Below are 225,255 nucleotides of genomic sequence, written 5' to 3' on the forward strand. Positions count from 1 at the left end.
GTCTGGTGTCCGCGGCGCACGACCTCAGCGAGGGCGGCCTGATGCAGGCGGTGGTGGAGTCCGCGCTGGCCGGCGAAACCGGCTGCCGCATCCTGCTTCCCGAGAATGTGGACCCGTTCGTGATGTTGTTCTCTGAATCGGCCGGCCGGGTGCTGGTCGCGGTGCCGCGCACGGAGGAAAGCCGATTCCGGGCGATGTGCGAGGCGCGCGGGCTGCCCGCGACCCGGATCGGCGTGGTGGAGAGCGGACCGCACGGCGACGACGCCGCGATCGAGGTTCAGGGACACTTCACGGTGCCCCTGACCGAGCTCAGGGCTACCTGGGAGGGTGTACTCCCGAGACTGTTCGGGTGACCGTGGCGTAATGATCGCCCCCGTCGAACGCCGAGCGCGCGTGCTGTTGGCGTGGGTATGGGGGTTGCTCCGGCTCGACTTCACCGGCATCGCGTTCGGCACGCTGTTCTTCTGTTTGTCGTTGACACCGTCGTTGCTGCCGCGCAGCTGGCAGTTCGCCGGCCTGATCGGCGGGATGAACGCGGCCATCGGGTACGGGCTCGGGGTTCTGATCGGTAAGGCGCTGCGCCGCTTCGTGTTACGCGAACGCAGCTGGTGGCCACCGTCGGCCCAGGCGCTGGGACTGCTGAAGGTCGCGACGGTGACGACCGCGATGGTGGCGGCGGTGATCATGGTGGTGCCGGCAACCCGGTGGCAGCGTCAGGTCGCGGAACTGATGGGAGCCGAAGGGCCCCGCACGGACGGTTATATCCGCACTCTGCTGGTCGCCGCCGTGGTCGTCGTCGCCCTGGTGGCGCTGGCGCGGGTGCTGCTGGACCTCACCAAACTCGTTGCCCGGATGCTGATCCGGCGGTGGCGGCTCAACGGTGAGGTGGCCCAGTTCATCGGGACCGCGGTGGTGGTGATCCTGGTCATCACGCTCATCAACGGTGTGTTGCTGCGCGGATTCCTCGCCGGTGCCAGCCGGGTTTTCCAACCCCAGAACACCACCACCAGGGCGGGCGTCGTGCAGCCGCTGGAGCCGCAACGGTCCGGCAGCCCAGCGTCCTTCGCGTCCTGGGAGTCCCTGGGTTATCAGGGGCGCAACTTCGTGGCGGCCGGCGCCGACGCGGCTGAACTCAGCCGCATCAACGGCCGCCCGGCCAAGGAACCGATCCGGGTGTATGTGGGCCTGCAGACCGCCGACACCGACGAGGCCCGGCTGGCCGTGCTGCTGAGCGAGTTGCACCGCACGAACGCTTTTGACCGCGAAGCCCTGGTGATCGTCCCGACCACCGGCACCGGCTGGGTCAACCCCGTGGCCGCGCGCGCGGTCGAATTGATGTACAACGGCGACACCGCGATCGTGGCTCTGCAGTATTCGTACCTGCCCAGCTGGATCTCGTTTCTCGGCGACCAGCACAAGTCGATGCGTTCAGGCCAGATGCTGATCGAGGCGGTGCATGAACGCTGGGCGAAAATGCCTGAGCCGCAGCGCCCCAAGCTGATGCTCTACGGCGAGAGTCTGGGTTCGATGGCCGGGCAGAGCGCCTTCGGGTATCTGCCGGATATCGCGTTGATGGGCTTCGATTCGGTGCTGTGGGTGGGGCCCCCGCAGGCCAGTCCGCTGTGGCGCGCCCTCATCGACCGTCGCGATCCCCACACCACCGAGGTGTCGCCGCGCTACGACAACGGCCGCACGGTGCGGTTCTCCCAAGGCATGGACCCCGCCGAGGTCGTCCGCGACACCGCCGAACCCTGGGACGGCACCAGAGTGTTGTTCCTCCAGCACGCCTCGGATCCGATTGTCTGGTGGTCGCCGGATCTGCTGTTCTCCCGGCCGGACTGGCTGATCGAACCGCCCGGCCAGGACCGCACCGCCGCGATGCGGTGGTATCCGTTCGTCACGTTCTCACAGGTGGGCGCGGATATGTTGAACGCCGCGGACATGCCGGCCGGCCACGGTCACAACTACGACAACGTGATCCTCGACGGGTGGGTCGCGGTGGCGCCCCCGCCGCAGTGGACCCCGGCGGACACCGAACGCATCCGCGCCGCCCTGGACGAGACCGTCGGACCGGAGGGATCGAAGTACTCCTGGTCGGGTTAGCCGCCGGTGACGTCGCGGCTGTCAGCCTGCAACAGGTGCGGGGTGATGCGGATGATCGACCTCGATGACCGTTGAGGTCAACGCCCTACGGGTTGATGGTGTACTCCCCGACCTGGCGACCCCATACGTGGTCGACGAGCATCGGGCTGCCGAGTTCGAGATGGTTGTACGGGGCGACGGTGAAGCCGGTGTCCAGCACCAGGGTGGGCGCCGGCCACAGCTCGCGGGTGATGGACTGCCAGCAGCCCGGCCGGCCGCCGGGGCCGCCCTTGGCGTTGATCCGCGGCAGGTTGTCGGGATAGAGATATGGGGGTTCGGCGCCGGTCACCCCGCCGCCGCTGAAACTGTTCAGCGAGTAGCCATTTGAGCCCAACGCACCCGCCACCCGCGGCGCGACCTGCGCGTAGTTGCGCAGCGTGCAGTACAGCGCGGGGCTGTGCTCGTCGAGAACGCCCGCGGTGGGCACCAGGTCCCGGGCGCCGGCGACCAGGTACGGGCCGGCGCGTTCGAACACCTCGGTGCCGGTGTTTCCGAAACCCGCCGCGGCCAGCAGCGCCGACTCCAGCGAATTGCGTTGCCGGGTCAGGGTGGCGGCCGTGGTCGTCGCGGCCGCCAGACTGTCCCAGAGATCGGGGCCGGCCGCGGTGTAGATCTCGGCGAGCTGGGTCAGCCGGATCGTGTCGTAGTGCAGCCGCGGGAGCCGGGCGTTGACCTCGTCGAGGATGTCGTTGCCGCTGACCAACGAGGCGCCGAAGGGCTCGCCCAACCCGGTCAGCCCCTCGGCGACCGCCGACAGCGTCGTGTTCAGGCGGACCGGGTCCACCTGCTCCGAGATCGACATGATGGTCTCGAACAAGGTGTTGAACTCGGTGCTGACGCCGTTGACGCGGATCGGTTCCGAGGGTGAAAGCCGTTGCTCCGCGGGGTCATCCGGGGAGGTGAGCGAGACATACTTGTTGCCGAACACGGTGGTGGCGGTGATGTCGGCGTCGATGTTGGCCGGCAGCATGGCGGCATAATGCGGTTCGACGTCCACCGCCAACCGGGCCGCGGTGGTCCCGTCGGCGACCATCGGATCCACGGCGACGACGCGACCGATTCGCACCCCGTTGAAGGTCACCTTGGCGCCGGGCTCCATCACCAGGCCGGAGCGGTCCGCCTGCAGTGTCAGGCGCGTGGTCGCCGTGAAGGCCCCGCGGAACTGGCCGTAGCCCAACGCGGCCACGCCCAGGGTCAACACCGCCAACGCGGCGCCGAGCACCCGCTGTCTCCACGTGCGCAGTGATCCAGCCCCGACCATGGTCTGAGAACCTAGGGTATGGCCGCCCGTCGCAGTGCAGATCCGATAAAGACCCGGGCCGCGGTGGCCGCCGTGGGGGAGTGGCTTCGCGACGAGACGGCGGTACCGGCACCGCAACGCGCCGAACTCGCCGAGGCCGTCCGCCGCACCGCGCGCACGCTGGCCGCGGTGGCCCCGGGTGCCTCGGTCGAGGTGCGTGTCCCGCCGTTCGTCGCCGTCCAGTGCATCGCGGGGCCCCGGCACACCCGCGGCACGCCGCCCAATGTCGTCGAGACCGATCCGCGCACCTGGCTGCAGCTGGCGACGGGATTGCTGTCCGTGCAGACCGCGGCCGCCGACGGCCGCCTGCTGCTGTCGGGTCCGCGTGCCGCCGAGATCTCGCAGTGGCTACCGCTGGTCAGCGGAAGTACGGATACTCCTGCACCCAGTGAAAGCCCCGACTGAGCAGCGGGAAGCTGCCCGGGTCGGTGCGTTGCAGACGCACCCGGACCGGCGCGTCGGTCCAGGTGCCGCTCAACTGCAGGGTGTCCGCGCCGTCCCGGACGAAGCTGAACGTGCCCGCCTCGGCACCGTCGAGGCGGAGTTCCCGAGCGGCGGCATCGATGTCGGCCTGCGCAGGCTGCAGCGTGCCGTCCATCTTCTGCACCGCCGCGGCGACGCCGGTGTCGAACACCAACCGCTGCCAGCGACGGTCGTCGGTGGTCAGTGGTGGCGCCACGACTCCGTCGCGAACGAACTCGGTGACCGTCCAGATGCCGTACAGCTCCGGTTTCGGGCTGCCCCCGCCGTAGTCGCGCCAGGCGTCCCAGCTGATCAGCGTCGCCCCGAGCAGCACCCAGACCCCCAACACGACCTGCACCGCGGTGGCCCGGCGGTTGGCGCGTGCCGAGGCGAACAACGGCGGCTGACCGACGGGCTCGCTCGGCCGGCCGAACACCAGCAGATCGGCCAGCCGCCGCAGTTGTGGTGCCAGCAGTACCAGGCTCAACAGCAGCAGGTGGAATGACAAGATCTTCACCGGCACGTCGAATGTCATGTTCATGAGGAACACCTGGCCCATGCCGGCCAGGCTGATCAGCGCGCCCAGCGTGGCGGTGGCAGGCAGGAACAGCAACACGCCGCCGAGGACCTCGACGCTGCCGAGCAACATCTCGTACGGCTGGGAGCTGCCCACCTGCAGCCACAGCACCGACGCCGGGCTGAACTCGCCGTAGGGCTGCAACAGCGCGCTGGGCGGGGGTGCGGGCATCTGGGTGGGAATCACCTTGGCCATGCCGTAGAACAGCATCTGACCACCCAGGCACAGGCGCACGAACACCAGAAACCAGGCGTGTAACCGGGTGTACTCCGGGCGCCGGCGATCCAGGATCGACCACAGTGCCGTCACGATGGTCGCCAGGACCAGCAGGGTGGATACCAACACCCAGATCACGGCCTGATCGCCGCTGCCCGAATCGAGTCGCAGCTGCGCGTCCACGCCGAAGACGATCCGGCCCACCCAACTCAGCAGCGGCTCCAGCGCGATCAGCTGCCACAGCACCGCATGATCGGGCAACCGGGGCGCGAACACCCCGGTGAACACGAACGTGATCTGCGCGAACAACAGGCAGAACAGCCCGAAATAGACGAGGCAGAACCGGAAACCGACCCGCGTGGCCAGGCGCCACCGGGTGGGCGTCGCCGGCCCGGTTTCGGAGTTTGCTGACTGGTGGACCGGGTCGGACCGTGTCGTGGGCACTTGCACCTCCGTGTTGTCGGCAGCGGTCTCGATGGTAGTGGGTGGCCGCAATCGAATTTCGCTTACCGGCCCGGAAAAAGCCTGTCAGGCAAGGTGTTTCGAAGGTATGCCACGGCACCGGCGCGGCGCTTCGACGCGTGCTTTCGCGCCGCGCAGTCGCACTGTGGGGGCGCGCGCCCGGCAGCGAGGTCTGTGAGATTGCCCACCGCGGCGGGTCGTGGCCAGCAACGAAGGCGTTGCCGATGGCTTTACGGACCGGTGCGGGGCCGTAGACTGAACAATGTCACCCACCCCCGTCAGGGAGCAGCCCCGCAACGTGACCGACAAACCGATCGATCTCGAGAATGAGCCCCGCGAAGAGTGCGGCGTGTTCGGTGTGTGGGCCCCCGGCGAGGAAGTCGCCAAGCTCACCTACTACGGCCTGTACGCCCTGCAGCACCGCGGCCAGGAGGCCGCGGGCATCGCCGTGGCCGACGGCACCCAGGTCCTGGTGTTCAAGGACCTCGGCCTGGTGAGTCAGGTGTTCGACGAGCAGACCCTGGCCGCGATGGAGGGCCACGTCGCCGTCGGGCACTGCCGGTACTCCACCACGGGCTCCACCACCTGGGAGAACGCGCAACCGGTGTTTCGTAACACCACCGCGGGCACCGGGGTGGCGCTGGGACACAACGGCAACTTGGTCAACACCACCGAGTTGGCCGCGCGCGCCCGCGAGGCCGGCCTGGTCGACATGCGCGGCGCCCCCGCCGCGACCACCGACTCGGACATCCTGGGAGCGCTGTTGGCCCACGGCGCCGCCGATTCCAGCCTCGAGCAGGCCGCACTGGAACTACTGCCCACCGTGCGCGGGGCGTTCTGCCTGACCTTCATGGACGAGAACACGCTGTATGCCGCGCGGGATCCGCACGGCGTGCGGCCGTTGGCGCTGGGCCGGCTGGACCGCGGCTGGGTGGTGGCCTCCGAGACCGCGGCGCTGGACATCGTGGGTGCCTCCTTCGTCCGCGACATCGAGCCCGGCGAACTGCTGGCGATCGACGCCGACGGCGTGCGGTCGACACGCTTTGCCAATCCCACGCCCAAGGGCTGCGTCTTCGAATACGTCTACCTGGCCCGGCCCGACAGCATGCTGGCGGGACGCTCGGTGCACGGCGCCCGGGTCGACATCGGTCGTCGGCTCGCCCGCGAACTGCCGATCGAGGCCGACCTGGTGATCGGGGTGCCCGAGTCCGGCACCCCGGCCGCGGTCGGCTACGCGCAGGAATCCGGTATCCCGTTCGGCCAGGGCCTGATGAAGAACGCCTACGTGGGGCGCACCTTCATCCAACCGTCGCAGACCATCCGGCAGCTCGGCATCCGGCTGAAGCTCAACCCGCTGCGGGAAATGATCCGCGGCAAGCGGCTGATCGTCGTGGACGACTCGATTGTCCGCGGTAATACCCAGCGGGCGCTGATCCGGATGCTGCGCGAAGCCGGCGCGGTGGAGGTGCACGTGCGCATCGCGTCACCGCCGGTGAAGTGGCCGTGTTTCTACGGCATCGACTTCGCCTCCCCGGCCGAACTGATCGCCAACGCCGCCAACACCGAGGACTCGCAGGGCGGACTGCTCGACGCGGTCCGGCACGCGGTCGGCGCCGACACCCTCGGATACATCTCGCTGGAGGGCATGATCAGCGCCACCGAGCAGCCGGCCTCGCGGCTGTGCTGCGCGTGCTTCGACGGCGTTTACCCGATCGAACTGCCCAGCGAGACCGCGCTCGGCAAGAACGTGATCGAGCAGATGCTGACCAACGCCGCCCGGACCGGCAGCACGCCCGTAGCCCCCGCCCAGACCGACAATGACAACGCTTCGGCGCTGCGCCGCCCCTGACGACTGCTATCCGACTGCCGGCCCGCCGACCCGACCGGTAGATTGAGCGTCGATGACCCAGCGCGCTCAAGACCCCGCAGTTTCCGACGTCATCTCGTATGCGTCGGCCGGAGTCGACATCGAGGCCGGCGATCGTGCCGTGGAATTGTTCAAGCCGCTTGCGGCCCGGGCCACCCGGCCGGAGGTACGCGGAGGGATCGGCGGCTTCGCCGGTTTGTTCGCCCTGCGAGGCGACTACCGCGAGCCACTGCTGGCCTCCTCGACCGACGGCGTCGGCACCAAGCTGGCCATCGCGCAGGCGATGGACAAGCACGACACCGTGGGCCTGGACCTGGTGGCCATGGTCGTCGACGACCTGGTGGTCTGCGGCGCCGAGCCGCTGTTCCTGCAGGACTACATCGCGGTGGGCCGCACCGTGCCCGAGCGCGTGCAGGCGATTGTCGCCGGCATCGCGGAGGGCTGCGTGCAGGCCGGTTGTGCGCTGCTGGGCGGCGAGACCGCCGAGCACCCCGGTCTGATGGAACCCGACCACTACGACATCTCCGCCACCGGCGTGGGTGTGGTGGAGGCCGACGATGTGCTGGGCCCCGACCGCGTGCGGCCCGGCGACGTCATCATCGCGATGGGCTCCTCGGGCCTGCACTCCAACGGCTACTCCCTGGCCCGCAAGGTGCTACTGGAGATCGACCGGATGAACCTCGCCGGTCACGTCGAAGAATTCGGCCGCACGCTGGGCGAAGAGCTACTGGAGCCCACCCGCATCTATGCCAAGGACTGCCTGGCGCTGGCCGCGGAGACGCAGGTGCGCACCTTCTGCCACGTCACCGGCGGTGGTCTGGCCGGCAACCTCGAGCGCGTCATGCCGGCCGGGTTGGTCGCCGAACTCGACCGGGGCACGTGGACGCCGGCACCGGTCTTCGGGATGATCGCCCAGCGCGGCCGCATCGAGGCGGCCGAGATGGAGAAGACATTCAACATGGGCGTCGGCATGGTCGCGGTGGTCGCTCCGGAGGACACCGACCGGGCGCTGGCCATACTGACGGCCCGCCACCTGAACTGCTGGGTCCTCGGTGCCGTCGAGAAGGGCAAGAAAAACACCCACCGTGCGAAGCTGGTGGGTCGGCACCCGAGGTTCTAAGCGGTTTGGTTTGGGGGGCTCAGCGCCGCCAGCTGTCCTCATCGCTCCAGCGGTCGTCAACTAGCTCGTCGTCACGATCACTGTCTGACGACCCAGCCAGCTCACGCTGAAGCCGCTCGAAATCTGTTTGTGGTGAGCTGTATTTGAGCTCTCGAGCAACCTTGGTCTGCTTTGCCTTAGCCCGGCCGCGGCCCATGGGGGGACCCCCTTGCGCAATAACGGAGCGGCCCAATTGCAGGCGGCTCCGATCTGAGTGTTGTGTATTGTCCTGCGTCCACTTTACCGTGCCCGGAACCTGAGTGCTGGTAGGCCCGGTAGCGGCGGCTGTCACAGCTCAATCGGCGCGCCCGCGGAGTCGTGCGATCGCGACCTTTCCCGCCCCCGCGGTATCGGCCGGCGGCAGGGTTTCGGCGTCGATGCGGGCGTCGACCGCCACCTCGCCACCCGTGCTGAGCGGGGTGTCGGCGGGCAGGCCCCGCTTGAGCAGCGCCAGCGCGATCGCACCCTCGTCGACATGGTCCACCACGGTGCCCAGCCGGCCGACCGTGCGGCCACCGGAGACCACCGGATCCCCGGTGGACGGCCGATCCGCCGAACCGTCGAGGTGCAGCAGCACCAGCATGCGTGGCGGCCGGCCCAGGTTGTGGACCCGCGAGACCGTCTCCTGGCCGCGGTAGCAGCCCTTGTCGAGGTGCACGGCGCCGGCGCCGGCGGTGCCGATCCAGGCGACCTCGTGCGGGATGGTGCGCTCGTCGGTGTCCACGCCGAGCCGGGCCCGCACCGCAGCGACCCGGTGCGCCTCGTAGGCCCACACCCCGGCCCGGCGGGCACCGGCCCGCTCAAGGCGCTGTAGCCACGTCTGCTTGTCGGCTTGCGGGACCACCAGGTCCAGCTCGATGGGCCCACCGTCGGTGCTCGGCATCCGGCGCAGGAATCCGCCGTCGGGCAGCGCCACCGCGGTCATCGTCGCCGGCAACTCGCTGACGGACAGGGCCTCGCGCAGCGCCGGGTCGTCGAGGCCCGGCCCGATCAGTGACAGCACCGCCAGGTCGGCGGCCGCGGGCGCGGCGTCGGCCCAGAACACCATCTTGGTGAGGTAGGCCAGCAGCGGCTCGGCGCGCCAGGCCTCGGTGTCGAGGTAGGTCACACCGTCGAGTTCGGTTTGAATCCAGAAGTCCTCGACCCGGCCCTGACCGTCGAGGCTCGAGTTCGCGGTGCTGGCACCGTCGGGCAACTCGGCGACGTGCTGCGTGCACAGGGTGTGCAACCAACTCTGGCGTTCGGCGCCGGTGATGGTCAGGACACCGCGGTGCGATCGGTCGACGACGACGGCCGCGGTGCTCGCGGCGCGTTGCTCGCCGAGCGGGTCGCCGTAATGCCAGATGGCGCCGGCGTCGGGGTCGGTTTCGGGGGCGGGAACGGGAGCGGCTGTCACACATCAACTCTACGGACCGGGCAGGACTAGGCTGTTTCGCCATGGCGGTGGTAGTCACCCTGGACGGTGAGACGCGGGACCCGGCGGCGCCGCTGTTGCACGCCGACGACCTGGCGGCCGTGCGCGGCGACGGGGTGTTCGAGACCCTGCTCGTGCGGGACGGACGGGCGTGTCTGGTCGAGGCGCACCTGGCGCGGCTGGCGCATTCGGCCACCATGCTGGACCTGCCCGCACCGGATCTGGAGGCATGGCGGACCGGCATCGAGAAGGCCGCCGCCGAGTGGAACGCGCAGTCCGGAGCCGAGGGCGCCCTGCGGCTGGTGTACAGCCGGGGCCGGGAGGGCGGCTCACCGCCGACGGCCTACGTCACCGTCGGCCCGCTGGCCGACCGGGTGCCCGCCGCGCGCCGTGACGGCATCAGCGTGGTCACCCTCGAGCGGGGGCTGCCGGCCAGCGGAACCGATGCGATGCCGTGGCTGTTGGCCGGGGCCAAGACCCTGTCGTACGCGCTGAACATGGCCGCGCTGCGGCATGCCGCTCGGCTCGGGGCCGACGACGTGATCTTCGTCAGCACCGACGGGTACATCCTGGAAGGGCCGCGGTCCACGGTCGTGATCGCCACCGAGATCGACGGCACCCCTGCCCTGTTGACCCCACCGCCGTGGTACCCGATCCTGCGCGGCACCACCCAGCAGGCACTGTTCGAGGCCGCTCGGTCCGCCGGCCTCGACTGCGACTACCGCGCGTTGCGGCCAGCGGATTTAGTTGCCGCACAAGGAATCTGGCTGATATCGGCGATCACGCTGGGCGCGCGCGTGCACACCCTGGACGGCCGACGGATGCCGGCGACGGGGCCCCTGGCCGCCGAATTCACCCGGTTGGTCGACGTCGCGCTCGCCGGTGATCGCTGAGCGCAAAAATCCCTTGTCACCCCCGTCCACCTCAAGTACGGTCGGCCGTACACAAGGAAGGAGGTGGTCCGAGAAATTGAGTAGCTTATGGACATGTGAGGTGGCTGTCCGCTAGCAGCACGCGGCGAGGAATCACCTGCGAGCGCTGGCGAATTCCAAGCAGCCACCCGGCCCCCGAGCCCCCGGTTAGTCCAACCGCGGAACAACGGCTCGGGGGCCGCTTCACGTCTCGATCCGATCAAGCACCCGATACACGCATGACACCGCATGCCCGATGCGCGATGATGCGGCCTATGGGTTATCGGTGGTCCACCGCGCTCGGTGCAACTGTCGCGTTGGCCCTCGGTGTCCTCGGCTGCGCCATCCCGCAGGTGCAACCGCAGGCCGGGCCCGCGTGCAGCAGCACCGCCCTGCCGACGCTGGACCCGCAGACCTTCACCTTCGGCACCGACCGGCCCGCCTACCCGCCCTGGTACATCGGCGACGACCCGACCAACGGTGCAGGATTCGAAGCCGCGGTGGCCTACGCCGTCGCCGAGCGCCTCGGCTATGCGCGCGAGCACGTGCGGTGGGTCCGGATTCCGTTCAACACCGCGATGGCGCCGGGACCCAAACCCTTCGACGCCGACCTCTCCCAGTTCTCCATCACCGATCAGCGCCGCGAGATCGTCGACTTCTCGGCGCCCTACTACGACGTCGCACAGGCCGTGGTCGCCCTGCGCGATTCGCCGGCGGCGGCCGCGACCAGCCAGCGCGACCTCAGGCCGCTGCGGATCGGCGCGCAGGTGGGCACCACGAGTTCCGAGGCGGCGCGGTCGCTCGACGCCACCGAACCGGTGCTGGTCTACGACACCAACCTCGAGGCCAAAAGGGCCCTGGTCGACGGTCGCATCCACGCGATGGTGCTGGACCTGCCGTCGGCGAGCACGGTGGTGTCCGAGTTGAGCGACGGCGTCATCGTGGGGCAGCTGCCCGCGGTGGCGCAGCCCGCCGAGCAGTTGGGCATCGTGCTGGACAAGGACAGCCCGTTGACGCGCTGCGTGTCCGAGGCGGTCGAGGGGCTGCGCGCGGACGGCGTGCTGGACGACCTCGAACGGCGCTGGCTGTCCGCCGGTGAGCGGGCCCGGGTGCTGGGCTGACGGCCTCAGGGCCCCGCGGGGCCGGGGGCCAGGGTGCTGCAGGCCTGCATGGCCCGGTCCCAGACCGCCGGATCGACGTCGGCGGGCGGACCGACCGGCGAGGCCGCGGACTCGCTGACACCGTGTTCGGTCAGGCAGCTCGCAAACGAACCGTGTTCGGCGGTCGTCGGTGCGGGCGTGCTGGCGTCTTGCGGCGGCGTGGATTCGGATCCTCCGCAGCCGGCCAGCGCGAGCGCGGCCATGGCCGCGACGGCACCGAGCACTCGGACATGACGTGGTGGCACGGGGTTCTCCATGGGGTTGGCGGAACTATCCGACGAAGCGAATCAACCGGGCTGACAGGTGCGGGACAAGTCCGCCGTCGGCGTCGACCCGCTCCTCAACGTAGGCGAGATCGCCGCCCTCGACGATGCCGTAGAGCCGTTTGGCGCCGCCGACAAGCACACCGGATTGGCTGCGCGCCAACGCATCGGTGGCCAACTCCCAGGAGGACTGCGTCAGGGGGCGTCCGTAGAACAGTTCGATGTAGCCGGCCGAGTGCGCCAGCAGCAATTCGATGGCCTGGTTTTCTTCGGTGTCGTTCGGATCGTTGACGAAGCGCCAGAAGCCGGACTCCCGCAGGGATTTCGACGCGTAGCTGCCGTCCTCGTCGAGGCGCCAGGAGCGGGCTTCCCAATTGAGGTAGTCGCCACCGTCGTGCGAGACGACGATTTGTTGCCCGAAGCGGTAGTCGCCGTCGGCGTCGCGGCCCTCGCCCTCGCCGCGCCACACACCCACCAGCGGCAGCAGGGCGAGCAGGGCGTCGTTGAGATCGGCTCCCTCGCGCAGATTGGCGGTGTCCGAGGGGAGCGGAAGATCGTCGAAGGTCGGAATGTTGCGCGCCGCGGTGATCTGAGCACGTTCGACCGCGGCGGCTACCGCGCGGTCACCAGAGCCTGGATCCACTCCGGACCCCTCGTCGCTGCCGGTCATCGGCAATCAGGACTCGTCGGAGATCAGCCGGTACAGGGTGTAGAGCGCAAACCATGTGATGACCACGACGGCCGCGACAAGCATCAATTCGAAGAACAGCACCACGGGCAACAGTCTAGTTCGTCGCGGAGGCGGTTTTGCCCGGGGTGCCCCGCGCGAGCGTGCGGGAAATCTCACTTTTTGCGGCGTGTCGCCTCGGCGACCCGCACGCTCGCGCAGATTGGGGCAAAAGGGCGGAGCCTAGGCGACCTTGACGGCGACCTCGTGGACGCCGGCACCGGTCGGGGCCACGACGGCGTCGCCGTTGCCGACCTTCGACAGTGCCCGCAGGCGCCACGAACCGGGCGCGGCGAAGAACCGGAAGTCACCCGTCGCCGACGCCACCACCTCGGCGGTGAATTCGTCGGAGGAATCCAGCAGACGCACGAAGGCGCCACCGACCGGCTGCCCGGAGCCGTCGACCACGCGGCCGGTGATCACGGTTTCCTTCTCGACGTCGACGCCCGCGGGTAGGGCCTGTCCCTGGGTAGGGGCTGCGCACATGATTAACTTCCCAACTCAATCGGGGCTCCCACGAGGGAGCCGTATTCGCACCAACTGCCGTCATAGTTCTTGACGTTCTGATGGCCGAGCAGTTCCTGCAGCACGAACCACGTGTGTGAGGACCGCTCGCCGATCCGGCAGTAGGCGATGATCTCCTTCTCGCCGTCGAGGCCGGCGTCGGCGTACAGCTTGGCCAGCTCCTCGTCGGACTTGAAGGTGCCGTCTTCGTTGGCGGCCTTGCTCCATGGAACGTTGATGGCGCCGGGAACATGCCCGGGGCGCTGGCTCTGTTCCTGCGGCAGGTGTGCCGGCGCGAGAATCTTGCCGGAGAATTCGTCGGGGGAACGCACGTCGACCAGGTTCTTGGTGTTGATCGCGGCGATCACCTCGTCACGGAACGCGCGGATCGAAAGGTCCGGGTCCTTGGCGGTGTAGCTGGTCTGCGGACGCTCGACCTTGTCGGTCACGAGCGGCCGCCCGTCGAGCTCCCACTTCTTGCGGCCGCCGTCGAGCAGCTTGACGTTCTCGTGGCCGTACAGCTTGAAGTACCAGTACGCGTAGGCGGCGAACCAGTTGTTGTTCCCGCCGTAGAGGATCACGGTGTCGTCGTTGCCGATCCCGCGCTCGGACAGCAGCTTCGAGAAGCCCGCGGCGTCGACGAAGTCGCGACGGACCGGATCCTGCAGATCGGCCTTCCAGTCCAGCCGGACCGCGCCGGCGATGTGTCCGGTGTCGTACGCGCTGGTGTCCTCGTCGACCTCAACGAAAACCGTGTTCGGTGCGTTGAGATTTTGTTCAGCCCAGTCGGTGGTGACCAGGACGTCGGAACGGGCCATAAAGCAGGGTCCTTTCGGGATTACGGGTGTGGCAGGTCAGGGCGTCGGATGGGCGGACAGGGCGGGGGTGCGCCGCAGGCGCACGATCAGGGGGTAGAGCCGGCAACCCAGGCAGATGCCGAAGGCCGCGTTGAGGAAGGCCGCGAACAGGGCGAAGCCGGTGGCGACGAGGCCGATCAGCGGCGCGCCCAGCGCGAAACCGGCGGTCCCGACGATCGCGAAGACCAGGCCGACAAGCTGAGCGAACTTCAGCGGCGGTACCGGTTCACGTTCGACTGTCGGTCCGCGCCGTGGCGCGATCACGGCGGCGTAGAGCCGGCCGTAGGGGTGCTGCCGCGGCCCGAACCAGGCGCCGACCGCGAACACCGCCGCCTGTAAACCGAGCAGGACCGCCGCCAGCGCGCTGCTGACCGCGGCCGCGAACAGCGTCGCGACCAGGACCACGGTGGTCACCCACGCCGTGAACCGTGGGCCACGCACGTCGACCTGGCCGACGGCGGCGGTCGGGGGCTCATTCGGGATTGACATGGACATGCTCCTGTTGATGTACGGGTGGGCTGGGCCAACTAGCCGCCGGCTGCTCGCCGCGGCGACGCGTACTACGCGTGGCTACTCAGCAGCTACAACAACAGCAACAACCCGCAAGGCGGCACAGATCGACTGCGCGGCGCTTGGTGAGCATCGGCTCAAGACGGGCTGGCACGCCCGACAGCTTACCTAATGAGTCCGCGCTCAGGCCAATAGCGGTTCCAGCGCCGACCGCAGGTCACCGGCGGTGGGGACGCCAGTGGTCCGGTAGCGCGGACGGCCATCGGCGTCGAAGATGATCGTGGTCGGCAGCGAGAGCACCGAGAGGCGGCGTGCCGCTTCGAGATTGGTGTCCATGTCGATCTCCACGTGCGCCACCGCGGGCAGGTCGTCGCACACCGTGTCGATGACGCGCCGCACGGCCTGGCAGGGGCCGCACCAGGTGGCGGTGAAGTGCAAAACGGTGGGCCCGGTGTCGGACAGGCCCAGGCCGCTGGTGTCGACGTCGGCGGCGTCGGCGGCCCCGCGCAGCAGGCCCGATCGCAACGTGAGCAGCCTGCCCACCAGGTAGCCGAGGCCCAGCACGGCGATGACGATGACGATGATCAGACCGACCGAGGTGCTCATGCCTGGGTGAACTCCGAGAGCGTGATGGTTAGTCCCTCGGTGATGCCCTCGATGATGACCTCGGAGCCGCGGGCGCCCTGGCTGGTAGGCGCGACACCGAAGGGCAACCGCTGATCGGGCAGCGTGGCCCGGAAGGCGTCCAGAATCGCGGTCAGTTTGTCCTCGGGGACGTCCTGATCGGCGGTGCCCGGCCCCGTCAGGACCCCGGTCGGGGTGAACACCAGCGTGGTGCGTTCGGGGCCGACGACGGACAGGTCGACCGCGACGCTGACCTGCTGGTCGAACCCGGCGGCGGTGGGGGTGGCGGTGAAGACCAGGCCCTCGCTGCCGGAAATGCCCGATTCGGTGGTGCCGCCGGTCGCGTCGTTGCTCTCCACGGTGGGTGCCTCGACCATCAGATCCTTGAGTCCCATGAATCGACCCAGATGCGCCGAATCGATGATGATCCGGCTCTCCAGCTTGCCGATGGGCAGCACGGCATCCGGCCTGATCAACCAGGACGCCTCGGCAATTCCGATGGAGTGCATGGTGGCTTCCAACGAGGCCCGCTCGACATGCGGATGGTCGACGTCGGTGGCCTTGATCTCGATCTCGTCGTAGTGATGACCCATGGCCTGCGGAATGAACGGGAAGCCGAGGATGGCCACCGACGGGTCCCAGTTCAGGCCGGCCGCGCTTCGCACCGCGCGGGACAGCCGGTATTCGGCGGCGATGGCCGCGCCGAAGTCGACGCCGAGGCCCACGAGCAACACGGTCAGCACGGTCGCACCGATTCCGGTCAGCAGTTTCCGCACGCGGTCATTGTCGCCTACCGCCGGATCGGAGCACACAAGATGACCGCACAACCCGGAGGATCAGCAGGTGGCAGGCTATCGTTAGTCAAATCTCGGTCGGTAACGACGATGTGTCGGCCATGAATCTGGGGAGTAATCCCCCGGTTGCTGGAGGGCCTTTTGGATCTGTTGCTTCTCACCGCCGACCCACATCCGGAAGCGGTTCTGCCGTCCCTGGCGTTGTTGGCCCACCAGGTGCGCGCGGCGCCGACGGAGGTGTCCTCCCTGCTCGAGGCCGGTACGGCCGACGTCGCGATTGTCGATGCGCGCACCGATCTGGCGGCCGCCCGCGGGCTGTGTCGCCTGTTGGGGACGACGGGCACTGCGGTGCCGGTGATCGCCGTCGTCAACGAGGGCGGTCTGGTGGCCGTCAGCCTCGAGTGGGGGATCGACGAAATTCTGTTGCCGGGCACCGGTCCCGCCGAGATCGACGCGCGGCTGCGGTTGCTGGTCGGCCGGCGTGGTGGCGCGGCGACCCAGGAGAGCGCGGGCAAGGTCAGCCTCGGTGAGTTGGTCATCGACGAGGGGACCTACACCGCCCGGCTGCGCGGACGCCCGCTCGATCTGACCTATAAGGAATTCGAGCTGCTCAAGTACCTCGCGCAGCACGCGGGCCGGGTGTTCACCCGAGCCCAACTGCTGCAGGAGGTCTGGGGGTATGACTTCTTCGGCGGTACCCGCACGGTCGACGTGCATGTGCGGCGCCTGCGCGCCAAGCTCGGCGTCGAACACGAGGCGCTGATTGGTACCGTCCGCAACGTCGGATACAAGGCGGTTCGCCCCGCGCGGGGCCGCACCGCGCCGCCCGACGCCGAAGAGGTCGGCACCGAGGACGACCCCGACGACGGCCCGGAAAGGGATCACGTGCAGACATCGCCGGTTGCGCCCGAATCGCTGGCCGATGCGCAGTGACGCAGATCCAGTGGCGTTCGGCTCTCACCGCCGCCGAGCAGGAACAGATCCGGGACCTCATCGAGGCCGGCGGCAGCGCCGACGGCGTCGCCCCCGTGGGTGATCAGGTGCTGCGGGAGCTGGGCGCGGACCGCACCCGACATCTGCTGGCGCTGGAAGCCGATCGGGTGGTCGGGTATCTCAACCTGGCCCCGGCCACCGACGACGGCGGGGCGATGGCCGAAGCCGTCGTGCATCCGCAGGCTCGGCGGCGCGGCATCGGCTCGACGTTGGTCCGTCGGGGCCTGGCCGAGGCCGGCGCCGGCGTCCGGATCTGGGCGCACGGCAACCTGGAACCGGCCCGCGCCACCGCGCGCGCGCTCGGCCTGTCGCCGGTCCGGGAGCTGCTGCAGATGCGCCGCCCGCTACGCGACCTGCCGCCCGTTCGGCCGGCCGCCGGGGTGCGGATGGCCACCTACTCCGGCCCCGAGGACGATGCCGAGCTGCTGCGGGTCAACAACGCGGCGTTCGACTGGCATCCCGAACAAGGCGGGTGGACCGCGGCCGATATCGCCGAACGCCGCGGCGAGGCGTGGTTCGATCCGGCCGGGTTGTTTCTGGCCTTCGACGAACAGAGCGGCGTGCTGCTCGGATTTCACTGGACCAAGGTGCACGGGCCCGATCTCGGCGAGGTCTACGTGGTGGGGGTCGACCCGGCCGCGCAGGGCCGTGGGCTGGGCGGGTTGTTGACGCTGACCGGTCTGCACCATCTCGCGGAACGGTTGGGCGCCGAGTCAACGGTGTTGCTCTACGTGGAGGCGGACAACACCGCCGCGGTCAAGACCTATCAGCGCCTGGACTTCGAGGTGTTCAGCGTGGACACCGCGTACGGCTGAGCCGGTTCAGCCGAAGCGACCGGAGATGTAATCCTCGGTGCGACGGTCCGACGGGTTGGAGAAGATCTTCTCGGTCTCGTCGTTCTCGACGAGCAGACCGTGCCGGACACCGTCCTCGTCCACCTCGGCGGTGAAGAACGCGGTCTTGTCGGAGACCCGCGCGGCCTGCTGCATGTTGTGCGTCACGATCAGGATGGTGAACTGCGACGCGAGCTCGCGCATCAGTTCTTCGATCTTGGACGTCGCGATCGGGTCGAGCGCCGAGCACGGCTCGTCCATCAGGATGACCTCGGGGCGGGTCGCGATCGTGCGGGCGATGCACAGCCGCTGCTGCTGGCCGCCCGACATCGCCAGTGCGCTGTCCTTGAGCTTGTCCTTGACCTCGTCCCACAGGGCGGCGCTGGTGAGCGCCTCCTCGACGATGTCGTCCATGTTGCCCTTCATCCCGTTGACCCGGGGGCCGTAGGCGATGTTGTCGTAGATCGACTTCGGGAACGGGTTGGGCTTCTGGAACACCATGCCGATGCGGCGCCGCACCTCGATCGGGTCGACGTTCTTCCCGTACAGGTCGATGCCGTGGTAGCGGACGTCGCCATCGACCCGGGCCGAGGGCACCAGGTCGTTCATCCGGTTGAAGCACCGCAGCACGGTGCTCTTACCGCAGCCGGACGGCCCGATCAGCGCGGTGATGTCGTTCTCGACGATCTCCAGGTTCACGTTACGGACCGCGTTGTGCGAGCCGTACCAGACATCCATGTCCTTCACCGTGAACACCAGGCTGCCGCCGGCGCCGCGGTTCGCGCGGCCGGTCGGCTTGTCCACGTGGATGGACTTCCCTTCGCGGGCACCGGTGTGCGTTCCGTCGGTCATATGGTCGCTTCCGGTCGCGGGCGCGAATGGTCCCTGGGTCATGTCTTAGAACTTCCGCTCGTAGTGATTGCGTAGCCAGATCGCAAAAGAGTTCATTGCCAGCAACACTGCCAGCATCACGATTACTCCCGCTGCGGCAAGAATATGGAACTCTTCCTGCGGGCGTTGGATGTAGTTGTAAATCAGCACCGGCATCGCGGTGTACCCGCCCTCAAAGAACTGCGGGTTGAATGTAATAAAGGTAGTCGCTCCGACCAACAGCAGCGGCGCCGCCTCGCCGATGGCGCGTGCCACCGCGAGGATGACGCCGGTGAGGATGCCGGGGATGGCGATCGGCAGCACCTGTTTGCTGATGGTCTGCCATTCGGTGGCGCCCAGACCGAGCGAGGCGTCCCGGATCGAGGACGGCACCGCGCGGATGGCTTCGCGTGCGGTGATGATGACGGTCGGAAGCACCAGCATGGCCAGCGTGATCGAGCCGGCCACCGCGACGAAGCCCAGGTTCAGCGGGCCGCGGACGATGAACGCCATGCCGAGGATGCCGAACACGATCGACGGCACCCCGGCCAGGTTCTGGATGTTGAGCTCGATGAGCTTGTTGTACCACTTCGTCTTGTCCGCGTATTCCTCGAGGTACACCGCCGAGGCGACACCGATCGGCACGATCAGGACGATCACGCCGGCAATGAGGTAGACGGTGCCCAGGATCGCCGGCCGGAACCCGGCGGTGTCGCGGTTGATGGTCGACGGGGCGTTGGTGAACAGGTTCAGGTCGAGCCGCGGCCAGCCCTTGACCAACGCCCACAGGATCATGCCGACGAGCACCGTGACGGCGATCGCGATCGCGAGCAGCATGACGGCCAGGAACAGCTGATTGGTGATCTTGCCGACCGGGGACTTGCTCTTGAGCGAGCTTTCCACGACGGCGCGGGCGCCGGCGCTGGCGAGCCGGCCCCGTTCGGTCCGGAGAGGTTCGGTAGCCACTAGTCGTAAACCTCCCGGAAGCGCTTGACCATGCGGATCGCGAACATGTTCATGCACAGCGTCATGACGAACAGCAGGGCGCCCACCGCGAAGATCGACTCGTAGACGATGGTGCCGGTGGCGATGTCGCCGGTTGCGGTGGAGCCGATGAAGGCCGTCATCGTCTGCACTGATCCGGTGAAGGTGAAGCCGAAGCGGGGGGTCTGGCCGGCGACGATCAGCACGACCATGGTCTCGCCGATGGCGCGCGAGGTGGCGAGCACGATCGCGGCGATGATGCCGGAGATCGCGCCGGGGAACACCACTCGCAGCGACACCTGCATCTTGTTGGCGCCCAGCCCGTAGGCGCCCTCGCGCAGTCCCTGCGGGACCGAGCGCATCGCGTCATCCGACACCGAGGTGATCAGCGGAATGATCATGATTCCCACCATGATTCCGGCGACGCCCACCGAGAACGCCTGCCAGGACAGGAACGGGAAGAGGTCTTCGAGGAATGGCCGCATGAACAGCAGACCGAACATGCCGATGGCGACCGTCGGGATGCCCTCGAGGACCTCGAGGATGGGTTTGACGACCTTGCGGACCCGCGGTGGGGCGTACTCGGCGAGGTAGATCGCGGCCAGCAGGCCCAGCGGGATGCCGACGAGCAGCGCCCAGAAGACGACGGTCAGGGTTCCGATGACGATGGGCAGGACGCCGAACGACGGGTCCGCGAACGCGGGCCGCCACGATGTCCCGGTGAAGAAGTCGACAATCGAAACATGGCGGAAGAAGCCGATTGTCGGGAAGAGCAGTGCGAGCACGATCGCGGTGGTGATGGCCACCGACAACACTGCCGAAAGTGCGAAGACCACCTTGATGATCTTCTCGGCGTATCTGGGGCTGGACGCCGCCAGCGACACCGGGGGTGATGACCCCGGTGCGCTGACGGCCTCGTCCACTACTGGCATGTTTGGTTGATCTCGCTACTTGTTTGCGGCGAGTTCGTCGATCTTGGTGTGCGCTTCCGTCTTCTGCTCATCGGTCAACGGAATGTAGGTGGCTGCCTCGGCGGCCGTGTCGGAGTTGTCGATGTAGAACTTCATGAACTCCAGCACCTCGGGACGTCGCAGCGCCTTGTCGCTGGCGTAGACGAACAACTCGCGGCCCAGCGGGGCGTAGGTGCCGCTCTGGACGTTGTCGAGGTTGCCCGCCACACAGCCGGTGCCGCTGTCGATCTCGAGCGGCTTCACCCGGTCGCCGACCTCCTGGGTGAAGGAGTAGGGGATGAAGCCCATGGCGTTCGGATCGCCGGAGATGCCGGTGACCGCGGCGTTGTCGTCCTCGCCGATGTCGGTGTAGTTCTCGCGGATGACGCCCTCTTCGCCGTTGACGGCTTCGGTGAAGAAGTCGAAGGTGCCGGAGTCGGTGCCGGGGCCGAACAGGTTGATCGGCTTGGACTTCCAATCCTCGGGCAGTTCCAGGCCGGTGATGTCGCCCCAGGTGTTGACCGTCGAGCCCGCATTCCAGATCTGGGTGGCCTGCTCGAGCGTGACGCACTGCAGCGGGTTCTCCGGGTTGACGATCAGCGAGATCGCGTCGTTGGCCACGGTGATGCTGTCGTAGGCGATGCCGGCGGCGTCGCAGGCCGCGATCTCCGACTCCTTGATGGCGCGGGAGGCGTCGTTCATGTCGGTCTCGCCGTTGCAGAACTTCTGGAAGCCCCCGCCGGTGCCGGAGGTGCCCACGGTCACCCGCACACCGGAGTTCTCCTGCTGGAACAGCTCGGCGATGGTCTCCGAGAGCGGCGCCACCGTGCTCGAGCCGTCGATCAGGATCGTGCCGGACAGCGCGCCGCTCTCAGAGCCGCCCGCTGCGTTGTCACCGCTACCACCGCAACCCACCAGGAACAGGGATGCCGACGCGGTCAACGCCGCCGCTGTACGCCAGTTGCGCATTTCTCTCCGATCACTTCCGTGCGAGCGCGTGTCCGGGCCCGTAGTTGGCTGTCTTTTGAGTACTGCCAAAACGTAGGAAAGGGACGCGTCGACACGGGGGTTATTGGATGAACGGCAGATGAACAGCTACGGCATTTCCGCCGGGATTCGCGGCCCAGCCGCTGCATACGCGGTATCGCGGCGAAAGCTGTGATCCAGGCGACACCCCGGGGTCCGGTTGCGACGTGGCGCCAGGCCCGGCGCTTCGGCGGGAAAGCTAGCCGTGGGTGTCGCCCTCGTCGGGATCCAGCACTCCCAACACCTGGAAATTGACCCGGCGGCCGATCTCGACCGCGTGGTCGGCAAAACGCTCGTAGAACCGGCCCAGCATCGTCACATCGATGGCCGCGGGCACGCCGTGCGGCCATTCCCGGTCCATCAACACCTTGAACAGGTGGGCGTGCAGGTCGTCCATCACGTCGTCTTGATCGTCGATCGCGGCGGCGGTCTTGGTGTCCCGCATCAACAGGGCCTGCTGCGTGGCCTTGCCCAATTGGACTGCCACACGCCCCATTTGGGCGAAGTAGCCGCTGACGTCCGCGGGTACGGCGTGGTTCGGGTGGCGGCGCTGGGTCACCCCCGCCACGTGCTTGGCCAGCACGCCCATGCGCTCGACGTCGAAGAGGTTCTGGATCGAGGTCACGACGGTCCGCAGATCCCCGGCGACCGGCGCCTGCCGCACCAGCAACACGAAGGCAGCATCCTCGGCCGCCAGGCAGGCGGCGACCAGCTGATCATGCTCGCGGATCACGCGTTCGGCCAGCACCAGATCGGCGCGCAGCAATGCCTTGGTCGCGGTCTCCATCGATACCGTGACGAGGCCGCACAGCTCGGCGATCTTGGCTGTGAGCGCGACGAGTTGTTCGCGGTAGGTGGTCCGCACCATCACACCCTAGATCCGACCGACACTGGCGGGAAATTCGCGAGCGACGCTACGCGCGCCAGGTGGCCGGCGGCAGCTCTTCGTAGTCTGGGAGCTCGCCGGTCGCCATGAAGATGACCCGGCGGCCGATCTCGACGGCGTGGTCGGCGAAGCGCTCGTAGAACCGGCTCAGGAGCGCAACGTCGACCGCGGAGGCGACGCCGTGCTTCCATTCCCGGTCCATCAGGACGTTGAACAAGTGCCGGTGCAGGTCGTCCATCGCGTCGTCTTCGGCGCGCAGCCGGGCGGCCTTTTCGACGTCGCCGGTCAGCAGCACTTCCTGGGCGGTCTTGCCCAATTCGACTGCAACTCGGCCCATTTCGGAGAAGTAGCCGTTGACTTCCTCCGGCAGCGCGTGGACCGGGTGGCGCCGGCGGGCGATCTTGGCCACGTGGACGGCCAGCGCCCCCATCCGGTCGATGTCGGCCACCATCTGGATAGCGGAGACCACCGAGCGCAGATCGCGGGCCACCGGCGCCTGCAGCGCCAGCAGCACGAACGCGGCCTCCTCGGCGCGGGCACTGTGCTCGCCGAGCACATCCTGATCGCTGATCACCTGCTCGGCGAGCACCAAATCGGCCTGCAACAGGGCCTGGGTCGCGCGTTCCATCGCGGCGCCGGCCAGCTCACACATCTCACCGAGCTGGTTGGCGAGGTCGTCAAGTTGGTCGTGGTACGCGGTACGCATGTACCAAGCCTAGAGGTTTGGCACCCCAAAGGGCACAAGGGCGACGATGAACGGCTGATGAAATGGGCGCTCGCGCCCCCTCGCTCATTCGCAGCTGACGTCGGCGCCGTTGGTGATGGTCAGGTCTTCGGGGAGGTAGGTCGGGGTGCTGCGGTCCTGGTGGGCCACGGTGACGGTCATCGACGAGCCGCTGGGCGGCGGGGGCAGCACCGACGAATAATCGGGGCCGAGGGCCACTTGGACGTCCTGTCCGAGGCCGGTGATTCGTTCGATCCGGGGGTTGCCGAACGCGGCCGCAACGGTCGCCGCGGCGTGTTCGTTGCCGGGCGAATACATCACCGTGGTGGCGGGCAACGCCTCCGGATAGTCGTCGGGGGTGTCCACGTTGAAGCCGTGCAACTGCAGCTCGGTGCTGGCCGCCGAGCCAAGTCCGGCGATGCTGGTCGCATTCGCCACGTGCACGTTGATCTCGTCGGGGTCGGTCGTCACCGCATGCACGACTTCGGTTGTCGTGGCGGACTCCGCGCTCTCCCCGTTGGCGTCCGGGGTGGCCTCGTCGGTGGGGGCCGTGCCGGTCGCCGAGGACTGCGGCAGCTCGGCCTGCGCGGAGCTGTTGGTCATCGGGGCGATGGTCTCGTTCTGGTCGTTCTCGCCGGGCAGCGGGTCGTCGTCGATGATCGCGTCGAACAGCGCCCGAATATCGGCGGTCCGCGGCTGTTCGTTGCCCCACTCGTCGGCGTAACCGGTGGTGGGCACCGTGACGAAGGTGATGCGGCCGGCCGAGACGCCCTGCAGCGACTGCCCGAGGTCGACGAGGTCCTTGGTGTTCACGTTGTCGACCGAGCTGTCGTTGATGAACATGTTCACCACGTTGTTGAGCTTGCTCAGCGAGAAGAAGGTCTCCTTGGAGATCAGTGAGCGCAGCAGGGACGACAGGAACAGCTGCTGGCGTTTGATGCGGCCGTAGTCGCCGTTGACCTCGGTGGTGACCTGGCGCGCCCGGACATAATTCAGTGCGGTGGTGCCGTCGATGATCTGACGTCCCGCGGTCGGCAGGACCGTGCCGATCTCGTAGTCCTCCAGCGGGGTGGTGCTGCAGACCTCGACGCCGCCCAGGGCGTCGACCATGGTGGCGAACCCGGCGAAGTCGACGGCCATGAACCGGTTGATGGACAGGCCCGACATCTTCTGGATGGCCTTGACCAGGCATTTGGGTCCGCCGAAGGCGTAGGCCGAGTTGATTTTGGTCTCGGTGTAGACCTCTTCGGGACCGTAGGTGCCCGACATCTCGTCGTACACCGGGCCGTATTCACCGGTGGAGGCGTCCCAGGCGTCGCATTTGAGCGGCGTGATCGCCAGGTCGCGGGGGAACGACACCGCCACCACCCGCTCGCGGTTGGCGGGAATGTTGACCAGGATGATGCTGTCCGAGCGGGCGCCGTCGGCGTCGGCGGTGTCGCCGGCGCCCATGGCGCTGTTCTCGCCGTGTCGGCTGTCGACGCCGACGATCAGGAAGTTCTCGTCGCCGAACTGGGCGTTGGGATCGAGGATGTCGCGTGAGTTCGGGTCCAACGCCGCGATGTTGTTCATCCGGTTGTTCTTGCTGGTGGTCCACTGCCAGGCGCCGCCGGTCAGGACCAACGCCAGGACAGCGAACAACGCCGCCACAGAACGTCCGGCATAGCGGATCGTCTTGCGGCGGCGATGGTGGTTGACGTCTTGGGGTTTGGGGGGTGCGGCGGTTCGGTGACCGACGTGGGCGGGGCGTACTCGTCCGGGTGGGCGTTCCGAGACCGCCTGCAACACGGTGGTGGCGGTCTCGTCGTCGCGATCCACCGCCGTGCCGGCGCGGCGGTCGGTCCGGCTCAGATCGGGAATCTCGGAGGCATAGGCCGACTGCACCGGAACGGTCGGCGGGTCGTGCACCAGGTCATCGTCAGCGGGCCCGTCGACATGCTCGTCGGCCTCGGGCCCCTCGACGTCTTGCGCGCTTGCTCGCAGCGCTGGAGGCACGTCGCCGGTCACCCGGGCGATCAGGTCCGCGACGGTGATGCCGTCGGGGGGGTTGCCGTCTCGGGCGCCGCGCGACCTCGATTCCGAGGCTGCGGTGCGCTCCCACGGCGCGGCGTCTGGCTTTGGCCGCGGAGTTCGGGTAAGCCACTGGTTATCGCCGTCAGGTTCGGGCGCACGGCGACCAGGAGTGGCGTTATCGCCGTCACTCATGTTCGTATCCGGCCTCCGACTCTGGTGAGGTCTCATTCAGTGCACGCGGGTGCGGCTGCGGTTTGTCGACGCTGACAAACACGGGGTGTACCTATGTCTCTAGCAGTCCAAGGGGGCGCCGCGCTACTCGCGGCGAACTCCGAACCAGGTTCACACATCGTACTTAGACAAGCTGTGCGGGCTGGTGTCGAGATCGTCTCGATTCAGCCACCGGAGTGCATAGCGTCGGCTCCGGCCGGCACCGTGCAGTCGTCCGGATCGTCCAACCAGCCGTGCGGCAGTGCGACCGAGGCCGCCGATCCCTGGCGACCGCGGGGGCCGTTGGCGGCCGGCGGGAACGCCGCGTCGGCGTCGAGCTGGTCCAGCAGCGCATCGAGTTCGGGCAACGTCTTGACCAATGCCAGCGCTCGCCGCAGATCCGATCCCACGGGGAAGCCGTGCAAATACCACGCGACGTGCTTGCGGATGTCCCGCATGCCCTTGTCCTCGCCGAAATGGGCCGCCAGCAGATCGCCGTGGCGCCGGACGATGTCGGCGACCTGGCCCAGGGTGGGGGGCGTCGGTGCGGGGGTGCCGGTGAACGCCGCGGACAACTCGGCGAACAGCCAGGGGCGACCCAGGCAGCCGCGGCCGATGACCACGCCGTCGCATCCGGTGGTCGCCATCATGGTCAGCGCGTCGCTGGCGTCGAAGATGTCGCCGTTGCCGAGCACCGGGATGCTGCGCACGTGCTGTTTGAGCTGGGCGATCTGTTCCCAGTCGGCGGCACCGGAGTAGCGCTGTGCGGCGGTGCGGGCGTGCAGCGCCACCGCGGCCGCGCCCTCCTGCTCGGCGATCCGGCCGGCATCCAGATGGGTGTGGTGCTGCTCGTCGATGCCCACCCGGAACTTGACCGTCACGGGGATATCGGTGCCCTCGGTGGCGCGCACTGCGGCCGCCACGATCTGGCCGAACAGCCGCCGCTTGTAGGGCAGCGCGGCGCCTCCGCCCCGCTTGGTCACCTTGGGAACCGGGCAGCCGAAATTCATGTCGATGTGGTCGGCCAGATTCTCGTCAGCAATCATCTTGGCCGCCGCGTAGGTGGTGTCCGGATCCACGGTGTAGAGCTGTAACGACCGCGGCGTCTCCTCGGGCGCGAACGTCGTCATGTGCATCGTCACGGGGTGGCGCTCCACGAGCGCGCGGGCGGTGACCATCTCGCAGACGTACAGCCCGCTGACGGTCCCTACCCGCTCGAGTTCGAGCTCGCGGCACAGTGTGCGGAATGCGACATTTGTCACACCGGCCATGGGGGCCAGGACGACGGGGCTGGGCAGCGCGAACGGACCGATCCGCAGTGCCGCGGATCGGTCCGGTGCAGTGCCCGCTGCGAGGCGGTCTGTCAGGAGGCCGCTGATGATGTCGTCGCCAACAGGTTCTTCGCGGCCTTCTTCTCGGCCACCTTGCGCTCGCGCTCGAGGCGACGCTCCTTGGCGATCTCGAACTTCTGGCAGGTGTCCTCGAGTTCCTCGATGACCTTGCCGAGCTGATCGCGCAGGCGCGCGCCCTCGCCGGTGAAGTCCTCGCGTTCGAAGATGCGCCACTTCTTGAGCACCGGCATCACGACGTCATCGAGGTGAATGCGCGGATCGTAGACGCCGCCGACGGCGATGATGACGGCCTTACGGCGGAAGTCCGGCACGGTGTACCCGGGCATCTTGAAGTTCGACAGCACCCGGTACAGGGAGGTCATCGCCTGGTTCGGGGCGATGTCCAGGCCGGCGCCGCTGACGTCGCGGTAGAAGATCATGTGCAGGTTCTCGTCGGCCGAGACCCGCTGCAGCAGCTGGTCGGCAACCGGGTCGGCACACGCCTTGCCGGTGTTGCGGTGCGAGACACGAGTGGCGAGTTCCTGGAAGGACACGTACATCACCGAGTCGAACAGGCTCTCGGCGAACAGGTCGCCCTGCTGGTTCTGGCCCGGCGAGAAACCGCGAGTGACCTGCTCCATCCGGGTGATCTCGAGTTCCACGGGGTCGACGGCGCGGGTGGCCAGCAGGTAGTCGCGCAGGGCGATGCCGTGCCGGTTCTCCTCGGCGGTCCAGCGGTTGACCCAGAAGCCCCAGGGACCGTCCATGGAGAAGTTCATCGCGATCTCGCGGTGATAGGACGGCAGGTTGTCCTCGGTGAGCAGGTTCTGCACCATCGCGGTGCGCGCCACCTCGGAAAGCTTGGATTCCTCGGGGTTCCATTCCTGACCGCCGAGAGCGTAGAAATTCTTGCCGTCGGACCAGGGCACGTAGTCGTGCGGATTCCAGTCCTTCTTCATCTTCATGTGACGATTGATTTGCTGCTCGACTACCGGCTCGAGCTCATGCAGAAGTTGCAGGTCGGTCAGGTCTTGCGACATGACACCTCCCAGTTATCTGTACCTCGTGGTTGCAGTCAATATATCTGTGTACCCCAGTATCATCAAGTTTGAACGCGGCTTCAGCCGTGATTTGCCGCACGCCCGCTGCTGCGGTCCAGCAACATCGCGACGCAGTAGTCGATGAACTGTTCGCGGGTGGTCGGCAGTCGGTCGTCGAGGTAGGCCGTGAACAGCGCCGTCAGGCCCCCGATCAGGCTGGTTGCCGTCATGGCCTGCAGCGCCGGATCGGTGATGGTGGTCAGTTTCTGCTGCAGCAGGTCGATGAAGTCGGGCATCCATTCGGAGCCGGACTTCGCCAACGCGGGCTCGGCTTCCGGGGCCAGCAGCAGGGCGCGGCCTCGGACCGGATCGTCGACCATGAGGGCGACAAAGCGTTCGACCGCATCGCGGGGCGTGGTGGCCGACATCAGCGCGGTCATCGCCTGCTTGCACACTTCGGCGTAGACGGCCCGGACGTATTCGTCGCGGTCCGTGAAGCTTTCGTAGAAATAGCGCTCGGTCAGCCCGGCCCCCCGGCAGGCCGCGCGCACCGTGACCGTCGGGCGTTCTTCGCCCCCCAGCAGTGAGATGCCGGCGGCGATGAGTTCGTCGCGCCGCTTGGCCTGGCGATCCTCAAGGGGAACCCCGGTCCAGCGGCGTTGGCGTTGACCGGACGTCACATCACTCCTACACTCGGGACAAGCTGACAACGCTCGTAGTCAAACACTTTCCAGCTGACGGGTCTCGCAGTGACCCAAGATACGACCGACGTCCACCCGGTGGCCAGCGAAACCGCCGTTTGTTGCCGTGCTGCCCCGATCGGCTGTGGGCCGCTCAACTGAGGTTGTCGGCGCCCTTCTTCGTTTGGTTTACCGTCGGATTGTGCGAGCCGTCGGTGCGAAAGCGGCCGGGCTACAGCGGGTTTCGTCGTGACGAATGGCCGCATCGTCGGCTCGGGAACGTGATCTCGGAATGCATTACTCCCCAGGGGGTAAGCGTCGCACCGGCGCGTTGTCCCGGCAGCGTGGCGGATGCGTGGTCTGATGGAGAACGACGTCGGATCGACGGGGTGATGAGATGACGATGGCATGGCTTATCGGACCTCCGCTGGCTATTGCATACGCGTTTCTGGTGCTCAAGGGTGTCGAGGTGGTCGCGCGAGGTTGGGAACGCCGGCGGCGGTCCCACGACCGTCGGTGACCGCAGGTCCGAACCACTGACCCGGGCGCCTCCACCGGGAACGGCGCTGCGCCGATTACGGTAGGGCCATGTTCATCGCCCCCGAGTTGCTCGGCGGTCGCTACGAGTTGCGGGGGATCCTCGGGCGCGGCGGCATGGCCGAGGTGCGCGAGGGCTGGGACACCCAGACCGGGCAATCCGTCGCCATCAAACTGCTCTACCCAGGGTTCGACACGCACCCGGATTACCTGCGCCGATTCTGGGCGGAGGCGCATTCGGCCGCCGCGTTGCGCCACCCCAACATCGTCGCGGTCTACGGCAGCGGGGAGCACCATGGCACCCCGTTCATCGTCATGGAACGCCTTCCCGGCAACAGCCTGGCGGACCTGATTGCCCAGGGCCCGCTGCCGCCGGATTATGTCCGCAAGATGCTCGACGACGTGCTCGCGGCGTTGTCGACCGCGCACGCCGCCGGCGTCATGCACCGCGACATCAAGCCCGCCAACATCCTGTTCACCCCCGACGGCACCGCGCAGGTCGCCGATTTCGGGCTCGCGAAGGGCCCGGACACGCACCGGACCGACACCGGACAGATCATGGGCACGATGGCCTATATGAGTCCCGAGCGGCTCGCCGGCAATCCGGCCACCGTCGCCGACGACCTGTACGCCGTTGGGGTCATCGGGTGGGAGGCCCTCACGGGTCGACGGGCGTTCCCCGAGGAGAACCTCGTGGCTCTGGCGCACGCCATCACCGAGAGTCCGCCGCCGCCGGTGTCGGTGCTGCGCCCCGATGTCGCGCCGCAACTGGCGGCCGTCATCGACCGAGCGATGGCGCGCGAGGGCGCGCAGCGCTTTCCCAGCGCCGAGGTGATGCGTGCCGAACTGGCCAACGTGTACGGCGATCCCGCCACCGGACCGATCCCGATCCTGCCGCTGCCGGGACAACCGACGCCGCCGGGGTGGAATCCGCCGACCGCGCCCGTCGGCTATCCCGTCGACCGCAGCAGGGGCAGGCTGATCCTGTTGCTGGCGGTGCTGCTGATCGCGATCGTGGTCGGTGTGGTCGCGTTTGTGCTGGGGGCCTCCACGCAGCGCACCGCCGGCGCGGCCGACATCGCGACTGGTCACACCTCAGCCGCGTTCCACCGATAGATCGGCTGGTGTTCGGGGGAGCGGAGATAGGAAAGCGCATCTGAACGGCAAAGATTGACGATCGCTACGAAGCGGTCAGATCAGCACACGATAGGCACTGCCAGTGCAAGTGACCCGCCCGGCCCGGCTCGGCAGTGTTCGACGGGAAATCCGCGTCATGCGCGGGCTCGGGCCACTGATGGCCCTGGCGAGGAGGTTGGGCTAAAACGGTTGTTGGCCAATGAGGTTGACATCGCCTCACCGCGGTGCCCGCCGACTCGATCCGTGCTCTCTGAGCAGCTGGTGGTCCTCCGCAAATTGTGGAGGGTGTCCTGTGCTGCTCTTGATTCCGCCCGAATCTTCGTTTTATCCGCGTCCGCTCGTGCTTCTGCGCCGCCGCGGTGAAGTTCTGTTCGAGCAGGCCGGGGACTTCGGCGGAATCAATGCGAGCGATCCACCTGTGGACCAGGGCAGACTGAAAACCGGCCATGGGCAGGTCTTCGTATGAGGCACAGGGTGTTTGGCCCTCTGGCTCGCGACCAAGCGTGCAGTGCTCACTTCGCCGTCCCCTTGACCCATAAAAGCCACCGATGGTTTTAGAGGGTTACGTCCATCTGCACAGGCAACCTCCCATCGCGACCGCTTGCGGTTGACCGGTCAGTGCCGCCCAACTCGCCGAGACACTTGTGCGCACCCGCGCACGCCCCGGCCCGGTACCCAAGTGCGCTCGTGTCTCCCGAGATCACGGGGGACGCGCGCGACCGGTTTGCCCGTCGAAACTGGAGGCTGGGTCGGCAATCCACGTTCACGTGCAGTTGGGCGCCATCCTCGTCAATACTGTCCCACCCATGTCAGCGGCGTCAGGTAAGCACTCGGGAAGCTGTGCAGCAATGACCTTAGATGGATCCAATTTAGGGATAATGCATGTAATATGGTGATCTACTGGTGCTTAAGGGCGGAAATGGATCCTATTGACTTAGGGTGGGGCCGACGCGAGGCCAGCGCTATGCCGTGTCGCTCTCCGGGTCAGCTGCTTGAAATGGGGGCTCATGCCAACCGAACGACGGCTGGAAACAGACTTGCCTGGGATCGAGCTGTCTGCCAACGACGACGACTGGGCGGTTGCTGATCTGATGCGCTTCCACACAGCGCGCGTCGCATGAACCGAGGCTCGGCTGGTGGGATGGCCGGGACTAGTTCGCGACGGATCAATTTCGAAGACCGTTGTGAGCTGGCGGATGCCCTACCGGCGTTTTCAAGGTCAAATGCTGCCTTCTCCTGCCATCAAGCCCCTCGAGCCAAGGAAGGGTGCCGTGTCATCCGATCACTGCGCACTGCAGAGACTCATTCCACGAGTCGATGACCCATTCCATTGGGAGATAATCGCGTTCATGGTTAGCTGGGCTCCTTACGGTGGGCCAAGCGACGAAGACGCGCTACCAACGTTCGGTATGAACTGCCAAGACCTCGTGGCGCGTTTCAATAAGGTGGTTCGCGCACTGATGGGTCAACGAGCGCATCTTAGTGAGCAGCAACTCGACCTACTCCTGCGCGCAGAACGGCTACTGCCCCCCGATCGGGAACAGCATCGCGACCTGCGGCACCGTACCCGCCCGACTTTACTGAACGGCTCAGACAGTTGCTCCGTCACCTCGCAGCCGGCGTCGGGATCTGCGACGGACATTGGTTTGTCACCGGCGCAGGGACATTGGGCGCTGAACCGAGGGCTTTGGCACTGGCGCGAAGGCTGTCAAGACATACAGAGCTAAAGCCGCGCGTGTGATGAGACAGGTGTAGCTCGCACTCGGTGAAGCCCCTTGGCGCGCAAGGCAGGGCTGAAGTTGCGCAATTCAATTCAATCGACCAGTTGACTCGTGACGTTCTGTAGGTGCGTTCGGCGCCGGTGCGACCTCATGTGAGGCAAACAGTGCCCGATGCTTGTTACTACGCTGGACCAGTAATTGGAAGCGGGGCGGCGGCCGTCGCGCCAAACCTCTTATAAGCGCACCATCGTCGTAGCTTTCGGCCCCAGTTATGGCTGGACCGTTTGGAGTCGATTCGATACTGGATGCAGCTGCGTGCACTTCCAGTATCGGCCCTTCCAGAGGGGGTTCACTGTGGCATCATGGGCGGCCGCTGTCTCGATTCGCGCGCGTCTAGTCCGACGATCTTCATCCGCTCCGCACCCCGGTGCCAATAGCAATAGTTTCCAACGTGATTGGCGCGCAGGGGCCCAGCGAGGGCAGGGCCGAGACCACGCCACGTATGCTCCGGTCGCCGATGCGCCAAACTGGAGCCGGCGGAGGATCTCCAGTTCGACACCGATGGCGGGAGACAGTTCAGGGGCCTCTCGCAGAAACCGCTCCTGTGGAGGACTCGGCGGCATGGCCAGGCGTAGCGCCGCCCCCACCTTCGGCACTAGTCAGCATGAACAGTTCACCGGGTTCGCTCAGGGTCACTGTGGTGCGGCACTGGAATCGATTCCAATATCGGCCACGCGAATGCGCTCAATCTCAGCGTTGAGATCGAATCCTCGGTGGGCAGTCAGATAGATCACTGACGATACCGCCAGGCCCACCAGCATGGAGACGTCAACACCGCCCAGAATTCGAGCAAAGACGCCATGGAAGTCGCCCACGACCGCAAAGGGCAGCATCGAGGCGAAACCGATGAAGTAGGCCGTGAGGCCACGCCAGGACCAACGGCCGTACATGCCGCTGGGATTGAATATCTCTCGAATCGAGTAGTGTCCGCGACGCACCACGTAAAAATCGATGAGATTGATTGCAGTCCACGGTGTGAGCAGGTATCCAAGAACGAACAGGAAGTTTCCCAGCCAGGTTATAAACGACCCACTCGCGCCGTACGCGATGACGGTCGTGATTATGCCCAGGCATGCGAGGGCAAATAGGCGCTTAGATGGGGACGGCCTGATCTGTTTGATCGAGTCCGTGCATGACAATAGTGTGAGGCTGCCGCCATAGAAGCATAGAGCGACTGCAGCGAAGGCGGGTATAATCGCCGCAATCAGCAGTATATTACCGAAACCCGGAATAATGGCATCACCACTGGATATGACCGCGCCAACAGTATCAGCCAAAGGAAACATCGATGCCGCGGCGGCGCCGATCAGCATCATCCACGCTCCACTGATCGCGGCACCAGCATAGGTCCACCAAAATGTCTCGCGCACACCGACATTCGGTTCCAGGTACCTTGAATAGTCCGATACAAAGATGGAATAGGACAGCTGATATGCCGCTGCGGTGAAGAACTGCACCATGAATGGCACCAGCGAAAAGGAACGAATGTCGAATGCACCCGCGCTAAACGGCTGGACCATGATGATTCCGATTGTGAATATGGCGAGCACAATTACCATCAGCAAGGAGAGGCACCTGGCGGCTCTATGGATGAGATCGTGGCCCACTACCGCTAAGAGCATCGCGACCAACGCGATCCCGAAGTAGCCGATAGTAGTCGGCAAACCGACGATTTCTTCGAGGGTATCGCCAACTAGGATCTGGATCGACGCGGCGTACCCACCGTAGATAATAAGCGCGACTATCCACACCAAAAAGGCGCCAGCGAAGCCGAATTGCGGCCGGGACTGCACCATCTGCGGCAGCCCGAGTTGTGGTCCTTGAGTGGAGTGAAACGCCATGAAAAACGTGCCGAAGGCGCAACCCGTGACGATCGCTATTGCCGTCCAAAGAAGGTTTGCGCCTAGTGCTATTCCGATAAACCCTAACGCGACTGTAAGTATGTGTACGTTTCCAGTAAACCAAATTGTGGAAAGGTGCCACACTTTGCCGTGCCGTTCTGCCAATGGAATGTAGTCGATAGAACGCGTCTCAACGATCCCGATAGTTTCACTGGGCCGGGCGGCGAGACCTGTCTCAGGTAGATTGGTGTCTTCGATCATCGTCACTCTCTCTATGAGTTGCCGGATGTTGTACTTCGTTGCACCTTCTGGGGCGGAGGTAGCGGGCGCCCAACCGCGCGGGCGCGGCAAAGCAAGCGCAAAGTGGCCCAGTTTGCGATGGGTTCCGAACGTGACTGGCCAGGTCTGCAGCCCTGGCGGCGGGTGCAGGCCAGAACAGGTGCTCGACTGCCGGCGGCTGCGATGGGGCTACGAATGAGGGGTTGGGGGACGAATCGCGTTGGGTAGCATCTAAAGTCGGTCGACGAAGTCGACGCGATTAATCGATTGCGAGTGGACCTTCAGTGCCTGGGTCCGCTTGCTAGGCACGGCCTGGCTGCAGCCAGGTGCCCACAGCAGGCCTGATTTCCGTCGGCCGGAACGCTTGACTCCGCAATGTGGCGTCCGCGGGAGTTTCTCTGCGGTATCGCGTAGTCGTGTGGTCGAACAGCCGGCCGGTGACGGCTTGAGGCAACCCGGAAGGGTGTTCGATGCCAGAAGCTATTCGGTCAGTACCTGTTGTCGTAGCTGGGCTTGCGGAGCGGATTTCCAGGATCCATTGGTATGGATGGTCATGGCTCAGTGATCTCCCTACGAAAGTTGTTTAGGCCCAACTGTTTATTCCGCGCCGTCGGCTTCTGCTGCCCGTCGACGATCGCTGCATTTTGTGGAACCCGTGGATGCAGAGTCGATCGCCGGAGCACCCACAGCCGCATGGTCGTTCGACTCGCAGATACGTGAGCTACGCCACGTAGAAGACCGTAGACCGAGCGCATCACCGTCGTCAACCACCATGCGGACATCGTGTCCGCATGAAGGGACTGTGGGCGAGTTTTGAACGCCGGTCGGACTAGCTCTGGCCTGTTGTAATGTCCGCAGTATGGGTAGGGAGCACGCCACGGGGCCGGCGTCTGTGAACGTGGTGTTGAAGGCTGGCGCAATCCTTGACGTACTCGAACAGCGTCCGGACTTGTCTGCAGTGGAGATCGCTGAGCTCACTAATGAACCCCGCAGTACTGTCTACCGTCTCCTCGGCACCCTTCAGCAGCTCGGCTGGGTGGAGGCTGCGCCGAGCCAAGGCCGGTATCGTCTGGGAATCCGCCTCTTCCGGCTGGGCTCGGCTGTGGCTCGGACGTTCGACGTACGCGGGGCGTCTGATGACCCGATGAGGCAGCTTCACGCGGAGACGGGGGAGACCGTTTTTCTCTTGATTCCGCAGGGCAATAACGCGCTTTGCATCTCAGAAATCGGAGGCCGATGGGTAAAATCAATGGCCATCACAGTCGGCACGACACTGCCTCTTCACATCGGGGCAGGCCCACGCGCCCTACTTGCGTTTCAGCCGAAACCATTTCAGCTGAGCTACGTCGCCGAGTCACTGGTCCAGTTCACCGAGGACAGCCTGTCGACTGCGGCAGATCTCGAACAAAACCTTGAGCAGATTCGCCGGGAAGGGGTCGCAATCAGCGACGGTGACGTCGTGCCGGGGATGGCAGCGATCGGCGCGCCGTTCTTCGATCATGTACCGAGCCTGTGCGGCGCGATCTCCCTGAGTGGCCCGCGACCAGTCATCCTCCAGGGGGAGACAGTGAATATGCGGGACCGCATTATCGACGCAGCTAAGAGCATCTCCAAGCGGCTCGGCTTCGAGTCTGAGAGGCCATGGCCACCTTGTATGGGCTGCTGATGCGGGATGGCAGCGTTCCCAGGGGAATCGCCTGATTCTTGATGACCGCTGTCGCCCTGTTCCAGGGCCTCGCTGCGGGCGTCGACGAATCGTACGGTTCCGACTCCCCGTGGCTGGCCCCAGGTGCTGGTGGGTAACCGTGAGCGTTGAGTCGAGTTCAGAACCAGCCTCCCGGCGTGATGGTGCGCCCCGGTGCGGCAATTGCCGAGCGGCAGCTGATGCGGATCGGCGATGGGACGAATCCGGAAGGTGCTGCGCCGGACCCGAATCCGACGGACTTGTTCGCGCCGGCGCGCGTAACTCGTTTTGGTCGCGGTGGCGTCGATCTGGATGGTGTTCCACGCGCGTGCCACGCGCGGTCCTAGCGAGTTGCGCTGCCGGCACGGTTGCTGGATGCATGCGGAACGGTGCCGCGCCGTATGGGGCGTACGCCGTGGTGCTCGTCGTTTCAGCACGGGCGTAACGACGACACAACGGGAATGACCGTCAATCCCGTTCGACACCTAGCGTGAACGGCCTTCGATCAGATGGACGCGTTGCGTGGGGCGCGTCGTGATTTAGGGCTGGCCGTATCGCTCGAAGTCGATGCCGGCAAAGGCGGTAGAGCTGCCTCGATGAAGCGATTGGATCCAAATACGGCCTAAATCCTAGAATTACCCGGCATACTCCGGTTGACGAGGCCGATATGGATCCAGTACGTTGCTGTTGGTTCCATCACAGTTGTCCACTCACCGCGGCGAGGCCACGCCGGCTAGATCCGCAACCTGGCGAGCAACGTCGGGGGGCGGCAAACCGAACAACCCCGTGTCCCCGGCCGATTGGCCGGCCTTGCAGAAGGGTCACCTGTAGTGCCAATCGCTGTCATTAGCAAGGGCTTTCGGTCAGTTGCCGTAGATTCGATCTACAACGGCGCTGAGGCGTGAGTGTCTCGCGGAACGTCTCGACAGGGCTTCAGCCATCCATGGCCGGGGCACTCCTCGGCGGCAACGCGAGGCGAGCGCAGCGTCACCACCGCCACGGCCGGTCACCCTCGTGGATTCTCGCAACTATGAGTACTGGCAAGCGCGAGACGAAATGCAGTCATTCGATCTCGACAGTCCCCGACATTCCGCATGCAGAAGCGGATAGCGCCGTTCTGGCACCGCCGATCAGATCGGCTGCAGGTTCGCATCTGCGGGGATCGCAACGGAATCCAAATTAGGTACGCAAATCCAACCTGCCGACGTTGTGGGAACCGCTGCAGGTCAATTTGCAGTTATTTACCTGAGCCTTGGGATTAAGAGGAGGAGCGCCGTCGATCACAGCCCCATCGGCAGAACCCAACCGTCAATCGGCGGAACCCCGAAGATTTAAATAAGGATTTTCACGAGAAAGAGTGCGCACATGAAAAAGGTTCTAATCCTGAGTTCAAGCCCACGCCGTACCGGCAACTCGGCCACGCTCGCCGAGGCCGCGGCTAAAGGCGTCACTGATGCGGGGCACGAGGCAGACTTCGTCTACCTGGACGACTTCATGACGGGGATGCTGAGAGATTGTCGAATCTGCCGTCACGACTCCGGCGACTGCGGGATCCAGGACGATTACAGGAGGTTGCTTTTCGATCACGTCCTGCCAGCCGATGGCTGGATCCTGGCCACGCCTTTGTACTGGTACGGGCCTTCTGGTGCGTTGAAGACGTTCTACGATCGGATGTTCTGCTATGTCGCGCGTAGCCATCCAGAGCACGCCGAAGTGGTCGCTCGCCTCCTCGGTAAAAGAACGGGCCTTCTTATTGCCTGCGAGGAGAGCTACCCGAACGCGACGGCGCCGCTAATTTCGCAGATCCAGGAGATTTGCATACATCTGCGACAAGAGCTTGCGGGCACTGTCATCGGAGTTGGCAATAGTCGAGGTGAAGTGAGGCTGGACCCGACTGACCCGGTCGGCCGAGCCGAACGTTTGGGCCGAGAGCTCTTTACGGCACGAGTTACTGACTTCCGTTTGGATACCGAGCGATCAGGCAAGGTTTGGTCATAGCTACCAGCTGGATGTCGAGCGCGCCGCTCGTCTCCGTATTTAAATTCAAGAGCAAATAGATAGGAATGGACGAAATGGAAGAAATTCAGATTGCCCCCGCTGATGCGGTCGCCTTTGCTGTATCCCGCGGCCAGTTACTGCGCGTCATAGATGTAGAGGGCCAGCAAGTGGCCGACTTCATCGCGGTGCGGAAAGGCGATGCGTCGGAGTTCAGTTCGCCAGGCGAGACTATTCTCTTCAACTATCCAAGGATTCGCTTGAACCCGGGCGATAAGTTTTATTCGTCGAAGCAGCAGCCAATGTTCGAGATCGTTTCGGACGACGCCAAGGGCGTGCATGACTTTCTGTTCGCTGCGTGCAATCGAGTTTGGTTTGAGAGCATGGATTTGCCCGGGCATCGTAACTGCAATGACAACCTGCGGGCTGCGCTCGCCAAGATGGACCTGAATTACGAAACCCTGCCCGCCCCGATCAACCTTTTCCAAGACACATACCCACAACCCGACGGTCTGGTCATGTCGAAACCGGCGCCGACTGGGGCCGGCGAAGGCGTTACGCTGCGTGCACTCGTCGACTGCATCGTCGCGGTCAGTTCGTGTTCATACGATGCAGAAGCAGCCGAAACATGCTGCAACGGACCGGGTCCGTCGCCTGTCCGAGTCGAGCTCACCTAGCTGATGTGCTCGGAGCCAGGCCTGCCAAGTCGTGGCGACGCGTGGAGCCCGGCTTGGCAGGCCGGTTCGGAGCCGCTGCGAGTTGTCGCCACCGCACCGCGCCCTCCGAGTGCACTTTGGGCAACAACACTTTGACGTGTTTCGAGAACTGAAAGCGCACTGCACGAGTACCGCCACTGATGTCTTCGCGCCGCGCGGGATACCGGCGAGACCCCAGGGGGAGCCATGAGTCCACGAGAGATTGGATTTGGTTGTTACGAGCGACGGACGCGGTGTCAGCTGCCTCGCAGGCTGGAAAATGCCCAGTAGCGAGTCATCGGATCGCCGACTCGATGCGTGAGGACATCCTTGCCGGGCGGCTGAGCCCTGGAGAACGGATCCGCCAGGAAGACGTCGCAAGCAAGATGGGTGCAAGCCGACTTCCCGTGCGAGAGGCGCTCCGCATGCTTGAGTCGGAGGGCCTCGTCGAACTCAGGGCAAACAGCGGTGCCTGGGTGTCCAGGCTGGACCTGCAGGACTGTGACTTAATCTACCGCGTCCGCGAACGCATCGAACCACTCGCACTTGAGGCAAGCCTTCCACGACTCACCTCCCGCGAGCATCGAAAATTGACCGAAACTCAATGCGAAATCGAGGTCACCGAGGATGTCGATCGTTTCCTTGTACTCGATCGGGACCTGCATTTGCTCGCCTATAGCGGCTGCCAAATCCTCGAACTCAACACCATGGTCGCGCGGTACTGGAACACCACCCAACATTACCGTCGCGCATACGCCCACCTCGTCGGTTCGGGACGCAAGTGGGTCGCGAACGCTGAACACCGACTCCTCATCGATGCTGTCATCCGTCGAGACGTGGTCGAGGCCGAGCGATACCTAGTGGGGCACATTCGGCGGACGCGGGTCGAACTGTCGAAGCATCCTGAGCTTTTCGATATCGTTCGACGCGGTGCGCGGTGAGTCCTGTGAGCGTGCATGGTGACGGTGCCGCCGCCGGACCGCGTCGCGTACCAACTCGGTGACTATCGCGAGGTGCTTGGGGCGTTGATGGGAGCATCCAAGGTCGACTCGGAAGTTGTGACTATCGCATTCTCCGTACAAGGCGTCGCCGGTTGTGCAAACATCCCTCACTACAGCGGACAGGATCGCCCGTCTGGCTAGAGCAGTTCATTGGCGCGGTGTGGGGGAACACGGATGCGACAAGCGTTTCGGGGTCTATTTGTCCTGACTTTTGCCTTGCTGGGTGTGGTCGCGGTGGCCGTGGCCGGCACCATCACCTCGTTTGTGGCACTGGCCGCGACCGCGTTGATCGTGCCGGGGACCGGCACCCCCAACGCGAATGTGCTGCCCGGCTACATGCAGAACGCGGTCAGTCGCTATCTCACCCAGACCCGGTGTTTTGTGAACGGTGTGGCCAACGGCTGTGACGTTGCGGTCCCGGACCCCAGCGCCAACCTGATCGGGATCAACTACCCAGCATCGTTCTGGCCCATGCCTTTTCCCGGTTGGTGTGAGCCAGGCACCTGCAAGAAGTGGAACGTTTCGGTGGGCCAGGGTGTCAGTGCGCTGAATGCCGAGGTGATCGAGCAGTGGACCGCCAACCCGAACGAAGACATCGTCATCTTCGGCTACTCGCAGGGCGGTGCGGTGGTCTCCAACGAGCTACGCAATCTCGATCAGCTGCCACCGGAAATCAAGGATCAACTCCAGGTCGTCATGATCGGCAACATCGCCAATCCCGATGGGGGACTGTGGCAGCGGCTGCGTCCGATTTCGATACTCGGTGAACTGCTGCTCGATGCGACGTTCGGGCCGCCGATGATCACCGACAGCGGAATCCCGATCACCAACATCGGTTTCGAGTACGACCCGGTGGTCTACGCACCGCGCTACTGGGGCAACCCGCTGGCAATGCTCAATGCGATCGCGGCCTTCGACAACGTGCACGGCTACTACCTGGCCGGTCCCAACCGTCCCGGAACCGGAACCATGCCCTACGGCTATACCGACGCGGAACTGGCGGCGGCAATCGCCGACCCGAACAACATCCGCTACGGCGGTCACGACCCGGACAGCCCGAACAAATACATCATGATCCCGGCCAGGTCGCTGCCGCTGGCCAACCTGATCCTGAGCCTGGCCGAGTCGACCGGAACCACTCCCGTGGTGAAGCCGCTCGTCGACCTGCTGTCGCCGGCGGCCAAGGTGTTGATCGATCTGGGTTACGACTGGAGCGGCGATCCGGATGTGCCCAAGTCGCTGTCGCTGCTGCCGTTCAACCCGTTCAACAACTGGGTCGAGGTGGGCGTCGATCTCGTCGAAGCGCTCGCCGAGGGCGTACACAACGTGGTCGGCGGGCCCGGTGCGGTGGCGACGACGGGGCCGCCCGCCGCGCCTGTGGAGGGCTTGTCGGTGTTGGCGGACCCGGCCCCCGCACCGAAGCCGCTGGCCGAACGGGTCAGGGCCCTCGCCGCCGCGGAGCAGAAGAGCCCGGAGGTCGTGGCGGTCGGCGCGGCGGCGGATGGCGCTCTGGAGACGCCCGCCGCAGAACCGGCCGAGGGCATCGACACCGAACCCGCCAAGAAGCCGGCCGAACTCAGCGCCAAGAAGCTCAGGAAGGACCTCAGGGGCGCGGTCAAGACGTTCTTCGGCAAGGGTGCGAAGAAGAACGGCCTCGCGAAGGGCCTCAAGAACGGCCGGGGCGACAAGGACGTCGAGCAGAAGCAGGACGAGGGCGCGACGGCCGCCGAGAACGACACTGAGAAGGCGCCGGCGGACGGTGACGACGGCAACGCCGGCAACGACGCCAAGCAGGCCGCCTGACAGACGCGGGCGGTTACCAGTAGGGCTCGACCTGCGACCTGCCGATCGACAGTCCGCTCCGACGCGACGATGTTGGGTTGATTCGCGACTGCCCGTCGTGTTCCGCTGTAGACCCTGCTACAGGGTCTGTAGCGCAGGCTACAGCGGTTGTAGGCTGGTCCGGACGTGAACGCACTTGGCCGGTCACAATCGCGGTCGACCGATGGGAGCAACGCCATGAGCGATGCAGACACCTGGCTTGCCGAGCGCGAGGTAGAGCTCAGCGCGACCGCATCCAAGCGCTTCGCCAAGGTCTGGCGCGAACTCGCCGAGCGCGACGGGCGCGCCCGCGAGGCTGGGCTAACGGCCGCGGCAAAGTACCTCGCCGGCGCGACCAAGCCGGCCGACATCGGCAAGACGCTCGCCAAGGCGCGCCAACGGGCCGAGGCGCAGCTGGCGGCGGCGCGCGTAGTCGCGGTGCTGGCGGTCGAGGACGGGGCTGGGGAAGCCCCGACGGCCCGCGAGATCGGCGTGGATCGCATGGCGCTACGCAACTGGCTCGGCAAGCGGTAGCAGAATGCCCCCACCCGCCGTCGGGGCGGAATTTTGCTATGCGGCACGCCGGCCCTTCGCCGGCAGTGCGAACCGTCGGCTGGGGTCTGTCCGATTGTCGTGCTGCGCAACCATTCCCGCGCATCCGTATCTACCCGTGGAGCAGGCGATGTGTGTAGAGGGCGCTACAGTCAAGCCCGGGAGGGAGGCGCGGGGATAGGATGGCAGTCGCAAACCCAATCGAAAAGCTTCAGAAGGTCGACCGTGACAGCCTGGTGGCGACAGTGTGTGTCGGCCACCACCCCAGCCTCGACTCCCAGGAGCGCGTCGTGCTGACCGCGAAGTGCGGCGTTGCCGACGACGATGCACGCTGGCTATAGAGGGCCGGAATGAACCACGAGAAAGAAAGAGAGGCAACGGTTTTGAGTAACGCCAGCATCATCGACCGCGTGCGCGCCATCAACTGGAACGACGTTCAGGACGAGATGGACCTGACCATCTGGAACCGCGTCACCGCCAACTTCTGGCTGCCCGAAAAGGTACCGCTGTCCAACGACGTGCAGTCCTGGGGAACGCTGTCGCCGGCCGAGCAGCAAGCGGTCATCCGCGTGTTCACCGGGCTGACGCTGCTCGACACCATCCAGGGATCGGTCGGCGACGTCGAAATGCTCGAGGACGCCGTCACGCCGCACGAGGAGGCGGTGCTGGGCAACTTCATCTTCATGGAGCACGTCCACGCCAAGAGTTACAGCTCGATCTTCTCGACGCTGTGCTCGACGCCCGAGATCGACGAGGCCTTCCGGTGGTCCGAGGAAAATCCGCACCTCCAGCGCAAGGCTGAGATCCTCGTCAACTTCTACCGCGCCGACGACTCGCTCAAAAAGAAGATCGTCTCGGTGATGCTCGAAAGTTTTCTGTTCTACTCGGGCTTCTACCTCCCGCTGTATTGGTCCTCGCGCGCGAAGCTGACCAACACGGCCGACATCATCCGGCTGATCATCCGCGACGAGGCGGTGCACGGGTTCTATATCGGCTACAAGTTCCAAAAGGCGCTCGAGCGCGAGCCGCAGGCCCGCCGCGATGAACTCAAAGACTATGCCTACGAGCTGCTGATGGAGCTTTACGACAACGAGGTGGACTACGCCCAGGACATCTACGACGGCATGGGCGTCACCGAGGACGTGAAGGCCTATATGCGCTACAACGGCAACAAGGCGCTGGCGAACCTCGGCTACGACCCGCTGTTCCCGGCGGACAGCACCGAGTTCAACCCGGTGATCCTGACCGCCATGGCGCCCGACGCGAACGAGACGCACGACTTTTTCTCAGGGTCGGGCAGCTCGTATGTCATGGGCCAGGCCGTCAGCACCGAGGACGGTGATTGGGACTTCTAGCCGGCCGGCGCGGTGCTCTGGTGCCCCCAGTAGGACTCGAACCTACGACCTGCGGATTAAAAGTCCGTAGCTCTACCAACTGAGCTATAGGGGCGTTGCGAGCAATCAGGATAACCGAGCCCGTACCGTCGCTTCCGGACGAGGTTCCCGAGACCCCGCGCGAGGCCCCTTCCGGCCCAATTTTGGGATTGCGGGGAACGTGCCCTAAGCTATCGAAGCTCCCAGCGGAAGCGTTGTGAGTACCCCGGAGAGATTCGGACCAGGCCCCCTTCGTCTAGCGGCCTAGGACGCCGCCCTTTCAAGGCGGTAGCGCGGGTTCGAATCCCGTAGGGGGTACGCATATCGTGGAAGCATGGGATGCAGCAGTAAGCAAGGCCCTGTGGCGCAGTTGGTTAGCGCGCCGCCCTGTCACGGCGGAGGTCGCGGGTTCGAGTCCCGTCAGGGTCGCCAATAAGGCATTGAGGTTATCCGGTGCCTTCCGGCCAGGTAGCTCAGTTGGTACGAGCGTCCGCCTGAAAAGCGGAAGGTCGCCGGTTCGATCCCGGCCCTGGCCACAATGAACCCGCTGGTAACAGCGGGTTTTCTGGTTCGCGGCCGCGCTGCCGATGACCCATCGTGACCCGTTCCGGAATTACTCGCCCGCCGATGACCCGGCCGTGGTCACTCGGCCTTCTTCTCCGACCCCGTCGTGATTGTGTTCAGCACCGCAGCGGCGTCGGCGAGGGCGTCGTTCGTCGAGTGCGCGTAGGTCCGCAAGGTGAACCCGGCGTCCCGGTGCCCGAGCCACGCTGCGATAACCACCACCGGCACGCCACGCATGTGCATCAGCGTCGCGCAGCTGTGCCTCGCGTCGTGGAGACGAACGTGGGGCAGGCCCGTCGACTTCGATCTCGGCCCGTAGCTCGGCGGCGGACGGCAGGGTTTGCTCGGTCATCTCAGGCGCCTTTCGGCAGCAGGAAACGCTCGCGGTGTACCACGGAGGCGCCGAACAGTTGCAGGCCGGTGCGGGCCCGGCGCAGGTATAGGGTGCGCGGGGTGTTCCCAGGTGAACCCGATGCCACCGTGCAGCTGGATGGCCTGCATCGCGGTGTGGACGTAGGCCTCGGCGCAGGCGAATCCCGCGAGTGCGACTGCATCGCCGCGGTTTTCAGCGTCCTCGTATCGGGCGGTCGCGTTCTGAGCCGCCGAAGTCGCCGATTCGACCTGTAGCGACAGATCGGCCGCCATGTGTTTGAGCGCCTGGAAACTGACGATCGGCCGGCCGAACTGGATGCGGGTCTTGAGATGGTCGACGGTGAGGTCGAAGATCCGGCGGGCTCCGCCGGCCTGCTCGCCGACCAGCGCGATAACCGCCAGATCCAGCGCCTGCTGGACCGCCTCCCAGCCTGCGGTGCCGATGCGCTGGGACGGGCTGGCGGTGAAGGTGTAGGTGGACAGCGTGGCCGGATCGAAAACCGCTGCGGCGGTGCGCTGGAAGCCGGGGGCATCGGGGGCGACGTGGAAGACGGCGGGTCCGTCGTGGGTCTGCGCGACGACGAGGATGACATCGGCGATCTGTCCGCTGGTGACGTAATGCGCAGTCCCGGTCAGCGTTCCGTCCGCGCCAGCCCGGATGTCGACACCGTCCGGCGCCCAGTTGCCGCGGGGCCCCGTGACGGCCACAGTGCCGATCGCGGTTCCGTCGGCCAGCTTGGGGAGCAGCCGCTGCTTGTCCGCTGTGGTGCCGGCGGCCCGGACGAGCGCCACGGTGAGCACCGCGCTGGACAGGAACGGGGCGGGCGGCAGGGCGGCCCCGGTCTCCTCGGCGACGGCCTCGAGTTCCGCCGCGCCCAGGCCGACACGGCCGTACTCGGGCTCCACCAGTAGCCCGGTGACGCCCTGCGCAGCCAGCTTGGCCCACAGCTCGTGGTCGTAGCGGTCCGCAGAGGCCGGCACCCGGCGCACGTCGGCCTCGGCACGTTTCCGATCGCGACATGAGTGGACTCAGTACGAGGCGCGTCCGCCGGAGACGTCGTACACCGCGCCGGTGGAGAAGCTCACCGCAGCCGAGGACAGCCAAGCCACCAGCTCGGCGACCTCGTCGGTGCGGCCCATCCGCGCCATCGGGGTCAGTGCCTGCGAGCGCGCCAGGATCGCCGGGTCGGTGTTGTAGTTCATCGGGCTGGAAACCGCCGCCGGGGCCACCGCATTGACCAGCACTCCGGTGGTGGCCAACTCCTTGCCCAGTGATTTCGTCAGCGCGATGACGGCGGCCTTGGACGCGGAATAGGCACTCTGCATGGGGTTTCCGTCCTTGGCGGCGATGCTCGCCAGGTTGACGATGCGGCCCCAGCCTCGTTCGACCATGCCCGGGGCGAAGGCCCGGCACATCAGGAAGGTGCCCTCGGTGTTCACGGCGAAGGTGCGCCGCCAGTCGGCCATGGTCACCGCCACCAACGGCGCCGACGGACCCACCACACCTGCGCTGTTGATCAGGATGTCGACCACGCCGACCCGCTCGCGCAGCGCGTCGACGGAGTCGGGATCACTGATATCGACGTGTTCATCGGCCTGTCCGGCCAGGTCCGCGGTCACCACCTCGACGCCGGCGGCACGCAGCCGGACGGCACATGCCGCGCCAATACCGCTGGCACCGCCGGTCACCAATGCCCGCTGTCGGGGGTCGGTTTCGGTCATCATGTCTCCTCGGCACCGGCATTATGTTCAACTGGCGCAAAGTTTTTCAAATCTCTGTATGCTCTGAGCAGTATAGGAGTGCAGCGAGAGCGGGGAGCCGATCGTGGAGATTCGGTGGATGCAGGCATTCGTCGCGGTCGCCGAGGAACTGCACTTCGGCCGGGCGGCGACGCGCTTGCAGATGGCGCAGTCTCCGCTGTCGCAGACCATCCGCAAGCTCGAGCGCGACCTCGGTGTCTCGCTGTTCGAGCGCAGCACCCGGTCGGTGGCGCTGACCGCGGCCGGGCACGCCTTCCTGCCGCACGCCCGCACTGTGCTCGAGGAGGTCGAAACCGCGCGCCGTGCCACCCGGGCGTCCGCGGGCGGTATCTACGGCCATGTGGCACTTGGCTTTACCGGTGTGCTCAACCATCTTTCGGTGCCCCCGCTAACCCAGGCGGTGCGGAACACCTACCCAGATGTCGAACTCGATCTGGTCGGCCGGGTGATGACCCGCGATGCCCTGACGAAAGTGGACACCGGCGCCCTGGACATCGCCTTCGTCGGGCTGCCGGTCGACTCGGCGGTGGTGCGCACCCGGCTCATCGCCAGGGAGCCCTTCGGTGCGGTGCTGCCCGTGGGACACCGGCTCGCCGGTCGGGACGCCATCGATCTGGCGGCGCTGGCCGATGACGATTTCATCGCCACCCCGTTCCTGGCGGGTTCGTCGCTGCAGGAGATCGCGATGCAAGCGTGCGTGGATGCCGGGTTCCGGCCGCGGGTGGTGCAGGAGATCACCGACCCCTACATGATCCTGATGCTGGTGGCCGCAGGAGTGGGGGTGGCGCTGATGACCGAGGGGGTTGCCAACGTGACGCCGCCCGGTGCGGTGTTCGTGCCGCTGACCGGGGAGCCGGTGCTGATGCTGCACGGTATTGCATGGTCACCGCGGCGTGGTTCGGTCGCGCGGGATGCTGTCCTTGCGTTGTCGGAGGACATCTTGCCAACGCCGCCCTGATCTGCGATTAAGACGTTCAAGCACATAAATAAAGATCAATTTAGTGTTGGACACGCAATAGTGTGTCGGGTCACACTTTCTGTGCTGCGGGTAGAGACACCCCCGCACTCGGAAAGGACCACCCATGACCTCCGTTGCACCGGCCGCCACCGCGCGGCCGCCGGCCACCGCGCGGCCGCCGGCCACCGTGAATGCCAAGCGCGCCGCGGTTTCGGGCTTCGTCGGCAGCACGCTCGACGCAGAGCTCGTCCGCCAGGCCCGCGAGGAGCGGCTGGCGCCGGGCGCCGGAGGGCTCGATCTGGCCGGCATGCTCGCCGCATTGCCCACGGGTACGCCGATCAGCATCGAGTTACCCAATGAGCCGCAGCGTCAGGCCGTGGGCACCGCCGCCTGGCTGAACCACCTCACCGCCGCGGCCAGAGCCGTCGAAGCCCGGGTACCGCAAGTCGTCGAATGAGTTCGTCGGCCGGCCTACGTGTGCTGGTGACCGGCGGCAGCACGGGAATCGATGCTGGGCATCGGACTGCTCGCCGATCGGGCCGGTCTGAACGCGGCGCTGTACGGGTTCTCCGCCGCGGCCGGCGTAATGGCGGCAACGATGTTGGCTGTTCTGGTGATCAGGCAGCGGATCGTCTCGAAGCGCCGTTGAGACTCTGGTGCCTCAGATCTGGCCCTCTTCGGTGAGAACCCCTGCTGCGATCCGGAAGGCGTTGTTGGCGTCGGGGACCCCGCAGTAGATGGCGCTCTGCAGGATCACCTCTTTGATCTCGTCGGAGGTCAGCCCATTGCGCAGCGCCGCCCGCACATGCATGGCGAACTCCTCATGGTGGCCGCGGGCGATCAGCGCCGTCAGTGTGATCACCGAGCGGCTACGCCGGTCCAGGCCCGGCCGGGTCCAGATGTCACCCCACGCGTAGCGAGTGATCAGGTCCTGGAAATCGGCGGTGAACGCGGTGGTACCGGCGATGGCGCGGTCCACATGCGCATCGCCGAGCACTTCCCGGCGAACTGCCATACCGTCGTCATAGCCGCTCACTGTGCCTCCTTGAGATGATGGCGCGCCCGTTGCAGGGCCGCGTCCACCAGTAGATCGGTGGTCCCCAGATACCGGGCGGCCGGGGGGCGGTCGGCCAGCGCGGCCATGGTCTGCTGTTCGGCATAGATACCCTGGGCCTCTTGTTGATTCGTGGCTGCCCGCGCGGTGTCGACACGAAGCCCGAGCAACAGATCGGTGGCCTGGGATGCCGCCACGAGGCTGCGCCGGACCAGGGTGCGCAGGGTCGACCACTCGACGTGCCAACCACCGTCAGCGCGCTCGTCGACACTGGCTGCCGACGCCGCGTGCAGGGTGGCGCCCAGCTGCGATGTGGTCAGTGCGGCGCGGCGCAGCAGCACGGTCAGCACCGGATTGTTCTTGTGCGGCATGGTCGATGATCCGCCACCGGATCCTTCGGCGAGCTCGCCGGTGCGTACGCCGGCGGCGACGTCGTTGGCGATATGCCCCCACGCGTCACAGCAGCCCACCAGAGCATCACCGGTGCGGGTGATCAGCGCGCGGTTGGTGTGCCACGGAAACGCCTGCGCCAAGCCCAGAACGTCGGCCCAGTTCCGGGCCAGGGCCAGGGCGGCCGCCGGAGATCCGGCCAGTTCGGTGGTGGCGGCGAACGTCCCGGCCGCTCCGCCGGACGAAACAGTCAGGGCCGGCAGGGCTTTGAGCGCATCGACCGCATCGAGGACGCCGGCCAGCCAGTTCGCGAACTTGCGGGCTGCCGTGCCGGGTAGTGCCGGCTGGGCCAGCGTGTGGGTCAACATCGGGGTGTCGCGGTGCTGTTCGGTGAGGCCGATGAGGGCGTTCACCTGCTCGTCCAGCGCCTCGGTCAGGGCGGTCAAACCGTCACGCAGGCATAGCATCAGCGCGGTGTCCAGCACGTCCTGACTGGTCAGCCCGCGGTGCAACCACGTGGCGGTGTCCGCTGTGGCACATTCGCGCAGCAGGCCGACCAGCGCGGTGACCGGGTTGCCGTCTCGTTCGGCGGCGGTGGCGATGTCCTCCAGATCGGCCTCCGACACCAGCGCGGTCAGATCCGCGGCGGCCGCGGCCGGGGCGATTCCAGCTTCGACAAGCACTGTCAGCCAGGCATTCTCGACCGCGGCCAGCGCGGCCAGCAGTGCGGTGTCCGACATCACCGCGCCGGCGCGGTGATCGCCGGGCCAGAAGAGGTCGTTCACTGGCCCGGGTACCGCAGGAATACGGTCTCGTCGTCACCCTGCAGTCGGATGTCGAAACGCAGACCCTGCTCGTCGCGTGTGGCGATCAGGGTGTCGCGCCGGTCGGCGGGCAGGCCGGACAGCAGAGGGTCGTCCGTGCAGGCGGGGCCCGGTACATAGGCGCGGGTGAACAGCCGGTTGAGTAGTCCTCGTCCGAACACGGTGATCGCGATGAACGGCGCGCGACCAGGGGCGGCGGCCGCGGGCTCGACGGTGGTGAAACTGAAATGCCCCTCGTCGTCGGTGGATACCCGGCCCCAGCCGGTGAACGTCCACCCATCGCGTTGCAGTGATCCCGCGGTGTGGGGCACCCGGCCATCTGCATCGGCCTGCCAGATCTCCAGCAGCACATCGGGTACCGGTCGGCCGGCGCCGTCGGTGACGTTGCCGTGGAAGCGGATCGCGCCGGGGGTGCCTGCGGCTACCAACTCGCCGCTGCGGTCGAACGGCAGCGCGTAGCCGTAGAACGGACCGATCGTCTGTCCTGGAGTTGCGACCAGCATCGTCATCAGTGCTCCTCATCTTCGGTAGGAGTGGCATTCTCGAAATGCGTGCGCTGCGAGCCGGTCAGCACGATGTCCCAGCGGTAGCCGGTGGCCCATTCGTGGCTGGAGACATCGTGGTCGTAGGCGGCGACCAGCCGGTCACGCGCCTTCTGGTCGATGATGGCCTGGTAGATCGGGTCCAGGGCGAACAGCGGATCGCCGGGAAAGTACATCTGGGTGATCATGCGCTGGGTGAAATCGGTGCCGAACAGCGAGAAATGGATGTGCGCGGGCCGCCACGCGTTGCGGTGGTTCTTCCAAGGGTAGGGTCCCGGCTTGATGGTGGTGAAGCGGTAGTTCCCGTCAGCATCGGTCAGGCAGCGGCCGACGCCGGTGAAGTTGGGATCCAGTGGCGCGTGGTGCTGATCGCGCTTGTGCACATAGCGGCCTGCCGAATTGGCCTGCCAGATCTCGACGAGCTGGTGGCGCACGGGCCGGCCATCACCGTCGAGGACACGGCCGGTGATGACCATGCGTTCGCCGATCGGATCGCCGTTGTGCTGGATCGTCAGATCGGATTCCAGGCGGTGCACATCGCGTTCACCGAACACCGGCGCCCACAACTCCAGGGCCTCTGGATCGGCGTGATGCAGATCCTTGGTGGGATGGCGCAGCAGGCTGCTGCGGTAGGGGGCGTAGTCCAGCCGGGGCTGAGATTCCTCGATACCTGTTTGCAGGTAACCGGTTTCGATGGCGGCCATTTCGGCGTTGATCTCAGCCTGGCTCGCCGAAGAGCTATCGGGATTGGTATCCGTGATGGTGGGGTGCGGGGCTGTCATGCGGTCTGACGCTAGTCGGCCAACGGGTCACCACGGAAGAGTAGACTTCCGCTGAGCGGAAGGATTATGCGGTTGGCGGGGAACACGTCGATACCGGGCACCACGGTGGCCTCGAGGTTGCTGGCGATGGTCGGTGCCTTCGATGAGCGGCACCGCGCGCTGACGCTCACCGAACTCGCTCAGCGGGCCGGCCTGACGTTGCCGACGGCATCGCGGCTGGCCGGTGAGCTGGTGGCCGGCGCGGCGCTGGAACGCCGTGCGGACGGCCGGTTCGTGATCGGCAGGCTGCTGTGGGAGGCGGGTCTGCAGGCGCCGGTGGAAGGCCGGTTGAAACAGGTTGCCGAGCCGTTCCTGTCCGACGTCTACGCCGCCACCCTGGCCACCGTGCACCTTGCGGTGCGGGACGGGTCCCAGGTGCTCTACCTGGCCAGGATGTCCGGCCGGGCGTCGGTGCCGATCGTCAGCACGGTGGGCAGGCTGCCGATGCACAGCACCGGTGTGGGCAAGGTGCTACTTGCCCACGCCCCGTTGGACGTGCGCCAGGAGGTGTTTGCCGCACTGGTGCGGGTTACTGCCAAGACGATCACGTCGTCGGTGGTGCTCGAGGCTCAACTCGATCGGATTCGTCGCGACGGGGTGGCGGGCACGGTGGAGGAGATGTCGATCGGGGCGTGTTCGATGGCGGTGCCGGTGGTCCGTGCCTCGGACAACGCCGTGGCGGCCGCGATCGGGGTGGTGGTGCCCACCCTGAACCGCGACCGCCGGCGGATGTTGGGAGCCCTGCAGGTCGCCGCGCGGGGAATCGGGCGCCTGCTTTGACCGTCAGTGCCTGACGAGCTCGCCTTCGGGTACTAACCGATGGCCCAGTATTTCGGTTGGCACGTCCCGGGTTTCACCGGCGGTCAGGGCCGAACCCGCGGCGATCAGGCACACCACCATGGCCGTCAGAAGCTGCTCACCTGCCCGCGCCTCGACGTCGATGACGGTGAAGTTCAGCCCTCCGCTGTGGCTCGCGCCCACCGCTCGGTCCCGGTATGGGCTGAGCGCCGCGGACCGGGCCATCAACCGGTCCAGCACCTCTTGCGCCTGGGCCTGATGCGTGTGGTGGACGAAAACGGTGAGCTGCGGGCTGTGGATGTGCGACTCGCGAACCCGGATCGCGACGGCCACTGGTGCGTGGGGTATCAGCGTGCCGGCGGGGAAACCTGCGCGTAAGCACACGCGGGGTGCCGTTAGGTGATGTCGCCGACGGTGGTCTGCATCCAGGCTGGCGGATCGGCGTACATGCCGGGGCCGATCTCGACCGCACCATCGTGCTCGTCGATCAACTCGGCCAGGGCGAGCGCAGTGGTCAGCCGCGCTACCGGTGCGAGCACGTGTTCTTCCGTCGCCGCCTCTCCCAGGTGCTTTACGCCGATCAGCAGTTCGCCGAGGGCGATCAGTGCACGGCGCGTGGGCTCACCTTGAGCATCGATCAACGCGGCCGGGTCGGTGATCGGGCGGCGGGTGGATGGTTTCATCAGACATGCCGTCGGGTCCGTCAACCTGACGCCAGGGCGAACGGGATCCACTCTCGGCGACGACAGTGGCGTCTGTCACAGTAAGCGAATGCAATTCTGGTCCGGCACGGCCTTTCTCCCCACCCGCGATCTGACCACCATCGCTGCGTTGCTCGACGAGCACGGGTTCACCGGCGTCTTCACCTCGGATCACCTGATCTATCCGCGCGAGTTGCGCACGCCGTACCCGTTGACCGGGGACAAGCCACCGTGGCCACCCGAGACGGAGTGGCCGGACTCGTGGGTGACCATCGGCGCGCTGGCCGCGGTGACAACGCGGCTGCGGTTCTCCAACGCCGTGTACATCGCCGGGGCTCGCCCGCTGCTCGAGGTGGCCAAGCAGGTCGCCACCGCCGCAACGCTCTCCGACGGCCGGGTGTCGCTGGCAATCGGAACCGGTTGGATGCGTGAGGAATTTGAGCTACTGGGGCAGGACTTCGACAATCGCGGTCCGCGTACCACTGAGATGATTCACGCCCTGCGCGCCTTGTGGCAGGGCGGCTGGGTGTCCTGGCAGGGCGAGCACTACGCGGTTCCCGAGATCATGATCGAGCCGCACCCGCCGGCGCCGGTGCCCATCCTGTGCGGAGGCGAATCCGATGTCGCCCTCAAGCGCGCGGCCCGGGACTGCGACGGTTGGGTGGGCACCTACTACACCTGGGATGCCGCCGTCGCGATCATTGGGCGGCTCAAGGAGCTTCGGCAACGCTACGGGCGTGCGGACGAGCCGTTCGAGGTGATCGTCTCGCTCAGCGATCCGCCGTCGGCCGACCTGTATCGACGCGCCGAGGACATCGGTATCACCGGCGTGATGTGCGCGCCGTGGCGCGGCGATCGTTATCGCGAAGGAATTGAGAGATTTGCTGAGGAAATCATCACCCGGTGCGGCTAAAGGTTTGACGGAGCCGTAATCGGGCAACAATGCTGCCGATCAACTAACCGACTGGAGGCGTGATGAACCGCTTGATGACCATGACGATTGCCGGCCTTGCGGCCGCTACGTTGGCGACGGGATGTTCCTCTGCCGTGATGAACCAGGGCGGCGACACGAAGTGCAGCGACTTCACCGCGGCCGACGAGAAGACGCAGAACGAGAACATCACCAAGATGCTCACCGACGAAGGCAAGAACGAGCCGTCGAACATCGAACTGACGGGCACCCGGGTCGCGGTCCAGACCTTCTGCCAGACCGCAGGCACCCCGGACACCCCGATCAAGGACGCGCCGCACCTCTAAGCGTCATCGGTGTCAGTGGCCGGACCACTGGGCGTGGCGCCCCCCTCGTCCGCCCAGTCGGTCCGGTCCTCGTTGCCCTTGGCCGGGTCGCTGTCGACGTCATCGGGGTTTTCGTCGGGGCCGGACATGGTCGGTTTCATGTCGCGGCGAGTACCCGCAGTCGGCAGGTTTCACTCCCGCCGGTCGGTGCGCCGGGTCCTCGGAGACGAGTAGCGCGCTACGCGTGAGTGCGGCCGTCGTCGCCGCCACGCTGGGTTCATACCCGGCGAGGAGGCGACGATGGCCAAGATCGGCAACGACCGAATGATCGTGCGGGGCGAACGCCGTGCCGACGGCAGTTGGCTGTTCACCATTTGCTACACGGCCCACTTCGCCGAGGACGACCTCGGCAGACGGTTCGACGACTCGGTGCAGATCGCGGGGATCCGCCGGACCGGCCAACTTCCGCCGGTCTGCGGATCGCCGGTGTCGTTCCGGGCCACCGCGAGTCAAGTGTTCCGGAAGAAGCGGATCGTGGTCCGCCCCGATGCCTATGACCCGAACACCGGCCCACCCGCGGTACGGGCGCTGATCCGGTTGCATCGCGACGGCGATGCGCACGCCGTCGAGGACGAGCAACACACCCCGGCGGTGCCGTCGGCCCGCTAGGGTCTCGACCATGGCAGTCACCGATTCGCGGGAAGTCGTCATCGAAGCGACGCCGACGGAGATCCTCGACGTCCTCGCCGACGTGGAATCGACTCCATCCTGGTCGCCGCAATATCAGAAGGCCGAGATCCTCGAGACCTACGACGACGGCCGGCCGCGTCGAGCCAAGATGACCATCAAGGCGGCCGGTCTCACCGACGACCAGGTCATCGAATACACCTGGACCGACACCAGCGTCAGCTGGACCCTGGTCTCCGCCGGCCAGTTGAAGGCGCAGGACGCCTCCTACACGCTGACGCCCGACGGCGATAAGACCAAGGTCCGTTTCGACATGTCGGTCGATCCCTCGGTGCCGATCCCCGGTTTCTTGCTCAAACGAACCCTCAAGGGCGGCATGGAGACTGCCACCGATGGGCTGCGCAAGCAGGTGCTGAAAGTCAAGAAGGGCGGCTGAGCCGCCCCTCGGCAGTCGCCCCTCGGCGGTGCCGAGAATTTGCTGCGAAACCCGGGGGCAGTTACTACGGTCGACGGTATGGCTGTACGAGCGTCACGGGAAGTGGTGTTCGACGCCTCGCCCGAGGCGATTCTGGACACCCTCGCCGATGTCGAGGCACTGCCGTCGTGGTCCACGCTGCACCGCCGGGCCGAGGTGCTCGACCGCTATCCCGACGGCAGGCCCCATCACGTCAAGGCGACGGTCCGGTTGCTCGGGGTCACCGACAAAGAAGTGCTCGAATACCGCTGGGGCGACAACTGGGTGGTCTGGGACGCCGAACACACCTTCCAGCAACGGGGCCAGCACGCCGAATACAACCTGACCCGGGAGGGAGATCTGACCCGGGTGCGGTTCGACATCATCGTCGACCCGTCGGCGCCGATTCCGAACTTCCTGGTCAAGCGCGCCAAACGCATCGTGTTGGAGGCCGCGATCGATCGACTGCGCAGCCGGGTGACGCGCTTCCACGGATGAGCCCGCGGCGCAAGGATTTCGATCGTCTCGACATTTTCGGGACTACGGACGGGGTGCGCCGACGTTGGTAGTCAGCATGCCCGCTGGAGTTGTGCTCGTCCCGAGTCCCCATGCCGCCAACCTCGTCGATGATGTCGTGGCACAGGCGCGACGCGCCCACGAGATCGGTGTGCGCCAGATCTGGCTGGCACAGCAGCTCGACCTCGACGCCATCGCCCTGGCCGCGATCGTCGGCGCCGCGGTGCCGGGCCTGGCCGTCGGCACCTCGGTGGTCCCGATCAACCCGCGGCACCCGCTCGTCATCGCCGCCCTGGCGCAAACCGCGCAAGCGGCCAGCCACGGCGCGTTCAGCCTCGGCCTGGGACTGGGGGCGCACGACATCGAGCGCCAAGCCTTCGGCATCGCGGCCACCCACACCATCGCGCGATTGCGCGAGCAGCTGACGGTATTGCGCGCGGTGTTCGACGACGGCGCGGTGGATCATCACGGCGAACACTTCACCGCGGCCCCGCCATGGCCGGTCCGGGTCGCCGGCGGCACCCCGATCCCGGTCTATGTGGCCGCGATGGGCCCAAAGGCGTTGCGGGTCACCGGCGAATTGGCCGACGGCACCATGCCGTATTTGGCGGGCCCGCGCACCATCGCGGAGTTCATCGTGCCCACGATCACCCAGGCCGCCACCGATGCGGGGCGGCCGCCGCCGCGGGTGTTGGCGGGAGTGCCGGTGGCCGTCACCGACGACATCGACAGCGGTCGCGACGCGGCGGCCGCCGGCCTGGCGCTCTACGACACCATCCCGTCGTATCAGCGGGTGGTTGAACGCGAGGGATTGACGTCGGCGGCCGAGCTGGCGGTCATCGGCTCGGCCGAGACCGTCCGGCGGGGGCTGGCCGCCTATCGGGACGCCGGCGCCACCGACATCGTCGTCTCGCCGTTACTGCGGGACGATCGGGCGGCCTCTGAGGCGCTGTGGCGGGTGGTCGCCGCGCTGTAACGTCCCCAGTCGCCGGATGCCCTCTTCGAGGGTGTCCTCGCGTTTGCAGAATGCGAAGCGCACCAAGTGGTTCCATGCTGCGAAGTGCGGTCCGCCCGGATCGCAGAACGCCGAGAGCGGAATTGCGGCCACCCCGACCTGGTGCGGCAACTGCTGGCAGAACTCGGTGCTGTCGCGGTAGCCGAGCGGGCGGGGGTCCGCGCACAAGAAATAGGTGCCCGAGCTCGGATGCACCTCGAATCCGAGGTCGGTCAGGGCCGCGGTGAGGGTGTCGCGTCGGGACTGCATCGAAGCCCGCAGCGCGTCGACCCACCGGTCTTCGGTGTTCAACGCAAGTGCCACCGCGGGCTGGAACGGGGCACCGCCGACGTAGCTCAGGTATTGCTTGGCCGCACGCATGCCCGCAATCAAATCTGCTGGACCGCAAGCCCATCCGATCTTCCAGCCGGTGCAGTTGAACATCTTCGCGGCGCTGGAAATGGTGATCGTGCGTTCCGCCATGCCGGGCAAGGCGGCCAGCGGGCGGTGCTGGGCGCCGTCGAAAGTCAGGTGCTCATAGACCTCGTCGGTGATCACCAGCAGGTCGTTGTCGACGGCGACGGCCGCGATCGCCGTCAGCTCATCGGCGCTGAGCACCGTGCCGGTCGGGTTGTGCGGCGAGTTGACGATCAGCGCCCGGGTGCGCGGCCCGATGGTGCGGCGCAGCGCATCGACATCGAGGGCGAACCCGCGGCCGTCGGGAATCAGCGGTGCGGTGACCCGATGGCAACCGGCCATCGCCACCACCGGGGCATACGAGTCGTAGAACGGTTCGATCAGCGCGACCTCGGAGCCGGGTTCGACCAGGCCGATGACGGCGGCCGCGATGGCCTCGGTGGCCCCGACGGTGACCAGCACCTCGGACGCCGGGTCGTAGTCGACGCCGAAGCGCCTCTTGCGCTGTCCGGCGATGGCCTCGCGCAACTCGAGTGTGCCCAGGCCCGGTGGGTACTGGTTGACGCCGTCGCGGATCGCCCGCTGGGCGGCCTCGAGCATGGCGGCCGGCCCGTCCTCGTCGGGAAAGCCCTGTCCCAGATTGACCGCGCCCACGCTGGCCGCCAACGCCGACATCTCGGCGAAAATCGTCACGGCGTAGGGCGCCAACCGGGAGACCGTCATGGGGACCGAGCCTAGCGGCGGAACTGTCGGCGTGATTGCTGCACCAGAGCGACGTCGAAAGCGGTTAATGTCCAACGGGTAGCTGATTGTCGACAGGGGGCATCTGTGGCTGACTCGGTGGCTGATCACGCGCAGGCGAGCATCGAGGAACTCGAAGCCCGGTATCTGGCGGCCCGCGATCCCGGCGAGGCGGTGCAGGCCGCCGAAGTCCTACGGGCCGCGCGCAGCAGCGCACTCGGTGCCCAGCACCCCGACACGGTGATGACGGCGCTGGCGGCGGCGACCTGGCGATTTCATGCTGGCGACGTCGCGGGCGCGGTGCCCGAACTGCGTCGCCTGATCCCGCTCGCCATCGAGGTGCTCGGTGAAGATGACCTCGGCACGCTGGCCGCCCGGCACATCGTGGCGTCCTATCCGGACGGGACCGCGCAGTCGTCGGCGCAGCGGCTGGTCGGCTGGCTCGAGCTCTACGCCGCCGAGCAGCGCGTGCTGGGCCCCGACCATCCGACCACCCTGGCGGCCCGCAACCAGGTGGCCGTGCTGCGGCGCGAACTCGGTGACCGCATCGGCGCGCGCGATGAGTCCGCGGCGGTTGTGGAGGCGCAGCGCCGCGTGTTGGGCGATACTCACCCCGACACCCTGACCGGCCGATTCACCGCGGCGATGTGCCTGGGCGAGGCCAGCGACGGCGCTACGGCCCTGGCCGAAGTCGAGGCTCTCATACCGTTGTTGGGCGCGGCCTTTGGCTACGACCACCAGAACACCTTGGCGGCGCGGCAGACCAGTGCGCTGTGGACCCTGGAGAGTGCGGGCGATCCGCTGGACCGGGTCTCGGACTGGGAGGTGCTCGTCGAAGACCTCACTCGTGCGTTGGGGGATCAGCACCCGCTGACCGTGGCCGCTACCCAGACCCGCGCCGAGCAGCGGTCGCTGTGGCAACAGCAGGAGCCCGAGGAGGGGGCGGGCCTGCTGGCGGCGGTCGTCGAGGCCAAGCGGGTGGTGGGGCGCGCCCTGCGAGACGACGGCCCCGAATCGGGGACCTATCTGCGGTGCCGTTTCGACCTGGCGCAGCGGTTCCTGCGCGGGCAAGACCTCGACGCGGCCCGCCGCCACGCCGAATCGCTGGTCGCCGACAGCAGCGCCATCCTGGGTGATGACCACGAACTGACCCTGGCCGCGCGCCGACTGCTCGCTGACATCGCCGCCTGGCCGCGCTGAGTCTGTCCCGGAGTCAGGCCTTCCACACCGTCTTGAGATTGCAGAACTCGCGCATCCCGGCCGCAGCCAGTTCGCGGCCGTAGCCGGAATCCTTGATGCCCCCGAATGGCAGCTCCGGGTAGGAGACGGTCATTCCGTTGAGGAAGACCGCGCCCGCATCCAGATTTCGGATGAACCACTCGCGCTCGGCATCGTCGTTGCTCCACACCGAGGAGCTCAGCCCAAACGTCGTCTGGTTGGCGATGCGTACCGCCTCGTCTCTGCCGCCGACCCGGTACAGCGACGCGACGGGACCAAAGGTTTCCTCCAGCACAATGCGCATATCGTCGGTCAGTTCGGCCAGCACGGTAGGCGAGTAGTACCACCCCGGGCGGTCCGGCGCCGACCCCCCGGTGAGCAGCTGAGCGCCTTTGGACACGGCGTCGTCCACCAGGCCGATGATGTCGGCGCGCCCGGATTCGGTGGCCAGTGGCCCGACATCGGTGGACTCGTCCATCGGATCGCCGACCACCAGCTGGTTCATCTTGTCGACGAACAGCCCGACGAACTCGTCATAGACATCGGTATGAACGATGAACCGCTTTCCGGCTATGCAGGATTGGCCGTTGTTGGAGACACGGGCCGCCACAGCCACTGCCGATGCCGCCGCCAGGTCGGCGCTGGGCATCACGATGAAGGGATCCGAGCCGCCGAGTTCCAAAACGGCCTTCTTGATATGTCGGCCGGCGGTCGTGGCCACCGCACTCCCCGCCGGTACGGACCCGGTCAGGGTGACGGCCTTGACGCGGCGGTCCTCGATCACCGCCGCGACGTCCTTCGGGTCGACCAGCAACGAGCGAAGCGCGCCGACCGGAAATCCGCCCTTCGTGAAGAGCTCATCGAGATAAAGCGCTGCGCGCGGAACGTTCGGCGCGTGCTTCAGCAGGACGGTGTTGCCGGCCATCAACGCGGGGGCGGCGAACCGGATTACTTGCCACAGCGGGTAATTCCACGGCATCACGGCCAGCACGACACCAAGGGGCTGCCAAACCGTACCCGCCGCAGCAGCCGACACCGTCGACGGGTCGGCCAGTTCCTCAGGGGCGAGGAAAGATTCGGCGTTGTCGGCGTAGAAGCGGATGCTCTTGATGCACTTGAGCACCTCGGCGCGGGATTGCCGGATCGGCTTACCCATCTCGACGGTGATCATCTCTGCTGCCCGTTCGACGTCGGCTTCGAGGACGTCGGCTGTGGCGTGCATCCACCGGGTGCGCTCAGTGAAGGTCCTGTCGCGCAGGGCGTGGGCCGCATCGCAGGCGTGCGCGATCCGGCGTTGCACCTCGGCACTGTCATGCGGTTCGAACGTCTCGAGGATCTCGCCCGTCGCCGGATTGGTGGTTGCGATTGTCATCGAGAGTTCCTGTTCCCTAGTGGTTGTTGAACGAAAGCGTGGGACGCATCCCATGAACCGCAAGGCGCCATGCATGGATCCAAACTAGCGCAACTGTAGTCGATATCCGAGGTTTTCCCGCGTAGGCCTAGCCAAATTGGATCCATTGTGCGTAGTCTCCGATATGTGCCACGCGCCGACGAGGGAGTCGGCCGGCCAGGAGATGAGGTTTATGTCAACCCAATGCCGCCTGGAAACGGGATCCGAATGGATCGAACTGTCCACCACCGACGATGACTGGGAGGCCGCGGATCCCGCACTTCTGGGCACCATGCTCGCCGAGCTGCACCTCATTCGGGCGTTCGAGGAAACGGTCCTCGAGCTCGCCGCCGAGGGGCTGGTCCACGGGCCGGCCCACTCCAGCATCGGACAGGAGGGCGGCGCCGTTGGCTCCATCGTCGGCCTGCGCCCCACCGACGCGGTCAACGGTTCGCACCGGGGGCATCACCAGTTCTTGGCAAAGGTGTTCACGTATGTGTCGGGCGGGGTGATCGACCCGGCCGCCCCCGTGACGCCGAAGATCGCTGACGTGCTGCAGCGCACGCTCGCCGAGATCCTCGGGTTGGCGCAAGGCTACTGCCGGGGCCGGGGTGGCTCGATGCATCTGCAGTGGCACGAGGCGGGCGCGTTGGGCACCAACGCCATCGTGGGGGGTGGCGTGCCGATGGCCACCGGTAATGCATGGGCTCAGAAGCACGGTGCCACCGATGATCTCACGATCAGTTACTTCGGTGACGGCGCCAGTCAGATCGGATCGGTGCTGGAGTCGATGAACCTGGCGGCCGCCTGGAAACTGCCGGTGTGCTTCTTCATCGAGAACAACCTCTACGCGGTGTCGACCCACGTCGACGAGGTCACCGCGGACCCCCGCCTGTCGGTGCGTGGACAGGGCTTCGGCATCCCGGGTTGGCGGGTCGATGGAATGGACCCACTGGCGGTGTACCTGGCCACCGAACAAGCCGCCGAAAGAATGCGCAGTGGCAACGGTCCGGCCATCGTCGAGGCCGAGGTGTACCGGTTCTTTCACCAGAACGGGCCGTACCCGGGCAGTGCCTTCGGATACCGCGACAAGGCAGAGGAAGCGCACTGGCGTAGCCGCGACCCGCTCGATAGCACTGCAGCGCAGATGATCAGACTCGGTTTGATAGACGAAACCGGTGTGGACGAGTTGCGTCGTCAGGCACAGGAGGCGATGGTCACCGCAGCAGCCGAACTCTTGGAAGCCGATCCGGGAGTCCCGGGCAAGCGCCGCATCCGACCCGAACTCTGGCCCGACCCGAGCTTCGTCAACGTCGGTGTCCGTGGCGATTCCAGCGAATTGCAGTCGCTGACGGTGCTCGAACCCACCGAGCACGAAGGTGCCTGGCGCAAGGCGAAGTTCGTTGACGCGGTCGCCGGTGTCATGGATCGCCGAATGGCGACCGACGAGCGGATTGTGATCTTCGGTGAGGACGTCCATCGCCTGAACGGCGGGACCAACGGTGCCACCAAGGGACTGGCGAAGTACGGCGGAGACCGCCTGGTCGGAACGCCGATCAGTGAGAACGCATTCGCCGGCCTCGGCGGCGGACTGGCGTTGGACGGTAGGTTCCGGCCGGTCGTGGAGTTCATGTATCCCGACTTCATGTGGGTAGCGGCCGACCAGGTGTTCAACCAGATCGCCAAGGCGCGCCACATGTTCGGTGGCGATAACCCGGTGCCCATCGTCCTGCGCACCAAAGTGGCGATGGGGACGGGGTACGGCTCCCAGCACCTGATGGATCCCGCGGGGATCTTCGCCACCAGTCCTGGCTGGCGGATCGTGGCTCCGTCGACCGCTGCGGACTATGTCGGGCTGATGAACGCAGCCCTCGCGCTCGATGATCCGGTGTTGGTGATCGAGCACGTCGATCTGTACGGCATCATCGGCCAGGTACCCGAGGGCGATCTCGACTACATCATCCCGCCGGGTCGGGCAGTTGTCCGGCGGTCGGGCACCGAGGTCACCGTCATCAGCTACCTCTCGATGGTCGAGCGGTGTGTCGAGGCGGTCGAACAGACAGGCCTCGACGCAGAGGTGATCGATCTACGCTGGCTCGACCGCGCTTCCATCGACTGGGACACCATCCAAACGAGCGTTCGTAAGACGAATGCGGTGCTGATCGTCGAACAAGGTGCGCAGGGCAGTTCGTACGGCGGCTGGTTGGCCGATGAGATCCAACGCAGGATGTTCGACTGGCTCGATCAACCCATCGAGCGCGTCTCGGGAGAAGAGGCCTCGCCCAGCATTTCTCGGATCCTCGAGCGCGCCGCCATCGCCGGCACCGAAGAAATCGTCGACGCCCTCGAAAAGATCAGACGCGGGATGGGGAGGTCCTGATGGCCACCGTCGTGCGAATGCCAGAGGTGCTGGCCGACGCCAGTGAGGCGACAATCCAGACCTGGCTGGTGTCCGTCGGCGAGACGATCGCCATCGGTGATCCGATCGCCGAGATCGAAACGGACAAGGCGGTTGTCGAGTACGCCGCCGAAGTGGAGGGGATCCTGGCCCAGCTGTTGGCCGAACCCGGGACATCCATCGCCGTCGGCGAACCCATAGCGGTGGTGACGGCCCCGGGTGAGGACGCCGCAGCTCTCGATCCCACCCTCGTAGCCGATGCGAAGCCGCGGGAGCAGACACCGGCAACACCGGTCGGCGCCGCGACTACTCGCGCGGAGGCGCCGGATGTAGCGCCCATCGATGCCGCTGACCGACGGTTGTTCGCCACCCCGCTGGTTCGAAAGATCGCCCGGGAAAAAGGTATTGATCTGGCCACCGTCACCGGGACGGGGCCGGGAGGCCGCATCGTGCGCCGTGACGTCGACCGGGTGCCCGCCCAGACCCCGGTGGAAGCTCCCACCACACGACGGACTGAGGAGGTACCGGCTTCAGAGTTGCCGGGCATCGTTGACATCCCCCTGACAGGGATGCGTAAGACAATCGCTCGTCGGCTCACCGAGAGCAAAACTACGGTGCCTCATTTCTATGTGACCGCTGACTGCAGGGTGGATGCGCTGGCGGAACTGCGAGCAACCATCAACGGATCCACCACCGTGAAAGTCTCGGTGAACGACTTCGTACTCAAAGCGGTCGCCGGCGCCCTGCTGGAGGTTCCGGAAGCAAACGCGATCTGGAACGGCGACTCGATCCGGCAGTTCCAGGGCGTTGACATCGCGGTGGCCGTCGCGGTCGACGGAGGCCTCATGACACCGGTGCTGCGCGGAGTGGAGCGATTGCCGATTTCCGTGATATCCACGCAGGTAGCCGATTTCGCGGCACGTGCCCGTGCGGGACGAATTCAGCAGCATGAGCTCACCGGCGGCAGCTTCGCTGTTTCCAACCTCGGGATGTACGGAGTCACCGAGTTCTCCGCGATTCTCAACCCCCCGCATTCCGGGATCCTCGCGGTCGGCGCAGCCGCTCAGCGACCCGTGGTCATCGACGGCCAACTAGCCGTCGGCTCGGTCATGACCGTGACATTGTCGGCCGACCATCGGGTCATCGACGGTGCTGTGGCAGCACAGTGGATGGCGGCATTCGTCCGGCGGATCGAGAACCCCATGACGATTCTGATATGAGTGCCCGCCGAATGTTCGCACTGCTGTTGGCGAACCGTGCACCCCGGCGAAGCCCTGGCCGCTCCGGACGCGACGGGAACTGCGTTTCGCTTCCGCCGGGTGGGCAACGCCACCGCGCCGAGCCGGCTTCGGCTGCCTGCCCAACCGAATACGAAGACACGAAGACCATCTCGATATCTTTTCTGAACATGACCTGGGAGCGTTGATGACTCGAAACACCTTTGCGCGCTTGGTAGGAGCCGCGGTTCTTCTCACGTCGGCAATCGGATGTTCTTCGGGATTGCACGACGTCGCCGTGGACGGTGTGGACACGGCGATCACCGACATCTCGACCTACGAGCAAGCCGCCAAGGCGGCGATGCAGCCGATAGTGGAGTGGCCCGGCCCCGCCGATGGTCCACCGGCACAGTCCGGTGTGAAGGTCATGTGGATCGCGTGCGGGTTCGCGGCCGAGGGGTGTAAGGCACCCGCGCAGGCGGCGGAGGCCGCCGCTGACGCTCTGGGCTGGGAGTTGCGGGTCGTCGACGGCCAACTCGACCCGCGAATCTACAACCGGGCGGTCAGTGAGGCCATCGATCAAGGTTACGACGCGGTGATCCTGAACGCCTTGTCGGTGGACGCGGTGGCCGGCGCGGTGCAACGTGCCAGGGCCGCCGGAATCGTGGTCGGGAGCTGGGACGGCGGCAACGAACCGAGCCCGCACGGTGTCACGTTCGAGGTGGACCAACCCATTGCCCAGCAAGGGGCCAACATGGCCAGCTACATGATCTGGAAATCGGGTGGGAACACCAACGCCTACCTGACCGAGGCTCCCGAGTTCAACGTGGTCCGGGGTTGGATCCAGGGTGCCCGCGAAACGCTCGAGACCTGTCGGACCTGCGACATCGTTCGCGAGGACAAGTTCACAGCAGCGGAGGCATCCACACGTGTCCCGACGCTGATGGTCTCCGCGTTGCGGGAAAACCCGCGGATCAACACGGTGATCGGCGCCTACGACGCGTCCATGCTCAGTGCCCTGCCGTCCATCCGGGGCGCGAAATTCCAGAACGTCCGGGTGGGTGCATTCAACGGCATCGCCCCCTGGCTCCAACTGATCCGTGATGGCCAAGCCAACGCGACGTCGGCGGTGCCGATCAAGTGGGGCGCCTGGGCAGCGTTCGACAACGTCAACCGCCTGATGGCCGGCCAGGACGTCGTCGCCCAAAACGTGCCGACTCGCCTGATCACCTCCGAGAACATCGATGAAATCTCGGGGCAGGGGCAATGGGAAGGTGACATCGACTACATGGCGGAGTACCGACGAATCTGGACCGCCTCATGACCGGCACCCGAACGCTTCCGGGCTCCGCCCTCTCGGCGGAGGCGGTGAGCAAGTCCTTCGGCGACAACGTCGCACTCGAGAACGTATCCATCGACATTCCGGCGGGAGCGGTGCATGCATTGGTCGGGATGAACGGCTCGGGAAAGTCGACGTTCGTGAAGATCCTGGCGGGGTTCTATCAACGCGACAGCGGAGCCATCACGGTCGGCGGCGTCACGGAGAACTTCCACGACAAGATCGCATTCGTCCATCAGGATCTCGCGCTCGTGGAACCCCTGACGGTGCTGGAGAATCTCAGCCTCGGACACCGCATTCCCACCCGCCGGGGCTGCATCGACCGGAATGCGGAACGCGACTCAGTGATGGCGGCGCTCAAGCCGTTTCAGCTTGAACGGACGATCGATGTCACGGTTGATCAGCTGACAAAGGCGGAGAAGACGATCATCGCGATCGCGCGTGCACTACGCGCCAGTTCTGATTGTTCGCTGCTGGTGTTGGATGAGCCGACATCGACCCTGCCGGCGCGAGAGACGCAACGACTGCTCGACGTCGCCGCCCAATGTGCCGAGTCAGGGTTGGGGGTGTTATTCATCTCGCACCGCCTCGGCGAAATCATGAGCGTCAGCGACTCGGTGACCGTGCTGCGTAACGGGCGGGTGGTGTGCAGTTCGCCGACTTCCGAACTCTCGGTCGATCGGATGGTCAAGGAGATGGGCGGCACGAGCGCCCAACCGGTGACTGTCACCCGGTCCAGCGTTGCTGAAGCGCAGCGTCCAGGACGCCCCATCATGAGTGCCCGGAATCTGTGCGGTAGGACACTTCGCGGGATCGATCTGGCCATCCACCGCGGCGAGATGGTAGGTGTAGCGGGGGTTTTAGGCAGCGGCATCGAAGAACTGGGACTTCTGCTCTCCGGCAGAGCAGAGCCCTCGGGGGGAGTCGTCGCCCTGGATGACGCCGCGGTAGGCGGGCGCTCGCATCCGGTCGGTTTCGTGCCGGCGAACCGCGCAAGCCAAGCCGTCCTGACCGGACTCACCGCCCGGGAAAACGCCACCATATCCGATGTCCGACCCTACGTGTCCCGAGGTCGAATCAGCGTCCGTAGCGAACGGGCGCGGATGCACGAGTTGTTCGCGGCGATGGGAGTTCACCCACTCGACACTGAGGCGGACATGCTCACGCTGTCCGGCGGCAACCAGCAGAAGGTACTGATAAGTCGTTGGCTGGCAGTCGATCCCGGTGTGCTGGTCGCAGACGAGCCGACCCAGGGTGTGGATGTCTACGCCAAAGGCGAGATCCTGGCGACGTTACGTCAGCATGTCGCAGAGGGGCTCGCGGTGGTGCTGGTAAGTGGGGAACCGGAAGAGATAGCCGCTGCCTGCGACCGGATGGTGGTCATCAACAACGGTCGACTCCAAGCCGAATTTCCGGCGCCCGTCGATGTTTCGTCGGTCCTGGCCGAAATGCACAAGGGAGATGCTCATGCTCACAGCTGACGTTACGACGCGGCAGGACCCCCCGGTCTCCAGGCAGTGGGGGAGCCTGGCGGCAAGGTTCGCTGTCGTGGGACTGATCGCGTTGCTTGTCCTCGTGTTCAGTCTGCTGCGACCCGACACATTTGCCACCGTCGCCAACGCTCAGACGATCTTGGTGGAAAGCGCCGTGCTGACCGTCCTGAGCCTCGCAGTGATGGTCCCGTTGATTGTCAACGAGTTCGATTTGTCACTCGCGGCGGTGCTCGGCCTGGCCGCGATGTTGGCCGCTGGACTGCCTGCCCGACAGGGCTTCAGCGTCGCGTTGACATTGGTCGCGATCCTCGTCATGGCGCTCGCTGTGGGAGCGGTCCACGCTGGGCTCATCGTAGGACTCAAGTTGCCGTCGTTCGTAGTGACGCTCGGCACGAATTCCGTTCTGGCGGGGTTGATTCTCCTGTACTCCGGCGGCGCGGTCGTCTATGAGGCCATACCTGACGGAATCCGGATCATCGGCACCGCGTCGATCGCTGGAATCGGTCTGCCCATACTGCTGATGGCGGCCATCACCGCGGTTTTGTGGTTTGTGTTGACGCAGCGCCCCATCGGCCGATTCTTCTACGCTGTCGGCGCCAACGAGCCCGCCGCCAGGTTGGCCGGTGTGCCGACGGCACGAATTCGGGTGTTGGCGTTGATCAGTGCCCCGGTCCTGGCCGCCGTTGCCGGACTGGTGCTGACGGCTCGGGTGGGGTCGGCGAACCCAACGTCATACAGCGCGTTCTTTCTGCCGGCGTTCGCCGCGGCATTCCTGAGCCTGGCAGCGTTCCAGATTGGCAAATTCAATCCGCTGGGAGTTGTTGCGGCGGTGTACCTGTTGGCGGTCGGCGTCGGAGGGTTGTCGCAACTGGGTGTGCCGTCCTGGGTGGACCCGGTATTCAACGGTGCCGCCCTGGTGGTCGCTATCGCGTTGTCGCGGCTGACCTCCGAACGCCGGGCGGCGAATGCGGTTTAGCTCCCGCGCATCCGAATGTCCTGGAACATGAGCTCACACCGAAAGAGACAGGAAGTGCAATGCAACCGCAACTCCCATCGTCGCAAGTCGACCAGTTGGGTTTCCTCGTACCGGATCTGGCCGCCGGCGTACAGCAATGGACGGCTGCACTGAACGTGACCGACTGGCGTGTCTACACGTACTCGTCGGACATCACGGGCACGACGTTCTCCTATCGGGGACAGCCCGGCGAGTTCGCCATGCGGCTTGCGTTGGCGAACACGGTCCCGCAGATCGAGCTGATCCAGCCGATGGTCGGCCCCAGCATCTACCACGACTGGATCGACCAGCACGGCTACGGGTTTCACCACGTCGGATTCTTCGTCCCGTCGATCGCGGACACCATCGATGAGTACCGCAGATCTCGGCTCGAACCGGCACAGACGGGCGCCGGTTATGGAGTCGACGGGGACGGCGGGTTCGCATACTACGAAATGGAGGACAACCTGGGAACCGTAGTCGAATTCATCGAAGTGCCGACGAATCGCCGCCCAAGCGAATTGCTTTGATCCGATCGGGCGACCTTGCCCGACCGGACGCCAGCGGGACACCCCGATACCCGACCCAAAACAAGGAGTAATCATGGACAACACTCTCGAGAACCTCAGCCGTCGCGTTGCACGCCTAGAGGCCGCCGACGAGATTCGCCGGCTGAAATTGCGTTACGCCGCAGCGTGCGATGACAACTATCCGCCGGACATCATCGCGCCGATGTTCACCGAGGACGCAATCTGGGATGGCGGCGAGCGCTGGGGACGTCACAACGGACGTGAGGCGATCCGCACCTTCTTCGCCGGCACCAGTGACACGATCACGTTTGCGCTGCACTTGATGATCGGCGGGGACATCGAAGTCGACGATACTGCGACGTCGGCCAAGGGCTTCTGGCAGCTTTTCGAACCGGTCGCCATCGCCGATGGTGACCAGAGCTTCTCGGCGGTGATGGCCGGCCTCTACCACGATGAGTACGTGCTCACCGACGACGGATGGAAATTTTCCGTGGTGCGGCTGGATTGGGCGATGCAGGCACGGATGGACCGAGGCTGGCACGACGGTCGCTTCCACCTTTGATCGCCCCAGGCCAAGGAGAACATGATGATCAATCCGCGAATCGATGAGGTCGAACAAATTGCCTCCGCCCTGGGTATCGCCGAGGGTGCACACTACGAGGATGTCCTGGCGGTCGTCCGCGCCCGCCTCGACGACACCGAACCGGTCGCTGCTGCCCTCACACAAACCCCTCGCGAAGCGGCGTGGAGACGGTCTCGGACCGAGGACGATCCGCTGAACGCCGTTGTGCGATGGTGCGATATCGAGCCGACGGGAGAAGGCGCACTGTCGGGGCGGACGATTTCGGTGAAGGATTCGGTGTTCGTGGCGGGCGTGCCCGCCACCTGCGGCTACTCGGGCCTCGAAGACTTTGTTCCGGCAACCCACGCGACGATCGTCGACCGGATTCTGCGTGCCGGTGGCCGGATCGTGGCGACGACGAACATGGACTGCTTCGGATTCGCGGCCTCGGGCGAGACGAGCTCGTATGGTCCGACACAGAATCCCAACTCGGTCAGCCATCTTGCCGGCGGCTCGTCCAGTGGAGCCGCGGCCGCGTTGTCCTACCCGGGTGTTGATATCAGCGTGGGTTGCGATCAAGGTGGATCGATCCGCATCCCAGCCGCTTGGTGTGGTGCCCTGGGGCTCAAGCCGACGCATGGTTGGGTGCCCTACACCGGCATCGCGGGAATCGACCAGATCATCGACCACGCAGGTCCGATGGCGCGATCCGTGGCCGACATCGCCGTCATGATGGACGTGCTCGTCGGCCGCGACGGCATCGATCCCCGGCAACCGGTGCACGTCCCGGACGCAACGTTTGCGGGGCGGGTGCAGAGTCCGCCCAGGAATCTTGACGGGATCCGGATCGGGGTTCTCGACGAAGGCGTCGATCTGGCTCGCGAGCATGGGGCGGCCGGTGTGATCGACGTCGTCGAGGCGACCTGTCGCGAGCTGGAGTCCATGGGGGCACAGATCCAGCGGGTCTCGGTGCCGGAGCATCTCACGATCGGTGTCGCGTCGTTCATCTGCAATCTCGAAGGGATGGCATCGCTGTTGCGTTCCGGGGGCCACGGCTACGGGCACCTGGGCCGCTACGACGTCGAGTTCGCGACACAGTTACATGCCGCACTACGGGACCGTGCCGAGGAGTTGTCGCCGCAGGTTAAAGTCGCGTGGCTGGCGGGTACCGCGATGTCGAATACCTATGGCGGCGCGCTGTATGCGGCAGCGCGGAACAGCCTCACCGACCACATAGCTGCCTATGCGAACGTCTTCGCGGGCGTCGACATGCTTCTTATGCCGACGACGCCGTTCGCCCCATTGCGTACGCTCGAGACTCCAAGCGCAGCTCAGTCGCTCGACAGGGGCTGGAGCATGCTGGGCAACACCGCGCCGTTCAATGCGACCGGCATGCCCGCGCTGAGCATGCCCGTGGGTCGATCCGACGGGCTGCCGGTGGGAGTGATGCTGGTCGGGCCGAAGGGGGCCGATGCCGGGCTACTCGAGGTCGCCCAGCTCTACGAGACAACGGTGGGCTGGGACCTGGGTCCCGAGCTCGCCGTTGCTGCACCTGAATGGGAGCGCTAGTTCATGCAATTCGGTTTGAATCTGCCCACCCACGGGGTGATGAGCCGGGATGAAAGTGGCAACTGCTTTCTGACGAACATCGACCCGCGGCAGATGCGCCCAGTCGAGCGGAGCGTCCGGGCCGAGGAACTGGGCTTCCACTCCGTGTGGCTCAGCGACCACATCGTGACCGAGGCATACTCGGAAGGGGTGCATCCAGCGAACTCAACGGGCAAGAGAGCATATCCGGATCGGCCGGTGATGATGGATGTGGCAACAACATTCGGCGCGATAGCCAGCCGGACTTCGACGTTGCGCTTCTGCCCGACGGTCTATATCGCCCCGTATCGGCATCCGCTCATCACCGCGCACGAGTGGGCCACCCTCGATGTGCTGTCGGAAGGCAGAGCGATGATGGCGGTCGGAGTCGGTTGGGAAATCGGCGAATTCGAAGCTCTTGGTGTCGACTTCCAACATCGTGGCTCAGTCCTGCAGGAGTGCCTGCAGATCTATCGGCAGGCTTGGGAGAACGCGGATATCGAGTTTGACGGTAGGCATTTTCAGATCCACGGGGTGTCCATGGATCTGAAACCTGTCCAACCAAGGATGCCGATCTGGTACGGCGGGATGTCCGAGATAGCAGCCAAGCGTGCGGCCCGGCTCTGTGAAGGCTTCTATCCCATGTTCCTGGACAGCCACACCCGGCCGCAGGATCTGGACTTCCTGCGGGTGGCCATCCGGCGAGAGGCTGCGTCGATCGGGCGAGATTTGAGTGACTTCACCATGGGCGCGTACTGCCAGGTCCGGGTCTGCTCGACAGCGCAGGACAACTCGTCGTTCAAGTTCGGCCGTCCCATCCTCACCGGAAATGCCGAGCAGGTTGTCGAGGACCTCCATGAGCTGGCCGCTTTCGGATACGGGCACATCACTGTGCAATTCGACTGCCCGAGCGGGACAGCCCGCGAGCATGAAGACCAGACTGAGTTGTTCGCCGCAGAGGTACTGCCGCATGCGGCGTCGATTGCGGCGGCGCCGTTGACCAATTGAGTCAGGGTCATCCCGAGCGGAGGGCCGATACCGTCACTTATTTGGGGGCGTCTCGAACAGCTCAGGGTGCTTTGAGAGTTCAACTCGGGTCCGCCGGATGTGGCCCACCAGGCACCGGTCGGCCTCCACGCTGTCGTAACGGGTGATGGCGTCGATGAGCAGGCGGTGCTCAGCGATGATGACCCATTTGCGATCCGCTCCGGCCAACCGCGCGAAGGCGCGACGGTAATGCTGCGTGGTATTCCAGTAGCGGTCGACCATGGAGTTGAGCTGGGGAATTTCGCACCCGCTGTAGGTCAGTAGGTGCAATTCCCGATCCAGTACGAGAAACCGGTCGACATCGTCGTTGCTCTCGATCTCGGCCTGGATCTCGTTGAGCCGGCGGTGATGTTCCGCGTTGAGTCGGGGAATACTCTCTTCGAGAGCGAGCGGTTCGATGCGCTCCCGGACCCGGTAGACGAAGTCGCATTCCTGCATGTCCAACTTCGAAACCCACGCGCCGCTGTTGGCCTTCAGTTCGACGAGTCCTTCGGATTCCAGTATGCGCAGGGCCTCGCGGACAGGCAGTCGACTGGCACCCACCTTCTTGGCGATGCTTTCCTGGCGGATCCGCTGTCCGGGTGAAAGCTGGCCGGTCAGAATGTCGTCGCGTAGGACATCGGCAATGCGCTGGCTCACGACCGATGCAGGCCCCTGCGGCGTGGACGTCAGTTCTTTGTCGGTAGCAGCCATCGAGATCCTCGGCAGGTCATAGCTTCTCGGCGAACGACAGGACAGCGCCGTTGAACTCGACCGGATTCTCGATCATCGGATAGTGTCCTGTCCCTTCCAGAATGGCGATACTGCTATCGGTGATTCGGGCCGCAGTTTCGTCAACCATCTGTTGGTTCACCAGCCAGTCAGCGTCACCACGGATGAGTAGGACCGGACTGGTGATCTTACCCATCTCCGCGCGCCGATCGAATCCGGCATAACCGGTCAGGTCCGCGGCGATGTATTCGGGGGCGACACGTCTGAGCTGCCACACGACTTCCCGCGCCCGGTCCGGCGGCGTGCGCTTGCCGGTCATGGATCGTGACCACGCTTCCAGGATCTGAGGGCCGTTGAGCATCAGCATCTCCAGAAGGAAGGGGCTGACGGTCGGAGTGTAATCGGCCCCCTCGCAGGACACGACGCCACGGTAGTAGTCCGGGCGTCGGGCTGCCAGTTCCAGCACCATGTTCCCTCCCATCGAGCACCCGACAAGCACCGGGCGATCGAGGCCGAGGGCATCCATGAATGTCTCGTTGAAGTCCGCGTGCTCGGTGATGCTGTGAAACGGGCCGCCGCTCGGCTCCGCGGTTTTCCCATGGCCCGGTGCGTCCAGGGAAATGACTCGAAAACGGTCGGACAATCCCCGCACGACATGCCGGTACATCAGAGTGTCTTGACCAGCGGCGTGAATGCACACGATCGGGATGCCGTTGCCGGCCTCCTCGTAGTACGTCTCGATGCCGTTGACATCGATATAGCGACCGGTCACCACTCGGTCGTATGTCGGCGGCGCCGGGGAATAGTTGGGCGGGGCATCTTCAGCCGGGCGCGCTGTTCGCGCGAGCGCATGTAGGAACAGCCACATTGCCTTGACGTTCCGGCTGGCGGCGACAGCATCGCCGGCGACGCTCAGCTCGCCCAATCCCGGCGACGTCGCTTCGAAGTAGTCGACCCGGCCGTCCAGGATCCGCCGCCACTCCCTCTCGGGTGCGGTCAAGAGGATGTCCGCCCCTGCGGGGAGCGGTCCCGGCGCCGCGCCGACCGCCCTGCCGTCACGGGTGTCTACGGCGAAACTGTAGTCGGCGCAGCGCAACTCGATACGCACCGAGAAGTGCTTTGCTGCCCCTGACCACTCGGTGTCCTTGTTGAGTTCATCGAGGAACGCTGTCCAGAAGTCTGGGCGGGTGAATTCGCTGAGCATAGCGGGTGTCCTTCCGAGTGCAGGGGCTGATCGGTGGGCTCGGCACAACCCGCCTGGCCGACGTTTGCGGACAAAGCAGCGTGCGATGTCCGCCGGTGATGCAGTCGATCATGGTTGTGGCATGGTGCACATTCTACGGCATCGGATCCAATTGAAAGGTTCAACGCGCAAAGTCTCGCGAATGACTCGGGTCAACTCGCGGATTGGATCCCAAGCGGCGTATTGGCGATATGTGGCGAGTCGCGCCCGCCGCTATGCGGGCCGACGGCGCGGTCCGTGATTGTCGGTCTATTCCGCCCGCGCTTCGAGGCCTGGTGGGACCACTCGAAGTTTCGCCGCGATGCGCGTCAGCGCCGCCAGGTCGGTGGCGGTGAGCGGGTCCAGGACGAGCTCGCGCACGGCCCGTGCATGGATCGGGGCCGCCTCGACGACCAGGCGGTAGCCGGTGTCGGTGAGGGACGCGATGGTGTACCGACCGTCCTCGGGATCCGGCGACCGAGTAGCCCAACCCCGGCCCTCGAACCTCTTGACGACGTTGGACAGTCGGGACAACGATCCGCTGGCCAAAAACGCCAGATCACTCATCCGGATTCGGTGGTCGGGTGCCTCGGATATGTGGCTGAGCACCAGATATTCGAAGAGGGTCAAGTCCACTTGGCGCAGTGGCGATTCGAGCTTGCCCGGCAGCAGCAGCATGAGGGCGACCAAACCGGTCCACGCCTCCTTCTCCTGCGGCGTCAGCCAACGAGTCTCCGCCATGCCCGATGACTTTACGCGTGAAGTATTCGCGTGTACGGTTACTTCATGCATGAAGTAAAAATGGATCGCGACGTCGAGTTCTTTGTCACCCCCGGCGCCGGAGAGAAGCTGTTTGGCCTGCTGCATTACAGCCAGGCGGTGCGGATCGGGAACCGAGTGGAGATTTCCGGGCAGGGTGGCTGGGATGCCGACCTGAACGTCGCGGAGTCGTTGGAGGAGGAGATCGTGACGGCGTTCGACAACGTCGAACGCACCCTGGCCACCGCCGGCGCAACCTGGCGCGACGTGGTGCACGTGAACTCCTACCATGTGCTGCCCGCCCCGGAGCTGACATACAACGCGCACAACGACGTGATGACCGCCCAGTTCCGCGCGCGGCTGGGCGACCGGGCGCCGATCTGGACCCAGACCGGCGTCACCGCGCTCGGACTACCCGAGATGCGGGTCGAGATCCGCGTGACCGCGATCGTCGATAGCTGATGCGCCCGGCGGAGCCCCGCATATAAAACACGTGCTGAGGACGCCCAACCAACAGGTTGGTCAGGGTTGTTGATAAGGTGTGTGACCAGTGGACTATCGTCCGGAGGGACGGCCCCTGTCATCCACCCGAAAGGGAACAACACATGTCCGAAGAAGCCTTTATCTATGAGGCCATTCGCACGCCGCGTGGCAAGCGAAATGGTGCCCTCAACGAAATCAAGCCCGTCAACCTCGTGGTCGGCCTGATCGACGAAATGCGGTCGCGTTTCCCCGACCTGGACGAGACGCTGATCAGTGACCTGATCCTCGGTGTCGTCGGACCCGTCGGCGATCAGGGCGGCGATATCGCCCGCACCGCCGGGCTGGTCGCCGGTCTGCCGGACACCACCGGTGGTGTGCAGCTCAACCGGTTCTGCGCCTCAGGCCTGGAGGCGGTCAACATGGCGGCGCAGAAGGTGCGCTCCGGCTGGGACGACCTGGTCTACGCCGGCGGTGTGGAGTCGATGAGCCGGGTGCCGATGGGTTCCGACGGCGGCGCGTGGGCCGGTGACCCGGACACCAACTACCGCGTCGGTTTCGTGCCGCAGGGCATCGGTGCGGATCTGATTGCGACGATCGAGGGTTTCTCCCGTGAGGATGTCGACGCCTATGCGGCGCGCTCGCAGGACCGGGCCGCCGCCGCATGGTCGGGTGGCTATTTCGCCAAGTCGGTGGTGCCGGTGCGCGATCAGAACGGTCTGATTGTGCTGGACAGCGATGAGCACATGCGTCCCGGTTCGACCGTGGAGAGCCTGGGCAAGCTCAGGACCGCGTTCGACGGTGTCGGGGCGATGGGTGGCTTCAACGATGTGGCGCTGCAGAAGTACCACTGGGTGGAGAAGATCAACCACGTCCACACCGGCGGTAACTCCTCGGGCATCGTCGACGGCGCCGCCCTGGTGCTCGTCGGCTCCGAGGCTGCGGGCAAGTCGCAGGGTCTGACCCCGCGGGCGCGCATCGTGGCCACCGCCACCAGCGGTGCCGATCCGGTCATCATGCTGACCGGTCCCACCCCGGCAACCCGCAAGGTGCTCGACCGGGCCGGGCTGACCGTCGATGACATCGACCTGTTCGAGCTGAACGAGGCGTTCGCGTCGGTGGTGCTGAAGTTCCAGAAGGATCTGAACATCCCCGACGAGAAGCTCAACGTCAACGGTGGCGCCATCGCGATGGGCCACCCGCTGGGCGCCACCGGCGCCATGATCACCGGAACCATGGTCGACGAGCTCGAGCGTCGCGGCGCGAAGCGTGCGCTGATCACGCTGTGCGTCGGCGGCGGCATGGGCGTGGCCACCATCATCGAGAGGGTCTAACCACAATGGCTGAGAACACAATTGCCTGGGACAAGGATGCCGACGGCATCGTCACCTTGACGTTGGACGACCCGACCGGTTCGGCCAACGTGATGAACGAGCATTACAAGGAGTCGATGCACAAGACAGTTGAACGTCTTGTCGCCGAGCAGGATTCGATCACCGGTGTGGTGATCGCCAGCGCGAAGAAGACCTTCTTCGCCGGCGGTGACCTCAAGGGCATGATGAACGTCGGGCCCGAGGACGCTGCGGCGTCCTTCGCCGAGGTCGAGTTCATCAAGGCCGACCTGCGCAAGCTCGAGACCCTGGGCAAGCCCGTGGTCGCGGCCATCAACGGCGCCGCGCTCGGCGGTGGCCTGGAGATCGCCCTGGCGTGTCATCACCGAATCGCCGCCGACGTGCGCGGTTCGGTGATCGGCCTGCCCGAGGTCACCCTGGGTCTGCTGCCCGGCGGTGGCGGCGTCGCCCGCACCGTGCGGATGTTCGGTGTCCAGAAGGCGTTCATGGAGGTCCTGAGCCAGGGCACCCGGTTCAGCCCGACCAAGGCCAAGGAGACCGGCCTGGTCGACGAACTCGTCGGCTCCGTCGAGGAATTGGTCCCCGCCGCCAAGGCGTGGATCAAGGCCAATCCCGAGTCGCACACCCAGCCCTGGGATGCCAAGGGCTACAAGATGCCTGGCGGCACCCCGAGCAGTCCCGGCCTGGCCGCGATCCTGCCGTCGTTCCCGGCGCTGCTCAAGAAGCAGCTCAAGGGTGCGCCGATGCCGGCGCCGCGGGCGATCCTCAACGCCGCGGTCGAGGGTGCGCAGGTCGACTTCGACACCGCCAGCCGCATCGAGAGCCGCTACTTCACCCAGTTGGTGACCGGCCAGACCGCCAAGAACATGATTCAGGCGTTCTTCCTGGACCTGCAGGCCATCAACGGCGGCGCCTCGCGTCCCGACGGCATCGCCAAGCAGGAGATCCGCAAGATCGGCGTGCTCGGCGCGGGCATGATGGGCGCCGGTATCGCCTACGTGTCGGCCAAGGCCGGCTACGACGTCGTGCTCAAGGACGTCACGCTCGAGGCCGCCCAGAAGGGCAAGGCCTACTCGGAGAACCTGGAAGCCAAGGCGCTCAAGCGTGGCAAGACCACCGAAGAGCGCTCCGCGGCGTTGCTTTCGAAGATCACCCCCACCGCCGATGCCGCGGATTTCAAGGGTGTGGACTTCGTGATCGAGGCCGTGTTCGAGAACCAGGAACTCAAGCACAAGGTGTTCCAGGAGATCGAGGACATCGTCGAGCCGAACGCGCTGTTGGGTTCCAACACCTCCACGCTGCCGATCACCGGTCTGGCCACCGGCGTCAAGCGCCAGGAGGACTTCATCGGGATCCACTTCTTCTCACCCGTGGACAAGATGCCGCTGGTGGAGATCATCAAGGGCGAGAAGACCTCGGACGAGGCGCTGGCCCGGGTGTTCGACTACACCCTGGCGATCAAGAAGACCCCGATCGTCGTCAACGACAGCCGCGGCTTCTTCACCAGCCGCGTCATCGGCACCTTCGTCAACGAGGCGCTGGCGATGCTCGGCGAGGGTGTCGAGCCGGCCAGCATCGAGCAGGCCGGTGGACAGGCCGGTTACCCCGCGGCGCCGCTGCAGCTCTCCGATGAGCTCAACCTGGAGCTGATGCAGAAGATCGCCACCGAGACCCGCAAGGCGACCGAGGCCGCCGGCGGCACCCACGAGGCGCACCCGGCCGAAGACGTCGTCAACAAGATGATCGAGATCGGTCGTCCGTCGCGGCTCAAGGGTGCCGGCTTCTACGAGTACGCCGACGGCAAGCGGGTCGGCCTGTGGCCCGGGCTGCGGGAGACGTTCAACTCGGGCAGCAGCGATATCCCCTTGCAGGACATGATCGACCGGATGCTGTTCGCCGAGGCCCTGGAAACCCAGAAGTGCCTCGACGAGGGCGTGTTGACCTCCACCGCGGACGCCAACATCGGCTCGATCATGGGCATCGGATTCCCGCCCTACACCGGTGGCTCGGCGCAGTTCATCGTCGGCTACCAGGGTGAGCTCGGGGTCGGCAAGGAGGCCTTCGTCGCCCGCGCCAAGCAGTTGGCCGAGCGCTACGGCGAGCGGTTCAACCCGCCGGCGTCGCTGACCAAGTAACACCACCTCGCAAGATGCCCTCGACCTCAGGTCGGGGGCATCTTCGCTTGGGTCGGTTAGAAACCGCCGAGGTCGGCCGAAAGCCAGTGCTGCGGACGCATATAGATCACCACGGACTCGCCGTGCTCGCGGCGCGCCATCTCGAGGTAGGGCTCCACGGCCGCCGGCGGGAGATAACGCTTGGTGACCTCGACCAGGAGGTCGTCGGTGCCGGGCTCGATCCGGCTGACGGCACCGTTGACACTGACGTAGCGCACCGTCGGTTCGACCCGGTCCACCATCAGCGTGAAGCGGCCGGTCGCCTCGATGAGCCGGTGTTTTCGGGATCCGGCGCCGGTCAGCACCCACGGCTCGTCGCCGGGGCGGTACTGGTACCAGACCGGAACCGTCAGGGGTCCGCGTTGATCGCCGGCGGTCACCGACAGCGCGGCGACATGCGGCTCCGACAGAAACTGTTCGCGTTCTTCTTTGGTGAGAGCCATGGCCCCAGGGTAAGTCGGGCCGGTGTCGCTGTTCCCGTGAATGGCCGGGCGGGGTACGGTCGGCTCCATGCGCTTCGGATTGTTCATCCCGCAGGGCTGGCGACTCGACCTGGTGGATATCGACCCCGCAGAGCATTGGTCGGTGATGCGCGGACTTGCGCAGTACGCCGACGACAGCCCGGCGTGGGACTCCCTCTGGGTGTACGACCACTTCCACACCGTGCCGACGCCCACCAGCGAGGCCACCCATGAGGCGTGGTCCCTGATGGCGGCGTACGCCGCGAGCACCTCGCGGATCAAGCTCGGCCAGATGTGTACCGCGATGAGCTACCGCAATCCGGCCTATCTGGCCAAGGTCGCGGCGACGACGGACATCATCTCCGGCGGCCGGGTCCAGATGGGCATCGGCGGCGGCTGGTACGAACACGAGTGGCGGGCTTACGGTTACGGCTTTCCGTCGGCGGGTGTCCGGCTGGCGCGCCTCGACGAGGGCGTCCAGATCATGCGTGATGCCTGGCGCGACGGCATCGTCAGCTTCGAGGGCAAGCATTATCAGGTCGACGGTGCGATAGTTGCCCCGAAGCCACTGCAGGACAACGGGATCCCGTTGTGGATCGCCGGCGGCGGTGAGAAGGTCACGCTGCGCATCGCCGCGAAGTACGCGCAGTACACCAACTTCACCTCCGAACCTGAGGGGTTCGAACACAAGTCGAAGGTGCTCGCCGAGCATTGCGCCGACGTCGGCACCGACTACGACGCCATCACGCGGTCGGCGAATATCAATGCGTTCGTCGGTGCCTCCGAGGCGGACGTCAAGGACCGGATGGCGCGCGTGCACTCGCGGATCAGCGGCTTGACCGGCGAGGCCGCCGCGGACGCGATGATCAACTCGATGAAGGGTCCGCAGTCCGGCAGTGGCACGCCCGAGCAACTCGTGGAGTCGTTGGGTCGCCTGCGCGACCTCGGCTGCGAGTACGTGATCTGCTATTTCCCCGAGGCGGCCTACGACCGCTCCGGCGTCGAACTCTTCGAGCGCGAGGTAATCCCCGCCCTCACCTGAGGTCGCTCGTGGTCTCGTTGCTGGGCCGCGTGTCGAGCAGGTCAAGCAGGGTGCGCCTCGGACGCCGAGATTGCGCTGACGGCGACGAGGTTGCGCCGACGGCGAAAATACGGCCATTTTCCCGCCGTCCGCTCAAGCCGGGGGCCACGAATGCAATCTCGAGGCGTCCACGGGACATCTTCGAAGCTACGAATGCAACCGTCAGTGCCCGCAGTCGGGTCCAAGCCGGGCCAACTTTCCGCGAGAGTGCGGGTCCCCGGCCGACACGCCGGCAAAACCACCGACTCTGCGCACGTTCGCGGCCCGGAGAATGAGCTTTCCGTTTTTCGTCAACAGTATTGTACGATTCTGCAAGCGCATTATTGGTCACGACCGCGGAGGATTGACATGCAGAAGGCGATCGCACCCGAGATCTCCACCTGGCCCGCGGAGAACCCGCAGCTGATCGGCAGTCAGTGCGGCAGCTGTTCGGCCACCGTGTTCCCGGTCCAGGACCATTGCCCCAAGTGCAGCAGCGCTGATATGTCGGAGTTGTTGCTGCCGCGGCGCGGCACGGTCATCGCCTGGACCACCCAGGGGTTCCCGCCCGGTGCCCCCTACGCCGGTCCTACCGGCAAGGACTTCGTGCCGTTCGGGGTGGGCCTCGTCCAACTCGGTGACGTGATCCGCGTCGAGGGCCGGTTGACCGAAAACGACCCCGCCAAGCTCGAATTCGGCCAGGAGGTCGAGCTGACCATGATCCCGTTCACCACTGACGCCGACGGCAACGAAGTCGTCACGTTCGCGTTCCAGCCTGTCTGAGGAGTACCGCAATGACCAACGATGTGGCCATCATCGGCGTCGGCCTGCACCCCTTCGGTCGCTTCGATAAGCCCGCTGTGCAGATGGGCGCCGAGGCGATCCGGCTGGCACTCGCCGACGCGGGTGTGGAGTGGAAAGACATCCAGTTCGGCTTCGGCGGCAGCTACGAGGTGTCCAACCCGGACTCGGTGACCCGCCTCGTCGGGCTCACCGGAATCACCTTCACCAACGTCTTCAACGCCTGCGCCACCTCGGCCAGCGCGATCCAGCAGACCGCCGACACCATCCGGCTCGGCAAATACGACATCGGCGTCGCGGTGGGCCTGGACAAGCATCCGCGCGGGGCGTTCACCGACGACCCGGCCAAATTGGCGCTGCCGCAGTGGTACGCCGAGAACGGCCAGTTCGTCACCACCAAGTTCTTCGGCATGAAGGCCAACAAGTACCTGCACGACCACAACATCAGCCAGGAGACGCTGGCGCGGGTGGCCAACAAGAACTTCCGCAACGGCGAGCTGAACCCGAATGCGTTCCGCCGCAAGCCCATTTCCATCGAGGAGATCCTCAACTCGCCGGCGCTGAACTACCCGCTGACGCAGTACATGTTCTGCGCACCCGACGAGGGCGCTGCCGCGGTGATCATGTGCCGCGGCGATATCGCCCACAAGTTCACCGACAAGCCGGTCTACGTGAAGGCCTCCGAGATCCGCACCAGGACGTTCGGGGCCTACGAGGTCCACGCTACTTCGGCGCCGCTGGACGAGGACCCCTCGCCGACGGTGTATGCCGCGAAGGCCGCCTACGAGATCGCGGGCATCGGTCCCGAGGACGTCGACATCGCGCAGCTGCAGGACACCGACGCCGGCGCCGAGGTCATCCACATGGCCGAGACGGGCTTGTGCAAGGACGGCGAGCAGGAAAAGCTGCTGGCCGACGGTGCCACCGAGATCGGTGGCTCGATGCCGGTGAACACCGACGGCGGATTAATCGCCAACGGCGAACCGATCGGGGCTTCCGGCCTGCGCCAGATGCACGAACTCGTGCGTCAGCTGCGCGGTGAGGCCGGGGATCGCCAGGTGCCGGGTCAGCCCCGCGTCGGCCTGGCTCAGGTATACGGCGCGCCCGGCACCGCTTCGGCGACCATCCTGTCGCTGTAGTCGGCGGGTTCCGTCGGCGCGAGCGTGCGCAATCCCGACCTGCACAACGGCGTGTCGGCCGGGGACTCGCCCGGTCGCGAGAGGCGCGAGTCGCCCGCTCGCGCGAGTCGCCCGCTCGCGCGAGTCGCGACTCGCCCGCTCGCGCGAGTCGCGAGTGGCGCGAAGCTGTGACCGGTCTCAGATCGCGGGGCCCAACAGGTCGTCGGCGTCCTTGATGAGGTATCCGTAGCCCTGTTCGGCCAGGAAACGCTGCCGGTGCGCGGCGTATTCGGCGTCGAGGCTGTCGCGGGACACCACCGAGTAGAAGATCGCGCCGCCACCGTCGGCCTTGGGTCGCAGCAACCTGCCCAGGCGCTGGGCTTCCTCCTGGCGGGAGCCGAACGTCCCCGAAACCTGCACGGCCACTGAGGCTTCGGGCAGGTCGATGGAGAAGTTGGCCACCTTGGAAACCACCAGGGTGCGAATCTCGCCGCGTCGGAACGCGTCGAACAGCGCCTCGCGTTCGGCGGTCTTGGTGGAGCCCTGGATTATCGGGGCGTTCAACTCGGTGCCGAGCTCGTCGAGCTGATCCAGATAGGCGCCGATGACGAGGGTCGGCTCGGTCTTGTGGCGGTCCAGGATCGACTTGACCACCGCGATCTTCGAGTGCGCGGTCGAACACAGCTTGTAGCGTTCCTCGGGTTCGGCGGTGGCGTACAGCATCCGCTCGTTGTCGGTGAGCGTCACCCGGACCTCGATGCATTCCGCGGGCGCGATCCAGCCCTGGGCTTCGATGTCCTTCCACGGCGCGTCGTACCGCTTCGGACCGATCAGGCTGAACACGTCGCCCTCCCGACCGTCCTCCCGGATCAACGTTGCTGTCAGCCCCAACCGCCGCCGCGACTGCAGGTCGGCCGTCATCCGGAACACCGGCGCCGGCAGCAGGTGCACCTCGTCGTAGATGATCAGGCCCCAGTCCCGGCTGTCGAACAACTCGAGGTGTTTGTACTCGCCCTTGGTACGACGGGTGATCACCTGATACGTCGCGATCGTGACCGGGCGGACCTCCTTGCGCTCACCGGAGTATTCGCCGATCTCCTCCTCGGTCAGCGAGGTGCGCGCGATCAACTCGCGCTTCCACTGCCGACCTGCCACGGTGTTGGTCACCAAGATCAGCGTGGTGGCCCCGGCCTTGGCCATCGCCGCGGCCCCGACCAGCGTCTTGCCGGCCCCGCACGGCAACACCACCACGCCCGAGCCGCCGGCCCAGAACGATTCGGCCGCCATCTCCTGATAGTCGCGCAACTCCCAGCCGTCCTGGTCCAGCGCGATGGGGTGCGCCTCGCCGTTGACGTAGCCCGCCAGGTCCTCGGCCGGCCAGCCGATCTTGAGCAGCATCTGCTTGACCCGGCCGCGCTCGCTGGGATGTACGACGACGGTGTCGTCGTCGATCCGCGCGCCCAACATGGGCGCGATTTTCTTGTGGCGCAGCACCTCTTCGAGGACCGCGCGGTCCAGGCTCACCAGCGTCAGGCCGTGGACGGGGCTCTTGACCAGCTGGAGCCGGCCGTAGCGGGCCATGGTGTCGACGATGTCGACCAGCAGCGGTTGCGGCACCGCGTACCGGGAGAAGCTCACCAGCGCGTCGACCACCTGTTCGGCGTCGTGACCGGCCGCGCGGGCGTTCCACAGTGCCAGCGGCGTGATGCGGTAGGTATGGATGTGCTCGGGTGCTCGCTCGAGTTCGGCAAAGGGCGCGATCGCCGCGCGCGCGTCACCGGCCTGCTCGTGGTCGACTTCGAGCAACACAGTCTTGTCAGACTGCACGATCAGGGGTCCGTCGGTCATTTAACCCATTATCCCGGCTCCGCCGACATGACCGAGGTCACACGATGCACGGCGAAGTCCCGCACCCGGCCGGCCGCGGTGTCGAACGCGGTCAACTGGCCGCCCCGCACGTGGATCGGCGACACCACCCGCTGGGTGGAGATCCCCGCCGGATCGGTGTAACCGAGGACCACGCTGCTTTGCTGCAGCGCAGCCTGCTGCAGCAGCGCGACCGCCTGCGCCGGCTCCAGCCGCCCGCTGCCGGCGGTGCCGTCTTCGACCTTGCGCAGCACCGAGACGATCGCGTTGAGGGTGTCCCGGTTCGGGGTGGTCGGCGACGGCCGGAAGAACCGGCGGTGCGGCGGCGCGGGCACCCGACCGCTGCGGGACCGCAGATCCACGATCGTCCCGCTGGAATCCTCGGCCGCCGGCGCCAGGCCGGCCGCGCGCAACGCGGCCAGCACATCGGCGATGGGGGCGTGCGACACCGCGACGGTCGGCGCCAGCAGCCGCAACTCGAGCTGCGCGACGGGGGCCGCGGCCACCGCCTGGGCCAGCAGCGCCGGGTCCTCGCAACGCACGAACGACGACGCGATGCCCACGCGCAGCTGTCCGTGTCGCCGGGCGACGTCGTCGATCAGGTATGTGAGCCCTTGCGGCACCGGTGTTTTGGAGTGTTTCGCAAAGAAGGCGTGCAGCTGGCCCGGGGTGCGGCCGGTGTCGAGGGCGTGGCGGATGGAGGCCTCGCTGACCCGGTACACCATGGCGGCACCGGCGGATTCGACGTCGGCCACGGCCGCCAGATCGTCGGCGAGGTCGCGGTCGAGCGGTCCCGGCACCACGACGGTCAGGTCGGCCTGCAGCAGGAAGTGGTCCACCGGCGTCGGCAACGCCTTGGCCATCGCCGCGATCGCGGCCTCGGGGCCGTCCTGCAACAGCGCCCGGGCGGGTGCGGTGATGCTGCCGCGGCCGAGCAGGCCCACGGCGTGCGCCTCTTCGAGCAGTTGCGCCACGGGTTCGGGCTGTAGCCGGGCCGACCAGCGCGGGCGACGCCAGATCATCGCCTGGGAGGCCTCCGCGGCGTCCACCGAGGTGCCGGGCGCCAACTCGGCCAGCGTCGCCAGCAGCAGCCGGCGATCCAGTGGGGCGGCCGTGGAATACAGCGAATCCGACAGCGCCGCATAAGGTTTACCGTCGGGACCGCGGTGTCCGATCAGGCTGGGCCGGGCCGGTAGATCCTGCCAGGTGGTGGCGATCAGATGCCAGCGTTCCGCGGTCGGGGTTTCGATGAAGCGGTCGGCGGCCACCGTCGGTGCCCAGTACGGTCCGCCGGGGCCGTCCACGGGCTCTGGCTCGGGCATGCCGCTGGCGATCAGCCCGGCGGCGGAAGCGATTTCTAGGAGCAACGCCAGCCGGCTCTCGCCGATGCCGGTCAGCTTCGCCAGGCGCTTCATGTCACGGACCCCGAGTCCGCCGCTACGCAGCTCGGGAACCGGTGTGGCGCCGAGTGTTTCGATCACCACCTCGAACTCACGCAGGAGGTCGATGATCGCGCCGGCGCCGGCGGCGTCGATCGCCTTCTTCGGGACCGGTTTGGCGGAGCTGACGGGTTCGGGGGCGGTGAACGCCGACGGGCCGGGCTCCTCGCCGCGCAGCAGCTGCCCCACCTTGCGCGGCAGGATGACGGTGTCGTGGTCGAGCTGGCGCAGCAGGCCAGCCGCCAGCAGGCGTTGCACCGGCCGGTCCGGCGGTGTCCCGGGCGCCGCGTCGCGGGTGCGGCCCACCGGAGAGCCCGCCAGCAGCCGGTTCAGCAGCTCGCGCTGGGGGTCATCGAGTGCCTCGAGCTGGGCGCTCAGGGCGGCGGCGCTGACCGTCGGATCCTCCAGCACGACCTGGCCGGGATACCAGGGCAGCCCCGCGGACGCCTCGGTGGCCACCCGGACCGACGACGGGTCTCCCCACACCAGCGCGCGCTCGCGCAGGTCCTCGAGGGCCGCCAGGACCGCGTCCTGCGGGGCGCGCTCGCCGACCAGCGCGACGAGCTTGCTGACCGGAATCGGAGTGGTATCGGCTTGCAGCACCAACAGGGCGTCGAGCACCGCGAGCCGGAGAAAGTCCAGGTCATCGGAGGCAGCCTTGACCGATTGCCGCGCCTGGGCCCGCGCCGCGAGCGCCGCGATGCTGCCCGGCGGCGGCTGGGCGAGGTCCGGGCGCAGCTCCAGCAGCCGGATCAGCGCCTCGTCGGGCGAGTCGGCCAGCCAGACTCCCAGGGGCACGCCAGGGATGTGATCGGTCATCGTGACCAGGGTAAAGCAGTGACCGTAGCGCACGAAGATTCCGCGACCTGTCACAATGGCTGGCGTGGCTGACATTGCTGAGACCAACAAGGGCCGTTACGTCGATCCCGGCTGGCCGACCACCGATCCGGACGACCACGCTGTGAGCGAACTGGCGACCGACCGCACCGGCGCGCTCTCGCCGTTCGGCGAGGTCACGTTCCCGGTGCCGGCCGAGGAACTGCCGTACGTGCACCCGGTCACCGTCATCAACAGATAACGATGGCCAGGGGCTCGGGTTCCCAGCCGTTGTCGCACCTCGACGAGCGGGGGGCCGCCCACATGGTCGACGTCACCGACAAGGACGTCACCAAGCGCACCGCCGTCGCGTCGGGGGTGCTGCACACCACCGCCGAGGTGGTCGGACTGATCTCGGCCGGTGGCCTGCCCAAGGGTGACGCGTTGGCGACCGCCCGGGTCGCCGGCATCCTGGCGGCCAAGCGCACCAGCGATCTGATTCCGCTGTGTCATCACCTCGCGCTCACCGGCGTCGACATCGATTTCCAGGTGGTCGATGCCACCGTGGAGGTGACCGCCACCGTGCGCACCACCGACCGCACCGGGGTCGAGATGGAGGCGTTGACCGCGGTCAGCGTTGCGGCGTTGACCGTCTACGACATGATCAAGGCCGTGGATCCGGCCGCGCGGATCGACGACATCAAGGTGCTCAGCAAGGTCGGCGGTCGTACCGGGGAATGGCGCCGGTGACCCGCAACGGCCGCGTCATCATCGCCTCCACCCGCGCGGCCGAGGGTGTCTACGACGACCGCAGCGGGCCGCTGATCGCGCAATGGTTTGTCCAACAAGGTTTTTCCGAACCCGAAACCGTGGTGGTGCCCGACGGGGACCCCGTCGGGCGGGCGCTGCGGATCGCGGTCGACGACGGGGTCGACCTGGTGATCACCTCCGGCGGCACCGGAATTTCGCCCACCGACGAAACCCCGGATCAGACCGCGGCCGTGCTGGACTTCGAGCTGCCGGGCCTGGCCGAGGCGATCCGTCGCGCCGGACTGCCCAAGGTGCCCACCGCCGTGCTGTCGCGCGGATTGTGCGGCGTCGCGGGACGTACCCTGATCGTGAACCTGCCCGGCTCGCCCGGCGGCGTCCGCGACGGCCTCACGGTGCTCACCGATGTCGTGCCCCATGCGCTTGATCAGCTGGCCGGTAAAGACCACCCGCGATGACCGTCGTCCTGCGCGCCGCGCTCACCGAAGAACCCATCCTGCTCGTCGAGCACGAGTTGTTGGTCGCCGACCCGGCCGCGGGTGCGGTGGTCGGCTTCGCCGGGGTGGTGCGCAACCACGACGGCGGCCGGCAGGTGCTGCGGCTGGAATACTCCGCCCATCCGCTGGCCCAGCAGACCATGGCCGAGGTGCTCGCGGAGGTGGCCGCGCAGGCCGACGGCGTGCGCGCAATCGCCGCCAGCCACCGGGTCGGGGCGCTCGCGCTCGGCGATGCGGCGTTGGTGGCCGCGGTCGCCGCGGACCATCGCCGGGCCGCGTTCGAGGTGTGCGCGCAGTTGGTCGACGCCATCAAGGAGCGGTTACCGGTCTGGAAGCACCAGTTCTTCGCGGACGGCACCGAGGAATGGGTCAACTGCGCCTGACGGCGTGTTCGTCGAGCGCAGCGCCTAGGCGGGCGGGGCCACCGGAGCCGGCACGGGCTCGGGGGCCGGAGCACCCGGGACAACCGGGGTGTTCGGGCCGACCGGAGCGTTGGCCGGCGGCTGCGAGGTCAGCGGCCGCTGCGCCAGCGCCAGCAGCATGTCGTTGCCGTCGATCTCCTGGGTCTGCACCGCATGCCACAGCTCACGCAGGTAGGTCAGGTTCGGCTGGCTGTTCGGGGTCAGCGGCAGGTCGGTGGCACCCGGGGGAAGGTTCTCCGGGCTGGGCAGGTGCGGGATGGCCTCGGCCGCGATGGTCGGAACCTCGCCCGAGACCAGCTGGTTGGCCGCGTCGAAGGCCGGCGCGGGGATGTCGAGGTTGGCCAGCGGTGCCATCGGGTCGGCGGGCGGGGCAGGCACGGCCGGATCGGCCGGGGTCTGCGGAAGCACATCGAGCGACCACAGCTGCGCGCCCGGCTGGGTGTTCGGGTCGGCAACCGTCCAGTCGGCCGGGTCGACGGCCGGGGCGGGGACCTCGAGCGAAGCCTGCTCGATGACGGCCGCGTCCGCCGGCGGTGCCTCGGGGACGAAGTCGACCGGGACGGCGAGGGGTTCGGGTGGCGGCGGGGGTGCGATGTCGGCCGGCGGCAGGGGTGCCTCGGGTGCGGGGGCCGGCGGGAGGGCTTCGGGTGCGGGCGGCAGGCCCTCGGGGACGAAGTCGACCGGGACGGCGAGGGGTTCGGGGGCCGGCGGGGGCGGCGGCGGGGGTGCGATGTCGGCCGGCGGCAGGGGTGCCTCGGGTGCGGGGGCCGGCGGGAGGGCTTCGGGTGCGGGCGGCAGGCCCCTCGGGGACGAAGTCGACCGGGACGGCGAGGGTTCGGGGGGCCGGCGGGGGCGGGGAGGCGGTGGCGGCGCGATATCGGCCGGCGGCAGCGGTGCCTCAGGTGCGGGCGGCAGGCCCTCGGGTGCGGGCGGCAGGCCCTCGGGGGCCTGGGTCTCCAGCGACGCGGGCTGGACGACGTTGCGGGGGGTGGGGCCGGAGAGGCTGCGACCGCAGACGGGCCAGGCGCCCTTGCCCTGCGTGGCCAACACCCGCTCGGCGACCGCGATCTGCTGTTCCTTGGTGGCCTGGTGCGCGACCGGCGCGAACTCACCGCCGCCATGACCGGACCAGGTACCCGGGGCGAACTGCAGACCGCCGTGGTAGCCGTTGCCGGTGTTGATGGCCCAGTTGCCACCGGATTCGCAGCGCGCGACGGTGTCCCATTCGCCATCTGTCGCGGCGCCGGCCTGGCCGGCGAGGGCGAGACCGCTGCCCCCGATCACAGCGCCGGTGAAGGCGATCTTCGCGACGTTCTTGCCGGTTTCGGTGGGCTTGCGATGCCGTCCACTCATAGGTCGGTGATGTCCTCTCTGTCTGCGCCCACGAGGTCAGCTGTCGGGTTCGGGCTGGAGAGGTTGCCCGGCCGCGGCCGGTTCCGAAGGAACGACGTTGGCTTCACCCCTAGGGTCCGCAGCCGCGGTCCCAGGTCCGATTCGGTGGACCGGTTGGGTCCCCCGCCTCCATCCGTGGTGTTCGTCGGCACCCGTACCCAACGGATGGAGCTCGGCGCAATCAGGTACGGGAGGGTCTACCGCTCGGTACTGCTCGGCCGACCGAAGACGACGGTAACGGCTGGCCCGCGTCGCGTCATCTTTTGTCGCACGCGGCGTTTCCGCTGGCGGCAAAACTTAAAGGAGCTCTAAACCCGCACGACACCCGTCGTTTTTTGGACCTGATTTCCGGCCCCCGCGAGGACAAACCGCCCCGTTATCATTTCGTTATGTGACGCATATCACGCTATCCGCCAGCAAATGGGGGTAAGACATCGAGGGTTTGCCCGGAATTCAGCACCGTGCCGAGGTCACGGACCGCAACACCATCACAGAGGTACGAGCACCGCTGGAGCACCCTGGCCAACTCGGCGTTACGCGCACTGAGCGTTTCGACAACCTCACCGACCGTGGTGCCGGACGAAAACGGCAGCACCTCTTGATCGCTGGCCGCGGCAGCGCTGGCCGCCGCGAAATAGCGCAGCGTCACCTGGATCTGCCGGTCGGTCTGCACCTCGGTCACGTCTATCCACCTATCGCACTCATCGGCCGCGCGGGCTGAACAAAGCTCGGGTCGTTGATGCCGTGGCCCGCGGCCTTCTGCCACATCGCCGAGCGCCAGGCCGCCTCGATGGCGGCGTCGTCGGATCCGTCGCGCAGCAGGGTGCGCAGGTCTGTCTCGGAGGTCGCGAACAGACAGTTGCGCACCTGCCCGTCGGCGGTGAGTCGGGTGCGGTCACAGGCCGCACAGAACGCCTCGGACACCGACGCAATGACCCCGACGGTGGCGGTGCCGCCGTCGACCCGCCACAGCTGCGCGGGAGCCGATCCGCGCGGTGTCGGGTCGGGGGTCAGGGCGAAGTGCTCGCGCAGCGTGGCCAGGATCTCGGCGCCCGACAGCATGCTGTCGCGTTGCCAGTGGTGCTCGGCGTCCAGCGGCATCTGTTCGATGACCCGCAATTGGTAGTCGTGGTCGAGGCAGAACCGCAGCAGCGCCACCACATCCTCGCGGCCGGTGCGGGGGTCCAACACCGCGTTGACCTTGACCGGCCGTAACCCGGCGGCCTGGGCTGCCGCCAGTCCCGCGATGACGTCCTGGAGCCGGTCGCGCCGGGTGATCGCAGCGAAGTGGGCGGCATCGACGGTGTCGAGGGAGACGTTGACGCGATCCAGTCCGGCCTCGGCCAGCGCCCGGGCTCGACGGTGCAGTGCGACCCCGTTGGTGGTCAGTGCGAGCTGCGGGCGCGGGCGCAGCGCGGCGGTAGCGGCGACGACCTGCTCGAGACCCTTGAACAGCAGCGGTTCGCCGCCCGTGAAGCGGACGTTGGTGATGCCCAGCCGGGTCACCGCGATGCGCAGCAGGCGCTGCAACTCCTCGGCGCTCAACAGCCGGTCGTCGGGCAGCCAGTCCAGGCCCTCGGCCGGCATGCAGTAGGTACAGCGCAGATTGCAGAGGTCGGTCAGCGACACCCGCAGGTCGGCGGCGATCCGGCCGAACGTGTCGATCATCGGCCCGTCGGCCGGCGCCGGGCCCAGTCGACGGACCACCGTGGGCAACCCGAGCGGAGTCGCGGTCATGTCGGCAGTCCGATGGGGTCGTGCCGGGCCTGATCCACCGGCACGATCTCCTTGCCGAGCGGCAGTAGCGAGATCGGAATCATCTTCAGATCCGCCAGCGCCAGCGGGATCCCGATGATGGTGACGGCCATCGCGATCGCGCTGAGCAGGTGGCCGAGCGCCAACCACCAGCCGAACAGGATGATCCAGATGATGTTGCCGATCAGGGCACCCGGCCTGGTGCCCGGCTTGTCGACGACGGTCCGCCCGAAGGGCCACAGCGCGAACGCGGCGATGCGCAGCGCCGCAAAGCCGAACGGGATCGTGATGATCAGTACGAAGGAGATCAGGGCGGCGAGCAGGTATCCCAACGCCAGCCACAGGCCACCGAAGATCAACCAGATCACGTTCAGAATCAGGCGCATCTTTCCTCCAGCGGTACGGCCACCCTACCGAGTTAACACGGATGCTGGGGGCCGGGTGCGCCGAGTAGGATCAGCGTCGGTGCGCCCTGCGCAGGCGGGGCGCACCGTTATGTATCGGTTGAGGTCGTCGCGAACCGGCGCCCCGTGAGACAGCAGGTGAGACCAGTGCCTACCGGCAGGGTGAAGTGGTATGACGCCGAGAAGGGCTTCGGCTTCCTGTCCCAGGAGGAGGGGGAGGACGTCTACGTCCGGGCGTCCGCGCTACCCGCAGGGGTGGAGGGTCTCAAGGCCGGACAACGGGTGGAGTTCGGGGTGGCCGCGGGACGACGCGGACCGCAGGCGCTGAGCGTGAAACTGATCGATCCGCCGCCGAGCTTGTCGCGGACGCGGCGCGAGGCGGCCGGACCGCCGGAGCGCAAACACACTCCCGACGAGTTGCACGGCATGGTCGAGGACATGATCACGCTGCTCGAGGGCACGGTGCAGCCGGATCTGCGCAAGGGTCGCTACCCCGACCGCAAGGTGGCCCGCCGGGTCTCCGAAGTGGTCAAGGCGGTTGCACGCGAACTCGACGCCTAGATCGACGCTGGGCGGGCATGCTGGAGACATGTCTGATTCCTACGTCGCCGCCGGCGGCGAGTTCGACCGCGACACCGACTACATCACCAGTCGCATCACCGCCGACGGACGCGACGGCTACCCGGTGGAACCCGGCCGGTACCGGCTGATCGTCGCGCGGGCCTGCCCCTGGGCCAACCGCGCCATCATCGTGCGCCGCCTGCTGGGGCTCGAAGACGTGCTGTCCATTGGCTTTTGTGGGCCCACCCACGACAAGCTCAGTTGGACGTTCGACCTCGATCCCGGCGGCGTCGATCCGGTATTGCAGATCCCGCGGTTGCGTGACGCCTACCTCAAGCGGTTTCCGGACTATCCGAAGGGCATCACGGTTCCGGCGATCGTGGACGTGACCACCGGCGCGGTGGTCACCAACGACTTCGCACAGCTGACGCTGGACCTGTCCACGCAGTGGTCGGCCCATCACCGCCCGGGTGCCCCGCAGCTGTATCCCGAGTCGCTGCGCGCCGAGATCGACGAGGTGGCCAAAAGGATCTACACCGAGGTCAACAACGGCGTCTACCGCTGTGGCTTCGCCGGCAGTCAGCAGGCCTACGACGCGGCCTACGACCGGTTGTTCACCGCGTTGGACTGGCTCAGCGCACGGTTGAGCACGCGGCGATATCTGGTCGGCGACACCATCACCGAGGCCGACGTGCGATTGTTCACCACGCTGGCCCGGTTCGACGCGGTCTATCACGGACATTTCAAGTGCAACCGGCACAAGCTCGCGGAACTGCCGGTGCTCTGGGCCTACGCCCGCGACCTGTTCCAGACGCCGGGCTTCGGCGACACCACCGACTTCGTGCAGATCAAGCAGCACTATTACATCGTGCACGCCGACGTCAACCCGACCCAGATCGTGCCCAAGGGCCCGGAGCTGGCGGGCTGGCTCACGCCGCACGGACGAGAAGAACTGGGCGGCAGGCCATTCGGCGACGGCACCGCGCCGGGTCCGACGGCCGAGGCCGAGCGGGTGCCCGCGGGACACGGGGCCGGTCCGTCGTAGTCGATGGATAGGCTCTGGGCATGGCTCTGCTAGGTGCGCACGTCGACTCCACTGATCCGCTGGCCGCCGCCGAGGCCCGCGGCGCGCAGGTGGTCCAGTTCTTCCTCGGCGATCCGCAAGGGTGGAAGAAGCCGCCGGAGCATCCGCACGCCGCGGCCCTGCGCGACAGCGACGTCGCGGTCTACATCCATTCGCCGTACGTCATCAACATCGCCTCGACCAACAACCGGATCCGGATTCCGAGCCGCAAGATCCTGCACCAGCACGCCGAGGCCGCCGCGGCCATCGGCGCCAAGGGGCTGGTCGTGCACGGCGGTCACGTCACCGCCAAGGACGATCCGCAGGCCGGAATCGAGAACTGGCGCAAGCTTTTCGAGCGCGCCGAGGAATCCGGTGGGTTTCCGTTGCCGATTCTGATCGAGAACACCGCCGGCGGCGACAACGCGATGGCGCGCCGATTCGACCGGCTGGCGATGTTGTGGGACGCCGTGGGCCAGTACGAGCCGGGATTCGTCTTGGACACCTGCCACGCATGGGCCGGCGGCGAGGAACTCGCCGACATCGCCGACCGGGTGAAGGCGATCACCGGGCGCATCGACCTGGTGCACGCCAACAACTCGCGGGACGCCTTCGGCTCGGGCGCCGACCGGCACGCCAACTTCGACTCCGGGACCTTCGATTCGGACCTGATCGCCTCGGTGTGCCGGGACGCCCGCTGCGACGTCATCATCGAGACCCCATCCGACGGTCACGCCGACGATCTGGAATTCCTGCGAAAGAGGCTGTCCTAGTCAGCTTTCGGGGTCGGCTTCGGTGCCCTCGCGCTGCTGCCAGACGGTGCGGACCGACCACTCGGCGTGCGGGATCTCCCGCAGCTCGCCGTCCAACTCGACCAGCGTCGGGAGCTGGACGGCGAATCCGGTCAGGCGGCCCCGCTGCGGATCCACCGTGGCGATGGTGACGGCGAGCTGCTCGCCGGGCGAGAACGTGTAGATCTGGTCCTGATCGATTTCCTCGTAGGCCAGGATCAGCCGCCAGGGTGCGGCGCCGATGGCCGCAGGTACCGAAAGCTGGACCGGGTCGCTGTGATTGACCGTCAGCTCGCCCTGGTGGCCGCCGTCCTGACAGTCGTTGAGGTCGACCACGTTGCAGTACAGGTACGGGCCCACGCGCTCCAGGTGGCCGTGGGTGAACGCGCTGATCTCCGGCAGCGACGGGCCGTCGTCGCGGGTCAGCACCCAGGCGCCCACCCCCGCGGCTGCGGCGACCAGCACCACCGCGACGCCGGCGAGCACGGTCAAGATCCTGTTCATTCGCGATATCCCGCCTGATATTCCGGCCGCGACAACCGCGACTCGGCACGGACGGCGCCGTCCTGCTCCACCATGACCGGGCGGTTGCCGCCGAGACCGGGGATCAACGAGGCGCCGTGGAAACTGAGCACGGTCTGGGCCAGGGCCGGGATCAGCACCGCGCTGATCGCGGTGAACCCGATCCACAGATCGGTGTAGACCAACACGCCGATGGCCCCGCCGAGCACCCAGGCGAGCTGCAGCACCGACTCGGAGCGGCCGAACGCGGAGGCCCGGGACTCCTCGGGCAGATCGTGTTGCAGTGACGCATCCAGCGAGGCCTTGGCGATCGCGCTCGCCCCCGAGGTCACCAGCGTGGCGACCGCCACCACCAGCAGGTTGCCGGTGAACGCCGCGAGCAGCGCCACGGCGGTGACCGCGATCGCGCAGCGCACCACCAGCACCGCCGGGCGCCCCAGCTTCAGCCGCGCCGCGGTGAAGTTACCGGCGAAGTTGCCCACCCCCGCGGCCGCGCCGATCAGCCCCAGGATGGCCAGCTGCTCCCAGCCGCTGGCGTCGTGCGATTTGGCGACGAACGCCGGATACAGGAACAGGAACCCGACCATCGCCTTGACCGTGCAGTTGCCCCACAGTGCGGTGATGACGTTGCGGCCCAATGGTTGTCGGCGGCGCAGCGCCTCGCCGTGCTGGTCGGAGTCGTGGTAGCTCAGGGTGGCCGGGACCTCGCCGGCGGTGACCTCCACCCAGCTCGGGATCTGCATCGACAGCCAGATCCCCGCGAGCGAGCCGGCCACCAACACGAACAACGCCCCGGGCAGGTGGAACAGCGTGGTCAGGCCGTACTCCACCCCGGCCGCGATGCCGCCACCCACGATGGTGCCGCCGAGCAGGCCGAACATGGTCAGTCGGGAGTTGACCCGCACCAGGTCGATCGACGGTGGCATCACCCGGGGGGTGACCGCGCTGCGCAACACCGTGAACGACTTGGACAGCACCATCATCCCCAACGCGCACGGGTAGAGCACCCAGGACGGGAAGCTGCCGGTGGCGGCGTCGTAGTTGGCGATCAGCACCACCGCCAGGACGGTGCGCAGGGCGAAGGAGCCCGCCAGCGCCACCCGCCGCCCGTGCTGCAGGCGGTCCAGCGCCGGGCCGATGAGCGGCGCGATGACGGCGAACGGCGCGATCGTGATCAGCAGGTACAGCGCCACCCGACTCTTGGATTCGGCGGTCGCCGCGGCGAAGAACAACGTGTTGGCCAGCGCCACGGCCATCGCGGCATCCACCGCGAAGTTGGCCACCACCGGCCACGTCAGCGCGGTCAGGCCGGACTTGTCGGCGCCGTCGGCAGTCGCCGCCCGGTGCACCAGCCCGTACATCCGGGTGCCCATCTCGCGGCTGCGCATGGCGGCCGCCCGGGTCACGGTGATGCGGTCGTCGTCGCGGCCGGTTGCCGAGGCGTCCGGTGGCGGCGTCGGGCGTCCGGTGCGGCGCTCGTCGTCCAGCGGCGGGAGGTAGCGGTTGCCGCTGGAGGCCGTGCGCGGCGGGTCGCTCGGATAGTTCGCCAGGCCGGGATGCTCGCCGGCGGGCCGCCCCTGCGCGCGCTCGGACGGGGTGCGCCGGACGCCTGGGCGGGGCCGTTGCCGGTCCCCGAACCGCTGATCATCTCGACGCCCGGACACGACGTCGATTGTTCCTTATTTCCTCGGACTAGCGCGCCAGTGGTGACCGGTGTGGCTGAAGCGCCGCTGCTGAGGCAGTATTGACGGCGATGGACAGCGCGACCGAAACCACCGAACGAGTTACAGAGCAGCCCGGCACCGAACACAGTGCCGAGGTGACCGAGGCCTTGGCGGCCGTGCTCAACGGCGCGGTCGACGCTGCCCGCGAGGCGGTCGAGGAGTTCAGCGGCGGCGCCGTTGGGGAGTATCTCGGCGTCAGCTACGAGGATCCGAGCGCGGCCACCCACCGCTTCCTGGCCACCCTGCCGGGCTATCGCGGCTGGCAGTGGGCCGTCGTGGTCGCCGCCTACCCCGGCGCGACCCGCGCCACCATCAGCGAGGTCGTCCTGGTACCGGGTCCGACGGCGCTGCTGGCCCCCGAGTGGGTGCCGTGGGAACAGCGGGTCCGGGTCGGTGACCTGGGCCCCGGTGACCTGTTGGCCCCGCCCGCCGACGATCCGCGGCTGGTCCCCGGGTATCTGCTCAGCGGTGATCCCGCGGTCGACGAAACCGCGGCCGAGATCGGCCTGGGCCGGCGTCGGGTGATGAGCGCGTGGGGCCGTGCCGATGCCGCACAGCGCTGGCACGACGGGGAATTCGGCCCCTCCTCGGCGATGGCCCGGTCCACCAAGCGGGTGTGCCGCGACTGCGGATACCTGCTGCCGATGGCCGGATCGCTGGGCACCATGTTCGGGGTGTGCGGCAACGAGTTGGCCGCCGACGGACGCGTCGTGGACTTCAGCTACGGCTGCGGTGCGCATTCGGACACCCCGGCCCCGGCCGGTGCGGGTTCACCGCAGTTCGACCCGTACGACGACGGCGTGCTCGACGTCGCGGCCAACCCCGACGCGGTGCCGTCGGACGAGGCCCCCGGTGAGTTCCTGGCGGCTAACCCCGTTCCGCCGCCGCTTTGATCCGCTCGAGCGAGGCGTTCATCCCTTCGATGAGTTCCTGCTCGAAGCTCGGCACGCCACCCATCAGCTTGTCGACGAGCAGATTCGACACCGCGGTGGTGCCGTTTTCGGCATGGCGCGACTCGACGACGCGGGTGCCGCCTCCCGCGGTCGGTTCCAGTTCGTAGCTCCACACCGTCCGGTTGGCGTCGACCTTGAACGCCAACTTCTGCTCCGGGACCACCTCGGTCACGGTGCAGGTGGTCGGCCAGAACAGGAACTTGCGGCGGTTGAGGTTCAGGGTGCGGGTGCCCGGTCGCACCGGTCCCAGCGGTTTCATCAGCCGACACTGCGGGCTCCACTCCGGCATTCGGCTGACGTCCGAGATCAGCTCCCAGACCTTGGGCAGCGGTGCGTTGATGTCGATTTCGGCTTGCAACAGGGGCGCGGCCATGATTACTCCTTCGGGTCGGCGACAACGAGTGGTGCGGTCAATCGGTGAGTCCGGTCTGCGCGCCGCGGGCCCCGCGGCGGGCGGCGCTGCGCTGCCACAGGAAGACCGAGGTGCCGATCACGCCGGTGGCCAGGCCGGCCAGGCAGATCGGTCGCCAATCTTCGAGTGCGGGCACGGTGAACGCCGCCACCGTAGCCGCCAGCCATAGCAACGCCCCGGCCGCGATGACGCGCCAGGGCTCGGTCAGTGCCGCCGGCAGCGGCGGTGGTGCGGGAGCTTCGGGTGGCACGGGGGGCATCGCAACCAACGTAACCGATCCCGCACCGCCACAACCAGGTAGACGGTCTGTCAATTGGTCGCTTGGCAATGCACCAGCTGAAGTATTGTTTCACGGGTGAAGGATGTCGACAGTCGGCTCGTGGGGGACCTTTCGCTCGCGGTGATCCGGCTGGCCCGGCAATTGCGTTTCCGGCGCCCCGATTCGCCGGTGTCGCTGTCCCAGCTGTCGGCGTTGGCGACGCTGGAAAAAGAAGGTGCGATGACACCGGGTGCGCTGGCGATCCGCGAACGCGTCCGTCCGCCGTCGATGACCAGGGTCATTGCGGCGTTGGCCGAGACGGGCCTGGTGGTGCGCACCCCGCACCCGGTCGACGGCAGGCAGGTCCTGGTCTCGGTCTCCGACAGCGGCTTGGAGCTGCTGTCGGCCGAGCGGCAGGAGAGCCAGGCCTGGCTGCAGCGCCGGGTGGCGACACTGAACTCCGATGAACGTGCGGTCCTGCTGCGGGCAGCCAATCTGATGTCGGTCATCGTCGACGAAAGCGCGTGAGCGTCAACGTCATTGACGTCGACCACCCGGGCGATTCGCGGTTGGACGATTTCCGCGACCTCAACTCGGTGGATCGGCGCCCGGATCTGCCCACCGGGCGTGGGCTGGTGATCGCCGAGGGCGTGCTGGTGGTCCAACGCATGCTGGCCTCCCGGTTCGAGCCGCACGCGCTGCTGGGGACCGCGCGCCGGCTCGACGAACTGCGGGCCGACCTCGACTGCCCGGCGAATGCGGCCATCCCGTACTACCGGGTCACCGCCGAGGTGATGGCCGACGTGGTGGGCTTCCATCTGAACCGGGGCGTGTTGGCGGCCGCGCGTCGGCCCGCGGCGTTGACGCTGGGCGAGGTGGTCGAGGACGCTCGCACGGTCGTGGTGCTGGAGGGGGTCAACGACCATGAGAACCTCGGGTCGATCTTCCGCAACGCGGCCGGGTTGGGCGTCGACGCGGTGATCTTCGGAACCGGCTGCGCCGACCCGCTGTATCGGCGCGCGGTGCGGGTCTCGATGGGCCATGCGCTGCTGGTGCCGTTCGCCAGGGCGCCGCGCTGGCCGGCGGACCTGCAGGCGTTGCGCGACGGCGGTTTCCGGCTGTTGGCCATGACCCCGGGTGCGGGTTCGGTGCCGGCGGCGCAGGCCATGGCCGAGGCCACCGGAGACCGGGTGGCGATTCTGGTCGGCGCCGAGGGCCCGGGCCTGACCGAGACCGCGATGCGGGTCAGCGACGCCCGGGTGCGCATCCCGATGGCCCGCGGCACCGATTCACTCAACGTCGCCACGGCCGCGGCGATCGCGTTCTATGAGCGGGTGCGGGCGGGCGGTTAGGGTGCCACCGTGACTGAGGAACCCACCCCCTGGGGCACCGGGCTGACCGCGGCGGCCTTCGCCGCGGCCGTCATCGCGGCCGCGATCGTGGTGTTGAGCCTCGGCTTGATCCGGGTGCACCCGCTGCTGGCGGTGGGCCTGAATCTGGTGGCCGTCGGCGGGTTGGCGCCCACGGTGTGGGGTTGGCGCCGGATTCCGGTGGTGCGCTGGTTCGTCCTGGGCAGTGCGGTCGGCGTGGCCGGCGGCTGGCTGGGGCTGCTGGCGTTGGCCGTCGGGGGTTGAGCGAGCGCCTCAGCGGTCGCCGCTGGAGCGCACCCCGAGCAGGACGTCTTCCCACGCGGGCACCGCGGGCCGGGACCGCTTGGCGCGGGCCGGGCGGGCCTCCTCGGCGGGCCGGGTCGGCTCGGGTGCCGGTGCGGGCGCGGCCGGGGTTGGCTCCGGGTGATCGAAGGCCAGCTGCGCCAGCGGGGCGACCGGACGCAGGGGCCGGTCGAAGTCGGGATCGATCAGCTCGGTGGCGGTCTCATCGAGTGCGGTGACGGTGCCGCCATGCGCGCCGGGGACGTAGCGGAAATGCGCGACGTTGTCCGAGCAGCCCGCCTTCCAGGCCAGCTGCACGGTCCAGCGGCCGTCCTCGTTGCGCCACGAATCCCAGGTGGTGGAGTCGGGGTTCAGGCCGCGGTTCACCAGCGCCGTGGTGACCGATTCGAGCAGCGTCAGGACCGATGGCCCGTCGGTGAGCACCGGATGTGCGGCGGTCGCCAGTTCCGCGGCCCTCGAGCGTTCCAGCAGCACGGGGTGGGCGAAGCGCTCGATCTTGGCCGGATCCACCCCGCTGGCCTCGGCCAGCTGCTCGACGGAGGCGCCGGCACGGATCCGGGATTGAATCTCCTTGGGACGCAACACGCTTCTGACCTCGATTTGTGTCTGGCCGGCCTGCGCGGCGTCGCCGCGCACCGCCGCGCGGAGCCGGTCGTCGACCCGCAACCGGAACTTGCTGGGCGTGCCGGTGGCCTCGTCCTCCTCGCAGAGGATGTGCCTGCCGTCGACATCGAGTCCAACAACCTTCAGATCTCGCATGTCGACCTCCTTGGGATCACCGAGCCGGACCCGCTTGGAGCGGACCTTACTGCAGCCCGATCGTTATCCGGGCGTGACACGCGGGCCCGACCGCGATCGGCGTCAAAGCCGCTCGACCACCCAATCGACACACGCGGTCAGCGCGCTGACGTCATCAGGGTCCACGGCCGGGAACATCGCGACCCGCAGCTGGTTGCGCCCGAGCTTGCGGTACGGCTCGGTGTCGACGATGCCGTTGGCCCGCAGGACCTTGGCGACCGCGGCCGCGTCGACCTCGTCGTTGAAGTCGATCGTGCCCACCACCTGCGAGCGTAGCGCCGGATCGGTGACGAACGGCGTGGCGAACGAGGTGCCCTCCGCCCAGGAATACAGCCGTTGGGATGAGTCCGCGGTGCGCTTGACGGCCCAGTCGAGTCCGCCGTTGCCGTTGAGCCAGTCCAGTTGCTCGGCCATCAGCAACAGCGTCCCGATCGCGGGGGTGTTGTAGGTCTGGTTCTTCAGGCTGTTGTCGACGGCGATCGGCAGCGACAGGAATTCGGGCACCCAGCGGCCGGATTCCTTGATCGCCTCGACGCGGGCCAACGCGGCCGGCGACATGATGGCCAGCCACAGGCCGCCGTCGCTGGCGAAGTTCTTCTGCGGGGCGAAGTAGTAGGCGTCGACGTCGTTGATGTCGACGGGCAGCCCGCCGGCGCCGGAGGTGGCGTCGATGACGATCAGCTTGTCGGCAGCGCCTTCTGGCCGGGTCACCGGGACGGCGACGCCGGTCGAGGTCTCGTTGTGCGCCCAGGCGATGACGTCCACCGACGGGTCGGACTGCGGCCGCGGCGCCCCGCCCGGATCGGCCTTGACGATGATCGGCTCGCCGACGAACGGGTTCTTGGCGACCGCGGATGCGAACTTCGCGCTGAATTCGCCGAAGGTCAGGTGCAGTGAGCGCTGATCGATCAGACCGAAGGCGGCGGCATCCCAGAACGCGGTCGAGCCGCCGTTGCCCAGGATCACCTCGTAGCCGTCGGGAACCGAGAACAGCGCCCGCACGCCGTCGCGCACCCGGCCCACCAGGTTCTTCACCGGGGCCTGGCGGTGCGAGGTCCCGAACAGCGCGGCACCCTTGCTGACCAGCGCCTCCAGCTGCGCATCGCGTACCTTTGACGGTCCACACCCGAATCTGCCGTCGGCGGGCTTGAGGTGGTCTGGAATCGTCAACTGATCAGCCATGGCCACCAGCGTAGACAGCGCCCGATGGCTGGTCGATGCGGGCTTCGGGAGGGAAAGTGGGTACCCCATGAGGGCCGCCACCCAGCGGCGTTGAATGTGGTGTAGGGCACATCGGATTGGCGTCGGTGCGGGTATGGAGTTTTGGCGATACCTGCGGTACCGTTGATGGACATCTAGCGCCCCGATGTAAAGCTTCAGGGAGGCTCACATGGCACGTACGAAGATGATTCGACGGTGGCGTCGCAACATGGAAGTTCGCGACGACCAGCCCTATGTCGACATGCTCACCACACTGTCCGAGGGGTCGGTGCGGCGAAACTTCAATCCGTACACCGACATCGACTGGGATTCGCCGGAATTCGCCGTGATCCCCGACGACCCGCGCTGGGTACTGCCCGCCACCGATCCGCTGGGTCGGCACCCCTGGTACCAGGCCCAGCCGGTCGCGCGGCAGATCGAGATCGGGATGTGGCGCCAGGCCAACGTCGCCAAGGTGGGTCTGCACTTCGAGTCGATCCTGATCCGCGGGCTGATGAACTACGCGTTCTGGGTGCCCAACGGCTCCCCGGAGTACCGCTACTGTCTGCACGAATCGGTCGAAGAGTGCAACCACACCATGATGTTCCAGGAGATGGTGAACCGCATCGGCGCCGACGTCCCCGGCATGCCGCGGCTGCTCAAGTGGCTCTCGACCTTCATCCCGCTGGCCGCGGGCCCGCTGCCGATCGTGTTCTTCTTCGGTGTGCTCGCCGGCGAGGAGCCCATCGACCACACCCAGAAGAACGTCTTGCGCGAGGGCCGCAACCTGCATCCGATCATGGAACGGGTGATGGCGATCCACGTCGCCGAGGAAGCCCGGCACATCTCGTTCGCCCACGAGTACCTGCGCAAGCGGGTGCCGATGATGCGGGCGCGCAAGCGGTTCATGCTCTCGCTGCACGTCCCGATCATCATGCGGACGCTGTGTTCGGCGATCCTCAAGCCGCCGCGCAGCTTCTGGCGGGAATTCGACATTCCCAAGTCGGTCAAGCGCGAGGTGTTCTTCCGCTCGCCCGAGGCCCGGCAGATGCTCTCCGAGGTCTTCGCCGACGTGCGGATGCTGTGCCACGACACCGGGTTGATGAACCCAATGGCGCGGCTGATGTGGCGGATCTGCAAGATTGACGGCGAACCTTCCCGTTACCGCAGCGAACCGCGGCGGGCGCACCTGCCGACTGTCGAGAAGATTCCCGCCTAACCGGAGGTCGGATGCCCCACGTCATCACCCAGTCGTGCTGCAGCGACGGGTCGTGTGTTTTCGCCTGCCCGGTGAACTGCATCCATCCGTCCCCGGATGAGCCGGGGTTCGCCACCACCGAGATGCTCTACATCGATCCGGCGGCCTGTGTGGACTGCGGCGCGTGCGTCAGCGCCTGCCCGGTGGGTGCGATCGCCCCGGAGTCACAGCTGACGCCCGCACAGTTGCCGTTCATCGAACTGAACGCCGGCTTCTACCCGCCGCGCGCGGAGGGCGAGAAGGTGCCGCCGACCTCGAAGCTGGCGCCGGTGATCCCGGCGCCGGAGGTCCGCACCGGCGGTACCCCGCTGACGGTCGCCATCGTCGGGTCCGGGCCGGCGGCGATGTATGCCGCCGACGAGCTGCTGACGCAGCCGGGGGTACGGGTCAATGTCTTCGAAAAGCTGCCCACCCCTTACGGTTTGGTGCGCGCCGGGGTCGCCCCCGACCATCCCAGCACCAAGGGCGTGACCGAGCTGTTCGACCGGGTCACCCGGCGCAAGGGGTTCACGTTCTTTCTCAATGTCGAGGTCGGCCGGCACCTGCGGCACAGCGATCTGCTCGCGCATCACCACGCGGTGTTGTACGCGGTCGGGGCGCCCAACGATCGCCGTCTCGACATCGACGGCATGCAGTTGCCCGGCGCGGGGACCGCCACCGAACTCGTGGCCTGGATCAACGGCCACCCCGACTTCACGGATCTGCCCGTCGATCTGGGGCACGAACGCGTCGTGGTCATCGGCAATGGCAACGTCGCCCTCGACGTGGCCCGGATCCTCACCGCCGACGCCGACGACCTGGCCCGCACCGACATCGCCGACCACGCCCTGGCGCGACTGCGCGACTCCCGGGTGCGGGAGGTCGTCATCGCGGCCCGGCGCGGACCGGCGGACTCGGCGTTCACGCTGCCCGAGTTGATCGGGCTGACCGGGGTTGCCGAGGTGGTGCTCGAACCGGGCGACCAAGACCTGGTGCAGCGCGACCTCGCGGCGTTGGGCGCCGGCGCCGAGCACCGCCTGACCCGCGCCAAGCTGGAGATCCTGAGCAAACTCGCCGGCAGCGACTCGCCGGTGACCAAGCCGCGCATCCGGCTGGCCTATCGCTGCACCCCGTCCCGGATCGAGGGGACCGACCGGGTCAGCGGAATCGAATTCATCCGCACCGGAACCGACGAGACCCGCCGCCTCGACGCCGGTCTGGTGCTGACGTCAATCGGCTACCGCGGCAAGGCTATTCACGATCTGCCGTTCGACGACGACCTGGGTGTGGTGCCCAACGACGGCGGCCGGGTGCTGGGCGCGAGCGGCGCCTACGTGGCCGGCTGGATCAAGCGCGGCCCGACGGGGTTCATCGGCACCAACAAGTCGTGTGCGTTGCAAACCGTGCAGCAACTCGTCGCCGACTACAACGACGGGGTGCTCGCCACGCCGGCCGGTCGGCCCGACGCGCTCGCCAAGCTCGTGCAGGCCCGCCAACCCGACGTCGTCGACCTGGCCGGGTGGCGCGCCATCGACGCCGCCGAGGTCGAACGCGGTCAGGGGCAGCGGCCGCGCAGCAAGTTCACCGATGTGGCGGCCATGCTCGCGGTCGCCGCCGCGGCGCCGAAACCGTCGTTGCGCCGGCGTCTTCTAGCTGGCCTGCGGGGTTAGCTCGCGTTCATATGCGCGGCGATGTCGGCCGGGGCCACCTCGCGCACCGATTCGGCCAACGACCACTGATGGCCGAAGGGGTCACGTACCAGGGCGTACCGATCGCCCCAGAACTGGTCCTCCGGTTCGGCGACCGCGGTGGCACCGGCGTCGACGGCGCGTTTGAACCGACCGTCGACATCCGGTCCGTGCAGGTGCAACGTCACCGACGCGCCGCCCAATGCCGTCGGGGTCATGGATTTGCCGCCGGATGTTTCGGGGAAGTCGTCGTTGAGGAAGACCGGGTGGCCGTTGATCGTCACGCAGGCGTGAATGATCTTGCCGTCGGGGCCCGGCATCCGGATCTCCTCGGTGGCGTTGAACGCCCGCACGTAGAAGTCGATCGCGGCGGCGGCGTCGTCGACCACGAGGTGCGGTACCAGCATCGGGGTGTTGTCGATGGTCATCATGACCTCCTGGGTGGATGTAACAGTCGCAACTACTGACTGCGGCCACCGACAATTCTCATCGCTGGGCGAGCAGATCCCAACCCTCGACCTGCTGCGGACGCCGCGGCTCGGGGCCGACATAGATCGCGGCGGGGCGCACCAGCTTGCCCAGCCGCTTCTGTTCGAGGATGTGCGCGCACCAGCCCGCGGTGCGGCCGCAGGTGAACATCGCCGGCATCATCCTGGCGGGCACCCCGGCGAAGTCCAGGATGACCGCGGCCCAGAACTCGACGTTGGTCTCGATGGGGCGGTCCGGTCGACGCTCCCGCAGTTCGGCCAGTGCGGCCTGCTCCAGCGCCGCGGCCACCTCGTAGCGCGGGGCGCCCAACCGCTTGGCGGTGGCCCGCAGCACGCGGGCCCGGGGATCCTCGGCGCGGTAGACCCGGTGACCGAAGCCCATCAGCTTCTCGCTGCGGTCCAGGATGCCCTTGACGACGGCCGCGGCGTCGTCGTTGCGTTCGACCTCCTCGATCATGGGCAGCACCCGCGCCGGCGCGCCGCCGTGCAGCGGGCCGCTCATGGCTCCGATCGCCCCCGACATCGCCGCGGCCACATCAGCGCCGGTCGAGGCGATCACGCGGGCCGTGAACGTCGACGCGTTCATGCCGTGTTCGGCGGCCGACACCCAGTAGGCGTCGATGGCCTCGACGTGGCGGGGATCCGGCTCACCCTGCCAACGCGTCATGAATCGCGCGGTGACCGTGGCGCACTCGTCGATCACGCGCTGCGGAACGGCCGGCTGGTAGATGCCGCGCGCGGACTGCGCCACATACGACAGCGCCATCACCGACGCCCGGGCCAGTTGGTCGCGGGCGGTGTCGTCGTCGATGTCGAGCAGCGGCGCGTAGCCCCAGATCGGGGCCAGCATCGCCAGTCCGGCCTGGACGTCCACCCGGACGTCGCCGGTGTGGATCGGCAGCGGGAAGGGTTCGGCGGGGGACAGGCCGCGGCCGAACCGGCCGTCCACCAACAACGCCCACACGTCGGCGAAGGTGACCCGCTCGCCCACCAGGTCCTCGATGTCGACCCCGCGATACCGCAGGGCGCCGCCGTCCTTGTCGGGCTCGGCGATCTCGGTCTCGAATGCGACCACGCCTTCCAGCCCGGGGACGAAATCCTTTGGTCCTGCAGTCATGATGCAGATTCTCGCACTAGCGTTGTTCGCATGGTCGAGGCGGAGGGTGCACGCTCGAGGTCGACGCGCGTCGAATCCGGCTCGGTCGAGAAGGACGCCCACGCTGATCTCGATGTGGACTGGCTGGGCGAGGACCCGGCGACCGGCTGGCTCACGTTGCTGCGCAACTGGATCACCGATGCCGAACGGGCCGGACTCGCCGAACCGAACGCGATGGTTCTCGCCACCGTGCACGCCGGGAAGCCGGTCTGTCGATCGGTGCTGTGCAAAAGCGTCGAGGCGACCGGAATCACGTTCTACACCAACTACAACTCGGCCAAGGGCGCCGAACTCGCCGAGACACCCCAGGCGGCCGTGACCTTCCCCTGGTACCAGCTGGGTCGGCAGGTGCATCTTCGCGGATCGGTCCGCAAGGTCAGCGCCGACGAAACCGCCGCGTATTGGTCCAAACGTCCGCGGGGATCGCAGCTGGGTGCCTGGGCCTCGCAACAATCGCAGCCGATCGCCTCCCGCGCGGTCCTGCTCGAGCGACTGGCCGAGGTCACGGCGCGGTTCTCCGGCGCCGCCGAGGTCCCGGTGCCCCCGCATTGGGGCGGCTACCGCATTGCCCCGGAGACCGTGGAGTTCTGGCAGGGCCGCCAAGACCGGATCCACAACCGCATCAGGATCGTGCTGGACGCCGCACTGCCGGCCGGGGCCTTGGTTACCCGGCTGCAGCCCTAGCGATCGACGAATGGACCATGCGCAGGCGCGCGAGCCCCGCTAGCATTCCAACTTGTGGGGGGAGCCAAGGCGGGCACCGCCGTGGGCCTACGGGAACGCAAGAAACGTCGCACGCGCGCGACGTTGATCGAGGCTGCGGTCCAGCTGTGCCTGGACCAGGGCTACGACAACACCACCGTCGAGCAGATCGCGGCCGCCGCCGAGGTGTCGCCGCGCACCTTCAGCCGGTACTTCGCGACCAAGGACGCGGTCGTGTTGACGTTGCTGGAGGACCTGGTCGACCTGGTGCACGACGAGTTGGCCACCATCCCGTACGAGGTGCCGGTGCTCGAGGCGCTGCGGCGCGCGCACGTCCACGTGCTCGACGCGGTGGGTTCCGGCAGCGTGACCGGGGTGTCGAGCGAGCGGATCGCGCTGATGCTGCGGATCCTGAATTCGACGCCCACGCTCAAGTCCGCAGCCACCGAATTCACGCCTCGTGCCACCCTCGTCGCGTTGGCCGACCGGTTGGGGGTCGGCGTCGAGGATCGCCGGGTGGCGCTGGTGGCGGGCATCTGGGCGACTATCATCGTGACCGCGTGCGGGGACCTCAACGCCGACCGCGACGGCCTCAAATTGGGCCCGGATTTGATGGTGAAGCGCATCTGCGAGGTCTTCGAACAGTTCGCCGGGCTCACCGTCGGGCTGGGCTAGCCAGTCCCGAAAGAGGGGTCAACGGCAACCCCCCGCAGGCAGACCGCGACCGTAGCGACTACCTTGCCTTAGTACGGACAGCACTGCCGCTGCCTACGAGCGCAGAAGGGGTTTCAGTGGCCAGCAACTCGAGTCAAGATTCAACACTCGAAACCGCCACCCTGAAGTATCCGGGTGGAGAGATCGACCTGGACATCGTGCCGGCGACGGAGGGATCCGACGGAATCGCACTCGGGTCTTTGCTGGCAAAGACGGGTTACACCACCTTCGACGGTGGTTTCGTCAACACCTCCTCGACGAAGTCCGCGATCACCTACATCGACGGCGACGCCGGCATCCTGCGGTATCGGGGCTACCCGATCGAGCAGCTCGCCGAGAAGTCGACGTTCATCGAGGTCAGCTATCTGCTGATCTACGGCGAACTGCCGACCAAGGACGAGCTGGAATCGTTCACCAACAAGATCCAGCGGCACACCTTGCTGCACGAGGACCTCAAGCGGTTCTTCGACGGCTTCCCCCGCAACGCGCATCCGATGCCGGTGCTCTCCAGCGCGGTCAATGCGCTGAGCGCCTACTATCCGGATTCACTGGATCCGTTCAATCCGACGCAGGTGGAACTTTCCACCATTCGGCTGCTCGCCAAGCTGCCGACCATCGCCGCCTATGCCTTCAAGAAGTCCGAGGGGCAGCCGTTCCTGTACCCGGACAACTCGCTGACGCTGGTCGAGAACTTCCTGCGGATGACCTTCGGCCTCCCGGCCGAGCCCTATGAAATCGACACTGAGATCGCTCGCGCCCTGGACATGCTGTTCATCCTGCACGCCGATCACGAGCAGAACTGTTCGACCTCGACGGTGCGGCTGGTGGGTTCCTCGGAGGCCAACCTGTTCACGTCGATCTCCGGCGGCATCAACGCGCTGTGGGGCCCGCTGCACGGCGGCGCCAACCAGGCGGTGCTGGAGATGCTGGAGAAGATCCGCAGCGAGCACACCGACGTCCGCGAGTTCGTCAAGAAGGTCAAGAACCGCGAAGACGGCGTCAAGCTGATGGGCTTCGGCCACCGCGTGTACAAGAACTACGACCCGCGCGCCCGCATCGTCAAGGAACAGGCCGACAAGATCCTGGCCAAGCTGGGTGGCGACGACGAACTGCTGGGCATCGCGAAATCGCTCGAGGAGATCGCGCTCACCGACGACTTCTTCATCGAACGCAAGCTGTATCCGAACGTCGACTACTACACCGGGGTCATCTACCGGGCGATGGGCTTCCCCACCCGGATGTTCACGGTGCTCTTCGCGCTCGGTCGGCTGCCCGGATGGATCGCGCACTGGCGGGAGATGCACTCCCAGCCCGGCAAGATCGGCCGGCCGCGCCAGATCTACACCGGTTACACCGAACGCGACTACGCGGCCATCGACGGCCGCTGAGGAGGGGCACTGCGATGACGACAAAACCCGAGATCGAGTTTCCCGAGGGACCCGCGCCGGGCGAATTGGTCATCGAGGACCTGGTGGTCGGCGACGGTGCGGAGGCCGTGCCCGGCGGCACCGTCGAGGTGCACTATGTCGGCGTGGAATTCGACACCGGCGAGGAATTCGACAGTTCGTGGGACCGCGGCCAGAGTATTGAATTCCCGTTGCGGGGACTCATCCAGGGCTGGCAGGACGGCATTCCGGGAATGCAGGTCGGCGGACGCCGCAAGCTGACGATCCCGCCAGCTCAGGCCTACGGCCCGGCCGGCGGCGGGCATCGGCTGTCCGGCAAGACACTGATCTTCGTGATCGATTTGCTGGGCGTGCGATAGCGCGACAGCGCTAAACACCCGAGGTGCCTTCGGGTTTGATTTCGGGCCAATCGGCCCGCCGGTGGGTGTCGTTGTCCTAGGCTGAAAAGCTGCTCAGCTGAGCGCAGCCTGACGGTGCAACGATGGAGGTCCCATGCCGGATCCCGACGAAACCCGAACGATAACCGGGTGGAAAACCGCATCGCGGCTCTACCGTCGGTCGCCGGGTCTGGGATGGTTGCTGGCGTTGTTGGTGGTCCCGTTGCTGTTGGGACTGCTGGGCTGGGGCGTACTCGACAACTCCGGCGAGGATCTCGATCCCGAGGCGGCCACCCCCGAAGTCACCGTGCCGGGCCGGCCGGCCGCGTTGTCAATCATCAGGAACGGCAACGACATAACGCTGTCGGGGGAGATACCCAATGCGGCGGCGAAGACCGAGCTGCTCGACCTGCTCACCTCGATCCACGGACCCGACGTTAACCTCGTCGACAACCTCGACATCGCGGCCGGCGTCCTCGAACCTAATCTGCCCGGCCTGCACGCTGTCCTCGGGGCCGCGGCCGAAATCCCGGATTTCAGCTGGACTCTCAAGGGCACCAACCTCACGCTGAGCGGGACCGCACCCAGTGAGCAGGTCCGGTCCGCGGTCGAGGCGGCCGCCACCTCGGCATGGCCAGATGTCAACGTCACCAACCGGATTCAGGTCACGGGTGGCCCGCCCGGCGCCCCGGTACCGGCTCCCGGCGGTGACTGCGCCAATCTGCAGGCCGATATCACCGCGCTGCTCGACACCCCGGTCACCTTCGAGACCGACGGCACCAGCCTGACCCCGCCCAGTGCGCAGCTGTTGAGCCGGATCGCCGAGAAGATCACGGCGTGCCCCGAGGTCCGGGTCTCGGTGGACGGATACACCGACAACAGCGGCAACGACGCCATCAACGTTCCGTTGAGCACCAATCGCGCCAAGGCCGTGGCCGACTTCCTGGTCGCACGCGGCGTCGCCGGCAACCTCGTCACCTCGCAGGGCCACGGCTCGGCCAATCCGATCGCCGCCAATGACACGGCCGAGGGGAAAGCTCAGAACCGCCGCGTCGAGATCACCGTCAGCTAAGGAGAATTCGAGATGGACTTCGTCATCCAATGGTTGTGGTATCTGCTGGCATTCGTCCTCGGCTCGCTGGTGGCCTGGCTGCTCGCCGTGGTCACGGTGCGGCGCACCAGCGAGCGGGAGGCCCTGGCCGCCCTGCCCGGCTTCCGGGAGTCGGGAGCACCGCGATGAACCACGCCAACGGGTGGCTGCTGGTCGTGGCGTTCGCGCTGGGGGTGGTGCTGACCTTCGCGTTCATGATTCGCCGCGTCACCCGGGAGGTGCCGGTGTACGGCCCGCTCGGGCGCGGGCCCGCCGTCGACAGCGCCACCACCGCCGCCACTGCCCCGGCGTTCACGCTGGCCGGCACCGGGGATTTCGAGATCGCCGACCTGGAGCCCTACGGCGACGGCTCGGTGCGGCTGGAGCGGGGCAGCCAGACCGGGCCGCCCGGCTATCCCATCAAGGGCAACGAGGACTCGATGCGCTACCACACCACCGACAGCCCGGCCTATGCGCAGACCATGGCCGAGGTGTGGTTTTCCGATGAGGAGACCGCCACCAGGGCCGGCTTCGAGCCCTGGCAGCAGAATCAGGAGTAGACGCCCGACTCATTACTGCGTGCGCAGCACGAATCCCACGCCGCGCACGGTGTGCAGCAGTCGCGGCGCGCCGCCGGCCTCCAGCTTGCGACGCAGATAGCCGATGAACACGTCGACGACATTGGTGTCGGCGGCGAAGTCGTAGCCCCACACCAGTTCGAGCAACTGCGCGCGGGACAGCACCGCGGTCTTGTGCTCGGCCAGCACGGCCAGCAGGTCGAATTCGCGCTTGGTCAGATCGACGTCGACGCCGTTGACCCGGGCCCGGCGACCCGGGATGTCCACCTCGAGTGGGCCCACCTGAATGGTCTCCGAGGAGAACGTCGCGGTGGCCCCGCGCCGGCGCAGCAGCGCCTTGACCCGCGCGACCAGCTCGGCCAGCACGAACGGCTTGACCAGATAGTCGTCGGCGCCCGCCTCCAGGCCCGCGACCCGGTCGTCGACCGAGCTGCGCGCCGACAGCACGCAGACCGGCACGTCGTTGTCCATCGCGCGCAACGCGGTGACCACGCTGACCCCGTCGAGGATCGGCATGTTGATGTCGAGCACGATCGCGTCCGGCCGGGTCTCGGTGGCGCTGCGCAGCGCCTCGGCGCCGTCGACGGCGGTCGAGACCTCGAATCCGGAGAGCCGCAGGCCACGCTCGAGCGATGCCAGCACGTCGGCATCGTCGTCGACGACCAACACCCGGGGGGAACCTGCAGCACTGTCCATGGCCCCAATTTTGCCTGATCATTGCCCGCGATCCGCGCAGGCGCCTTGACCTCAACATTCGTTTGGGTTCTACGGTAGGGGTCATGACCGCGATCCGGGCGCTGCCGCAGCCCGCAGGATTTCCGATCGGTGCAGTTCGGAGGCCTGCGCCGGTCCGAAGGGACCGGATCTGTCGGCGGCGCATGGGAGCATCGGAATTCGGGGTCAAATGGCGACGTTGATGTCGCGGGGGTCGGGTATTGGTACCAACGCACCCGCACAAAGGAGCGACGAGCCGTTGATTGCACCGCCGCCGCAGCGCATCAGGGGCAGTTCGGACCTGATACGGCTGCTGCCCTACCTGCTGCCGTATCGGGTCCGCTGGGTCTCGATGGTGGTGGTGGCGCTGATCAGCCTCGTCGCCACCATCTCGATCCCGTTGATGACCAAGGCCGTGATCGACGGGCCCATCCGGCAGCAGGATCAGCGCGGCCTGTGGATCTTGGGTACCGCCGCGCTCGCCATCGGAGTCACCGAGGCGGTGCTGTGGTTCATCCGCCGGTGGCTGACCGCCCGCGCGACGATGGGCGTCGAGGCCGACATCCGCAAGGACCTCTACGCGCGGCTGCAGATCCTGCCGATGTCGTTCCATGGCCGCTGGCAGTCCGGTCAGTTGCTGTCCCGGGTGATGAACGACCTGGCCACCATCCGCCGGTTCCTGTCCTTCGGTCTGGTGTTCATGTTGCTCAACGGCCTTCAGATCATCGCGGTGACCGCAATCCTGCTGAGCATGTATTGGCCGCTGGGCGTCGTGGTGATGGTCTCGGTCGTCCCCATCACGCTGACGGTGCTGCACTTCGAGCGGCAGTTCACCCGGCTGTCGCGCCAGGCCCAGGACCAGTCCGGGGTGGTCGCCACCCACGTCGAGGAGTCCGCGCTGGGGATGCGGCTGGTCAAGTCGTTCGGGCGGGAGGACTACGTCTTCGACCGCTTCGACAGCGAGGCCGAGGCGCTCTACCACCTTCAGGTCCGCAAGGTCGGCGTCTCGGCCCGGTTCTGGACGCTGCTTGAGATCATCCCGAACCTGACGCTGATCGTGGTGCTGGGGTTCGGCGCCTACGCCGCCGGCCACGGCCTGGTCACGATGGGCACCCTGGTCGCGTTCATCACGATGATGTTGTCGCTGGTGTGGCCGATCGCGTCGCTCGGGTTCCTGCTGTCGATGACGCAGGAGGCGATGACGGCCTCGAACCGGATCGCGGAGATCTTCGACGCGCCCCGCGAAATCGACGACGGTCCCGTCGCCGGGCCGGCCCGGGGCGGCCGGCTCGAACTCGTCGACGTCGGGTTCCGCTTCCCGGGCGCCGAGGGCCGGCAATCGCCGTGGGCGCTGCGCCACGTCAACCTCACGGTCGAACCGGGCGAGACCGTCGCGCTGGTCGGCGCGACCGGGTCCGGCAAGTCGGTGTTGGTGGCGTTGCTGTCCCGGCTCTATGACGTCTCCGAGGGCCGGATCCTGCTCGACGGCACCGACATTCGCCAGCTGAGCCTGCCCGCCCTGCGTGCTGCGGTGGCCACGGCGTTCGAGGACCCCACGCTGTTCTCGATGTCGGTGGCCGAGAATCTGCGGTTGGGGCGCGGCCCCGACAACCCGGCCGGCGATGCGGAGTTGGCCCGCGCGATCGACATCGCCGCCGCCGACTTCGTCTACGATCTGCCGTTCGGCCTGGACACCCGGATCGGCGAACAGGGCATGAGCCTGTCCGGCGGTCAGCGCCAACGGCTTTCGCTGGCGCGGGCCATTCTGGCCGCGCCCAGCGTGTTGGTGCTCGACGACACGCTCTCGGCGTTGGACGTGCACACCGAGGCCGAGGTCACCGAGGCGCTGCGGCGGGTGCTCGGTTCGGTCACCGCGATCGTCGTCGCGAATCGCGCTTCGACGGTGCTGCTGGCCGACAAGGTGGCCCTGCTCGAGGCGGTGGACGGTGTCGGCACCATCACGCGGACCGGTACCCATGCGGAACTATTGGCCACCGCGCCGCAATACCGCGACCTGCTCGCCGCCGATGACGAGCTCAACGACGACCTCGAGAACGCCCCCACCTGGGCGACTGACGCGGAGTGGGTTCGGCTGAACCACCGGCAGGAGGTGAACGATGCGGGAGACGGTTTGGCGCGGCCGGTTCGACGAGAAGTCTGACGACGACTCGCCGATCAACGAGAAGCTGCCGCGCCGGCGGGAGGCGCGCGCGTTGCTGTTCTCGCTGCTGGCGCCCTTCAAGCTCACGGTGCTACTGCTCGCGGTCATCGTCGTGGTGGAAAACGCCGCGCGGCTGTCGGTTCCGCTGCTCGTGCAGCGCGGGATCGACCGCGGCATCCCGCCCATCGCCGAGGGCGGTTCGGCGCGCGAACTGGCCATCGTGGTCGCCGCGCTGGGCGCGGTGGTGTGCACGCAGGCCGTCAGCCGGATGGTGTTCCTGCTGCGCTCCGGCAAGGTCGGCCAGCAGGTGCTGCTCGAGCTGCGCCGCCGGATCTTCCGCCATTTCAACCGCCTCGACGTGGCCTTCCACGACCGGTACACCTCGGGGCGGGTGGTCAGCCGGTCCACCAACGACATCGATGCCATCCAGGAGTTGCTGCAGAACGGCTTCGACAGCCTGGTCACTGCGGTGCTGACGCTGTTCGGCACGGCGGCGCTGCTGATCGTCCTCGATTGGCGGCTGGGCCTGATGTGTCTGGTGGCGTTCCCGATCCTGGTGCTGCTGGCGGCCTGGTTTCGCACCGAATCCGCCAAGACCTACCGCGAGGTGCGCGACAGCGCCGCGTTGGTGATCGTGCAGTTCGTCGAGACGATGACGGGCATCAAGGCCGTGCAGGCCTACCGCCGCGAGGCCCGCAACCAGGAGATCTTCGACGACGTCGCAGACCGGTACCGCGACATCAACGAAAAGACCTTCAAGCTCGTGGCGATCTTCATGCCCGGGGTCAAACTCGTCGGCAACATCACCACCGGGGTGGTGCTGCTCTACGGCGGCTACCGGGTGCTGCAGGGCGAGATGACCATCGGCGTGCTGACCGCCTTCCTGCTGTACCTGCGGATGTTCTTCGAGCCGATGCAGGAGATCACCCAGTTCTTCAACACCTTCCAGTCCGCGTCCTCGGCGTTGGAGAAGCTCGCGGGCGTGCTGGCGCAGCGGCCGGCGATCGCCGACCCCGAGCGGCCCGCGGCGCTGCCGGACGTGCGGGGCGAGGTCACCTTCGAGCGCGTCGAGTTCGAGTACGTGCCGGGCCGCCCGGTGCTGCCCGGCCTGGATCTGCGGGTCCCGGCGGGGCAGACGGTCGCGTTGGTGGGGACCACCGGCGCGGGCAAGACGACCATCGCCAAGCTGATCGCCCGGTTCTACGACCCGACCGCCGGTTCGGTCCGCCTGGACGGCGTCGACCTGCGGGAGCTGGCGCAGGACGAGTTGCGCCGGCACGTCGTGATGGTGACCCAGGAGAACTTCATGTTCTCGGGCACGGTCGCCGACAACATCCGGTTCGGCCGACCGGACGCCACGGCCGCCGAGGTGATCGCGGCCGCCGAGGCCGTCGGCGCCGACCGGTTCATCGCGGCACTGCCGGAGGGCTACGACACCGACGTCGCCAAGCGCGGCGGCCGGCTGTCGGCGGGTCAGCGCCAGCTCATCGCGTTCGCCCGGGCGTTCCTCGCCGACCCGGCGGTGCTGATCCTCGACGAGGCGACGTCATCGCTGGACATCCCCAGCGAACGGCTGGTGCAACGCGCGCTGCGCACCGTGCTGGCGGACCGGACCGCGCTGGTGATCGCGCACCGACTGTCCACCGTCGAGGTCGCCGACCGGGTGCTGGTGCTCGAACACGGCCGGATCCTCGAGGACGGCCCGCCCGCGGAACTCATTCGCGGCGACGGGCATTACGCGGCGTTGCACGACGCCTGGGTGCGATCCCTGGCCTGAGCGGGCTACAGGCCCATGCGGCGGTAGCGGTCCAGCCGGGCCGCCAACCGCGCGGCGTCCACCTGTTCGGACAGCCCCGCCACCTCGACCGCAATCGCGCGGGCAAGGCGCTTGGAGAACTCCACCGGCTCGTCGGCGGCATCCGGTTGCTCCGGCACGATCACGTCGACGATCCCGTTGCGCTTCAGATCCGCCGACCGGATCCCTTGGGCGGCAGCGAGTTCCGGCGCGTGGTCGGTGTCGCGGAACACGATCGCGCTGGCCCCCTCCGGCGGCAGCGGCGCCAGCCAGCCGTGCAGCGCGGCCAACACCCGATCGGCGGGCACCATCGCCAGTGCCGGGCCGCCGCTGCCCTGACCCATCAGCACCGACACCGTCGGCACCGGCAGCGTGACCAACTCCGAGAGGCAGCGGGCGATCTCGGCGGCCAGGCCGCCCTGCTCGGCCTCCTGCGACAGCGCCGGGCCGGCGGTGTCGATGACCAGCACCAGTGGCAGCTGCAGACCGGCGGCCAGTGCCATCCCGCGGCGCGCCTCCCGCAGTGCGGCCGGCCCGACCAACCCCCCGACCAGGCGCTGCTGGCCCAGCACCACCACGGGCTGCCCGCCGAAGCGCGCCAGCGCCAGCAGCGTCGTCGCGGCCTCCCCGGCGCCGGTGCCGGACAGCAGCACCCGCGCGGTGGCGCCGTGGCGCAGCAGGTGACCGACACCCGGTCGGTCGGGCCGGCGGGAGGCCTCCACCGATTCCCACGCCGGGACGTCGGGGATAGCGGTGTCGGGCAGCGGTTCGGGGGCGTCGCCGGGCGGGTCGGCGACGACCTTCAGGGCCCAGTCCAGGGTCTGACGCAGCCCGTCGAGCGGCACCACCCCGTCGATCACGCCGTGCTGCCGCAGGTTCTCGGCGGTCTGCACGCCCGGCGGAAACGGTTCACCGTAGAGCTGTTCGTACACGCGGGGGCCGAGGAAGCCGATCAACGCGCCGGGCTCGGCGACCGTGATGTGCCCCAGGGAGCCCCACGATGCGAACACCCCGCCCGTCGTCGGGTGCCGCAGGTACACCAGGTAGGGCAGGTGGGCCTGCTTGTGCAGGGTGACCGCGGCGGCGATCTTGACCATCTGCAGGAACGCAACCGTGCCCTCCTGCATCCGGGTGCCGCCCGAACTCGGCGAGGCCAGCAGCGGAAGACGCAGCGCGGTGGCCCGCTCGATGGCGGCGGTGATCCGTTCGGCCGCGGCCACCCCGATCGAGCCCGCCAGGAAGTCGAACTCGCCGGCCACCACGGCGACCCGGCGTCCGAACACCGTGCCCTCGCCGGTCAACACCGACTCGTCGAGGCCGGTCGCGGTTTGGGCGGCGGCCAACTCGGCGCGGTACGGCTCGGACATCGGGACGGTCACGGGCGGCACATCCCAGCTGACGAACGACCCGGCGTCCAGCACGGCGTCCCGCAACTCCCACGCACTGATACGGCTCACGCACCGAGGCTAGCCGGGGATATCTCCAGCGGTCTCTCGGTCCTAGCTGGTCATCGTTTGTTGACGGTTGTCCACAGGGAGAGGCTGGAAGGGCGGCGCGGGTCGATGCTTCGGGAGAGGCTGGGGATAGGCGTCAACAAGTGATGCCTGCGCGCGAAAGAGGGGCGGCGTGGCGACAAGCGAACCGTGGTGGCAGAACGATCCGACGATCCAGGCCTTGACCCGTCAGGTCATGGCAGAAATCGAGGAAGCCGCCGCTCGCCCGAGCCGCCCCAAGCCCGACCCCGACCAGCCCGACCCGGTGGTCGACGAGTTCTACTCCGGCACGTGCAGACGCGCGCTGGCCGCCGCGCGCGATGGACTCGCCGCGGCGCGGGCCGCCTACGACGAGGCGGTCCTCAACGCCAGGACGGCCGGATACTCGTGGAGCGAGATCGGCGCGGTGCTCGGCGTATCCAAGCAGCAGTTGCATCGCCGATTCCGGGGCCGCAGTTAGGGTGGACCCATGATCGGAATCACCCGCGAAGGCAGTGTCATGACCCTCGAGATGCAGCGCGAGGAACGTCGCAACGCACTGAACTGCGAACTCGTCGACGCACTCCGGGAGGCCGTCGAACACGCCGCCGAGCAGGACATCCGCGCGATCGTGCTGACCGGTGCGGGCCGGGTGTTCAGTTCGGGGGCCGATCTCACCGACGCCGCGGGGATGGCGGAGAAACTTCCGGACAAGGCGCTGGCCCTGAACCTGGCCATCGACAAGGCGCCGGTCCCGGTCATCGGCGCCATCAATGGTCCCACCATCGGCGCCGGGGTGATCCTGTCGCTGATCTGCGATCTGCGCGTGGTGGCGCCGGAGGCGTATTTCCAGTTTCCGATCGCCAAGTACGGGCTGGCCATCGACAACTGGAGCGTCCGCCGCCTGACCTCGCTGGTCGGTGCCGGCCGGGCCCGCGGCATGCTGCTGGCAGCCGAGAAGCTCACCGCCGACACCGCGTTGCAGACCGGGCTGGCCAACCGGATCGGCACCCTGGCCGACGCGCAGGCCTGGGCCGCCGAGATCGCCGGCTACGCGCCGCTGTCGCTGCAGCACTCCAAGCGGGTGCTCAACGATGACGGCGCCTATGAGCAGCCGCGGCCCGAGCACAAGGAACTCTTCGACCGCGCGTGGGCAAGCAAGGACGTCATCGAGGCCCAGGTGGCGCGCATCGAGAAGCGGCCACCCAACTTCGTCGGCGCCTGATGCTCTCCTCGACGATCCGGTTGGTCGGCGGCACCGCCGCATTGGCGACGGGCGGTTGGCTGCTGCGCGCGCTACACGGCGCCCCGTCGGCCCTGGGGGCCGGCGTCGAGGCCATCGCGAAGGTCGCCGACGGCTCACCGAACTATCGCGGCGGGGTGTTCCACAACCTGGAACCGGCATCGATGATCAGCCTGAGTCGGCAGGACCAGTGGCGCCTGCTCCATGACCTGTTCGACGACGCCACCAAGGGGCCCAAGCAACCGATCCCGGTGATCACCCCGAAGACCGGCGTGCCCGCCGCGGACCTGGCCTTGACCTGGTACGGACACTCCTCGGTGGTCGTCGAGGTCGACGGCTACCGCATTCTGGCCGACCCGGTGTGGAGTCAGCGTTGTTCGCCGTCGCGCAGCGTCGGCCCGCAGCGGCTGCACCCGGTGCCGGCACCGCTGGAAGCGCTGCCCGCCATCGATGCGGTCATCATCAGCCACGACCACTACGACCATCTTGATGTCGATACCGTGAAAAGACTTGTTGAAACCCAGAATTCGGTGTTCTACGTACCGCTGGGCATCGGCGCCCACCTGCGTGGGTGGGGCGTTCCCGACCAGCGCATCGTGGAACTGGACTGGGGCCAGTCCGGCGAACTCGGCGAGCTGCGGATCGTCTGCACCCCGGCCCGGCACTTCTCCGGACGCTTCCTGACCCGGAACACCACGCTGTGGTCGTCCTGGGCGATCATCGGCCCGCGGCACCGGGCGTTCTTCGGCGGCGACACCGGCTACACCGCGAGCTTCGCGGAGGTCGGCGACGAGTACGGGCCGTTCGACCTCACGCTGATGCCGGTCGGGGCCTACCACCCGGGCTGGCCCGACATCCACATGAACCCCGAAGAGGCCGTGCGGGCCCACCGCGATGTCACCGACGCGGGCCGGGGGTTGTTCGTCCCGATCCACTGGGCCACCTTCCGGCTGGCCCCGCATCCGTGGTCGGAACCCATCGAACGGATGCTCACCGCGGCCACCGAGTCGGCGGTCGCGGCGGCGGTGCCCCGACCGGGACAGCGCGTCGAGGTCGGCACCGCGACATCACCGCCGTCGATCGACGATGACGCGTGGTGGCGCCTATAGGTCGCGGAAAGCGACTACCGTTTGGCGGGTGAAACGCGCAGCGGTCCTGGCCGTGCTGATGGCGCTGGTGGCGACGGGATGTCAGGCGCCGGTGCGCCCGGTCGATCGAACGACGTCGGAGCTGCCGCCGCCGCTGGTCCCCGCGATGGCCCTGCCGGCGGCCGCGGTCGACAACGCGGTGAGCCAGCTGACCCGCATCGCCGAGGAACTGATGGACTCCTCGGGCATCCCCGGGATGGCCGTGGCCGTGGTGCACGGCGGAAGAACGGTGTACGCCAAGGGGTTCGGCGTCAAGGATGTGCGCGCGGGGGACAAGCTGGACAACCGCGTCGACCGGGACACGGTGTTCCAGCTGGCCTCGGTGTCCAAATCGCTGTCCGCCTCGGTCGTCGCTCGCCAGGTCGGCGCCAAGGCCATCAGCTGGGACACCCCGCTGGTGTCGAAGCTGCCCGGGTTCGCGCTGGCCGATCCGGCCGTCACGTCGATGGTCACCGTCGGCGACATGTTTGCGCATCGCTCGGGGCTGCCCGACCATGCCGGGGATCGACTCGAGGACCTCGGCTACGACCGTGCCTACGTGCTGTCCAAGCTGCGTGAGCTGCCGCTGCAGCCGTTCCGAACCTCATACGCCTACACCAACTTCGGGTTGACCGCGGCGGCCGAGGCGGTTGCCGTCGGCGCCGGCAGAACCTGGGAGCAGTTGGCCTCCGACGTGCTCTACGAGCCGCTGGGAATGTCGGTGACGAGTTCGCGGTACACCGACTTCGAAGACCGGTCCAACAAGGCGTTGACCCACATCCGGCTCGACGACCGGTACGAACCGCGCTTTCAGCGCGATCCCGACCCGCAATCGCCGGCCGGCGGGGCCAGCTCCTCGGTCGCCGACATGGCGCACTGGCTCGGCATGATCCTGGCCGACGGCAAGCGCGGCGATCGGCAGATCATCGACGCCGAGGCGCTGCTGCCGGCACTGACCCCCCAGATCGTGTCGAGCCCGCCAACCGAACCGGCAATGCGCCCAGGGTTTTACGGCTACGGATTCAACGTCGGCACCACCTCGGCGGCGCGCACCATGTTCAGTCATTCGGGCGCCTTCGAACTCGGCGCGGCCACCAACTTCGTGGTGATCCCGTCGGCCGACGTCGGCATCATCGCGCTCACCAACGCCACCGCCTCTGGCATCCCCGAGACGCTCACCGCCGAATTCGCCGATCTGGTGCAATTCGGTGAGGTGCGCGAGGATTGGCGGCGGCTCTATCGGGAGGCGTTCGCCGAGTTCAGCGCCCCGGTGGGGGCACTGGTGGGCAAGGACCGCCCGTCGTCCCCGGCTCCGGCCCCGCCGTTGGCGGAGCTCGCCGGAACCTACGCCAACGACTACTGGGGCCCGGCGACGGTGACCGAGCGTGACGGTGCGCTGACTCTGACGCTGGGTCCGAAGGCGCAGCCGTGGCGCCTCGAGCACTGGGACGGCAACGTCTTCACGTTCCGCTTCATCAGCGAGAACTCGCCGCCCGGTTCGGTTTCCAAGGCCACGTTCAACGGTGATGCGTTGACGCTCGAATACTTCGACGACGACGGCAAGGGGACTTTCACGCGATGACCGAGACCACGATCGCGGACCCGCTCGCCGGTCTGTCCGACGCCGAGGTCGCCCGCCGCGTCGCCGACGGCAGGACCAATGACGTGCCCACCCGCGCGGCGCGCAGCGTGTCGGAGATCGTCCGATCCAACGTCTTCACCCGGATCAATGCGATCCTCGGGGTGCTGTTCGTGATCGTGCTGGCCACCGGGTCGCTGATCAACGGACTGTTCGGCCTGCTGATCATCGCCAACAGCGGCATCGGCATCATCCAGGAGATCCGCGCCAAGCGCACGCTGGACCAGCTCGCGATCGTCAGCCAGACCAAGCCGCGGGTGCGGCGCCGGTCCGGGACGGCCGAGCTGCCCCCCAACGAGGTGGTGCTCGACGATGTCATCGAGGTGGGTCCGGGCGATCAGATCGTCGTCGACGGCGAGGTGCTCGAGGAGGCCAACCTCGAGATCGACGAGTCGCTGCTGACCGGTGAGGCCGACCCGATCGCCAAGGACGCCGGCGACCCGGTGCTGTCCGGCAGCTTCGTCGTCGCCGGCAGCGGCGCCTACCGGGCCACCAAGGTGGGCCGGGAGGCGTATGCGGCCAAGCTCGCCGAGGAGGCCAGCAAGTTCACCCTGGTGAAGTCCGAACTGCGCTCCGGCATCAACAAGATCCTGAAGTTCGTCACGTATCTGCTGTGGCCGGCCGGGCTGTTGACGATCTACACCCAGCTGTTCACCACCGACGCCGACTGGCGGGAGTCGGTGCTGCGGATGGTCGGCGCCCTGGTGCCGATGGTGCCCGAGGGCTTGGTGCTGATGACCTCCATCGCGTTCGCGGTCGGGGTCATCCGGCTGGGCCGGCGGCAATGCCTGGTCAACGAGCTACCGGCGATCGAGGGGCTGGCGCGCGTCGATGTGGTGTGCGCGGACAAGACCGGCACGCTGACCGAGAACGGGATGCGGTTCGCCGAACTGAAACTGGTGGGCGGGGCCGACCGGCAACGCGTCGAGCAGGCCCTGGCCGCGCTGGCGGCCGACGACGCCCGCCCCAACGCCAGCATGCAGGCCATCGCCGAGGCCTTCGCCACCTCGCCGGGCTGGCGGGTCGACGCCGCGGCGCCGTTCAAGTCGGCGACCAAGTGGAGCGGGGTGTCCTACGGGGAGCGTGGCAACTGGGTGATCGGGGCGCCGGACGTGCTGGTGGACCCCGGCTCCGAACCCGCGGTGGAGGCCGAACGCATTGGCGCGCACGGGCTGCGGGTGCTGCTGCTCGGATCGTGCGACCGCGCGGTGGACGCCCCCGACGCGCCGGGACGGGTGACTCCGATGGCGCTGGTGGTGCTGGAACAGAAGGTCCGGCCGGACGCCCGCGACACCCTGAATTACTTTGCCGATCAGAAGGTTTCGGTGAAGGTCATCTCCGGCGACAACGCGGTGTCGGTGGGGGCGGTGGCGGATTCGCTCGGCCTGCACGGCGCGGCCCTGGATGCCCGCCAACTACCCGAGGAGCAGGACGCGCTGGCCGACGCCCTGCAGAGCCACACCACCTTCGGCCGGGTGCGTCCGGACCAGAAACGCACCATGGTGCACGCCCTGCAGTCCCGCGGCCACACCGTCGCGATGACCGGCGACGGCGTCAACGACGTGCTGGCGCTCAAGGATGCCGACATCGGCGTGGCGATGGGCTCGGGCAGCTCGGCCACCCGCGCGGTGGCCCAGATCGTGTTGCTGGACAACAAGTTCGCCACCCTGCCCTATGTGGTGGGGGAGGGGCGCCGGGTCATCGGCAACATCGAACGGGTTTCGAACCTGTTCCTGACCAAGACGGTCTACTCGGTGTTCCTGGCGCTGCTGGTCGGCATCGTCGGGCTGGGTTCGCAGATCTTCGACTACGACCCCTTGCTGTACCCGTTCCAGCCGATCCACGTCACGATCGCGGCCTGGTTCACCATCGGGATACCGGCCTTCGTGCTGTCGCTGGCCCCGAACAACGAACGCGCCCACACCGGGTTCGTGCGGCGGGTCATGCTGGCCGCGCTGCCGTCGGGCCTGACGGTGGGTGTCGCGACGTTCGTCTCCTATTTGGTCGCCTATTCGGGCAACGACGCGTCCCGGGAGATGCAGACCCAGGCGTCCACCGCCGCGCTGATCACGCTGCTGATCGCCGGCTGGTGGGTGCTGGCTACCGTGGCCCGCCCGTACGAATGGTGGCGCGTGCTGCTGGTGACGGTGTCGGGGTTGGCCTACGTCGTGATTTTTTCCATTCCGCCGGCCCGCGAATTGTTCATGCTGGATCCGTCCAATCTGGCCACGACCACCACCGCAGTGCTGATCGGCGTGATCGCGGCGGCGGTGATCGAGGCGCTGTGGTGGCTGCAGGGCCGGATCTTGGGGGAGCGACGGCGGTTGTGGAAGGTCGAGGACTAGCGTTCACTGGGAACATGTCGTTTCTCGATAAAGCCAAGGACCTGCTGGGAAAGAACGCCGACAAGGTCGGGACCGTGGTCGACAAGGCCGGGGACTTCGTCGACAACAAGACCGGTGGCAAATATGCCGAGCAGGTCGACAAGGTTCAGGACGCCGCCAAGAACGCGACCGAGAAGTTGGATCCCACCAACAAGGACAATCCGCCGGCCTGACAGAATTGCGCCCGTGGCAAAGCTATCTGTCTCTGTTGACGTGCCACTCGCACCCGAGCAGGCGTGGGAGTGCGCTGCGGATCTGTCCCGCTACAAGGAGTGGTTGACCATCCACCGGGTGTGGCGCAGTCCGCTGCCCGAAACCCTGGAAAAGGGCACCTCGCTGGACTCGATCGTCGAGGTCAAGGGCATGCCCAACCGGGTGAAGTGGACGATTGTGCACTACAAGCCCCCGCACGCGATGACGCTGAACGGGGACGGGCGCGGCGGGGTCAAGATCAAGCTGATGGCCAAGATCACCCCGAAGGGCGACGGTTCGGTGGTCACCTTCGACACCCATCTCGGTGGGCCTGCGCTGTTCGGACCGATAGGGATGGTCGTCGCGGGCGCGCTCAAGGGCGATATTCGGCAGTCCCTGAACAAGTTCGTGACGGTGTTCGCGGGCTGAGTGCCCGGCTCAGGGCAGCGGCACCGACCACACCAGCCGGGCGCCGCCGCCGGCAGCCGGGCCGAGTTCGAGCGCGCCGGCGCATTCGCGCGCCCGGGCGGCCAGGTTCGCCAGCCCGCTGCGGGTGGTGACCTCGGGAAAGCCGCCGCCGTTGTCGGTCACCGTGACCGTCAGATTGTCGGCGACCTCGATGGTCACGGTCACCGCTGAGGCCCCGGCGTGCCGGACGGTGTTGCTGACGGCTTCGCGCACCACCGCCTCGGCATGGTCAGCCAGGCCGGCCTCGATGACCGAGAGCGGCCCGCTGATGTGCAGGGTCGCGCGCACCGGCGAGTCCGTCGTCATCTGCGCGACCGCCTGTTCGAGGCGTTGGCGCAGCCGGGTCACGCTGCCACCGTGCAGGTCGAAGATCGCGGTGCGGATCTCCTGCACCACCTGCTGCAGGTCGTCGAGCGCCCCGGAGATGCGCGCCGAGGTGTCCTCGGGGTCGGCGCTCTGGGCGCCCTGCAGGGACAGCCCGACGGCGAACAGCCGCTGGATGACGTGGTCGTGCAGATCGCGCGCGATGCGGTCGCGGTCCGAGAGCAGGTCGAGCTCCCGCATCCGTCGCTGTGCGGTGGCCAACTCCAGGGCCAGGCCGCACTGATCGGCGAATGCCGCCATCATGGCGAGTTGGTCGTCGGCGTTCCCGGTGGGCCCGTCGGCCACGCACAGCAGCACGCCGGAGACGGTGTCGTGCTCGCGCATCGGCAGGACCAGCGCGGTGGAGCCCGCGCCCAGTTCGTTGAAATCGTTGATGCGCAATGGCTTCTGCTCGGTGAATGCCCGTCCGATGGCACCCCCGCTGATCGGCATCGCGCGCCCGACCAGATCCTCGCGGGTCGACGCGGTCACCGTCAGGGCGTGGTCGGCGGTGGGGATCAGCAGTGCACCGAACGCACCGCCGGTGAGTCGCACCGTGGCCTCGACGATCTGGCGGTGCACCTCGGCCGGATCCTGACCGGCGAGCAGATTCGTGCTGATGTCGCGGGTCGCCTTGATCCACTCCTGACGCGTGCGGGCCGCCTGGTAGAGCCGCGCGTTCTCGATGGCGATGCCGGCCGCGGCCGCCAGCGCCTGCACCAGTACCTCGTCATCGGCGCTGAATTCGCGGCCGCCGTGTTTCTCGGTCAGGTACAGATTGCCGAACACCTGGTCACGGGTGCGGATCGGCACGCCCAGGAAGCTGCGCATCGGCGGGTGGTGGGGCGGGAAACCCACCGAGGCCGGGTGCTGCGAAAGGTCCTCGATACGAACGGGTTCGGTGGTGTGAAAAAGCACGCCGAGCACACCCTGTCCGGACGGCAACGGTCCGATCAGCCGCCGGGTCTCCTCGTCGATTCCCTCGTGCAGGAAGCGCTCCAGTCGGTGCAGGGACTCGGTGCTGGCCACCCCGAGCGCGCCGTAGCGGGCGTCCACCAGGCGCATTGCGGTATGCACGATGGTCTGCAGGGTCTGCTCGAGGTCCAGATCGGAGGTGACCGCGAGCAGCGCGTCGACCAGGCCGTCGCGGGCCCGGACCTCGGCGCTACTCACGGTGCTGGCGGAGTTCGGCGGCCAGCAGGGCGGCCTGGGTGCGTCGGTGCATCCCCAGCTTGGCCAACAGGCGGGAGACGTAGTTCTTGACGGTCTTCTCGGCCAAGAACATCCGTTCGCCGATCTCGCGGTTGGTCAGGCCCTCGCCCAGCAGTTCGAGCAGGGTGCGCTCGGTCTGGGTCAGGTCGCGCAGCCGGGGATCCTCGGGTTCGTTGCCCAGAGTGTCCTCGCGCAGCTTGGACATCAACGCGGCCGCGGCGCGGTTGTCCAACAACGACTTTCCGGCGCCGACCGCCTTGATCGCCTTGGCCAGTTCCATGCCGCGGATGTCCTTGACGACGTAACCGCTGGCGCCGGCCAGGATCGCATCGAGCATCGACTGTTCGTCGGTGAACGACGTCAGGATCAGACAGCGCAGCTGATCGTGGGCCGCCAGCAGGTCCCGGCACAGGTCGATGCCGTTGCCGTCGGGCAGACGCACGTCGAGCACCGCGACATCGGGGCGGGCCGCCGGGATCCGTGACTTGGCCTCGGCAACCGAACCCGCCTCACCGACGACGGTGAGGTCGGGATCGCCGCTGAGTAGGTCGATCAGACCACGCCGCACCACTTCATGGTCGTCGACCAGGAAAACCGAGATCACCCGGCCAGGTTAACGCCTAGGCTGAGCCCGTGATTGAGAAGTACATCTGTGGCGTCGATTTCGACAAGGTCGACGTCATCGACTTTCACACCCATGTCGAGGTCGACTGCGACGGGCACCGGGCCTACGACGACGAGTTGGTGGACGCCACCCGGGCGTACTTCAAGATGGGCGACGCCGCGAGCGCCACGGTCGACGACCTGGCCGAGATCTGCCGCCGCAACAACGCCGCGGCGGTGGGGTTCACCATCGACGCGGAGACCGCGATGGGACACCGGAGCAATTCGGTGGCGGATCTGATCGCCGGCACCGTCCGCAACAACGACGTGCTGATCCCGTTCGGGACCGTCGACCCCTGGAAGAGCGACGCGGTGGCGCGGGTGGGAGAACTCGTGGACCGCTACGGGGTGCGGGGCTTCAAATTCCACCCCAGCATGCAGGCCTTCGAGCCGAACGACCGCCGGTTCTACCCGATCTATCAGGCGATCTCGGATGCGGGCGTGCCCGCGCTGTTCCACACCGGGCAGACCGGCATGGGGTCGGGGTTGCCGGGCGGGCACGGCATCAAGTTGCGGTATTCGGATCCGGTGTTGCTCGACGACGTCGCCGCGGACTTCCCGGACCTGACCGTGGTGATGGCGCATCCCGCGGTGCCGTGGGTGGACGCGCAGATCGCGATCGCCGCCCACAAAGCCAATGTCTATCTGGACCTGTCCGGATACAGCCCCAAGTATTTTCCACCCCAACTGGTCGCGGCGATAGGCCGCCAGTTGCGCACCAAGGTGCTGTTCGGCACCGATCACCCCTACATCGGCATCGAGCGCTGGCGCCGGGATTTCGAGGCACTGGAACTCGACGCCGAGATCGCGCGGTTGGTGTACCGGGACAACGCGCTGCGCGTGCTGGGAGTCCGTGGCCACCACCGATGAGTTTTTCTCGCGGCGGCGGTCTGCATGAGGACAACTATCGCTGTGAGGAGACCCGACATGCCGACCATCACCGCAACTGCGCTGGGCGCCCCGTGCTGGATTGACCTGACCAGCTCCGACCTGGAGCGGGCCAAGGACTTCTACGGCGCGCTCTTCGGCTGGACCTTCGAAACCGGCGGCCCCGAATACGGCGGTTACACCACAGCCTTCAAGGACGGCCTCAAGGTGGCGGGCCTGATGGCCAACGATCCGCAGTGGCAGATGCCGGACGCATGGAGCACCTATCTGCACACCGCGGACATCGAGGCCACGCTGGCCAAGGCCGTCGCCGCCGGCGGGACGTCCTGCGGCGGCGTGATGGACGTCCCGGAGCAGGGCCGGATGGCGATGCTGACCGATCCCGGCGAGGCGATGGTCGGGTTGTGGCAACCCACCGGTCATCGGGGTTTCGAGGTCGTCGGTGAGCACGGTGCCCCGGCCTGGCATCAGCTGACGACGCGCAAGTACGCGGCGGCGCTGGAGTTCTATCGCGAGGCGCTGGGTTGGCAGACCCAGAGCGAGTCGGATACCGACGAATTCCGCTACACCACAGCGTTGTTCGACGGCGAGGCGCTGCTGGGCGTGATGGACGCCGGGGCCATGCCCGCAGGGTTCGGTTCGCAATGGAACTTCTTCCTCGGCGCCGACGACGTGGACCGGACCATCGAAGGGATACTCGCCCGTGGGGGCTCGGTGGTGCGCGCCGCCGAGGACACGCCCTTCGGTCGGCTGGCCGCGGTGGCCGATCCCACGGGTGCGGCGTTCAATCTCACGAGTGCATCGTGAAATCGGCGAAATCGAATCCGGGCACCACCACGCAACTCACCAGGCAGGCCTGATCGGCACGGGGCCGCGCGCGCTGCCAGTGTCCGGGCGGCACCACAAGCTGTGGGAGCTGTCCCGAGGAAATGTCACTGCCCAACAAATAGGTTGTCGCACTGTCCATTTCGGGACCAAACTCCAGCAGCAGCGGGCCGCCGCGGTGGTAGAGCCACAGTTCGGTGCTGCGCACGGTGTGCCAGGCCGACTGTTGCCCGGGAAGCAGCAGGAACAGGATCGCGGTCCCGGCGTTGCGCGCCCCGGTGTACGCCGGGGGCAGCGCCGCGGGCCCGATGCTGAGCTCGCTGCGCCAGGTCTCCTTGTAGAAGCCGCCTTCGGGGTGCGGCGCCAGGTCCAGGTGTCGCGCCCACTCCGGAAGCTCGCTCATCGCCACAGCGTAGAGAAATTCGGTTGCCCTCGGGCGGCAACCGCGACTACCTTGGCGCACATGATCGACAGCAGGGTTGCCTGAACGCGCTGACCCCCCGGCCGCCTTTCCTTTTCCAGGAGCGCCATGTCTGTCATTCTCCACGATCTCGGCTTCAGCTGGCCGGACGGCACCGTCGTGCTGTCCGGCATCACGGGCGTCTTCGGCGCCGACCGTACCGGCCTGATCGGTGCCAACGGCTCCGGCAAGTCGACCCTGCTGAGGTTGATCGCCGGGCAACTGAATCCCGGCGCCGGCTCGGTGACCGTCGAGGGCGACGTGGCCTACCTACCCCAGACGCTGACCCTGGACGTCGGGACCAGTGTCGCCGAACTGCTCGGGATTGCCGCCCAGCGCGCCGCGCTGGCCGCGATCGAGTCCGGCGATGCCGCCGAGGCGCATTTCGAGGTGATCGGCGAGGACTGGGACATCGAAGCCCGGGCGCGGGCCCTGCTGGCCGAGCTCGGCCTGGCCCATCTCGACCTGGACCGCGACGTCGGCTCGATCTCCGGCGGTGAGGCAATGCTGGTGGCCATCGCCGGGGTGCGGGTCGCCGGTGCGTCGATCACCCTGCTCGACGAACCGACCAACAATCTGGACCGCTCCGCCCGCGCCACACTGACCGACATGCTCGCCCAGTGGCCGGGCACGTTGATCGTGGTCAGCCACGATGTGGCGGTGCTGGACCGGATGGCGAACACCGCCGAGATCCACGACGGCACGCTCACGGTGTTCGGCGGGCCCTACCGGGCGTGGCGGGCCCAGCTGGAGGCCGAGCAGGCCGCCGCGGTCCAGGCCGCCCGCACCGCCGAGCAGGCGGTCAAGATCGAGAAGCGCCAGCGGGTGGAGGCCGAAACCAAGCTGGCCCGGCGTAACCGGACCGCCAAGAAGAACCGGGACAGCCTGCCGCGGATCGTGGCCAACATGCGGGCCTCGGCCGCCCAGGTGTCGGCCGGCAAGCTGCGCGCCGGTCACGACGACCGGCTGCGGGCCGCGCAGGCGGCCGCCGACCACGCCGGAGCGCGGGTGCGCGAGGACGAGCACATCCGGGTCGAGTTGCCGGATCCGCAGCTTCCGGCGGGCCGCCGGATCGCCGAGGTCGCCGGGACGGACGGCACCCTGACGGTGACCGGGCCCGAACGCGTCGCCCTCATCGGACCCAACGGCGTCGGAAAGACGACCTTCCTGCACCGGCTGCTGTCCGGCGCCGGTCTGCGCACCGATCGGGTGGGCTACCTGCCGCAGCGTCTCGACGGCCTCCAGGACGACGCCACCGTGCTGGACACGGTGCGGGCCGCGGCGCCCGATGTCGATGCCGAGATTGTCCGGGGCCAGCTGGCCCGGTTCCTGTTGCGCGGCGACAGCGTGCACCGCGCCGTGGGCAGCCTGTCCGGCGGGGAGCGGTTCCGGGTGGTGCTGGCCCGGCTGTTGCTCGCCGAACCGCCTCCGCAACTGGTGGTGCTCGACGAACCGACCAACAACCTCGACCTCACCAGCGTCGACCAACTCGTCGACGCGCTGTCCAGCTACCGCGGCGCACTGCTGGTGGTCAGTCACGACGACGTGTTTCTGGGGCGGTTGGAGTTGGACCGAACCTGGGTAATGGCGGCGCCGGGCGAATTACGCGAAACGGATAGGCTCGGAGGATGACTCGCGTGCGCCCCGGCTGGCTGGTGGCATTGTGCGCGGGGGTGCTGGCGGTGAGCGCGTGGCTGCCGTGGCTGACCACGACGGCCGACGGCGGCGGGCGGGCAAGTGCGATCGGCGGTACGGCCGGCACGCTGTCGCTGCCGTCGGGTTTCGGTGTGGGGCAGCTGATCGTGCTGCTTTGCTCGACCCTGTTGATCGCCGGTGCGATGACCGCGCGGGGGTTGTCGGCGCAGGGCGCGGCGGTGGCGGCGCTGTTGAACTCGCTGCTGTTGGGGGCGCTGACCGTGCTGTATTACTACCGCCACGTCGGCGCGACCGTCACGGCCGGCTATGGGTTCTACATAGGCATCGCCAGTGTCGTTGGCGCCGTGGCATTTTCGGTGTGGTCGTTGATCGAGGCCCGCCGCACTGGCGTGGCGCGCCGAGCCGCTGCGTGAACCGCTGGCGGGCAAACATCCTCGCGACCCGGCGGAGTGTGCGAAGGTTCCCCCTGTGAGTGCCGAACCCGAGAGCGCGCTGGCCCACCGGATGGCCGAACTCGCCAGGACGCTGGCGGTGCCGCTGCGGCTGGACGAGGTGCTCGCGGGCGTGAGCCGGACGGTTCTGGAGGTTTTGCCGGGTGCCCAGGCGGCCGGTTTCCTGCTGTTCACCAAGGCCGAGAAGTTCGAGACGCACGCACCCACCACCGAGGTGATGTTCACCATCGATGCGCTCCAGATCGAGTACGGCGAGGGGCCCTGCATGGAGGCCGCCCTCGACGAGTTGATTGTCCGCACGGACGACTTCGAGCAGGAACAACGCTGGCCACGATTTTCCGCCGCAGTCCTCAAGATGGGGTTGCGCAGCGCATTGTCGTTCAAGCTGTACACCAGCCACCGCAATGCCGGCGCGCTCAACATCTTCAGCTACGAGCCCCACGCCTTCGGGCCGGAGGACGAGGCCCAAGGGCAGGTGTTGGCCGCGCACGCCGCGGCCGCGATCCTGGCCAGTCGGCAGGGCGAACAGTTGCAGTCCGCGTTGAACAGCCGTGACCTGATCGGTCAGGCCAAGGGCATCATCATGGAGCGGTTCAACGTCGATGCCGTTCGCGCCTTCGAGATGCTGCGCGAACTATCCCAGACGTCCAACGTCAAGCTGGTCGAGATCGCCCAGCAGGTCATCGACAAGCGCGGGTGACGCTCAGCGGTGGTGGTGGTGCCGCCAGTGCTTGGCCTTGCCGGGGCCCTTGCGTGGCCCGTCGTACCAGACGTTGACACCGGGCACGTCGACGCACGCGCTGGCGTAACCGTATGGACCGCTCACGCAAAGGCCAGGACTTGCAGACGCTGGGGCGGCGATGACGGTGGCAAACGCCAACGGCAGCGCGGCGGCCGTCACGGCGACAGCACTTCGTCGAATCATCTTCTGCCAGCTCACTTTAACCTCCGGCTCAATCCCCGACTGAATCGGATTGCAGGTGCGTGACAAGCCTACTTGATTGATGCGCCGGGCCGGGGTGGGGTCGGGGCGGCGCGTCCCAGACGGACTCAATGTGGATTTTTAGGGTGCTCGAACTTTAAGCTACGGGTATGCGAACTGGTCCGGCTGGAGGCGCGGTGCGGCGGGCGGTGGCGGTCGCGAGTGCGGCAACGGTGGCCGTCGTATTGGCGGCCTGCGCGCCGGCCGGCCGCGAGGAATTCGACCGGCCGGTGGTGCTGACCACCTTCACGGTGCTGGCCGACATCGCCGCCAATGTCGCCGGTGAACACCTCATCGTGGAGTCGATCACCAAACCGGGCGCGGAGATCCACGGATACGAGCCCACCCCGGGCGACATCAAGAAGGCCGCCCGGGCGAATCTGATCCTGGACAACGGCCTGCATCTGGAGGCCTGGTTCGCCCGGTTCGTCGACGGCATCGACGTGCCGCACGTGGTGGTCAGCGACGGCATCGACCCCGTCGACATCGCCGGCGACGCCTACGCGGGGATGCCGAACCCGCACGCGTGGATGTCACCGCTCAACGTCGGGATCTACGCGGAGAACATGGCCGAGGCCTTTGCCGAATTGGATCCCGAGCATGCCCCCGACTATCGGGCCAATGCCGCGGCGTATCGCGAACAACTCCAGCAGGTTCAGCACGAACTCGTCGACAAACTGGCGGCGGTACCGCCGCCGCAGCGGGCGTTGGTCACCTGCGAAGGCGCGTTTTCCTATCTGGCCCGCGACGCCGGGCTCGTCGAGAAGTACATCTGGCCAGTGAATGCCGAGCAGCAGGCGACCCCGCAGCGGATCGCCGCGGTCATCGAATTCGTGAACCACAACGACGTGCCGGCGGTGTTCTGCGAGTCGACGGTCTCCGACGCCGCAATGCAGCGCGTGGTCGAATCCACCGGTGCCCGGTTCGGCGGGGTGTTGTTCGTCGACTCGCTGTCGGAGGCCGACGGCCCGGTCCCCACCTACCTCGACCTGATTCGGCACGACGCGGCCACCATCGTCGCCGGACTGTCCGGCAGTCACCGGCCGTGACCGCGGTGCTCAAGGTCGACTCCGTCACCGTCCAGTACGGGCCCGTGGTGGCGTTGGAGGATGCCACGTTGTCGATCGGCGCGGGACGGATCTGCGGTTTGATCGGCATGAACGGGTCGGGCAAGTCCACCCTCTTCAAGGCCGTCATGGGGTTGCTGCGCGCCGACACCGGTCGCATCCTGATCAACGGTGGTACGCCGGGGCGCGCCCGCAAGCAGGGCGTCATCGGCTACATGCCGCAGAACGAAGACGTCGACTGGAAGTTTCCGTTGTCGGTGCGCGACGTCGTCCTCACCGGTCGGTACGGGCGCCTGGGGTTCACCCGGCGTCCTCGGCGCCCCGACCACGACGCCGCCGACGAAGCGCTGCACCGCGTCGGACTCCGGGAATTGCAGCATCGGCAGATCGGGCAACTCTCCGGCGGCCAACGCAAACGGGCTTTCCTGGCCCGCTGCATCGCGCAGAACGCCAGCCTGTTGCTGCTCGACGAGCCCTTCGCCGGAATCGACAAGAGCAGCGAGGCGACGATCAGCGGGCTGCTGCGCGATCTCGCCGACGGCGGGGCCACCATCCTGGTGGCCACCCACGACCTGGCCGCCCTGCCCGATCTGGCCGATGAGGCCATCCTGTTGATGCGGACCGTGTTGATGCATGACGCACCGGAAACCGTGCTGCTGCCGCAGAACCTGGCGCGGGCTTTCGAGCGCTCATGAACATCGTGGAATTCCTGCTCGAGCCAATGCAACTGGAGTTCATGGTGCGCGCGACCCTCACCACCGTGGTGGCCTCGGTGGTGTGTGCCACGCTGTCGTGCTGGCTGGTGCTCATCGGCTGGTCGCTGATGGGGGACGCGGTCTCCCACGCGGTGCTGCCCGGGGTGGTGTTGGCCTACATCGTCGGCGCCCCGTTTGCGCTCGGTGCGGTGCTGTTCGGGGTGCTGGCCGTCGCGTTGATCGGGGTGGTCCGGGATACCAGCCGGATCAAGGAGGACGCCGCTATCGGGGTGGTGTTCACCACCCTGTTCGCCTTGGGTCTGGTGCTGGTGTCGGTGACGCCGAGTCAGGTGGACCTCAACCACATCATCTTCGGCAACCTGCTCGGCGTCTCGCGAGCAGACCTGACCCAGGTCCTGATACTCGGCGGCATCGTGCTGGCCGTGCTGCTGCTCAAGCGCCGCGACTTCACGCTGTACGCCTTCGATGCCACCCACGCGCACGCGATCGGACTCAACCCGCGCCTGCTCGGTGCGACGCTGCTGGGGCTGCTCGCGTTGACGGCCGTGGTGGCGCTGCAGGCCGTCGGGGTGGTGCTCGTGGTCGCGCTGCTGATCATTCCCGGTGCCACGGCCTACCTGCTCACCGACCGCTTCGGGCGGATGCTGCTGATCGCGCCCGGCGTCGCGGCCCTGTGCGGGCTGATCGGCATCTACACCAGCTATTACCTGGACGCCGCGTCCGGACCGATGGTGGTGCTGGCCAACGGTGTCGCGTTCACGCTGGCCTACCTGTTCAGTCCGGGGCAGGGCGTGGTGACGACGAGGGTCCTGCGGAAGCTGCGGAGGATGTCGGCGGGCTCGGCTAGCGTCCGGACGAACGAAATCTTCGAGGGGGAAACATGATCCGAGTGCTTCTTGGCGCGGCGTCGCTGGCGGTGCTGCTTTCGGCCTGTGGCGGCGGGGGTGAGGAGGCTGCACCGTCGACGGTGACTGTGCGCGAGACCGTCTCCTCGGCGCCGGCCGCACCCGCAACCCCGGCGCCGGCCGCCCAATCGTGGACGATGCCGGACCTGCGTGGCCAGAATCTGCAGGCCGCTCAGGACGCAATCCAGCGCCTCACCAGCGACCAGGTGTTCTTCAGTGGATCCACCGACCTGACCGGCGCGGGGCGCAATCAGGTCCTCGATCGCAACTGGCAGGTGTGCACGTCCACCCCGGCACCCGGCGAGACTCTCAGCGCGGGCACGCCGGTCGACTTCGGGGTGGTCCGGATCGACACCGAAGTGTGCCCCTGATCGGCTCGCTTACCCCGCGCTCGGCGGACGGGTGGTTCAGAAGGGTGGTTCGTCGTTGTCGGTGGGTGGGGGTGGGGGTGGTGGTTTCCAGTCGGCGGTGATGGTTTCGTTTTCGGGTGGGTCGTTGACCCAGGTGCACCAGGGGCTGGTGCTGGGGGTGCCTTTGAGGAGGAAGAGTTTGTGGCGGACTTCGTTGCGCCATTGCCGCATCTCGATTTCGTGGGCGCGGGCGCGGTTGATCCGCAGGGTTTCGGCGTTGGTGGCGCGTTTGGCGGCCAGGCCGGCGCGGGCGTGGGCGGTGCGTCGGGTTTTGTCGCGGCGGTGGTTGCGCGGCAGCGGGGCGGGGGTGGTGCAGGCGGTGTGGATGTCGGCGAACAGTTCGGCGCCCTCGGGGGTGCTGCGGTAGATGCGGCCGGTGGGTGAGGTCCATTCGATGGTGCCGTCGCGGCATTGTTTGTCTTGCCAGCCGTCGGGGCCGTTGTGGAAGGTTTTGAGCAGGTGGTGTTGGCGGCATTTGGGGCTGAGGTTGCCGGCCAGGGTCCAGCCGCCGCGCAGCGGGTTGTGGTGGTCGAAGGGCACGCTGTGGTCGAGGTCGGCGCGCCAGGCCGAGCGGTTGCAGCCGGGGAAGCTGCAGGTCAGGTCGCGGCAGCGGACCCAGCGTGCCAGCGCCGCGCAGGGTTGATGGCGCAGCACGTCGCCGGCCTGCGGGTCGCTGGGTCGCGCGGTGGGCCGCAGCAGCGCGCCGCCGTCGGCGAGGTCGCGGACCTGCTCGGCGTCGAGCACGCCGTAGCCGTCGAGGTAGCCGGGGTCCTCGCTGCGCCCGGTCAGGGTGTCGGCGCTGGCGACCACGTTGATGACGACTCGGCCCGGCCCCGGCGGGTCTGCGGCGCGGGCGGGGCACTCGGGGCGCCCGCAGCCACAGTCGAGGGTGAACCGGCCCCGCCCGAGGGCTTCGAGGGCGTCGGCGCGACGCTGGGCCAGCGTGCGGGGATCCTCGGCGCAGACCGCGGTGGCCATGGCGCTGAGGCGTTGGTCGAACAGGGCCGCCGCCGGCGCCGAGATCTGGGCCTGCACCCGGGCCATCCCGTTGGGTTCGGCGCGCACGGTGACGCGGCGGTCGGTGTCGGCGCTGTGGCGGCGCTCTTTCGCGGCTTCGGGATCGGCGCGCAGGATCGCGGCATCGACGGTGTTGCGCAGCCGCCGCCGCGACCAGCAGTCCCAGCCGGCGATCTTCTCCGCCAGGGCGGCGTCGAGGTCGGGCATCAGTGCCGCATCGACGTATTCGGTGCGGGTGATGATGGTGGTGACATCCGAGTAGTCCAGGCCCCCGGCGGCCAGCAGCGCCGCAATCTGGGGCAGGCGGGTATCGAGGGCTTCGGCTTGGGAGACCAGTCGACTCGCGTCGAATGAGGCGATGTTCAGCGCGGCACCGACCTCGGCGCAGGTCCGCGCGAACCCGGTGATCAGGGCATAACTCGGGTCGTCCTCGTCGTGGCCTTCGGCCTCGGCGGTGCGTTCCCACAACAGTGCGGCGATGGCGGCCATCCGGCGCGCATGCATCCCCGACTCGTCGCGGCGGGTGTCCTCCACCACCGCGACCAGATCACTCGGCGACCGTCCATCGAACATGCTTGGCGCTCCACGTGTTTTCGTGGGCGCATTTTCGCTGTTCAGCGGTATTTTGTGGGGAGTTTCAACGACTTCGGTGTTTCGCCGGTGAATTGAAGGACGCGCACGCGGTGTGCCTCTAGGTTTCGGGGTTACCACACCAACCTCAACCGCAAGGACGATCCGCGTGCGCGTCAACACTGCATTTAACCGTCTGCTGCAGATTCCCGGGGCCACGGTCACCGATGTCGTCATCGGCGACGGGCAGATCGATGTCCACCTGCGACCGAAAGCGCGCCTGCTGCGCTGCCCGTGCGGCAAACGCCTACGGGCGGTCTATGACCGCCGCCGGCGACGCTGGCGCCATCTGGATCTGGCCCGGGCACAGCTGTGGCTGGTCTATGAGATCCGCCGCCTCGATTGCCCGGACTGCGGGGTGATCACCGAGGAACTGCCCTGGGCTCGTCCCGGTGCGCGTCACACCCGCGATTTCGAAGACATGGTGCTGTGGCTGGCCCAACGAACCGACCGGACCTCGGTGGCGGCGTTGATGCGCTGCGCCTGGGAAACGGTCACCGCCATCATCGGCCGCGGCGTGGCCGAACTTCTCGACCAGCGTCGCCTGCAGACGCTGTATCGCATTGGTGTCGACGAGATCTGCTACCGCCATCCCCATCGTTATCTGACCATCATCGGCAACCACGACACCGGCACCGTCGTCGACGTCCAGCCTGGACGCAGCGAACAATCATTAGCCAACTTCTATGCCGCCCAAACCGATTCAGCACTGGCACACATCGACGCGGTCAGCATGGACGTCTCCAGGGCCTACACCGCTGCCACCACCGCAGCGGTCCCGAACGCGGTCATCTGCTACGACGGCTTCCATGTCATGCAGTGGGTCCAACGCGCCCTCGATCGCGTCTTCGCCGAATCGATCCGCCTGCCCGGACACGCCACCGCGGACTGGAAAGCCGCCCGCTGGGCGCTGCGCACCGGCGAGAACAAACTCACCGACGACAAACGCGCCCTGGTCAACCAGATCGCGCGAACCAACCGACGCATCGGCCGGGCCTGGACGCTGAAGGAACAAGCCCGCGACCTCTACCGCCACCACCACGAACCCGACCAAGCCCGCCGACTGCTCAAAGCCTGGATCACCGCCGCCAAACGCTCCCGCATCCCGGCGTTCGTCGCGCTGAGCAAACGCTTCGAGGTCTACTTCGAACCCATCCTCGCCGCCATCGAACTACGCATCTCCAACGCCCTCATCGAAGGCATCAACGCCAAAATCCGCCTCATCAACGCCCGCGGCTACGGACACCACTCCGCCCAAACACTGACCTCAATGATCTACCTCTGCCTCGGCGGACTGCAGGTCAAACTCCCCACAAGAACCTGAGGAGTCGCACATGCTTTCGATTGTGTCATGGGGGTACGACACGACGCAGCTTTCTCGGCTGGGCGCATCGAGTACGCCTGGCCGGACGCGCGCACGCGAAGTACGAAACATGTTGGGCGGCAATGCAACACACAAAGAGTGCCCTCGGCAGGATTCGAACCTGCGACACCGGCTTTAGGAGAGCCTGCAAGCTCAACTAGTCATGGTCTCGAAAATGACCCTGAAATGGCGATATAACGCCATTCGGTGCCACCCGAAACCACGGCGTGTCGCAGATTCACCGACCGAGCACCGACCACAGATCAGCGTTGACTTCCGGGCTCAGAAACGAGCGAAGCCCCTCGGCTGCAACCAAGGGGCTCCACGGAGGCAACTATGGAAACCACCGTTTGCGCGCGCAGTCGAATCGTACCGCGGGCGCACAACTACGTCATCGATCCTTCAATCTATGGCGGCGAGAAATGACGCCGGCGGATCGGCTTCCCGGCGGTGCGGGGGACCCGGGGGAGGATGACTCGCTGACTCGCCTCTTCGGAGGACCCACGGAAGACGAGCGAGCACGGATTCGGGCCGACCTTATCGCCAGGGCTGTGCAGGTTCAGGTGGGCGGCTGGGCCCTTTATCGCGCGGTCTGGTCCACCGGGGAGCTCATCGGTGTGGCGGTGATCCTGGCGGACGACCGCGAACTCGCCGTGCTCGGTGAGAGTAGGCAGTCGGGGCGTGAACGCTGGGCGTTCGACCTCTGGGGCCTTGACAGCGGCGAGGCTGATGTCGATAACGGTTGCAAAACAACCTGTCACTGCTTCCGGGACGCTGCGGTCGCGTTGTCTGATGCCCTGCGCTCTTCGCGGAAGCATGATGCACAGACGGCCGGCGGTGAGGCATGAGTAGAAGAGCGGTTCCGGGCTTCTCGGTGAGCGTGCGAAGAACGCAAGTCACGTTCACAACGCCGAGGTTCTCGTCCATCGGTCGCTACGCGTTGAGTGCCGACGAGGCTGAAGCCCTCGCTAACAAGTTGCAGTCGGCGGCCTTCCTTGCTGGCCTTGCGGAGGGTCGCAGATCGCTGCTGCAGGCGTTTGTGAGGGGGAACTATGAGCTCACTCCGGAGTTAGATGGCGATGAATGGTGGGAAGCGGCTGGGTCTGCCAACGGGGTGTCGGACAGAGCACTGAAGGAAGGCCCTACTCACCTTTCGCAGGCGCGTCGCGATGCGGCGCTTATTCGGGTGCTCAACGAGACTTCACGCGTTCTGGCTCGAATGGCACAGCTGGTTTCTGGTGACTTGGGCCGAGAACGATGATCGGCAGAGTTCCTGACGAGGGCGGCGGCGCGGCGGCCCGGAGCGCTTGCGCGGAGGGCCAGAGCGTCGACGGCGCGAGCGCAGCGAGCGCTCTTGGTAGTACTCAGAGTTATTGCTTCACAACTGGTGTCGAGGCCGGGTTGTTGGCCTCTGCGGAGAAGCGCCGAGATCGCTGGGGTGCCCGAGCGATGCTCTGGCAGGCGTCATCATTGAAAGCCGTCCGCTGCTGCGGTCGAATGTTGCACAACGACGCTGTTGGGGACCCCGACGACGGTCAGACGGTCGCCATCAAGAGGCGCGAAGTGAATGGGCAGTCGATTGCGAGCTATCAGGGACTGATGACGTGCGGATCTGTGTGGTCGTGCCCTCGGTGCTCGGCAGTGATCGCGCACACTAGGGCGGCGGAAATTGCTGCGGCGGTCCGCGAATGCCACCGGCAAGGCGGAAACGTGTACTTGTTGACGCTCACGATGCGTCATACATCGAAGGACCGCCTCGCTCAGCTATGGGATGGACTGAGCGCAGGCTGGAGAGCAGCGTTCGGTACACGCAAATGGACCGGTCAGCGTGCGCGGACGGTGGAGCGAGCGGGCAAGACGACTGTTGTTGCCGCCCATGTCGGTGATGCTGAACTCTTTGATGTCGCGGGTTTGACCAGAGTCGTCGAGGCGACATACGGCGCTCCGACTCGCGGAGGCAACGGGTGGCATCTCCACATCCACGCGCTCGTGTTCACTGCGTCAGGGATGGAGTCTGCGCTACGGTCGGAGTTGCCACTCTGGTTCGATGGTCTCGACCGAGAGTGGCTTGCGCGCAACACGTTTGCTGCGAGAGTTCACGAACGATGGTCGAATGGTCTGCACAAAGCCGGGTTCCGGTCTCCTGGCTCAGTTGCAGTCGACGTCCGCGATGTTGCGTCAGACGGTGCTGACTACGTTGGCCGTTACTTGTCCAAGGCAACATACGATGCTGCGACCAAGATGGGATTCGAGATCGCAGGCGGACAGTTGGAAAAGTCTGCTCGGACCGAGCGAAATCGAACCCCCTTCGAGATTCTCGCCGATCTGGCGTCTTCTGTAGACGCAAGAGGTTTCGGTGTACGCACACCACGCCACTGGTCGGTAGTGGAGGCGGGACAGGGTGACTGGGCGGTGATCGACTCGGACTCCGGCGAGGTGGTTTCGGTGACACCACCAGGCGAGTGGGCCGTGTGGCACGAGTGGGAGCAGGCTTCGAAGGGACGGCGTCAACTGCTCTGGTCTCGGAAGCGGAAGGAGCCTTCGTCGAAGCGGGAGGTGCTTTGGAACAGATTGTTGTCGGAGCGGGGCGCCACCGCTGAGCAATCTGACGAGGCGGTATCGGCCACTGATGCCGGTGGAGAGACGTTAGGAGAGATCAGCCGATCGGACTGGTATCGGATCGTGGTTTGGCGGCCGGAACTGATGTCGACTCTGCTTGAGATCGTCGAGCGTGGCGATGACCATTGTTTGTTGAAACTCACCCAGGATATGGGGATTACGCTACATCCGCCCTCACAGCCACCAGACTGCAGCTGCTGAGCGTCACGACGAAAGAGTAGGAGATGGCGTGCAGTGAACGATCCGGCGGTTGAGGCCGCGCGGCGTGCATTCTGCGTTCTATGGCCGGATCAAGGCGATCCTGAGTTCGACTTCATCGGAAGGCAGAGAAATTGGGCAATTCTCGGGGCCCGCGAAGTGCTTATCGTGGCCTGGCCTTCTATCAAGAAGGCTGTCGAAGATGCGACGCTGGCTCACATAAACTCGCTCATGAATCAGACGTCTCGGAATGTGAACACCCGCGATAGCGTCTCCAACGGTGCTGACGCTGCGCTGGATCTTGCTGTTGCAATCAATGATTCGATCTTGTCAAAGCTGTTCCCGAACGAAACTAGCGCAGCGAGGTCAGGTCGCACTGGGACGTGAGGACGCTGTTGTGAACGTGTTTGGGCAACGGTGTCCTTGCCGCCCATCGGAGCCCTCGCGATGGCATCAGCGGCGTGGTCAGCCTGGCCCAGCATCTCCTCCGGGATGGCCGGCAGCGGTCTATTGCCCTACTTCGGTAGTTTTCCGATGGTTTGTGTGCACCCGTTGCGGCCGCGGCGCTTGTCGTTGGGCATTGCGTTCGTCGGAACCCAATGCCCAGAACTGGGCTCCGGACGGACCGTGCGATCCTCAGAGAAGAACCATGTGCGGGCGGTGCCCTAAGCTTTTGTTTGCCGGCGCTCGTGGATCATTCAGATGTCCTCGCAACTCCGAGCAATCTGCGTCTACCGTTCTGAGCTGCGCAGACACGCCGGATCTCAGCAGTCGCCATCGACTGCTGCAGTACTAAGGTACGAAGGATGAGCCGACTGCCCTGGTCCCGCTACGAGGGCGACGATATCGAGGCAGTCGTGTCGATGTTCGTCTGCCGCGAGTTTCCTGAAGCTTTTCGAGTCCGACCATCTCGGGGGGATGGCGGGATCGACGTATGTCGAGCCATCAGTCCGGGACATGTTGAGATCTACCAGGTCAAAAAATTCGCAAGCAATCTAGGCACCAGTGAGAAGGCGCAGATTGTCGACTCGCACACCCGAATCCAGGAATACGCGCAGCAGCGCGACTGGATTATTGATCGATGGCACCTAACCATGCCGCTTGATCCGACGCCTGAAAACTCCGAATGGTTCGAGCAGCTAGAGGCGTCCGGTAACTTTCCTTGTTCATGGGTCGGTCTAGCGCCGATCGAGGCGTGGGTGTCGAAGTATCCGGACATCGTGGATTACTATCTGCGGGACGGCCGCGATCGCTTGGCGGAAGAACTTGCACGGTTTGTGGCCATCTCTGGAATCCCTGTGGATGATCGTCAATCGACAACTCCCGAAAGTTTCGCGAATCTCGCGCCTTCTATGACCTACAACCAATTTGGGACGCTTCGAGACACTCTCAATCAGCGAGATCCTCACTTCCAATACGACATAGCAGTTTCGCAGCAACCAATGAGCCCTCCTCCGCCGGGAACTGGCGGCTACCCCGCATTGGTTGCAAGCACTTCTCGCAACGTGGGGGACAGCTACGTAACTTTCCATGTACTCGCTCGCGGGGCTGAGTCACTGCGGGAGCGTCCGATCGGCTTCAAGGGCAAGCTCACCGTCGAGGCCGGCAGCAAGGAACACGCAGAGTTCGAAGAGTTCCGCACATATGGACGACCGCCGACTGTGCCTTTGAAGGTCTCTGGTTACGAGATGGAGTTGCCCGGTGGGCTCGGCGGAAAGTTCGATACCGGCACGCTCATCCTTAGCGAGCTCGATGGTGGGGAGACATTCGAACGTCGCCTCGAAGTTCTCTCACCCGCTGGTGAGACGCTGGCAGCCGTCACGCTGACAATGAACCCACCCACGACTAACCCCGACAACACGGGTGCTTACAACAGAGGCACCGACCCACACGGGTTCTTGACAGTTGAGACGCTAGCAACAATCAACGATGGCAAGTTCGATATGAAGCTGAGGTTCAAGCTCGGAGACTCCACTGGACGCTTTCCAGATCAGATTGAGCAGCCTTTAGCGCTCGTGACTCAGTTCCGCGCTCCTAACCGTATGCGACTGTCCGCCGTGCGCGGAAACTCCGTCGTGGAGCAAGACCTCTCGTCGGTGCTGCCCACCGAGGGGGATGGACTCCAATGGAACGAACTCGTGCTGCGATATGTCAAGGCCCTCATCGAGATTCAGAAGTATGTTGCTTACGAACTGAAGGTGCCAGATTTAAGCACTGAGGATCTCGATCACATGGAGGGGGTAATCAGGGCCGCACGCCTCATCGACGGAGATGTAGTCAACGCGTCTTGGAGCGGCATGCGGTTCACGATGCACCCGGATACGCCAGCGCCAAACGGCCTTCAGCAGGCAGTGTTTCACCGCGACCTCGAGGTGCAAGTCGGTGACAGCACGATCCCGCTGGGTTTGGTCAGGGTCGCTACGGGGCCTGTGCAGGTGGAGGTCGTGGATACCGACAGCGAAGGCACGACAACCGCTAAGCTCGTTCCCGATTCGGGGAACAACACCGTTCAGATGCAATGGCTCGGTTCAGACTCCGTACGATTGCGTTCGCACAATTCCGAACAAGGCTAGTGACGTAGGTTCTGGTCGACACGACGAACATATTATGGAGACCTACAACTGGCCAAGAATGGATACCTCGACTTGTCCATCAGTGGGCACTTTGTTATGGCCACGGCAATCTGGTCGGCCGAGTCGCGGTCGCTTTTAAGTACACACATTCTCGATCTTCTGTCGCCGCGCATCGAGATACATGGGGACAAGCGTGTTCGAAGATCCGGTCAATCGTCCGGACCCCGCGTCCAAGGTGCCCGGGTGTGTTGATCGTAGTCTGTCGCGGTCCGCTCAACGTACGTACTGAACTCTTCGTCGATCCGGGCTGAGAGATCTGCCCCGGCGAGTTCCTGGTTGTCCGCATCAAATCTCGGCGAATAGTCAGTCCGCCAGGAGAAAAGATCCTCCCCTGAAGCCCCGACCGTACCGCCGAGATCGAACAAGTGCTCGGCGGTCAGCGCGAAGTGTGGCCTCCCTGCGGAGTCCTCGGTCACGCGCCACTCTTCGCTGCAGTTGGCGGCGCGATCTAGAGTCGCTGCGAAGGTCGCTCTGGCGCCGAGTTGATCGGCTGAGCGCCATAGCTTGTCCAACTCCTCCTGAGAAAGGCCACGCGCGTTCGCCTTACATTCGCCCAGAATGATCTCGCCATTGCGAAGAACGACCATGACGTCAGCTTCCGCTGTGACGCGTTCGCTGTCGGAATTCCGGAACTCTACCCCCGGATAGCCTCCGAAAACGAGCGGCCTGCCACCCAGTTCTCCGCATACGTACCGCATGGCGAGAACATGCGAAAGAACATCGTGACTCATTGCCCGAAGCAGGACTTCACTAGCCCGATAACGGAAGTTGATCTGGTTGTAGCCGTGGGGACTGGCGATCTGTTGGCCGCAGGCATGGCAGACCAGCGATGGAACGGCTTCGCTGAGCGGGCGCCACTGCTTGTGGCCGCATCGAGTGCAGTTCGCCTCCACACCGCGAAGGATGAGGCCACCGTCCATAGCCCAACTGACCCATTGTTGGGCTGCGTCACGACGCATGCGGAGTAGCTGTCTCATTCGATCGAACGTCGGATAACCGAGTTCTTCCGCGTCGGGGGACCCAAGGCCTTGATTTAGGCGATCGAGGAGTGTCTGGTAGCGGTCGGAGGACTCGTCGGTCTCCGGGTCGGCGAGGTATTGGTTCAATCGTCGCTTCACGATGCTTACGCTTCGGCCGCGCGTTAACTCGCTGAGTGTTTCGACGACGCCAGGAGAGGCGAACATTGAGAGGTTCCGTCCCGCCGCACGGATCAGATGTTCCGCAGCTCTACCTGGGGCGCTTTCGGTTAAGCGCAGCCCTTGGTCGACTGATAGAGCTGATATGACCTCCAGTCCTGATGGCAAGCGTATTGTCGTGAACCCGTCGGACCGGCCGCCAGTCGTGATCGCGCCTTCAAGATAGTGCGCGTCGCCGTGGTAGACCTGGCGCCTCATTGTCTGAGACGGCGGAAGCGGAGCGTCAACGACAACGGTCTTTCGCTTCATCCATGTGCCCTGATGACTGCCTAGGTACGCACCTCCGATGGCCTGGAAGTCACCCGGCGAGAATGAAGCGATACGTGCCTTGCCGCCGGCAAACCGCACGGTGTTATTGGACACTGAGCAGTAGCCACCGATTGGCCGCAGCAGTTCCCACGGATCGACCGCCTCAAATCCGACGCTCTTGGCCAGTGTGGCAACGCGATCGGGTGCGATCGACATTGAAGTCAATGCGAGGTTGTGGTCAAAGCCGAAATGATGATCCGCGCCTGATTGGATTAGATATCGGATGTCATTTTCCACTGTGGATGTCATCGGCACGGCGAGCGGAAAGCGTGGCGGGTGAAGAAATCTTGCCCGCAGATTCCACACAAGAGCCAGATCTTCAGAGCTGCCGGGTTCGTAGAGCACGACTATATTGGGTCCGAACCGCTGCGACGTTACGTCATCGCTCCATGCGAAGCGCGACGACGACGGGAACCCCTTGTTGTAGCCGCCCTGGAGTCCGGTCGGGAGCTTCGATCGGCTTAGTTCGACTGCCGTTGTCGCAGAGAAGTCACGTACTAATGCGAGAAGACCCGCGGAAGAACCATTTTCGCTAATACCGCGGATCTGTAAGACATCGTCAAAGGTTAGATCACGGCGAAGATCGTTCCAGGTATTCTGGGGATGGGGCTGGGACGAAAGATCACCCGCAACGGCAATATACGCGAGATGCCAGGGATCGCTGGTTGGCATGCCTCGGACGGTTTGGACAGTCGGTTTCCGTTCGAGGTCTACCAGGATGCGGATAAGTTGTGCAGATGCCGGGCCTTCAGCATCGGTGTATGCCGAGGCCGCGTTGTCTCCCAAGAGATCAGAGCGTTCGATTCCATCTAGGTTGCTCTCGTTGAGAATTCTCGACCAACGCGGATCAATATCCTCAGAAGGTGTGACCGGAATGAGCGGAACTCCAGCACCGCCCCAGACCCCGCAGAGATCACGTACTTGGTCACACGAAGAAAGGTAGTCCGATCGGTCGATGACCACGGCACCTTCTCGAGGGCGCAATTGACTGCTGATCAGTTGTTCGCCCTCAAGCGGGTCTGCGACCAGGAGCGGCCATAGATCTGTCATTCCTGCTACCTTAAATGGTTGAACATCGCGTCGATGCTGCTTTCCACGTTCCGCGGCGATTGCCGTGGTTCGGCGGATGCAGGGGGTTCGTCACTCTCAGAAGCCTGATCACTCAGGTCCAGCTCGACGATGTACTCAGAGCTAGCTACTTTGCGAGCTGCGTTCATCTCGCGGTAATCGTCCCAATCGGGCTCGAATCCGTTGAAATGCTCGTAAACGTCCCTTTGGATGCCTTCAAATCGTTCGGAAAAGGAGGTCAAGTCGAAGTACTGAGTGGCGATGCTACGTATCTCATCAATATGAGCGTCGGCATCAGACTCTTTCTCGGCATTGGGTAGTACGTTGTCGAACTCGTTCTTCAACCATTGATCGAAGCAGTTGAGAAGTATAGATTCGTCGTCGTCTGTCCAACTCACCTCAGTTTCTTCATCAAGCCAATTGCGGTACTCGAACACCGGATGCCACTCATCGTGATACCCCACAACATCGCACCAAATCAGAAAAAGTATTTTGCAGCTTTCAAGCTCAGCTTCGGTCGCGAGGCTGCGACCGGACGCGCGGATGGCCTGCGTCAGTTCCTCGCAGTTGTGTCCATCTAATGAATGGTAAGTCGAATATTCTGAAAGGGAGAGGATCTGGTCCACAATCCACTCCTCTATGCCCAGATCTAGATGAGCTGCGGACCCTAAAAGGGACTCAAGTATTGCCGGCGCATCAGACGGCACAGTTCGGCGAGCGCTTAAATTTCTATCCCAAGTGTCCGAGATTGCTTGGGCAACCTGAACTGAATTTTCCCGTAAATTGGACCCGAGCAGCGGATACTTCAAGGTGCGGTCTCGGTCCGCAGATTGCGCGTATCGCAGAAGTTGGGCAAGCTGGTCGGGACCTATAACAGTTTGGGCCAGCAGCGTGGCATAGTCGGCATGTGAATTCAAGAACGAGAGAACGAAATCGCGACAGCTGGGGTTAGCGAATGAAGTATAAGTCTCGCTGTGATTAAATCTGCCAGCTATCTGAATCCAGCTTCCGTCGAGTTGCTTGAGCGCCCGCTCAAATTCCAGTGGAGTCGAAGTTCCTGCGACGCTCGCACGTACTGCACTTGTCGTGGCACCTGTGGTGGGGAACGTGGCAAGGTGCATTAGCAATGTTCGAGCGGCCTCGGTTAGCGATTCCCTGAAACTTGGACCCCATAATTCCATCGGATGATCGAGAGCGTGTACCATTCTGCGAAGCAATTCTTCCGCTGTGTCTTGGGAGCTGCTCTGGGCGATAGTTAACTCGATCAATCGAGGGGTGAAGTTTTCGTGGTTAATGATTCGCATATAGAATCTCTGCACGACGAAATCGCGGACGATCTCACGTGCCAAATTGCTGAAATACAAGTGATTATAAAGAATCCTTGCGCGTATCTCTCGTGTGTATTCGGTCACCTCTACAACACATTCGTGAGCCCGCAGTCCAGCGCGTGCTACCGCCTCATCGCGAAGCTCGGCCTCCTGGAGGACGTGCGTGCGGGTGGTAATAACTAGCTGCTTTCCGGGTCTCCGGCCAATGGCACTGATCAGGCGGGCGACAGTTTTGCCGTTGTCCCGACTTAGCCGTTCTTGTATGTCGGTTTGGCCGAATACATCATCAAAGTAGAAGAAGAGCTTGCCGTCTTCTGAGCTATCAAGGACATCCCAAGCTTTATCAATCGCGCTTGACTCTAACTCAACTATCTTCCAACCGTCTTGCCACTGGGCAAGCGCGAGCATGTCAGCGAGCATGGTCTTTCCGACCCCAGGAGCTCCGCTAATCACGCAGACCCTCTTGTCGGCAAGCATTTGTGTGGCTAGCTGATAGCTGGACGTGCTGACGTATAGTCGAACTCGATCCTGGATTTCCTCCAGTAGAGCCTTGCTCCGATTCCAAATACCGCTGTTTACAATTTCCCTTAAGATCGTAGACGATGCCATCCAAAGCTTGAAATGGTTTATCTCGACATTTGGATAATCCGTTAATAGATCATTGAGGTCCAACTGAGAATAAATCTGGGACGTGTCGGTGATGTGGGGCGAAAGAGCATTAACCAAAGCTTGTTGCTGTGTCAGCGTCAATAGCTGCGATGTTACAAAGTAGTAGTTGTCAGGCTTCAATTCGTCTATTTTTGACTTTTCTGCGGTAGCAGCACGTTTCAGGGCACTGAAAGATGACCCTCGGTAGTGTTTGCACTGAACAATTGTTATTTGTCCGTTGTCCGAGGACCTAAGGTCAATGCCTCCGTCAGGGCCGTGCCCGAATGCCTGTAAACGAACACCCAGGTGCTCCTTGAGTAAGTCTCGGACAAGTAGCTCGAAGTCCATAGGAGACAAGGTGTGGAAATCGTATGTCTTCATTCGCGGCCCCTAGTCGACGTCCCGATTGCTTTTCTCCTGGATACTTTGCTTGCCAGTGTCAAAGTAGCTCAATCTCGTGCGGCGGACGGCGAGAACCATGCGCGTGCCGTTGTCGGGAGTCCATGCCGTCTGCGTCGGGCGTGTCGGTGTGCAGGTGCATCGTCTCAGTTGGGCGACCGCCCCGACTGATGAAGCCAGGAGAGACGAGATGTATCGAACAGTTGACGGGATGACACGCTGGCACTCGGTGACTGCGGAGCTGCATAGTTCCAGATTGCCTCTAGCGCAGTGGTTTCGATCTACACTCCCGAACACCGGCGGCGTGTTCAGGGCTTTCCGCGACACCGTCGTGAATCCCTGCATCGAACCGTTGCCCGATATTCCAAGCGGGACAGCGGGTGCTGCTTTCGATCTGTTGACAAGGTGCAAGCTGGGCGCGCCGATTGTTTCTAGCTCGGTTGTCGAGGCGATCTACGACTACTGCCCTTCTCGAATGTGGGCTGGTGTGGTCGACGAGTTGATCAGCTGGCTCGATCGGCTGATCCTTCGCGAAATGGATCGCAAGGCCGCTGCTGGCGCCGATGAGGGACTGTTGCGAGGTTGCTGGGCAATTGCCTTGTTGGTTGAGCTCGTCCGCGGCGTGAAGTTCGATCGGTCAGCGTTGTGTGCGCTCGGAGACAAGCCCACTTGCAGGGACCTTGTCGATGTTATGCCGGCGTCCGCCATTGCGGATCTGAGACGTCTTGAGCAAGTTTTTCGTGATTGCCTGCTACCGGTTATCAACTCACGCCAAGGTGAGCTTGTTACAGGTCCGGCGTTTTCCCGTGTGTTACCGGGGGACGCTGACTTGATCAAGGGCAATGTACTCGTCGAGGAGGAATTGTCAATACCTGTGGATCGGCGTGTTTCAGGCGACCTCCGTTCCGGCTTGCTGATCGCCGTCTGAGGGCGGTGTCGGTGGGGTGATTTCGGTGGGGCGTTCGAGCAGTTTGCCCTTGTGGAAGACCGCGCCGGCGCGGACCAGGGCGACCAGGTGTGGTGCGTTGACGGCACGCCAGCGGGCCGCGGCGGCGTCGATGAGCTTGTAGGCCATGGCCAGACCAGCCGCACGTGATCCCGGCCCCTTGGTGACCTTGGTTCTCAAACGTACTGTGGCAAAGGTGCTTTCGATCGGATTTGTCGTGCGTAGGTGGATCCAGTGCTCGGCGGGATAGTGGTAGAACTCCAGTAGGGTGTCCAGATCGTCGGTGATCTTGGCGACCGCCTTGGGGTACTTGGCCCCGAAGTCGACCGTGAAGGCCTTGACCGCGACCTGGGCCTTGTCGATATCCTCGGCGTTGTAGATCTCCTTGAGCGCCGACAACGCCGACGCGTGCGCTGATTTCGGCAGGGCGGCAAGCACATTGGCTTGCTTATGAAACCAGCACCGCTGTTCTTTGGTGGCCGGGAACACCTCGCGTACCGCTTTCCAGAAGCCGAGTGCGCCATCGCCGACGGCGAGCACGGGTGCGGTCATGCCGCGTCGTTTACAGTCGCGCAGCAGATCAGCCCACGACTCGGTCGATTCCCGGTAGCCGTCGGTGATCGCCACGAGCTCTTTGCGGCCGTCCGCGCGCACGCCGAGCATCACCAGCAGACACAGCTTTTCCTGGTCCAGGCGGACCTTGAGGTGGATGCCGTCGACCCACAGGTAGACGTAATCGGTGCCCGACAGGTCCCGGGCGGCAAACGCGCGGGCCTCGTCCTGCCACTGGCTGGTCAGCCGGGTGATCGTGGTGGCCGAGAGCCCGGCACCCGAGCCCAGGAACTGCTCCAGAGCGGGGGTGAAGTCGCTGGTGGACAGCCCGTGCAGGTACAGCAGCGGCAGCACTTCGCTCATCTGCGGTGACTTGCGTGCCCAGGCCGGCAGGATCGCCGAGGAGAACCGTTTCCGTTCACCGGTGTCGGGGTCGACGCGTTTGTCGTTGACTCGCGGTGCTTTCACCTCAACTGCCCCGGCTGCCGTCAGCACCTCGCGGGCCTGGTGATAGCCGTTGCGGACCACCAGCCGATGCCCCTTCTCATCGAGCTGATCGGCGAACTGGGCCACGTAGGCGGCGACCTCAGCCTTCAACGCGGCGGCCAGCATCTGACGGGCGCCGTCGCGGACGATCTCGTCCAACAACGACCGACCAGCACCGCCAGTGCTTTCGTTGGCCTCGATGGCATCGTGAACTACGGTGAGCATGGGCGTACCTTCCCGAACCAGCGCGCCAACGCCGGCTCATGATCGGACCTTCGGATATTCAGATCATCCTCGGGAAGGTGCGCCCACTTTCACGCCCCCTCACCGAGGCTCATCCACAGGTTCTGATCATTGCTCCTCGTCGAGGTTAAGGCGATGGTGCACAGACGAAAGCGCGACGGTACACCGCGGTACAGCGTGGACGCGAGAACTCTGTACCAGATGGAGGAATTGTCAATACCTGTGGATCGGCGTGTTTCAGGCGACCTCCGTTCCGGCTTGCTGATCGCCGTCTGAGGGCGGTGTCGGTGGGGTGATTTCGGTGGGGCGTTCGAGCAGTTTGCCCTTGTGGAAGACCGCGCCGGCGCGGACCAGGGCGACCAGGTGTGGTGCGTTGACGGCACGCCAGCGGGCCGCGGCGGCGTCGATGAGCTTGTAGGCCATGGCCAGACCAGCCGCACGTGATCCCGGCCCCTTGGTGACCTTGGTTCTCAAACGTACTGTGGCAAAGGTGCTTTCGATCGGATTTGTCGTGCGTAGGTGGATCCAGTGCTCGGCGGGATAGTGGTAGAACTCCAGTAGGGTGTCCAGATCGTCGGTGATCTTGGCGACCGCCTTGGGGTACTTGGCCCCGAAGTCGACCGTGAAGGCCTTGACCGCGACCTGGGCCTTGTCGATATCCTCGGCGTTGTAGATCTCCTTGAGCGCCGACAACGCCGACGCGTGCGCTGATTTCGGCAGGGCGGCAAGCACATTGGCTTGCTTATGAAACCAGCACCGCTGTTCTTTGGTGGCCGGGAACACCTCGCGTACCGCTTTCCAGAAGCCGAGTGCGCCATCGCCGACGGCGAGCACGGGTGCGGTCATGCCGCGTCGTTTACAGTCGCGCAGCAGATCAGCCCACGACTCGGTCGATTCCCGGTAGCCGTCGGTGATCGCCACGAGCTCTTTGCGGCCGTCCGCGCGCACGCCGAGCATCACCAGCAGACACAGCTTTTCCTGGTCCAGGCGGACCTTGAGGTGGATGCCGTCGACCCACAGGTAGACGTAATCGGTGCCCGACAGGTCCCGGGCGGCAAACGCGCGGGCCTCGTCCTGCCACTGGCTGGTCAGCCGGGTGATCGTGGTGGCCGAGAGCCCGGCACCCGAGCCCAGGAACTGCTCCAGAGCGGGGGTGAAGTCGCTGGTGGACAGCCCGTGCAGGTACAGCAGCGGCAGCACTTCGCTCATCTGCGGTGACTTGCGTGCCCAGGCCGGCAGGATCGCCGAGGAGAACCGTTTCCGTTCACCGGTGTCGGGGTCGACGCGTTTGTCGTTGACTCGCGGTGCTTTCACCTCAACTGCCCCGGCTGCCGTCAGCACCTCGCGGGCCTGGTGATAGCCGTTGCGGACCACCAGCCGATGCCCCTTCTCATCGAGCTGATCGGCGAACTGGGCCACGTAGGCGGCGACCTCAGCCTTCAACGCGGCGGCCAGCATCTGACGGGCGCCGTCGCGGACGATCTCGTCCAACAACGACCGACCAGCACCGCCAGTGCTTTCGTTGGCCTCGATGGCATCGTGAACTACGGTGAGCATGGGCGTACCTTCCCGAACCAGCGCGCCAACGCCGGCTCATGATCGGACCTTCGGATATTCAGATCATCCTCGGGAAGGTGCGCCCACTTTCACGCCCCCTCACCGAGGCTCATCCACAGGTTCTGATCATTGCTCTACCAGATGCTGGCCTATGCTCTTCTGGCACAGGATCATTACTCCATCGACGAGTTGGTCCTCTTCAACGCGCGGTATGCACATGTCTACTCATGGCCGTTGGACGAGCTCTTGGCTGAGTTGGCTGGGGCTGCAGTTGAGGCTCAGGAGATGGCAGCCAGGCTCAAGATGTTTCTAGAGAACCCCGTCGATGCGCGTGTGCCAACGCCGGCGAGAGTTGCTGCGATGGCGGTCATCGGGAGAGGGGATACTCGCCATCTATGAGATGTCGCGGATCGGGTTGCGCCGTTCGCGAAGATAGTGTCGTGCCGATCTGCAACTGCGATACGGAGCCCGCCAACCGAGAGAATGCTGTCTGCTCGAAACATCGGCATCATCAGTAATTTTCATATGCCATATCGACCGGAAGGTGCTCGTGCATAGAAGTGAAGGCCCTTTTATGGGCCCTGTCGACGGTCAGCACCGTGTTGAGGGCGCTGGGTCATCGCGGTCTGCGGTTCGGGACGGTGTTGGACAGCTCGCTGCGATCTTGTCTCCCGGGGAGAAACCTCTAAGAGGTGTGTTGAGGCGTATCCCGAAGAGGTGGGCGCCTTGTATTGACGTCGAGCCCGGCTGGGACGCGCTCATCATCGAGACCGACGCGCAGCTCGCCGCGGTCGACCCCGATTACGTCGTTCTACAGATCAAAGAAAAGTTCGGTGCGTTGCGCTACTACTGTCAACCGAGCGGAGACGACCCAGCTCCGGAGGTTTGCGATGCTCTCGACACCATCACCGACGAGGCGGAGCGGAGATCGGCGACCATCTGCGAGCGCTGCGGTCAACCAGGGAGGTTATCTGACTTCGCTGGAAGGTTGAAAACCCTATGCCAACGATGCACCGAAAAGTAACTGCACACAACGATTTTGAATAGCACAACTGGCAAAGATTACGGTAGGTCCGTCCTGCCAGGCATGTTCATTAATCGTTGCCGGTCCGCGTCCATAGACGCTCGGAGTTCAGCGATGGCGGTCTGAGCAGTATCAAAAATCGTTAGTAGATCTCGGAGCGTTGGCGAGAATCGGTACTCGGAGGCGGGTGGATCGGTCAGATTCTCTCGTGATCGATAGATGTGCCTGTCGCTGCGCTTGAAGCCGCCGAGCCGTCTTGCATCTTGAACAGAGAGACCGCCGAGCATGAGGCCACGATCCGCCAGCTTGGTACCTCGAAGGTAGACCGACTCAGACTCATCGAGGATCAGCGAGAGGCAGTCGTACTCGTTGAGTAGTGCTGCGACTGTCTGATTGTGGCGCATCACAAGGCCGTCGCGTCGACTAACCCCTAGCCCAACGTGGTCGATCTCATTAATCATGCGATTGATATCGCGAAGCTGAGCTTTGAGGACCGACCGCCTGTTCCTGATCTCGTTGGCAGAGCCGAGGAAACGCTTGATCTCGTTCGCATTGGCGACGGTTGCATCGACGATAGGTCGCTCCAGTTCGTCACGGCGTAGGTCTGCCAGCTTGAGAAGCGCTTCCTGCTTAGACAATTGCGGGTTCAGTGGAAGCTGGCGGCGAAGGTTCTTGAGTTTGACCTTCGTCCGAGATTTCTGGGGCTCTGGCAGTCGCATGACTGAGAGGATCTCAGAGTCAGAAGCACCGGCCTGCAAGGCAGTCGTGGCAGCATCCCAGAGTGGTTGTGAAGCTTCGGGCTGCTGATGCCCATGACTGTTCACCATGGCAATAACGGTATCTCCTCATTCCGACAGCCCAGCTGGAATCTTCTTTGACCTGCGGGTTTGACAACGGCTCGTCATTGCTTGTCGAGGCTAGCGGCGTCCCGCAGCATTGATTCTCGTATGACGCCGTATGGCGAGAACTGGTTACAAAGAGAGTGGGAGTGCAATGCCTGAGCTAAGCAAAATGACCGTGGCGGTGGATCCATCGACGGTGCTGTTGATCGGCACGGGTGGGACGGCACGGACGCGCGCGCAGTACGAGAACGGCGTCAAGACGGACACCAACGTGCAGCGTGGAGGGGTTGACGTACACCGGCTGACGGGCGTGGCGGTCTCGGTCGGTGGAACCGGCCTCGACGGAGCTACGGTGGAGACGGCGACGCCGCTCGAAAACGTTCAGGCAGGGAGTATTTTCAAGGCAGAAGGCCTGACCGAGGTGTCGGTGCGGGCAGAGGGACGAGCCGGGTTTGGCGACGGGTCACCTCGTGGGGTCTTGGCCGTAACCGTTTTTATCGAGCGTCTGGTTCCCGTTGGCAATGCGAATGACCTCCTCCGATCGGGCGCGTCCTCGCGGCGGCCGGCAAGCGGGGAGTGACTGTGCCGCACGCAACTTGGATGATTCCGGCTGCGATTCTGTTGTGCGCAGCGGTAGTTGCGGTGAAGCGCGGATCTACTGGTGCCCACAAGGTGTGGATTGTCGCGGTATCAATCGTGTTGTTCTTGTTTGTCTTTGGGGTGCATTGGTCGGGCAGCGGTGTAGTCACTATCGGCGTTTGTGTCGCGGCCGGCTACTTCATCCTGCGATGGCGGCGTGAGAGCACGCCGGAGCCACTTCCCTCGCCGTACCTCGCAGAGGTGCAGTACGCGGTCGAGGTTCTCTCCGATGAAAAGAGGCGCTTCGAGCTGTTCGATGTCGTTGGACTTTTCGTACGCCGCAAGGACAAGCACGGCCGGTTCGTGCGGTACATGCCTACCTTGCGAGGTATTGACTCAACGGTATTCGGGGCGAGTGCTCGGTTTCTTGCCGTTGACGGTCAGGAACTGGCCGACTGGCGAAAGGCTTCCGGTCGTCTCGCGACTGCATTGATGGTCCCGAGTGTGGTTATGTCAGAACCTAAGCCGGGTCTATTCCAGCTCGACCTCAGGGTGCGGGATCCACTTGGCTCTCCCGTGACGCTCGACTCCGTAAAGCCACTGACGGATTGGGTATTGCAGCTTGGGGCTGATGAACATGGCAAGTCGAAGTCAATTCCGATCTCCAATGTCTCGGGTGTGGTGGTTGGCGGCTTGCCGGGTTCGGGCAAGACTGCCTGGCTCACACAGACTTTGGCTTCCTTCTCGGGGTGCGACTCGGCGCAAATGGTCGTGGTCGATGGCAAAGGCGGAATGGACCTTTCGGCACTGAAGCCTCGCAGCTACCGCTTCGTTGACGACGACATGGACCTCGACGCCGTGATCGGTGCGCTTCACGAGGTCAAGGAACTGGTCCGCGAGCGATCGCAGAATCTCCATGAGCTTCTCGGTACATCGAACTTTTGGAACCATGGTCCTACGCCGGAGGTGCCCGTCGTCCTGGTGCTCATCGACGAGTGTCAGACATTTCTGGACCCGCGGCAGCTTGTAGGCAAGGAGAACAAGGCCAAGGGCACGGAGATCCACGCGCTCGTCAGTTTCCTTGTCCGAAAGGGGCGTTCGGCCGGAGTGGTGACGATTCTGACGACTCAGAAACCAACTGCTGACTCCCTGCCGACCGATATCCGCGACAATTCCTCTGTCAGAGTCTGTTTCGGAGTTCAGTCACGGTATGCGGCAGAGGCGGTGCTTGGTGACGATTGGTCAGCGGACAGCGCTGCCAGTCCACTTGGCGCTCCTGTCGGGGTGGGCGTCGCCTCGGTCGACAGCGCGTTCGTCCGTTTCCGCGCGCCTTACATTCGAGAGGCAGCGGTTGCGGACTGGGTGAACCGCTTCGCTGGCTTGGCCCGAGACCCATCACAACTTCTTCACAACCGACTGGCGCAGCCGTCATGACTCATCCATATGAGCGCGATACCGAGCGTGCTGCAAATCTGATCTTCGCGACGCTCACGATTGCGGCTGGCGTGATCTGGTCTGCAGCCGACTACTCCGCGGGTCGTCAGGCAGATGCGGGGATTACGCGTCCGCCGGCGTCGTCGGGAGCATCCGGTCCAGCAGCTACTGCAGGTGCACCGTGCTCGCCTCCCGGCCCCGGTACTCAGGCACAAGCCGCCGGAACGGCGGCGCGTGAGCCGCTCTTGTTCGTATCTCTGATGGAGGGGCCAGATGGGAAGGCAGGCGGCTAGGCGAGCTGGAACGCAAACCGAGTATTTGACGATCCAGCAGTTGGCCGAGAAATTCCAGGTCAGTGTCGGGTGTATTCGCTCGTGGCGTCTGCGTGGTGAAGGGCCGCCCGCAATAAAGCTGGGGAATTCGCTTCGCTGGGACTCGACGGAGGTGGACCGCTGGGTGGATGCACAGCGGGAGTCGCGTTGGGAAGAAGGGTGATGGCGTGAAGAAGGGTAGGTTTGCGGCCGGTGTTCTGACGCAGCCGCTGAGTTCCGATCGTTCATGGATCGACATGAACGAAGGGCTCCTTATCGAACTCGAAGCCCGGAATGCATCGTGGGCTGACATCGACTTATCCGAGTCAGGCGTGGAGGACGACGAGCGCCTGTCGGATGGGGTGCAGACCCAATGTGTGGGTGAATGAATGATCGAGGGACGTGAGGGCCCCGGCGGCTCGCGCGTCTACAGAGCCCGGGTCTACTACCGCGGTCGCTACGTCGCGTCGCGTACTTTTCCGCGCAAGCGGGATGCTCAGGAGTGGGAGCGTAAGCAGGTCGACGCGCTCAAGACCGGCGTGTGGGCGGACCCGAAGGCGGGGGAGAAGCCGGTACGAGAGTGGTGCGAGATCTGGTTCGCCGCTCAACCGCCCCGTCAACCCGCAACCGAGCGCAAGATTCGCGGTGTCATCAACAGACAGATTTCAGGTGCGTTCGGTCGTCGGCCCTTGGTTTCTGTCCGCCCGTCAGAGGTTGAGGTCTGGGCGGCCGGTATCTCTCGACAGCAGTCGCCGGCCACGGCGCGGCACGCGCTTGGGGTGTTGCGCCGGGTGTTCGACTACGCGCTGAGGGACGGCGCAATCCATCGCAATCCTGCAGTCGGTATCAAGCTGCCGAAGGTCCAAGGAAACGATCCACGCCCGCTGACGCATGATCAACTCTGGGCCCTGGTTGACCATCTGCCTTCACAGCGCGACCGCCTCATCGTCCTGGTTGGCGGGTATTGCGGCCTCAGGTGGGGTGAGCTGGCCGCGTTGCAGTGGTCCGATGTGGATTTCGTGTCCCATAGGCTCCGCGTCCGTCGTGCGTACTCCGAGGAGGCTCCGCGCGGTGAGATGGCTCCGGTGAAAGATCATCAGGCTCGGACGGTGCCGATCCCTGCGACGGTCTCCAACATGCTCGCTGGCTTCGGCGTTGATCGTCGCCCCGGTGAACTGGTGTTTCCATCAGCAAGCGGGACGCCCCTCCGAAACCGAAACTTCCGCCGGGACGTCTTTGACGCTGCCGTGAACTCCGCGCAGCTCGACATCACGCCACACAACCTCCGCGACACCGCGGCATCTCTCGCGATCCAGGCTGGGGCCTCGGTAGTCGCCGTTGCGCGTTTGCTAGGCCACGAATCCGCTGCTACGACCCTCAACCACTACGCCGGCCTCTTCCCGTCTGATCTCGACGACGTTGCGCACCGTCTTGACGCTGCGGCTCGTCTCGTGCAACACGGGGACAACCAGGCGGACGATATGCCTATGGATCAGAAACGCCGCTGGATTCCGGCGGATGAGGTCGCCGGAATTCTGAATAGCTCGCCGGTCGACGACGGGCTCCATGACGACATCTACGGTCCAGCGGAACCGGTGGACAGCGGTGAGCCGTCGGGTGAGACCGGCTACCTGCTGAGGTCACCCGAGAATGCGCGACGCCTGCTGGACGCCGTGGCGCGAGACAAAGCCAGTCAGCCGGCACCATCCGATACCAGCGAAGCACCGACCACACACCGACCAGAGGGGAGTAACGAGCAGTAGGGCAACGGCCCGGAAAAGTGCGCTGATCTGCGAAAAAGCGAAGTGCCCTCGGCAGGATTCGAACCTGCGACACCGGCTTTAGGAGAGCCGTGCTCTATCCCCTGAGCTACGAGGGCGAGGGACAAATCGAGATAGGTGGTGAGAACTCTAGTGGATCGCCGGTGCTGCCGGTGCGCGGCTGGGTGGGACGGTGGTGGAGCTGCCGGGGCTTGGTCGATCAGGTCAGTACACCTAGGTAAGTATCGACGCCGCCCTGGAGCGCACGATCTGTTCGGCCTCACCGCAGATCCGTTCCAGCACTTCGGCGGCGGGACGTATCGCGTCGATCGATGCGGCGCCCTGCCCGTACGCGATCGGGTCGGTCTCCGGGTTGGGTTCATCGATCAGAAATGGATTCCCCTCGGCCACCTCCTCGCGACGCTGCTCCAACTCGGCCGTCCGCCCCGACCACTCGTCGGTGAACCGGTTACGACGCACACGTTCCCCGATAGAGCGCGGCCATGGCAGGCCGCTGACGATGTCGTAGGCCCGGGTGTGGGTCGTGTCGGTGCCGTCGGACGCGACGATGAGTTTCTTGTATGCGTCATGGACCTCGGTCACTTCGGGGGTGGCCAGGAAGGCGGTGCCCATCACGGCTCCGTCAGCTCCGGCGATGAGGGCACCGGCGAACGTGCGTCCGCCGCTGATGCCGCCGGCCGCGAGCAGTGGGATGTCGGGGTGTCGGGCGGCGACTGCGGACAGCAACGGCAGCAACGCCATCGTCCCGGTGTGTCCACCGGCCTCGGTGCCCTGCGCAACGAGCACGTCGGTGCCGGCCTCCACCGCGAGATCCGCGTCCTCGAGCGTCTGGACCTGGCAGATCGTGCGGGCTCCGGTGGCGGCCGCCCGCCCGATCCAGGGTTTCGGGTCGCTGAAGGAGAAGACGACGGCCGGGGGCGACGCGGCCAGGGCGGCGTCGAACAGTGGCGCGCCGAACTCCAGGAATGGGGTGATGAAGCCGACCGCGAAGGGACGGTCGGTCTGTGCCCGGATCGCCGTGACCTGGGCGTCGAGCCAATCCGGTCCCTTCGGGTTGATGCCCCCGAATGAACCCAAGGCGCCCGCCGACGAGACCGCCGCGGCGATCGTCGCCCCGCTGTGCATCGCCATCGGCGCGGACATGACCGGGTACTGCAGGTCGAACATCTCGGTGAATCGGGTGCGCAACATCGACTCAGCTCACCTCCGGACCGCGAGGTCTTGCGGTCTGGCCGGATAGCCGCCCGCGGACCGGATCTGTGCAGACCACCGGCCCACGATGCCAAGCAGTTCGTCGATGTCGTCACCGAGTGCGGCGACGAGCGGGGCGCAGCCATCGTCCGTGGCCACCTCGACGGCCTCACGGGCGGCCCGGCCGCTGTCGGTGAAGGCACCGTCGCGGATCAATCCCCGCGATCGCAGCCGATCTTCGGCCGCATCGAGGTCCTCGTCGCTCCAGGCTCTGGTGCGCACGTAGCTGCGCGACGGTATGCCCCAGTAGAGCTCGGTGATCAGGCCGATCTCGACCGCGTCGAAACCGCCGGTGGTCCAGGCGTTGACGTGGACATCGCCGCGATACTCCCGCAGCTGGTCGGCCAACCGCCACGCATCGGCCAATGGTTCACCGGGCAGGCCCTGGGCGACCAGTCCGGAAAACAGCGGCTTGCCGGCCAGCGACAGCCGCCCGGTCGCCCGATGCAGCAGTTCCACCGCCCGGTCGAGACCGTCCGGGGCGGCGCCGAGGATGCGCCGAAGTTGCTGCACCGCACCGTCGGTGCGGGCCGCGCAGATCGTCTGCGCGTCGGTCAGGGTCCAGCCGTACATGACCGCCGGTATCACCGCCGCAGGGTTGAACACCCCGAAAGCCGCGGCGATCACCGCGCCGGGCACCTGTCCCAGCACGGAGCCGCGGCTGCAGAAATAGGCGGGGCCGTCGGGCATCTCGGCTACGCCCGCCTTGCCCGGGCTGGGGGAGAACCCCAGTGCCGCATAACCGCGGTGGCACTCCGGGGAAAAGTACACCTGTCCGGCGAAGGGTTCGATCGCCAGGGCGAGGGCTCGAGACGGTGCGACGGTCATGCGGAACCTCCTCCGGGTGCAGCGTACGCACTGCGCGGCCCCGGCCGCGGGACTATCGTCGCCGCTATGACTGCCCTCGCTGATCAAGTCGTGCTCGTCACCGGCGCCAACCGCGGCATGGGCCGGGAGTACGTCGAGCAGCTGCTCGACCGGGGCGTGGCGAAGGTGTACGCAGCGGCCCGCAACCCGGACTCGATCGAGGTGTCCGACGCTCGCGTCGTCCCGCTGCAGCTCGACGTGAGTGATGCCGCATCGGTCGCCGCGGCCGCCGAACACGCCACCGACGTCAGCGTGCTGATCAACAATGCCGGGATTTCACGCGGTGGCTCCGTCCTGGCCCCGGACACCGCGGAGCTGCGCGAAGAACTGGAGACCAACCTGTTCGGCCCGTTGGCGCTGGCATCGGCGTTCGCCGACCGGATCGCGGAACGGTCGGGCGCCATCGTCAACGTGGCCTCGGTGTTGGCCTGGCTCCCGGTCGGCGGCACCTACAGCGTCTCCAAGGCGGCGTTGTCGAGCGCGACGGACTCCATGCGCATCGAGCTGGCGCCGCGCGGGGTGCAGGTGGTCGGGGTCTACGTCGGACTGGTCGACACCGACATGGGTGCTTTTTCGGACAGCCCGAAGACGCCGCCGGCCGATGTGGTGCGGCAGGTGCTGGACGGTCTGGAGGCCGGCGCCGAGGAGGTCCTGGCCGATGAGCTGACCCGGCAGGTGCGTGCCCAGCTGAGTACACCGCTGCACGAGCGCTGAGACTGCCGGGCGCTCAACGCAATTCGGCGATCACCTTCGCGAAGTAGGCGGAGTCCTTCTTCTGGACCGAGAATGACGTCACCCCAAACTGTTCGCGCAACGCGCGCAGCCGGTCGGCGGCGTCGCGTGGGGTGCCGGAAAGCACGCCGGGCAGGGCCAGGATTTCCTCGTCGGACAGCTGGGGCGCGTAGCGACGCGGCATCGTGAGATCGGGCATTCCGGAGTCGTCCGAGGGGGCCGCCGTGATCGCCAGGTCCAGCACCACCGGGCGGCCGTCGGCGCGGGTGCGGACGAACTCGACGCGGTCGGTTCCGGTGAGCCCGACGATGTCGGCGTGCTGCGCGGCGATGGTCAGCACCCGATCGCCGTTGCCGGCGATCAGCAGCGGAATCTCGGGATGGTGCCGGCGCAGGTACTGGGTGACGTGCTCGAGGTGAGACACCCGCTGCCCGGCCGTCGGGAAGGGGATCTCGGCGGCTTCGAATTCCTCCCGCACATAACCCGCGCCGAGTCCCAGGTCGAGTCGTCCGTCGCTGAGCGTGTGCACCTCGGCGGCATCGCGGGCCAGCAGCGCGGGGCTGTAGAACGCCGCGTTCATCACGTAGCTGCCGACCCGGATCTTCGACGTCGCCTGCGCCACCGCGGTGAGAACCGGGAACGGGGCCGGCGCGCCGAGATGATCCGGGATGTTGAGCACGTCGAAGCCGGAATCCTCGAAGCGGCAAGCGGTTTCTTGCAGCTTTGCGCGGGAGCGCACGGAGCTGATCCCCACGGCGAAGCGAAAGTCGTCGGTCATCACCGCCCGATGCTACGTGGGGCCCACTAGCTCAGAGGCAACTCGGCAAAGACCGCACCGGTCGGCTGCGTCGAACCCGTTCCGGGCTCGACCGTGAACGCCAGCGCGGTGGAGCTGCCCAAATCGGGAACCACCGCGGTGGTCGACGGCGACACCGTGGCGGCGTCCATCGTGCCCGCCGAGGTCGCGCGCTCCGCGTCGACCAGCCACATCTGATACACCGTGCCCTCGGTCGGCGGGGCCACGTTGTTCATCACCAGCACGCCGGCGTCGCGTTCGTGGGAGAAGACGAACGTCGCGGTGCCACCGGTGGGGATCTGGCCCGAGACGGTCCGCACGTCCGGGGCCGCGAAGATCAGCTGCGCGGTCGACGGTTCCGGTGTCGGCCGCATCGACACGCCGATCCCGACGGCGCCCAGTCCGATCACCAGCGCCGCCGCGGCGCCCAGCGCGGCCGTCTGCCAGCGGCGCCCCGGTTTCCGGAGCGGACGAACGGAATCGTCGGCGGCTGCGGTCAGGATCTTCGCGCGTAGCTCGGACGGTGGTTCCAGCGCGGTCGCGGCCGAGACCGCGGCCAGTGTCTCGCGGACCGCCCGCACCTCATCGAAGAAGGCGTCGGCGTTCTCGGCGTCGATCAGCTGGAGTTCGAGGTTGTCCCGGTCGGCCTGGTCCAGCGCGTGCAACGCGTACGGCGTGGCCAGGTCCAGGAGCTCCTCGGGTGGGTTCGGCGTGCTCATCTCACCGCCTACCCAGGCAATTCCGCAGGTTACGCAGGGCATCGCGCATCCGCGACTTGACCGTCGCCAGATTGGCCGACAGCTGCTCGGACACCTGCACGTAGGTCAGGCCGTCGTAGTACGCCAGCTGCACGCACTGCCGTTGCAGGTCGGTCAGCCCATCCAGGCACAGGGTGACCTGACGTCGTTCGTCGCTGCCCAGGACCGATTCGCTGACCTGGTCGACGGCGGGTTCGACGGAGACCGCGCCGTACTGCGAGTTGCGCCGGCTGGCGGCCTCCTCGCTGCGCACGCGGTCGACGGCGCGGCGGTGGGCCAGGGTCATCAGCCAGGCCAGCGCGGAACCCGAGGCGGGGTCGTAGTTGTCGGCGCTGCGCCACACCTGCAGGTACACCTCCTGCGTGGTCTCCTCGCTGTAGCCGGGATCCCGCAGGACCCGCGTGACCAGCCCGAATACCCGGGATCGGGTCGCATCGTAGAAGGCTGCGAAGGCGTCGGCGTCCCGACGCGCGACTCCCCGCAACAGGACGTCGAGGTCGTGGGCCACGGGTGTGAGCCTAACCGTCGTGCTGTGCGTCATGGCATCTTATCTACGCTTTGCCGGGCGGGGTAGGAAAAACGCTGTCCGAGAGCGATATTCGCGGTAGCCCGGACGATCCGCCAGGTACTTCTCGGCGAGTTTGGCGCCGGTGGCGTACACCAGGAAGTACGTCATCAGCAGCGGCGAGAGCACCGTGACCAACGCCCACGGGCCGTTGATGGTCACCAGCCACAGCCCCCACCACACGCAGGCGTCGCCGAAGTAGTTGGGGTGCCGGGTCCAAGCCCACAGGCCGCGGTCCATGATTCGGCCCTTGTTCGCCGGGTCGGCCTTGAACTGCTTCAACTGATGGTCGCCGAGGCCCTCGAACAGCACGCCCGTCGCCCACAACGCGATCCCCAGCGCCAGCACCGGCCACAGTGCGGGCGGGGTCGCTCCGGTGGTGGCGGACAACTGCAGGGGCAGCGAGACGAACCACACCGAGGCGCCCTGGATGACGAAGACCTTGCGCAGGACGTGGGTGGCGGAGTGGTCGCCGCCCAACAGATCTCGATATCGGGGGTCCTCGCCCTTGCCGACGGTCTTGCTGTGGATGTGGACTGCCAGGCGCAGCCCCCACACGCCGACCAGCGTCAACAGCAGCACCCGACGCCCCAGGTCGCCGCTGCCCAGCGCGGCCGCGACGGCGGCGACGGCGACGAATCCGAGTCCCCACGCAACATCGACGATGTTGTACCGGCCGATGCGGCGACCGATGAGGAACGTCGCGCCGAACAGCAGGGCGATGACACCCAACGAAACCAGCGATACCACAACGAAATTCACCACTTGCCTCCACTGTGCGCGAATGTCCACTGATAGACGTCGAGGTACCCGGAGCGAAAGCCGGCTTCCGAGTAGGCCAGGTAGAGCTCCCACATCCGTTGGAACGTCTCGTCGAAGCCCAGTTCCGTCAACGCGGTACGGCGCGCCAGGAAGCGCTGCCGCCACAAGCGCAGCGTCTCGGCGTAGTGCCGCTGCAGGGAGAGCATGCTGACGGTGCGCAGCGCCGTGTGCCGTCCGGTGATGTCCAGGATGACGTCGGTGGAGGGCAGCAGGCCGCCCGGGAAGATGTACTTCTGAATCCAGCTGTAGGTGTCGCGGCTGGCCAGCATTCGGTCGTGCGGCATGGTGATCGACTGGATGGCCACCCGACCGCCCGGCGTCACCAACCGGTCGAGCGTCTGGAAGTAGTCCGGCCAGTTGCGGTAGCCGACGGCCTCGACCATCTCCACCGACAGCACCGCGTCGAAGCTGCCTACGACGTCCCGGTAATCGCGCAGCTGAATGTCGACGCGGTCCGACAACCCGGCGGCGGCAACCCGCTGCCGCGCCAGCCGCTGCTGCTCCGCGGACAGCGTCACCGAGGTCACCTGGGCTCCACGCGCGGCCGCACGCAGGGCCAGTTCGCCCCACCCGGTGCCGATCTCGAGCACCCGGCGGCCGGCCGTGACATCGGCGGTGTCCAGGAGTCGATCGACTTTGCGTCGTTGCGCATCGGCCAAGCTCGTGGGCGTGGCCGGCAGCGTGTCGAACAGCGCGCTGGAATACGTCATGGTCTCGTCGAGGAACTCGGCGAACAACTCGTTGGACAGGTCATAGTGCGCGGAGATGTTGCTGCGCGCCTGATCTCGGGTGTTGCGGTGCGAATCGGGTTGGCTGGCCAGCACGATCGGCCGCAGTCGCTGCAGCGGCTGGGGGACCAACGTGGATACGGAGCGGGCGAAGGTGGTGAGCACGCCGACGAGGTCCGCGGAGCTCCATTCTCCGGCCATGTAGGACTCGCCGAACCCGATCAGCCCGTGCCGCCCGATGCGGCGGGCCAACCGGTCGGGGTGGCGCAGGATCAGGGTGGGCAGGCTGGGGTCGGCGGCCCCGATCACCGCGCCGTCGGGGTATTGCAACCGCAGCGGCAGGCTGCGCGCGGTCCGCTGCAACAAGGCCGAAGCCGCCTGGGCGGACAGCGCGGCGATCGGGCCTCGCGGAACGGCATCGACGTCCGGCCACCGGGTGCGGCCGGCGGTGGGGGCGGTGATGGTCATGGGCGCTCCTGGATCGGCACACGGCGCAGCCAGAGCAGGATGCCCTGTACGCGAATTCCCCAGGCCACCAACAGCGGAGCCAGCGGAGCGGACAGTTGCAGCCACGCGATCCGCGCGGGGGTGGCGCACTGGCGGTGGCCCTGCAGCGTCGCGACGAATGCGGGGTGGTCGTCTCGGTGCAACGTGATCCGGACGTTGAGCGTCTCCTCCGGTTGCGGGGCGCGCACCAGGTAGTAGCCGTCGGTGCCGTTGAACGGGGAGACGTACATGCGTTTGGGTATCGGCGTGCTCCTGTCCTGATCGGCGGGTAGCAGATAGGCGTGTCGTTGGCCGTAGGTGTTGTGCACCTCGGCGATCACCGCGCGCAGTCGCCCGTCGCGGTCGTGGCACCAGAAGATGCTCAGCGGGTTGAACACGAAACCCAGCACGCGGGCCTGCATCAACGCGGTGACCTGACCGCCCCGCAGGTCGATGCCGTGACCGGCCAGCAAGGTGTCGACCCGGCGGCGCAGGGTGTCCGGGCCGGAACCCGGCGGCTGTAGGTGGTCGGCCGGGCGGAATCGGGCGAACGGCCGCAGCAGCGCGGGCAGCCGCGGTGGCGCATCGATGTCGAGATACCAGCAGTAGCCCCGGTGTTCGAAATGGTGGTGTACCGGGGCGCGTCGCAGATGGGTGGTGCGGGTGCGGTAGATCGCCGCCGTGCTCACTGCTGCACCGCCGTTCGTTGCAGCCGCCGTGCGGCGCGCAGCCCCGAGGCGGCGCCGTCCTCATGGAAGCCCCAGCCGTGGTAGGCGCCGGCGAAGACCACCCGATCGTCGTCCAGATTGGCCAGATGTTGTTGGGCCGCCACGGATTCCAACGTGTACTGCGGGTGGTGGTAGGTCATGGTGACCAGGGTGCGCTCGGGGGCGACGAGGTCGTGGTCGCCGAGGGTCAGCAGGAACCGCCGGGTCCCGCCGAGCCGCATCAGGTGGGTGATGTCGTAGGTGACGGCGACCGCATCGCTGCGCCCGGTGATCAGGTAGTTCCACGATGCGCGGGCCCGCCGACTCCTCGGCAGCACCGACTCGTCGGTGTGCAGGCGGGCGAGGTTGGGCGTGTATCCGATGGCACCGAGGACCGCGCGTTCGCGACGGGTGGGTTCGGCCAGCAGCGCCAGCGCCTGGTCGGAATGGGTCGCGATGACCACCGCATCGAAGTCCTCGAGCGCGGCGCGGTCGGTGCGGATCTGTACGCCGGTCCGGGTGCGCCGCAGCGCCCGCACGGGGGTCCCGAGACGGACCTCGTCGAGGTGCTGCGCGATCGCTTCGACGTAGGTGGCAGAGCCGCCCACGACGGTGCGCCAGGACGGCGAACCGAACACCGTCAGCATGCCGTGGTGCTCGAGGAAGACGAACAGGTAGCGGGCCGGGTAGTCGAGTGCGGTGTCCGGCGAGCAGGACCACACCGCCGCCACCAGCGGGGTCATGAAGTGTTGGACGAAAAATGGCGAGAAGCCGTGGCGCTGTAGGAAGCCGCGCAGCGGCTCGTCGGGTGCGGCGTCGCTGCTGCGTAGCAGCGCGGTGGCGTGCCGGTGAAACTTCCTGACCTCGACCAGCATTGCGAGGTACCGGGGACGAGTCAGGTTGGCCAGGCTCGGGAACAGGCCGCCGAGGCCGCGGGCGCCCGCATACTCCAGTCCGGTTTCGTCAGAACGCACCGACATGGACATGTCGGTGTCGCGGGTGGCGATGTTCAGCTCATAGAACAGCCGACACAGCGTGGGGTAGGTGCGGCTGTTGTGCACCAGAAACGCCGAGTCGATCCGTTCCATGACCCCGTCGCCGCGGTCGACCACATGGCTGTGGGCATGACCACCCAGCCGATCGTCGGCTTCGAACAAGGTCACCCGATCATGGCGCGACAGGGTGTATGCGGCGGTCAGACCCGCCACACCACTGCCGATGACGGCGATGGAGCGCCGGCTGTCGTCGATGTGCACATCAGGTATTCGGAGCCGGTCGCCGCCTGGATGGGTGGGAGTTTGCGGCTATCGGCTGCCGGCTGTGCTCGGCTCCGAAACCGCTTGTGCCCGAAAGCGATGCAGGAAATCGACCCAGTGTTGCGGCAGCCGATGGTGCCGGGCGCCGTCGATGATCCGCTCGAGATAGCCCGGCCGCGGCGGCCCGGGGTCGACCCGGTGATCGATGTACACCCAGACCCAGGCCGTTCCCAGCGCGGTCCGCACCGCCAGGCGGTCGCGGCGGTAACGCACCGGCACGCCCTCGGCGCGGTCCAGCGCCGCCAGATCGCAGGCCGATACATCCCACACCACGCCGTGCACCTGCGTGCCGCGCCGCGGCTCGATGGTGGCGACACCGCGCTCGTTGATCAGCCAGTCGTGGTCACCGAGAACGGCGCGTTGCGGATCGGCGGCGTCGGGACAGCGAGCCGCCATCTGCTGCACGCACAGGTTGGACCCGTACGCGAAGTAGCGGTGCCGGACGGTCACTCAGCCTTGCACTCCGGAACCGGTTAGAAGACCATCCCGGCGCCGTAGAACGGGCTGCCGTACCAGGGCATCGCGTACACGGGCGGCCGCGACACGATCTGGGTGTTGCCGGGGCTGCTGCACTGGGTGGTGGCACCGCCCGCGTAGCCGCCGCCGGAACTGGTCACTGTGCAATCGGGGTTCAGCGGGTTCGCGGCCGCGGCGGGCGCGGCGATGATTGCCGCCGCGGCACCTCCCGCCATCAAAGCGGGAACGATGAGACGCAGGACGCGCATGGGCAGAACCCCTCTACTGGAAACCTGTATGTTCGCTGAAAGTGTATAGCCGAACCGGGTCAGAGGTCGGCTATGGGCAGGTTGAGGTTGGGGAACGTGAGGCCGCCATCGACCTCCAGAGTCTTGCCGGTGAGGTAACTGCTCGCCGGCGACGCCAGATAGACCGCCGCGGCGGCGATGTCGGACGGATCGCCGAGTCGGCGCATCGGGGTCGCCTGCTCCATCGGTTCCCGCAGCTCGTCGTTGGAAGCGACAATGTCGAGCGCCGAGGTCAGGATCGAGCCCGGCGCAATCGCATTGACCCGGATCCGCGGGCACAGGTCCAGGGCGGCCAGTCGGGTGTATTGCGCCAGCGCCCCCTTGGCCGTGCCGTAGGCCGCGAACCCGCGCCCGGCGAGCCGGCCCATGGTCGAGGTGATGTTGATGATGCTGCCGCCGCCGGAATGTTCGAGCATCAGCGGGACGGCGGCCGACGTCAGCGCGTGCGCGGTGCCGACATTGAAGGTGAAGGCGTCGCGGAGATCCTTGGCCGAGGTGTTCAACAGCGGCCCGGGCATGGTGCCGCCGACGTTGTTGACGACGACGTCGAGGCGCCCGAAGGCTTCGACCGCGGCGGCCGCAAGCTCAGCGGTGGTCTCCGGATGGGCAAGATCACCCACCACGATGTGTGCCCGCCGCCCGGTCGCGCGGATCTGGTCAGCCACCGCGTCGAGTTCGGTCCGGGTGCGGGCGGCGATGACAACGTCGGCGCCCACTTCCGCGAAGGCCACCGCGATCGCCGCGCCGAGACCGCGGCCCGCGCCGGTGACCACGGCCACCTGGTCGTCGAGCCGGAATTTATCGAGGATCATCGCGGCCACGCTAGCAAGGTCGGCCGCCGACGGCGGTAGGTTCACAGCGTGAGTCCGGATGACGGCGACCGCGTCGAAGACCTTGATGCGTGGATAGCGGCCAAGGCGTTGACCGAATACGAGGTGGCGCCGGGCTCCGAACTGCGGTTGGTCAACCGCTCCGAGAACACGGTCTTCGGGCTCACCGACGCGGCCACCGGTGAACAGTCGATGCTGCGGGTGCATCGGCCCGGCTACCACCACCGGCATCAGATCGAGTCGGAACTCGACTGGCTCGCCGCGATCCGCAGGGACGACGTCGTGACCGTGCCCACGGTGTGCGCCGCCCGCGACGGGCGGCGGGTGGTCACGGTCGACGGCGTCGATGCCGGGCCGCGACACGTGGTCCGTTTCGCGCTGATCCCCGGTGCGCATCCGGATGAGGACTGCCTGACGGAGCGGGACTTTCACGATCTGGGCCGGGTGACGGCGGCGTTGCACGAGCATTCGCGGCGATGGCGACGGCCACCGGGCTTCGATCGGTTTGCCTGGGACTGGGACTCCTCGCTCGGGTGCCGGCCGCGGTGGGGCAGGTGGCAGGACTCGGCCGGGGTCGGACCCGACCAGCGCCGCGTGCTGGCTGGCGCGCAGGACCTGCTGCAGCAACGCCTTACCGAGTACGGTCGCAGCCCCGACCGGTTCGGTTTGGTGCACGCCGACCTGCGCCTGGCCAACCTGCTGGTCGACGCCGGCGTGATTGCCGCCATCGACTTCGACGACTGCGGATTCAGTTGGTTCTTCTATGATTTCGGCGCGGCGGTGTCCTTCATCGAGGACGATCCGGCGGTACCGCAGTGGCAGGACGCGTGGCTCGCCGGCTACCGGACCGCAGGACAGGTGAGCGCGGTCGACGAGGAGATGTTGGCCTCGTTCGTGATGCTGCGACGATTGAAATTGCTCGCCTGGATGGGAACTCACGACCATGCACTGGAATCTCAGACCAAACTGACCACCTACGCCGAAGGTAGCTGCGAACTCGCCGAGCGGTACATGACCTCGGGTGGCCGCTTAGTGCACCGATAGCGGTGCACATTTCAAAACTGTTTGAACCATTCGGCCAGCGGCAACGTGGTCCTGTGTGTGGAACATCCACGCTCTACGGTTAACCCCATGACGGTAACCAGCACGACCCCGCGGCTTGCTGCCGCGGCGGTGGCACTGCCCCCGCATCGGCACAGCCAGGCCGAGGTGACCGCGCTGCTCACCGACGCTGCCGGGGCGGAGTTCGAACGGTTTGCCAACACCAGCGGGGTGCAGACGCGGAGTCTCGCGCTGCCGCTGGAGCGCTACCGCGAGCTGAGGGATTTCACCGAGGCCAACCAGACCTATTTGAATGTGGCCCTTGAGTTGTCGGAGAGCGCCCTCCGCAATGCGCTGGCCACCGCACAGATCACACCCGACGAGGTCGACATCATCTTCTCGACCACCGTGACCGGGTTGGCGGTGCCCACGTTGGATGCCAGGTTGGCCGCCCGCATCGGCTTGCGTCCCGACGTCAAGCGCGTCCCGTTGTTCGGCCTGGGCTGTGTGGCCGGGGCCGCCGGAGTGGCCCGCATGCACGATTATCTGCGCGCCTATCCGGAACAGGTGGCGGTGTTGGTCGCGGTCGAACTGTGTTCGCTGACCATCCAGTGGGGCGACCATTCGGTGGCAAATATGGTGGCCTCCAGTCTGTTCGGTGACGGTGCGGCAGCCGTCGTGGCCACCGGTGCGCAGCGCGCGGGCACCGGCCCGCAGGTGCTGGCGAGTCGCAGCCGGCTCTACCCCGACACCGAGCACGTGATGGGGTGGGAGATCGGGACCTCGGGGTTCAAGATCGTACTGTCCGCCGACATTCCCACCGTTGCTGAGAAATACCTGGGCGAAGATGTCACGTTGTTCCTCGCCGAGTTCGGACTGACACCCGACGATGTCGACACCTGGGTGTGCCACCCGGGTGGGCCGAAGGTGATCGAGGCCGTCGAGCACGTGTTGAAGCTGCCGTCGTCGGCGTTGGATCGGACGCGGGAGTCGTTGCGGGACAACGGGAACTTGTCCTCGGTGTCGGTACTCGACGTCCTGCGCGCCACCATGGGCGACCCGCCCGCGGCGGGATCGTTGGGCATGATGATCGCGATGGGGCCCGGGTTCTGCGCGGAACTCGTCCTGCTGCGGTGGTGATCGTGTACTACTTGCTGATCGCCGCGGTGGGGCTGGAACGCATCGTCGAACTGGTCGTCTCCAAACGAAATGCGCGGTGGGCATTCGCCCACGGCGGCAAGGAATTCGGACGCGGGCACTATCCGGCGATGGTGGCCATCCACCTCGCACTGCTACTCGGCTGCGTGCTGGAGGTCTGGCTGTTGGACCGGCCATTCCTGCCGTGGCTGGGCTGGACCATGCTGGCCGTGGTGGTGGCGGCTCAGGCGCTGCGGTGGTGGTGCATCGCGACGCTGGGTAAACGCTGGAACACCCTGGTGATCGTGTTGCCCGAGGCCCCGCTGGTGCGCATCGGGCCGTACCGGTGGCTGCACCATCCCAACTACGTGGCGGTGGTGGCCGAAGGTATCGCGTTGCCGCTGGTGCACTCCGCCTGGATCACCGCGGTCGTCTTCACGGTGGCCAACGCACTGCTGCTGACGGTCCGGATCCGGGTGGAGAATGCCGCCCTCGGTTACACCGATGCCCGACTATGACGCGGACATCCTGATCGTCGGTGGCGGTCCGGGTGGTCTCGCGACCGCGTTACATGCGCGTGCACAGGGTCTTTCGGTCATTGTCGCCGAGCCGCGGACGGCGCCGATCGACAAGGCCTGCGGCGAGGGGTTGATGCCCGGCGGGCTCTCGGCGCTCGCCCGGTTGGGCGTGGATCCGGTGGGTATGCCGTTTCACGGCATCGCCTATCTGGACGACCGCCGCCGGGTGGAGGCCCGATTCCGCACCGGCAGCGGCCGCGGGGTCCGACGCACCACCCTGCATGCGGCCCTGATGAGCCGCGCCAAGGAGGTAGATACCCAATGGGTTCCGGCCAAGGTGACGAGCCTGGCCCAGGACTCCGCCGGGGTGACCGCGGCCGGCCTCCGGGTGCGCTATCTGGTGGCCGCCGACGGTCTGCATTCCAGCGTGCGGCGAGCGGTCGGCATCGAGACCACGGTGGGCGCGCCTCGTCGGGTGGGTCTGCGTCGGCACTACCGGGTGCCGACCTGGTCGGAGTTCGTCGAGGTGTACTGGTCGCCGTTCGGCGAGGCGTACGTGACACCGGTGGAACCGAACCTGGTGGGCGTGGCGATCCTCAGTCGGCACCGCCACTCGCTGAGCTGGTTTCCCTCGCTCGAGCGCAGGCTCGCCGGTGCCGGGGGCGGCTCCGAACGAGGGTGCGGCCCGCTGCGCCAGGTGGTGTCCCGCCGGGTCGCGGGGCGGGTGCTGCTGGTGGGGGATGCCGCCGGTTACGAGGACGCGCTGACCGGCGAGGGGTTGAGCCTGGCCGTCAAACAGGCCGGGGCGGCGGTGACCGCGATCGCCGCGGACCGGCCGCAGGATTACGAACGGGATTGGCACCTGATCACCCGGCGGTACCGCTGGCTCACCCGCGCCCTGGTGCTGGGCACCACGCCGGCGCTGGGCCGCCGGTGCATCGTGCCGGCGGCTGCGGCGTTGCCGGTTGTGTTCCGCGGGGCGGTCCACACCCTGGCGGGTTAAGCCCCGTCGACCAGCTTGACCAGCACGTCCTCGACATCGCGCAGCGGCTGCACGGATTTGGCGGCGCGGGCCTGCAGCAGGGCGCCCTCGACCGCGCTGACGACCACCGATGAGGTGGTTTCCGCTGCACTCGCGGTGGCGCCGGCGGCGACCAGCGCCGCCCCGACGCGGGCCCGCAGCCCCGCGAAGGCGTCCGCAGCCGCGGCGGTGATCGCCGGTTCGTCGGGACCCGCCAAGGCGCCGGCCGCGATCGGGCAGCCGGTGGCGAACTCGCTGGCCTCCAACACGGCGACCCAGTCCGCGATCAGGCTCCGCACGATTCCGGCCGGGTCGTTGTTGCCGGCCAGTCGGTCGATGCGGCCGGCGACGACGGAGCCCGCCGCCTCGATCGCCGCGACCATCAGGTCCTGCTTCCCGCCGGGAAAATGCTGGTAGATCGAATTGCGGGCGGTCGAACTGCGCTTGAGCAGATCCGACAGGCCGGTCGCGTGCACGCCGCGTTCCTGCACCATCGAGATGGCGGTGCTGATCAGCCGCTCCCGCGGCCCGGGTCTGACCGCACTCATTTCTTGGTCGCCTTTTTCGCCGGCGCCTTCTTGGCCGCCTTCTTTGCCGGCGCCTTTTTGGCGGCCGTCTTCTTCGCGGCCTTCTTGGCGGGCGCTTTCTTGGGCTCGTCATCGGAGTCGGAGTCGGAGGATCCGCCGCGTCGTTTCTTGACACTGGCCTCGAGCTTGGCCAACAGATCGGAGACGTCCTCGGTCTCATCGAGCGCGGTGGGCTGCTCCTCGACGGTGAACGCCTCACCGCCTTCGAGCTTGGCCTCGACCAGTTCCCGAAGTTGTTCCTGATAGTCGTCCCGGAACTGATCGGGGTTGAAGTCATCGGCCATCGAATCGACCACCTGCCCGGCCATTTTGAGCTCGGCCGGTTTGATCTCCACCTTGGAATCGAGCACCGGAAAGTCTGGATCGCGGATCTCGTCGGGCCACAGCAGGGTGTGGATGGTCATCACCTCACGCTTGTTGATGTCCATCACCCGAAGGGCCGCCAGTCGGGTCTTGTTGCGCAGCGCGAAATGCACGATCGCGATCCGATCGGTCTCGGCGAGGGTCTTGGCCAGCAGCACGTAGGACTTCGTCGACTTGGTGTCCGGCTCGAGGAAGTAGCTGCGGTCGTACATGATCGGGTCAATGTCGCTGGCCGGGACGAACTGCAGCACGTCGATCTCGCGGCTGCGTTCCTCCGGCAGGGTCGCGATGTCCTCGTCGGTGATCACGACGCTGCGGCCGTCGTCGGATTCGAATGCGCGTGCGATGTCGCGGTATTCGACCACCTCGCCGCACTCCTCGCACACCCGCTTGTAGCGGATGCGGCCGTTGTCCTTGGCATGGACCTGGTGGAACTTGAGGTCATGGTCTTGGGTTGCGCTGTACACCTTGACCGGGACGTTCACCAGGCCGAAGGCGATGGAACCCTTCCAAATGGACCGCATGAATCCAGTATGGACTAACGGGTCTACTGCTCGGGCGGTTAACCGATCACCGGGGGCTCGCCCGGATCCAGGCCCAGCGGTGTCTCGGGGTTGGCGCCGGGCCCGTCGTCATGGGTGAACACCTGCGACGGCGCGACCTTGCAGTAATTGTCCATCGGTGTCTGATCACCCGAGCACCACGGCAGCAGATTGTCCGGATCCGCCGTCGCGGCGGGGGCGCCCAGAATCGCCGCGGCCATTCCGAGCGCGGCCAGGATCCGTCGGGCGCATGCCATACCTGCAACGCTAGCAAGGTATACCTTTGACGGCGATGGGATCACTGGAGTCGCAGGTCAAGCTGACCAACGCCGACAAGGTGCTGTATCCGGACACCGGCACCACCAAGGCCGAGGTCTTCGATTACTACGTGGCCATCGCCGAGGTGATGCTGCCGCACATCGCCGGCCGCCCCGTCACGCGCAAGCGTTGGCCCAACGGGGTCGAACAGGGCGACTTCTTCGAGAAGCAACTCGCGTCCTCGGCGCCGGACTGGCTGAGTCGCGGCAGCGTCACGCATCGCTCGGGTACCACCACGTATCCGATCATCGACAGCGTCGACGGTCTGGCGTGGATCGCGCAGCAGGCGTCGCTGGAAGTGCACGTGCCGCAGTGGCGGTTCGTCGACGACAAACCCGGTCCGGCCACGCGGATCGTGTTCGACCTCGACCCGGGCGAAGACGTGGACATGGCGCAGATTTGTGCCGTGGCGCGGGAGGTGCGCGCGTTGATGGACGACATCGGGCTGCGGACCTTCCCGGTGACCAGCGGCAGCAAGGGTGTGCACCTGTATGTGCCGCTGGCCGAACCGGTCAGCTCCCGCGGTGCATCGGTGTTGGCCAAACGTGTTGCGCAGCAACTCGAACAGGCGATGCCCAAACAGGTGACCGCCACGATGACCAAGAGCCTGCGGGCCGGAAAGGTCTTCGTCGACTGGAGCCAGAACTCGGCGGCCAAGACCACCATCGCCCCGTATTCGATGCGGGGACGGGCCCAGCCGACGGTGGCCGCGCCGCGCACCTGGGACGAGATCGAGGACCCGGATCTGCGGCAGTTGCGGTTCGACGAGGTGCTGGAGCGGGTGGCGCGCGACGGGGATCTGCTCGACGGGCTCGACGAACAGACGCCGGTGTCGGACCGGTTGACCACCTACCGCTCCATGCGGGACGTGGGGAAGACTCCGGAGCCGGTGCCGTCGGCGAAACCCGCTGTCGGCAACAACAATACGTTCGTCATCCAGGAGCACCACGCCCGCCGGTTGCACTACGACTTCCGGCTGGAGCGCGACGGGGTATTGGTGTCGTGGGCGATACCGAAGAACCTTCCCGACAGCCCGTCGGTGAACCACCTCGCGGTGCACACCGAGGATCACCCGCTGGAGTATGCGACGTTCGAGGGCACCATCCCCAAGGGCGAATACGGTGGCGGCAAGGTGATCATCTGGGATTCGGGCACCTATGAGGCGGAGAAGTTCCGTGACCCGCCCGAGCAGGGCCAGAAGGGCGAGGTGATCGTCACCCTGCGCGGCGACAAGGTCTCGGGTCGGTACGCGTTGATCCAGACCGACGGCAAGAACTGGCTGGCGCACCGCACCAAGGATCAGCCGCAGCCGCTGCCGTCGGACTTGGCGCCGATGCTGGCCACCCACGGATCGGTGGCCAAACTCAACGGGACCCAATGGGCCTTCGAGGGCAAATGGGACGGCTACCGCCTGCTGTCCGATTCCGACCACGGCACCGTCAGTCTGCGCTCCCGCAGCGGCCGCGACGTCACCAAGGAGTACCCCCAGCTGAAGTCGGTCGGTGCGGACCTGGGCGATCACCACGTGCTGCTCGACGGCGAGGCCGTGGCTCTCGATGAGCACGGGGTGCCCAGCTTCGGCGAGATGCAGAACCGAGCGCGCGCCACCCGGGTCGAATTCTGGGCGTTCGACCTGCTCTACCTGGACGGGCGTTCGCTGTTGAACGTCAAGTACCGCGATCGACGCAAGCTGCTCGAGACGCTGGCTGAGGGAACGAATCTGATTGTGTCCGAGCAGATTCCCGGTGATGGCGCCGAGGCGTTGAGCTATTCGGCCGAGCGCGGCTGGGAGGGGGTGGTCGCCAAGAAGTGGGATTCGACCTATCAGCCCGGGCACCGTTCGGCAGCGTGGCTCAAGGACAAGAACTGGTTCACCCAAGAGATTGTGATCGGCGGCTGGCGACAGGGCGAGGGCGGGCGGTCCGCAGGTATCGGCGCGCTGCTGATGGGAATACCCGGCCAGGACGGGCTGGACTTCGTGGGCCGGGTCGGGACCGGGTTCACCGACAAGGAACTGGCGAAGCTCAAGAAGCTGCTGACACCGCTGCGTACCGATGAATCCCCGTTCAATACACGGCTTTCCGGTCCCGATGCGCGCGGGGTGACGTTCGTCGAGCCCGTGCACGTCGGCGAAGTGCGCTTCGGGCAGTGGACCTCCGACGGCCGGTTGCGCCACCCCAGCTGGCGGGGACTGCGGCCGGACAAGTCGCCGGAGGAAGTCAGACGGGAGTAGTCGTGGCGATCGCTTCCTGCAGACCCCGGGTCGCCAACTCATCGGCCAATTCGTTGTCGGCGACACCCGAGTGACCCTTCACCCAGAACCACTCGACCTGGTGCCGCGCGCAGGCCTGCTGGAGCCGCTGCCACAGGTCGACGTTCTTCACCGGCTGCTTGGCGGCGGTCAGCCAGCCATTGCGTTCCCACCCGAGCACCCACTTGGTGATGCCGTTGCGGACGTAGGTGCTGTCGGTGTACAGGTGGACGGCCACGGGCCTGCTGAGCGCCTCCAGTGCCATGATCGGCGCGGTCAGTTCCATGCGGTTGTTGCTGGTGATGGCGGGCTCGCCGCCGAAAATCTCGCGGATGTGGTGGCGCTGACGCAGCACCGCACCCCAGCCGCCGGGGCCCGGATTGGGTCGACAGCCGCCGTCGGTGTGGATGACAACTGGGACGTCGATGGACTCGCTCACCCGCCGAGGATAGGCGGGGCGCAGCGGCGTCGGCTCGGCGACGCGCCGAGGTCGGGGGTGTTGCGGCGCGGGGCGGGACTGCGCGGGGTAGGTGTTTGTGTTGTCTCACCTCACAGCGACAGTTAGCGACAAACAGGGTTTGTCGTACTGGGGTGGCAGGGTGCACGCATGGAGACGGGAATTCTGTTGCGTGGCATCGAGTTGCGCTATGTGCTCACCGTGATGCTGGCCAACGGCGGTGAGATGACGGTCCACGAACTGGTCCACGAAATCGATCGCCAAGGGTTCACGGTGGCCGGTCGTCCCTCGAAGACGGTGTCCGACGCGCTGCGCTGGGAGATCGGGCACGGGCGCGTATCGCGATACGGACACGGTCGGTACGGCCTGGGCATCATCCCCAAGTCGACGGAGTACCGGATCTGGCGCCGGGTGGCCGATCTGCGCGAGCGGGCGCGGTCGCGGCGCGAGGAGGGTTGGGCCGCCTGAACGGGCCGCCCGGTTCGGTCCAGTAATTGTCGCTAGCTGTCGCTGTGAGGTGAGACGCCCGGAACAGGTCCCCGACAGCCGCAGTAGTGCCGACAGCCCAGAGGGGCTCCCGGTTACTGCCCGAGCACGCCCCTCAGCGCATCGAGCACCGAGGCGTCCTCGATGGTCGACGGCACCGGCTCATCGCGGCCGGCCGCGATGCCCCGCAGCGTCTTGCGCAGGATCTTGCCGGAGCGGGTCTTCGGCAGGCCCGGCACCACGTCGACGAGCCGGAACGCCGCCACCGCGCCGATCTCCTTGCGCACCAACGCAACCAGTTCCGCCGGCAGCCCCTCGGCCGCCGCGCCCGCCTTGAGCACCACCAGACCGCGCGGCGCCTGGCCCTTGATGTCGTCAGAAACCCCGATCACCGCGCACTCGGCCACGGCGGGATGCGTCGCGAGCACCTCCTCGATGGCCCCCGTCGACAGCCGGTGCCCGGCCACGTTGATCACGTCGTCGATGCGGCCCATCACGAACAGGTAGCCGTCCTCGTCGAATCGGCCCCCGTCGCCGGTCAGGTAGTAGCCGGGATGCTCGGACAGGTAGGAGACCTCGTAGCGGTCGTCGGCGTTCCACAGCGTCGGCAGCGTTCCGGGCGGCAATGGCAGCGCAATGCAGATGGCGCCATCGGTTCCAGGTGCACACTCGCTGCCGTCGTCGGCCAGGATGTGGATGTCGTAGCCCGGCATCGGCATCGTGGGGGAGCCGGCCTTGATCGGAAACTGTTCCAGGCCCATGGGGTTGGCGGCGATGGCCCACCCGGTCTCGGTCTGCCACCAGTGGTCGACCACCGGGATACCGAGATTCTTCGCCGCCCAGTGGTAGGTGTCGGGGTCCAGGCGTTCGCCGGCGACGAACAGATATTTCAGTCCGGACAGGTCGTAGCGCGCCAGGTGCTCGGCGTGGGGGTCCTCCTTACGGATCACCCGGATCGCGGTCGGCGCGGTGAACAATGCCTTGACGTTGTACTCGCTGATCACCCGCCAGAAGGCGCCCGGGTCGGGGGTCCCGACGGGCTTGCCCTCGTAGAGCACCGTCGTCGCACCCAAAAGCAAAGGGGCATAGACGATGTAGGAATGCCCGACGACCCAGCCCACATCGGAGGCGGCCCAGAACACATCGCCGGGGGCAATGTCGTAGATGTTGCGCATGCTCCACAGCAGCGCCACCGCATGGCCGCCGTTGTCGCGGACAATCCCCTTGGGCTTGCCGGTGGTCCCCGAGGTGTACAGCACGTAGAGCGGGTCGGTGGCGGCCACCGGCACCGCCTCGGCCGGTTCGGCGTCGGCCATCAGCTGCTGCCAGTCCAGGTCGCGGCCCTCGACCATCGAACAACGCTGCCGATCGCGTTGCACCACAACGCAATGCGCCGGCGGATGCGCGGCCATGGCCAGCGCCTCGTCGATCATCGGCTTGTACTCGACCACCCGCGACGGCTCGATCCCGCACGAGGCCGTCACCACCGCCGCGGGCCGGACATCGTCGATGCGCACCGCGAGCTCATGCGGGGCGAATCCGCCGAACACCACCGAATGCACCGCGCCCAGGCGGGCGCAGGCCAGCATCGCGATCACGGCTTCCGGGATCATCGGCATGTAGATGACCACCCGGTCGCCCTTGCCGACACCCAGACTGCGCAGCGCGCCGGCGAAGCGGGCGGTCTCGGCCAGCAGTTCGGAGTAGGTATAGGTGCGCTTGGTCGAGGTCACCGGGGAGTCGTAGATCAGAGCGGCCTGCTCCCCGCGACCGTCGTCGACGTGGCGGTCCAACGCGTTGGCGCAGGTGTTGAGTTCGGCGTCGGGAAACCAGCGGTAGAACGGCGGGTTCGCATCGTCGAGGATGCGCTGCGGGGCTCGCGTCCATGTCACCGCGCGGGCGGCCTCGCCCCAGAAACCGGACGGGTCGGCGATGCTGGTGTCGAACACGTCTTTGTATGCGCCCATGACGGCACGGTACAACCCCGGCTGACCTATCGTCATCGGCATGTCTGACGAAGTCGTATTCGATTCCGCCGACCAGATCGCCGTGGTCACGCTGAATCGTCCCGACAAACTCAACGCCATCGACGGCGGGTTGCTCGACGGCCTGGACGCGGCATTGGATGAACTCGAATCCGGGGAGCATCGGGTGGCGATCCTGACCGGCGCGGGCCGCGGGTTCTGCGCGGGTGCCGACCTGAGCGCCACGAGGCAGCCCTGGGCGAGCAAGGCCAAGACCCCGCTCAAGACCACCTACGACGGCCAGGCCCGGCTGGCCGACCAGATGACCCGGCTCTACGAGCTGCCCATCCCGGTGATCGCCGCGGTCAACGGTGTCGCCGTCGGTGGCGGGCTCGCCTACGCCCTGCACTGCGACATTCGTATCGCCGCGCAGACCGCAGCCTTTGGGTCGGTGTTCATCAAGGCCGGCTTCTCCTCGATGGACATGGGCACCAGCTACCTGCTGCCGCGCCTCGTCGGGGCCGGCATCGCGCGGGAACTGATGCTGACCGGGCGGATCATCGACGCCGACGAGGCCTACCGCATCCAGTTGGCCAACGAGGTGACCGCGCCGGAGGACCTCATGGACGTCGCCATGGCCAAGGCCCGCGAAATCGCGGCCAACAACGCCTACGGAGTCTGGCAGACCAAGACCGGGCTCAACGCCGCACTCGATGCGCCGAGCCTGCGGCACGCCAAGGAGATCGAGAACCGCACTCAGGTGCTGAGCACGTTCACCGGCAACGCGGCGGAGGCGGCCATGGCGCATCGCGAGAAGCGGCCGCCGGTGTGGAACGAGCTGTGATCAGACCTTGCTGATCACGTTCTCGGCGAAGCGCTCCAGGTTACGGATCTTGTCCGCCAGCGGCTCGGTGTCCTGGCCCATGATGTAGGGCAGCCGGAACCCGACGATCACGTCGGTGACGCCCTTGTCCTCGAGCCGCTTGATGCCGTCGACGGTGTAAGCGTCGAGCGAGATGACGTGGATTTCAAAGGGTTGCGCGGGATCCCGGTCGGATTCCTCGCGGTACCGGGCGAGCTTGGCCAACAGTTCATCGAGTTCCTCGGGCGCGCCGCCGCCATGCATCCAGCCGTCGTTGCGCGCGGCGCGGCGCAGGGCCGCATCGGCGTGACCGCCGATCAGGATCGGAATCGGCTTGCTGGGCGCGGGCGTCATCTTGGTCTTGGTGATGTCGTAGAACTCGCCGTGGTACTCGAAGTAGTCGCCGGTGGTGAGCCCCCGGATGATGTCGATGCACTCGTCCATCCGCTTGCCGCGCTTGGCGTACGGCACGCCCATCAGGTCGTAATCCTCGGGCCAGGGGCTGGTGCCGACGCCGAGCCCGAGCCGGTTGCCGAACATCGCCGCCAGCGAACCGGCCTGCTTGGCCACCAGAGCCGGTGGCCGGATCGGCAGCTTGAGCACGAAAAAGTTGAACTTCAACGTGGTGGTGACCGCGGACAGCGCCGAGGCCAGGATGAACGTCTCGATCATCTCCTTGCCGTCGAGGAACTCGCGGTTGCCGTCGGGGGTGTATGGATACTTCGAGTCGGACTCGAACGGATAGGCAACGCTGTCGGCCAGCGTCATCGCGTGGTAGCCGGCCGCCTCGGCGGCCTGCGCCAACGGGATGTAGTAGCTGGAATCGGTCATTGCTTCCGCATAGGTGAACCGCATGCCTGCGATACTAGAACACGTTCTAATTGTGGCCGAGCTATCGTGGAAAATATGTCCACCACGGCCGGCCGCTTGCTGCGGACGCGTTGGTTGATGCGAGCGCCCATCGGGCTGTACCGCGCGGGACTGGGGTTCCTGCTCGGGCGGCGCATGCTGATGCTCGAGCACCGCGGACGCAAGTCCGGCCTGCCGCGTCAGGTGGTGTTGGAGACCGTCGATCGGCCGGGGCCGCAACGCTTCGTGGTCGTCTCCGGGTTCGGTGCAGCCTCGCAGTGGTATCGCAACGTGCTGGCCGATCCGCGCGTCAAGGTCAGCGTCGGGACCCGACGCGACGTGCCGGCCGTGGCGCGCGCCATGACCGCCGAGGAGTCCGCGGCGACGTTGTCGGGCTATCAGCGCCGGCACCCGATCGCCTGGCGGTTCCTGGCCCCGGCGATGCGCGACACCCTCGGTGAGGACCTCGCGCTGCCGATGGTGGAATTGACCCTGGCCGGCGGCGATCAGTCGAACGCGAACGGCGGCTGACCGACTCCGGTGACGGTGTAGCCGCCCCACGGCGTCCGTTCCGTCAGTCGCGCGGTGGCGCTGCTACCGGGAGTCGAAACGGTCACGGCACGTTGCCCTTTGAGCACATCCTCGGGCAGTTCGCCGGCGATCGACCCGCGCCAGTGGTAGCGGCCGTCGATCGCGTCGAGATGGCCGCTGAGCCGCGCGCGCACGGCGATGTCGCCGTCGGCGAGCGTGAGGGTGGCGGTGCCGTCGTACACCCGGGCGTCCGTGGGAATCGAACCGGTCAGATAGAACCGGGTCGCGAGCGCGCGTTGCGGCCAGCGGCGCAGCCGGATCCGCGATCTGGCCTCGATGCGGGTCGACCCGGAGTTGCGGAGCAACTCGAGGCACTGGGCGACGAACCGGGATTGGCGCGCGCGATCCGGACCGGGGATGCGGAAGTAGTTCGGCATGCCATGGACCGCGATCGTCGCGTCGCCGCTCGGGCGCGTGTCCAGCAGGATGTGCGCGCTGATGCAGCGGCCATCGGCCGTGGTGAGCGACCAACTATCGGTATCCGCGTCGAAACGGGCATCGCGCAGCCGCGCCTGATCCGCCGGCACCTCGATCGCGGTGATGTCGCCCAGTTCGGAACCGAGGTCTGCGACCCGGCCCAGAACTATGGCGGTCACAGGAAGCCGGCCCGCCGCCACATGCGCCGCGCGAACCGGCCCATCAACCCGATCTCGTCGAAGAACTCGGCCAGCGGGGCGAACGCCGAAACGCACTTCGTCCGGAAATGCGGATTGGCCCGGGCGACCGCGCGCATCTGCTTGCCGTCCAGACCGATTCGGGAGTATTGGATCGGCAGGGTGAACAGCATCCGGTAGAACAGCCCGCCGGCGCCATGCACGTTGGCGATGAACGCCTTTCGGTACCACGGCATGATCGGCACCGTCTTGCGCAGGCCGTCGCGGGCGAATTGGATGTGGCGGGCTTCCTCGGCGACATGAATCCGCATGAGGCGCTGCACGATCGGCTGCAGCTCGGGACTTTCCATGATCTGGCGCTGCATCGCGTCGAAGATCTCCTCGCCGACCAGGGCCGCGCCCCACAGCAGCGGACCGCGGAAGACCAGCGGTAGTGAGTTGATGATGATCCGCTGAAACAGTTTGGGCCGCACCGGCGTACCGCCGATGCGTGCAATGGTCTTACCGAACATGATCATGTGGCGGGTCTCGTCACCGAGTTCGGTCAACGCGTAATGGGTGGTCTTGGCGGTCGGGTTGCGGTGCATCAGGTCACGCAACAGGGCCTGATTGAGAATGTTCTCGAACCAGATGCCCGCCGAGAGGACGTTCACCAGTTCCTGCCGGGACAGGTCGATCTGCTGCGCGCGGGTCAGCGCGCCCCACTCCGGGGTGCCGTACAAGGTGATCATCTCCGGCGGCAGGAAGAACTTGTCCGGGTCCAGCGGGGCGTCCCAGTCGATGTCGACGACGGGTTCGTAGGACCGCTTGACCGATCCCTTGAGCAGGCGTTCGGCGAACTCCTCGCGGGTGGGTCCGGAGGGGGAGAGCGACGTGGTCATGGCGTGGAAGTCCCTTCGTGTGACGTCCGTAATCCTGAAGATTAGACCGCTTCCCGATAAAGTCAATACCGCCGGTACTGGATACTTTGAAATCGTTGTTTGGGCACACTGGACGCATGCCCGAACTGCCCGAGGTGGAAGCTCTCGCCGACTATCTGCGCGGCAATGCCGTGGGACGGCCGGTCGGCCGCATCGATGTGTCGGCACTGTCGGTACTCAAGACCTTCGAGCCGCCGCTGACGGCACTGCACGGCCAGACCGTGACCGGTGCCAGTCGCTGGGGCAAGTACCTGGGTCTGGACGTCGGTGACCTGCACCTGATCACGCACCTGTCGCGCGCGGGCTGGCTGCGGTGGTCGGACAGCCTGGCCGGCGCGCCGCTCAAACCCGGCAAGGGGCCCATCGCGTTGCGGGTCCACCTCGGAACACCGGGCGAGGCACCGGGATTCGACCTCACCGAGGCCGGTACCCAGAAACGGCTGGCGGTGTGGCTCGTCGACGATCCGACCAAGGTCCCCGGCATCGCCAAGCTGGGACCGGACGCGTTGTCGCTCGGACCCGAGGAACTGGGCGCGGTGCTGCGGGGCAACACCGGACGGCTCAAGACGGTCATCACCGATCAGAAGGTGATCGCCGGGATCGGCAACGCCTACAGCGACGAGATCCTGCACGTCGCCAGGCTGTCCCCGTTCGCGACGGCCGGCAAGCTGACCGACGCGCAGTTGGGCGCGCTGCACGACGCGATGATCTCGGTGCTCACCGACGCCGTGCAGCGCTCGGTGGGCCAACAGGCCGCGACGCTGAAGGGGGAGAAGAGATCCGGGTTGCGCGTGCACGCCCGCACCGGTCTGCCGTGCCCGGTCTGCGGCGACACCGTGCGCGAGGTGTCCTTCGTCGACAAGTCGTTCCAATACTGCGCCGCCTGCCAGACCGGTGGGAAGGTGCTGGCGGACCGGCGAATGTCGAAGCTACTCAAGTAGCTCCACGTGATTTCGGCGTGATTTTCCACGCTGAGGGTGTGGGATCACGCCGAAATCACTGACTCCGGCCGCGTGCCTCGCGGTAGCGGCGCACCAGCGCGTCGGTCGAGCTGTCCGACTGGGCCGGCGGCGACTCGTCGTCGGTGAGCACCGACAGCAGCGCCATGGCCTGGGTCTTGCCCAGCTCCACCCCCCACTGGTCGAACGAGTCGATGCCCCAGATGACGCCCGCGGTGAACACCTGGTGCTCATAGAGCGCGATCAGCTGGCCCACCGCCGACGGCGTCAGCCGGTTCGCCAGGATCGAGGTCGAGGGCCGGTTGCCCGGCATCACCTTGTGCGGCACCACGTCGGGCGGGGTGCCCTCGGCGGCAATCTCTGCGGCGGTCTTGCCGAACGCCAGCACCTGGGTCTGGGCGAAGAAGTTGCTCATCAGCAGGTCGTGCATGGACCCCGCGCCGTCGGCGGTGGGCAGGTCGTCGGTGGGCTGGGAGAAGCCGATGAAGTCCGCGGGCACCAACCGGGTGCCCTGATGCAGCAACTGGTAGAACGCGTGCTGGCCGTTGGTGCCCGGCTCACCCCAGAAGATTTCGCCGGTGTCGGTGGAAACCGGGGTGCCGTCGGCACGCACCGACTTGCCATTGGATTCCATGGTCAGCTGTTGCAGATAGGCCGCGAACCGGGACAGGTCGTTCGAATAGGGCAGCACCGCACGTGATTGCGCGCCAAAGAAATTCGAGTACCACACCCCGATGAGACCGAGCAGCGCCGGCGCGTTGGACTCCAGCGGGGTGGTGCGGAAATGCTCGTCGACCACATGGAAACCCGACAGGAACTCGGCGAACCGTTCGCGACCGATGACCGCCATCACCGACAGCCCGATCGCCGAGTCCACCGAATAGCGTCCGCCGACCCAGTCCCAGAAGCCGAACATGTTGGCGGTGTCGACCCCGAACTCGGCGACCCGCTCGGCGTTGGTCGACACCGCCACGAAGTGCTTCGAAACAGCCGCGTCGCCCAAAGCGTCCGTCAGCCAACGCCGCGCCGCCGTCGCATTGGTCAGGGTCTCCAGCGTCGAGAACGTCTTGGAGGCGACGATGAAAAGCGTTGCCGCAGGGTCGAGTCCATCCAGGGCGGCGACCAGGTCGGCCGGGTCGACGTTGGAGACGAACCGGGCGGAGATACCGGCGTCGGCGTAGTGGCGCAGCGCGTCGTACACCATGACCGGGCCCAGATCCGAGCCGCCGATGCCGATGTTCACCACCGTCGTGATGCGCTCGCCGGTGGCACCGCGCCACTGCCCGGACCGCAGCCGGTCGGTGAACTCGCCCATCCGCTCCAGCACCGCGTGCACGTCGGCGACCACATCCTGGCCGTCCACCGCCAACTCCGCGTCGCGGGGCAGCCGCAGCGCGGTGTGCAGCACGGCGCGGTCCTCGGAGGTATTGATGTGCTCGCCGGCGAACATCGCATCGCGACGAGCCTCCAGGTCGACGGCCCGGGCCAGATCGGTGAGCAACGTCAGGGTTTCGCGGTTGAGCCGGTGCTTGCTGTAGTCGATGTACAGGTCGCCGACCGTCAGGGCGTATTCGCGGCCCCGGTCGGGCTCGGCGTCGAAGAACTCCCGCAGGTGGGTGGCACCGATCTGCTTGTGGTGCTGGACCAACGCGGCCCAGGCGGACATTTGTGTGACCTCGGCAACCATGACCCTGACCCTAGTGAATGATGGAGGGATGGACATCACCAAGCTGCTGTCATCGGTACCGACCGGCCTGTGGATCGGCGGGGTCGAACGCGAAGCCTCTGCCCAGTTCGACGTGCTCAACCCGGCCACCGGTGAGCTGATCACCAAGGTCGCCGACGCCGCCCCGGCCGACGGCATCGCCGCCGTCGAGGCCGCGATGGCCGTGCAGGACGCGTGGGCCGCGACCGCGCCGCGCGAGCGCGGCGAGATCCTGCGTTCGGTCTTCGAGACCATCACCGCCCACGCCGACGACATCGCCGCGCTGATGACCCTCGAGATGGGCAAGGTGCTTGCGGAGAGCAAGGGCGAGGTCAAGTACGGCGCCGAGTTCTTCCGCTGGTTCGCCGAGGAGGCCGTCCGCATCGACGGCCGTTACACCGGCAGCCCCGCGGGCACCGGCCGCATCCTGGTCAGCAAGGCCCCGGTCGGGTTGTGCTACGCGATCACGCCGTGGAACTTCCCGCTGGCCATGGGAACCCGCAAGATCGGCCCGGCCGTCGCCGCCGGCTGCACCATGATCGTCAAGCCGGCTCAGGAGACCCCGCTGACCATGCTGTTGCTGGCCAAGTTGATGGACGAGGCCGGGCTGCCCAAGGGGGTGTTGTCGGTGCTGCCGACGTCGGAGCCCGGGGTCCTGACGAGCGCCCTGGTCGATGACGGTCGGTTGCGCAAGCTGACGTTCACAGGCTCCACCGGGGTGGGCAAGGCGCTGGTCAAGCAGTCGGCGGACCGGCTGCTGCGGACCTCCATGGAATTGGGCGGCAACGCCCCGTTCATCGTGTTCGACGACGCCGACATCGACGCCGCCGTCGACGGCGCGATCCTGGCCAAGATGCGCAACGGCGGCGAGGCGTGCACGGCCGCCAACCGGTTCCATGTCGCCAACGCGGTGCGAGCGGAGTTCACCGACAAGCTGATCAAGCGGATGAGCGAGTTCACCCTCGGCGACGGCCTGGACGACGCGTCGACGCTGGGCCCGCTGATCAACACCAAGCAGGTCAAGACGGTCGAGGACCTGGTGGCCGACGCGGTGGCCAAGGGCGCGACGGTCGCGGTGGGCGGCGTGGCCCCGGGCGGCCCCGGCAACTTCTACCCGGCAACCGTGCTCACCGACGTCGCCCCCGGATCCCGCATCCTCTCCGAGGAGGTGTTCGGTCCCGTCGCTCCGATCGTCGGATTCGACACCGAGGACGAGGCCATCAAGGTGGCCAACGACACCAAGTACGGCCTGGCGGCCTACATCTACACCCAATCGTTGGACCGGGCACTGCGGGTGGCCGAGGCCATCGAATCGGGGATGGTCGGCGTCAACCGGGGCGTGATCTCCGATGCGGCGGCACCGTTCGGCGGCATCAAGGAGTCCGGCTTCGGGCGCGAGGGCGGTACCGAGGGCATCGAGGAGTACCTCGACACCAAGTACATCGCGTTCACGCAGTAGTGGTCAGTGGCCGAGGCGGCCGCGGCCCATCCGCAGGAGCAGCATCGCCAGGTCTTTGCCTTCGGGGCCGAGCGCGCTGTAGCGCTCGATGACCTTCATCTCGCGGCTGTGCACCAGTCGGGTGCCGCCGGAGGCCATCCGAGCCTTGCCGATCCGCTTGGACACCTCGGTGCGGCGCTGCACAGCGGCCAGGATCTCGGCGTCCAGGCGGTCGATCTCGCCGCGCAGGTCGTCGACCTCGGCGGCTTTCGGGGTTTCGGTGCTGTCCACGCTCATCGGGTCATCCTCTGCGTTCTCGCCGTTGGTGGGTTCTGGTCTCATTCGGAGTATCCGGCCTCACACACCAGAGAAGCAGCAGCTGAGCACGAATCGAGTGTGCCACTAAGGGCCGGGCCAGCGCAAAGTGCTGTTCGGGCGGGGTGGGGCGGTGTCGGGGTGGAGCGGTAGGTTTACAGGCGATATGACTTCGTTTTCACCGTCCGCGGCCACCGACACAGATCAACTTCTCGACGGCCTCAACCCGCAGCAGCGCCAAGCCGTCCTGCACGCGGGTGCGCCCCTGTTGATCGTGGCCGGCGCGGGCTCGGGGAAGACGGCCGTGCTGACCCGGCGGATCGCCTACCTGTTGGCCGCCCGCGACGCCGGGGTCGGGCAGATCCTGGCGATCACGTTCACCAACAAAGCCGCCGCGGAGATGCGGGAGCGGGTCGAACAGTTGGTCGGGCCGCGGGCCCGCGCCATGTGGGTCTCGACGTTCCACTCCACCTGCGTGCGGATCCTGCGCAACCAGGCCTCGCTGGTGCCCGGGCTCAACTCGAACTTCTCGATCTACGACGCCGACGACTCGCGCCGCCTGCTGATGATGATCGCCAAGGACATGGGCCTCGACGTCAAGCGCTACTCGCCGCGCCTGCTGGCCAACTCGATCTCCAACCTGAAGAACGAGTTGATCGACCCCGAGCAGGCCGTCGCCGAACTCAGCGACGTGTCCGACGATCTGCACCGCACGGTCGCCGCGGTCTACGGCGAGTACCAGCGGCGCTTGCGGACGGCCAACGCGCTGGACTTCGACGACCTGATCGGCGAGACCGTCGGCATTCTGCAGGCCTTCCCGCAGATCGCGCAGTACTACCGCCGCCGGTTCCGGCACATCCTGGTCGACGAGTACCAGGACACCAACCACGCGCAGTACGCGCTGGTGCGCGAACTCGTCGGCACCGAGGCGACGCAGGACGGGATCGAGCCGGGCGAACTGTGCGTGGTCGGTGACGCGGATCAGTCCATCTATGCCTTCCGCGGCGCGACGATCCGCAACATCGAGGACTTCGAACGCGACTTCCCCAACGCCACCACGATCCTGCTCGAACAGAACTACCGATCCACGCAGAACATCCTGACCGCGGCCAACGCCGTCATCTCCCGGAACTCGGGGCGACGGGAGAAGCGGCTGTGGACCGAGGAAGGCGAGGGTGAGCTGATCGTCGGCTACGTCGCCGACAACGAGCACGACGAGGCGCGCTTCGTCGCCGAGGAGATCGACGCCCTGGCCGACAAGGGTGCGATCAGCTATAACGACGTCGCGGTTTTCTACCGCACCAACAACTCTTCGCGCGCGCTGGAAGAAGTCTTCATCCGTGCCGGGATTCCGTACAAAGTGGTTGGGGGAGTGCGCTTTTACGAGCGCAAGGAGATTCGCGACATCGTCGCCTACCTGCGGGTGCTGGACAACCCGGGCGACTCGGTGAGCATGCGACGGATTCTCAACACCCCCCGGCGCGGCATCGGTGACCGGGCCGAGGCCTGCGTCGCGGTCTATGCCGAGAACACCGGCGCGAGCTTCAACGAGGCCCTGCAGGCCGCCGCCGCGGGCAAGGTGCCGATGCTCAACAGCCGTTCGGAGAAGGCGATCGCGGCGTTCGTGGAGTTGCTCGACAGTCTGCGCGGCAAGCTCGGCGACGCACTCGGCGACCTGGTGGAGGCCGTGCTCGACCGCACCGGGTACCGGCAGACGCTGGAATCCTCGTCCGACCCGCAGGATCTGGCGCGGCTGGACAACCTGAACGAACTCGTCAGCGTGGCACACGAATTCAGCATCGACCGGGCGAACGCGGCCGCCCTCGCCGAGGACACCGGGCCCGTCGACGAGGACGTTCCCGACATCGGCATCCTCGCCGAGTTCCTCGAGCGGGTTTCGCTTGTCGCCGACACCGACGAGATCCCCGAGCACGGTTCGGGAGTGGTGACGATGATGACGCTGCACACCGCCAAGGGCCTGGAATTCCCGGTCGTGTTCGTCACCGGCTGGGAGGACGGCATGTTCCCCCACATGCGGGCCTTGGGCGACCCGGCCGAACTCTCCGAGGAACGCCGACTCGCCTACGTCGGGATCACCCGGGCCCGGCAGCGCCTTTACCTGAGCCGCGCCAAGGTGCGCTCGTCGTGGGGCCAGCCGATGCTCAACCCGGAGTCGCGCTTCCTGCGCGAGATCCCGGAGGAATTGATCGACTGGCGACGTACCGAGCAGAGCTCGGGATTCAGTGCGCCGGGCCGACTTTCGGGAAGCGGAGGCGCCTCATTCGGTGGCCCGGCGCGCCCGGCCCCGAACCGGTCGGCCGCCCGCAACCGCCCGCTGGTGGTGCTGGAACCGGGCGACCGGGTCACCCACGACAAGTACGGCCTGGGTCGGGTCGAGGAGGTCAGCGGGGCCGGCGAGTCGGCGATGTCGTTGATCGACTTCGGCAGCGCCGGACGGGTCAAGCTGATGCACAACCACGCCCCGATCAGCAAGCTGTAGGTCAGCTCGGATCGTTGGCCCAGCGCTTGGTCGCGGGCAGCAGGGCCAGGACGGCGCTGGCGATCGGTAGCGCCGGAATGGCGTACACCACCCACGGTATCTGCGCGCCCGCAATGAACACGCCGCCGAAACCCAACAGTGCGACCACCGCCCCGACGGCGATCAAGTAGCGACCCACCGCGCGGCGCATGAGCAGCAGCACAACGCCCGTCGTGGTGGCCGCGGCGAACACGAACGCCAGGAAAGCGACTGCGGCACAGAACAATCGGTCGGTGCTCCACCAGCCCGTGATGAGACTGGTCGCCAGCACCAGGGTGGCCCAACCGCTGACCATGGCGGTCACACACGCGGCCACCGCGGTGCTGGGTCGCGGCGTTTTGGGCTCGGCGTCCGGCAGCGCCGGGAAAGCGCCGGTGGGGGCGCGTCGGATGATGCCGGTTCGGGTGTCGTCGGTGTGACCGGTGGGCGCGCGCCGGATGATCCGGGTTTCGGCACCCGAGGGATGTTCTGGTGGAGCAGGAGTGGGCGGTTCGGCCACCGGCTCAGCCGGCGTAGCCGCCGACGCTGATGCCTCGCTGGGCAAGCCACGGCACAGGGTCGATGCGGTCGGTGCCGTTGGGCATGACCTCGAAGTGGCAGTGCGGCCCGGTCGAGAAGCCGCGGTTGCCGATGGTGGCGATCTGGTCGCCGGCCATGACGGCTTGGCCGACGCTGACGGTCCAGGTGTTCACGTGTCCGTAGAGCGTCACGGTGCCGTCGCGGTGACGCAGTTTCACCAGCGCGCCGTAACCGGCGGTCGGGCCGGCCTCGATGACCACGCCGTCGCTCACCGCGTAGATCGGGGTGCCGATGGGGCCGGCGATGTCGACGCCGGCGTGCAGGGCACCCCAGCGGTAACCGAAGCCCGAGGTGAAGATCCCGTTGGTCGGCTTGACGAACAGGGGGGCGGCCAGCCGGGCCTCGCGCTCGGCGCGCTCCTGCGCGTACGCGACGCCCTTGGCGAGTTCCTCCGAGTGCACGCTGCTGTGCGCCGCCGGGGTCACGCTGACGACCTGCATGCCGCGCGGGGTTTCGCCGGCGTTGGCGCTGGGTACTGTCACGTCCGAGGACAGCACGGCCGTCGCGGAGGCCTCGTCGGACGGGTTGATGGCGGTGTGGGCTGCGGCCGCGGCGGCCCCGGCGGCCATCGCGGCGATCATCACGCGGCCCTTCAGGGCGCTGGCGGCGGGCTTGCGGTGCAGGCCGCCGCCACTCACGCGGGGAATGATGTCGGTGGCGTCGGGATCGTGGATGACGTTCAGATCCATCCGGCGCATCAGCGTCAACGGCATCTCGTCGGTGTCGACGACGTCGTCGAGTTCGGGTGCGCGCAGGATTTCGGCCGCGGAGTCGAAGGCGCCGGCGTGAAAGTCGAGGTCATCGAGGCTGCCGAACTCATTGAACGGCAGGATGTCCGTTACTTCGGTCGCGTGGAGATCCACCTTGCTTTGGGGGGCGTTCATCGCGGTTCCCGCACGTGAGCGCGGTGCCGAGCGATGCGTTGCCAACCTGAAACGTCCCTTGCGTCGTGACCAAAGCGTTATCGAAGCCGAGAGAGACGTTAACCAAATTCCAATGGAGGTGGCAACCCAAGAAGGTATTCCGCCGCAGAATGTGACTTGTATCACGAATGCCGGGCGGTGACATGTACCACAAGAGCGGTGGGCGGTGCGAGTCTGTCGCAGCCGTGTCGATAAAGTTCCCCGAGGCTTTGCGCCTCAAACGTCATCGCCGTCAAGCCGGCAGCGACTGTGCCCCAGTTAGGAAGCTATGGATCTTTTCGAATACCAGGCGAAGGAACTGTTCGCCAAGCACAACGTCCCGACCACACCCGGTCGCGTCACCGATTCTGCCGACGAGGCCAAGGCGATCGCCGAGGAGATCGGCAAGCCCGTGATGGTCAAGGCGCAGGTCAAGGTCGGCGGCCGCGGTAAGGCCGGCGGCGTGAAGTTCGCTGCCACCCCCGACGACGCGCTCACGCATGCCGGCAACATCCTCGGCCTGGACATCAAGGGCCACGTCGTGAAGAAGCTCCTGGTCGCCGAGGCCAGCGACATCGCCGAGGAGTACTACATCTCCTTCCTGCTCGATCGGGCCAACCGCACCTACCTGGCGATGTGCTCGGTCGAGGGCGGCATGGAGATCGAAGAGGTTGCCGCCACCAAGCCCGAGCGGCTTGCCAAGGTTGCCGTCGACGCCGTCAAGGGTGTCGACCTCGCCACCGCGCGCTCGATCGCCGAGCAGGGGCACCTGCCCGCCGAGGTGCTCGACGCCGCTGCGGTGACGATCCAGAAGCTGTGGGAGGTCTTCGTCGCCGAGGACGCCACGCTGGTTGAGGTCAACCCGTTGGTGCGCACGCCGGACGACAAGATCCTGGCGCTCGACGGCAAGGTGACCCTCGACGCCAACGCCGACTTCCGGCAGCCCGGTCACGCCGAGTTCGAGGACAAGGACGCCGCGGACCCGCTGGAGCAGAAGGCCAAGGAGAACGACCTCAACTACGTCAAGCTCGACGGGCAGGTCGGCATCATCGGCAACGGTGCCGGGCTGGTCATGTCGACGCTGGACGTCGTGGCCTACGCCGGGGAGAACCACGGCGGGGTCAAGCCGGCCAACTTCCTGGACATCGGTGGTGGCGCCTCGGCCGAGGTGATGGCCGCCGGCCTCGACGTCATCCTGAACGACTCACAGGTCAAGAGCGTGTTCGTCAACGTCTTCGGGGGCATCACCGCGTGCGACGCGGTGGCCAACGGAATCGTCCAGGCGCTGCAGATCCTCGGCGACGAGGCCAACAAGCCGCTCGTGGTGCGGTTGGACGGCAACAACGTCGAGGAGGGTCGCCGCATCCTGTCCGAGGCCAATCACCCGCTGGTGATCCAGGCCGACACGATGGACTCGGGTGCCGACAAGGCCGCCGAGCTGGCGAGCAAGTAAGGGAGGGTTGCAATGTCTATCTTTTTGAACAAGGACTCCAAGGTCATCGTCCAGGGCATCACCGGCGGCGAGGGCACCAAGCACACCGCCCTGATGCTGAAGGCCGGCACCCAGGTGGTCGGTGGCGTCAACGCCCGCAAGGCCGGCACGACCGTGCAGCATGTGGACAAAGATGGTGCGGCAGTCGAGTTGCCGGTGTTCGGCAGCGTCGCCGAGGCCATCAAGGAGACCGGCGCCGACGTGTCGATCGCCTTCGTGCCGCCGGCCTTCTCCAAGGACGCCATCATCGAGGCCATCGACGCCGAGATTCCGCTACTGGTGGTCATCACCGAGGGAATCCCGGTGCAGGACAGCGCTTATGCGTGGGCCTATAACGTCGAGAAGGGTCAGAAGACCCGCATCATCGGCCCCAACTGCCCGGGCATCATCACGCCCGGTGAGTCGCTGGTCGGCATCACGCCGAACAACATCACCGGTAAGGGCCCCATCGGCCTGGTGTCGAAGTCCGGCACGTTGACCTACCAGATGATGTACGAGCTGCGCGATCTCGGTTTCTCCACGGCCATCGGCATCGGCGGCGACCCGGTCATCGGCACCACCCACATCGACGCGATCGAGGCGTTCGAGAAGGATCCCGAGACCAAGATCATCGTGATGATCGGCGAGATCGGCGGCGACGCCGAGGAGCGTGCCGCCGACTACATCAAGGCCAACGTCACCAAGCCGGTCGTCGGCTACGTGGCCGGCTTCACCGCGCCGGAGGGCAAGACCATGGGCCACGCCGGCGCCATCGTGTCGGGCTCCTCGGGCACCGCGGCGGCCAAGCAGGAAGCCCTCGAAGCTGCCGGGGTCAAGGTCGGCAAGACGCCGTCCGCGACCGCCGCGCTGGCCCGGGAGATCCTGGAAAGCCTGTAGTTTCCCGCCCCCTTGCGCAACCCCCTCTTGCGCAACCCCCTCTTGCGCGAGCGTGCGTGTCCCCGCGGCGACACACCGTCGTTGTCGCGGGACCACGCACGCTCGCCGAGATGGGGCCGGGCTCGGATGTCAGACCCGGCCGCCCAGCTGCTGGGCCAGAAACCGCTCGACCGCGTGGTACATGTCGATTTGGTTGTCCGGGTTGAGGAATCCGTGCCCCTCGTCCTGCTTGACCAGGTACTCGACCTCCACGCCGCGGGCACGCAGGGCCTCGACCATGTTGTCCGATTCGGCTTGCACCACCCGAGAGTCGTTGGCGCCCTGCACCACCAGCAGCGGCGTGCGGATCTTCTCGACGTAGCTGATCGGTGAACGGGCCAGCATGTCGGCTTCCTGCTCCGGGTCCGACGGGTCGCCGACATACCGGTGCCAGTTGTTGGCCAGGAAGCGCCGGCCGACGTTCGGCAGGGTTCGCATGAAGTTGGCGAGATTCGACACCCCGACATAGTCGATGGCCGCGGCGAACACCTCCGGGGTGAATGTCACCCCCACCAGCGCCGCGTAGCCGCCGTAGGAACCGCCGAAGATCGCCACCCGGTCGCGGTCGGTGTAACCGCGCTCGACGGCCCAGTCCACGGCGTCGATAAGGTCGTCGTGCATCCGGCCGGCGAACTCGCCGACCGCCGCCTTCGTGAAGGCCTTGCCGTAGCCGGTCGAGCCGCGAAAGTTGACCTGCAGCACCGCGTATCCGCGGTTGGCCAGCAGCTGCACCTCCGGCTGGAAACTCCAGGCGTCGCGAGCCCACGGCCCGCCATGGACCAACAACACCGTCGGCAACCCCGCCGGGTCGATCCCGACCGGCAGTGTCAGATACCCGTGCAGTTCCAGCCCGTCGCGCGCAGGAATGGTGACCGGTGTCATCGGGGCCAGCGCATCGGGGTCCAGGCGCGGATAGGGTCGGAACAGCAGCCGGCTCGCGCCGGTGGCGTGGTTGTAGAAGTAGGTGACGGCGGGGTCGCGGTCGTGGGTGAAGCTCACCACCCAGTGCTGCCCGCTGTCGTCGGACGAGATCCCCGCCAGGTCACCGTCCGACAACTTGGACAGATTGTCCAGTACCGCAGCGAAATTCGCGTCCAGCGGGTGGATGACCTGACGTTCGCCGTAGTAGCGTGCGCCGAGCAGTTCTCCGGTGCGCGCACCGAGGATCAGCGGCGTGGGCAGGCCCAACTGGACGGACAGTTCGAGGGTGGGATGGCTGTCGATCTCGGTCTCCGCGCCCGACTCGACGTCGACGCGGACCAACCGGGTGCGGTCGCTGCCCTTGTTGGACCCGACCCAGATGCCGGTGCCGTCGGGGGTGATCTCGGTGGGGTAGACGCCCACCGGGTAGTCGACGCCCGCATAGCGCGCGATGGGCCGCAGCGTCCCGGATGCCTTGTCCCAGTGCGACAGTTCGATGTCACCGTCGGCAGTCATGGCCGAGTTGAACAGTTCGCCGTTGCGACTGCACAGCCACTCCATGATGTTGCCGGGGTTCTCCGCCAGCAGCGTGAGTTCGCCGGTGGCGATGTCGAGTTCGTAGGGGTCGAACAGTTCGGGGTTGCGCTTGTTGAGTTGGACGATCGCCTTGCCGGGCCGGCCCTTGGGCAGCGTGAGCATGGAGCGCACCCCGGGAAACGGGGTGAGGTCGACGGCGGGCGCGTCGGGGTCCTCGAGGTCGACGCGGTAGACATGCCAGTTCTCGTTGCCACCGCCGTCTTGCAGATAGAGCAGCCAGCGTGGGTCATCGGTCCAGTGGTAGACGACTACGCTACGGGTCGCGTCGGCCGTGACACAGCGCGCGGGACCCGCCAATTCACCTGCTGCACTGATGTTTTGCACCCACACGTTGAGGCGGTCGTTGCGCCACGGCGCGAGATAGGCGATGCGGTTCCCGTCCGGAGACATGGTGGCCAGGAAGCGCTCTGGTGGGCTGAAGAAGTCCTCGACCGAGATGAGTTCGGGGAGGGCCATGGTGAGTCCTTTCGGTGGATTACGCAGAGACGGGGCCGCCGAGGCGTCCGTTGGTGGCTTCCCGGATGGCGCGGTCGATGAGCGACAGCGCCTCCTGCTGGCTCACCGTCTGCTTGTCGACGATCACCGCCCGGCTGACGTCCTCGTCGACCACCCGGAACGCCGCGGTTACGGCCGCGGCGCAGAGTCGAACCGTCAGGTCGGAGTCGTCGAGCCGCAGACGATCGGCGATCACGGGGATGAACCCGCGTTCCATCTGGTCGTGCACCATCAGGTACGCGGTACGCAGGGCGGGGTCGGACGAGGACATGGCGGCGATGCGCATAGCGCTGATCTCGTCCTCGACCTCCTGGGGGGTGAGCGGATGCGCAACGGCGTCGGCGGCCAGGTGATCGGCGAGCGACAACTCCAGCGGCCAGCGCTGCAGCATCCCGATGAAGCGGTCCACCGTCCGGGCGAGCACGGGTTCCACGCAACTCTCCTTGGTGCGGAAGTAGCGCCAGATCGTGCGGGTGGAAAGGCCCGCGGCCGCGGCGATGTCGTCCCCACTGGTGCCGGCCACTCCGCGCTCCCAGAACAACGCGCAGGCATGCCGCGAGACCGCCAGGCGAGCCTGAGCCTGCTTGTCGTTCACGGGACCACCCCTCCGGTCGTGTCACTTAGTGACAGCTACGACTGTGTCACTAAGTGACAACTGCTGTCAAGGTCGAGCAGATATCGCGTCGATTTCAGCTCACTGCGGGCCATCGGTTAGCCTGACGAACTAGTTGCTTCGTGTAACCGTGAGGGTGCGCAAACCCGGTCTGATTGCGGCGTGTCGGGCCGGGGACGCGCCCGCTCGCGGGAAGTGGGGAGCGCCCGGTGGGAAAGAAGGAGTTGAACATGGTCGATCCGCGCACGCCCGTTGTTGTCGGGGTCGGTCAGTTCACCGAGCGCATCGACGACCCCGACTATCGCGGCATGTCCTCGGTGGAGCTCGCGACCGAGGCGGTGCGCACCGCGCTGGGCGACACCGGCGTCGACCCGACTGCCGTCGCGGCGGCCATCGAGGTGTTCGCCGGTCTGCGGCAGTTCGAGATCTGCACCCCGGCGCCGGCGCCGCTGGGCGCCTCGGACAACTATGTGCGGTCGGTGGCCGCACGGGTGGGCGCGAACCCGGCGCGCGCGGTGCTCGAGCCAATCGGTGGCAACGGTCCGCAGAAGTTGATGACCGAGTTTGCCGGCGAGATCGCGGCGGGCGCCATCGAGGTCGCGCTGGTCCTGGGCTCCGAAAACGGCTCCACGCTACGAACTTTCGCGAAGCGGGCCGACAAGCCCGACTTCACCGAGAGTGTCGGCGGTCAGCTGGAGGATCGCGGTTACGGCTACGAGCAGTACATGAGCGAGTACACCGTCAACCATGGTCTGACGGGCGCGCCGGTGCAGTACGGCCTGCTGGACAATGCCCGGCGCGCGCGGCTGGGTCTCGGGGTTGCCGAGTACCGCCGACAGATGGCCGAGCTGTTCGCTCCGTTCACCAAAGTCGCTGCCAAGAACCCATTTTCGGCTTCCCCGGTGGAGCGGTCGGTCGAGGAGCTGGCGACGGTCACCGCCGAGAACCGGATGATCTGCGACCCCTACCCCCGGCTGCTGGTCGCGCGGGATCAGGTCAACCAGGGCGCGGCCGCGGTGCTGATGTCGGTGGCCGCCGCGCGTCGCCTCGGCGTCCCCGAGGAGAAGTGGGTGTACCTGCGCGGGCATGCCGACCTCATCGAGCAGGACCTGCTGGTGCGCGAGTACCTCGGTACCAGCGTGTCGGCGGAAATGGCCGTCACGGAGGCCCTTCGGACCGCCGGTATCGACCTCGAGGACGTCGCGACCTTCGACCTGTACAGCTGCTTCCCGTTTCCGGTGTTCACCGTGTGCGACACCGCCGGCGTGGCGACCGACGATCCCCGCGGCCTGACGCTGACCGGGGGGCTGCCCTTCTTCGGCGGCCCGGGCAACAGTTACTCCCTGCACGGGATCGCCGAGACGGTCTGCGAGATGCGGGACAAGCCAGGGCAATTCGGACTGGTCGGCGCCAACGGTGGCGTCATGACCAAGTACTCGGCGGGTGTCTACTCCACCGAACCCGCCGACTGGGTTCCCGATCGCAGCAAGGATCTGCAGTCGCGGATCGCGGCGCTGCCGGAGGTCGCCGTCACGCGCGACGTCAACGAAACCGGGATCATCGAAACCTATTCGGTGCGCTACGACTGGCCGGTACGCACCGGCATCATCATCGGCCGCCTCGACGACGGCAGCCGGTTCATGGCGACCAGCACGGATGCCGATCTGGTGGCGCTGTTGAGCGACGGGGATCCGTTGGGGCAGCGGATCGCGGTGACGGCGAACGACGGCACGAATCAGGCGCGGCTGGCCTAAAGGTCAAGCGCCGAAAGCTTTCCGGCCAACCGCTCCACATACGCGGCCACCTCGGCCTCGGGCTTGTCCGGCAGGCCGAACAGCACCTCGGTGACGCCGAGCTGCTTCCAGTGTGCGAGCTTGTCGGGGTCGGGCTTGAAGTCCAGCGCCACGATCTGCGGGGCGCCGTCCCGGTCGGCGGCGGCCCAGGTGTCCTGCAGCAGCTGCACCGGTTCGTCGATGTTGAAGTCGCGCGGGGTGGTGATCCAGCCGTCGGCCGAGCGGGCGATCCACTTGAAGTTCTTCTCGGTGCCTGCGGCGCCCACCAGCACCGGGATATGGGACTGGATCGGCTTGGGCCAGGCCCAGGACGGCCCGAAGTTCACGAACTCGCCCTCGTAGGACGCCTCTTCCTCGGTCCACAGCGCACGCATGGCCTCGAGGTACTCGCGCAGCATCGTGCGTCGCCGCGCGGGCGGGACGTTGTGGTCGGCGAGTTCGTCGGTGTTCCAACCGAATCCGACGCCGAGGGACACCCGGCCGCCGGAGAGGTGATCGAGGGTGGCGATGGTCTTGGCCAGGCTGATGGGGTCGTGCTCGACGGGCAGCGCCACCGCGGTGGACAGTCGCACCCGGGTGGTCAGGGCGCTGGCGGTGGCCAACGACACCCAGGGATCCAGGGTGCGCATGTAGCGGTCGTCGGGCAGGGTCTCGTCGCCGGTGGTGGGGTGGGCGGCCTGCCGCTTGATCGGGATGTGGGTGTGCTCGGGCACATAGAACGTGGTGAAGCCGTGCTCATCGGCCAGTTTGGCCGCCGCCGCCGGGGTGATACCGCGATCGCTGGTGAACAGCACAAGCCCAAAGTCCATGCCCCGAATTAGAACGTGTTCTAGTCCGGATGGCAAGGACCCGTCCCACGGGTGCATTCTCGGCGATTTAAATGCGTGACGAGCCGGGCCGGAGGCGGTGTCATCGAAACCATGACCACCGAACGCATCGCCGACCACGTCAAGTTCGCCTATTGGGTTCCCAATGTCAGCGGCGGCCTGGTCACCAGCGATATCGAGCAGCGCACCGACTGGAACTACGACTACAACGTCAAGTTGGCCCAGACCGCGGAGAACAGCGGTTTCGAATACGCGCTGAGCCAGGTGCGGTACGAGGCCAGCTACGGCGCCGAGTACCAGCACGAATCCACCAGCTTCAGCCTGGCGTTGCTGCTGGCCACCCAGCGCCTCAAGGTCATCGCCGCGGTCCACCCGGGCCTATGGCAGCCGGGCGTGCTGGCCAAACTCGGGGCCACCGCCGATCAGCTGAGCAAGGGCCGCTTCGCCGTCAACGTCGTCTCGGGGTGGTTCAAGGACGAATTCACCCACCTCGGCGAGCCGTGGCTCGAGCACGACGAGCGCTACCGCCGCACCGCCGAATTCCTGCAGGTGTTGCGCAAGATCTGGACCGAGGACGACGTGGATTTTCGCGGCGACTTCTACCGCATCCACGACTTCACGCTCAAGCCCAAGCCGCTCAACACCGCCGAGCGGCCCAACCCGGAACTGTTCCAGGGCGGCAATTCCACCGCGGCGCGGCGCAACGGCGGCTACTACGCCGACTGGTACTTCTCCAACGGTAAGGACTACGACGGACTGACCGAACAGCTCGTCGAGGTCCGCGGCCACGCCCGGGACGCGGACCGCGAGGTCAAGTTCGGCCTCAACGGCTTCATCATCGCCAGGGACACCGAAAAAGAGGCGAAGGAAGTCCTGAAAGAGATCATCGCCAAGGCCAACAAGCCCGCGGTGGAAGGCTTCCGCGGCGCGGTGCAACAGGCCGGCAACTCGACGAGCGACCAGAAGGGCATGTGGGCCGACTCGTCATTCGAGGACCTGGTCCAGTACAACGACGGCTTCCGCACCGGTCTGATCGGAACGCCCGAGCAGATTGCCGAGCGCATTGCCGCCTACCGGAAACGCGGCGTCGACCTGATCCTGGGTGGCTTCCTGCACTTTCAGGAGGAGGTCGAATATTTCGGCGCGAAGGTCCTGCCCTTGGTCCGCGAAATCGAAGCCGGCGAGCAGGATTCGGTCGACGCCCCGGTGTTGATCCCGGCCTGAGCGCACAGACACGGGGGATTGGCGCGTGTTGCGGGCCGCAACGTGCGCTAGCGTGGGTGGTCGAATCGTGGTCAGGGCGCCGGCGCAATCGTGTGTGGCGACCATCGACCGCGGTCCCACGTAAGCGTCGCGGGGAGTGACGTTCAACGAAACAGGAGAGGTCATGACCTACTCACCAGGCTCACCTGGTAGCTCCGGCTACCCATCCGCGCAGCCGCCCGGCTCGTACGGCGCACCGGCACCGTTCGGCCAGGCTGCCGAGTCCGGACCGAGCAAGCTGCCGCTGTACCTCTCGGTCGCGGTTGCCGTGCTCGGTCTCATTGCGTACCTGCTGACCTTCGGCCCGATGTTCACTTTGAGTGCCGAGGTCGGTCCGTTCGTCAGCGAGGTGACCGCCGGCGGCAGCGGCCTGCCGATTCTGGCGGCGCTGGCCGCGGCGCTGCTGGCCGGCGCCGGCCTGCTGCCGAAGGCGAACAACTACCACGCCGTCGTGGCGGTGCTGGCCACCCTCGGCGCGCTGCTGGCGCTGTCGGACCTGCTGGGCAAGCCGGACGGCTTCTCGGTCGGCTGGGCCTTCTGGGTCTTCCTGGCCGCCACCGTCCTGCAGTCCGTCGCGGCGATCGTCGCGCTGCTGTTCGATTCCGGCCTCATCACCCCACCGGCGCCGCGGCCCCGCTACGACCAGGGCCAGTACGGCCAGTACGGCCCGCCCGGGGGCTACTACGGCCAGCCCAGCCAGCCGGTCCCCGGCCCCGGCCAGCGGCCCGGCTACCCGTCGCAGTACGGCGGCTACGGTGGCCCGCAGCAACCGCAGTCGGGCGGCTACGGCGCCCCGCAGGGTGCCCAGCAGCAGGGTGGCTCGCAGCAGGGTTCGCCCACCCCGCCGACCGGATATCCCACGTTCAGCCCGCCGCCGTCCGTCGGCTCGGGCCCCGCTCAGGGGGGCGGTCCGATCTCGCCGAGCGCCCCCACTCAGCAGGCGCCCACGCAGCCGCCGTCCAACGGGCCGTCGTCCTCGTAACCAGGATTGCCCGCACCTAGCCTCGCGCTGGGTGCGGGCATCGTGGACGTGAATGCACGACAACCCCACGGCGGGCGCGCGCCAGGCACGTGATCTGGTCCGGGTCGCATTCGGCCCGGCCCTCGTCGCATTGGTCGTCATTGCGGCAGTGGTGCTGCTGCAACTGCTGATCGCCAACAGCGACATGACCGGCGCCTTCGGCGCCATCGCCAGCATGTGGCTCGGCACCCACGGGGTGCCCATTTCCATCGGCGGCCGCGAACTCGGCGTCATGCCGTTGCTGCCGTTGCTGCTCATGGTGTGGGGCACCGCGCACACCACGGCCGCGGCCACCCACGCCGGGTCGTCCTGGTTCGTCATCCGCTGGGTGGTGGCGTCCGCGCTCGGTGGCCCCCTCCTGATCGCGGCGATCGCGCTGGCCGTGATCCATGACGCGGCCTCGGTGCTCACCGAACTGCAAACCCCGAGCGCGCTGCAGGCGTTCACCTCGGTGCTGGCGGTACACGCCGTCGGCGCGCTGATCGGCGTCGGCTCGAAGGTGGGCCGACGCACGCTGGCGTCCTCGCCGGTGCCCGCGTGGCTCGGCGGCGCGGTGCGGCCGGCCCTGGCCGGCGTGCTGGCCCTGATCGGGCTGTCCGGAGCGGTCACCGCGGCCTCGCTGGTGGTGCACTGGTCGACCATGCACGACCTGTACGCGATCACCGACTCGCTGTTCGGTCAGCTGAGCCTGACCCTGCTGTCGATCCTCTACATCCCCAACGTGATCATCGGCACCTCCGCGATCGCGGTCGGATCCAGCGCCCATATCGGCTTCGCGACGTTCAGTTCGTTCACGGTGTTCGGCGGCGACATCCCGGCCGTACCGGTGTTGGCGGCCGCCCCGGCCCCGCCGCTGGGCCCGGTGTGGGTCGCGCTGTTGATCGTCGGTGCCGCCTCCGGGGTGGCGCTGGGCCAGCAGTGTGCCCGGCGCCCGCTGCCGCTGGGGCCCGCGTTGGGCAAGCTCGCGGCGGCCGCGTTGTTGGCCGCCGTGATCATGGTTGCGCTCGGGCACGTCGGCGGCGGCGCGCTGGGCAACTTCGGCCCGGTCGGGGTGGACCAGACCACGTTCGGTCCGGGCGTCTTCCTGTGGTTCTTCTGCATCGGTGCGCTCACGGTGGCGATGGCGGGCGGGCTGACCCGGCGTCCCAAACCCGCGCCGGTGACCGAACCGCTGGCCGAACTCGAGAGCCGCCGGGCCGACCCGGTGACCGAACCGCTGGACACGACCGTGGAGGAACCGTTCGAGGAGGAACTGTTCACCGACGACGTCGAGACCAACGCATTCGAACCGTTGCATCCCGACGACGAGGGCGACGACGTGATCGTCATGCCCGAGCGCGCGCCGGTGCCGGCCGCGGAGCCGACGGGAACCGAGGACCTCCAGGATCTTCCCGACGCCGAGGATCTGTGGGAAGCCGACAACGACGCACCGACCTCGCATCAGGACCGCGGACCTGCCGACTAAGCTTTCGGCCGTGCCGCAACCGTCCGCTGTCCCGCCGAACAACCCGTCCCGGCTGGTGGTGTTGGCGTCGGGCACCGGTTCGCTGCTGGAGGCGCTGCTGCAGGCGGCGACCGGCGACTATCCGGCGCGCGTGGTCGCGGTCGGGGTGGACCGCGAGTGTCGCGCCACCGAGATCGCGGCCGCCGCCGGCATCCCGACGTTCTCGGCGCGGGTGCGCGACTATCCCGACCGCGGTGCGTGGGACGCGGCGATCACCGCGGCCGTCGAGCGCCACGATCCGGATCTGGTGGTCTCCGCCGGCTTCATGAAGATTCTCGGGCCGCAGTTCCTCGCCCGGTTCGACGGCCGGGTGATCAACACCCATCCGGCGCTGCTGCCGTCATTTCCCGGCGCGCATGCCGTGCACGACGCGCTGACCTACGGCGTGCGCGTGACCGGAACCACCGTTCATCTCGTCGACAGCGGCGTGGACACCGGACCGATCCTGGCTCAGGAGACGGTCGAGGTGCTCGAGAGCGACGACGAAGAAACCTTGCACGAACGCATCAAGGTGGTCGAACGACGACTGCTGGTGGACGTGCTGGCCGCGATGGCAACCCGCGGTGTGACCTGGAGCGGACGAAAGGCAGTATTCGGATGACAGCGAGCGCAGAACGTAAACCGATCCGGCGCGCATTGATCAGCGTGTACGACAAGACCGGTCTGGAGGCGCTGGCCCGCGGGCTGCACGAGGCCGGGGTGGTAATCGTCTCGACCGGGTCGACCGCGAAAAAGATTGCGGACCAGAACATTCCGGTCACACCGGTGGAGCAGGTGACGGGCTTCCCCGAGGTGCTCGACGGGCGGGTCAAGACCCTGCATCCCAAGGTGCACGCCGGACTGCTGGCCGATCTGCGCAAGCCCGAGCATGTCGCCGCGCTCACCGAACTCGGGGTCGAGGCCTTCGAACTCGTCGTGGTCAACCTGTACCCGTTCAGCGAGACCGTCGCCTCCGGGGCCGGAGTGGACGAGTGCGTCGAGCAGATCGACATCGGCGGCCCCTCGATGGTGCGGGCCGCGGCCAAGAACCACCCCAGCGTGGCGGTGGTGGTGGACCCACTCGGCTACGACGGTGTACTGGCGGCCGTGCGCTCCGGCGGCTTCACGCTGGATGAGCGGAAGCGGTTGGCGTCGCTGGCATTTCGGCACACCGCCGAGTACGACGTGGCGGTCGCGTCCTGGATGGGTTCGACGCTGTCCCCGGAAGGTTCCGACGCGCCGGTGGCCCTCCCGCAGTGGTTCGCGGGCACCTGGCGACGTTCCGCGGTGCTGCGCTACGGCGAGAACCCGCATCAGCAGGCCGCGCTGTACAGCGACGAGGGTGCCTGGCCCGGCCTCGCGCAGGCCGAGCAGCTGCACGGAAAAGAGATGTCCTACAACAACTTCACCGACTCGGACGCGGCGTGGCGCGCGGCGTTCGACCACGAGGAAACCTGCGTGGCGATCATCAAACACGCCAACCCGTGCGGCATCGCCGTCTCCTCGGTGTCGGTGGCCGACGCCCACCGCAAGGCCCACGAGTGCGACCCGCTGAGCGCCTTCGGCGGGGTGATCGCGACCAACTCGACGGTCAGCGTCGAGATGGCCGAGACCGTGGCCGAGATCTTCACCGAGGTCATCATCGCCCCGGCCTACGCCGACGGCGCGGTGGAGATCCTGGCCCGTAAGAAGAACATTCGGATCCTGGTGGCCGCCGAGCCGCAGCCGGGCGCGACCGAGTTCCGGCAGATCAGCGGTGGACTGCTGGTGCAGACCCGCGATGAGTTCGGCGCCGACGGCGACGATCCGGCGAACTGGACCCTGGCCACCGGCGAACCCGCCGATCCCGCCACCCTGGCCGACCTGAAGTTCGCCTGGCGCACCGGGCGGGCGGTCAAGTCCAACGCGATTGTCATCGCCAAGGACGGCGCCACCGTCGGCGTGGGCATGGGGCAGGTCAACCGGGTCGATGCCGCGCGGTTGGCGGTCGAGCGGGCCGGGGCGCGCACCCAGGGCGCGGTGGCGGCCTCCGATGCCTTCTTCCCGTTCCCGGACGGGTTGGAGACGCTGATCGCGGCCGGGGTCAAGGCCGTGGTCCATCCGGGCGGTTCGATGCGCGACGACGTGGTCACCGAAGCCGCCGCCAAGGCCGGGATCACGCTGTATCTGACCGGGGCGCGGCACTTCGCGCACTAGTTTGCTTTGCGCGGCGGGCCCCGGCACACATTGCCGGGGTGGGCCGGGCCACTTCGGCGACCAGTTCGGCCACGGTCATCGGGCCATTGCGGGTCAGGGTGAAAGTGCGCACGTAGCGCAATGCGGTACCGCGAAGCAATGTCGTCATGGCCGGACAATGCCAGCGGGCGCCGACAACTTTCCGGTGTCGTTCGCAGCCGGGAACGGCGGTGTGGCGCTCCGGATATCGGGGGACCAGGTGCCCCGTTTTGACCTTCGTCGTAGCGTGGAGTGGTGACTCCACCCAGCAATCTGCCTCGTACCGTCGGTGAACTGCGCGCTTCCGGCCATCAGGAACGCAGCGTCAAGCAGGAACTCCGGGAGAACCTGCTGGTAGCGCTGGCCGACGGCACCGAAATCTGGCCCGGCATCTTCGGCTTCGAGGACACCGTGTTGCCGCAGGTCGAGCGGGCATTGATCGCCGGCCACGACTTCGTGCTGCTCGGCGAGCGCGGCCAGGGCAAGACCCGGTTGCTGCGCTCGCTGGCCAACCTGCTCGACGAGTGGACCCCGGTGATCGCCGGCTCCGAACTCGGGGAGCACCCGTACAGCCCCATCACCCCGGAATCGCAGCGGCGCGCCGCCGAGTCCGGCGAGGACCTGCCGATCGAGTGGCGACACCGCAGCGAGCGGTACACCGAGAAGCTCGCCACCCCGGACACCAGCGTGGCCGACCTGGTCGGCGACATCGACCCGATCAAGGTCGCCGAGGGCCGCAGCCTGGGTGACCCCGAGACCATCGCCTACGGGCTGATCCCGCGTTCGCATCGCGGCATCGTCGCGGTCAACGAACTGCCGGACCTGGCCGAGCGCATCCAGGTCTCGATGCTCAACGTCATGGAGGAACGCGACATCCAGGTGCGTGGGTACACGCTGCGGCTGCCGCTGGACGTCCTGGTGGTGGCCAGCGCCAACCCGGAGGACTACACCAACCGCGGCCGGATCATCACGCCGCTGAAGGACCGCTTCGGCGCCGAGATCCGCACGCACTACCCGCTGGAACTCGACGCCGAGGTGGGCGTCATCCGCCAGGAGTCGCACCTGTCGGCGGAGGTGCCCGACTATCTGCTGCAGATCGTCGCGCGGTTCGCCCGCGGGCTGCGCGAATCGAACTCGGTGGACCAGCGCTCCGGCGTCTCGGCCCGCTTCGCCATCGCCGCCGCCGAGACCGTGGCCGCGTCCGCCCGCCACCGCGGTGCGCTGCTGGGCGAGCAGGACCCGGTGGCCCGGGTGGTCGATCTGAGCACCATCGTCGACGTGCTGCGGGGCAAGCTGGAGTTCGAATCCGGGGAGGAGGGCCGTGAGCAGGCGGTGCTCGAACACCTGCTGCGTCGGGCCACCGCCGACACCGCCCAGCGGCTGCTGGGCGGCCTCGACGTCGGACCGCTCGTGGTCGCGGTGGAGGAGGGCTCGCCGGTGACCACCGGTGAGCGGGTCAGCGCCAAGGATGTGCTGGCCGCGTTGCCGGACCTGCCCGTGCTCGAGGAGATCGCCGAGCGACTCGGCGCGGAGTCCGACGGGCAACGGGCCTCGGCCATCGAGCTGGCGCTGGAGGCCCTGTATCTGGCCAAGCGCATCGACAAGGTGTCCGGCGAGGGTGAAACAGTTTATGGCTAAAGGCTTCTCGCGGTACTCGCGATACACCGGCGGGCCAGACCCGCTGGCGCCGCCCGTCGACTTGCGGGAGGCGCTCGAGGCCATCGGCCAGGACGTCATGGAGGGTTCTTCGCCGCGGCGGGCGTTGCAGGAGATGCTGCGCCGCGGCACCCAGAGCATGACCGGGGCCGACAAGCTGGCCGCCGAGGCCAACCGTAAGCGCCGGGAGCTGTTGCAGCGCAACAATCTCGACGGCACCCTGCAGGACATCAAGAAGCTGCTCGACGAGGCCGTGCTGGCCGAGCGCAAGGAACTCGCGCGTGCCCTCGATGACGACGCCAGGTTCGGCGAGCTGCAGCTGGAGTCGCTGTCCCCGTCGCCGGCCAAGGCGGTGCAGGAACTGGCCGAGTACGACTGGCGCAGCCCGGAGGCGCGGCAGAAGTACGACGAGATCAAGGATCTGCTCGGCCGCGAGATGCTCGATCAGCGCTTCGCCGGCATGAAGCAGGCCCTGGAGAATGCCACCGACGAGGACCGTCAGCGCGTCAACGACATGCTCGACGACCTGAACGACCTGCTGGACAAGCACGCCAAGGACGCCGACACCAAGCAGGACTTCGACGACTTCATGGCCAAACACGGCGACTTCTTCCCGGAAAACCCGCGCAACATCGACGAGTTGCTCGATGCGTTGGCCAAGCGGGCGGCCGCCGCGCAGCGGTTCCGCAACAGCCTGTCGGAGTCCCAACGCGCCGAACTCGACGCCCTGGCGCAGCAGGCCTTCGGCTCCCCGTCGCTGATGAATGCCCTGAACCGGTTGGATTCGCATCTGCAGGCCGCGCGTCCGGGCGAGGACTGGGACGGCTCGCAGAAGTTCTCCGGTGACGACCCGCTGGGCATGGGGGAGGGCGCCCAAGCCCTGGCCGACATCGGCGAACTCGAGCAACTGGCCGAACAGCTGTCGCAGAGTTATGCCGGGGCGTCCATGGACGATGTCGACCTGGACATGCTGGCCCGCCAGCTCGGCGACGAGGCCGCCGTCGATGCGCGCACGCTGGCCGAGCTGGAACGCTCGTTGATGAACCAGGGCTTCCTCGACCGCAGCTCCGACGGCCAGTGGCGGTTGTCCCCGAAGGCCATGCGGCAGCTCGGTCAGGCCGCGCTGCGCGATGTGGCACAACAGCTTTCGGGCCGCCACGGTGAGCGTCAAACCCGCCGCGCCGGTGCGGCCGGCGAGCTGACCGGCGCCACCCGTCAGTGGGCGTTCGGGGACACCGAGCCCTGGAACGTCACCCGCACTTTGACCAATGCCGTGCTCCGCACGGCGGCGACCGCGGAGGCGGCCACCCCCATCCGGATCACGGTCGACGACGTCGAGATCTCCGAGACCGAAACCCGCACCCAAGCCGCGGTGGCGCTGCTGGTCGACACGTCGTTCTCGATGGTGATGGAGAACCGGTGGCTGCCGATGAAGCGCACGGCGTTGGCGCTGCACCACCTGGTGAGCACCCGGTTCCGCGCGGACGACCTGCAGATCGTCGCATTCGGTCGCCACGCCCGCACCGTCACCGCCGCCGAATTGACCGGGCTGGAAGGCGTTTACGAGCAGGGCACCAACCTGCATCACGCGCTGGCCTTGGCGGCCCGGCATCTGCGCCGGCATCCCAACGCGCAACCCGTCGTCCTGATCGTCACCGACGGCGAGCCGACCGCGCATCTGGAGGACTTCGGCGACGGCGCGGAGGTCTTCTTCGATTACCCACCGCATCCGCGCACCATCGGTCTGACGGTGCGCGGCTTCGACGAGATCGCCCGACTTGGCGCGCAGGTCACCATCTTCCGGCTGGGCACCGATCCCGGGCTGGCGCGGTTCATCGATCAGGTGGCCCGCCGGGTCGAGGGCCGCGTGGTCGAACCCGACCTCGACGGGTTGGGCGCCGCGGTGGTGGGGGACTATCTGAAGGCGCGGCGGCGGCGCTAGTATCCAACCGGCGGGAATATCGGGGGGAGATCGCCATGGCAGCCACGTCCAGCTACAAGCTGCTGCAAGTTGCACTCGTCATCGTGGGGGCGGTGATGGTTTTGCTTTATCCGTTGGCTTCGGTGTGGCCGTCGGGATGGGCATGGCATTCCGGTGCGCCACACCAATCGCAGTACTTCATGATGATCGTCGCCCTGTACGTGACGCTCGGCGCGTTCCTGGTGAACGCGGCCCGCCGCCCCGAGGCGCATGTGAGCCTGATCTGGTTCGCGGTGGTCTCGAGCGTCGCGCACGCGGCGGTCATGGCGGTGCAGTCCGTCAGCAGCGATCACCATCGAGGGCATCTGTGGGGCGATGTTCCCGCGCTGCTCATCGCAGCCGTGGTGTTGGCGGTCCTCGTCCGGGCGGCCGGGCCCGGGCAGGGTTCTCGGACCTGAGTTTCGGTCGGCCTGAGCGGGTCACAGGTACTTGTAGAAGCCCTGCCCGGACTCGAGACCCAGCTTGCCCCTGTCGATGTAGTTCTGCTTCAACCACGCAGCCAACTGCTGGGCGTCGGCGTCGCCGTGCGCCATGATGTTGTACGGCGTCCGCAGGCCGATGATGTCGTAGATCTGGAACGGACCGGCCGGCGCCCCGGTGCCGATGCGCCAGGTGTTGTCCACATCCCCGGGTTCGGCGTAGCCGCCGGCCACCAACTCCAGCGCCGCCCGCAGGAACGGCACCAGCAACGTGTTGAGCACGTAACCGGCCTTCTCCTGGTGGATTTGGATGGGCACCATGCCTATTGCCTCGGCGAATGCCACGATTTCGTCGAACACCTCGGGGTCGGTGTCGGGGGTGCCCATGACTTCGGCGATGTTGGAGAACCAGATCTTGTTGGCGAAGTGCAGCGCCAGAAATCGGTCCGGGCGCCCGGTGGAATCCTTGAGGTCGCTCGGCAGCAGCGTCGAGGAGTTGGTGGCAAATATGGTCTTCGCCGGGGCGAGGCTGCCGAGTTTCTCGTAGGTCTGCCGTTTGAGGTCCAGGATTTCCGGGATGGCTTCGATGATCAGGTCGGCGTCGGCGGCGGCCTGAGCGAGGTTGGTGGTCAGGACAATTCGGTCCAGGGCGGCCTCTGCGCCGTCCTCACCGCCGGGCACCTCCGCCCGATACGTGTCGACCAGCTTGCGAAAGCGCTGCCGCGCCAGCGCCACCGCGGCGTCGTCGATGTCGTAGGCGATGACCGGGAAACCCTGGAACGCGCTCTGATAGGCAATTTGGGAGCCCAGGACTCCGGTGCCGAGCACCGTGACATTGCGGATCTTGGTGGTCATGAAGCTCCAATCTAGGGGATAGGAATCCCCATTCGCAGCAATCTTGCTTCAGCGCAAAAGAGCCGTCCAATGTGGGGGGTGCCGGTTCCGGGTATCCCGGACCCTCGATTCAGCGCGCCGGAAAGACAAGACATTTCGCGCGCCCCTCGACACCGGGCCCGCGATCGAGGATCGGGCGACTGCGGCGACAGCCGCCCGTGGTGAGCCCGGGGATGAAGCGGTCGAAACCGCTGCAGTCGAGCAGATCGCCACTTAGCATCCATTCAGGATTCTCCAAGTTTCCCGCAGGGAACGCGGTGAGTCCTGGTCACAGAACCTATTCAGATCGGGGACCCACTACATGGCAGCCAAGCCACTTCTGACCGCCGGCGTCGCACTCGCGGGTGCGGCCGCGATTGTCGCTGCCACACCGGCGATCATGCCGACCGCGGCCGACAAGTCATATATCACAACGGCTTCGACACCGACGGAACTTGCGCCGAAACAGCTGACGGTGCCTGACTACCAGCTGATGGCCGTCACGCTGCCGGGGCTGTTGCACGCCTTTTTCAACGGCTACGGCGGACTGGTCAGTGGCGACGGATCCGGTGATTGCGGGCTCCGAACGGCCTCGTGCGTGACGGGCCCGCTGGGGGCGCTGTACTACCTCGGCGAAGAGACGGTTCTGGCCGGCGTCGCGGTGGACAACCACCTCTTCGAGTTCGGGCCGTTTGGTGCCGCCGAGCATCTGGCCGAAACCGCCGGGCTGTCCGACGACATCGTCGAGTTCGTCGCCGCACCGTGGGCCAAGACGCGCGCCACCGTGGTCGACGTGGTCAACGGCCTCACCGGAGGCACGGCGACCGAGTATTCGCTCCCGGCGCTCCTGGTCCACGAGTTCTTGCACAACGGCGGGCCGCTCGCGATTGCGCAGATCGCCGTCGAACTGATCAAGGAGATCTTCGACCCGACGCCGCCGCCGGCCACGGAGGAACCCGACCCCGAGGCTCCCGAGGCTCCCGAGGAGCCCGCGGAACCCGAGGAACCCGAGGACCCCACGCCTGCCCCCGGTGCCGGCGCGCAGGGCGGTGACGGGTCCTCGCTCGGCGGTCTCGTGCAGCGCGGGCCGGCAGCGCCGACCGCGACCAAGGTTTCGCTACCGGCCGACGACGTCGACACCGACGCGGCCGAGTCCACGGCGCTCGCCGGCGCCATCAAGAGCGTCAAGCCCGCTCCCGCGCCGGCCGCCGACGAAGCCGATCCGGGCCAGGCCGACCAGGCCGCCGAGGCCGAGGTCGACGCCACCGCGGCGCTCGGTGACTCCGGGGTGGAGGCCAAGACCAACGCCGAGTTGCGTCGCGAGGCCGCCAAGAATCGGGCCGAGGAGCGCCGGGCGGCCGCCAAGGAGCGCGCGCAGGAACGCCGGGCGGCGGCCAAGGAGCGCATCAACAACGTGCGCGGCAAGGTCAAGGACACCATCAAGCGCGCCACGGGCGGCGGCAACAAAGGGGACGACAACAAAGGCAGCAAGGACAACGACGGCTGAGCCGCACTGACCGAGAACACCAACTCACGCTCGCCGATGCCCCGAACCGGGGCCGGCGAGCGTGAGTCATTTTCGCGGCGCATAAGCCCTGCAGACCGCTCCCAGCTAACACACAGGAATAACACGATCAACGGTACAAAATGGGCCCGCAAAATGAACAAATTCGCATTCGAGTTGCCGCCGAGATAACCCTCACTTAGCATTCACTCAGGGGTTTATCAGTTCTCGAATAAGTTCGTCGAACTTGAAAAGAATCGGGGGATTCTTGATGGTGTCTAGGCCGATCCTGACCACCGGCGTCGCGCTCGCGGGGGCCGCCGCGATTGTCGCCGCCACCCCGGCGATCATCCCGAACGAAACCGAAAAGACTTACGTCACAACGGCTTCGGTGCCCGAGTGTCCAATGGGGCAGCTGTCCGTCGCCGACTATCAGTTGATGGCGGTGACGCTGCCAGGCCTGTTGCAGGCATTCTTCAACGGATACGGCCAGGAAGTCACCGAAGACACCCTCGTGCTGGGACCCTTGGGTGCGTTGTACTACCTCTTGGACCAGGGCGTACTGGCCGAGGTCGACGTCGACGACCACTTCTTCGAGGAGGGGCCGTACGCGGCCGCCGGCCATTTGGCCAGGCAGGCCGGACTGCCGGAACTGGCGGAGTTCCTCGAGGGGCCCTGGGTGGACTTGCGGGAGAGCATCGTCGAATTGGCGCACGCGCTGACCGGGGGCGGTCTCGTGGATCTCGACGACATCGACCCCGACGAGGACCTGACGTTCCCGGCGCGGCTGGTACACGCGTTTCTGCACAACGGCGGTCCCCTGGGGGTGATCCGGGTGATCGTCGACGAGATCAACGACGCGTTCAACCCAGAGGAGACCGAGGCCGTCGTCACCGAGCACCAGGCAGCGGGGGAGGGCCAGGGTCTGCCTGGGACCGAGGGGCCGGACACCAACCGGCTCGATCCGGGGCCGGTCGAGCAATTCGTCCAGCGCGACGACGAGCCGGTGGCAGCCGGCGCGCCCTCGTTCAATCCGGCTGCCGGGCTGAAGATCACGTCGTTCCTCCCGAAGAAGCCCGCCGGCTCGGGACTCGAGGGTCTCGCCGGGGCGATCAAGCACTTCGACAGCGGTACCCCGCAGCAGACCCCCGCGCCGCAGGTCGAAATTCCGGAACCGGAGGTCGAGCCCCCGGTCGCGGCCGAGGACTCCGGGGAGCCGACCAAGACCAAGGCGCAGCTGCGTCACGAGGTCTTCCAGGAGCGGTGGCAGGAACGGCGCGAAGCGGCCAAGGAGCGCGCACAGGAACGCCGGGAAGCAATCAAAGATCGGGTCAACGACGCCGTGCAGCGGGTCACCGGTCGCGACAGCCAAACCGACGACACCCAAACCGGTGACGACGGCGGCGCCGACAACAAGAATGACGGTGCCGATCCCGGGGAATGACCCCGCGGAAAGTCAGAGGGTGTTGTCGGGACCGTGCGGTCGACGGTTCTTGCGCTTGATGCCGACGTTGCCCCAGAAGGCGAAGCCGCGGATCTTGATCCGCGGGGCGCCGGGCGACCCCTGCCCCTCGAGGTGCTCGAAACCGCCCATCACGCCGTTCCCGTCGACCTCGACGTTTACCTCCGGGGGCAGCAGGATGGTCTGGCCGCCCAGGATGGAGTACGCGCGGATGTTGACCACCGGCGAAGTGAAGTCCGCGTAGCGCAGGTCGATGACGCCGCCGCCGCAGAACGTGAAGGTCGTCAGCTTGTGCGGGACATTCCAGCGGCCTCGACGTTGGAATCCGCTGAGGATCGCCAGCAGCACAGTCGACGGCGCCGGCTTGCAGGCCCCGCGCCGGATATTGGCGATTCCGGGCAGGTCGGCCGAGAGTTGGTCCAGCTCACCGTAGGTTTCCGCGGCGTAGGCCTTGTTGAGCCGGGACTCGTATTCCGACAGGTCCAGATGGCCCTGCGCTGCCGCATCGGTCAGCAGTTGGGCGGTCTGTATCCGGTCGGTGTCCGCGGCTCGTAGTGATGAGTCGCGCTGCGCTGAATCGCTCATCGCAGACGAGCCTACGACGCGTGTTGTCAACCGCAAAGCGGGGCGGGCTAATCGCTGACTTCCGTGGCCGATTCGGACCATTCCGGTGGCCGCTTCTGCAAGAACGCGAGCATGCCTTCGCGGGCCTCCGCCGAGATGAACAGCCGTGCCGATTCCTGGGTGAGCCGTTCGGCAGCGCGATCGAAATCGGCCAGAATGGGTGCCGTGGTCAGGCGCTTTGATGCCGCCAACCCCTGCGGCGAACCCTTTGCCAACGCCTCGACGAGGCACGACAGTTCGGTCTCGACGTCCTTGGCCGCGATGGTCACCATGCCGAGTTCGACGGCGGTGGGCGCGGTGAAGGTCTCTCCGGTGAGAAAATAGCGACCTGCACCACGCGGGGTCATTTTCGGCAGCAAGACCAGCGAGATGATCGCCGGTGCCACCCCGATGCGCGCCTCGGTGAGTGCGAACGTGCACTTGGGGCCGGCGACCACCATGTCGCAGGCGCCCACCAGGCCCATCCCGCCGGCGCGCACATGCCCGTCGATCGCCCCGATCACCGGAAGCGGGGATTCGAGCAGCGCCCGCAGCAGCGCCGCCATCTCGCGGCCCCGCTGCGCGGCGAGCGTCTCAGGGTCGGCCGCCGGTTCGTCGGAGGCCTGGGTCAGATCGGCGCCCGCGCAGAAGGTGCCGCCGGTGTGGCCGAGCACCACCATCCGGACCCGCGGGTGGGCGACCGCGTCGCGCAAGCCCTGATGCAACTGTGCGATCAGGGCCGTCGACAACGCGTTGCGGTTGTGCGGCGAGTTCAGCGTGAGCCGGGCCGCGGGTCCTTCGACGCGGTAGTCGACCTGGCGATCCGGATGCGCGTCCATCAGTACGACCGGGGCAGGCCGAGCGAGGTCTGGGCGACGAAGTTCAGGATCATCTCCCGGCTGACCGGCGCGATGCGCGCCAACCGGGAGGCGGTCAACACCGACGCGATGCCGTACTCCTTGGTCAGACCGTTGCCGCCGAGGGACTGCACGGCCTGATCGACCGCGCGGACCGAGGCCTCGCCGGCGGCGTACTTGGCCATGTTGGCGGCCTCGGCCGCCCCGAAGTCGTCGCCGCTGTCGTACAGGGCCGCGGCCTTCTGCATCATCAGCTTGGCCAATTCGATCTCGATGTGGTTGGCGGCCAACGGATGCGAGATGCCCTGATGCGCACCGATCGGCGTCTTCCAGACCTGTCGGGTCTTGACGTAATCGGTGGCCTTGGTCAGCGCGAACCGGCCCATTCCCACCGCGCTGGCCGCGCCCATGATCCGTTCCGGGTTCAACCCGGCGAACAACTGCGCGATTGCGGCGTCCTCGGAGCCCACCAGGGCGTCGGCCGGCAGTCGCACGTCGTCGAGGAACACCTGGAACTGGAATTCGGGGCTGACGATCTCCATTTCGATCTTGGTCCAGGACAGCCCGGGGGTGTCGGTGGGCACCACGAACAGCGCGGGCTTGAGGTTCCCGGTTTTGGCTTCCTCCGTGCGGCCCACCACCAGGATCGCCTGAGCCTGGTCGACGCCCGAGATGAACACCTTCTGTCCGGACAGAATCCAGTCGCTGCCGTCGCGCCGTGCGGTGGTGGTGATCCGGTGCGAGTTGGAACCGGCGTCGGGTTCGGTGATGGCGAAGGCCATGGTGATGCTGCCGTCGGCGATGCCGGGCAGCCAGCGCTGCTTCTGCTCGTCGGTGCCGAACTTGGCGATGATGGTGCCGTTGATCGCGGGTGAGACCACCATCATCAGCAGCGCACATCCCGAGGCCGACATCTCCTCCATCACCAGCGACAGTTCGTACATGCCGGCCCCGCCGCCGCCGTACTGCTCGGGCAGGTTCACCCCGATGAAGCCGAGCTTGCCTGCCTCGGTCCACAATTCGCTGGTGTGCTCGCCGGCGCGGGCCTTCTCCAGGTAGTACTCGGGCCCGTAGTTCGCCGCCATACCGGCGACGGCCGCGCGCAGCGCCTGCCGTTCGGGACTCTCGATGAAACCGGTGTCGCTCATGTGCTGTGTTCCTTCCGTTGTCTGGTCAGGCGGTTGTCCGCGGTCAGGCTTCGGCGACGACGGCCAGCACGGCCCCCATCTCGACCTGCTGTCCGGCGTTGACCTGCAGTTCACTGAGTACGCCGTCGGCCGGCGCGGTCAGGGTGTGCTCCATCTTCATGGCCTCCAGCCAGACCAGCGGTTGACCAGCCGTCACCGTTTGGCCGACCTCGGCGCCGAGTCGGGTCACCACACCGGGCATCGGGGCCACCAGCGACCCCGCGGCCACCGCCGACCCCGGTTCGACGAAACGCGGCACCGCGGTGAACTCGACGCTGCCGCGCGGCGAGTCGATGCAGACGACAGCGCCGTATCGCGCGACGGCGTAGGCGGTTTCGGTCCCGGCGGCCTCGGCGAGCACCACCAGGTCGGGGTCGGCCGACACCAGGCGCAGTCCGTCGTCGTCCGGCAGGTCCAGCCCGGTGCGGGTGAACCGGTATTCGACGCGGTGTTCGGTGCCGGCGACATCCCGGTATGCCTTGCTCTGATTGCCCGACGGTACGTTGCGCCACCCGATCGGGGCTGCCGCGAAACCTGTTGCCGTCAACCGGTTGTGCGCGGCGTCGGCCAGGGTGGCCGCGACCGCCGAGTGTCGGACGGCCTCGGCATCGGCCAGCGGCGCCGACAACGCCGCGAGGCCGTGGGTGTCGAAAAACGCGGTGTCGGTATCGCCGTCGAGGAACGCTGCGTGCCGCAGGACATTGACCAGCAGGTCACGGTTGGTGCGCAGGCCGTGCAGGCGCATCCGGACCAGCGCATCCGCGAGCATCGCGGCGGCCCGGCGCCGGTTCGGGGCATAGGAGATGACCTTGGCCAGCATCGGGTCGTAATGAATGGACACCGTCGACCCGTCCACGATGCCGGAATCCACCCGGATCTCGGCGCGCCCCGAACTCTCGAACTCGGTGCGGGCGGTCGGCACCTCGAAGCGCTGCACCGTGCCGGCCTGCGGTTGCCAATTGTTGGCCGGATCCTCGGCGTAGAGCCGGGCCTCGATCGAATGGCCATGTGCGGGTGGAGGTTCGGGGTCCAGCCGCTCGCCCTCGGCGATCCGTAGCTGCAGTTCGACCAGATCGAGACCGGTGGTGGCCTCGGTGACCGGATGCTCGACCTGCAGCCTGGTGTTCATCTCCAGAAAGTAGAACTCGCCCGCACCGGAGGCGAGGAATTCGACCGTGCCCGCTCCCGTGTACCCGATCGCGGTCGCCGCCAGCCGGGCGGCGTCGTAAAGCTTCGTGCGCATCCCCGCGATGCGCTCGACCAGCGGCGACGGCGATTCCTCGACGACCTTCTGATGACGACGCTGGATCGAGCATTCGCGTTCTCCGACCGCCCAGACCGTGCCGTGCGCGTCGGCCAGAATCTGCACCTCGACGTGGTGTCCGGTGGGCAGGTAGCGCTCGCAGAACACCGTCTCGTCGCCGAAGGCGGACTTGGCTTCCCGGCGCGCCGAGTCGATTTCACTTGCCAGCACGCTCAGGTCGCGCACCACCCGCATGCCCCGGCCACCCCCGCCCGCCGAGGCCTTCACCAACACCGGCAGGTCGTGCGTCGTGACCGCCGCGGGGTCGAGTTTGTCGAGGACCGGCACGCCCGCGGCCGCCATCATCGTCTTGGACTCGACCTTGGACCCCATCGCGGCGATCGCCGCCGCCGGCGGCCCGATCCAGGTCAACCCGGCGGCCGGCACCGCCGCGGCGAATTCCGCATTCTCCGAGAGAAATCCGTATCCGGGATGGACGGCATCGGCACCGGCGACCCGGGCCGCGGCCAGGATGGCGTCGATGTCGAGGTAGCTGTCCACCCGGACGCGGGCATCGGCGGCCCGCACATGTGCGGCGTGGGCATCGGGATCGGTGTAGATCGCGACGGTGCCGATGCCGAGTCGGCGGCACGTGGCGAAAACCCGCAGGCTGATCTCGCCGCGATTGGCAACCAGGACCCTGGTGATCATCGGCCGACTCCCTACATCCGGAAGACGCCGAAGTTCGACGTCCCCTCGATCGGGCCGCTGGCAATCGCGGACAGGCACATTCCGAGCACGGTCCGGGTGTCTCGGGGGTCTATCACCCCGTCGTCATAGAGCCGGCCGGACAGGAACATCGGCAGCGATTCCGCTTCGATCTGCGCTTCCACGGCCGCCCGCAGCGCGGCGTCGGCATCCTCGTCGACCTGTTGCCCGCGGGCCTGGGCGGCCGCGCGGCTGACGATCGACAACACGCCGGCAAGCTGAGTGCCGCCCATCACCGCCGACTTCGCCGACGGCCAGGCGAACAGGAAACGCGGATCGTAGGCGCGCCCGCACATGCCGTAGTGCCCGGCGCCGTAGGACGCCCCGATGAGCAGCGAGATGTGCGGCACCGTCGAGTTGGACACCGCATTGATCATCATCGAACCGTGCTTGATCATCCCGCCGGCCTCGTAGTCCTTGCCCACCATGTAGCCGGTGGTGTTGTGCAGGAACAGCAGTGGGGTGTTGGAGCGATTCGCCAATTGGAGGAACTGCGTGGCCTTTTGGGACTCCGCGCTGAACAGCACACCGCGGGCGTTGGCCAGGATGCCCAGCGGGTAGCCGCCCACGGTGGCCCAACCGGTGACCAGGGAGCTTCCGTAGAGCGGCTTGAACTCATCGAAATCGGAGTCGTCGACTATGCGGGCGATGACCTCGCGGGGGTCGAACGGGGTCCGCAGGTCGGCCGGCACGATCCCGATCAGTTCCGCCGCGGACAGCCGGGGTTCGGTGAACGGTTTCGGCCGCGGACCCAGTTTGGTCCAGTTCAGCCGCGTGACGATGCGCCGGCCGATCCGGATGGCGTCGAGTTCGTCGACCGCGAAGTAATCCGCCAAACCCGAGGTGCGGGCATGCATGTCGGCGCCGCCGAGTTCCTCGTCGTCGGACTCTTCGCCGGTGGCCATCTTCACCAAGGGCGGCCCGGCCAGGAACACCTTGGAGCGGTCCCTGATCATCACCACGTGATCGGACATGCCGGGGATATATGCGCCGCCGGCGGTCGAATTGCCGAACACCAGCGCGATGGTCGGGATGCCGGCCGCCGACAGCCGGGTGAGGTCGCGGAACAGCCGCCCGCCCGGGATGAAGATCTCCTTCTGGGTGGGCAGATCCGCGCCGCCCGACTCCACCAGCGAGATCAGCGGGAGTCGGTTCTCCAGGGCGATCTGGTTGACCCGCAGGTTCTTTCGCAGCGTCCAGGGGTTGCTGGTGCCGCCCTTGACCGTCGGATCGTTGGCCACGATCATGCATTCGACGCCCTCGACCACCCCGATGCCGGTGACCACGCTGGCGCCGACCTGGAATTCACTGCCGTAGGCGGCCAGCGCGCACAGTTCCAGGAAGGGGGAGTCCGGGTCGATCAGCGCCTCGACGCGTTCACGCGCCGTCAGCTTCCCGCGGGACCGGTGTCGGTCGACGTACTTGGCCCCGCCGCCGGCCACCGCCTTCGCCAGTTCGGCGTCGAGTTCGTGGAGTTTGGCGGTCAGCGCCTCGGAGGCATCGGCGTAGGCCGGCGAGGCGGTGTCGAGGCTGGATTGCAGGACCGTCATGCCTGGTATCCAAGCGCCTTTGCCGCGAGTCCGGTCAGGATTTCGGTGGTACCGCCGCCGATTCCCAAGATCCGCATATCGCGGTACTGGCGCTCCACCTCGGATTCGGCCATGTAACCCATCCCGCCGAACAACTGAACCGCCTGGTGAGCCACCCATTCGCCGGCCTCGACGGCGGTGTTCTTGGCGAAGCACACATCGGCGATCAGGTTCGCATTCTCCGGGCCGCCGGCGAGCTGCCGCTCCAGGATGTGCCGGGAGTACACCCGCGCGACGTCGATCTTGCGCGCCATCTCGGCCAGCGTGTTCTGCACTGCCTGCCGGGCGATCAGCGGCTTGCCGAAGGTCTCCCGGTCGCGACACCACGCGACCGAGAGGTCCAGGCAGCGCTGGGCACTCGAATACGCCTGGGTGGCAAGGCCGATGCGCTCGGCGACGAAGGCCTGCGCGATCTGCAGGAAGCCGCTGTTCTCGGCGCCGATCAGGTTGGCGACGGGTACCCGGACATCGGTGTAGGACAGTTCGGCGGTGTCACTGGAGCGCCATCCCATCTTGTCCAGCTTGCGGGACACCTCGAAACCGGGTGTGCCGCTTTCCACCACCAGCAGCGACACGCCGCCGGCGCCGGGCCCGCCGGTGCGCACCGCGGTCACTACGTAGTCGGCCCGCACACCAGAGGTGATGTAGGTCTTGGCGCCGTTGACGACGTAGCAGTCGCCGTCGCGCACCGCGCGGGTGGTCAGGTGGCCGACGTCGGAGCCGCCGCCCGGTTCGGTGATGGCCAGCGCGCCGATCTTCTCACCCCGCAGCGTGGGTCTTACGAACTCGTCGATCAGCCGCTGATCGCCCGCGGCCGCCATGTGCGGGACCGCGATCCCGCAGGTGAACAGGGAAGCGAAAACCCCGCCCGGGCAACCAGACTCGTGCAGTTCCTCGCAGATGACCAGTGCGTCGGCGCTGTCGCCGCCCTCGCCGCCGACGGACTCCGGGAACGCGGCGCCCAGCAGGCCCGCCTCGGCGGCCTTGCGGTGCAGCTCGCGGGGGATTTCGCCCGCGCGCTCCCAGTCGTCGGCATAGGGCAGGATCTCGCGCTCGGCGAACGCCCGCACGGTCTTGCGGAGCTGATCGCGCTCGGGCGTGGTCCACATGCTCATTGCAGGAGCCTTTCCGGGATGTCGATATGGCGAGCGCGTAGCCATTCCCCGAGGCCCTTGGCCTGCGGGTCGAAGCGCGCCTGATAGGCCACGCCCGCGCCGAGGATGCCCTCGATCACGAAGTTGGCCGCGTACAGGTGCGGCAGCAGATGCCGGGTGACGGTGAGTTCGGCGGTCTCCGGCAGCAACCGCTTGAAGGTGGCAGGCGTCAGGGTGTGGGCCAGCCACCGCCACTGCTCCTCGGTGCGCACCCACACCCCCACGTTGGCGTCGCCGCCCTTGTCGCCGCTGCGGGCGCCGGCGATGGTCCCCAGCGGCACCCGGCGCGTCCCGCCCCCCGGGGGTGGGGGCGGCAGCGGCGGTCCGTCGGCGGGCCGCAGTTCCTGGGTGGCGGGGGCCGGCGCGATGGCAACGCGGGTGCCGTCGGGCTGCACCGCGACGTGGCTGACCTCGGTGGCGTCGACGTAGCCCGGCCGGAACACACCGTAGACCTGCCCATCGCCGGGCGGCGCGGTGACATGGAAGCCGGGATAGCTCGCGAGCGCGAGTTCGACTCCGGCGCCGGTGAATTGGCGTCCCACCTTGGCGGGGTCCGGATCGCGCACCGTGCAGTGCAGCAGCGCGCTCGCGGTTTCCTCGGTGGCCGCGTCGGGGTGGTCGGTGCGCGCCAGCGTCCACTGCATTTCGGCCGGCTGCACGGGCAGCAGCGAGTCGAGTTGGCGCCGCACCAACTGGGCCTTGGCCTCGATATCGAGGCCGGTCAGCACGAAGGTCACGGTGTTGCGGAAGCCACCGATGCTGTTCAGCGACACTTTCAGGGTGGGTGGGGGTGGCTCACCCTTGGCTCCGGTGATCGCGACTCGATCCGGGCCGTCCTGGGTCAGCCGCACGCTGTCCATCCGGGCGGTCACATCGGGGTTGGCGTAGCGGGCGCCGGTGATCTCGTAGAGCAGTTGGCTGGTGACGGTCCCCACGCTGACCTGCCCGCCGGTGCCGGGGTGTTTGGTGATCACCGAGGAGCCGTCGCCGCGGATCTCGGCGATGGGGAAGCCGGGGTGGGTCAGATCGTCCACCTCGGTGAAGAAGGCATAGTTGCCGCCGCAGGCCTGGGCGCCGCATTCGATCACGTGGCCGGCGATCACGGCGCCGGCGAGCCGGTCGTAGTCGTCGTGGCGCCAGCCGAAGTGCGCGGCGGCCGGCCCGACGATGACCGACGCGTCGGTGACACGACCGGTCACCACGACGTCCGCGCCCGAGGCCAGGCAGTCCACGATGCCCCAGGCGCCGAGGTAGGCGTTGGCGGTCAAGGGGTCCCCGAGGCCGAGTTCGCCGGCGCGGGGCAGCAGGTCGTCACCCTCGACGTGGGCGACCCGCACCTCGAGACCGAGTCGGCCGGCCAGGGTCCGCACCGCGTCGGCCAGTCCGGCCGGGTTCAGGCCACCCGCGTTGGCGACGATCCGCACGCCCTTGTCCTGGGCCAGTCCGAGGCAGTCCTCGAGCTGGCGCAGGAAGGTCTTCGCGTAGCCGCCGTCGGGATTCTTCATCCGGTCGCGGCCCAGGATGAGCATGGTCAGCTCGGCCAAGTAGTCGCCGGTCAGATAGTCCAGCTCGCCGCCTTCGAGCATTTCCCGCATGGCGGAGCGGCGATCGCCGTAGAAGCCCGAGCAATTGCCGATGCGCACCGCTGATGTCACCCGCGCACTCCCGTCCTGGCTCGACCCCCGGGCCGCCCAACCAGTCGGTAGGTTACCGGGTACCGCCGGTCTCGCGTCAAGTGTGCCGGGCGCGCAATTTGGGGCGGACGCAGGTCAGCAGTTACTCTGGACAACAACTGTCGCCGCCGAGGTCCGCGCGACTGACCTTCGGGTTCCCCAAAGCTAAGGAGATGCACACATGGCTGTGCCCAAGCGGAGAATGTCGCGTTCGAATACCCGCAGTCGTCGCGCGCAGTGGAAGGCCGAGGCCCCCGGCCTGGTCACCGTGACCGTCGCGGGTCAGCAGCACAAGGTGCCACGTCGCCTGCTCAAGGCCGCCCGGCTCGGCCTGGTCGACCTCGACAAGCGCTGACCTGAGACCGCTGCGGCGCGCCTCTCAGCCTGGTCTCAGGCGTTGGGATAACACTGGTGGCCGTGCGGATTCTTGTCGTTGATGATGATCGCGCCGTTCGCGAGTCGCTGCGCAGGTCCCTAACTTTCAACGGGTACTCAGTCAGCCTCGCCGAGGATGGCGTCGAGGCCCTGACGGCCATTGACGAGGATCGACCCGATGCGGTGATCCTCGACGTGATGATGCCGAGGCTGGACGGACTCGAAGTCTGCCGACAGTTGCGCAGCGCCGGCGACGACCTGCCGATCCTGGTTTTGACCGCGCGGGACTCGGTGTCCGAGCGTGTCGCCGGGCTCGACGCCGGTGCCGACGACTACCTGCCCAAGCCGTTCGCGTTGGAGGAACTGCTCGCGCGGATGCGCGCGTTGTTGCGCCGCAGCACCCTCGATGACCACGCCGATTCGATGGCGATGACTTTCGCCGACCTCACCCTCGATCCCGCGACCCGAGAAGTCACCCGCGGCGAGCGGCACATCAGCCTGACCCGCACCGAGTTCGCGCTGCTGGAGATGCTGATCGCCAACCCGCGGCGGGTGCTGACCCGCAGTCGCATCCTCGAAGAGGTGTGGGGGTTCGACTTCCCGACCTCCGGCAACGCGCTCGAGGTGTATGTCGGCTATCTGCGCCGCAAGACCGAAGCGGAGGGGGAACCTCGGCTGATTCACACCGTCCGCGGCGTGGGTTACGTGCTGCGCGAGACACCGCCGTGACGCTGGGGCCCTGATGTCGCTGCTGCACCCCCAACCGCTGAAACGGCCCCCATTGCGGGCCACGACCTCGCTGTCGCTGCGGTGGCGGGTGATGTTGCTCGCCATGTCGATGGTCGCCATGGTGGTGGTGTTGATGGCGGTCGCGGTGTACGCGGTGGTCGCCGCCGCCCTGTACGACGACATCGACAACCAATTGCAGAGTCGCGCGCAGCTGTTGATCGCCAGCGGATCCCTGGCCGCCGACCCCGGCAAGGCCATCGAGGGCACCGCCTATTCCGATGTCAACGCGATGCTGATCAACCCCGGTCGCTCGATCTACACCGCGAACCAAGAGGGTCAGACCCTGCCGATCGGGGCCACCGAGAAGGCCGTGATCCGCGGCGAGCTGTTCATGTCGCGGCGCACCGCGGCCGACCAACGCGTGCTCGCGGTGCATCTGCCCAACGGCAGCACCCTGCTGATCTCCAAGAGTCTCGCCCCCACCGATGCGGTGATGAGCAAGCTGCGCTGGGTGTTGCTGGCCGTGGGTGGCATCGGCGTCGCGGTCGCCGCGATTGCCGGGGGCCTCGTCATCCGAACCGGATTACGCCCGGTCGCCCGCCTGACCGAGGCCGCCGAGCGGGTGGCCCGCACCGACGATCTGCGGCCCATCCCGGTGTTCGGTAGCGATGAACTCGCGCGGCTGACCGAGGCGTTCAACACGATGCTGCGCGCGCTGACCGAATCCCGGGAACGGCAAGCCCGCCTGGTGGCCGACGCGGGCCACGAGTTGCGTACCCCGTTGACCTCTTTGCGGACCAACGTCGAGTTGCTGATCGCCGCACAGCAGCCGGGCGCGCCGCCGCTGCCGGATTCCGAAATGGCGGACCTGCGCGTCGATGTGGTCGGTCAGATCGAGGAATTGTCGACCCTGGTCGGTGACCTGGTGGACCTCACCCGCGACGACGCCGGCGGCGTCGTTCACGAGGCCGTCGACATGACCGAGGTGGTCGATCGTTGTCTGGAACGAGTTCGCAGGCGTCGCAACGACATCGAGTTCGACGTCAACGTCGCGCCGTGGCAGGTCTATGGCGATGCCGCCGGGCTGTCCCGCGCGGTCCTCAACCTGCTCGACAACGCGGCCAAGTGGAGCCCGTCGGGCAGCCGGGTCGGGCTGACGTTGACCCAGCTCGACCAGGCGCACGCCGAACTCGTGGTCTCGGACCGCGGCCCGGGGATTCCGGTGGCCGACCGACATCTGGTGTTCGAACGGTTCTACCGCTCGCCGGAGGCGCGGGCGATGCCCGGCTCCGGGCTGGGGTTGGCCATCGTCAAACACGTTGTGCTCAAACACGGCGGTGCCATCCGGGTCGAGGACACCGTGCCGGGCGGCGATCCGCCGGGTACCTCTATATATGTGCTGTTGCCGGGCGCGCCGCTGCCGGCCGTGTCGCACCTCGGCGTTGATGATGACGACGGTCACAATGGGGGGAACCCATCGGCGCAGCAGAGCGTTATCTCAGTGGATTCTCAGTCGACGCGGGCAAGGTAGAGATATCACGGTCGCTGCGACCGCTACGAGCTTGAAGGACGAACACAAGGCACATGACCAACTACCCCAGGTATTCGCCGCAACAGCACGGCCCGCACGGCGATCAGCGTGCCGGTTCGGATCAGCATGCGCCGCAACCGTATCCGGGCCCCTACCAACCGGGCTTCGACTGGCGTTACGCCACTGCGCAAAGCGTGCAGCAGCCGCGCCCGCCGTACGGCCCCTACCGCCCCGGCCCGCAGCCGGCGTCCGCACCCAAGCGTCGGACCGGCTCTCGGACAGCGGCTTTGACGGTGGGCGCGCTGGCGATCGCGGCGGTATCGGCCGGCATCGGCGGCGGGGTCGCGCTGCTGGCCCAGCCTGACAGTCAGACGCCGTCGCCCATGACCACGGCCACCGGGGCCGCACCCAGCGTGCCCGCGGCCAATGTCCCCATCGGTTCCATCGAACAGGTTGCGGCCAAGGTGGTTCCCAGTGTGGTCAAGCTGGAGACCACGCTCGGCCGCGCCAACGAGGAGGGTTCGGGAGTCATCCTGACCTCCGACGGACTGATCCTGACGAACAACCACGTGGTCTCGGCCGCGGCCGGCAGCCCCGTACCCGGTGGCGCGTCGCCGCAGGATCCCGATCGGCCGCAGATCCCACGCGAACGCGGAAACGCCAAGCCCACCACCACCATCACCTTCGCCGACGGCAGTACCGCGCCGTTCACGGTGGTCGGCACCGATCCGTTGAGTGACATCGCGGTGGTGCGGGCCGAAGGGGTTTCGGGCCTGACGCCGATCACCATCGGCTCCTCGGCCGACCTGCGGGTCGGACAGAACGTCGTCGCGATCGGCTCCCCGCTGGGCCTCGAGGGCACCGTCACCACCGGGATCGTCAGCGCGCTCAATCGCCCGGTGTCGACGGCCGGCGACACCAACAATCAGAACACCGTGCTCGATGCGATCCAGACCGACGCAGCGATCAACCCGGGTAACTCCGGCGGCGCACTGGTCAACATGAACGGCGAGTTGGTGGGCGTCAACTCGGCGATCGCGACGCTCGGCGGCGACGCCATGGGCGGACCCAAGGGTGGCTCGATAGGTCTGGGCTTCGCCATTCCGGTGGATCAAGCCAAACGCATTGCCGACGAGCTGATCTCGTCCGGGAAGGCCTCCCGCGCCTCGCTGGGCGTGCAGGTGAGCAACGACCCCAGTGCCAACGGCGCCAAGATCGTGGAGGTGAACGAGGGCGGTGCCGCGGCAAGCGCGGGCCTGCCCAGTGGCGCCATCGTGGTCAAGGTCGACGACCGCGTGATCGCCAGCGCCGATGCGCTGGTGGCGGCCGTGCGGTCGAAGGCACCCGGCGACACGATCACGCTGAGTTATCTGGACGAGGCCGGAAAGCCCGGTTCGGTGCAGGTCAGACTCGGGCAGGCGGGCGAGTGACCACCGAGCTTCCACCCCCATTGACCCTGCCCGTGACCGTGTTGTCCGTGGACGGATATACGGTGGCATCCATGGAACAGCCTGTGGAGCTGGTGGGTAGAGCACTCGTTGTCGTCGTGGACGACCGCACCGCGCATGGCGAGGAAGACCACAGTGGACCCTTGGTCACTGAGTTGCTCAACGAGGCGGGCTTCGTCGTCGACGGTGTCGTGGTGGTGGCCGCCGACGAAGTCGAGATCAGAAACGCCCTGAACACCGCCGTGATCGGCGGGGTGGACCTGGTGATCTCGGTCGGTGGTACCGGCGTCACGCCGCGCGATGTCACGCCGGAGGCCACCCTGGACATCCTGGATCGTGAGCTGCTGGGCATC

Annotated in this window: 220 protein-coding genes, 6 tRNA genes, 4 pseudogenes and 1 riboswitch (2 of these 231 only partly in view); of the genes and pseudogenes, 127 read left to right on the forward strand and 103 right to left on the reverse strand. The window is 66.7% G+C overall.

The features are described 5' to 3' along the window. Together purL and RCP80_RS03060 are read left to right on the forward strand one after the other, a co-directional pair. Positions 1 to 353, forward strand: the 3' portion of a protein-coding gene (gene purL, locus RCP80_RS03055; protein ID WP_308480950.1) for a phosphoribosylformylglycinamidine synthase subunit PurL. 1,963 nt of this gene lie to the left of the window's left edge; the window shows 353 of its 2,316 coding nt (coding positions 1,964–2,316); its start codon lies beyond the left edge, outside the window; the stop codon is at positions 351 to 353. A gap of 10 nt (positions 354 to 363) precedes the next feature. After that, the gene (locus tag RCP80_RS03060) at positions 364 to 2,103 is read left to right on the forward strand and encodes an alpha/beta hydrolase (RefSeq protein ID WP_308480951.1); all 1,740 of its coding nucleotides are present in this window, start codon (positions 364 to 366) and stop codon (positions 2,101 to 2,103) included. 85 nt (positions 2,104 to 2,188) lie between these two features. On the opposite strand, the gene RCP80_RS03065 is transcribed toward RCP80_RS03060, so the two are convergent. Continuing rightward, positions 2,189 to 3,403, reverse strand: coding sequence for an MCE family protein (locus RCP80_RS03065; RefSeq protein ID WP_308480952.1), 1,215 nt, complete (start codon positions 3,401 to 3,403; stop codon positions 2,189 to 2,191). 18 nt (positions 3,404 to 3,421) lie between these two features. On the opposite strand from RCP80_RS03065, the gene RCP80_RS03070 reads away from it, so the two are divergent. Beyond that, positions 3,422 to 3,847 (forward strand): sterol carrier family protein, encoded by a 426-nt coding sequence (locus RCP80_RS03070; protein WP_308480953.1) that lies wholly within the window; start codon positions 3,422 to 3,424, stop codon positions 3,845 to 3,847. Here RCP80_RS03070 and RCP80_RS03075 read toward each other — a convergent pair. Continuing rightward, positions 3,801 to 5,141: a DoxX family protein gene (locus RCP80_RS03075; protein WP_308480954.1), complete on the reverse strand. Its 1,341-nt coding sequence runs from the start codon at positions 5,139 to 5,141 to the stop codon at positions 3,801 to 3,803. The genes RCP80_RS03070 and RCP80_RS03075 overlap by 47 nt on opposite strands. A 316-nt stretch (positions 5,142 to 5,457) precedes the next feature. On the opposite strand from RCP80_RS03075, the gene purF reads away from it, so the two are divergent. Together purF and purM are read left to right on the forward strand one after the other, a co-directional pair. Beyond that, positions 5,458 to 7,008 (forward strand): amidophosphoribosyltransferase, encoded by a 1,551-nt coding sequence (gene purF / locus RCP80_RS03080; RefSeq protein ID WP_373693437.1) that lies wholly within the window; start codon positions 5,458 to 5,460, stop codon positions 7,006 to 7,008. A 52-nt stretch (positions 7,009 to 7,060) separates the two neighbouring features. Further along, positions 7,061 to 8,146, forward strand: coding sequence for a phosphoribosylformylglycinamidine cyclo-ligase (gene purM / locus RCP80_RS03085; protein ID WP_308480956.1), 1,086 nt, complete (start codon positions 7,061 to 7,063; stop codon positions 8,144 to 8,146). A gap of 19 nt (positions 8,147 to 8,165) precedes the next feature. Here purM and RCP80_RS03090 read toward each other — a convergent pair whose 3' ends face one another. Further along, positions 8,166 to 8,342, reverse strand: coding sequence for a DUF3073 domain-containing protein (locus tag RCP80_RS03090; RefSeq protein ID WP_308480957.1), 177 nt, complete (start codon positions 8,340 to 8,342; stop codon positions 8,166 to 8,168). 138 nt (positions 8,343 to 8,480) lie between these two features. Then, positions 8,481 to 9,581: a CAF17-like 4Fe-4S cluster assembly/insertion protein YgfZ gene (ygfZ, locus tag RCP80_RS03095; RefSeq protein ID WP_308480958.1), complete on the reverse strand. Its 1,101-nt coding sequence runs from the start codon at positions 9,579 to 9,581 to the stop codon at positions 8,481 to 8,483. A gap of 47 nt (positions 9,582 to 9,628) precedes the next feature. Between ygfZ and RCP80_RS03100 the strand changes: the two genes are divergently transcribed. Next, complete coding sequence (locus RCP80_RS03100) at positions 9,629 to 10,492, forward strand: aminodeoxychorismate lyase (RefSeq protein WP_308482679.1); 864 nt, start codon at positions 9,629 to 9,631, stop codon at positions 10,490 to 10,492. A gap of 293 nt (positions 10,493 to 10,785) precedes the next feature. Next, the gene (locus RCP80_RS03105) at positions 10,786 to 11,631 is read left to right on the forward strand and encodes an ABC transporter substrate-binding protein (RefSeq protein WP_308480959.1); all 846 of its coding nucleotides are present in this window, start codon (positions 10,786 to 10,788) and stop codon (positions 11,629 to 11,631) included. 5 nt (positions 11,632 to 11,636) lie between these two features. On the opposite strand, the gene RCP80_RS03110 is transcribed toward RCP80_RS03105, so the two are convergent. The 8 genes from RCP80_RS03110 to lmeA form a co-directional block, all read right to left on the reverse strand. Next, entirely contained in the window at positions 11,637 to 11,915 is a 279-nt protein-coding gene (locus tag RCP80_RS03110; protein ID WP_308480960.1) for a hypothetical protein, read from the reverse strand. Between the two features lie 25 nt (positions 11,916 to 11,940). Beyond that, positions 11,941 to 12,603, reverse strand: a complete 663-nt coding sequence (locus RCP80_RS03115; RefSeq protein ID WP_373693438.1) for a heme-binding beta-barrel domain-containing protein — start codon at positions 12,601 to 12,603, stop codon at positions 11,941 to 11,943. A gap of 240 nt (positions 12,604 to 12,843) precedes the next feature. Beyond that, on the reverse strand, positions 12,844 to 13,146 hold the full coding sequence (locus tag RCP80_RS03120) for a DUF1416 domain-containing protein (RefSeq protein WP_308480962.1): 303 nt from the start codon (positions 13,144 to 13,146) through the stop codon (positions 12,844 to 12,846). Between the two features lie 2 nt (positions 13,147 to 13,148). After that, positions 13,149 to 13,982, reverse strand: coding sequence for a sulfurtransferase (locus RCP80_RS03125; RefSeq protein WP_308480963.1), 834 nt, complete (start codon positions 13,980 to 13,982; stop codon positions 13,149 to 13,151). A gap of 36 nt (positions 13,983 to 14,018) precedes the next feature. Further along, positions 14,019 to 14,510, reverse strand: coding sequence for a DUF4395 domain-containing protein (locus RCP80_RS03130; RefSeq protein WP_308480964.1), 492 nt, complete (start codon positions 14,508 to 14,510; stop codon positions 14,019 to 14,021). An 85-nt stretch (positions 14,511 to 14,595) separates the two neighbouring features. Then, entirely contained in the window at positions 14,596 to 14,685 is a 90-nt protein-coding gene (locus RCP80_RS25960) for an Ms5788A family Cys-rich leader peptide (protein WP_373693439.1), read from the reverse strand. 29 nt (positions 14,686 to 14,714) lie between these two features. Then, a complete protein-coding gene (locus RCP80_RS03135) occupies positions 14,715 to 15,137 on the reverse strand; it encodes a thioredoxin family protein (RefSeq protein WP_308480965.1) in 423 nt (140 codons plus the stop codon). Continuing rightward, positions 15,134 to 15,931, reverse strand: coding sequence for a mannan chain length control protein LmeA (lmeA, locus tag RCP80_RS03140; RefSeq protein WP_308480966.1), 798 nt, complete (start codon positions 15,929 to 15,931; stop codon positions 15,134 to 15,136). Before lmeA ends, RCP80_RS03135 begins: the two co-directional genes overlap by 4 nt. 159 nt (positions 15,932 to 16,090) lie before the next feature. Between lmeA and RCP80_RS03145 the strand changes: the two genes are divergently transcribed. Both RCP80_RS03145 and mshD read left to right on the forward strand, forming a co-directional pair. Then, complete coding sequence (locus RCP80_RS03145) at positions 16,091 to 16,882, forward strand: winged helix-turn-helix transcriptional regulator (RefSeq protein ID WP_308480967.1); 792 nt, start codon at positions 16,091 to 16,093, stop codon at positions 16,880 to 16,882. Beyond that, a complete protein-coding gene (mshD, locus tag RCP80_RS03150) occupies positions 16,879 to 17,757 on the forward strand; it encodes a mycothiol synthase (protein ID WP_308480968.1) in 879 nt (292 codons plus the stop codon). Before RCP80_RS03145 ends, mshD begins: the two co-directional genes overlap by 4 nt. 6 nt (positions 17,758 to 17,763) lie before the next feature. Here the strand turns inward: mshD and pstB are convergent, their stop codons facing one another. From pstB to RCP80_RS03200, 10 genes are all read right to left on the reverse strand, one after another. Continuing rightward, positions 17,764 to 18,627, reverse strand: coding sequence for a phosphate ABC transporter ATP-binding protein PstB (gene pstB, locus RCP80_RS03155; RefSeq protein ID WP_308480969.1), 864 nt, complete (start codon positions 18,625 to 18,627; stop codon positions 17,764 to 17,766). Positions 18,628 to 18,672: 45 nt separating this feature from the next. Beyond that, the gene (pstA, locus tag RCP80_RS03160; RefSeq protein ID WP_308480970.1) at positions 18,673 to 19,611 is read right to left on the reverse strand and encodes a phosphate ABC transporter permease PstA; all 939 of its coding nucleotides are present in this window, start codon (positions 19,609 to 19,611) and stop codon (positions 18,673 to 18,675) included. After that, the gene (pstC, locus tag RCP80_RS03165) at positions 19,611 to 20,561 is read right to left on the reverse strand and encodes a phosphate ABC transporter permease subunit PstC (RefSeq protein WP_308480971.1); all 951 of its coding nucleotides are present in this window, start codon (positions 20,559 to 20,561) and stop codon (positions 19,611 to 19,613) included. Before pstC ends, pstA begins: the two co-directional genes overlap by 1 nt. A 15-nt stretch (positions 20,562 to 20,576) precedes the next feature. Further along, positions 20,577 to 21,548, reverse strand: a complete 972-nt coding sequence (locus tag RCP80_RS03170) for a phosphate ABC transporter substrate-binding protein PstS family protein (protein ID WP_308480972.1) — start codon at positions 21,546 to 21,548, stop codon at positions 20,577 to 20,579. A 256-nt stretch (positions 21,549 to 21,804) separates the two neighbouring features. Continuing rightward, positions 21,805 to 22,470 carry a phosphate signaling complex protein PhoU gene (gene phoU / locus RCP80_RS03175; RefSeq protein WP_308480973.1) on the reverse strand — a complete coding sequence of 222 codons (666 nt, stop codon included), beginning with the start codon at positions 22,468 to 22,470 and terminating at the stop codon, positions 21,805 to 21,807. Between the two features lie 49 nt (positions 22,471 to 22,519). Next, positions 22,520 to 23,197 (reverse strand): phosphate signaling complex protein PhoU, encoded by a 678-nt coding sequence (gene phoU / locus RCP80_RS03180; protein ID WP_308480974.1) that lies wholly within the window; start codon positions 23,195 to 23,197, stop codon positions 22,520 to 22,522. Between the two features lie 84 nt (positions 23,198 to 23,281). Beyond that, positions 23,282 to 25,420 (reverse strand): LCP family protein, encoded by a 2,139-nt coding sequence (locus tag RCP80_RS03185; RefSeq protein WP_308480975.1) that lies wholly within the window; start codon positions 25,418 to 25,420, stop codon positions 23,282 to 23,284. Between the two features lie 203 nt (positions 25,421 to 25,623). Next, complete coding sequence (gene dusB / locus RCP80_RS03190; protein ID WP_308482680.1) at positions 25,624 to 26,757, reverse strand: tRNA dihydrouridine synthase DusB; 1,134 nt, start codon at positions 26,755 to 26,757, stop codon at positions 25,624 to 25,626. A gap of 44 nt (positions 26,758 to 26,801) precedes the next feature. Then, positions 26,802 to 27,809: an acyl-ACP desaturase gene (locus RCP80_RS03195; protein WP_308480976.1), complete on the reverse strand. Its 1,008-nt coding sequence runs from the start codon at positions 27,807 to 27,809 to the stop codon at positions 26,802 to 26,804. A gap of 80 nt (positions 27,810 to 27,889) precedes the next feature. Further along, on the reverse strand, positions 27,890 to 28,489 hold the full coding sequence (locus tag RCP80_RS03200; protein WP_308480977.1) for a TetR/AcrR family transcriptional regulator: 600 nt from the start codon (positions 28,487 to 28,489) through the stop codon (positions 27,890 to 27,892). A gap of 588 nt (positions 28,490 to 29,077) precedes the next feature. Here RCP80_RS03200 and RCP80_RS03205 point away from each other — a divergent pair. Continuing rightward, positions 29,078 to 30,142 carry a serine/threonine-protein kinase gene (locus RCP80_RS03205; RefSeq protein WP_308480978.1) on the forward strand — a complete coding sequence of 355 codons (1,065 nt, stop codon included), beginning with the start codon at positions 29,078 to 29,080 and terminating at the stop codon, positions 30,140 to 30,142. Between the two features lie 313 nt (positions 30,143 to 30,455). Continuing rightward, a complete protein-coding gene (locus RCP80_RS03210) occupies positions 30,456 to 30,629 on the forward strand; it encodes a hypothetical protein (RefSeq protein WP_308480979.1) in 174 nt (57 codons plus the stop codon). Between the two features lie 1,947 nt (positions 30,630 to 32,576). On the opposite strand, the gene RCP80_RS03215 is transcribed toward RCP80_RS03210, so the two are convergent. After that, positions 32,577 to 34,046 carry a purine-cytosine permease family protein gene (locus RCP80_RS03215; RefSeq protein WP_308480980.1) on the reverse strand — a complete coding sequence of 490 codons (1,470 nt, stop codon included), beginning with the start codon at positions 34,044 to 34,046 and terminating at the stop codon, positions 32,577 to 32,579. An 877-nt stretch (positions 34,047 to 34,923) separates the two neighbouring features. Between RCP80_RS03215 and RCP80_RS03220 the strand changes: the two genes are divergently transcribed. The 7 genes from RCP80_RS03220 (at position 34,924) to nrdF (ending at position 43,167) form a co-directional block, all read left to right on the forward strand. Then, entirely contained in the window at positions 34,924 to 35,730 is an 807-nt protein-coding gene (locus RCP80_RS03220) for an IclR family transcriptional regulator (protein WP_308480981.1), read from the forward strand. Between the two features lie 1,383 nt (positions 35,731 to 37,113). Beyond that, positions 37,114 to 37,746, forward strand: a complete 633-nt coding sequence (locus RCP80_RS03225; protein ID WP_308480982.1) for a flavodoxin family protein — start codon at positions 37,114 to 37,116, stop codon at positions 37,744 to 37,746. A gap of 65 nt (positions 37,747 to 37,811) precedes the next feature. Continuing rightward, positions 37,812 to 38,420, forward strand: coding sequence for a DUF1989 domain-containing protein (locus RCP80_RS03230; RefSeq protein ID WP_308480983.1), 609 nt, complete (start codon positions 37,812 to 37,814; stop codon positions 38,418 to 38,420). 272 nt (positions 38,421 to 38,692) lie between these two features. Next, the gene (locus RCP80_RS03235) at positions 38,693 to 39,379 is read left to right on the forward strand and encodes a GntR family transcriptional regulator (RefSeq protein ID WP_308480984.1); all 687 of its coding nucleotides are present in this window, start codon (positions 38,693 to 38,695) and stop codon (positions 39,377 to 39,379) included. Positions 39,380 to 39,613: 234 nt separating this feature from the next. Then, positions 39,614 to 41,242 (forward strand): PE-PPE domain-containing protein, encoded by a 1,629-nt coding sequence (locus RCP80_RS03240; protein ID WP_308480985.1) that lies wholly within the window; start codon positions 39,614 to 39,616, stop codon positions 41,240 to 41,242. A 216-nt stretch (positions 41,243 to 41,458) separates the two neighbouring features. After that, positions 41,459 to 41,794, forward strand: a complete 336-nt coding sequence (locus RCP80_RS03245) for a hypothetical protein (protein ID WP_308480986.1) — start codon at positions 41,459 to 41,461, stop codon at positions 41,792 to 41,794. A 401-nt stretch (positions 41,795 to 42,195) separates the two neighbouring features. Then, positions 42,196 to 43,167, forward strand: coding sequence for a class 1b ribonucleoside-diphosphate reductase subunit beta (nrdF, locus tag RCP80_RS03250; RefSeq protein WP_373693440.1), 972 nt, complete (start codon positions 42,196 to 42,198; stop codon positions 43,165 to 43,167). An 18-nt stretch (positions 43,168 to 43,185) separates the two neighbouring features. Here nrdF and RCP80_RS03255 read toward each other — a convergent pair. Further along, positions 43,186 to 43,261: transfer RNA gene (locus RCP80_RS03255), tRNA-Lys, on the reverse strand. A 169-nt stretch (positions 43,262 to 43,430) separates the two neighbouring features. Between RCP80_RS03255 and RCP80_RS03260 the strand changes: the two genes are divergently transcribed. The 3 genes from RCP80_RS03260 (at position 43,431) to RCP80_RS03270 (ending at position 43,721) form a co-directional block, all read left to right on the forward strand. Next, a tRNA-Glu gene (locus tag RCP80_RS03260) sits at positions 43,431 to 43,503 on the forward strand. Positions 43,504 to 43,540: 37 nt separating this feature from the next. Then, positions 43,541 to 43,617 (forward strand) — tRNA-Asp (locus RCP80_RS03265). A 30-nt stretch (positions 43,618 to 43,647) separates the two neighbouring features. Further along, positions 43,648 to 43,721, forward strand: a tRNA-Phe gene (locus RCP80_RS03270). Positions 43,722 to 43,827: 106 nt separating this feature from the next. On the opposite strand, the pseudogene RCP80_RS03275 reads toward RCP80_RS03270, so the two are convergent. The 3 genes and pseudogenes from RCP80_RS03275 to RCP80_RS03285 all read right to left on the reverse strand — a co-directional run. Then, positions 43,828 to 44,052, reverse strand: a pseudogene (locus RCP80_RS03275) (tyrosine-type recombinase/integrase); the annotation flags it as partial. A gap of 50 nt (positions 44,053 to 44,102) precedes the next feature. Beyond that, positions 44,103 to 45,120 (reverse strand): annotated as a pseudogene (locus RCP80_RS03280) (acyl-CoA dehydrogenase family protein); the annotation flags it as partial. A 30-nt stretch (positions 45,121 to 45,150) separates the two neighbouring features. Next, positions 45,151 to 45,843 (reverse strand): SDR family NAD(P)-dependent oxidoreductase, encoded by a 693-nt coding sequence (locus RCP80_RS03285; RefSeq protein WP_308480988.1) that lies wholly within the window; start codon positions 45,841 to 45,843, stop codon positions 45,151 to 45,153. Between the two features lie 103 nt (positions 45,844 to 45,946). On the opposite strand from RCP80_RS03285, the gene RCP80_RS03290 reads away from it, so the two are divergent. The 3 genes and pseudogenes from RCP80_RS03290 to RCP80_RS03300 all read left to right on the forward strand — a co-directional run bounded on the left by RCP80_RS03290 (position 45,947) and on the right by RCP80_RS03300 (position 47,489). Beyond that, a complete protein-coding gene (locus tag RCP80_RS03290; RefSeq protein WP_308480989.1) occupies positions 45,947 to 46,840 on the forward strand; it encodes a LysR family transcriptional regulator in 894 nt (297 codons plus the stop codon). Between the two features lie 235 nt (positions 46,841 to 47,075). Beyond that, positions 47,076 to 47,297, forward strand: a pseudogene (locus tag RCP80_RS03295) (sugar phosphate isomerase/epimerase family protein); the annotation flags it as partial. Between the two features lie 51 nt (positions 47,298 to 47,348). Continuing rightward, positions 47,349 to 47,489, forward strand: a complete 141-nt coding sequence (locus RCP80_RS03300; protein ID WP_308480990.1) for a hypothetical protein — start codon at positions 47,349 to 47,351, stop codon at positions 47,487 to 47,489. Positions 47,490 to 47,501: 12 nt separating this feature from the next. Here RCP80_RS03300 and pcaC read toward each other — a convergent pair whose 3' ends face one another. Genes pcaC through pcaH form a run of 4 tightly spaced genes read right to left on the reverse strand, consistent with a single transcriptional unit; the run spans position 47,502 to position 50,432 of the window. After that, entirely contained in the window at positions 47,502 to 47,876 is a 375-nt protein-coding gene (gene pcaC / locus RCP80_RS03305; protein WP_308480991.1) for a 4-carboxymuconolactone decarboxylase, read from the reverse strand. Continuing rightward, positions 47,873 to 49,069, reverse strand: a complete 1,197-nt coding sequence (locus RCP80_RS03310; protein ID WP_308480992.1) for a lyase family protein — start codon at positions 49,067 to 49,069, stop codon at positions 47,873 to 47,875. Before RCP80_RS03310 ends, pcaC begins: the two co-directional genes overlap by 4 nt. Further along, positions 49,066 to 49,620, reverse strand: coding sequence for a protocatechuate 3,4-dioxygenase subunit alpha (gene pcaG, locus RCP80_RS03315; RefSeq protein WP_308482681.1), 555 nt, complete (start codon positions 49,618 to 49,620; stop codon positions 49,066 to 49,068). Before pcaG ends, RCP80_RS03310 begins: the two co-directional genes overlap by 4 nt. Beyond that, entirely contained in the window at positions 49,617 to 50,432 is an 816-nt protein-coding gene (gene pcaH, locus RCP80_RS03320) for a protocatechuate 3,4-dioxygenase subunit beta (RefSeq protein WP_308480993.1), read from the reverse strand. The genes pcaG and pcaH overlap by 4 nt, the downstream gene beginning before the upstream one ends. A gap of 72 nt (positions 50,433 to 50,504) precedes the next feature. On the opposite strand from pcaH, the gene RCP80_RS03325 reads away from it, so the two are divergent. After that, positions 50,505 to 51,251 (forward strand): IclR family transcriptional regulator, encoded by a 747-nt coding sequence (locus RCP80_RS03325; RefSeq protein WP_308480994.1) that lies wholly within the window; start codon positions 50,505 to 50,507, stop codon positions 51,249 to 51,251. A gap of 3 nt (positions 51,252 to 51,254) precedes the next feature. Here RCP80_RS03325 and RCP80_RS03330 read toward each other — a convergent pair whose 3' ends face one another. Both RCP80_RS03330 and RCP80_RS03335 read right to left on the reverse strand, forming a co-directional pair. Beyond that, positions 51,255 to 51,602 carry a hypothetical protein gene (locus RCP80_RS03330; protein WP_308480995.1) on the reverse strand — a complete coding sequence of 116 codons (348 nt, stop codon included), beginning with the start codon at positions 51,600 to 51,602 and terminating at the stop codon, positions 51,255 to 51,257. Positions 51,603 to 51,664: 62 nt separating this feature from the next. Continuing rightward, positions 51,665 to 51,976 carry a hypothetical protein gene (locus tag RCP80_RS03335; RefSeq protein WP_308483053.1) on the reverse strand — a complete coding sequence of 104 codons (312 nt, stop codon included), beginning with the start codon at positions 51,974 to 51,976 and terminating at the stop codon, positions 51,665 to 51,667. Between the two features lie 64 nt (positions 51,977 to 52,040). Here RCP80_RS03335 and RCP80_RS03340 point away from each other — a divergent pair, with 64 nt between their 5' ends. Next, a complete protein-coding gene (locus RCP80_RS03340) occupies positions 52,041 to 52,883 on the forward strand; it encodes a TIGR03619 family F420-dependent LLM class oxidoreductase (RefSeq protein WP_373693441.1) in 843 nt (280 codons plus the stop codon). A gap of 62 nt (positions 52,884 to 52,945) precedes the next feature. After that, complete coding sequence (locus RCP80_RS03345; protein WP_308480996.1) at positions 52,946 to 53,227, forward strand: hypothetical protein; 282 nt, start codon at positions 52,946 to 52,948, stop codon at positions 53,225 to 53,227. Here RCP80_RS03345 and RCP80_RS03350 read toward each other — a convergent pair. After that, positions 53,224 to 53,367, reverse strand: a complete 144-nt coding sequence (locus tag RCP80_RS03350; RefSeq protein WP_308480997.1) for a hypothetical protein — start codon at positions 53,365 to 53,367, stop codon at positions 53,224 to 53,226. The two genes, RCP80_RS03345 and RCP80_RS03350, sit on opposite strands and share 4 nt — an antisense overlap. A gap of 139 nt (positions 53,368 to 53,506) precedes the next feature. Between RCP80_RS03350 and RCP80_RS03355 the strand changes: the two genes are divergently transcribed. The 4 genes from RCP80_RS03355 to RCP80_RS03370 all read left to right on the forward strand — a co-directional run bounded on the left by RCP80_RS03355 (position 53,507) and on the right by RCP80_RS03370 (position 55,839). Further along, positions 53,507 to 53,875 carry a hypothetical protein gene (locus tag RCP80_RS03355; RefSeq protein ID WP_308480998.1) on the forward strand — a complete coding sequence of 123 codons (369 nt, stop codon included), beginning with the start codon at positions 53,507 to 53,509 and terminating at the stop codon, positions 53,873 to 53,875. Between the two features lie 10 nt (positions 53,876 to 53,885). Beyond that, the gene (locus tag RCP80_RS03360) at positions 53,886 to 54,329 is read left to right on the forward strand and encodes an SRPBCC family protein (protein WP_308480999.1); all 444 of its coding nucleotides are present in this window, start codon (positions 53,886 to 53,888) and stop codon (positions 54,327 to 54,329) included. Between the two features lie 78 nt (positions 54,330 to 54,407). Further along, positions 54,408 to 54,845, forward strand: coding sequence for an SRPBCC family protein (locus tag RCP80_RS03365; RefSeq protein ID WP_308481000.1), 438 nt, complete (start codon positions 54,408 to 54,410; stop codon positions 54,843 to 54,845). Positions 54,846 to 54,921: 76 nt separating this feature from the next. Further along, positions 54,922 to 55,839 (forward strand): TIGR03564 family F420-dependent LLM class oxidoreductase, encoded by a 918-nt coding sequence (locus tag RCP80_RS03370; protein ID WP_308481001.1) that lies wholly within the window; start codon positions 54,922 to 54,924, stop codon positions 55,837 to 55,839. On the opposite strand, the gene RCP80_RS03375 is transcribed toward RCP80_RS03370, so the two are convergent. Continuing rightward, positions 55,780 to 56,997, reverse strand: coding sequence for a pyridoxal phosphate-dependent aminotransferase (locus RCP80_RS03375; protein WP_308481002.1), 1,218 nt, complete (start codon positions 56,995 to 56,997; stop codon positions 55,780 to 55,782). The two genes, RCP80_RS03370 and RCP80_RS03375, sit on opposite strands and share 60 nt — an antisense overlap. A gap of 117 nt (positions 56,998 to 57,114) precedes the next feature. On the opposite strand from RCP80_RS03375, the gene RCP80_RS03380 reads away from it, so the two are divergent. Further along, positions 57,115 to 58,215: a tetratricopeptide repeat protein gene (locus tag RCP80_RS03380; RefSeq protein WP_308481003.1), complete on the forward strand. Its 1,101-nt coding sequence runs from the start codon at positions 57,115 to 57,117 to the stop codon at positions 58,213 to 58,215. A gap of 13 nt (positions 58,216 to 58,228) precedes the next feature. Here the strand turns inward: RCP80_RS03380 and RCP80_RS03385 are convergent, their stop codons facing one another. Beyond that, positions 58,229 to 59,605 carry an aldehyde dehydrogenase family protein gene (locus RCP80_RS03385; RefSeq protein WP_308481004.1) on the reverse strand — a complete coding sequence of 459 codons (1,377 nt, stop codon included), beginning with the start codon at positions 59,603 to 59,605 and terminating at the stop codon, positions 58,229 to 58,231. A gap of 211 nt (positions 59,606 to 59,816) precedes the next feature. On the opposite strand from RCP80_RS03385, the gene RCP80_RS03390 reads away from it, so the two are divergent. From RCP80_RS03390 to RCP80_RS03430, 9 genes are all read left to right on the forward strand, one after another. Beyond that, entirely contained in the window at positions 59,817 to 62,003 is a 2,187-nt protein-coding gene (locus RCP80_RS03390) for an alpha-ketoacid dehydrogenase subunit alpha/beta (protein WP_308481005.1), read from the forward strand. 17 nt (positions 62,004 to 62,020) lie between these two features. Next, positions 62,021 to 63,241 carry a dihydrolipoamide acetyltransferase family protein gene (locus RCP80_RS03395; RefSeq protein WP_308482683.1) on the forward strand — a complete coding sequence of 407 codons (1,221 nt, stop codon included), beginning with the start codon at positions 62,021 to 62,023 and terminating at the stop codon, positions 63,239 to 63,241. Between the two features lie 295 nt (positions 63,242 to 63,536). Then, positions 63,537 to 64,562, forward strand: a complete 1,026-nt coding sequence (locus RCP80_RS03400; protein WP_308481006.1) for a sugar ABC transporter substrate-binding protein — start codon at positions 63,537 to 63,539, stop codon at positions 64,560 to 64,562. Further along, positions 64,559 to 66,058, forward strand: a complete 1,500-nt coding sequence (locus RCP80_RS03405) for a sugar ABC transporter ATP-binding protein (RefSeq protein WP_308481007.1) — start codon at positions 64,559 to 64,561, stop codon at positions 66,056 to 66,058. The genes RCP80_RS03400 and RCP80_RS03405 overlap by 4 nt, the downstream gene beginning before the upstream one ends. Before the next feature lie 67 nt (positions 66,059 to 66,125). Continuing rightward, on the forward strand, positions 66,126 to 67,046 hold the full coding sequence (locus RCP80_RS03410) for an ABC transporter permease (protein WP_308481008.1): 921 nt from the start codon (positions 66,126 to 66,128) through the stop codon (positions 67,044 to 67,046). 59 nt (positions 67,047 to 67,105) lie between these two features. Continuing rightward, positions 67,106 to 67,594 (forward strand): VOC family protein, encoded by a 489-nt coding sequence (locus tag RCP80_RS03415; protein ID WP_308481009.1) that lies wholly within the window; start codon positions 67,106 to 67,108, stop codon positions 67,592 to 67,594. A gap of 73 nt (positions 67,595 to 67,667) precedes the next feature. Continuing rightward, complete coding sequence (locus RCP80_RS03420) at positions 67,668 to 68,156, forward strand: nuclear transport factor 2 family protein (protein WP_308481010.1); 489 nt, start codon at positions 67,668 to 67,670, stop codon at positions 68,154 to 68,156. 21 nt (positions 68,157 to 68,177) lie between these two features. After that, positions 68,178 to 69,725: an amidase family protein gene (locus RCP80_RS03425; RefSeq protein WP_308481011.1), complete on the forward strand. Its 1,548-nt coding sequence runs from the start codon at positions 68,178 to 68,180 to the stop codon at positions 69,723 to 69,725. Between the two features lie 3 nt (positions 69,726 to 69,728). Continuing rightward, the gene (locus RCP80_RS03430) at positions 69,729 to 70,751 is read left to right on the forward strand and encodes a TIGR03619 family F420-dependent LLM class oxidoreductase (protein ID WP_308481012.1); all 1,023 of its coding nucleotides are present in this window, start codon (positions 69,729 to 69,731) and stop codon (positions 70,749 to 70,751) included. Positions 70,752 to 70,784: 33 nt separating this feature from the next. Here the strand turns inward: RCP80_RS03430 and RCP80_RS03435 are convergent, their stop codons facing one another. The 3 genes from RCP80_RS03435 to RCP80_RS03445 all read right to left on the reverse strand — a co-directional run bounded on the left by RCP80_RS03435 (position 70,785) and on the right by RCP80_RS03445 (position 73,464). Beyond that, positions 70,785 to 71,483: a GntR family transcriptional regulator gene (locus RCP80_RS03435; protein WP_308481013.1), complete on the reverse strand. Its 699-nt coding sequence runs from the start codon at positions 71,481 to 71,483 to the stop codon at positions 70,785 to 70,787. A gap of 16 nt (positions 71,484 to 71,499) precedes the next feature. After that, a complete protein-coding gene (locus RCP80_RS03440) occupies positions 71,500 to 72,705 on the reverse strand; it encodes an alpha/beta fold hydrolase (RefSeq protein WP_308481014.1) in 1,206 nt (401 codons plus the stop codon). Positions 72,706 to 72,993: 288 nt separating this feature from the next. Continuing rightward, complete coding sequence (locus tag RCP80_RS03445) at positions 72,994 to 73,464, reverse strand: MarR family winged helix-turn-helix transcriptional regulator (RefSeq protein WP_308481015.1); 471 nt, start codon at positions 73,462 to 73,464, stop codon at positions 72,994 to 72,996. A gap of 45 nt (positions 73,465 to 73,509) precedes the next feature. Here RCP80_RS03445 and RCP80_RS03450 point away from each other — a divergent pair, with 45 nt between their 5' ends. From RCP80_RS03450 to RCP80_RS03460, 3 genes are all read left to right on the forward strand, one after another. Next, the gene (locus RCP80_RS03450) at positions 73,510 to 73,944 is read left to right on the forward strand and encodes a Rid family hydrolase (RefSeq protein ID WP_308481016.1); all 435 of its coding nucleotides are present in this window, start codon (positions 73,510 to 73,512) and stop codon (positions 73,942 to 73,944) included. A 143-nt stretch (positions 73,945 to 74,087) separates the two neighbouring features. Then, complete coding sequence (locus tag RCP80_RS03455) at positions 74,088 to 75,296, forward strand: acetyl-CoA C-acetyltransferase (RefSeq protein ID WP_308481017.1); 1,209 nt, start codon at positions 74,088 to 74,090, stop codon at positions 75,294 to 75,296. A 5-nt stretch (positions 75,297 to 75,301) separates the two neighbouring features. Next, positions 75,302 to 77,449 carry a 3-hydroxyacyl-CoA dehydrogenase NAD-binding domain-containing protein gene (locus RCP80_RS03460; RefSeq protein WP_308481018.1) on the forward strand — a complete coding sequence of 716 codons (2,148 nt, stop codon included), beginning with the start codon at positions 75,302 to 75,304 and terminating at the stop codon, positions 77,447 to 77,449. A 56-nt stretch (positions 77,450 to 77,505) separates the two neighbouring features. Here RCP80_RS03460 and RCP80_RS03465 read toward each other — a convergent pair whose 3' ends face one another. After that, positions 77,506 to 77,931 carry a pyridoxamine 5'-phosphate oxidase family protein gene (locus RCP80_RS03465; protein WP_308481019.1) on the reverse strand — a complete coding sequence of 142 codons (426 nt, stop codon included), beginning with the start codon at positions 77,929 to 77,931 and terminating at the stop codon, positions 77,506 to 77,508. A gap of 67 nt (positions 77,932 to 77,998) precedes the next feature. Between RCP80_RS03465 and RCP80_RS03470 the strand changes: the two genes are divergently transcribed. The 3 genes from RCP80_RS03470 to RCP80_RS03480 all read left to right on the forward strand — a co-directional run bounded on the left by RCP80_RS03470 (position 77,999) and on the right by RCP80_RS03480 (position 80,949). Next, positions 77,999 to 78,991, forward strand: a complete 993-nt coding sequence (locus RCP80_RS03470) for an LLM class F420-dependent oxidoreductase (RefSeq protein WP_308481020.1) — start codon at positions 77,999 to 78,001, stop codon at positions 78,989 to 78,991. A 387-nt stretch (positions 78,992 to 79,378) separates the two neighbouring features. Next, positions 79,379 to 79,792, forward strand: a complete 414-nt coding sequence (locus tag RCP80_RS03475; RefSeq protein WP_308481021.1) for a Zn-ribbon domain-containing OB-fold protein — start codon at positions 79,379 to 79,381, stop codon at positions 79,790 to 79,792. 11 nt (positions 79,793 to 79,803) lie between these two features. After that, a complete protein-coding gene (locus RCP80_RS03480; RefSeq protein WP_308481022.1) occupies positions 79,804 to 80,949 on the forward strand; it encodes a thiolase family protein in 1,146 nt (381 codons plus the stop codon). Between the two features lie 177 nt (positions 80,950 to 81,126). Here RCP80_RS03480 and RCP80_RS03485 read toward each other — a convergent pair whose 3' ends face one another. Beyond that, positions 81,127 to 82,776 carry a DNA repair helicase XPB gene (locus RCP80_RS03485; RefSeq protein ID WP_308481023.1) on the reverse strand — a complete coding sequence of 550 codons (1,650 nt, stop codon included), beginning with the start codon at positions 82,774 to 82,776 and terminating at the stop codon, positions 81,127 to 81,129. An 8-nt stretch (positions 82,777 to 82,784) separates the two neighbouring features. Continuing rightward, the gene (locus RCP80_RS03490) at positions 82,785 to 85,052 is read right to left on the reverse strand and encodes a helicase-associated domain-containing protein (RefSeq protein ID WP_308481024.1); all 2,268 of its coding nucleotides are present in this window, start codon (positions 85,050 to 85,052) and stop codon (positions 82,785 to 82,787) included. Positions 85,053 to 85,116: 64 nt separating this feature from the next. Between RCP80_RS03490 and RCP80_RS03495 the strand changes: the two genes are divergently transcribed. Genes RCP80_RS03495 through RCP80_RS03510 form a run of 4 tightly spaced genes read left to right on the forward strand, consistent with a single transcriptional unit; the run spans position 85,117 to position 86,697 of the window. Continuing rightward, positions 85,117 to 85,311, forward strand: a complete 195-nt coding sequence (locus tag RCP80_RS03495) for a hypothetical protein (RefSeq protein ID WP_308481025.1) — start codon at positions 85,117 to 85,119, stop codon at positions 85,309 to 85,311. Between the two features lie 2 nt (positions 85,312 to 85,313). Further along, entirely contained in the window at positions 85,314 to 85,799 is a 486-nt protein-coding gene (gene moaC, locus RCP80_RS03500) for a cyclic pyranopterin monophosphate synthase MoaC (RefSeq protein WP_308481026.1), read from the forward strand. Beyond that, positions 85,787 to 86,275, forward strand: coding sequence for a MogA/MoaB family molybdenum cofactor biosynthesis protein (locus RCP80_RS03505; protein WP_308481027.1), 489 nt, complete (start codon positions 85,787 to 85,789; stop codon positions 86,273 to 86,275). Before moaC ends, RCP80_RS03505 begins: the two co-directional genes overlap by 13 nt. Further along, entirely contained in the window at positions 86,272 to 86,697 is a 426-nt protein-coding gene (locus tag RCP80_RS03510) for a molybdenum cofactor biosynthesis protein MoaE (RefSeq protein WP_308481028.1), read from the forward strand. The genes RCP80_RS03505 and RCP80_RS03510 overlap by 4 nt, the downstream gene beginning before the upstream one ends. Before the next feature lie 24 nt (positions 86,698 to 86,721). Here RCP80_RS03510 and RCP80_RS03515 read toward each other — a convergent pair whose 3' ends face one another. The 4 genes from RCP80_RS03515 to RCP80_RS03530 form a co-directional block, all read right to left on the reverse strand. Next, entirely contained in the window at positions 86,722 to 88,089 is a 1,368-nt protein-coding gene (locus tag RCP80_RS03515; protein WP_308481029.1) for a transglycosylase family protein, read from the reverse strand. Between the two features lie 9 nt (positions 88,090 to 88,098). After that, a riboswitch (cyclic di-AMP (ydaO/yuaA leader) is annotated at positions 88,099 to 88,286 on the reverse strand. Positions 88,287 to 88,534: 248 nt separating this feature from the next. Beyond that, positions 88,535 to 88,801 (reverse strand): MoaD/ThiS family protein, encoded by a 267-nt coding sequence (locus RCP80_RS03520; protein ID WP_308482684.1) that lies wholly within the window; start codon positions 88,799 to 88,801, stop codon positions 88,535 to 88,537. A gap of 11 nt (positions 88,802 to 88,812) precedes the next feature. Then, entirely contained in the window at positions 88,813 to 89,865 is a 1,053-nt protein-coding gene (moaA, locus tag RCP80_RS03525; RefSeq protein WP_308481031.1) for a GTP 3',8-cyclase MoaA, read from the reverse strand. After that, positions 89,862 to 90,269 (reverse strand): YccF domain-containing protein, encoded by a 408-nt coding sequence (locus RCP80_RS03530; RefSeq protein ID WP_308481032.1) that lies wholly within the window; start codon positions 90,267 to 90,269, stop codon positions 89,862 to 89,864. Before RCP80_RS03530 ends, moaA begins: the two co-directional genes overlap by 4 nt. 165 nt (positions 90,270 to 90,434) lie before the next feature. On the opposite strand from RCP80_RS03530, the gene RCP80_RS03535 reads away from it, so the two are divergent. The 3 genes from RCP80_RS03535 to RCP80_RS03545 are packed head-to-tail and all read left to right on the forward strand — an operon-like array spanning position 90,435 to position 92,684. Continuing rightward, positions 90,435 to 90,848, forward strand: a complete 414-nt coding sequence (locus RCP80_RS03535; protein ID WP_308481033.1) for a cold-shock protein — start codon at positions 90,435 to 90,437, stop codon at positions 90,846 to 90,848. A 28-nt stretch (positions 90,849 to 90,876) separates the two neighbouring features. Then, positions 90,877 to 91,893, forward strand: coding sequence for a glutathione S-transferase family protein (locus RCP80_RS03540; RefSeq protein WP_308481034.1), 1,017 nt, complete (start codon positions 90,877 to 90,879; stop codon positions 91,891 to 91,893). 20 nt (positions 91,894 to 91,913) lie between these two features. Continuing rightward, positions 91,914 to 92,684 carry a deoxyribonuclease IV gene (locus tag RCP80_RS03545; RefSeq protein ID WP_308481035.1) on the forward strand — a complete coding sequence of 257 codons (771 nt, stop codon included), beginning with the start codon at positions 91,914 to 91,916 and terminating at the stop codon, positions 92,682 to 92,684. Here the strand turns inward: RCP80_RS03545 and RCP80_RS03550 are convergent, their stop codons facing one another. Beyond that, positions 92,685 to 93,206 carry a DUF2771 domain-containing protein gene (locus tag RCP80_RS03550; RefSeq protein ID WP_308481036.1) on the reverse strand — a complete coding sequence of 174 codons (522 nt, stop codon included), beginning with the start codon at positions 93,204 to 93,206 and terminating at the stop codon, positions 92,685 to 92,687. After that, positions 93,203 to 94,774: an MFS transporter gene (locus RCP80_RS03555; RefSeq protein WP_308482685.1), complete on the reverse strand. Its 1,572-nt coding sequence runs from the start codon at positions 94,772 to 94,774 to the stop codon at positions 93,203 to 93,205. The genes RCP80_RS03550 and RCP80_RS03555 overlap by 4 nt, the downstream gene beginning before the upstream one ends. Before the next feature lie 203 nt (positions 94,775 to 94,977). Between RCP80_RS03555 and RCP80_RS03560 the strand changes: the two genes are divergently transcribed. Beyond that, positions 94,978 to 95,841, forward strand: coding sequence for a DUF3027 domain-containing protein (locus RCP80_RS03560; RefSeq protein ID WP_308481037.1), 864 nt, complete (start codon positions 94,978 to 94,980; stop codon positions 95,839 to 95,841). Here the strand turns inward: RCP80_RS03560 and RCP80_RS03565 are convergent. Continuing rightward, the gene (locus RCP80_RS03565; protein ID WP_308481038.1) at positions 95,816 to 96,274 is read right to left on the reverse strand and encodes an SRPBCC family protein; all 459 of its coding nucleotides are present in this window, start codon (positions 96,272 to 96,274) and stop codon (positions 95,816 to 95,818) included. The genes RCP80_RS03560 and RCP80_RS03565 overlap by 26 nt on opposite strands. A gap of 37 nt (positions 96,275 to 96,311) precedes the next feature. Beyond that, entirely contained in the window at positions 96,312 to 96,572 is a 261-nt protein-coding gene (locus tag RCP80_RS03570) for a DUF2530 domain-containing protein (RefSeq protein ID WP_308481039.1), read from the reverse strand. Positions 96,573 to 96,668: 96 nt separating this feature from the next. On the opposite strand from RCP80_RS03570, the gene RCP80_RS03575 reads away from it, so the two are divergent. From RCP80_RS03575 to RCP80_RS03585, 3 genes are read left to right on the forward strand one after another with little or no spacing between them, the layout of a single operon-like run. Further along, positions 96,669 to 97,100 carry an Rv0880 family HTH-type transcriptional regulator gene (locus RCP80_RS03575; RefSeq protein ID WP_308481040.1) on the forward strand — a complete coding sequence of 144 codons (432 nt, stop codon included), beginning with the start codon at positions 96,669 to 96,671 and terminating at the stop codon, positions 97,098 to 97,100. Beyond that, the gene (locus RCP80_RS03580) at positions 97,097 to 97,924 is read left to right on the forward strand and encodes a TrmH family RNA methyltransferase (protein WP_308481041.1); all 828 of its coding nucleotides are present in this window, start codon (positions 97,097 to 97,099) and stop codon (positions 97,922 to 97,924) included. The genes RCP80_RS03575 and RCP80_RS03580 overlap by 4 nt, the downstream gene beginning before the upstream one ends. A gap of 9 nt (positions 97,925 to 97,933) precedes the next feature. Beyond that, positions 97,934 to 98,206 carry a DUF2537 domain-containing protein gene (locus tag RCP80_RS03585; protein WP_308481042.1) on the forward strand — a complete coding sequence of 91 codons (273 nt, stop codon included), beginning with the start codon at positions 97,934 to 97,936 and terminating at the stop codon, positions 98,204 to 98,206. Positions 98,207 to 98,215: 9 nt separating this feature from the next. Here the strand turns inward: RCP80_RS03585 and sepH are convergent, their stop codons facing one another. Together sepH and serC are read right to left on the reverse strand one after the other, a co-directional pair. After that, positions 98,216 to 99,004 (reverse strand): septation protein SepH, encoded by a 789-nt coding sequence (gene sepH / locus RCP80_RS03590; protein ID WP_308481043.1) that lies wholly within the window; start codon positions 99,002 to 99,004, stop codon positions 98,216 to 98,218. Positions 99,005 to 99,106: 102 nt separating this feature from the next. After that, positions 99,107 to 100,225, reverse strand: coding sequence for a phosphoserine transaminase (serC, locus tag RCP80_RS03595; protein WP_308481044.1), 1,119 nt, complete (start codon positions 100,223 to 100,225; stop codon positions 99,107 to 99,109). Positions 100,226 to 100,433: 208 nt separating this feature from the next. Here serC and RCP80_RS03600 point away from each other — a divergent pair, with 208 nt between their 5' ends. Then, positions 100,434 to 101,462, forward strand: coding sequence for an AurF N-oxygenase family protein (locus RCP80_RS03600; protein WP_308481045.1), 1,029 nt, complete (start codon positions 100,434 to 100,436; stop codon positions 101,460 to 101,462). 11 nt (positions 101,463 to 101,473) lie between these two features. After that, a complete protein-coding gene (locus RCP80_RS03605; protein WP_308481046.1) occupies positions 101,474 to 103,150 on the forward strand; it encodes an FAD-dependent oxidoreductase in 1,677 nt (558 codons plus the stop codon). On the opposite strand, the gene RCP80_RS03610 is transcribed toward RCP80_RS03605, so the two are convergent. Beyond that, entirely contained in the window at positions 103,147 to 103,596 is a 450-nt protein-coding gene (locus tag RCP80_RS03610; RefSeq protein WP_308481047.1) for a VOC family protein, read from the reverse strand. The genes RCP80_RS03605 and RCP80_RS03610 overlap by 4 nt on opposite strands. Positions 103,597 to 103,654: 58 nt before the next feature. Beyond that, positions 103,655 to 104,773: a citrate synthase 2 gene (locus RCP80_RS03615; RefSeq protein ID WP_308481048.1), complete on the reverse strand. Its 1,119-nt coding sequence runs from the start codon at positions 104,771 to 104,773 to the stop codon at positions 103,655 to 103,657. A gap of 30 nt (positions 104,774 to 104,803) precedes the next feature. On the opposite strand from RCP80_RS03615, the gene pdxH reads away from it, so the two are divergent. From pdxH to arfC, 7 genes are all read left to right on the forward strand, one after another. After that, complete coding sequence (gene pdxH / locus RCP80_RS03620) at positions 104,804 to 105,496, forward strand: pyridoxamine 5'-phosphate oxidase (RefSeq protein ID WP_308481049.1); 693 nt, start codon at positions 104,804 to 104,806, stop codon at positions 105,494 to 105,496. Between the two features lie 54 nt (positions 105,497 to 105,550). Next, positions 105,551 to 106,189 carry a TetR/AcrR family transcriptional regulator gene (locus RCP80_RS03625; RefSeq protein WP_308481050.1) on the forward strand — a complete coding sequence of 213 codons (639 nt, stop codon included), beginning with the start codon at positions 105,551 to 105,553 and terminating at the stop codon, positions 106,187 to 106,189. Positions 106,190 to 106,305: 116 nt separating this feature from the next. Then, complete coding sequence (locus RCP80_RS03630; protein ID WP_308481051.1) at positions 106,306 to 107,616, forward strand: citrate synthase; 1,311 nt, start codon at positions 106,306 to 106,308, stop codon at positions 107,614 to 107,616. Between the two features lie 14 nt (positions 107,617 to 107,630). Beyond that, positions 107,631 to 107,993: an FKBP-type peptidyl-prolyl cis-trans isomerase gene (locus RCP80_RS03635; protein WP_308481052.1), complete on the forward strand. Its 363-nt coding sequence runs from the start codon at positions 107,631 to 107,633 to the stop codon at positions 107,991 to 107,993. A gap of 133 nt (positions 107,994 to 108,126) precedes the next feature. Further along, positions 108,127 to 109,083, forward strand: coding sequence for a channel-forming protein ArfA/OmpATb (arfA, locus tag RCP80_RS03640; protein WP_308481053.1), 957 nt, complete (start codon positions 108,127 to 108,129; stop codon positions 109,081 to 109,083). Positions 109,084 to 109,095: 12 nt separating this feature from the next. After that, positions 109,096 to 109,251 carry a channel accessory protein ArfB gene (arfB, locus tag RCP80_RS03645; protein ID WP_308481054.1) on the forward strand — a complete coding sequence of 52 codons (156 nt, stop codon included), beginning with the start codon at positions 109,096 to 109,098 and terminating at the stop codon, positions 109,249 to 109,251. After that, entirely contained in the window at positions 109,248 to 109,661 is a 414-nt protein-coding gene (arfC, locus tag RCP80_RS03650; protein WP_308481055.1) for a channel accessory protein ArfC, sunset domain variant, read from the forward strand. The genes arfB and arfC overlap by 4 nt, the downstream gene beginning before the upstream one ends. Before the next feature lie 12 nt (positions 109,662 to 109,673). Here the strand turns inward: arfC and prrA are convergent, their stop codons facing one another. Beyond that, positions 109,674 to 110,375: a two-component system response regulator PrrA gene (gene prrA, locus RCP80_RS03655; RefSeq protein WP_373693442.1), complete on the reverse strand. Its 702-nt coding sequence runs from the start codon at positions 110,373 to 110,375 to the stop codon at positions 109,674 to 109,676. Positions 110,376 to 110,595: 220 nt separating this feature from the next. Here prrA and RCP80_RS03660 point away from each other — a divergent pair, with 220 nt between their 5' ends. Both RCP80_RS03660 and RCP80_RS03665 read left to right on the forward strand, forming a co-directional pair. Continuing rightward, positions 110,596 to 112,554: an ABC transporter ATP-binding protein gene (locus tag RCP80_RS03660; RefSeq protein WP_308482688.1), complete on the forward strand. Its 1,959-nt coding sequence runs from the start codon at positions 110,596 to 110,598 to the stop codon at positions 112,552 to 112,554. Further along, entirely contained in the window at positions 112,511 to 114,331 is a 1,821-nt protein-coding gene (locus tag RCP80_RS03665; protein WP_308481056.1) for an ABC transporter ATP-binding protein, read from the forward strand. Before RCP80_RS03660 ends, RCP80_RS03665 begins: the two co-directional genes overlap by 44 nt. Before the next feature lie 5 nt (positions 114,332 to 114,336). Here the strand turns inward: RCP80_RS03665 and RCP80_RS03670 are convergent, their stop codons facing one another. Next, the gene (locus RCP80_RS03670; protein ID WP_308481057.1) at positions 114,337 to 115,806 is read right to left on the reverse strand and encodes a carboxyl transferase domain-containing protein; all 1,470 of its coding nucleotides are present in this window, start codon (positions 115,804 to 115,806) and stop codon (positions 114,337 to 114,339) included. Positions 115,807 to 115,975: 169 nt separating this feature from the next. On the opposite strand from RCP80_RS03670, the gene RCP80_RS03675 reads away from it, so the two are divergent. From RCP80_RS03675 to RCP80_RS03705, 7 genes are read left to right on the forward strand one after another with little or no spacing between them, the layout of a single operon-like run. After that, entirely contained in the window at positions 115,976 to 116,302 is a 327-nt protein-coding gene (locus tag RCP80_RS03675) for a hypothetical protein (protein ID WP_308481058.1), read from the forward strand. A gap of 9 nt (positions 116,303 to 116,311) precedes the next feature. Further along, positions 116,312 to 117,046, forward strand: a complete 735-nt coding sequence (locus RCP80_RS03680) for an enoyl-CoA hydratase (RefSeq protein WP_308481059.1) — start codon at positions 116,312 to 116,314, stop codon at positions 117,044 to 117,046. Then, the gene (locus tag RCP80_RS03685; RefSeq protein WP_308481060.1) at positions 117,046 to 118,173 is read left to right on the forward strand and encodes an MBL fold metallo-hydrolase; all 1,128 of its coding nucleotides are present in this window, start codon (positions 117,046 to 117,048) and stop codon (positions 118,171 to 118,173) included. Before RCP80_RS03680 ends, RCP80_RS03685 begins: the two co-directional genes overlap by 1 nt. Positions 118,174 to 118,231: 58 nt before the next feature. After that, a complete protein-coding gene (locus RCP80_RS03690; RefSeq protein WP_308482689.1) occupies positions 118,232 to 119,773 on the forward strand; it encodes a serine hydrolase in 1,542 nt (513 codons plus the stop codon). Then, positions 119,770 to 122,175 (forward strand): HAD-IC family P-type ATPase, encoded by a 2,406-nt coding sequence (locus RCP80_RS03695; protein WP_308481061.1) that lies wholly within the window; start codon positions 119,770 to 119,772, stop codon positions 122,173 to 122,175. Before RCP80_RS03690 ends, RCP80_RS03695 begins: the two co-directional genes overlap by 4 nt. A 14-nt stretch (positions 122,176 to 122,189) precedes the next feature. Then, positions 122,190 to 122,387 (forward strand): antitoxin, encoded by a 198-nt coding sequence (locus RCP80_RS03700; RefSeq protein WP_308481062.1) that lies wholly within the window; start codon positions 122,190 to 122,192, stop codon positions 122,385 to 122,387. 13 nt (positions 122,388 to 122,400) lie between these two features. Continuing rightward, entirely contained in the window at positions 122,401 to 122,835 is a 435-nt protein-coding gene (locus tag RCP80_RS03705; protein WP_308481063.1) for a type II toxin-antitoxin system Rv0910 family toxin, read from the forward strand. A 9-nt stretch (positions 122,836 to 122,844) separates the two neighbouring features. Here the strand turns inward: RCP80_RS03705 and RCP80_RS03710 are convergent, their stop codons facing one another. Both RCP80_RS03710 and RCP80_RS03715 read right to left on the reverse strand, forming a co-directional pair. Then, positions 122,845 to 124,410 (reverse strand): sensor histidine kinase, encoded by a 1,566-nt coding sequence (locus RCP80_RS03710; protein WP_308481064.1) that lies wholly within the window; start codon positions 124,408 to 124,410, stop codon positions 122,845 to 122,847. Continuing rightward, the gene (locus RCP80_RS03715) at positions 124,403 to 125,053 is read right to left on the reverse strand and encodes a response regulator transcription factor (RefSeq protein WP_308481066.1); all 651 of its coding nucleotides are present in this window, start codon (positions 125,051 to 125,053) and stop codon (positions 124,403 to 124,405) included. The genes RCP80_RS03710 and RCP80_RS03715 overlap by 8 nt, the downstream gene beginning before the upstream one ends. Before the next feature lie 32 nt (positions 125,054 to 125,085). Here RCP80_RS03715 and RCP80_RS03720 point away from each other — a divergent pair, with 32 nt between their 5' ends. After that, positions 125,086 to 125,982: an amidohydrolase family protein gene (locus RCP80_RS03720; RefSeq protein WP_308482690.1), complete on the forward strand. Its 897-nt coding sequence runs from the start codon at positions 125,086 to 125,088 to the stop codon at positions 125,980 to 125,982. A gap of 57 nt (positions 125,983 to 126,039) precedes the next feature. Beyond that, positions 126,040 to 126,807, forward strand: a complete 768-nt coding sequence (locus RCP80_RS03725; RefSeq protein WP_308481067.1) for a VOC family protein — start codon at positions 126,040 to 126,042, stop codon at positions 126,805 to 126,807. On the opposite strand, the gene RCP80_RS03730 is transcribed toward RCP80_RS03725, so the two are convergent. Further along, positions 126,791 to 127,228, reverse strand: a complete 438-nt coding sequence (locus tag RCP80_RS03730; RefSeq protein ID WP_308481068.1) for a cupin domain-containing protein — start codon at positions 127,226 to 127,228, stop codon at positions 126,791 to 126,793. The genes RCP80_RS03725 and RCP80_RS03730 overlap by 17 nt on opposite strands. Before the next feature lie 126 nt (positions 127,229 to 127,354). Between RCP80_RS03730 and RCP80_RS03735 the strand changes: the two genes are divergently transcribed. The 3 genes from RCP80_RS03735 (at position 127,355) to RCP80_RS03745 (ending at position 130,093) form a co-directional block, all read left to right on the forward strand. Further along, entirely contained in the window at positions 127,355 to 128,917 is a 1,563-nt protein-coding gene (locus tag RCP80_RS03735; RefSeq protein WP_308481069.1) for an ABC-F family ATP-binding cassette domain-containing protein, read from the forward strand. Then, a complete protein-coding gene (locus RCP80_RS03740; RefSeq protein ID WP_308481070.1) occupies positions 128,914 to 129,354 on the forward strand; it encodes a hypothetical protein in 441 nt (146 codons plus the stop codon). Before RCP80_RS03735 ends, RCP80_RS03740 begins: the two co-directional genes overlap by 4 nt. 91 nt (positions 129,355 to 129,445) lie before the next feature. After that, positions 129,446 to 130,093 carry a GAF and ANTAR domain-containing protein gene (locus tag RCP80_RS03745; RefSeq protein ID WP_308482691.1) on the forward strand — a complete coding sequence of 216 codons (648 nt, stop codon included), beginning with the start codon at positions 129,446 to 129,448 and terminating at the stop codon, positions 130,091 to 130,093. Between the two features lie 3 nt (positions 130,094 to 130,096). Here the strand turns inward: RCP80_RS03745 and RCP80_RS03750 are convergent, their stop codons facing one another. Next, complete coding sequence (locus RCP80_RS03750; protein WP_308481071.1) at positions 130,097 to 130,219, reverse strand: hypothetical protein; 123 nt, start codon at positions 130,217 to 130,219, stop codon at positions 130,097 to 130,099. Positions 130,220 to 130,485: 266 nt separating this feature from the next. On the opposite strand from RCP80_RS03750, the gene RCP80_RS03755 reads away from it, so the two are divergent. From RCP80_RS03755 to RCP80_RS03770, 4 genes are read left to right on the forward strand one after another with little or no spacing between them, the layout of a single operon-like run. Further along, entirely contained in the window at positions 130,486 to 131,424 is a 939-nt protein-coding gene (locus tag RCP80_RS03755; protein ID WP_308481073.1) for a metal ABC transporter substrate-binding protein, read from the forward strand. Further along, positions 131,421 to 132,137: a metal ABC transporter ATP-binding protein gene (locus RCP80_RS03760; protein ID WP_308481074.1), complete on the forward strand. Its 717-nt coding sequence runs from the start codon at positions 131,421 to 131,423 to the stop codon at positions 132,135 to 132,137. Before RCP80_RS03755 ends, RCP80_RS03760 begins: the two co-directional genes overlap by 4 nt. Next, positions 132,134 to 133,042, forward strand: coding sequence for a metal ABC transporter permease (locus RCP80_RS03765; RefSeq protein WP_308481075.1), 909 nt, complete (start codon positions 132,134 to 132,136; stop codon positions 133,040 to 133,042). Before RCP80_RS03760 ends, RCP80_RS03765 begins: the two co-directional genes overlap by 4 nt. Next, positions 133,039 to 133,434, forward strand: coding sequence for a PASTA domain-containing protein (locus RCP80_RS03770; RefSeq protein ID WP_308481076.1), 396 nt, complete (start codon positions 133,039 to 133,041; stop codon positions 133,432 to 133,434). The genes RCP80_RS03765 and RCP80_RS03770 overlap by 4 nt, the downstream gene beginning before the upstream one ends. Positions 133,435 to 133,470: 36 nt before the next feature. Here RCP80_RS03770 and RCP80_RS03775 read toward each other — a convergent pair whose 3' ends face one another. Continuing rightward, on the reverse strand, positions 133,471 to 135,063 hold the full coding sequence (locus tag RCP80_RS03775) for an HNH endonuclease signature motif containing protein (protein ID WP_308481077.1): 1,593 nt from the start codon (positions 135,061 to 135,063) through the stop codon (positions 133,471 to 133,473). A gap of 166 nt (positions 135,064 to 135,229) precedes the next feature. Here RCP80_RS03775 and RCP80_RS03780 point away from each other — a divergent pair, with 166 nt between their 5' ends. Then, positions 135,230 to 136,444, forward strand: a complete 1,215-nt coding sequence (locus RCP80_RS03780) for an ISL3 family transposase (RefSeq protein WP_308481078.1) — start codon at positions 135,230 to 135,232, stop codon at positions 136,442 to 136,444. Positions 136,445 to 136,586: 142 nt separating this feature from the next. Here RCP80_RS03780 and RCP80_RS03785 read toward each other — a convergent pair. Next, a tRNA-Arg gene (locus RCP80_RS03785) sits at positions 136,587 to 136,647 on the reverse strand. 387 nt (positions 136,648 to 137,034) lie between these two features. Between RCP80_RS03785 and RCP80_RS03790 the strand changes: the two genes are divergently transcribed. The 4 genes from RCP80_RS03790 to RCP80_RS03805 all read left to right on the forward strand — a co-directional run bounded on the left by RCP80_RS03790 (position 137,035) and on the right by RCP80_RS03805 (position 141,873). Beyond that, positions 137,035 to 137,331 (forward strand): hypothetical protein, encoded by a 297-nt coding sequence (locus tag RCP80_RS03790; protein WP_308481079.1) that lies wholly within the window; start codon positions 137,035 to 137,037, stop codon positions 137,329 to 137,331. 862 nt (positions 137,332 to 138,193) lie between these two features. Then, positions 138,194 to 139,303 carry a hypothetical protein gene (locus tag RCP80_RS03795; protein ID WP_308481080.1) on the forward strand — a complete coding sequence of 370 codons (1,110 nt, stop codon included), beginning with the start codon at positions 138,194 to 138,196 and terminating at the stop codon, positions 139,301 to 139,303. Between the two features lie 33 nt (positions 139,304 to 139,336). Further along, a complete protein-coding gene (locus RCP80_RS03800) occupies positions 139,337 to 139,687 on the forward strand; it encodes a hypothetical protein (RefSeq protein WP_308481081.1) in 351 nt (116 codons plus the stop codon). 419 nt (positions 139,688 to 140,106) lie between these two features. After that, positions 140,107 to 141,873, forward strand: a complete 1,767-nt coding sequence (locus RCP80_RS03805) for a hypothetical protein (protein WP_308481082.1) — start codon at positions 140,107 to 140,109, stop codon at positions 141,871 to 141,873. 209 nt (positions 141,874 to 142,082) lie between these two features. Here RCP80_RS03805 and RCP80_RS03810 read toward each other — a convergent pair whose 3' ends face one another. Together RCP80_RS03810 and RCP80_RS03815 are read right to left on the reverse strand one after the other, a co-directional pair. Further along, a complete protein-coding gene (locus RCP80_RS03810; RefSeq protein WP_308481083.1) occupies positions 142,083 to 144,488 on the reverse strand; it encodes a hypothetical protein in 2,406 nt (801 codons plus the stop codon). Positions 144,489 to 144,493: 5 nt separating this feature from the next. Continuing rightward, positions 144,494 to 146,863 (reverse strand): nSTAND3 domain-containing NTPase, encoded by a 2,370-nt coding sequence (locus RCP80_RS03815; RefSeq protein ID WP_308481084.1) that lies wholly within the window; start codon positions 146,861 to 146,863, stop codon positions 144,494 to 144,496. A gap of 97 nt (positions 146,864 to 146,960) precedes the next feature. Here RCP80_RS03815 and RCP80_RS03820 point away from each other — a divergent pair, with 97 nt between their 5' ends. Next, on the forward strand, positions 146,961 to 147,809 hold the full coding sequence (locus RCP80_RS03820) for a hypothetical protein (protein ID WP_308481085.1): 849 nt from the start codon (positions 146,961 to 146,963) through the stop codon (positions 147,807 to 147,809). Here RCP80_RS03820 and RCP80_RS03825 read toward each other — a convergent pair. Together RCP80_RS03825 and RCP80_RS03830 are read right to left on the reverse strand one after the other, a co-directional pair. Continuing rightward, a complete protein-coding gene (locus tag RCP80_RS03825; RefSeq protein ID WP_064961518.1) occupies positions 147,771 to 149,090 on the reverse strand; it encodes an IS256 family transposase in 1,320 nt (439 codons plus the stop codon). The two genes, RCP80_RS03820 and RCP80_RS03825, sit on opposite strands and share 39 nt — an antisense overlap. 255 nt (positions 149,091 to 149,345) lie before the next feature. Further along, positions 149,346 to 150,665: an IS256 family transposase gene (locus RCP80_RS03830; protein ID WP_064961518.1), complete on the reverse strand. Its 1,320-nt coding sequence runs from the start codon at positions 150,663 to 150,665 to the stop codon at positions 149,346 to 149,348. 129 nt (positions 150,666 to 150,794) lie between these two features. Between RCP80_RS03830 and RCP80_RS03835 the strand changes: the two genes are divergently transcribed. Further along, on the forward strand, positions 150,795 to 151,064 hold the full coding sequence (locus RCP80_RS03835; protein WP_308481086.1) for a hypothetical protein: 270 nt from the start codon (positions 150,795 to 150,797) through the stop codon (positions 151,062 to 151,064). A 663-nt stretch (positions 151,065 to 151,727) separates the two neighbouring features. On the opposite strand, the gene RCP80_RS03840 is transcribed toward RCP80_RS03835, so the two are convergent. Then, positions 151,728 to 152,516: a hypothetical protein gene (locus RCP80_RS03840; protein ID WP_308481087.1), complete on the reverse strand. Its 789-nt coding sequence runs from the start codon at positions 152,514 to 152,516 to the stop codon at positions 151,728 to 151,730. Positions 152,517 to 152,700: 184 nt separating this feature from the next. Here RCP80_RS03840 and RCP80_RS03845 point away from each other — a divergent pair, with 184 nt between their 5' ends. The 5 genes from RCP80_RS03845 to RCP80_RS03860 all read left to right on the forward strand — a co-directional run bounded on the left by RCP80_RS03845 (position 152,701) and on the right by RCP80_RS03860 (position 156,618). After that, the gene (locus tag RCP80_RS03845; RefSeq protein ID WP_308481088.1) at positions 152,701 to 153,111 is read left to right on the forward strand and encodes a hypothetical protein; all 411 of its coding nucleotides are present in this window, start codon (positions 152,701 to 152,703) and stop codon (positions 153,109 to 153,111) included. A 20-nt stretch (positions 153,112 to 153,131) separates the two neighbouring features. Further along, the gene (locus tag RCP80_RS03850; protein WP_308481089.1) at positions 153,132 to 154,544 is read left to right on the forward strand and encodes an FtsK/SpoIIIE domain-containing protein; all 1,413 of its coding nucleotides are present in this window, start codon (positions 153,132 to 153,134) and stop codon (positions 154,542 to 154,544) included. Positions 154,545 to 154,817: 273 nt separating this feature from the next. Continuing rightward, positions 154,818 to 155,039: a helix-turn-helix transcriptional regulator gene (locus RCP80_RS25965; RefSeq protein ID WP_373693443.1), complete on the forward strand. Its 222-nt coding sequence runs from the start codon at positions 154,818 to 154,820 to the stop codon at positions 155,037 to 155,039. Positions 155,040 to 155,043: 4 nt separating this feature from the next. Beyond that, on the forward strand, positions 155,044 to 155,244 hold the full coding sequence (locus tag RCP80_RS03855) for a hypothetical protein (RefSeq protein WP_308481090.1): 201 nt from the start codon (positions 155,044 to 155,046) through the stop codon (positions 155,242 to 155,244). Next, complete coding sequence (locus RCP80_RS03860) at positions 155,245 to 156,618, forward strand: tyrosine-type recombinase/integrase (RefSeq protein ID WP_373693444.1); 1,374 nt, start codon at positions 155,245 to 155,247, stop codon at positions 156,616 to 156,618. It abuts the gene before it with no gap. A 43-nt stretch (positions 156,619 to 156,661) separates the two neighbouring features. On the opposite strand, the gene RCP80_RS03870 is transcribed toward RCP80_RS03860, so the two are convergent. From RCP80_RS03870 to RCP80_RS03880, 3 genes are all read right to left on the reverse strand, one after another. Continuing rightward, positions 156,662 to 156,734 (reverse strand) — tRNA-Arg (locus RCP80_RS03870). A 115-nt stretch (positions 156,735 to 156,849) separates the two neighbouring features. Continuing rightward, a complete protein-coding gene (locus tag RCP80_RS03875; protein ID WP_308481091.1) occupies positions 156,850 to 157,827 on the reverse strand; it encodes an NAD(P)H-dependent flavin oxidoreductase in 978 nt (325 codons plus the stop codon). 9 nt (positions 157,828 to 157,836) lie between these two features. Further along, entirely contained in the window at positions 157,837 to 158,715 is an 879-nt protein-coding gene (locus RCP80_RS03880) for an SCO6745 family protein (RefSeq protein WP_308481092.1), read from the reverse strand. 66 nt (positions 158,716 to 158,781) lie between these two features. Here RCP80_RS03880 and RCP80_RS03885 point away from each other — a divergent pair, with 66 nt between their 5' ends. After that, entirely contained in the window at positions 158,782 to 159,468 is a 687-nt protein-coding gene (locus RCP80_RS03885; RefSeq protein WP_308481093.1) for an SDR family oxidoreductase, read from the forward strand. Positions 159,469 to 159,481: 13 nt separating this feature from the next. Here the strand turns inward: RCP80_RS03885 and RCP80_RS03890 are convergent, their stop codons facing one another. The 10 genes and pseudogenes from RCP80_RS03890 to RCP80_RS03935 form a co-directional block, all read right to left on the reverse strand. Then, on the reverse strand, positions 159,482 to 160,264 hold the full coding sequence (locus tag RCP80_RS03890; protein ID WP_308481094.1) for a TIGR03621 family F420-dependent LLM class oxidoreductase: 783 nt from the start codon (positions 160,262 to 160,264) through the stop codon (positions 159,482 to 159,484). Positions 160,265 to 160,290: 26 nt separating this feature from the next. Next, positions 160,291 to 161,001 (reverse strand): anti-sigma factor, encoded by a 711-nt coding sequence (locus tag RCP80_RS03895; RefSeq protein ID WP_308481095.1) that lies wholly within the window; start codon positions 160,999 to 161,001, stop codon positions 160,291 to 160,293. A 1-nt stretch (position 161,002) separates the two neighbouring features. Further along, the gene (sigK, locus tag RCP80_RS03900) at positions 161,003 to 161,581 is read right to left on the reverse strand and encodes an ECF RNA polymerase sigma factor SigK (RefSeq protein ID WP_308481096.1); all 579 of its coding nucleotides are present in this window, start codon (positions 161,579 to 161,581) and stop codon (positions 161,003 to 161,005) included. A gap of 6 nt (positions 161,582 to 161,587) precedes the next feature. Further along, the gene (locus tag RCP80_RS03905) at positions 161,588 to 162,355 is read right to left on the reverse strand and encodes a DUF1295 domain-containing protein (protein ID WP_308482692.1); all 768 of its coding nucleotides are present in this window, start codon (positions 162,353 to 162,355) and stop codon (positions 161,588 to 161,590) included. An 8-nt stretch (positions 162,356 to 162,363) separates the two neighbouring features. Beyond that, positions 162,364 to 163,623, reverse strand: coding sequence for a class I SAM-dependent methyltransferase (locus RCP80_RS03910; protein ID WP_308481097.1), 1,260 nt, complete (start codon positions 163,621 to 163,623; stop codon positions 162,364 to 162,366). After that, a complete protein-coding gene (locus RCP80_RS03915; protein ID WP_308481098.1) occupies positions 163,620 to 164,330 on the reverse strand; it encodes a DUF1365 domain-containing protein in 711 nt (236 codons plus the stop codon). The genes RCP80_RS03910 and RCP80_RS03915 overlap by 4 nt, the downstream gene beginning before the upstream one ends. Further along, on the reverse strand, positions 164,327 to 165,598 hold the full coding sequence (locus RCP80_RS03920) for an NAD(P)/FAD-dependent oxidoreductase (RefSeq protein ID WP_308482693.1): 1,272 nt from the start codon (positions 165,596 to 165,598) through the stop codon (positions 164,327 to 164,329). Before RCP80_RS03920 ends, RCP80_RS03915 begins: the two co-directional genes overlap by 4 nt. A 99-nt stretch (positions 165,599 to 165,697) precedes the next feature. Beyond that, positions 165,698 to 166,114, reverse strand: a pseudogene (locus RCP80_RS03925) (gamma-glutamylcyclotransferase family protein); the annotation flags it as partial. 23 nt (positions 166,115 to 166,137) lie between these two features. Further along, positions 166,138 to 166,389 carry a hypothetical protein gene (locus tag RCP80_RS03930; protein WP_308481099.1) on the reverse strand — a complete coding sequence of 84 codons (252 nt, stop codon included), beginning with the start codon at positions 166,387 to 166,389 and terminating at the stop codon, positions 166,138 to 166,140. Positions 166,390 to 166,448: 59 nt separating this feature from the next. Then, positions 166,449 to 167,240 carry an SDR family oxidoreductase gene (locus RCP80_RS03935; RefSeq protein ID WP_308481100.1) on the reverse strand — a complete coding sequence of 264 codons (792 nt, stop codon included), beginning with the start codon at positions 167,238 to 167,240 and terminating at the stop codon, positions 166,449 to 166,451. Between the two features lie 48 nt (positions 167,241 to 167,288). On the opposite strand from RCP80_RS03935, the gene RCP80_RS03940 reads away from it, so the two are divergent. From RCP80_RS03940 to RCP80_RS03955, 4 genes are all read left to right on the forward strand, one after another. Then, positions 167,289 to 168,302, forward strand: coding sequence for a phosphotransferase enzyme family protein (locus tag RCP80_RS03940; protein WP_308481101.1), 1,014 nt, complete (start codon positions 167,289 to 167,291; stop codon positions 168,300 to 168,302). Positions 168,303 to 168,389: 87 nt separating this feature from the next. Beyond that, on the forward strand, positions 168,390 to 169,439 hold the full coding sequence (locus RCP80_RS03945) for a type III polyketide synthase (RefSeq protein WP_308481102.1): 1,050 nt from the start codon (positions 168,390 to 168,392) through the stop codon (positions 169,437 to 169,439). A 2-nt stretch (positions 169,440 to 169,441) separates the two neighbouring features. Next, complete coding sequence (locus RCP80_RS03950; RefSeq protein ID WP_308481103.1) at positions 169,442 to 169,954, forward strand: isoprenylcysteine carboxyl methyltransferase family protein; 513 nt, start codon at positions 169,442 to 169,444, stop codon at positions 169,952 to 169,954. Beyond that, the gene (locus RCP80_RS03955; protein ID WP_308481104.1) at positions 169,941 to 170,957 is read left to right on the forward strand and encodes an NAD(P)/FAD-dependent oxidoreductase; all 1,017 of its coding nucleotides are present in this window, start codon (positions 169,941 to 169,943) and stop codon (positions 170,955 to 170,957) included. The genes RCP80_RS03950 and RCP80_RS03955 overlap by 14 nt, the downstream gene beginning before the upstream one ends. Here RCP80_RS03955 and RCP80_RS03960 read toward each other — a convergent pair. From RCP80_RS03960 to RCP80_RS03970, 3 genes are read right to left on the reverse strand one after another with little or no spacing between them, the layout of a single operon-like run. Beyond that, positions 170,954 to 171,523: a TetR/AcrR family transcriptional regulator gene (locus tag RCP80_RS03960; protein ID WP_308481105.1), complete on the reverse strand. Its 570-nt coding sequence runs from the start codon at positions 171,521 to 171,523 to the stop codon at positions 170,954 to 170,956. The two genes, RCP80_RS03955 and RCP80_RS03960, sit on opposite strands and share 4 nt — an antisense overlap. Next, entirely contained in the window at positions 171,520 to 172,449 is a 930-nt protein-coding gene (ku, locus tag RCP80_RS03965) for a non-homologous end joining protein Ku (RefSeq protein WP_308481106.1), read from the reverse strand. The genes RCP80_RS03960 and ku overlap by 4 nt, the downstream gene beginning before the upstream one ends. A 38-nt stretch (positions 172,450 to 172,487) precedes the next feature. After that, positions 172,488 to 172,724 (reverse strand): hypothetical protein, encoded by a 237-nt coding sequence (locus RCP80_RS03970; RefSeq protein WP_308481107.1) that lies wholly within the window; start codon positions 172,722 to 172,724, stop codon positions 172,488 to 172,490. Positions 172,725 to 172,759: 35 nt separating this feature from the next. Here RCP80_RS03970 and RCP80_RS03975 point away from each other — a divergent pair, with 35 nt between their 5' ends. After that, positions 172,760 to 175,018, forward strand: coding sequence for an ATP-dependent DNA ligase (locus RCP80_RS03975; protein ID WP_308481108.1), 2,259 nt, complete (start codon positions 172,760 to 172,762; stop codon positions 175,016 to 175,018). Here RCP80_RS03975 and rnhA read toward each other — a convergent pair. Beyond that, positions 175,005 to 175,463: a ribonuclease HI gene (rnhA, locus tag RCP80_RS03980; protein ID WP_308482694.1), complete on the reverse strand. Its 459-nt coding sequence runs from the start codon at positions 175,461 to 175,463 to the stop codon at positions 175,005 to 175,007. The two genes, RCP80_RS03975 and rnhA, sit on opposite strands and share 14 nt — an antisense overlap. A gap of 180 nt (positions 175,464 to 175,643) precedes the next feature. On the opposite strand from rnhA, the gene RCP80_RS03985 reads away from it, so the two are divergent. After that, entirely contained in the window at positions 175,644 to 175,961 is a 318-nt protein-coding gene (locus tag RCP80_RS03985) for a hypothetical protein (protein WP_308481109.1), read from the forward strand. Between the two features lie 113 nt (positions 175,962 to 176,074). Here RCP80_RS03985 and RCP80_RS03990 read toward each other — a convergent pair whose 3' ends face one another. After that, on the reverse strand, positions 176,075 to 177,946 hold the full coding sequence (locus RCP80_RS03990; RefSeq protein WP_308481110.1) for a propionyl-CoA synthetase: 1,872 nt from the start codon (positions 177,944 to 177,946) through the stop codon (positions 176,075 to 176,077). A gap of 40 nt (positions 177,947 to 177,986) precedes the next feature. Here RCP80_RS03990 and RCP80_RS03995 point away from each other — a divergent pair, with 40 nt between their 5' ends. Beyond that, positions 177,987 to 178,787, forward strand: coding sequence for an enoyl-CoA hydratase/isomerase family protein (locus tag RCP80_RS03995; RefSeq protein ID WP_308481111.1), 801 nt, complete (start codon positions 177,987 to 177,989; stop codon positions 178,785 to 178,787). Here the strand turns inward: RCP80_RS03995 and RCP80_RS04000 are convergent, their stop codons facing one another. Then, a complete protein-coding gene (locus RCP80_RS04000) occupies positions 178,788 to 179,660 on the reverse strand; it encodes an LLM class flavin-dependent oxidoreductase (RefSeq protein ID WP_308481112.1) in 873 nt (290 codons plus the stop codon). 51 nt (positions 179,661 to 179,711) lie between these two features. Between RCP80_RS04000 and RCP80_RS04005 the strand changes: the two genes are divergently transcribed. Further along, positions 179,712 to 180,185, forward strand: a complete 474-nt coding sequence (locus tag RCP80_RS04005) for a nitroreductase family deazaflavin-dependent oxidoreductase (RefSeq protein ID WP_308481113.1) — start codon at positions 179,712 to 179,714, stop codon at positions 180,183 to 180,185. Here the strand turns inward: RCP80_RS04005 and RCP80_RS04010 are convergent. Next, a complete protein-coding gene (locus RCP80_RS04010) occupies positions 180,161 to 180,841 on the reverse strand; it encodes a DUF4873 domain-containing protein (protein ID WP_308481114.1) in 681 nt (226 codons plus the stop codon). The two genes, RCP80_RS04005 and RCP80_RS04010, sit on opposite strands and share 25 nt — an antisense overlap. Then, positions 180,838 to 181,740 carry an AurF N-oxygenase family protein gene (locus RCP80_RS04015; protein WP_308481115.1) on the reverse strand — a complete coding sequence of 301 codons (903 nt, stop codon included), beginning with the start codon at positions 181,738 to 181,740 and terminating at the stop codon, positions 180,838 to 180,840. Before RCP80_RS04015 ends, RCP80_RS04010 begins: the two co-directional genes overlap by 4 nt. Positions 181,741 to 181,856: 116 nt before the next feature. Here RCP80_RS04015 and RCP80_RS04020 point away from each other — a divergent pair, with 116 nt between their 5' ends. After that, complete coding sequence (locus tag RCP80_RS04020; protein ID WP_308481116.1) at positions 181,857 to 182,720, forward strand: Fpg/Nei family DNA glycosylase; 864 nt, start codon at positions 181,857 to 181,859, stop codon at positions 182,718 to 182,720. Positions 182,721 to 182,775: 55 nt separating this feature from the next. Here RCP80_RS04020 and pgi read toward each other — a convergent pair whose 3' ends face one another. Then, positions 182,776 to 184,425, reverse strand: coding sequence for a glucose-6-phosphate isomerase (pgi, locus tag RCP80_RS04025; protein ID WP_308481117.1), 1,650 nt, complete (start codon positions 184,423 to 184,425; stop codon positions 182,776 to 182,778). Between the two features lie 28 nt (positions 184,426 to 184,453). Between pgi and RCP80_RS04030 the strand changes: the two genes are divergently transcribed. Further along, positions 184,454 to 185,902 (forward strand): NAD-dependent succinate-semialdehyde dehydrogenase, encoded by a 1,449-nt coding sequence (locus RCP80_RS04030; protein ID WP_308481118.1) that lies wholly within the window; start codon positions 184,454 to 184,456, stop codon positions 185,900 to 185,902. A 3-nt stretch (positions 185,903 to 185,905) separates the two neighbouring features. Here the strand turns inward: RCP80_RS04030 and RCP80_RS04035 are convergent, their stop codons facing one another. After that, a complete protein-coding gene (locus tag RCP80_RS04035) occupies positions 185,906 to 186,223 on the reverse strand; it encodes a chorismate mutase (protein WP_308481119.1) in 318 nt (105 codons plus the stop codon). Between the two features lie 139 nt (positions 186,224 to 186,362). On the opposite strand from RCP80_RS04035, the gene pcrA reads away from it, so the two are divergent. Then, the gene (gene pcrA, locus RCP80_RS04040; RefSeq protein WP_308481120.1) at positions 186,363 to 188,696 is read left to right on the forward strand and encodes a DNA helicase PcrA; all 2,334 of its coding nucleotides are present in this window, start codon (positions 186,363 to 186,365) and stop codon (positions 188,694 to 188,696) included. Position 188,697: 1 nt separating this feature from the next. Here pcrA and RCP80_RS04045 read toward each other — a convergent pair whose 3' ends face one another. Next, positions 188,698 to 189,234 (reverse strand): hypothetical protein, encoded by a 537-nt coding sequence (locus RCP80_RS04045; RefSeq protein WP_308481121.1) that lies wholly within the window; start codon positions 189,232 to 189,234, stop codon positions 188,698 to 188,700. A gap of 4 nt (positions 189,235 to 189,238) precedes the next feature. Then, positions 189,239 to 190,243: a M23 family metallopeptidase gene (locus tag RCP80_RS04050; protein ID WP_373693445.1), complete on the reverse strand. Its 1,005-nt coding sequence runs from the start codon at positions 190,241 to 190,243 to the stop codon at positions 189,239 to 189,241. A gap of 262 nt (positions 190,244 to 190,505) precedes the next feature. On the opposite strand from RCP80_RS04050, the gene sucC reads away from it, so the two are divergent. Both sucC and sucD read left to right on the forward strand, forming a co-directional pair. Continuing rightward, positions 190,506 to 191,669, forward strand: a complete 1,164-nt coding sequence (gene sucC, locus RCP80_RS04055) for an ADP-forming succinate--CoA ligase subunit beta (protein WP_308481123.1) — start codon at positions 190,506 to 190,508, stop codon at positions 191,667 to 191,669. A gap of 12 nt (positions 191,670 to 191,681) precedes the next feature. Next, a complete protein-coding gene (gene sucD, locus RCP80_RS04060; protein ID WP_308481124.1) occupies positions 191,682 to 192,584 on the forward strand; it encodes a succinate--CoA ligase subunit alpha in 903 nt (300 codons plus the stop codon). Positions 192,585 to 192,713: 129 nt separating this feature from the next. Here sucD and RCP80_RS04065 read toward each other — a convergent pair whose 3' ends face one another. Together RCP80_RS04065 and RCP80_RS04070 are read right to left on the reverse strand one after the other, a co-directional pair. Next, entirely contained in the window at positions 192,714 to 194,597 is a 1,884-nt protein-coding gene (locus RCP80_RS04065) for a S9 family peptidase (RefSeq protein ID WP_308481125.1), read from the reverse strand. A gap of 19 nt (positions 194,598 to 194,616) precedes the next feature. After that, on the reverse strand, positions 194,617 to 195,231 hold the full coding sequence (locus RCP80_RS04070) for a TetR/AcrR family transcriptional regulator (protein WP_308481126.1): 615 nt from the start codon (positions 195,229 to 195,231) through the stop codon (positions 194,617 to 194,619). A gap of 248 nt (positions 195,232 to 195,479) precedes the next feature. On the opposite strand from RCP80_RS04070, the gene RCP80_RS04075 reads away from it, so the two are divergent. Next, positions 195,480 to 197,003, forward strand: coding sequence for an acetyl-CoA acetyltransferase (locus RCP80_RS04075; RefSeq protein ID WP_308481127.1), 1,524 nt, complete (start codon positions 195,480 to 195,482; stop codon positions 197,001 to 197,003). On the opposite strand, the gene RCP80_RS04080 is transcribed toward RCP80_RS04075, so the two are convergent. Then, complete coding sequence (locus RCP80_RS04080; protein ID WP_308481128.1) at positions 197,000 to 197,851, reverse strand: LLM class F420-dependent oxidoreductase; 852 nt, start codon at positions 197,849 to 197,851, stop codon at positions 197,000 to 197,002. The two genes, RCP80_RS04075 and RCP80_RS04080, sit on opposite strands and share 4 nt — an antisense overlap. 111 nt (positions 197,852 to 197,962) lie before the next feature. On the opposite strand from RCP80_RS04080, the gene sfnG reads away from it, so the two are divergent. From sfnG to RCP80_RS04120, 8 genes are all read left to right on the forward strand, one after another. Further along, entirely contained in the window at positions 197,963 to 199,093 is a 1,131-nt protein-coding gene (gene sfnG / locus RCP80_RS04085) for a dimethylsulfone monooxygenase SfnG (protein ID WP_308481129.1), read from the forward strand. Positions 199,094 to 199,256: 163 nt separating this feature from the next. Next, positions 199,257 to 200,114 (forward strand): DUF5336 domain-containing protein, encoded by an 858-nt coding sequence (locus tag RCP80_RS04090; protein ID WP_308481130.1) that lies wholly within the window; start codon positions 199,257 to 199,259, stop codon positions 200,112 to 200,114. 52 nt (positions 200,115 to 200,166) lie between these two features. After that, positions 200,167 to 201,618, forward strand: a complete 1,452-nt coding sequence (locus RCP80_RS04095) for a cell division protein PerM (RefSeq protein WP_308481131.1) — start codon at positions 200,167 to 200,169, stop codon at positions 201,616 to 201,618. 10 nt (positions 201,619 to 201,628) lie between these two features. Continuing rightward, entirely contained in the window at positions 201,629 to 202,258 is a 630-nt protein-coding gene (purN, locus tag RCP80_RS04100) for a phosphoribosylglycinamide formyltransferase (protein ID WP_308481132.1), read from the forward strand. Beyond that, the gene (gene purH / locus RCP80_RS04105; RefSeq protein ID WP_308481133.1) at positions 202,255 to 203,832 is read left to right on the forward strand and encodes a bifunctional phosphoribosylaminoimidazolecarboxamide formyltransferase/IMP cyclohydrolase; all 1,578 of its coding nucleotides are present in this window, start codon (positions 202,255 to 202,257) and stop codon (positions 203,830 to 203,832) included. The genes purN and purH overlap by 4 nt, the downstream gene beginning before the upstream one ends. A gap of 273 nt (positions 203,833 to 204,105) precedes the next feature. Next, positions 204,106 to 205,488 (forward strand): sigma 54-interacting transcriptional regulator, encoded by a 1,383-nt coding sequence (locus RCP80_RS04110; protein WP_308481134.1) that lies wholly within the window; start codon positions 204,106 to 204,108, stop codon positions 205,486 to 205,488. Next, complete coding sequence (locus tag RCP80_RS04115; RefSeq protein WP_308482695.1) at positions 205,481 to 207,448, forward strand: vWA domain-containing protein; 1,968 nt, start codon at positions 205,481 to 205,483, stop codon at positions 207,446 to 207,448. Before RCP80_RS04110 ends, RCP80_RS04115 begins: the two co-directional genes overlap by 8 nt. 35 nt (positions 207,449 to 207,483) lie before the next feature. Next, a complete protein-coding gene (locus RCP80_RS04120; protein ID WP_308481135.1) occupies positions 207,484 to 207,885 on the forward strand; it encodes a DUF6632 domain-containing protein in 402 nt (133 codons plus the stop codon). A gap of 21 nt (positions 207,886 to 207,906) precedes the next feature. Here the strand turns inward: RCP80_RS04120 and RCP80_RS04125 are convergent, their stop codons facing one another. Beyond that, positions 207,907 to 208,761, reverse strand: a complete 855-nt coding sequence (locus RCP80_RS04125) for a 3-hydroxyacyl-CoA dehydrogenase (protein ID WP_308481136.1) — start codon at positions 208,759 to 208,761, stop codon at positions 207,907 to 207,909. Positions 208,762 to 209,101: 340 nt separating this feature from the next. Here RCP80_RS04125 and RCP80_RS04130 point away from each other — a divergent pair, with 340 nt between their 5' ends. Both RCP80_RS04130 and RCP80_RS04135 read left to right on the forward strand, forming a co-directional pair. Beyond that, entirely contained in the window at positions 209,102 to 210,286 is a 1,185-nt protein-coding gene (locus tag RCP80_RS04130; RefSeq protein ID WP_308481137.1) for a hypothetical protein, read from the forward strand. Between the two features lie 268 nt (positions 210,287 to 210,554). Further along, positions 210,555 to 211,727, forward strand: coding sequence for a hypothetical protein (locus RCP80_RS04135; protein WP_308481138.1), 1,173 nt, complete (start codon positions 210,555 to 210,557; stop codon positions 211,725 to 211,727). A 12-nt stretch (positions 211,728 to 211,739) separates the two neighbouring features. Here the strand turns inward: RCP80_RS04135 and RCP80_RS04140 are convergent, their stop codons facing one another. The 7 genes from RCP80_RS04140 to RCP80_RS04170 are packed head-to-tail and all read right to left on the reverse strand — an operon-like array spanning position 211,740 to position 220,789. Next, complete coding sequence (locus tag RCP80_RS04140; protein WP_308481139.1) at positions 211,740 to 212,330, reverse strand: DUF1707 SHOCT-like domain-containing protein; 591 nt, start codon at positions 212,328 to 212,330, stop codon at positions 211,740 to 211,742. Between the two features lie 47 nt (positions 212,331 to 212,377). Then, the gene (locus RCP80_RS04145; RefSeq protein ID WP_308481140.1) at positions 212,378 to 213,187 is read right to left on the reverse strand and encodes an enoyl-CoA hydratase family protein; all 810 of its coding nucleotides are present in this window, start codon (positions 213,185 to 213,187) and stop codon (positions 212,378 to 212,380) included. Next, positions 213,187 to 214,353 (reverse strand): acyl-CoA dehydrogenase family protein, encoded by a 1,167-nt coding sequence (locus tag RCP80_RS04150; protein WP_308481141.1) that lies wholly within the window; start codon positions 214,351 to 214,353, stop codon positions 213,187 to 213,189. Before RCP80_RS04150 ends, RCP80_RS04145 begins: the two co-directional genes overlap by 1 nt. 43 nt (positions 214,354 to 214,396) lie before the next feature. Continuing rightward, positions 214,397 to 216,346 carry an acetyl/propionyl/methylcrotonyl-CoA carboxylase subunit alpha gene (locus RCP80_RS04155; RefSeq protein WP_308481142.1) on the reverse strand — a complete coding sequence of 650 codons (1,950 nt, stop codon included), beginning with the start codon at positions 216,344 to 216,346 and terminating at the stop codon, positions 214,397 to 214,399. Positions 216,347 to 216,357: 11 nt separating this feature from the next. Then, positions 216,358 to 217,953: an acyl-CoA carboxylase subunit beta gene (locus tag RCP80_RS04160; protein ID WP_308481143.1), complete on the reverse strand. Its 1,596-nt coding sequence runs from the start codon at positions 217,951 to 217,953 to the stop codon at positions 216,358 to 216,360. Beyond that, positions 217,950 to 219,107, reverse strand: coding sequence for an acyl-CoA dehydrogenase family protein (locus tag RCP80_RS04165; RefSeq protein WP_308481144.1), 1,158 nt, complete (start codon positions 219,105 to 219,107; stop codon positions 217,950 to 217,952). The genes RCP80_RS04160 and RCP80_RS04165 overlap by 4 nt, the downstream gene beginning before the upstream one ends. Further along, on the reverse strand, positions 219,104 to 220,789 hold the full coding sequence (locus RCP80_RS04170) for an acyclic terpene utilization AtuA family protein (RefSeq protein ID WP_308482696.1): 1,686 nt from the start codon (positions 220,787 to 220,789) through the stop codon (positions 219,104 to 219,106). The genes RCP80_RS04165 and RCP80_RS04170 overlap by 4 nt, the downstream gene beginning before the upstream one ends. A 211-nt stretch (positions 220,790 to 221,000) precedes the next feature. Between RCP80_RS04170 and rpmF the strand changes: the two genes are divergently transcribed. The 5 genes from rpmF to RCP80_RS04195 form a co-directional block, all read left to right on the forward strand. Further along, on the forward strand, positions 221,001 to 221,174 hold the full coding sequence (gene rpmF, locus RCP80_RS04175) for a 50S ribosomal protein L32 (RefSeq protein ID WP_308481145.1): 174 nt from the start codon (positions 221,001 to 221,003) through the stop codon (positions 221,172 to 221,174). A gap of 62 nt (positions 221,175 to 221,236) precedes the next feature. Continuing rightward, positions 221,237 to 221,923 carry a response regulator transcription factor gene (locus RCP80_RS04180; protein ID WP_308481146.1) on the forward strand — a complete coding sequence of 229 codons (687 nt, stop codon included), beginning with the start codon at positions 221,237 to 221,239 and terminating at the stop codon, positions 221,921 to 221,923. 13 nt (positions 221,924 to 221,936) lie between these two features. Then, positions 221,937 to 223,454 (forward strand): HAMP domain-containing sensor histidine kinase, encoded by a 1,518-nt coding sequence (locus RCP80_RS04185; RefSeq protein ID WP_308481147.1) that lies wholly within the window; start codon positions 221,937 to 221,939, stop codon positions 223,452 to 223,454. Positions 223,455 to 223,507: 53 nt separating this feature from the next. Further along, positions 223,508 to 224,884, forward strand: a complete 1,377-nt coding sequence (locus tag RCP80_RS04190; protein ID WP_308481148.1) for a S1C family serine protease — start codon at positions 223,508 to 223,510, stop codon at positions 224,882 to 224,884. A 71-nt stretch (positions 224,885 to 224,955) separates the two neighbouring features. After that, positions 224,956 to 225,255, forward strand: the 5' portion of a protein-coding gene (locus RCP80_RS04195; RefSeq protein WP_308481149.1) for a MogA/MoaB family molybdenum cofactor biosynthesis protein. The gene runs 195 nt beyond the window's last position; the window shows 300 of its 495 coding nt (coding positions 1–300); its start codon is at positions 224,956 to 224,958; its stop codon lies beyond the right edge, outside the window.

The sequence above is a fragment of the Mycolicibacterium sp. MU0053 genome, assembly GCF_963378095.1.
GTDB classification, from domain to species: domain Bacteria; phylum Actinomycetota; class Actinomycetes; order Mycobacteriales; family Mycobacteriaceae; genus Mycobacterium; species Mycobacterium burgundiense.

Excerpts from the sequence above, each read along its gene's own strand:
- RCP80_RS03605 (WP_308481046.1), top strand. The coding sequence starts at position 101,474 with ATGCCCCACGTCATCACCCAGTCGTGCTGCAGCGACGGGTCGTGTGTT.
- RCP80_RS03600 (WP_308481045.1), top strand. The coding sequence starts at position 100,434 with ATGGCACGTACGAAGATGATTCGACGGTGGCGTCGCAACATGGAAGTT.
- RCP80_RS03435 (WP_308481013.1), bottom strand. The coding sequence starts at position 71,483 with ATGGCTGCTACCGACAAAGAACTGACGTCCACGCCGCAGGGGCCTGCA.
- pdxH (WP_308481049.1), top strand. The coding sequence starts at position 104,804 with ATGGTCGAGGCGGAGGGTGCACGCTCGAGGTCGACGCGCGTCGAATCC.
- RCP80_RS03745 (WP_308482691.1), top strand. The coding sequence starts at position 129,446 with ATGGCCGAACTCGCCAGGACGCTGGCGGTGCCGCTGCGGCTGGACGAG.
- pcrA (WP_308481120.1), top strand. The coding sequence starts at position 186,363 with ATGACTTCGTTTTCACCGTCCGCGGCCACCGACACAGATCAACTTCTC.
- RCP80_RS04155 (WP_308481142.1), bottom strand. The coding sequence starts at position 216,346 with ATGATCACCAGGGTCCTGGTTGCCAATCGCGGCGAGATCAGCCTGCGG.
- RCP80_RS03300 (WP_308480990.1), top strand. The coding sequence starts at position 47,349 with ATGCTGGGCATCGGACTGCTCGCCGATCGGGCCGGTCTGAACGCGGCG.
- RCP80_RS03805 (WP_308481082.1), top strand. The coding sequence starts at position 140,107 with ATGAGCCGACTGCCCTGGTCCCGCTACGAGGGCGACGATATCGAGGCA.
- pcaH (WP_308480993.1), bottom strand. The coding sequence starts at position 50,432 with ATGACAGCCCCGCACCCCACCATCACGGATACCAATCCCGATAGCTCT.
- RCP80_RS03405 (WP_308481007.1), top strand. The coding sequence starts at position 64,559 with ATGACCGGCACCCGAACGCTTCCGGGCTCCGCCCTCTCGGCGGAGGCG.
- RCP80_RS03665 (WP_308481056.1), top strand. The coding sequence starts at position 112,511 with ATGCGGGAGACGGTTTGGCGCGGCCGGTTCGACGAGAAGTCTGACGAC.
- arfA (WP_308481053.1), top strand. The coding sequence starts at position 108,127 with ATGCCGGATCCCGACGAAACCCGAACGATAACCGGGTGGAAAACCGCA.
- pgi (WP_308481117.1), bottom strand. The coding sequence starts at position 184,425 with ATGGTTGCCGAGGTCACACAAATGTCCGCCTGGGCCGCGTTGGTCCAG.
- RCP80_RS03195 (WP_308480976.1), bottom strand. The coding sequence starts at position 27,809 with ATGTCGCAAGACCTGACCGACCTGCAACTTCTGCATGAGCTCGAGCCG.
- RCP80_RS04115 (WP_308482695.1), top strand. The coding sequence starts at position 205,481 with ATGGCTAAAGGCTTCTCGCGGTACTCGCGATACACCGGCGGGCCAGAC.
- sepH (WP_308481043.1), bottom strand. The coding sequence starts at position 99,004 with ATGCGAGATCTGAAGGTTGTTGGACTCGATGTCGACGGCAGGCACATC.
- RCP80_RS03610 (WP_308481047.1), bottom strand. The coding sequence starts at position 103,596 with ATGACCATCGACAACACCCCGATGCTGGTACCGCACCTCGTGGTCGAC.
- RCP80_RS04185 (WP_308481147.1), top strand. The coding sequence starts at position 221,937 with ATGTCGCTGCTGCACCCCCAACCGCTGAAACGGCCCCCATTGCGGGCC.
- RCP80_RS03560 (WP_308481037.1), top strand. The coding sequence starts at position 94,978 with ATGGACAGCGCGACCGAAACCACCGAACGAGTTACAGAGCAGCCCGGC.
- moaC (WP_308481026.1), top strand. The coding sequence starts at position 85,314 with ATGGCCAGGGGCTCGGGTTCCCAGCCGTTGTCGCACCTCGACGAGCGG.
- RCP80_RS03825 (WP_064961518.1), bottom strand. The coding sequence starts at position 149,090 with ATGCTCACCGTAGTTCACGATGCCATCGAGGCCAACGAAAGCACTGGC.
- RCP80_RS03120 (WP_308480962.1), bottom strand. The coding sequence starts at position 13,146 with ATGTGCGCAGCCCCTACCCAGGGACAGGCCCTACCCGCGGGCGTCGAC.
- RCP80_RS04190 (WP_308481148.1), top strand. The coding sequence starts at position 223,508 with ATGACCAACTACCCCAGGTATTCGCCGCAACAGCACGGCCCGCACGGC.
- RCP80_RS03975 (WP_308481108.1), top strand. The coding sequence starts at position 172,760 with ATGGGATCACTGGAGTCGCAGGTCAAGCTGACCAACGCCGACAAGGTG.
- RCP80_RS04030 (WP_308481118.1), top strand. The coding sequence starts at position 184,454 with ATGGACATCACCAAGCTGCTGTCATCGGTACCGACCGGCCTGTGGATC.
- RCP80_RS04165 (WP_308481144.1), bottom strand. The coding sequence starts at position 219,107 with ATGAGCATGTGGACCACGCCCGAGCGCGATCAGCTCCGCAAGACCGTG.
- RCP80_RS03960 (WP_308481105.1), bottom strand. The coding sequence starts at position 171,523 with ATGAGTGCGGTCAGACCCGGGCCGCGGGAGCGGCTGATCAGCACCGCC.
- RCP80_RS03955 (WP_308481104.1), top strand. The coding sequence starts at position 169,941 with ATGCCCGACTATGACGCGGACATCCTGATCGTCGGTGGCGGTCCGGGT.
- RCP80_RS04150 (WP_308481141.1), bottom strand. The coding sequence starts at position 214,353 with ATGAGCGACACCGGTTTCATCGAGAGTCCCGAACGGCAGGCGCTGCGC.
- RCP80_RS04065 (WP_308481125.1), bottom strand. The coding sequence starts at position 194,597 with ATGGCCCTCCCCGAACTCATCTCGGTCGAGGACTTCTTCAGCCCACCA.
- RCP80_RS03930 (WP_308481099.1), bottom strand. The coding sequence starts at position 166,389 with ATGCGCGTCCTGCGTCTCATCGTTCCCGCTTTGATGGCGGGAGGTGCC.
- RCP80_RS03850 (WP_308481089.1), top strand. The coding sequence starts at position 153,132 with ATGATTCCGGCTGCGATTCTGTTGTGCGCAGCGGTAGTTGCGGTGAAG.
- pstB (WP_308480969.1), bottom strand. The coding sequence starts at position 18,627 with ATGACCGACGGAACGCACACCGGTGCCCGCGAAGGGAAGTCCATCCAC.
- RCP80_RS03065 (WP_308480952.1), bottom strand. The coding sequence starts at position 3,403 with ATGGTCGGGGCTGGATCACTGCGCACGTGGAGACAGCGGGTGCTCGGC.
- RCP80_RS03215 (WP_308480980.1), bottom strand. The coding sequence starts at position 34,046 with ATGATCGAAGACACCAATCTACCTGAGACAGGTCTCGCCGCCCGGCCC.
- RCP80_RS03895 (WP_308481095.1), bottom strand. The coding sequence starts at position 161,001 with ATGAGCACGCCGAACCCACCCGAGGAGCTCCTGGACCTGGCCACGCCG.
- RCP80_RS04145 (WP_308481140.1), bottom strand. The coding sequence starts at position 213,187 with ATGGACGCGCATCCGGATCGCCAGGTCGACTACCGCGTCGAAGGACCC.
- RCP80_RS03700 (WP_308481062.1), top strand. The coding sequence starts at position 122,190 with ATGTCGTTTCTCGATAAAGCCAAGGACCTGCTGGGAAAGAACGCCGAC.
- RCP80_RS03340 (WP_373693441.1), top strand. The coding sequence starts at position 52,041 with ATGCAATTCTGGTCCGGCACGGCCTTTCTCCCCACCCGCGATCTGACC.
- pstC (WP_308480971.1), bottom strand. The coding sequence starts at position 20,561 with ATGCCAGTAGTGGACGAGGCCGTCAGCGCACCGGGGTCATCACCCCCG.
- RCP80_RS03135 (WP_308480965.1), bottom strand. The coding sequence starts at position 15,137 with ATGAGCACCTCGGTCGGTCTGATCATCGTCATCGTCATCGCCGTGCTG.
- RCP80_RS03105 (WP_308480959.1), top strand. The coding sequence starts at position 10,786 with ATGGGTTATCGGTGGTCCACCGCGCTCGGTGCAACTGTCGCGTTGGCC.
- RCP80_RS03445 (WP_308481015.1), bottom strand. The coding sequence starts at position 73,464 with ATGGCGGAGACTCGTTGGCTGACGCCGCAGGAGAAGGAGGCGTGGACC.
- RCP80_RS03115 (WP_373693438.1), bottom strand. The coding sequence starts at position 12,603 with ATGACCGGCAGCGACGAGGGGTCCGGAGTGGATCCAGGCTCTGGTGAC.
- RCP80_RS03755 (WP_308481073.1), top strand. The coding sequence starts at position 130,486 with ATGCGAACTGGTCCGGCTGGAGGCGCGGTGCGGCGGGCGGTGGCGGTC.
- RCP80_RS03185 (WP_308480975.1), bottom strand. The coding sequence starts at position 25,420 with ATGAGTGACGGCGATAACGCCACTCCTGGTCGCCGTGCGCCCGAACCT.
- RCP80_RS03465 (WP_308481019.1), bottom strand. The coding sequence starts at position 77,931 with ATGGCTCTCACCAAAGAAGAACGCGAACAGTTTCTGTCGGAGCCGCAT.
- RCP80_RS03285 (WP_308480988.1), bottom strand. The coding sequence starts at position 45,843 with ATGACCGAAACCGACCCCCGACAGCGGGCATTGGTGACCGGCGGTGCC.
- RCP80_RS04130 (WP_308481137.1), top strand. The coding sequence starts at position 209,102 with ATGGCAGCCAAGCCACTTCTGACCGCCGGCGTCGCACTCGCGGGTGCG.
- RCP80_RS04020 (WP_308481116.1), top strand. The coding sequence starts at position 181,857 with ATGCCCGAACTGCCCGAGGTGGAAGCTCTCGCCGACTATCTGCGCGGC.
- RCP80_RS03695 (WP_308481061.1), top strand. The coding sequence starts at position 119,770 with ATGACCGAGACCACGATCGCGGACCCGCTCGCCGGTCTGTCCGACGCC.
- RCP80_RS03245 (WP_308480986.1), top strand. The coding sequence starts at position 41,459 with ATGAGCGATGCAGACACCTGGCTTGCCGAGCGCGAGGTAGAGCTCAGC.
- RCP80_RS03550 (WP_308481036.1), bottom strand. The coding sequence starts at position 93,206 with ATGAACAGGATCTTGACCGTGCTCGCCGGCGTCGCGGTGGTGCTGGTC.
- RCP80_RS03490 (WP_308481024.1), bottom strand. The coding sequence starts at position 85,052 with ATGACCGATCACATCCCTGGCGTGCCCCTGGGAGTCTGGCTGGCCGAC.
- RCP80_RS03730 (WP_308481068.1), bottom strand. The coding sequence starts at position 127,228 with ATGAGCGAGCTTCCGGAGTGGGCGCGACACCTGGACCTGGCGCCGCAC.
- RCP80_RS03440 (WP_308481014.1), bottom strand. The coding sequence starts at position 72,705 with ATGCTCAGCGAATTCACCCGCCCAGACTTCTGGACAGCGTTCCTCGAT.
- RCP80_RS03425 (WP_308481011.1), top strand. The coding sequence starts at position 68,178 with ATGATGATCAATCCGCGAATCGATGAGGTCGAACAAATTGCCTCCGCC.
- RCP80_RS03355 (WP_308480998.1), top strand. The coding sequence starts at position 53,507 with ATGGCCAAGATCGGCAACGACCGAATGATCGTGCGGGGCGAACGCCGT.
- RCP80_RS03770 (WP_308481076.1), top strand. The coding sequence starts at position 133,039 with ATGATCCGAGTGCTTCTTGGCGCGGCGTCGCTGGCGGTGCTGCTTTCG.
- RCP80_RS03725 (WP_308481067.1), top strand. The coding sequence starts at position 126,040 with ATGCCGACCATCACCGCAACTGCGCTGGGCGCCCCGTGCTGGATTGAC.
- RCP80_RS03995 (WP_308481111.1), top strand. The coding sequence starts at position 177,987 with ATGTCTGACGAAGTCGTATTCGATTCCGCCGACCAGATCGCCGTGGTC.
- purH (WP_308481133.1), top strand. The coding sequence starts at position 202,255 with ATGACAGCGAGCGCAGAACGTAAACCGATCCGGCGCGCATTGATCAGC.
- RCP80_RS03070 (WP_308480953.1), top strand. The coding sequence starts at position 3,422 with ATGGCCGCCCGTCGCAGTGCAGATCCGATAAAGACCCGGGCCGCGGTG.
- RCP80_RS03415 (WP_308481009.1), top strand. The coding sequence starts at position 67,106 with ATGCAACCGCAACTCCCATCGTCGCAAGTCGACCAGTTGGGTTTCCTC.
- RCP80_RS03615 (WP_308481048.1), bottom strand. The coding sequence starts at position 104,773 with ATGACTGCAGGACCAAAGGATTTCGTCCCCGGGCTGGAAGGCGTGGTC.
- RCP80_RS04080 (WP_308481128.1), bottom strand. The coding sequence starts at position 197,851 with ATGGACTTTGGGCTTGTGCTGTTCACCAGCGATCGCGGTATCACCCCG.
- RCP80_RS03385 (WP_308481004.1), bottom strand. The coding sequence starts at position 59,605 with ATGACAATCGCAACCACCAATCCGGCGACGGGCGAGATCCTCGAGACG.
- phoU (WP_308480974.1), bottom strand. The coding sequence starts at position 23,197 with ATGCGTACCGCGTACCACGACCAACTTGACGACCTCGCCAACCAGCTC.
- RCP80_RS03090 (WP_308480957.1), bottom strand. The coding sequence starts at position 8,342 with ATGGGCCGCGGCCGGGCTAAGGCAAAGCAGACCAAGGTTGCTCGAGAG.
- RCP80_RS03475 (WP_308481021.1), top strand. The coding sequence starts at position 79,379 with ATGCAGAAGGCGATCGCACCCGAGATCTCCACCTGGCCCGCGGAGAAC.
- RCP80_RS03635 (WP_308481052.1), top strand. The coding sequence starts at position 107,631 with ATGACGACAAAACCCGAGATCGAGTTTCCCGAGGGACCCGCGCCGGGC.
- RCP80_RS03935 (WP_308481100.1), bottom strand. The coding sequence starts at position 167,240 with ATGATCCTCGATAAATTCCGGCTCGACGACCAGGTGGCCGTGGTCACC.
- RCP80_RS03505 (WP_308481027.1), top strand. The coding sequence starts at position 85,787 with ATGGCGCCGGTGACCCGCAACGGCCGCGTCATCATCGCCTCCACCCGC.
- RCP80_RS03685 (WP_308481060.1), top strand. The coding sequence starts at position 117,046 with ATGCTCTCCTCGACGATCCGGTTGGTCGGCGGCACCGCCGCATTGGCG.
- RCP80_RS04135 (WP_308481138.1), top strand. The coding sequence starts at position 210,555 with ATGGTGTCTAGGCCGATCCTGACCACCGGCGTCGCGCTCGCGGGGGCC.
- RCP80_RS03420 (WP_308481010.1), top strand. The coding sequence starts at position 67,668 with ATGGACAACACTCTCGAGAACCTCAGCCGTCGCGTTGCACGCCTAGAG.
- RCP80_RS03395 (WP_308482683.1), top strand. The coding sequence starts at position 62,021 with ATGCCAGAGGTGCTGGCCGACGCCAGTGAGGCGACAATCCAGACCTGG.
- RCP80_RS03430 (WP_308481012.1), top strand. The coding sequence starts at position 69,729 with ATGCAATTCGGTTTGAATCTGCCCACCCACGGGGTGATGAGCCGGGAT.
- RCP80_RS03775 (WP_308481077.1), bottom strand. The coding sequence starts at position 135,063 with ATGTTCGATGGACGGTCGCCGAGTGATCTGGTCGCGGTGGTGGAGGAC.
- RCP80_RS03205 (WP_308480978.1), top strand. The coding sequence starts at position 29,078 with ATGTTCATCGCCCCCGAGTTGCTCGGCGGTCGCTACGAGTTGCGGGGG.
- sfnG (WP_308481129.1), top strand. The coding sequence starts at position 197,963 with ATGACCACCGAACGCATCGCCGACCACGTCAAGTTCGCCTATTGGGTT.
- RCP80_RS03515 (WP_308481029.1), bottom strand. The coding sequence starts at position 88,089 with ATGAGTGGACGGCATCGCAAGCCCACCGAAACCGGCAAGAACGTCGCG.
- RCP80_RS04160 (WP_308481143.1), bottom strand. The coding sequence starts at position 217,953 with ATGACGGTCCTGCAATCCAGCCTCGACACCGCCTCGCCGGCCTACGCC.
- RCP80_RS03510 (WP_308481028.1), top strand. The coding sequence starts at position 86,272 with ATGACCGTCGTCCTGCGCGCCGCGCTCACCGAAGAACCCATCCTGCTC.
- sigK (WP_308481096.1), bottom strand. The coding sequence starts at position 161,581 with ATGACGCACAGCACGACGGTTAGGCTCACACCCGTGGCCCACGACCTC.
- RCP80_RS03830 (WP_064961518.1), bottom strand. The coding sequence starts at position 150,665 with ATGCTCACCGTAGTTCACGATGCCATCGAGGCCAACGAAAGCACTGGC.
- RCP80_RS04075 (WP_308481127.1), top strand. The coding sequence starts at position 195,480 with ATGGTCGATCCGCGCACGCCCGTTGTTGTCGGGGTCGGTCAGTTCACC.
- RCP80_RS03230 (WP_308480983.1), top strand. The coding sequence starts at position 37,812 with ATGGACGAAATGGAAGAAATTCAGATTGCCCCCGCTGATGCGGTCGCC.
- RCP80_RS03390 (WP_308481005.1), top strand. The coding sequence starts at position 59,817 with ATGTCAACCCAATGCCGCCTGGAAACGGGATCCGAATGGATCGAACTG.
- RCP80_RS04095 (WP_308481131.1), top strand. The coding sequence starts at position 200,167 with ATGCACGACAACCCCACGGCGGGCGCGCGCCAGGCACGTGATCTGGTC.
- RCP80_RS03345 (WP_308480996.1), top strand. The coding sequence starts at position 52,946 with ATGAACCGCTTGATGACCATGACGATTGCCGGCCTTGCGGCCGCTACG.
- RCP80_RS04090 (WP_308481130.1), top strand. The coding sequence starts at position 199,257 with ATGACCTACTCACCAGGCTCACCTGGTAGCTCCGGCTACCCATCCGCG.
- RCP80_RS03910 (WP_308481097.1), bottom strand. The coding sequence starts at position 163,623 with ATGACCATCACCGCCCCCACCGCCGGCCGCACCCGGTGGCCGGACGTC.
- RCP80_RS03840 (WP_308481087.1), bottom strand. The coding sequence starts at position 152,516 with ATGGTGAACAGTCATGGGCATCAGCAGCCCGAAGCTTCACAACCACTC.
- RCP80_RS03530 (WP_308481032.1), bottom strand. The coding sequence starts at position 90,269 with ATGCGCCTGATTCTGAACGTGATCTGGTTGATCTTCGGTGGCCTGTGG.
- RCP80_RS03985 (WP_308481109.1), top strand. The coding sequence starts at position 175,644 with ATGGAGACGGGAATTCTGTTGCGTGGCATCGAGTTGCGCTATGTGCTC.
- RCP80_RS03540 (WP_308481034.1), top strand. The coding sequence starts at position 90,877 with ATGTCTGATTCCTACGTCGCCGCCGGCGGCGAGTTCGACCGCGACACC.
- RCP80_RS03735 (WP_308481069.1), top strand. The coding sequence starts at position 127,355 with ATGTCTGTCATTCTCCACGATCTCGGCTTCAGCTGGCCGGACGGCACC.
- RCP80_RS04140 (WP_308481139.1), bottom strand. The coding sequence starts at position 212,330 with ATGAGCGATTCAGCGCAGCGCGACTCATCACTACGAGCCGCGGACACC.
- ku (WP_308481106.1), bottom strand. The coding sequence starts at position 172,449 with ATGCGGTCCATTTGGAAGGGTTCCATCGCCTTCGGCCTGGTGAACGTC.
- RCP80_RS03945 (WP_308481102.1), top strand. The coding sequence starts at position 168,390 with ATGACGGTAACCAGCACGACCCCGCGGCTTGCTGCCGCGGCGGTGGCA.
- RCP80_RS03875 (WP_308481091.1), bottom strand. The coding sequence starts at position 157,827 with ATGTTGCGCACCCGATTCACCGAGATGTTCGACCTGCAGTACCCGGTC.
- RCP80_RS03880 (WP_308481092.1), bottom strand. The coding sequence starts at position 158,715 with ATGACCGTCGCACCGTCTCGAGCCCTCGCCCTGGCGATCGAACCCTTC.
- RCP80_RS03485 (WP_308481023.1), bottom strand. The coding sequence starts at position 82,776 with ATGACCGACGGACCCCTGATCGTGCAGTCTGACAAGACTGTGTTGCTC.
- RCP80_RS03545 (WP_308481035.1), top strand. The coding sequence starts at position 91,914 with ATGGCTCTGCTAGGTGCGCACGTCGACTCCACTGATCCGCTGGCCGCC.
- sucC (WP_308481123.1), top strand. The coding sequence starts at position 190,506 with ATGGATCTTTTCGAATACCAGGCGAAGGAACTGTTCGCCAAGCACAAC.
- RCP80_RS03565 (WP_308481038.1), bottom strand. The coding sequence starts at position 96,274 with ATGGCCGCGCCCCTGTTGCAAGCCGAAATCGACATCAACGCACCGCTG.
- RCP80_RS03225 (WP_308480982.1), top strand. The coding sequence starts at position 37,114 with ATGAAAAAGGTTCTAATCCTGAGTTCAAGCCCACGCCGTACCGGCAAC.
- arfB (WP_308481054.1), top strand. The coding sequence starts at position 109,096 with ATGGACTTCGTCATCCAATGGTTGTGGTATCTGCTGGCATTCGTCCTC.
- RCP80_RS03990 (WP_308481110.1), bottom strand. The coding sequence starts at position 177,946 with ATGGGCGCATACAAAGACGTGTTCGACACCAGCATCGCCGACCCGTCC.
- RCP80_RS03815 (WP_308481084.1), bottom strand. The coding sequence starts at position 146,863 with ATGAAGACATACGATTTCCACACCTTGTCTCCTATGGACTTCGAGCTA.
- RCP80_RS03690 (WP_308482689.1), top strand. The coding sequence starts at position 118,232 with ATGGCGCTGGTGGCGACGGGATGTCAGGCGCCGGTGCGCCCGGTCGAT.
- RCP80_RS03170 (WP_308480972.1), bottom strand. The coding sequence starts at position 21,548 with ATGCGCAACTGGCGTACAGCGGCGGCGTTGACCGCGTCGGCATCCCTG.
- RCP80_RS03570 (WP_308481039.1), bottom strand. The coding sequence starts at position 96,572 with ATGCCCCCCGTGCCACCCGAAGCTCCCGCACCACCGCCGCTGCCGGCG.
- RCP80_RS04005 (WP_308481113.1), top strand. The coding sequence starts at position 179,712 with ATGTCCACCACGGCCGGCCGCTTGCTGCGGACGCGTTGGTTGATGCGA.
- RCP80_RS03480 (WP_308481022.1), top strand. The coding sequence starts at position 79,804 with ATGACCAACGATGTGGCCATCATCGGCGTCGGCCTGCACCCCTTCGGT.
- serC (WP_308481044.1), bottom strand. The coding sequence starts at position 100,225 with ATGGCTGATCAGTTGACGATTCCAGACCACCTCAAGCCCGCCGACGGC.
- RCP80_RS03970 (WP_308481107.1), bottom strand. The coding sequence starts at position 172,724 with ATGGCATGCGCCCGACGGATCCTGGCCGCGCTCGGAATGGCCGCGGCG.
- RCP80_RS03370 (WP_308481001.1), top strand. The coding sequence starts at position 54,922 with ATGCCCGCTGGAGTTGTGCTCGTCCCGAGTCCCCATGCCGCCAACCTC.
- RCP80_RS03680 (WP_308481059.1), top strand. The coding sequence starts at position 116,312 with ATGATCGGAATCACCCGCGAAGGCAGTGTCATGACCCTCGAGATGCAG.
- RCP80_RS04015 (WP_308481115.1), bottom strand. The coding sequence starts at position 181,740 with ATGACCACGTCGCTCTCCCCCTCCGGACCCACCCGCGAGGAGTTCGCC.
- RCP80_RS03470 (WP_308481020.1), top strand. The coding sequence starts at position 77,999 with ATGCGCTTCGGATTGTTCATCCCGCAGGGCTGGCGACTCGACCTGGTG.
- RCP80_RS03660 (WP_308482688.1), top strand. The coding sequence starts at position 110,596 with ATGTCGCGGGGGTCGGGTATTGGTACCAACGCACCCGCACAAAGGAGC.
- RCP80_RS03455 (WP_308481017.1), top strand. The coding sequence starts at position 74,088 with ATGTCCGAAGAAGCCTTTATCTATGAGGCCATTCGCACGCCGCGTGGC.
- RCP80_RS03860 (WP_373693444.1), top strand. The coding sequence starts at position 155,245 with ATGATCGAGGGACGTGAGGGCCCCGGCGGCTCGCGCGTCTACAGAGCC.
- RCP80_RS03740 (WP_308481070.1), top strand. The coding sequence starts at position 128,914 with ATGACTCGCGTGCGCCCCGGCTGGCTGGTGGCATTGTGCGCGGGGGTG.
- purM (WP_308480956.1), top strand. The coding sequence starts at position 7,061 with ATGACCCAGCGCGCTCAAGACCCCGCAGTTTCCGACGTCATCTCGTAT.
- RCP80_RS03890 (WP_308481094.1), bottom strand. The coding sequence starts at position 160,264 with ATGACCGACGACTTTCGCTTCGCCGTGGGGATCAGCTCCGTGCGCTCC.
- RCP80_RS03220 (WP_308480981.1), top strand. The coding sequence starts at position 34,924 with ATGGGTAGGGAGCACGCCACGGGGCCGGCGTCTGTGAACGTGGTGTTG.
- RCP80_RS04035 (WP_308481119.1), bottom strand. The coding sequence starts at position 186,223 with ATGAGACCAGAACCCACCAACGGCGAGAACGCAGAGGATGACCCGATG.
- RCP80_RS04120 (WP_308481135.1), top strand. The coding sequence starts at position 207,484 with ATGGCAGCCACGTCCAGCTACAAGCTGCTGCAAGTTGCACTCGTCATC.
- prrA (WP_373693442.1), bottom strand. The coding sequence starts at position 110,375 with ATGGACAGTGCTGCAGGTTCCCCCCGGGTGTTGGTCGTCGACGACGAT.
- rpmF (WP_308481145.1), top strand. The coding sequence starts at position 221,001 with ATGGCTGTGCCCAAGCGGAGAATGTCGCGTTCGAATACCCGCAGTCGT.
- RCP80_RS04125 (WP_308481136.1), bottom strand. The coding sequence starts at position 208,761 with ATGACCACCAAGATCCGCAATGTCACGGTGCTCGGCACCGGAGTCCTG.
- sucD (WP_308481124.1), top strand. The coding sequence starts at position 191,682 with ATGTCTATCTTTTTGAACAAGGACTCCAAGGTCATCGTCCAGGGCATC.
- RCP80_RS03240 (WP_308480985.1), top strand. The coding sequence starts at position 39,614 with ATGCGACAAGCGTTTCGGGGTCTATTTGTCCTGACTTTTGCCTTGCTG.
- RCP80_RS03350 (WP_308480997.1), bottom strand. The coding sequence starts at position 53,367 with ATGAAACCGACCATGTCCGGCCCCGACGAAAACCCCGATGACGTCGAC.
- RCP80_RS03360 (WP_308480999.1), top strand. The coding sequence starts at position 53,886 with ATGGCAGTCACCGATTCGCGGGAAGTCGTCATCGAAGCGACGCCGACG.
- moaA (WP_308481031.1), bottom strand. The coding sequence starts at position 89,865 with ATGACCGCGACTCCGCTCGGGTTGCCCACGGTGGTCCGTCGACTGGGC.
- RCP80_RS03365 (WP_308481000.1), top strand. The coding sequence starts at position 54,408 with ATGGCTGTACGAGCGTCACGGGAAGTGGTGTTCGACGCCTCGCCCGAG.
- RCP80_RS03885 (WP_308481093.1), top strand. The coding sequence starts at position 158,782 with ATGACTGCCCTCGCTGATCAAGTCGTGCTCGTCACCGGCGCCAACCGC.
- RCP80_RS03130 (WP_308480964.1), bottom strand. The coding sequence starts at position 14,510 with ATGTCAATCCCGAATGAGCCCCCGACCGCCGCCGTCGGCCAGGTCGAC.
- RCP80_RS03765 (WP_308481075.1), top strand. The coding sequence starts at position 132,134 with ATGAACATCGTGGAATTCCTGCTCGAGCCAATGCAACTGGAGTTCATG.
- RCP80_RS03810 (WP_308481083.1), bottom strand. The coding sequence starts at position 144,488 with ATGACAGATCTATGGCCGCTCCTGGTCGCAGACCCGCTTGAGGGCGAA.
- RCP80_RS03820 (WP_308481085.1), top strand. The coding sequence starts at position 146,961 with ATGCGCGTGCCGTTGTCGGGAGTCCATGCCGTCTGCGTCGGGCGTGTC.
- RCP80_RS03060 (WP_308480951.1), top strand. The coding sequence starts at position 364 with ATGATCGCCCCCGTCGAACGCCGAGCGCGCGTGCTGTTGGCGTGGGTA.
- RCP80_RS03460 (WP_308481018.1), top strand. The coding sequence starts at position 75,302 with ATGGCTGAGAACACAATTGCCTGGGACAAGGATGCCGACGGCATCGTC.
- RCP80_RS03845 (WP_308481088.1), top strand. The coding sequence starts at position 152,701 with ATGACCGTGGCGGTGGATCCATCGACGGTGCTGTTGATCGGCACGGGT.
- RCP80_RS03375 (WP_308481002.1), bottom strand. The coding sequence starts at position 56,997 with ATGACGGTCTCCCGGTTGGCGCCCTACGCCGTGACGATTTTCGCCGAG.
- RCP80_RS04000 (WP_308481112.1), bottom strand. The coding sequence starts at position 179,660 with ATGCGGTTCACCTATGCGGAAGCAATGACCGATTCCAGCTACTACATC.
- RCP80_RS25965 (WP_373693443.1), top strand. The coding sequence starts at position 154,818 with ATGGGAAGGCAGGCGGCTAGGCGAGCTGGAACGCAAACCGAGTATTTG.
- RCP80_RS03450 (WP_308481016.1), top strand. The coding sequence starts at position 73,510 with ATGCATGAAGTAAAAATGGATCGCGACGTCGAGTTCTTTGTCACCCCC.
- RCP80_RS03125 (WP_308480963.1), bottom strand. The coding sequence starts at position 13,982 with ATGGCCCGTTCCGACGTCCTGGTCACCACCGACTGGGCTGAACAAAAT.
- arfC (WP_308481055.1), top strand. The coding sequence starts at position 109,248 with ATGAACCACGCCAACGGGTGGCTGCTGGTCGTGGCGTTCGCGCTGGGG.